This window comes from Streptomyces durmitorensis (genome assembly GCF_023498005.1).
In the GTDB taxonomy this organism is placed as follows: domain Bacteria; phylum Actinomycetota; class Actinomycetes; order Streptomycetales; family Streptomycetaceae; genus Streptomyces; species Streptomyces durmitorensis.
This window is the reverse complement of record NZ_CP097289.1, coordinates 4,607,990-4,838,675: the sequence shown is the minus strand read 5'-3', so window position 1 is coordinate 4,838,675 and position 230,686 is coordinate 4,607,990. Positions and strand designations below refer to the sequence as shown.

198 protein-coding genes, 4 tRNA genes and 3 pseudogenes are annotated in these 230,686 nt (G+C 69.6%); 115 read left to right on the top strand and 90 right to left on the bottom strand.

The window, feature by feature from the left end; genetic code table 11:
- Positions 1-68 precede the first annotated feature (68 nt).
- The 5 genes from M4V62_RS21670 (at position 69) to trxA (ending at position 5,047) form a co-directional block, all read left to right on the top strand.
- Positions 69-1,778: a protein kinase family protein gene (locus tag M4V62_RS21670; protein WP_249588903.1), complete on the top strand. Its 1,710-nt coding sequence runs from the start codon at positions 69-71 to the stop codon at positions 1,776-1,778.
- A gap of 33 nt (positions 1,779-1,811) precedes the next feature.
- Positions 1,812-2,546 carry an RNA polymerase sigma factor SigM gene (gene sigM, locus M4V62_RS21665; protein ID WP_283779103.1) on the top strand — a complete coding sequence of 245 codons (735 nt, stop codon included), beginning with the start codon at positions 1,812-1,814 and terminating at the stop codon, positions 2,544-2,546.
- Positions 2,543-3,529, top strand: coding sequence for a hypothetical protein (locus tag M4V62_RS21660; protein WP_249588902.1), 987 nt, complete (start codon positions 2,543-2,545; stop codon positions 3,527-3,529). Before sigM ends, M4V62_RS21660 begins: the two co-directional genes overlap by 4 nt.
- Before the next feature lie 182 nt (positions 3,530-3,711).
- Entirely contained in the window at positions 3,712-4,671 is a 960-nt protein-coding gene (trxB, locus tag M4V62_RS21655; RefSeq protein WP_249588901.1) for a thioredoxin-disulfide reductase, read from the top strand.
- A 43-nt stretch (positions 4,672-4,714) separates the two neighbouring features.
- Positions 4,715-5,047 carry a thioredoxin gene (gene trxA / locus M4V62_RS21650; RefSeq protein WP_135332065.1) on the top strand — a complete coding sequence of 111 codons (333 nt, stop codon included), beginning with the start codon at positions 4,715-4,717 and terminating at the stop codon, positions 5,045-5,047.
- 133 nt (positions 5,048-5,180) lie between these two features.
- Here trxA and M4V62_RS21645 read toward each other — a convergent pair whose 3' ends face one another.
- The 9 genes from M4V62_RS21645 to rpmH form a co-directional block, all read right to left on the bottom strand.
- Entirely contained in the window at positions 5,181-5,798 is a 618-nt protein-coding gene (locus M4V62_RS21645; protein WP_249588900.1) for a GNAT family N-acetyltransferase, read from the bottom strand.
- Between the two features lie 306 nt (positions 5,799-6,104).
- Entirely contained in the window at positions 6,105-7,217 is a 1,113-nt protein-coding gene (locus M4V62_RS21640) for a ParB/RepB/Spo0J family partition protein (protein WP_249588899.1), read from the bottom strand.
- Complete coding sequence (locus tag M4V62_RS21635; RefSeq protein ID WP_283779165.1) at positions 7,214-8,290, bottom strand: ParA family protein; 1,077 nt, start codon at positions 8,288-8,290, stop codon at positions 7,214-7,216. The genes M4V62_RS21640 and M4V62_RS21635 overlap by 4 nt, the downstream gene beginning before the upstream one ends.
- A 284-nt stretch (positions 8,291-8,574) precedes the next feature.
- Positions 8,575-9,291 (bottom strand): 16S rRNA (guanine(527)-N(7))-methyltransferase RsmG, encoded by a 717-nt coding sequence (gene rsmG, locus M4V62_RS21630; RefSeq protein ID WP_249588898.1) that lies wholly within the window; start codon positions 9,289-9,291, stop codon positions 8,575-8,577.
- A gap of 98 nt (positions 9,292-9,389) precedes the next feature.
- Positions 9,390-9,911, bottom strand: coding sequence for a Jag family protein (locus M4V62_RS21625; protein WP_135332061.1), 522 nt, complete (start codon positions 9,909-9,911; stop codon positions 9,390-9,392).
- Between the two features lie 14 nt (positions 9,912-9,925).
- A complete protein-coding gene (gene yidC, locus M4V62_RS21620; RefSeq protein ID WP_249588897.1) occupies positions 9,926-11,224 on the bottom strand; it encodes a membrane protein insertase YidC in 1,299 nt (432 codons plus the stop codon).
- 3 nt (positions 11,225-11,227) lie between these two features.
- The gene (yidD, locus tag M4V62_RS21615; RefSeq protein WP_249588896.1) at positions 11,228-11,587 is read right to left on the bottom strand and encodes a membrane protein insertion efficiency factor YidD; all 360 of its coding nucleotides are present in this window, start codon (positions 11,585-11,587) and stop codon (positions 11,228-11,230) included.
- The gene (gene rnpA, locus M4V62_RS21610; RefSeq protein WP_249588895.1) at positions 11,584-11,955 is read right to left on the bottom strand and encodes a ribonuclease P protein component; all 372 of its coding nucleotides are present in this window, start codon (positions 11,953-11,955) and stop codon (positions 11,584-11,586) included. The genes yidD and rnpA overlap by 4 nt, the downstream gene beginning before the upstream one ends.
- Positions 11,956-11,975: 20 nt before the next feature.
- Entirely contained in the window at positions 11,976-12,113 is a 138-nt protein-coding gene (gene rpmH / locus M4V62_RS21605; protein ID WP_006381191.1) for a 50S ribosomal protein L34, read from the bottom strand.
- A 367-nt stretch (positions 12,114-12,480) separates the two neighbouring features.
- On the opposite strand from rpmH, the gene dnaA reads away from it, so the two are divergent.
- The 10 genes from dnaA to M4V62_RS21555 all read left to right on the top strand — a co-directional run bounded on the left by dnaA (position 12,481) and on the right by M4V62_RS21555 (position 25,663).
- Positions 12,481-14,361 (top strand): chromosomal replication initiator protein DnaA, encoded by a 1,881-nt coding sequence (gene dnaA, locus M4V62_RS21600; protein ID WP_283779102.1) that lies wholly within the window; start codon positions 12,481-12,483, stop codon positions 14,359-14,361.
- Between the two features lie 838 nt (positions 14,362-15,199).
- Positions 15,200-16,330: a DNA polymerase III subunit beta gene (dnaN, locus tag M4V62_RS21595; protein WP_249588894.1), complete on the top strand. Its 1,131-nt coding sequence runs from the start codon at positions 15,200-15,202 to the stop codon at positions 16,328-16,330.
- An 89-nt stretch (positions 16,331-16,419) separates the two neighbouring features.
- Positions 16,420-17,304, top strand: a complete 885-nt coding sequence (gene gnd / locus M4V62_RS21590; protein ID WP_249588893.1) for a phosphogluconate dehydrogenase (NAD(+)-dependent, decarboxylating) — start codon at positions 16,420-16,422, stop codon at positions 17,302-17,304.
- Positions 17,305-17,384: 80 nt separating this feature from the next.
- Entirely contained in the window at positions 17,385-18,506 is a 1,122-nt protein-coding gene (gene recF, locus M4V62_RS21585; protein WP_249588892.1) for a DNA replication/repair protein RecF, read from the top strand.
- Between the two features lie 49 nt (positions 18,507-18,555).
- Positions 18,556-19,128, top strand: coding sequence for a DciA family protein (locus tag M4V62_RS21580; RefSeq protein ID WP_249588891.1), 573 nt, complete (start codon positions 18,556-18,558; stop codon positions 19,126-19,128).
- Between the two features lie 265 nt (positions 19,129-19,393).
- Entirely contained in the window at positions 19,394-21,463 is a 2,070-nt protein-coding gene (gene gyrB, locus M4V62_RS21575) for a DNA topoisomerase (ATP-hydrolyzing) subunit B (RefSeq protein WP_283779101.1), read from the top strand.
- Between the two features lie 42 nt (positions 21,464-21,505).
- Positions 21,506-24,109, top strand: coding sequence for a DNA gyrase subunit A (gene gyrA / locus M4V62_RS21570; protein ID WP_249588890.1), 2,604 nt, complete (start codon positions 21,506-21,508; stop codon positions 24,107-24,109).
- Positions 24,110-24,127: 18 nt separating this feature from the next.
- Positions 24,128-24,871, top strand: coding sequence for a DUF3566 domain-containing protein (locus tag M4V62_RS21565; RefSeq protein WP_249588889.1), 744 nt, complete (start codon positions 24,128-24,130; stop codon positions 24,869-24,871).
- A gap of 107 nt (positions 24,872-24,978) precedes the next feature.
- A tRNA-Ile gene (locus M4V62_RS21560) sits at positions 24,979-25,055 on the top strand.
- Positions 25,056-25,117: 62 nt separating this feature from the next.
- Positions 25,118-25,663: a 2'-5' RNA ligase family protein gene (locus tag M4V62_RS21555; RefSeq protein ID WP_249588888.1), complete on the top strand. Its 546-nt coding sequence runs from the start codon at positions 25,118-25,120 to the stop codon at positions 25,661-25,663.
- A gap of 102 nt (positions 25,664-25,765) precedes the next feature.
- On the opposite strand, the gene M4V62_RS21550 is transcribed toward M4V62_RS21555, so the two are convergent.
- Complete coding sequence (locus tag M4V62_RS21550; RefSeq protein ID WP_249588887.1) at positions 25,766-26,095, bottom strand: DUF6344 domain-containing protein; 330 nt, start codon at positions 26,093-26,095, stop codon at positions 25,766-25,768.
- Between the two features lie 336 nt (positions 26,096-26,431).
- Here M4V62_RS21550 and M4V62_RS21545 point away from each other — a divergent pair, with 336 nt between their 5' ends.
- On the top strand, positions 26,432-26,560 hold the full coding sequence (locus M4V62_RS21545; protein WP_003999697.1) for a DLW-39 family protein: 129 nt from the start codon (positions 26,432-26,434) through the stop codon (positions 26,558-26,560).
- Positions 26,561-26,771: 211 nt separating this feature from the next.
- Positions 26,772-28,142, top strand: a complete 1,371-nt coding sequence (locus M4V62_RS21540) for a hypothetical protein (RefSeq protein WP_249588886.1) — start codon at positions 26,772-26,774, stop codon at positions 28,140-28,142.
- 49 nt (positions 28,143-28,191) lie between these two features.
- Here the strand turns inward: M4V62_RS21540 and M4V62_RS21535 are convergent, their stop codons facing one another.
- Positions 28,192-29,646 carry a serine/threonine-protein kinase gene (locus M4V62_RS21535; RefSeq protein ID WP_249588885.1) on the bottom strand — a complete coding sequence of 485 codons (1,455 nt, stop codon included), beginning with the start codon at positions 29,644-29,646 and terminating at the stop codon, positions 28,192-28,194.
- Between the two features lie 49 nt (positions 29,647-29,695).
- The gene (locus M4V62_RS21530) at positions 29,696-30,244 is read right to left on the bottom strand and encodes a helix-turn-helix domain-containing protein (protein WP_160506124.1); all 549 of its coding nucleotides are present in this window, start codon (positions 30,242-30,244) and stop codon (positions 29,696-29,698) included.
- Positions 30,245-30,427: 183 nt separating this feature from the next.
- On the opposite strand from M4V62_RS21530, the gene M4V62_RS21525 reads away from it, so the two are divergent.
- Both M4V62_RS21525 and M4V62_RS21520 read left to right on the top strand, forming a co-directional pair.
- A tRNA-Ala gene (locus M4V62_RS21525) sits at positions 30,428-30,500 on the top strand.
- A gap of 704 nt (positions 30,501-31,204) precedes the next feature.
- Complete coding sequence (locus M4V62_RS21520; protein ID WP_249588884.1) at positions 31,205-33,133, top strand: DNA cytosine methyltransferase; 1,929 nt, start codon at positions 31,205-31,207, stop codon at positions 33,131-33,133.
- Between the two features lie 677 nt (positions 33,134-33,810).
- Here the strand turns inward: M4V62_RS21520 and M4V62_RS21515 are convergent.
- The 4 genes from M4V62_RS21515 to M4V62_RS21500 all read right to left on the bottom strand — a co-directional run bounded on the left by M4V62_RS21515 (position 33,811) and on the right by M4V62_RS21500 (position 41,151).
- Complete coding sequence (locus tag M4V62_RS21515) at positions 33,811-35,820, bottom strand: AIPR family protein (protein WP_249588883.1); 2,010 nt, start codon at positions 35,818-35,820, stop codon at positions 33,811-33,813.
- On the bottom strand, positions 35,813-36,820 hold the full coding sequence (locus tag M4V62_RS21510) for a PD-(D/E)XK motif protein (RefSeq protein WP_249588882.1): 1,008 nt from the start codon (positions 36,818-36,820) through the stop codon (positions 35,813-35,815). The genes M4V62_RS21515 and M4V62_RS21510 overlap by 8 nt, the downstream gene beginning before the upstream one ends.
- The gene (locus tag M4V62_RS21505; RefSeq protein ID WP_249588881.1) at positions 36,817-39,612 is read right to left on the bottom strand and encodes a Z1 domain-containing protein; all 2,796 of its coding nucleotides are present in this window, start codon (positions 39,610-39,612) and stop codon (positions 36,817-36,819) included. Before M4V62_RS21505 ends, M4V62_RS21510 begins: the two co-directional genes overlap by 4 nt.
- A 69-nt stretch (positions 39,613-39,681) precedes the next feature.
- Positions 39,682-41,151, bottom strand: a complete 1,470-nt coding sequence (locus M4V62_RS21500; protein ID WP_249588880.1) for an ATP-binding protein — start codon at positions 41,149-41,151, stop codon at positions 39,682-39,684.
- Positions 41,152-41,487: 336 nt separating this feature from the next.
- Here M4V62_RS21500 and M4V62_RS21495 point away from each other — a divergent pair, with 336 nt between their 5' ends.
- Positions 41,488-42,117: a hypothetical protein gene (locus tag M4V62_RS21495; RefSeq protein ID WP_249588879.1), complete on the top strand. Its 630-nt coding sequence runs from the start codon at positions 41,488-41,490 to the stop codon at positions 42,115-42,117.
- Between the two features lie 323 nt (positions 42,118-42,440).
- On the opposite strand, the gene M4V62_RS21490 is transcribed toward M4V62_RS21495, so the two are convergent.
- Positions 42,441-43,163, bottom strand: a complete 723-nt coding sequence (locus M4V62_RS21490; protein ID WP_249588878.1) for a DUF5324 family protein — start codon at positions 43,161-43,163, stop codon at positions 42,441-42,443.
- A gap of 261 nt (positions 43,164-43,424) precedes the next feature.
- On the opposite strand from M4V62_RS21490, the gene M4V62_RS21485 reads away from it, so the two are divergent.
- Together M4V62_RS21485 and M4V62_RS21480 are read left to right on the top strand one after the other, a co-directional pair.
- Positions 43,425-43,958 carry a peptidylprolyl isomerase gene (locus tag M4V62_RS21485; protein ID WP_249588877.1) on the top strand — a complete coding sequence of 178 codons (534 nt, stop codon included), beginning with the start codon at positions 43,425-43,427 and terminating at the stop codon, positions 43,956-43,958.
- A 116-nt stretch (positions 43,959-44,074) separates the two neighbouring features.
- Positions 44,075-44,968 carry a rhomboid family intramembrane serine protease gene (locus tag M4V62_RS21480; protein WP_249588876.1) on the top strand — a complete coding sequence of 298 codons (894 nt, stop codon included), beginning with the start codon at positions 44,075-44,077 and terminating at the stop codon, positions 44,966-44,968.
- A 291-nt stretch (positions 44,969-45,259) separates the two neighbouring features.
- On the opposite strand, the gene crgA is transcribed toward M4V62_RS21480, so the two are convergent.
- Positions 45,260-45,514 carry a cell division protein CrgA gene (crgA, locus tag M4V62_RS21475; protein ID WP_160506128.1) on the bottom strand — a complete coding sequence of 85 codons (255 nt, stop codon included), beginning with the start codon at positions 45,512-45,514 and terminating at the stop codon, positions 45,260-45,262.
- Between the two features lie 92 nt (positions 45,515-45,606).
- Between crgA and M4V62_RS21470 the strand changes: the two genes are divergently transcribed.
- The 6 genes from M4V62_RS21470 to M4V62_RS21445 are packed head-to-tail and all read left to right on the top strand — an operon-like array spanning position 45,607 to position 49,993.
- Positions 45,607-46,377, top strand: a complete 771-nt coding sequence (locus M4V62_RS21470) for a DUF881 domain-containing protein (protein WP_249588875.1) — start codon at positions 45,607-45,609, stop codon at positions 46,375-46,377.
- A gap of 38 nt (positions 46,378-46,415) precedes the next feature.
- Entirely contained in the window at positions 46,416-47,123 is a 708-nt protein-coding gene (locus M4V62_RS21465) for a class E sortase (protein WP_249588874.1), read from the top strand.
- A gap of 4 nt (positions 47,124-47,127) precedes the next feature.
- Positions 47,128-47,316, top strand: a complete 189-nt coding sequence (locus M4V62_RS21460) for a hypothetical protein (protein ID WP_249593234.1) — start codon at positions 47,128-47,130, stop codon at positions 47,314-47,316.
- Positions 47,313-47,966, top strand: coding sequence for an aminodeoxychorismate/anthranilate synthase component II (locus tag M4V62_RS21455; RefSeq protein ID WP_249588873.1), 654 nt, complete (start codon positions 47,313-47,315; stop codon positions 47,964-47,966). The genes M4V62_RS21460 and M4V62_RS21455 overlap by 4 nt, the downstream gene beginning before the upstream one ends.
- Positions 47,963-49,225 (top strand): class E sortase, encoded by a 1,263-nt coding sequence (locus tag M4V62_RS21450; RefSeq protein WP_249588872.1) that lies wholly within the window; start codon positions 47,963-47,965, stop codon positions 49,223-49,225. Before M4V62_RS21455 ends, M4V62_RS21450 begins: the two co-directional genes overlap by 4 nt.
- A gap of 24 nt (positions 49,226-49,249) precedes the next feature.
- A complete protein-coding gene (locus tag M4V62_RS21445) occupies positions 49,250-49,993 on the top strand; it encodes a class E sortase (protein ID WP_249588871.1) in 744 nt (247 codons plus the stop codon).
- Positions 49,994-50,120: 127 nt separating this feature from the next.
- Here the strand turns inward: M4V62_RS21445 and pknB are convergent, their stop codons facing one another.
- The 6 genes from pknB to M4V62_RS21415 all read right to left on the bottom strand — a co-directional run bounded on the left by pknB (position 50,121) and on the right by M4V62_RS21415 (position 58,332).
- Complete coding sequence (pknB, locus tag M4V62_RS21440) at positions 50,121-52,133, bottom strand: Stk1 family PASTA domain-containing Ser/Thr kinase (protein ID WP_249588870.1); 2,013 nt, start codon at positions 52,131-52,133, stop codon at positions 50,121-50,123.
- Between the two features lie 168 nt (positions 52,134-52,301).
- On the bottom strand, positions 52,302-53,759 hold the full coding sequence (locus tag M4V62_RS21435; protein WP_249588869.1) for a peptidoglycan D,D-transpeptidase FtsI family protein: 1,458 nt from the start codon (positions 53,757-53,759) through the stop codon (positions 52,302-52,304).
- Positions 53,756-55,180 carry an FtsW/RodA/SpoVE family cell cycle protein gene (locus M4V62_RS21430; RefSeq protein WP_249588868.1) on the bottom strand — a complete coding sequence of 475 codons (1,425 nt, stop codon included), beginning with the start codon at positions 55,178-55,180 and terminating at the stop codon, positions 53,756-53,758. The genes M4V62_RS21435 and M4V62_RS21430 overlap by 4 nt, the downstream gene beginning before the upstream one ends.
- Positions 55,181-55,206: 26 nt before the next feature.
- Positions 55,207-56,757, bottom strand: a complete 1,551-nt coding sequence (locus M4V62_RS21425) for a Stp1/IreP family PP2C-type Ser/Thr phosphatase (RefSeq protein WP_425575106.1) — start codon at positions 56,755-56,757, stop codon at positions 55,207-55,209.
- 131 nt (positions 56,758-56,888) lie between these two features.
- Positions 56,889-57,413: an FHA domain-containing protein FhaB/FipA gene (locus M4V62_RS21420; protein ID WP_190083032.1), complete on the bottom strand. Its 525-nt coding sequence runs from the start codon at positions 57,411-57,413 to the stop codon at positions 56,889-56,891.
- Positions 57,414-57,423: 10 nt separating this feature from the next.
- Positions 57,424-58,332: an FHA domain-containing protein gene (locus M4V62_RS21415; protein WP_249588866.1), complete on the bottom strand. Its 909-nt coding sequence runs from the start codon at positions 58,330-58,332 to the stop codon at positions 57,424-57,426.
- Between the two features lie 385 nt (positions 58,333-58,717).
- Between M4V62_RS21415 and M4V62_RS21410 the strand changes: the two genes are divergently transcribed.
- From M4V62_RS21410 to M4V62_RS21400, 3 genes are all read left to right on the top strand, one after another.
- Positions 58,718-58,804: transfer RNA gene (locus M4V62_RS21410), tRNA-Leu, on the top strand.
- A 383-nt stretch (positions 58,805-59,187) separates the two neighbouring features.
- On the top strand, positions 59,188-64,284 hold the full coding sequence (locus tag M4V62_RS21405) for a DUF5979 domain-containing protein (protein ID WP_249588865.1): 5,097 nt from the start codon (positions 59,188-59,190) through the stop codon (positions 64,282-64,284).
- Between the two features lie 189 nt (positions 64,285-64,473).
- Positions 64,474-65,688, top strand: a complete 1,215-nt coding sequence (locus M4V62_RS21400; RefSeq protein WP_249588864.1) for a cation:proton antiporter — start codon at positions 64,474-64,476, stop codon at positions 65,686-65,688.
- Positions 65,689-65,709: 21 nt separating this feature from the next.
- Here the strand turns inward: M4V62_RS21400 and M4V62_RS21395 are convergent, their stop codons facing one another.
- On the bottom strand, positions 65,710-66,933 hold the full coding sequence (locus M4V62_RS21395; protein ID WP_249588863.1) for a glycosyltransferase family 2 protein: 1,224 nt from the start codon (positions 66,931-66,933) through the stop codon (positions 65,710-65,712).
- Positions 66,920-67,189, bottom strand: a complete 270-nt coding sequence (locus M4V62_RS21390; protein WP_249588862.1) for a hypothetical protein — start codon at positions 67,187-67,189, stop codon at positions 66,920-66,922. The genes M4V62_RS21395 and M4V62_RS21390 overlap by 14 nt, the downstream gene beginning before the upstream one ends.
- Before the next feature lie 68 nt (positions 67,190-67,257).
- On the opposite strand from M4V62_RS21390, the gene M4V62_RS21385 reads away from it, so the two are divergent.
- From M4V62_RS21385 to M4V62_RS21370, 4 genes are all read left to right on the top strand, one after another.
- Positions 67,258-67,695: a DUF6325 family protein gene (locus M4V62_RS21385; RefSeq protein ID WP_249588861.1), complete on the top strand. Its 438-nt coding sequence runs from the start codon at positions 67,258-67,260 to the stop codon at positions 67,693-67,695.
- A gap of 73 nt (positions 67,696-67,768) precedes the next feature.
- A complete protein-coding gene (locus M4V62_RS21380; protein WP_249588860.1) occupies positions 67,769-68,068 on the top strand; it encodes an SHOCT domain-containing protein in 300 nt (99 codons plus the stop codon).
- Positions 68,069-68,261: 193 nt separating this feature from the next.
- Positions 68,262-68,891, top strand: a complete 630-nt coding sequence (locus M4V62_RS21375) for a TetR/AcrR family transcriptional regulator (protein ID WP_249588859.1) — start codon at positions 68,262-68,264, stop codon at positions 68,889-68,891.
- 100 nt (positions 68,892-68,991) lie between these two features.
- The gene (locus M4V62_RS21370; RefSeq protein ID WP_249588858.1) at positions 68,992-70,641 is read left to right on the top strand and encodes an acyl-CoA dehydrogenase family protein; all 1,650 of its coding nucleotides are present in this window, start codon (positions 68,992-68,994) and stop codon (positions 70,639-70,641) included.
- Between the two features lie 21 nt (positions 70,642-70,662).
- On the opposite strand, the gene M4V62_RS21365 is transcribed toward M4V62_RS21370, so the two are convergent.
- Positions 70,663-72,036, bottom strand: coding sequence for a hypothetical protein (locus M4V62_RS21365; protein WP_425575105.1), 1,374 nt, complete (start codon positions 72,034-72,036; stop codon positions 70,663-70,665).
- Positions 72,037-72,336: 300 nt separating this feature from the next.
- Between M4V62_RS21365 and M4V62_RS21360 the strand changes: the two genes are divergently transcribed.
- From M4V62_RS21360 to M4V62_RS21350, 3 genes are all read left to right on the top strand, one after another.
- Positions 72,337-73,833, top strand: a complete 1,497-nt coding sequence (locus M4V62_RS21360; RefSeq protein ID WP_249588857.1) for a DUF2252 domain-containing protein — start codon at positions 72,337-72,339, stop codon at positions 73,831-73,833.
- Positions 73,834-73,981: 148 nt separating this feature from the next.
- Positions 73,982-74,938 (top strand): J domain-containing protein, encoded by a 957-nt coding sequence (locus M4V62_RS21355; RefSeq protein WP_425575104.1) that lies wholly within the window; start codon positions 73,982-73,984, stop codon positions 74,936-74,938.
- Between the two features lie 22 nt (positions 74,939-74,960).
- A complete protein-coding gene (locus M4V62_RS21350) occupies positions 74,961-75,308 on the top strand; it encodes a rhodanese-like domain-containing protein (RefSeq protein WP_249588856.1) in 348 nt (115 codons plus the stop codon).
- An 84-nt stretch (positions 75,309-75,392) separates the two neighbouring features.
- Here M4V62_RS21350 and M4V62_RS21345 read toward each other — a convergent pair whose 3' ends face one another.
- From M4V62_RS21345 to paaA, 6 genes are all read right to left on the bottom strand, one after another.
- Positions 75,393-76,526, bottom strand: coding sequence for an acyl-CoA dehydrogenase family protein (locus tag M4V62_RS21345; RefSeq protein ID WP_249588855.1), 1,134 nt, complete (start codon positions 76,524-76,526; stop codon positions 75,393-75,395).
- Between the two features lie 116 nt (positions 76,527-76,642).
- The gene (gene paaE / locus M4V62_RS21340) at positions 76,643-77,716 is read right to left on the bottom strand and encodes a 1,2-phenylacetyl-CoA epoxidase subunit PaaE (protein ID WP_249588854.1); all 1,074 of its coding nucleotides are present in this window, start codon (positions 77,714-77,716) and stop codon (positions 76,643-76,645) included.
- On the bottom strand, positions 77,716-78,225 hold the full coding sequence (paaD, locus tag M4V62_RS21335) for a 1,2-phenylacetyl-CoA epoxidase subunit PaaD (protein ID WP_249588853.1): 510 nt from the start codon (positions 78,223-78,225) through the stop codon (positions 77,716-77,718). Before paaD ends, paaE begins: the two co-directional genes overlap by 1 nt.
- Entirely contained in the window at positions 78,219-78,968 is a 750-nt protein-coding gene (gene paaC, locus M4V62_RS21330) for a 1,2-phenylacetyl-CoA epoxidase subunit PaaC (RefSeq protein ID WP_249588852.1), read from the bottom strand. Before paaC ends, paaD begins: the two co-directional genes overlap by 7 nt.
- A complete protein-coding gene (gene paaB, locus M4V62_RS21325; RefSeq protein WP_160506146.1) occupies positions 78,965-79,255 on the bottom strand; it encodes a 1,2-phenylacetyl-CoA epoxidase subunit PaaB in 291 nt (96 codons plus the stop codon). Before paaB ends, paaC begins: the two co-directional genes overlap by 4 nt.
- Complete coding sequence (gene paaA, locus M4V62_RS21320) at positions 79,252-80,250, bottom strand: 1,2-phenylacetyl-CoA epoxidase subunit PaaA (protein WP_249588851.1); 999 nt, start codon at positions 80,248-80,250, stop codon at positions 79,252-79,254. The genes paaB and paaA overlap by 4 nt, the downstream gene beginning before the upstream one ends.
- Before the next feature lie 228 nt (positions 80,251-80,478).
- Here paaA and M4V62_RS21315 point away from each other — a divergent pair, with 228 nt between their 5' ends.
- Genes M4V62_RS21315 through M4V62_RS21305 form a run of 3 tightly spaced genes read left to right on the top strand, consistent with a single transcriptional unit; the run spans position 80,479 to position 83,355 of the window.
- Positions 80,479-81,309, top strand: a complete 831-nt coding sequence (locus M4V62_RS21315; protein WP_249588850.1) for a DUF5819 family protein — start codon at positions 80,479-80,481, stop codon at positions 81,307-81,309.
- Entirely contained in the window at positions 81,306-82,559 is a 1,254-nt protein-coding gene (locus tag M4V62_RS21310) for an HTTM domain-containing protein (protein WP_249588849.1), read from the top strand. Before M4V62_RS21315 ends, M4V62_RS21310 begins: the two co-directional genes overlap by 4 nt.
- A 16-nt stretch (positions 82,560-82,575) precedes the next feature.
- On the top strand, positions 82,576-83,355 hold the full coding sequence (locus M4V62_RS21305) for a TrmH family RNA methyltransferase (RefSeq protein ID WP_249588848.1): 780 nt from the start codon (positions 82,576-82,578) through the stop codon (positions 83,353-83,355).
- Positions 83,356-83,370: 15 nt separating this feature from the next.
- Here the strand turns inward: M4V62_RS21305 and paaN are convergent, their stop codons facing one another.
- Positions 83,371-85,062 (bottom strand): phenylacetic acid degradation protein PaaN, encoded by a 1,692-nt coding sequence (paaN, locus tag M4V62_RS21300; RefSeq protein WP_249588847.1) that lies wholly within the window; start codon positions 85,060-85,062, stop codon positions 83,371-83,373.
- A gap of 195 nt (positions 85,063-85,257) precedes the next feature.
- On the opposite strand from paaN, the gene M4V62_RS21295 reads away from it, so the two are divergent.
- Positions 85,258-86,775 (top strand): 3-hydroxyacyl-CoA dehydrogenase, encoded by a 1,518-nt coding sequence (locus tag M4V62_RS21295; RefSeq protein WP_249588846.1) that lies wholly within the window; start codon positions 85,258-85,260, stop codon positions 86,773-86,775.
- The gene (locus tag M4V62_RS21290; RefSeq protein WP_249588845.1) at positions 86,772-87,365 is read left to right on the top strand and encodes a TetR/AcrR family transcriptional regulator; all 594 of its coding nucleotides are present in this window, start codon (positions 86,772-86,774) and stop codon (positions 87,363-87,365) included. Before M4V62_RS21295 ends, M4V62_RS21290 begins: the two co-directional genes overlap by 4 nt.
- A 43-nt stretch (positions 87,366-87,408) precedes the next feature.
- Here M4V62_RS21290 and M4V62_RS21285 read toward each other — a convergent pair whose 3' ends face one another.
- Positions 87,409-87,918 (bottom strand): Lrp/AsnC family transcriptional regulator, encoded by a 510-nt coding sequence (locus tag M4V62_RS21285; RefSeq protein ID WP_425575113.1) that lies wholly within the window; start codon positions 87,916-87,918, stop codon positions 87,409-87,411.
- 205 nt (positions 87,919-88,123) lie between these two features.
- Between M4V62_RS21285 and pdhA (M4V62_RS21280) the strand changes: the two genes are divergently transcribed.
- The 9 genes from pdhA (M4V62_RS21280) to M4V62_RS21240 all read left to right on the top strand — a co-directional run bounded on the left by pdhA (M4V62_RS21280) (position 88,124) and on the right by M4V62_RS21240 (position 98,013).
- A complete protein-coding gene (gene pdhA / locus M4V62_RS21280) occupies positions 88,124-89,287 on the top strand; it encodes a pyruvate dehydrogenase (acetyl-transferring) E1 component subunit alpha (protein ID WP_249588843.1) in 1,164 nt (387 codons plus the stop codon).
- The gene (locus M4V62_RS21275) at positions 89,284-90,312 is read left to right on the top strand and encodes an alpha-ketoacid dehydrogenase subunit beta (RefSeq protein ID WP_249588842.1); all 1,029 of its coding nucleotides are present in this window, start codon (positions 89,284-89,286) and stop codon (positions 90,310-90,312) included. Before pdhA (M4V62_RS21280) ends, M4V62_RS21275 begins: the two co-directional genes overlap by 4 nt.
- The gene (locus M4V62_RS21270; RefSeq protein ID WP_249588841.1) at positions 90,312-91,850 is read left to right on the top strand and encodes a dihydrolipoamide acetyltransferase family protein; all 1,539 of its coding nucleotides are present in this window, start codon (positions 90,312-90,314) and stop codon (positions 91,848-91,850) included. The genes M4V62_RS21275 and M4V62_RS21270 overlap by 1 nt, the downstream gene beginning before the upstream one ends.
- A 94-nt stretch (positions 91,851-91,944) precedes the next feature.
- Positions 91,945-92,982 carry an NTP transferase domain-containing protein gene (locus M4V62_RS21265; protein ID WP_249588840.1) on the top strand — a complete coding sequence of 346 codons (1,038 nt, stop codon included), beginning with the start codon at positions 91,945-91,947 and terminating at the stop codon, positions 92,980-92,982.
- Entirely contained in the window at positions 92,979-94,598 is a 1,620-nt protein-coding gene (locus M4V62_RS21260) for a molybdopterin molybdotransferase MoeA (protein ID WP_249588839.1), read from the top strand. The genes M4V62_RS21265 and M4V62_RS21260 overlap by 4 nt, the downstream gene beginning before the upstream one ends.
- Positions 94,595-95,707 carry a potassium channel family protein gene (locus M4V62_RS21255; protein ID WP_249588838.1) on the top strand — a complete coding sequence of 371 codons (1,113 nt, stop codon included), beginning with the start codon at positions 94,595-94,597 and terminating at the stop codon, positions 95,705-95,707. The genes M4V62_RS21260 and M4V62_RS21255 overlap by 4 nt, the downstream gene beginning before the upstream one ends.
- A gap of 39 nt (positions 95,708-95,746) precedes the next feature.
- A complete protein-coding gene (locus M4V62_RS21250; protein ID WP_249588837.1) occupies positions 95,747-96,724 on the top strand; it encodes an NAD(P)H-quinone oxidoreductase in 978 nt (325 codons plus the stop codon).
- Positions 96,725-96,944: 220 nt separating this feature from the next.
- Positions 96,945-97,346 (top strand): hypothetical protein, encoded by a 402-nt coding sequence (locus tag M4V62_RS21245; protein WP_249588836.1) that lies wholly within the window; start codon positions 96,945-96,947, stop codon positions 97,344-97,346.
- 124 nt (positions 97,347-97,470) lie between these two features.
- A complete protein-coding gene (locus M4V62_RS21240; RefSeq protein WP_249588835.1) occupies positions 97,471-98,013 on the top strand; it encodes a bacterial proteasome activator family protein in 543 nt (180 codons plus the stop codon).
- A 125-nt stretch (positions 98,014-98,138) separates the two neighbouring features.
- On the opposite strand, the gene M4V62_RS21235 is transcribed toward M4V62_RS21240, so the two are convergent.
- Positions 98,139-99,776 (bottom strand): protein kinase domain-containing protein, encoded by a 1,638-nt coding sequence (locus M4V62_RS21235; protein ID WP_249588834.1) that lies wholly within the window; start codon positions 99,774-99,776, stop codon positions 98,139-98,141.
- A gap of 295 nt (positions 99,777-100,071) precedes the next feature.
- On the opposite strand from M4V62_RS21235, the gene M4V62_RS21230 reads away from it, so the two are divergent.
- The gene (locus M4V62_RS21230) at positions 100,072-101,655 is read left to right on the top strand and encodes a protein kinase domain-containing protein (protein WP_249588833.1); all 1,584 of its coding nucleotides are present in this window, start codon (positions 100,072-100,074) and stop codon (positions 101,653-101,655) included.
- A 101-nt stretch (positions 101,656-101,756) separates the two neighbouring features.
- On the opposite strand, the gene M4V62_RS21225 is transcribed toward M4V62_RS21230, so the two are convergent.
- Positions 101,757-102,197, bottom strand: a complete 441-nt coding sequence (locus tag M4V62_RS21225) for a pyridoxamine 5'-phosphate oxidase family protein (protein WP_249588832.1) — start codon at positions 102,195-102,197, stop codon at positions 101,757-101,759.
- 114 nt (positions 102,198-102,311) lie between these two features.
- Positions 102,312-102,974, bottom strand: coding sequence for a response regulator (locus M4V62_RS21220; protein WP_249588831.1), 663 nt, complete (start codon positions 102,972-102,974; stop codon positions 102,312-102,314).
- Positions 102,975-103,355: 381 nt separating this feature from the next.
- Here M4V62_RS21220 and pdhA (M4V62_RS21215) point away from each other — a divergent pair, with 381 nt between their 5' ends.
- From pdhA (M4V62_RS21215) to M4V62_RS21205, 3 genes are read left to right on the top strand one after another with little or no spacing between them, the layout of a single operon-like run.
- Positions 103,356-104,534 carry a pyruvate dehydrogenase (acetyl-transferring) E1 component subunit alpha gene (gene pdhA, locus M4V62_RS21215; RefSeq protein ID WP_249588830.1) on the top strand — a complete coding sequence of 393 codons (1,179 nt, stop codon included), beginning with the start codon at positions 103,356-103,358 and terminating at the stop codon, positions 104,532-104,534.
- A 2-nt stretch (positions 104,535-104,536) separates the two neighbouring features.
- Positions 104,537-105,517 (top strand): alpha-ketoacid dehydrogenase subunit beta, encoded by a 981-nt coding sequence (locus M4V62_RS21210; protein WP_249588829.1) that lies wholly within the window; start codon positions 104,537-104,539, stop codon positions 105,515-105,517.
- Positions 105,518-105,528: 11 nt separating this feature from the next.
- Complete coding sequence (locus tag M4V62_RS21205) at positions 105,529-107,070, top strand: dihydrolipoamide acetyltransferase family protein (protein ID WP_249588828.1); 1,542 nt, start codon at positions 105,529-105,531, stop codon at positions 107,068-107,070.
- A gap of 76 nt (positions 107,071-107,146) precedes the next feature.
- On the opposite strand, the gene M4V62_RS21200 is transcribed toward M4V62_RS21205, so the two are convergent.
- Positions 107,147-108,037: a D-alanyl-D-alanine carboxypeptidase family protein gene (locus M4V62_RS21200; RefSeq protein ID WP_249588827.1), complete on the bottom strand. Its 891-nt coding sequence runs from the start codon at positions 108,035-108,037 to the stop codon at positions 107,147-107,149.
- 157 nt (positions 108,038-108,194) lie between these two features.
- On the opposite strand from M4V62_RS21200, the gene M4V62_RS21195 reads away from it, so the two are divergent.
- Both M4V62_RS21195 and M4V62_RS21190 read left to right on the top strand, forming a co-directional pair.
- On the top strand, positions 108,195-108,869 hold the full coding sequence (locus M4V62_RS21195; protein WP_249588826.1) for a GntR family transcriptional regulator: 675 nt from the start codon (positions 108,195-108,197) through the stop codon (positions 108,867-108,869).
- A gap of 139 nt (positions 108,870-109,008) precedes the next feature.
- Positions 109,009-110,316: an MFS transporter gene (locus M4V62_RS21190; RefSeq protein WP_249588825.1), complete on the top strand. Its 1,308-nt coding sequence runs from the start codon at positions 109,009-109,011 to the stop codon at positions 110,314-110,316.
- 20 nt (positions 110,317-110,336) lie between these two features.
- Here M4V62_RS21190 and M4V62_RS21185 read toward each other — a convergent pair whose 3' ends face one another.
- Entirely contained in the window at positions 110,337-111,161 is an 825-nt protein-coding gene (locus tag M4V62_RS21185) for a maleylpyruvate isomerase family mycothiol-dependent enzyme (RefSeq protein ID WP_249588824.1), read from the bottom strand.
- Between the two features lie 136 nt (positions 111,162-111,297).
- Here M4V62_RS21185 and M4V62_RS21180 point away from each other — a divergent pair, with 136 nt between their 5' ends.
- On the top strand, positions 111,298-112,116 hold the full coding sequence (locus M4V62_RS21180; RefSeq protein ID WP_249588823.1) for a carbon-nitrogen family hydrolase: 819 nt from the start codon (positions 111,298-111,300) through the stop codon (positions 112,114-112,116).
- On the opposite strand, the gene M4V62_RS21175 is transcribed toward M4V62_RS21180, so the two are convergent.
- The 4 genes from M4V62_RS21175 to M4V62_RS21160 all read right to left on the bottom strand — a co-directional run bounded on the left by M4V62_RS21175 (position 112,113) and on the right by M4V62_RS21160 (position 117,111).
- On the bottom strand, positions 112,113-112,610 hold the full coding sequence (locus M4V62_RS21175) for an LURP-one-related/scramblase family protein (protein WP_249588822.1): 498 nt from the start codon (positions 112,608-112,610) through the stop codon (positions 112,113-112,115). The genes M4V62_RS21180 and M4V62_RS21175 overlap by 4 nt on opposite strands.
- Before the next feature lie 123 nt (positions 112,611-112,733).
- Positions 112,734-112,949, bottom strand: a complete 216-nt coding sequence (locus M4V62_RS21170; protein WP_249588821.1) for a DUF6458 family protein — start codon at positions 112,947-112,949, stop codon at positions 112,734-112,736.
- A 101-nt stretch (positions 112,950-113,050) separates the two neighbouring features.
- Complete coding sequence (locus M4V62_RS21165; RefSeq protein WP_249588820.1) at positions 113,051-114,355, bottom strand: M18 family aminopeptidase; 1,305 nt, start codon at positions 114,353-114,355, stop codon at positions 113,051-113,053.
- A 929-nt stretch (positions 114,356-115,284) separates the two neighbouring features.
- Complete coding sequence (locus M4V62_RS21160) at positions 115,285-117,111, bottom strand: acyl-CoA dehydrogenase (RefSeq protein WP_249588819.1); 1,827 nt, start codon at positions 117,109-117,111, stop codon at positions 115,285-115,287.
- Between the two features lie 144 nt (positions 117,112-117,255).
- Between M4V62_RS21160 and M4V62_RS21155 the strand changes: the two genes are divergently transcribed.
- From M4V62_RS21155 to M4V62_RS21145, 3 genes are all read left to right on the top strand, one after another.
- A complete protein-coding gene (locus M4V62_RS21155) occupies positions 117,256-117,744 on the top strand; it encodes an SseB family protein (protein WP_249588818.1) in 489 nt (162 codons plus the stop codon).
- A 207-nt stretch (positions 117,745-117,951) separates the two neighbouring features.
- Positions 117,952-118,908 (top strand): pirin family protein, encoded by a 957-nt coding sequence (locus tag M4V62_RS21150; RefSeq protein WP_249588817.1) that lies wholly within the window; start codon positions 117,952-117,954, stop codon positions 118,906-118,908.
- 94 nt (positions 118,909-119,002) lie between these two features.
- Complete coding sequence (locus tag M4V62_RS21145) at positions 119,003-120,058, top strand: AI-2E family transporter (protein WP_249588816.1); 1,056 nt, start codon at positions 119,003-119,005, stop codon at positions 120,056-120,058.
- A 56-nt stretch (positions 120,059-120,114) separates the two neighbouring features.
- On the opposite strand, the gene M4V62_RS21140 is transcribed toward M4V62_RS21145, so the two are convergent.
- On the bottom strand, positions 120,115-122,283 hold the full coding sequence (locus M4V62_RS21140) for a SpoIIE family protein phosphatase (protein WP_249588815.1): 2,169 nt from the start codon (positions 122,281-122,283) through the stop codon (positions 120,115-120,117).
- 164 nt (positions 122,284-122,447) lie between these two features.
- Between M4V62_RS21140 and aspS the strand changes: the two genes are divergently transcribed.
- Together aspS and M4V62_RS21130 are read left to right on the top strand one after the other, a co-directional pair.
- Entirely contained in the window at positions 122,448-124,217 is a 1,770-nt protein-coding gene (aspS, locus tag M4V62_RS21135) for an aspartate--tRNA ligase (protein WP_249588814.1), read from the top strand.
- A 181-nt stretch (positions 124,218-124,398) separates the two neighbouring features.
- Positions 124,399-125,400: an ArsR family transcriptional regulator gene (locus tag M4V62_RS21130; RefSeq protein WP_249588813.1), complete on the top strand. Its 1,002-nt coding sequence runs from the start codon at positions 124,399-124,401 to the stop codon at positions 125,398-125,400.
- A 74-nt stretch (positions 125,401-125,474) separates the two neighbouring features.
- Here the strand turns inward: M4V62_RS21130 and M4V62_RS21125 are convergent, their stop codons facing one another.
- Both M4V62_RS21125 and M4V62_RS21120 read right to left on the bottom strand, forming a co-directional pair.
- A complete protein-coding gene (locus M4V62_RS21125; protein ID WP_283779100.1) occupies positions 125,475-126,308 on the bottom strand; it encodes an ArsR/SmtB family transcription factor in 834 nt (277 codons plus the stop codon).
- A gap of 30 nt (positions 126,309-126,338) precedes the next feature.
- Complete coding sequence (locus M4V62_RS21120; RefSeq protein WP_249588812.1) at positions 126,339-127,229, bottom strand: NAD(P)-dependent oxidoreductase; 891 nt, start codon at positions 127,227-127,229, stop codon at positions 126,339-126,341.
- Positions 127,230-127,344: 115 nt separating this feature from the next.
- Between M4V62_RS21120 and M4V62_RS21115 the strand changes: the two genes are divergently transcribed.
- On the top strand, positions 127,345-127,959 hold the full coding sequence (locus M4V62_RS21115; protein ID WP_249588811.1) for a TetR/AcrR family transcriptional regulator: 615 nt from the start codon (positions 127,345-127,347) through the stop codon (positions 127,957-127,959).
- A gap of 109 nt (positions 127,960-128,068) precedes the next feature.
- Here the strand turns inward: M4V62_RS21115 and M4V62_RS21110 are convergent, their stop codons facing one another.
- The 3 genes from M4V62_RS21110 to M4V62_RS21100 all read right to left on the bottom strand — a co-directional run bounded on the left by M4V62_RS21110 (position 128,069) and on the right by M4V62_RS21100 (position 131,780).
- Positions 128,069-128,254 carry a hypothetical protein gene (locus tag M4V62_RS21110; RefSeq protein ID WP_249588810.1) on the bottom strand — a complete coding sequence of 62 codons (186 nt, stop codon included), beginning with the start codon at positions 128,252-128,254 and terminating at the stop codon, positions 128,069-128,071.
- A 188-nt stretch (positions 128,255-128,442) separates the two neighbouring features.
- Positions 128,443-130,077, bottom strand: a complete 1,635-nt coding sequence (gene metG / locus M4V62_RS21105; RefSeq protein WP_249588809.1) for a methionine--tRNA ligase — start codon at positions 130,075-130,077, stop codon at positions 128,443-128,445.
- A gap of 80 nt (positions 130,078-130,157) precedes the next feature.
- Positions 130,158-131,780 (bottom strand): VWA domain-containing protein, encoded by a 1,623-nt coding sequence (locus tag M4V62_RS21100; protein ID WP_249588808.1) that lies wholly within the window; start codon positions 131,778-131,780, stop codon positions 130,158-130,160.
- 275 nt (positions 131,781-132,055) lie between these two features.
- Between M4V62_RS21100 and M4V62_RS21095 the strand changes: the two genes are divergently transcribed.
- A complete protein-coding gene (locus M4V62_RS21095; RefSeq protein ID WP_249588807.1) occupies positions 132,056-134,146 on the top strand; it encodes a PhoX family protein in 2,091 nt (696 codons plus the stop codon).
- Between the two features lie 98 nt (positions 134,147-134,244).
- Here the strand turns inward: M4V62_RS21095 and M4V62_RS21090 are convergent, their stop codons facing one another.
- The gene (locus M4V62_RS21090) at positions 134,245-135,354 is read right to left on the bottom strand and encodes a hypothetical protein (protein WP_249588806.1); all 1,110 of its coding nucleotides are present in this window, start codon (positions 135,352-135,354) and stop codon (positions 134,245-134,247) included.
- A gap of 256 nt (positions 135,355-135,610) precedes the next feature.
- On the bottom strand, positions 135,611-136,549 hold the full coding sequence (locus M4V62_RS21085; protein ID WP_249588805.1) for a LysR family transcriptional regulator: 939 nt from the start codon (positions 136,547-136,549) through the stop codon (positions 135,611-135,613).
- Between the two features lie 220 nt (positions 136,550-136,769).
- On the opposite strand from M4V62_RS21085, the gene snpA reads away from it, so the two are divergent.
- Positions 136,770-137,435, top strand: a complete 666-nt coding sequence (snpA, locus tag M4V62_RS21080; protein WP_249588804.1) for a snapalysin — start codon at positions 136,770-136,772, stop codon at positions 137,433-137,435.
- Positions 137,436-137,529: 94 nt separating this feature from the next.
- Here the strand turns inward: snpA and M4V62_RS21075 are convergent, their stop codons facing one another.
- Both M4V62_RS21075 and M4V62_RS21070 read right to left on the bottom strand, forming a co-directional pair.
- Positions 137,530-137,922, bottom strand: a complete 393-nt coding sequence (locus tag M4V62_RS21075; RefSeq protein WP_249588803.1) for a hypothetical protein — start codon at positions 137,920-137,922, stop codon at positions 137,530-137,532.
- A gap of 98 nt (positions 137,923-138,020) precedes the next feature.
- A complete protein-coding gene (locus M4V62_RS21070) occupies positions 138,021-138,461 on the bottom strand; it encodes an SH3 domain-containing protein (RefSeq protein ID WP_249588802.1) in 441 nt (146 codons plus the stop codon).
- Positions 138,462-138,592: 131 nt separating this feature from the next.
- Here M4V62_RS21070 and M4V62_RS21065 point away from each other — a divergent pair, with 131 nt between their 5' ends.
- From M4V62_RS21065 to M4V62_RS21040, 7 genes are all read left to right on the top strand, one after another.
- Entirely contained in the window at positions 138,593-139,606 is a 1,014-nt protein-coding gene (locus tag M4V62_RS21065) for an ATP-binding cassette domain-containing protein (RefSeq protein ID WP_249588801.1), read from the top strand.
- Positions 139,603-140,454: an ABC transporter permease gene (locus M4V62_RS21060; RefSeq protein ID WP_249588800.1), complete on the top strand. Its 852-nt coding sequence runs from the start codon at positions 139,603-139,605 to the stop codon at positions 140,452-140,454. Before M4V62_RS21065 ends, M4V62_RS21060 begins: the two co-directional genes overlap by 4 nt.
- Positions 140,455-140,530: 76 nt before the next feature.
- Complete coding sequence (locus M4V62_RS21055; RefSeq protein ID WP_249588799.1) at positions 140,531-141,385, top strand: hypothetical protein; 855 nt, start codon at positions 140,531-140,533, stop codon at positions 141,383-141,385.
- 137 nt (positions 141,386-141,522) lie between these two features.
- Entirely contained in the window at positions 141,523-142,554 is a 1,032-nt protein-coding gene (locus tag M4V62_RS21050) for an endonuclease/exonuclease/phosphatase family protein (protein ID WP_249588798.1), read from the top strand.
- Positions 142,555-142,630: 76 nt separating this feature from the next.
- On the top strand, positions 142,631-144,607 hold the full coding sequence (locus tag M4V62_RS21045; RefSeq protein WP_249588797.1) for an FUSC family protein: 1,977 nt from the start codon (positions 142,631-142,633) through the stop codon (positions 144,605-144,607).
- A 462-nt stretch (positions 144,608-145,069) separates the two neighbouring features.
- Positions 145,070-145,237 (top strand): carbohydrate-binding protein, encoded by a 168-nt coding sequence (locus M4V62_RS43930; RefSeq protein WP_425575254.1) that lies wholly within the window; start codon positions 145,070-145,072, stop codon positions 145,235-145,237.
- A gap of 61 nt (positions 145,238-145,298) precedes the next feature.
- Complete coding sequence (locus tag M4V62_RS21040; protein ID WP_249588796.1) at positions 145,299-145,493, top strand: DUF1918 domain-containing protein; 195 nt, start codon at positions 145,299-145,301, stop codon at positions 145,491-145,493.
- Positions 145,494-145,624: 131 nt separating this feature from the next.
- Here M4V62_RS21040 and M4V62_RS21035 read toward each other — a convergent pair whose 3' ends face one another.
- Positions 145,625-146,926, bottom strand: coding sequence for an SGNH/GDSL hydrolase family protein (locus M4V62_RS21035; protein ID WP_249588795.1), 1,302 nt, complete (start codon positions 146,924-146,926; stop codon positions 145,625-145,627).
- Between the two features lie 163 nt (positions 146,927-147,089).
- On the opposite strand from M4V62_RS21035, the gene M4V62_RS21030 reads away from it, so the two are divergent.
- A complete protein-coding gene (locus M4V62_RS21030; protein WP_249588794.1) occupies positions 147,090-148,001 on the top strand; it encodes a LysR family transcriptional regulator in 912 nt (303 codons plus the stop codon).
- 79 nt (positions 148,002-148,080) lie between these two features.
- Positions 148,081-148,710, top strand: coding sequence for a MarC family protein (locus M4V62_RS21025; protein ID WP_249588793.1), 630 nt, complete (start codon positions 148,081-148,083; stop codon positions 148,708-148,710).
- 20 nt (positions 148,711-148,730) lie between these two features.
- Here M4V62_RS21025 and M4V62_RS21020 read toward each other — a convergent pair whose 3' ends face one another.
- The 4 genes and pseudogenes from M4V62_RS21020 to M4V62_RS21005 all read right to left on the bottom strand — a co-directional run.
- Positions 148,731-150,563, bottom strand: a complete 1,833-nt coding sequence (locus tag M4V62_RS21020; protein WP_249588792.1) for an alkyl/aryl-sulfatase — start codon at positions 150,561-150,563, stop codon at positions 148,731-148,733.
- Positions 150,560-151,924: an ion channel protein gene (locus tag M4V62_RS21015; RefSeq protein WP_249588791.1), complete on the bottom strand. Its 1,365-nt coding sequence runs from the start codon at positions 151,922-151,924 to the stop codon at positions 150,560-150,562. Before M4V62_RS21015 ends, M4V62_RS21020 begins: the two co-directional genes overlap by 4 nt.
- Positions 151,921-153,621 (bottom strand): SulP family inorganic anion transporter, encoded by a 1,701-nt coding sequence (locus tag M4V62_RS21010; protein WP_249588790.1) that lies wholly within the window; start codon positions 153,619-153,621, stop codon positions 151,921-151,923. Before M4V62_RS21010 ends, M4V62_RS21015 begins: the two co-directional genes overlap by 4 nt.
- A gap of 206 nt (positions 153,622-153,827) precedes the next feature.
- A pseudogene (locus M4V62_RS21005) lies at positions 153,828-154,223 on the bottom strand (DUF7144 family membrane protein); the annotation flags it as partial.
- Between the two features lie 166 nt (positions 154,224-154,389).
- On the opposite strand from M4V62_RS21005, the gene M4V62_RS21000 reads away from it, so the two are divergent.
- The 4 genes from M4V62_RS21000 to M4V62_RS20985 all read left to right on the top strand — a co-directional run bounded on the left by M4V62_RS21000 (position 154,390) and on the right by M4V62_RS20985 (position 159,039).
- Positions 154,390-155,742 carry a DUF1254 domain-containing protein gene (locus tag M4V62_RS21000; protein WP_249588789.1) on the top strand — a complete coding sequence of 451 codons (1,353 nt, stop codon included), beginning with the start codon at positions 154,390-154,392 and terminating at the stop codon, positions 155,740-155,742.
- A 98-nt stretch (positions 155,743-155,840) separates the two neighbouring features.
- On the top strand, positions 155,841-156,692 hold the full coding sequence (locus tag M4V62_RS20995) for a helix-turn-helix domain-containing protein (RefSeq protein ID WP_249588788.1): 852 nt from the start codon (positions 155,841-155,843) through the stop codon (positions 156,690-156,692).
- Positions 156,652-156,933 carry a DUF397 domain-containing protein gene (locus M4V62_RS20990; protein ID WP_249588787.1) on the top strand — a complete coding sequence of 94 codons (282 nt, stop codon included), beginning with the start codon at positions 156,652-156,654 and terminating at the stop codon, positions 156,931-156,933. The genes M4V62_RS20995 and M4V62_RS20990 overlap by 41 nt, the downstream gene beginning before the upstream one ends.
- Before the next feature lie 57 nt (positions 156,934-156,990).
- Positions 156,991-159,039 carry a PQQ-binding-like beta-propeller repeat protein gene (locus M4V62_RS20985; protein WP_249588786.1) on the top strand — a complete coding sequence of 683 codons (2,049 nt, stop codon included), beginning with the start codon at positions 156,991-156,993 and terminating at the stop codon, positions 159,037-159,039.
- On the opposite strand, the gene M4V62_RS20980 is transcribed toward M4V62_RS20985, so the two are convergent.
- Complete coding sequence (locus M4V62_RS20980) at positions 159,036-159,995, bottom strand: SGNH/GDSL hydrolase family protein (protein WP_249588785.1); 960 nt, start codon at positions 159,993-159,995, stop codon at positions 159,036-159,038. The genes M4V62_RS20985 and M4V62_RS20980 overlap by 4 nt on opposite strands.
- Before the next feature lie 202 nt (positions 159,996-160,197).
- On the opposite strand from M4V62_RS20980, the gene M4V62_RS20975 reads away from it, so the two are divergent.
- Positions 160,198-160,605, top strand: coding sequence for a nuclear transport factor 2 family protein (locus M4V62_RS20975; RefSeq protein WP_249588784.1), 408 nt, complete (start codon positions 160,198-160,200; stop codon positions 160,603-160,605).
- Between the two features lie 36 nt (positions 160,606-160,641).
- Here the strand turns inward: M4V62_RS20975 and M4V62_RS20970 are convergent, their stop codons facing one another.
- The gene (locus M4V62_RS20970) at positions 160,642-161,007 is read right to left on the bottom strand and encodes a PH domain-containing protein (protein WP_249588783.1); all 366 of its coding nucleotides are present in this window, start codon (positions 161,005-161,007) and stop codon (positions 160,642-160,644) included.
- A 190-nt stretch (positions 161,008-161,197) separates the two neighbouring features.
- On the opposite strand from M4V62_RS20970, the gene M4V62_RS20965 reads away from it, so the two are divergent.
- From M4V62_RS20965 to M4V62_RS20950, 4 genes and pseudogenes are all read left to right on the top strand, one after another.
- Complete coding sequence (locus M4V62_RS20965) at positions 161,198-161,884, top strand: TetR/AcrR family transcriptional regulator (protein WP_425575255.1); 687 nt, start codon at positions 161,198-161,200, stop codon at positions 161,882-161,884.
- Between the two features lie 99 nt (positions 161,885-161,983).
- Positions 161,984-162,178 (top strand): annotated as a pseudogene (locus tag M4V62_RS20960) (hypothetical protein); the annotation flags it as partial.
- Positions 162,171-162,452 carry a hypothetical protein gene (locus M4V62_RS20955; protein ID WP_249588781.1) on the top strand — a complete coding sequence of 94 codons (282 nt, stop codon included), beginning with the start codon at positions 162,171-162,173 and terminating at the stop codon, positions 162,450-162,452. The pseudogene M4V62_RS20960 and the gene M4V62_RS20955, both read left to right, overlap by 8 nt.
- On the top strand, positions 162,449-162,847 hold the full coding sequence (locus M4V62_RS20950) for a type II toxin-antitoxin system VapC family toxin (RefSeq protein ID WP_249588780.1): 399 nt from the start codon (positions 162,449-162,451) through the stop codon (positions 162,845-162,847). Before M4V62_RS20955 ends, M4V62_RS20950 begins: the two co-directional genes overlap by 4 nt.
- Before the next feature lie 66 nt (positions 162,848-162,913).
- Here M4V62_RS20950 and M4V62_RS20945 read toward each other — a convergent pair.
- Positions 162,914-162,987: transfer RNA gene (locus M4V62_RS20945), tRNA-Gly, on the bottom strand.
- 532 nt (positions 162,988-163,519) lie between these two features.
- On the opposite strand from M4V62_RS20945, the gene dcd reads away from it, so the two are divergent.
- Positions 163,520-164,095 (top strand): dCTP deaminase, encoded by a 576-nt coding sequence (dcd, locus tag M4V62_RS20940; RefSeq protein WP_249588779.1) that lies wholly within the window; start codon positions 163,520-163,522, stop codon positions 164,093-164,095.
- 8 nt (positions 164,096-164,103) lie between these two features.
- Positions 164,104-164,601 carry a phosphoribosyltransferase gene (locus M4V62_RS20935; RefSeq protein WP_249588778.1) on the top strand — a complete coding sequence of 166 codons (498 nt, stop codon included), beginning with the start codon at positions 164,104-164,106 and terminating at the stop codon, positions 164,599-164,601.
- Positions 164,602-164,685: 84 nt separating this feature from the next.
- Here M4V62_RS20935 and M4V62_RS20930 read toward each other — a convergent pair whose 3' ends face one another.
- The 8 genes from M4V62_RS20930 to M4V62_RS20895 form a co-directional block, all read right to left on the bottom strand.
- Positions 164,686-165,657 carry a Yip1 family protein gene (locus tag M4V62_RS20930; protein WP_249588777.1) on the bottom strand — a complete coding sequence of 324 codons (972 nt, stop codon included), beginning with the start codon at positions 165,655-165,657 and terminating at the stop codon, positions 164,686-164,688.
- 159 nt (positions 165,658-165,816) lie between these two features.
- Positions 165,817-167,313, bottom strand: a complete 1,497-nt coding sequence (locus M4V62_RS20925; RefSeq protein ID WP_249588776.1) for an FG-GAP and VCBS repeat-containing protein — start codon at positions 167,311-167,313, stop codon at positions 165,817-165,819.
- Between the two features lie 161 nt (positions 167,314-167,474).
- A complete protein-coding gene (locus tag M4V62_RS20920; RefSeq protein WP_249588775.1) occupies positions 167,475-168,920 on the bottom strand; it encodes an FG-GAP and VCBS repeat-containing protein in 1,446 nt (481 codons plus the stop codon).
- Positions 168,921-169,006: 86 nt separating this feature from the next.
- On the bottom strand, positions 169,007-170,479 hold the full coding sequence (locus M4V62_RS20915; RefSeq protein WP_249588774.1) for an FG-GAP repeat protein: 1,473 nt from the start codon (positions 170,477-170,479) through the stop codon (positions 169,007-169,009).
- A gap of 254 nt (positions 170,480-170,733) precedes the next feature.
- Positions 170,734-172,116, bottom strand: coding sequence for an FG-GAP-like repeat-containing protein (locus tag M4V62_RS20910; RefSeq protein ID WP_249588773.1), 1,383 nt, complete (start codon positions 172,114-172,116; stop codon positions 170,734-170,736).
- A 154-nt stretch (positions 172,117-172,270) separates the two neighbouring features.
- Positions 172,271-173,641, bottom strand: coding sequence for an FG-GAP repeat domain-containing protein (locus tag M4V62_RS20905; protein ID WP_249588772.1), 1,371 nt, complete (start codon positions 173,639-173,641; stop codon positions 172,271-172,273).
- Entirely contained in the window at positions 173,638-175,014 is a 1,377-nt protein-coding gene (locus tag M4V62_RS20900) for an FG-GAP repeat domain-containing protein (RefSeq protein ID WP_425575256.1), read from the bottom strand. Before M4V62_RS20900 ends, M4V62_RS20905 begins: the two co-directional genes overlap by 4 nt.
- Positions 175,015-175,140: 126 nt before the next feature.
- Positions 175,141-177,423, bottom strand: coding sequence for a (Fe-S)-binding protein (locus tag M4V62_RS20895; RefSeq protein WP_249588770.1), 2,283 nt, complete (start codon positions 177,421-177,423; stop codon positions 175,141-175,143).
- A 355-nt stretch (positions 177,424-177,778) separates the two neighbouring features.
- Here M4V62_RS20895 and dnaK point away from each other — a divergent pair, with 355 nt between their 5' ends.
- The 6 genes from dnaK to M4V62_RS20865 all read left to right on the top strand — a co-directional run bounded on the left by dnaK (position 177,779) and on the right by M4V62_RS20865 (position 183,169).
- Positions 177,779-179,647 (top strand): molecular chaperone DnaK, encoded by a 1,869-nt coding sequence (dnaK, locus tag M4V62_RS20890; protein WP_249588769.1) that lies wholly within the window; start codon positions 177,779-177,781, stop codon positions 179,645-179,647.
- Positions 179,644-180,348 carry a nucleotide exchange factor GrpE gene (gene grpE, locus M4V62_RS20885; RefSeq protein WP_249588768.1) on the top strand — a complete coding sequence of 235 codons (705 nt, stop codon included), beginning with the start codon at positions 179,644-179,646 and terminating at the stop codon, positions 180,346-180,348. The genes dnaK and grpE overlap by 4 nt, the downstream gene beginning before the upstream one ends.
- A 41-nt stretch (positions 180,349-180,389) precedes the next feature.
- Positions 180,390-181,601 (top strand): molecular chaperone DnaJ, encoded by a 1,212-nt coding sequence (gene dnaJ, locus M4V62_RS20880; RefSeq protein WP_249588767.1) that lies wholly within the window; start codon positions 180,390-180,392, stop codon positions 181,599-181,601.
- 1 nt (position 181,602) lies between these two features.
- Positions 181,603-182,049, top strand: a complete 447-nt coding sequence (locus tag M4V62_RS20875) for a heat shock protein transcriptional repressor HspR (protein WP_249588766.1) — start codon at positions 181,603-181,605, stop codon at positions 182,047-182,049.
- A gap of 104 nt (positions 182,050-182,153) precedes the next feature.
- Positions 182,154-182,657: a hypothetical protein gene (locus tag M4V62_RS20870; RefSeq protein ID WP_249588765.1), complete on the top strand. Its 504-nt coding sequence runs from the start codon at positions 182,154-182,156 to the stop codon at positions 182,655-182,657.
- Positions 182,657-183,169 (top strand): nucleoside deaminase, encoded by a 513-nt coding sequence (locus M4V62_RS20865; protein ID WP_249588764.1) that lies wholly within the window; start codon positions 182,657-182,659, stop codon positions 183,167-183,169. The genes M4V62_RS20870 and M4V62_RS20865 overlap by 1 nt, the downstream gene beginning before the upstream one ends.
- Before the next feature lie 21 nt (positions 183,170-183,190).
- On the opposite strand, the gene M4V62_RS20860 is transcribed toward M4V62_RS20865, so the two are convergent.
- The 6 genes from M4V62_RS20860 to M4V62_RS20835 all read right to left on the bottom strand — a co-directional run bounded on the left by M4V62_RS20860 (position 183,191) and on the right by M4V62_RS20835 (position 189,706).
- Positions 183,191-183,805: a hypothetical protein gene (locus M4V62_RS20860; protein WP_249588763.1), complete on the bottom strand. Its 615-nt coding sequence runs from the start codon at positions 183,803-183,805 to the stop codon at positions 183,191-183,193.
- The gene (locus M4V62_RS20855; RefSeq protein WP_249588762.1) at positions 183,792-185,096 is read right to left on the bottom strand and encodes a DUF7224 domain-containing protein; all 1,305 of its coding nucleotides are present in this window, start codon (positions 185,094-185,096) and stop codon (positions 183,792-183,794) included. The genes M4V62_RS20860 and M4V62_RS20855 overlap by 14 nt, the downstream gene beginning before the upstream one ends.
- Positions 185,090-185,866 (bottom strand): ABC transporter ATP-binding protein, encoded by a 777-nt coding sequence (locus M4V62_RS20850; RefSeq protein ID WP_249588761.1) that lies wholly within the window; start codon positions 185,864-185,866, stop codon positions 185,090-185,092. Before M4V62_RS20850 ends, M4V62_RS20855 begins: the two co-directional genes overlap by 7 nt.
- A gap of 605 nt (positions 185,867-186,471) precedes the next feature.
- On the bottom strand, positions 186,472-187,446 hold the full coding sequence (locus tag M4V62_RS20845) for a helix-turn-helix transcriptional regulator (RefSeq protein ID WP_249588760.1): 975 nt from the start codon (positions 187,444-187,446) through the stop codon (positions 186,472-186,474).
- 39 nt (positions 187,447-187,485) lie between these two features.
- Entirely contained in the window at positions 187,486-188,460 is a 975-nt protein-coding gene (locus M4V62_RS20840; protein WP_249588759.1) for a helix-turn-helix transcriptional regulator, read from the bottom strand.
- Between the two features lie 262 nt (positions 188,461-188,722).
- On the bottom strand, positions 188,723-189,706 hold the full coding sequence (locus M4V62_RS20835) for a helix-turn-helix transcriptional regulator (protein ID WP_425575257.1): 984 nt from the start codon (positions 189,704-189,706) through the stop codon (positions 188,723-188,725).
- Between the two features lie 355 nt (positions 189,707-190,061).
- On the opposite strand from M4V62_RS20835, the gene M4V62_RS20830 reads away from it, so the two are divergent.
- Positions 190,062-190,430: a Rieske (2Fe-2S) protein gene (locus M4V62_RS20830; RefSeq protein ID WP_249588757.1), complete on the top strand. Its 369-nt coding sequence runs from the start codon at positions 190,062-190,064 to the stop codon at positions 190,428-190,430.
- A gap of 115 nt (positions 190,431-190,545) precedes the next feature.
- On the opposite strand, the gene M4V62_RS20825 is transcribed toward M4V62_RS20830, so the two are convergent.
- Positions 190,546-190,974 carry a pyridoxamine 5'-phosphate oxidase family protein gene (locus M4V62_RS20825; protein WP_249588756.1) on the bottom strand — a complete coding sequence of 143 codons (429 nt, stop codon included), beginning with the start codon at positions 190,972-190,974 and terminating at the stop codon, positions 190,546-190,548.
- Between the two features lie 201 nt (positions 190,975-191,175).
- On the opposite strand from M4V62_RS20825, the gene clpB reads away from it, so the two are divergent.
- Together clpB and M4V62_RS20815 are read left to right on the top strand one after the other, a co-directional pair.
- Complete coding sequence (clpB, locus tag M4V62_RS20820; protein ID WP_249592916.1) at positions 191,176-193,788, top strand: ATP-dependent chaperone ClpB; 2,613 nt, start codon at positions 191,176-191,178, stop codon at positions 193,786-193,788.
- Positions 193,789-193,891: 103 nt separating this feature from the next.
- Complete coding sequence (locus M4V62_RS20815) at positions 193,892-194,431, top strand: YbjN domain-containing protein (RefSeq protein ID WP_249588755.1); 540 nt, start codon at positions 193,892-193,894, stop codon at positions 194,429-194,431.
- Between the two features lie 95 nt (positions 194,432-194,526).
- Here M4V62_RS20815 and M4V62_RS20810 read toward each other — a convergent pair whose 3' ends face one another.
- On the bottom strand, positions 194,527-195,735 hold the full coding sequence (locus M4V62_RS20810) for a pyridoxal phosphate-dependent aminotransferase (protein ID WP_249588754.1): 1,209 nt from the start codon (positions 195,733-195,735) through the stop codon (positions 194,527-194,529).
- Positions 195,736-195,798: 63 nt separating this feature from the next.
- Between M4V62_RS20810 and M4V62_RS20805 the strand changes: the two genes are divergently transcribed.
- The 11 genes from M4V62_RS20805 to M4V62_RS20755 all read left to right on the top strand — a co-directional run bounded on the left by M4V62_RS20805 (position 195,799) and on the right by M4V62_RS20755 (position 206,393).
- Entirely contained in the window at positions 195,799-196,068 is a 270-nt protein-coding gene (locus M4V62_RS20805; RefSeq protein WP_249588753.1) for a hypothetical protein, read from the top strand.
- A gap of 784 nt (positions 196,069-196,852) precedes the next feature.
- Positions 196,853-197,371, top strand: a complete 519-nt coding sequence (locus M4V62_RS20800; protein WP_249588752.1) for a DUF2617 family protein — start codon at positions 196,853-196,855, stop codon at positions 197,369-197,371.
- A 165-nt stretch (positions 197,372-197,536) separates the two neighbouring features.
- Positions 197,537-199,105, top strand: a complete 1,569-nt coding sequence (locus M4V62_RS20795; protein WP_486388580.1) for a polyamine aminopropyltransferase — start codon at positions 197,537-197,539, stop codon at positions 199,103-199,105.
- A gap of 46 nt (positions 199,106-199,151) precedes the next feature.
- Positions 199,152-199,910: an SRPBCC domain-containing protein gene (locus tag M4V62_RS20790; protein WP_249588750.1), complete on the top strand. Its 759-nt coding sequence runs from the start codon at positions 199,152-199,154 to the stop codon at positions 199,908-199,910.
- 197 nt (positions 199,911-200,107) lie between these two features.
- A complete protein-coding gene (locus M4V62_RS20785; RefSeq protein ID WP_249588749.1) occupies positions 200,108-200,899 on the top strand; it encodes an aldose epimerase family protein in 792 nt (263 codons plus the stop codon).
- Between the two features lie 30 nt (positions 200,900-200,929).
- Positions 200,930-201,484, top strand: a complete 555-nt coding sequence (gene pyrE / locus M4V62_RS20780; RefSeq protein ID WP_249588748.1) for an orotate phosphoribosyltransferase — start codon at positions 200,930-200,932, stop codon at positions 201,482-201,484.
- A gap of 128 nt (positions 201,485-201,612) precedes the next feature.
- Complete coding sequence (gene fbaA / locus M4V62_RS20775; RefSeq protein WP_249588747.1) at positions 201,613-202,644, top strand: class II fructose-bisphosphate aldolase; 1,032 nt, start codon at positions 201,613-201,615, stop codon at positions 202,642-202,644.
- 90 nt (positions 202,645-202,734) lie between these two features.
- Complete coding sequence (locus M4V62_RS20770; RefSeq protein ID WP_249588746.1) at positions 202,735-203,148, top strand: DUF3151 domain-containing protein; 414 nt, start codon at positions 202,735-202,737, stop codon at positions 203,146-203,148.
- A 168-nt stretch (positions 203,149-203,316) separates the two neighbouring features.
- Positions 203,317-204,138, top strand: coding sequence for a tryptophan 2,3-dioxygenase family protein (locus tag M4V62_RS20765; protein WP_249588745.1), 822 nt, complete (start codon positions 203,317-203,319; stop codon positions 204,136-204,138).
- Positions 204,131-205,369: a kynureninase gene (kynU, locus tag M4V62_RS20760; RefSeq protein ID WP_249588744.1), complete on the top strand. Its 1,239-nt coding sequence runs from the start codon at positions 204,131-204,133 to the stop codon at positions 205,367-205,369. The genes M4V62_RS20765 and kynU overlap by 8 nt, the downstream gene beginning before the upstream one ends.
- 145 nt (positions 205,370-205,514) lie before the next feature.
- Positions 205,515-206,393 (top strand): alpha/beta hydrolase family protein, encoded by an 879-nt coding sequence (locus M4V62_RS20755; RefSeq protein ID WP_249588743.1) that lies wholly within the window; start codon positions 205,515-205,517, stop codon positions 206,391-206,393.
- Between the two features lie 8 nt (positions 206,394-206,401).
- Here M4V62_RS20755 and M4V62_RS20750 read toward each other — a convergent pair whose 3' ends face one another.
- From M4V62_RS20750 to M4V62_RS20730, 5 genes are all read right to left on the bottom strand, one after another.
- Positions 206,402-207,622: a cytochrome P450 gene (locus M4V62_RS20750; protein ID WP_249588742.1), complete on the bottom strand. Its 1,221-nt coding sequence runs from the start codon at positions 207,620-207,622 to the stop codon at positions 206,402-206,404.
- 73 nt (positions 207,623-207,695) lie between these two features.
- Complete coding sequence (locus tag M4V62_RS20745) at positions 207,696-208,364, bottom strand: response regulator (RefSeq protein ID WP_249588741.1); 669 nt, start codon at positions 208,362-208,364, stop codon at positions 207,696-207,698.
- Entirely contained in the window at positions 208,361-209,686 is a 1,326-nt protein-coding gene (locus tag M4V62_RS20740; protein WP_249588740.1) for a sensor histidine kinase, read from the bottom strand. The genes M4V62_RS20745 and M4V62_RS20740 overlap by 4 nt, the downstream gene beginning before the upstream one ends.
- A 722-nt stretch (positions 209,687-210,408) precedes the next feature.
- Entirely contained in the window at positions 210,409-212,025 is a 1,617-nt protein-coding gene (locus M4V62_RS20735; protein WP_249588739.1) for an ABC transporter permease, read from the bottom strand.
- A complete protein-coding gene (locus M4V62_RS20730) occupies positions 212,022-212,960 on the bottom strand; it encodes an ABC transporter ATP-binding protein (RefSeq protein ID WP_249588738.1) in 939 nt (312 codons plus the stop codon). Before M4V62_RS20730 ends, M4V62_RS20735 begins: the two co-directional genes overlap by 4 nt.
- A 93-nt stretch (positions 212,961-213,053) precedes the next feature.
- Here M4V62_RS20730 and M4V62_RS20725 point away from each other — a divergent pair, with 93 nt between their 5' ends.
- Positions 213,054-213,581: a GbsR/MarR family transcriptional regulator gene (locus tag M4V62_RS20725; RefSeq protein WP_249588737.1), complete on the top strand. Its 528-nt coding sequence runs from the start codon at positions 213,054-213,056 to the stop codon at positions 213,579-213,581.
- 89 nt (positions 213,582-213,670) lie between these two features.
- On the opposite strand, the gene M4V62_RS20720 is transcribed toward M4V62_RS20725, so the two are convergent.
- On the bottom strand, positions 213,671-214,564 hold the full coding sequence (locus M4V62_RS20720; RefSeq protein ID WP_425575258.1) for a diacylglycerol kinase family protein: 894 nt from the start codon (positions 214,562-214,564) through the stop codon (positions 213,671-213,673).
- 131 nt (positions 214,565-214,695) lie between these two features.
- On the opposite strand from M4V62_RS20720, the gene M4V62_RS20715 reads away from it, so the two are divergent.
- Complete coding sequence (locus M4V62_RS20715; RefSeq protein ID WP_249588735.1) at positions 214,696-215,979, top strand: adenylosuccinate synthase; 1,284 nt, start codon at positions 214,696-214,698, stop codon at positions 215,977-215,979.
- Between the two features lie 4 nt (positions 215,980-215,983).
- Here M4V62_RS20715 and M4V62_RS20710 read toward each other — a convergent pair whose 3' ends face one another.
- The 4 genes from M4V62_RS20710 to M4V62_RS20695 all read right to left on the bottom strand — a co-directional run bounded on the left by M4V62_RS20710 (position 215,984) and on the right by M4V62_RS20695 (position 220,844).
- Positions 215,984-217,528 (bottom strand): substrate-binding domain-containing protein, encoded by a 1,545-nt coding sequence (locus M4V62_RS20710; RefSeq protein WP_249588734.1) that lies wholly within the window; start codon positions 217,526-217,528, stop codon positions 215,984-215,986.
- 101 nt (positions 217,529-217,629) lie between these two features.
- Positions 217,630-219,675: a serine/threonine-protein kinase gene (locus tag M4V62_RS20705; RefSeq protein WP_249592915.1), complete on the bottom strand. Its 2,046-nt coding sequence runs from the start codon at positions 219,673-219,675 to the stop codon at positions 217,630-217,632.
- 78 nt (positions 219,676-219,753) lie between these two features.
- On the bottom strand, positions 219,754-220,245 hold the full coding sequence (locus tag M4V62_RS20700; protein WP_249588733.1) for a MarR family winged helix-turn-helix transcriptional regulator: 492 nt from the start codon (positions 220,243-220,245) through the stop codon (positions 219,754-219,756).
- Complete coding sequence (locus M4V62_RS20695; RefSeq protein ID WP_249588732.1) at positions 220,242-220,844, bottom strand: DJ-1/PfpI family protein; 603 nt, start codon at positions 220,842-220,844, stop codon at positions 220,242-220,244. The genes M4V62_RS20700 and M4V62_RS20695 overlap by 4 nt, the downstream gene beginning before the upstream one ends.
- A 156-nt stretch (positions 220,845-221,000) precedes the next feature.
- On the opposite strand from M4V62_RS20695, the gene M4V62_RS20690 reads away from it, so the two are divergent.
- Together M4V62_RS20690 and M4V62_RS20685 are read left to right on the top strand one after the other, a co-directional pair.
- A complete protein-coding gene (locus M4V62_RS20690; protein ID WP_249588731.1) occupies positions 221,001-221,666 on the top strand; it encodes a DUF4956 domain-containing protein in 666 nt (221 codons plus the stop codon).
- Entirely contained in the window at positions 221,663-222,475 is an 813-nt protein-coding gene (locus tag M4V62_RS20685) for a VTC domain-containing protein (protein WP_249588730.1), read from the top strand. Before M4V62_RS20690 ends, M4V62_RS20685 begins: the two co-directional genes overlap by 4 nt.
- On the opposite strand, the gene M4V62_RS20680 is transcribed toward M4V62_RS20685, so the two are convergent.
- Positions 222,408-223,760 carry a sensor histidine kinase gene (locus M4V62_RS20680; RefSeq protein WP_283779099.1) on the bottom strand — a complete coding sequence of 451 codons (1,353 nt, stop codon included), beginning with the start codon at positions 223,758-223,760 and terminating at the stop codon, positions 222,408-222,410. The two genes, M4V62_RS20685 and M4V62_RS20680, sit on opposite strands and share 68 nt — an antisense overlap.
- Positions 223,761-223,984: 224 nt before the next feature.
- A pseudogene (locus M4V62_RS20675) lies at positions 223,985-224,677 on the bottom strand (response regulator transcription factor); the annotation flags it as partial.
- Positions 224,678-224,749: 72 nt separating this feature from the next.
- On the opposite strand from M4V62_RS20675, the gene M4V62_RS20670 reads away from it, so the two are divergent.
- The 4 genes from M4V62_RS20670 to M4V62_RS20655 all read left to right on the top strand — a co-directional run bounded on the left by M4V62_RS20670 (position 224,750) and on the right by M4V62_RS20655 (position 230,632).
- Positions 224,750-225,238 carry a hypothetical protein gene (locus tag M4V62_RS20670; protein WP_249588729.1) on the top strand — a complete coding sequence of 163 codons (489 nt, stop codon included), beginning with the start codon at positions 224,750-224,752 and terminating at the stop codon, positions 225,236-225,238.
- 266 nt (positions 225,239-225,504) lie between these two features.
- Positions 225,505-226,872: an aspartate aminotransferase family protein gene (locus tag M4V62_RS20665; RefSeq protein ID WP_249588728.1), complete on the top strand. Its 1,368-nt coding sequence runs from the start codon at positions 225,505-225,507 to the stop codon at positions 226,870-226,872.
- 584 nt (positions 226,873-227,456) lie between these two features.
- Positions 227,457-228,170 carry a GntR family transcriptional regulator gene (locus M4V62_RS20660; RefSeq protein ID WP_249588727.1) on the top strand — a complete coding sequence of 238 codons (714 nt, stop codon included), beginning with the start codon at positions 227,457-227,459 and terminating at the stop codon, positions 228,168-228,170.
- Positions 228,167-230,632 (top strand): dolichyl-phosphate beta-glucosyltransferase, encoded by a 2,466-nt coding sequence (locus M4V62_RS20655; protein WP_249588726.1) that lies wholly within the window; start codon positions 228,167-228,169, stop codon positions 230,630-230,632. The genes M4V62_RS20660 and M4V62_RS20655 overlap by 4 nt, the downstream gene beginning before the upstream one ends.
- Positions 230,633-230,686: the final 54 nt, after the last annotated feature.

Here is a 230,686-nt window from a genome sequence, read left to right as displayed (position 1 = left end):
GCCGGACTGTGGGCACAATTGGCTTTGGCGTCTGACGAAGCGCGATGGATGGGGAGGCAGGAACGACGGTGGCGGAACGGAGCACGGCTGCCGTCGACGTGGCAGACAACAGCGGCGATGAGCCGCTGACCGCGAAAGCGGACGAGGCCACGGCCGACGGGGTGGCCCAGACCCGGGAGCGGGAAACGGCAGAAGAAGGCGCAGCAGAGACCGGTGGGCCCACAAGCCCGGGGGCGGCATCACCCCCCGAGCTGCACAGCGGTCACAAGCTCGCCAGACGCTACCGACTCGAAGAGTGCGTCACCCGTCTGGACGGTTTCAGCAGCTGGCGTGCGGTGGACGAGAAGCTCCGCCGGGCCGTCGGCGTGCATCTGCTGCCCGCCGACCATCCACGGGCACGATCAGTGCTCGCCGCGGCCCGCTCGTCGGCGCTGCTCGGCGACCCCCGCTTCGTGCACGTCCTGGACGCGGTCGAGGAGAACGACCTCGTCTACGTGGTGCACGAGTGGCTGCCCGACGCCACGGAACTCACCGCGCTGCTCGCTGCGGGCCCTCTTGAGGCGCACGACGCGTACCAACTCGTCAGCCAGGTCGCCCAGGCCATGGCGGCCGCTCACCGTGAGGGTCTCGCCCACCTGCGGCTGACCCCGAGCGCGGTGCTGCGGACCTCCTCCGGTCAGTACCGCATCCGCGGCCTCGCCGTGAACGCGGCGCTCCGCGGCATCAGCTCCGACACCCCGCAGCGCACGGACACCGAAGCGGTCGGCGCACTGCTGTACGCCTCGCTGACCCAGCGCTGGCCGTACGAGGACGACGCGTACGGCCTCTCCGGGCTGCCCAAGGGCGTCGGCCTGATCGCCCCCGACCAGGTGCGCGCAGGCGTGCACAGGGGCCTCTCCGAGCTCGCCATGCGCGCGCTCGTGAACGAGGGTGCGACCGCCTCCCGCCAGGAGCCGCCGTGCACGACGCCGGAGGAGCTGGTGAAGGCGATCGGTGAGATGCCCCGCATCCGCCCGCCGGAGCCCGCGTTCACCGCACCGCCCGAGTACCAGCGCACGACCTACCAGCAGGGCACGTACGGCCGCACCGCGCCCCGTCCGGGAGCCACCCAGCCGGTGCCGACCCCGCCGCCCCCGCTGCAGAGCCGTACCGGCAAGGCCCTCAAGTGGGCCGTGTCCGCACTGCTCATCGCAGCCTTGGGTCTCGGCAGCTGGCAGCTCGCGGACGCGCTGCTGGACCGGGGGAACTCCGAGGACCCCGGCAGCTCGGACACCTCCGACGAGGGCGACAAGAACAAGCCGAAGCCGACGCATCCGATCAAGATCACGAGCGGCCAGGAGTACGTCCTCGAGGGCGGTCCCCAGGATGTTCAGGGCGTCCCCAACACGTATGACGGCGACGACTCGACGTACTGGCGGTCCAAGAGCTTCATAGAGGGCCCCAAGCTCGCCCCGTACAAGCCCGGCGTCGGAATCGTCTACGACCTCGGCAAGGAAGAGGACGTGTCGACCGCGTCGCTCGGGCTCCGCTACGGCGGCGACCACACGACTGTCGAGCTGTACGCCACGGACTCGATGTCCTCGTCGACGCCTCCGAGCGCGATGAAGAAGATCGGGACCGTCACGACCACGGGCAAGAGCGCCAAGATCAAGGCGAAGAAACCGGTCAAGACGCAGTACGTACTCGTCTGGCTCACCGATGTACCGCAGTCACCCCGTGATGAGTACAGCAGCGCGGGGTACAAGCAGGCCATCACGGACGTGAAGTTCGCGGGCTGAGGGCCGAGGCTCATCGGGGGAGGGGGTTCGACGGTGGACGACACCACGTACGGCGAGATGAACGACCAGGACCTCCTGGCCAGCCATGTGGAAGGGGACAAGGACGCCTTCGGCGAGCTTGTCCGGCGCCATCGCGACCGCCTGTGGGCCGTGGCCCTGCGCACGCTGGGCGACCGCGAGGAGGCCGCTGACGCCGTCCAGGACGCCCTGGTGTCCGCCTACCGTGCCGCGCACACCTTCCGCGGGCAGTCGGCCGTCACGACGTGGCTGCACCGGATCACCGTGAACGCCTGCCTCGACCGGGCACGCAAGGCGGCGTCCCGGAAGACCTCTCCCATCGACGACACCGAACGGCTCGAGCAGCTCCTCGAGCCGCACGAGTCGGCGGCCGCTCCCGTCGAGCGCGGCGATCTGCACCGCGAACTCGTCGAGGCACTGGGCACCCTGCCGCACGACCAACGCGCCGCCCTCGTCCTGGTGGACATGCAGGGCTATCCAGTGGCCGAAGCAGCCCAGGTGCTCGAGGTGCCCACCGGCACCGTGAAGAGCCGCTGCGCACGCGGCAGAGCCAGACTGCTGCCGCTGCTCACCCACCTGCGTACGGAGCCCCGTACGCAGCGCGGAGACAGCGGCGACGACAAGGACGGCAAGAAGTCGGGCCCGGGAAGGAACCGGACGCAGGGGACATCCGTCCCACCTGCAGCGGGACCACGGGATGCGGGACCAAGCGATTCAGCTGCTGCGAAGGGCGGAGGTGGGCGAGCGTGACAACCACGACCGACTCGGCCGGGCACCCAGAAGTCGCTGAGATCTCCGACCTCACGGAAGGGCTACTCACCCCCTCCCGGACCGTCGATGTCCGACGGCACCTGGACGACTGCCCGCTCTGCGCCGATGTCTACGACTCCCTGGAGGAGATCCGGGGCATGCTCGGCACGCTGCCGGGTCCGCCGCGGATGCCGGCAGACATCGCCGGGCGCATCGACGCGGCACTGGCGGCGGAAGCCCTGCTGGACTCCATCGCACCGGGCTCCGTCGAGCCGATCGAGCCGGACCCGATGGTGACGCCTGCGGCCGCCGTGCGTGTTTCACGTGAAACAACGCCCGCCGCAGGTGAACCCTCCAAGCCGTCCGGGTCTTCTCGCACCCCCGCCTCCAGCCCGCATGCGGACCGGCCCGCGGGGCACCCCCGCGCCGCCACGGGGCCTGGACGCGGAAGCAAGTTCCGGACCGGCCGTCGGCGCAACGTAGTGCTCGGTGCCGTCTTCACGGCGGCCGCCATCGGTCTCGGTTCCTTGTTGATACAGAACGTGGGCGACGACTCGGGAGGCAAGAGCGACACCGCGTCCGGCCACTCCGACTCCGCGCACGCCTTCTCCGAGGACAAGCTCAAGGGCCAAGTGACCGACCTGCTCGCCAAGGCACCCACCACGGGACCCGATTCCGGCAGCGACGAGCCGTCCTTCGGCGTGCGGTCCAGCCCGGAGTCCCCGAAGGACAAGAACGCCCCGATGCGCGAGTCCACCGTCACCGTCCCGCAGTGCATCCAACTCGGCATCGGCGAGAGGACACCGCTCGCCGCCGAGAAGGGCACATACAAGGGGAAGGACGCCTACCTCGTTGTGGCGTCCCATGACTCCGACAACACGAAGGTCTCCGCGTACGTCATCGACGCGACGTGCGTGGACAAGCCGTCGTCGGCCACCGCTGCGGGCAAGGTACTGCTGACCAACTCCTACGCGCGGCCCTGACTCTCTCGCCGTCGCGGCGGGAGAGTCGGCCCAGCGTGGCATCCTGACGTCCCTGACTTGCTTCCGTGCGCTCGGACACGTCGGGAATGCATGCCCCGTAGGATCCGTTGGGTGGGGTGAGAGACCTGAGACAGGCACCCACCAGCAGTACGCAGCAGTCTCCAGAGACGAGGAATCAAGCCGTGACCGACGTCCGTAACGTGATCATCATCGGCTCCGGGCCCGCCGGCTACACGGCGGCGCTCTACACCGCGCGAGCGTCGCTGAAGCCCCTGGTGTTCGAGGGCGCCGTCACCGCAGGCGGTGCGCTGATGAACACCACCGAGGTGGAGAACTTCCCCGGCTTCCAGGACGGCGTCATGGGCCCCGAGCTCATGGACAACATGCGGGCCCAGGCCGAGCGCTTCGGCGCCGAGCTGGTGCCGGACGATGTGATCTCCGTCGACCTCAGCGGCGAGATCAAGACCGTGACGGACACGGCGGGCACCGTGCACCGCGCGAAGTCCGTGATCGTGACCACGGGCTCCCAGCACCGCAAGCTCGGCCTGCCGAACGAGGACGCACTCTCCGGCCGCGGTGTCTCCTGGTGCGCGACCTGCGACGGCTTCTTCTTCAAGGACCAGGACATCGCCGTGATCGGCGGCGGCGACACCGCGATGGAGGAGGCCACCTTCCTCTCCCGCTTCGCCAAGTCCGTGACGATCGTGCACCGCCGCGACAGCCTGCGCGCCTCCAAGGCGATGCAGGACCGCGCTCTCGCCGACCCGAAGATCAAGTTCATCTGGGACAGCGAGGTCGCCGAGATCAAGGGCGAGCAGAAGCTCTCCGGTCTGACGCTGCGCAACCTGAAGACGGGCGAGACCGCCGAGCTGCCCGTGACCGGCCTGTTCATCGCGATCGGCCACGACCCGCGCACCGAGCTCTTCAAGGGCCAGCTCGACCTGGACGACGAGGGCTACCTGAAGGTCGAGGCTCCCTCGACCCGGACGAACCAGACCGGTGTCTTCGCCGCCGGTGACGTCGTCGACCACACGTACCGCCAGGCGATCACGGCGGCCGGCACCGGCTGCTCCGCCGCCCTCGACTCCGAGCGGTTCCTCGCTGCCCTCGCGGACAGCGAGACGGCCGCCGCCGCCGTCTGACATCCCATCCTCCCCACCGCACCACCAAGTTAAGGAGCCCGCCGTGGCCGGCACTCTGAAGAACGTGACCGACGCCTCCTTCGAGGAAGACGTCCTGAAGAACGACAAGCCCGTCCTGGTGGACTTCTGGGCCGCCTGGTGCGGTCCGTGCCGCCAGATCGCCCCGTCCCTCGAGGCGATCGCGGCCGAGCACGGCGACAAGATCGAGATCGTCAAGCTCAACATCGACGAGAACCCGGGCATCGCCGCCAAGTACGGCGTCATGTCCATCCCGACCCTGAACGTGTACCAGGGTGGCGAGGTGGCCAAGACGATCGTCGGCGCCAAGCCGAAGGCCGCTCTGGAGCGCGACCTCGCGGACTTCATCGCCGAGTAGCGAGCGGCGTCGCAACGAGCGACGCGATGTTTCACGTGAAACACGAATGGGCCAACCCTCCGGGGTTGGCCCATTCGCATGACAGGTTCGCATGACAGGAGTGAACAGCTGGAGTGAGTGCCGGGTGTGGGGGTCAGAGCGGTCGGAGCACAGGCTCCTTCTGCACCGCCCCGAGCAGTCGGTCGAGCGCCAACTCGACGTCCTCCTTCCAGGAGAGCGTCGTACGCAGCTCAAGCCTCAGCCGTGGATACGAGGGATGCGGACGGACCGTCTTGAAGCCCACCGCCAGTAGATGATCGGCGGGCAGCACACACGCGGGCTTCTCCCACCGAGCATCACCGAAGGCTTCGATCGCCTTGAACCCGCGTCGCAGCAGATCCTTCGCCACCGTCTGGACGATCACCCGGCCGAGCCCCTGGCCCTGATAGCCCGGCATGATCCAGGCGGTCATCAGCTGCACGGCATCGGGGGACACGGGGCTTGTCGGGAAGGCGGTGGCGCGTGGCACGTACGCCGGCGGGGCGTACAGCACGAAGCCCACTGGAACATCGTCGACGTAGACGACTCGGCCGCACGATCCCCACTCCAGCAGGACGGCGGAGATCCACGCTTCCTTCTCCAGCTCCGGCGTACCGGCCTTTACCGCGGCTTGGCCGCTGACCGGGTCCAGCTCCCAGAAGACACACGTCCGGCAACGCTGGGGAAGGTCCGGAAGGTTGTCCAGCGTGAGCGGTACGAGCCGACGCCCCATGAAGGCTGTTCCTCACTTCCTTCGCCCGCCGCATCACGGGCGGCAGTCAGAGCGCTCCGTTCCTTCAGCAGGCTGCCGACGAATCCGCCGACGGCTCCCAGCCCAAGGCCCGCAGTCATCAATCCGGTGCGGCTCACCGATCGCATGGCCCTCCCCTCCCCAATGAGGTGTCGCCAGCTGGATGCGCCATACCCAATCGCATCGTATCCACGATGCGATTGCACCGATACCGTAAGAAAGCAAAGAGCGGGCCGTGTTCCGGTACACACCGGACACGGCCCGCTCTTGCGGACTGGCTGATGAGGCTCAGGCCTCTTCGCCCTCGGATGCCTCGTCCTCGGCGGAGTCCTCGGCGAGTCCGTTCTTCAGAACCGGACCCTCGCCCGGGGCGAGGGTCGTGAGGATGCGCTCCAGGTCTTCCAGCGAAGCGAAGTCGACGACGATCTTGCCCTTCTTCTGCCCCAGGTCCACCCTCACGCGGGTCTCGAACCGGTCGGAGAGACGAGTGGCGAGGCTGGTCAGCGACGGCGACACCCGACCGCCCGCACGCGGCCCCTTGGCCCGCGGGGCACTCTGCGGCCGCGAACCCATGAGGGTCACGATCTCCTCGACAGCACGCACCGAGAGACCCTCGGCCACGATCCGATGCGCCAGGCGGTCCTGCTCCTCCGAGTCCTCGACGGACAGCAGAGCACGAGCATGGCCCGCGGAGAGCACTCCGGCAGCGACCCTGCGCTGTACCGCCGGGGACAGCTTCAGCAGCCGCAGCGTGTTCGAGACCTGCGGGCGGGAACGGCCGATCCGGTCCGCCAGCTGATCGTGTGTGCAGTTGAAGTCCCTGAGCAGCTGGTCGTAGGCGGCAGCCTCTTCCAGCGGGTTCAGCTGCGCACGGTGCAGGTTCTCAAGGAGCGCGTCCAGGAGAAGCTTCTCGTCGTCCGTCGCGCGGACGATCGACGGGATGCGCTCAAGCCCTGCCTCACGGCAAGCCCGCCAGCGCCGCTCGCCCATGATGAGCTCGTAGCGCGAGGGCCCTACCTGCCGTACGACGACAGGCTGGAGAAGCCCGACCTCCTTGATGGAGGTCACCAGCTCGGCGAGGGCATCCTCGTCGAAGACCTCACGGGGCTGCCTCGGGTTGGGCGTGATGAAGTCGAGAGGCAGTTCGGCGAAGTGCGCACCGACAGGACTCTCCTCGGCCTCCACCGCTGCGTTCGGCGGCTGCTCCGTTTCATGTGAAACGGGGCTCTGCGGGAGCGCCGCCACCTTCGCGGCCGCCACACCCCGCTCGGCGGTGAGCACCGGTACGGCACTGGGGGAAGCCGAAGCTCCACTCATGGCCTGGGCGGTCGACTTCTCCGTCGGGGCCGCAGGGATCAGGGCGCCGAGGCCACGGCCCAGCCCTCTCCGTCGCTCGCTCACTGCATCCCCTCCGTCGTGCTGTGCTGATCATTCTGGGCGCCCATGTGGGCGTGCTGTACGTCGTAGCGAATACCGACGCCGCGTAGCGCGATCTCCCGTGCCGCCTCGAAGTACGAGAGGGCACCGCTCGACCCCGGATCGTAGGTGAGCACGGTCTGGCCGTAGCTCGGCGCCTCGGAGATGCGGACCGAGCGGGGAATGCTCGTCCGCAGGACCTCCTCGCCGAAGTGGGTGCGCACCTCGTCCGCCACCTGTGAGGCGAGCCGGGTGCGGCCGTCGTACATGGTGAGCAGGATCGTCGAGACGTGCAGATGGGGGTTGAGGTGCCCCCGCACCAGATCGACGTTGCGCAGGAGCTGGCCGAGGCCTTCCAGTGCGTAGTACTCGCACTGGATGGGGATCAGCACCTCCGCGCCGGCAACCAGAGCGTTGACCGTCAGCAGACCGAGCGACGGAGGGCAGTCGATGAGGATGTAGTCCAGCGGCTGCTCGTACGCCTGGATCGCCCGTTGCAGTCGGCTCTCCCGCGCCACCAGTGACACCAGCTCGATCTCCGCACCGGCGAGATCGATGGTGGCCGGGGCGCAGAACAGTCCCTCGACATCAGGGACCGGCTGCACGACTTCGGAGAGCGGCTTGCTGTCGATCAACACGTCGTAGATGGACGGCACTTCCGCGTGGTGGTCGATGCCCAGAGCCGTGGAGGCGTTGCCCTGCGGGTCGAGGTCGATGACCAAGACGCGCGCGCCGTGCAGAGCGAGCGAAGCGGCGAGGTTGACGGTTGTCGTCGTCTTGCCCACTCCACCCTTCTGATTGGCAACCACCATGACTCGGGTCTGCTCGGGTCGTGGCAGGCCCTCGCCTGCACGGCCCAGGGCTTCCACCGCCAGTTGGGCAGCACGACCGATAGGGGTGTCGTCCATCGGGGGCGGTGTTTCACGTGAAACATCCTCCCCCGCCGACTCGGTACGGGGACCGGGGACCGGATCGGTCATCGGTCCCGCGATGTTGGCGTCGGACCGCAAGGATTCACTCTCCTCGACTTCAGGCTCGCAATGAACAGAGCCTCCCATGCTTTGAGGGTCGTGAACCAGCGAGGCCCGGTCTTCTGTGGACGAATCCACCTCTGTGGACAACTCCGTTCCCTTATCGAGGGAACCGAGTGGCCGCCGGTCGCGAGGTTCCGCAGCGCGGCCGCGACTGATGATGCCATGCAGCAGTGAGCGACGTTTCACGTGAAACACGATGCACGGCAGCCGGGGTGCCGCTTGCGCGACACCCCGGTATGCGTACGTTTGGCAGCTTTTGTGGAGTACGGCTCGTCGTCAGGACGGATGAACGACGAGGGTGTAATCGCTCAGCGACGACGCCGCGTCCGCCCCGTCCGGGCAGCCTTCGCGCGCTTGGCCGCGAAGCGCACACCGCCGGGGCTCTCCCCGACCTCCACCCGCACGACCGTTGACAGCGGGTCCACCACTCCCTCACCGACGTGCAGCACCGAGGTGGTCACCGCGCCGAGCTTGCCCAGAGCGGCCCCCGCGGCCTTGACCTCTTCCTCGGCCGTGTCGCCCTTGAGCAACAGCATCTCCCCATAGGGGCGCAGGAGAGGCACTCCCCAGGCCGCAAGACGGTCCAGTGGCGCAACGGCCCGCGCGGTCACCACGTGGACGGGAGGCAGCTTGCCAAGGACCTCCTCGGCGCGCCCACGCACCACCGTCACGTGGTCGAGTCCGAGCAGCTCGACCACTTCGGTGAGAAAGGTCGTCCGGCGCAGCAGGGGTTCAAGCAACGTGATCTTCAGGTCCGGCCGGACGAGAGCCAGCGGAATGCCCGGCAGGCCCGCCCCCGAGCCGACATCACAGACCATTACGTTCTCGGGCACGACCTCGGAGAGGACCGCGCAGTTCAGCAGATGCCGCTCCCACAGTCGAGGCACTTCGCGAGGACCGATCAGGCCGCGCTGCACTCCCGCATCGGCCAGCAACTCCGCGTACCGGACCGCGTCCGAGAAGCGCTCACCGAATACCGCCCGGGCCTGCTCGGGCGCCGAGGGGAGCTCCGCTGCCTCCGTCACGGGGACCGTCCTTCCGTACCGCACTGGGGTGGCTGACTATCAGGCTGAAAAGACCGGCCCCGCCTGTGAACAGACGGGGCCGGGAAAACGACGTGCGATCAGGCGGGAAGCACAACGACGAAGCGCTGCGGCTCCTCGCCCTCCGACTCGCTGCGCAGACCGGCGGCCTTGACCGCATCATGCACGACCTTGCGCTCGAAGGGCGTCATCGGCTTGAGGTTGACCGGCTCACCGGAGCTCTTCACCTCGGCCGCGGCCTTGGCACCCAGCTCGGAGAGCTCCTCGCGCTTCTTGGCGCGGTAGCCCGCGATGTCCAGCATCAGGCGGCTGCGGTCACCGGTCTCACGGTGCACCGCGAGGCGCGTCAGCTCCTGGAGCGCCTCCAGGACCTCACCGTCACGGCCGACGAGCTTCTGCAGATCGCGGCTGTTCGAGTCGCTGATGATCGAGACAGCGGCGCGGTCGGCCTCGACGTCCATGTCGATGTCGCCGTCGAGATCGGCGATGTCCAGCAGACCCTCGAGGTAGTCCGCCGCGATCTCGCCCTCCTGCTCAAGGCGGGTAAGAGTGTCGCCGGCCTCGACCTCGGCCTCGGCGGGGGCGGTGGTGCCTTCCGTCACGGGATGGACTCCTTCTACTTCTTCGTCGGGTGCTTGGGGCGCTGCTGGCCCTTGCGCTGCCCGGACTTGGCTTGGCTGCGTGCGTTCCCTGACCCGGTCTTGCCGCCCGCGGCCTTGCCCTTGGGAGCGGCGTCCTCAGGCTCGTCCGGAGTCTTCTCCAGCGACGTCTTCGCATCCGAAGGCGTCTCCGTGTCGCTCTCCGCCTTGCCGTGTGCGGCGGCGGACTGGCGCTGCGACTTGCTCTGACGCTTGGGCTGCTGCCGCTTCGGGGCACCGCCACCGGCGGCCGGAGTGCCGTCCTCGGTCTCCGTGGCGACGGCGGACTCGCTCGGCGCGACGGAACCGTCGGCCTGGGCCACCAGGCCTTCCTTGCTCAGACCGTTGATGAACTTGCGCTCGAACTCGTTGCGGTCACGGCCCTTGGCGACGATCGCCTTGATGACGTTCGTGTTGCCACGGCCCCGCACCTTCTTGGTGTGCGTGAGCTGCTTCTGCAGGCGCTCGAGGAACGCGGCCTGGGCCTTGGAGCCCGGAGTCGGGTTCCGGCGGATCACGAACATCTGCTGGCCCATGGTCCACACGTTGGTGGTCAGCCAGTAGACGAGAACACCGACGGGGAAGTTGATGCCGAACACGGCGAACATGATCGGGAACACGTACATCAGCATCTTCTGCTGCTGCATGAACGGCGTCTTGACCGTCGTGTCCACGTTCTTCGTCATCAGCTGGCGCTGTGTGTAGAACTGAGAGAACGACATCAGGACGATCATGATCGCGGTCACGACGCGGACGTCGGTCAGCGAGGCGTGGAGCGCCGCGACCTTTTCCTCGCTGTCCATGAACTTCGCGGCCAGCGGGGCGCCGAAGATGTGCGCCTTCTGCGCGCTCTCGAGCAGCGGCTTGTCGATGACGCCGATGGTGTCGTTCGACGCGATGCCGGAGAGCACGTGGTACAGGGCGAAGAAGAACGGCGACTGCGCCAGGATGGGAAGGCACGAGGAGAGCGGGTTGGTGCCCGACTCCTTGTACAGCTTCATCATCTCTTCGGACTGACGCTGCTTGTCGCTCTTGTAGCGTTCCTGGATCTTCTTCATCTCGGGCTGCAGCGTCTGCATCGCCCGGGTCGCCTTGATCTGCTTCACGAAGAGCGGGATCAGGCAGATACGGATCAGGATCACCAGGGACACGATGGACAAGCCCCAGGCCCAGCCCGTGTCAGGGCCGAAGATCGCCCCGTACAGAGAGTGGAACTGGACGATGACCCAGGAAACGGGTGTCGTGATGAAGCTGAACAGACTGGCAATCGTGTCCACTAATCAGGCTCCTTGAGCATGGGACGGGGTCTCGGCGGCCGGGCTCGGGTTATCCGGGGAGGTCTCTCCGGACGGCACGCCAGCGGCGGAGGGCCCGCCCTTGCGTTCCTGCCACGTGGCACGCAGCATCTCGTGCCAGCGCGGGCGCTTGCGCGGCGGGACATGGTCGACACCACCGAGCGACCACGGATTGCACCGCAGGATGCGCCAGGCCGTAAGCGCCGTTCCCTTGATGGCACCGTGCCGGTCGATGGCCAGGTAGCCGTAGCGGGAGCACGACGGGTAGTACTTGCACACCGGACCAAGCAGAGGACTGATCGTCCACTGATACAGCTTGATCAGAGCCAGCAGTGGGTACTTCATCGAGCGCCCCCTCCCAGCAGCCGCTGAAGAGCGGCGTCCAGGTCTTGGGCCAGCTGTGCATGGGCGGCGTCACCCGCACCGGGCAACGCTCGTACGACTACCAGGCTACCGGGGGGCAGCTGGGCCACCCGGTCACGCATCAGATGGCGAAGCCTGCGCTTCACCTTGTTGCGTACGACAGCTCCGCCAACGGCCTTGCTCACGACGAAACCCGCACGCGTCTGGGGAACGCTCTCCCCAGGCGCGTGCGGGTCCGTTGCACCGCTACGTAGATGGACGACGAGAAGCGGGCGTCCGGCCCGTCGTCCTCGGCGTACCGCGGTCGCGAAGTCTTCGCGCCGCCTCAGCCGATGCTCGGTAGGCAGCACGACGTCATGACCTAATGCGATTAAGCGGAAAGGCTGGCGCGACCCTTGCCACGACGGTTCGCGAGAATCGCGCGGCCGGCGCGGGTGCGCATCCGCAGGCGGAAGCCGTGGGTCTTGGCGCGGCGACGGTTGTTCGGCTGGAAGGTGCGCTTGCTCACTCGGGGGCTCCAGAAATGATTGTGTGGTGGCGGGACATCGCCTGGCTGTCACCGTGCGCCCACGAGAAGCTCGCGAATACGCACCGAGTGCACCGCTTCACAATCACAGATCGTGATCTTTGCCCATCGGAGGCAGGCGGCAGCAGCCATCGACAACTCGACCTGGTCACGGTACGCGGGGCTACGCCATCCGGTCAAACCGACCGTCAGGGAGAGACACTGTGCACAGCCTGTGGACAACAACTTGAACCGCAGCCGTTGCCCTGACTACCTTGGCCAAACTCCGATTCATTCCCTTCTCCCTCCCCATCCCGATTTCCGTCCCAAGAACCACACCTTCGTGGGACCCCGTGAGAGAGCGTGCCTTGTGGCTGACGTACCTGCCGATCTTGCCGCAGTGTGGCCACGAGTTCTGGAGCAGCTGCTGGGTGAGGGGCGGGGGCACGGGATCGACGCGAAGGACGAGCGCTGGATCAAACGCTGTCAGCCGTTGGCGCTGGTGGCCGACACCGCGCTCCTCGCCGTCCCGAACGAGTTCGCCAAGGGCGTGCTCGAGGGACGGCTCGCCCCCATCGTCAGTGAGTCGCTGAGCCGCGAGTGCGGTCGCCCGATCCGTATCGCCATCACGGTGGACGACTCGGTCGGCGACCCCATGGACCGGCCCACTCCGCCGGCGCCGCCCCTCCAGCAGCAGCCCGGCCAGCAACAGCAGCAGCGCTACGACGAGCCCGAGCAGCACCCCGGCCCCGGTCAGGGACATGACTCGTACGACGGTTACGGCCGCCGCACCTCGGACGAGCACTCCTCGGGCCGCGGGCCCGACCAGCTGCCGACCGCCCGCCCCGCGTACCCCGACTACCAGCGCCCCGGTCCCGGCGCCTGGCCGCAGCAGCAGCCCCAGCAGCAGGACGACTACGGCTGGCAGCAGCCGCGGCTCGGCTTCCCCGAGCGGGATCCGTACGCGAGCCCCCAGCAGCCCCAGCACGACTACCGTTCGCAGCCGCCGCAGGGCCGCTCCCCGTATGAACAGCACCGCCAGGACCGGCAGGACCAGCAGGACCGCCACGACCGGCGTGAGCGGCACGAGCAGTCGCCCGGTTCCGGAGGCCATGACCCCCGGGGCGGCGGCCACGGCAACGGCCACGGCGTCCACGGCCACGGCGCCCCCGGCCCGCTGGCCGCACAGCCGGCCCCCGCGTCGGCGCCCGGCGAGCCCACCGCGCGCCTGAACCCGAAGTACCTCTTCGACACCTTCGTGATCGGCGCCTCGAACCGGTTCGCGCACGCGGCGGCCGTCGCCGTCGCCGAGGCGCCCGCCAAGGCGTACAACCCCCTCTTCATCTACGGAGAGTCCGGGCTCGGCAAAACGCATCTTCTGCACGCGATCGGGCACTACGCCCGCAGCCTCTATCCCGGCACGCGCGTGCGCTACGTGAGCTCCGAGGAGTTCACGAACGAGTTCATCAACTCCATCCGCGACGGCAAGGGCGACACCTTCCGCAAGCGGTACCGCGAGATGGACATCCTGCTCGTCGACGACATCCAGTTCCTGGCGAGCAAGGAGTCGACGCAGGAGGAGTTCTTCCACACCTTCAACACGCTCCACAACGCGAACAAGCAGATCGTTCTCTCCAGTGACCGGCCGCCCAAGCAGCTGGTGACGCTGGAGGACCGGCTGCGCAACCGCTTCGAGTGGGGGCTGATCACCGACGTCCAGCCGCCGGAGCTCGAGACGCGTATCGCCATCCTTCGTAAGAAGGCGGTGCAGGAGCAGCTCAACGCCCCGCCGGAGGTCCTGGAGTTCATCGCGTCCCGCATCTCACGCAACATCCGTGAGCTCGAGGGCGCGCTGATCCGGGTCACGGCCTTCGCCTCGCTCAATCGGCAGCCGGTGGACCTGGGCCTGACGGAGATCGTCCTCAAGGACCTGATCCCGGGCGGCGAGGACGCCTCTCCGGAGATCACGGCTCCGGCCATCATGGCCGCGACGGCGGACTACTTCGGACTTACGGTGGACGACCTCTGCGGATCCTCGCGCAGCCGCGTCCTTGTGACGGCCCGCCAGATCGCGATGTACCTCTGCCGTGAGCTGACGGACCTCTCGCTGCCCAAGATCGGCGCGCAGTTCGGCGGCCGCGACCACACGACCGTCATGCATGCGGACCGCAAGATCCGCGCGCTGATGGCTGAGCGGCGCTCGATCTACAACCAGGTCACCGAGCTCACCAACCGCATCAAGAACGGCTGACACACGCGCTGACACACGCGCTGAGAAGCTCTCGAAGGGCGCCCCGGGACAACTTCCGGGGCGCCCTTTGCCGTTGTGCACGCGCGCGTGGACCCCGTCTGCACCCCTCCACACCCCTCCACTGTTCGATTTCCCCAGCTGAGAGGCCTGTTCTCCACAGATCTGGGCTCTTTTTTCCTTCCACACCCTGGGGACCGGGAAGTTGTCCAGATGATGTCCACAGGGGACCCTGCTGAAGGATCATCAATCCAGGTCAGGTGGTTGTGGATTCGTGGACGACGGCCCTCCACAGGCTGTGGATGAAAATCTCGTCCACAGGGTGTGCACGAACTTGTCCACCGGCAACCCACAGGCTCGAGTCGGTTGTCCCCAGCTTTCCCCAGCTTCTCCACACGGCTGTCCACTGTTCGGCAACGCAACGCGCCCCGTCACCGTGCCGAGTGAAAGGCGTCACACCAACGTGGTCGGTTGGCCTGTGGGGAAGGTGGGTAAAGCTGGGGACAGCGCTGGGGAGAAGTACCCCTTGCCTGTGCACCGGGTGTGCAGAACTTTCCCCCGTCCACAGAAACCACCGGTTGTCCACCGCCTCCGCCCACAGGCTCGGTGGACAAAAAACCGGCACTGACCTGCGAAAACACGGTTATCCACGGTTTCCACAGGCCCTACTACTACTCCCACTTAGAGTCACCGGGGAATTCGCTTGGAAGGGGGGCCTGTGCACAACTCGCTCTCCGGACCTCCGACGCCGCTCGTCACGACTTGACCCCGACGGGCACCCACTGTCAGTGCTGTGCGTCAGACTGGTCCCCAGTGCCAGCAACAGCAGGAGGGCGGCTAAGTGAAGATCCGGGTGGAACGCGACGTACTCGCAGAGGCGGTGGCGTGGGCGGCGCGCAGTCTCCCGGCCCGGCCTCCGGCACCTGTCCTGGCGGGCCTGCTGCTGAAGGCCGAGGAAGGCGCACTGAGCCTGTCGAGCTTCGACTACGAGGTCTCGGCGCGTGTCTCCGTCGACGCGGAGATCGACGACGAGGGCACGGTCCTCGTCTCCGGTCGCCTGCTCGCCGACATCTGCCGCGCCCTTCCCAACCGTCCGGTGGAGATCTCCACAGACGGTGTGCGGGCCACGGTGGTCTGCGGCTCCTCGCGATTCACACTCCACACACTTCCTGTGGAGGAGTACCCCGCGCTGCCGCAGATGCCCACCGCGACCGGCACGGTCCCCGGTGAGGTCTTCGCTTCGGCTGCCGCCCAGGTGGCCATCGCCGCGGGCCGCGACGACACGCTGCCCGTCCTGACCGGCGTACGCATCGAGATCGAGGGCGACACGGTCACCCTCGCCTCCACCGACCGCTACCGCTTCGCGGTCCGCGAGTTCCTGTGGAAGCCGGAGAACCCCGAGGCCTCCGCGGTCGCCCTGGTCCCCGCCAAGACGCTCCTGGACACCGCCAAGGCGCTCACGAGCGGCGACACGGTCACCCTGGCGCTGTCCGGCTCCGGTGCCGGTGAGGGCCTGATCGGCTTCGAGGGCGCCGGCCGGCGTACGACCACGCGTCTCCTCGAGGGCGACCTGCCGAAGTACAAGACGCTCTTCCCCACGGAGTTCAACTCGATCGCGGTCATCGAGACCGCCCCGTTCGTCGAGGCCGTGAAGCGCGTCGCCCTGGTGGCCGAGCGGAACACTCCGGTGCGGCTCAGCTTCGAGCAGGGCGTGCTGATCCTGGAGGCCGGCTCCAGCGACGACGCACAGGCTGTGGAAAGGGTCGACGCCCAGCTCGACGGCGACGACGTCTCGATCGCCTTCAACCCGACGTTCCTGCTCGACGGCCTGAGCGCGATCGACTCCCCGGTCGCCCAGCTGTCGTTCACGACGTCGACGAAGCCCGCGCTCCTGAGCGGCAAGCCCGCCCTGGATGCCGAGGCCGACGAGGCGTACAAGTACCTGATCATGCCTGTACGTCTGAGCGGCTGAGCCCACAGGTGTGAGCGTGCGTCCGGGCGTAGGCTCGGACGCGGGTACGAAGGTGCCTCCACGCCACATCGCTACTTAAGGAACCACTGATGGAGCTCGGTCTCGTCGGCCTCGGCAAGATGGGCGGCAACATGCGCGAGCGCATCCGCCGCGCAGGCCACACCGTCATCGGATACGACCGCAACCCGGACGTCGCGGACGTCCACAGCCTCGAAGAGCTTGTGGGCAAGCTCAAGGGTCCGCGTGTCGTATGGGTGATGGTTCCGGCCGGAGCCGCGACGCAGTCCACCGTCGACGAGCTCGCCGAGCTGCTCCAGCCCGGCGACGTCGTCGTGGACGGCGGAAACTCCCGCTGGACGGACGACGAGAAGCACGCCGAGGAGCTCGCGGCCAAGGGCATCGGCTTCGTCGACTGCGGCGTCTCCGGCGGCGTCTGGGGCCTGAAGAACGGCTACGCGCTGATGTACGGCGGTGACGCCGAGAACATCGCGAAGGTCCAGCCGATCTTCGACGCCCTCAAGCCCGAGGGCGACTTCGGTTCCGTGCACGCAGGCAAGGTCGGCGCGGGCCACTTCTCGAAGATGGTTCACAACGGCATCGAGTACGCCATGATGCAGGCCTACGCCGAGGGCTGGGAGCTCCTGGAGAAGGTCGACTCCGTCACGGACGTGCGCGAGGTCTTCCGCTCCTGGCAGGAGGGCACGGTCATCCGTTCCTGGCTGCTCGACCTCGCGGTCAACGCCCTGGACGACGACGAGCACCTGGCGAAGCTGCGCGGCTTCGCGCAGGACTCCGGAGAGGGCCGCTGGACGGTCGAAGCCGCCATCGACAACGCCGTGCCGCTGCCCGCGATCACGGCCTCGCTCTTCGCCCGCTTCGCCTCGCGGCAGGACGACTCCCCGCAGATGAAGATGATCGCGGCGCTGCGCAACCAGTTCGGCGGTCACGCGGTCGAGTCCAAGAGCGAGCACTGATCCACAGCCTGTGCGCAATCCAAGTGGTTACGCACAGGCCGCTCAGCAAGTGAAGTAGCCGGGGGAGGTCGGCGCACACCATGCACGTCACGCATCTGTCGCTGGCCGACTTCCGCTCGTACGCCCGGGTCGAGGTCCCTCTCGATCCGGGCGTCACCGCGTTCGTGGGCCCCAACGGCCAGGGCAAGACGAACCTCGTGGAGGCCGTCGGCTATCTCGCCACGCTCGGCAGCCACCGGGTCTCCTCGGACGCCCCGCTGGTGCGCATGGGCGCCGAGCGCGCCGTCGTCCGGGCCGCGGTCCGGCAGGGCGAGCGCCAGCAGCTGATCGAGCTCGAGCTCAATCCGGGCAAGGCCAATCGCGCCCGTATCAACAGGTCCTCGCAGGTCAGGCCCCGTGATGTGCTCGGCATCGTACGCACGGTGCTTTTCGCGCCCGAGGATCTAGCGCTGATCAAGGGTGACCCCGGTGAGCGCCGGCGCTTCCTCGACGAGCTGATCACGGCGCGCTCCCCGCGCATGGCGGGCGTGCGGTCCGACTACGACCGCGTGCTGAAGCAGCGCAACACCCTCCTGAAGTCGGCGGCCCTGGCGCGGCGGCACGGCGGGCGTTCCATGGACCTGTCCACGCTCGACGTCTGGGACCAGCACCTCGCGGCCGCGGGCGCCGAACTGCTCGCGCAGCGGCTCGACCTGATCGCCGCGCTGCAGCCGCTCGCCGACAAGGCGTACGAGCAGCTGGCACCCGGCGGCGGGCCCGTCGCGCTGGAGTACAAGCCGTCGGCGCCGGGCGAGGGCCATACGCGCGACGTTCTGTACGAGCAGTTGATCGCCGCCCTCGAAGAGGCGCGCAAGCAGGAGATCGAGCGGGGCGTGACGCTGGTCGGGCCGCACCGCGACGACCTGCTCCTGAAACTGGGCCAGCTCCCCGCGAAGGGGTACGCGAGCCATGGCGAGTCCTGGTCGTACGCCCTGGCGCTGCGGCTGGCCTCGTACGACCTCCTGCGCGCCGAGGGGAACGAACCGGTGCTCGTCCTGGACGACGTGTTCGCGGAGCTCGACGCGCGCCGCAGGGAGCGCCTCGCGGAGCTGGTGGCGCCGGGCGAGCAGGTCCTGGTGACGGCCGCGGTGGACGACGACGTGCCGGGCGTGCTCGCAGGGGCACGGTTCGCGGTGGCGGACGGCGTGGTGGAACGCGTATGACGCGCCGCGGCAGTGAGCGCAGTGAGCGCAGTAAGTACGGGGAACGCGTATGAGCGCCGAAGAGCCCGCCAAGGACACCTCCCAAGGCCCGCAGGACGCTCCCAAGGACACGCCGAGGACGCCCGAGCCCTCCGGCATCGATCTCGCCCGGGTCGCCCTGCGTGCCGCCAAGGAGCAGGCACGCGCGCGTGGCGATGCCGCGCAGCAGAAGAAGCAGGCCCGCAGGGGCGGTCTCCGTTCCGGCGCGCGCGCCGACGGGCGTGACCCGCAGCCGCTCGGCTCCGCGATCAACCGCCTGATCACCGAGCGCGGCTGGGAGACGCCGGCCGCGGTCGGCGGGGTGATGGGCCGCTGGCCGCAGATCGTCGGCGACGACCTGGCCAAGCACTGCGTCCCGCAGAAGTACGACGAGAACGAGCGGACCCTGACCGTGCAGTGCGACTCCACGGCGTGGGCGACGCAGCTGCGTCTCATGGCCCCCCAGCTGGTCGCGCGCCTCAACGAAGACCTGGGCCACGGCACCGTGCGCCTCATCAAGGTCCTTGGTCCCGGCGGCGCCCCGCGCCGCTTCGGACCCTTGCGCGCGCCGGGCAGCACGGGCCCCGGGGACACCTACGGCTGAGCCCGTACCGGGTGGTAGCTGAAGGTTGACACCCCGAAGCGCTGAGTGCCGCTGTGAGCCTCCTAGAGCCCCGGGCCGCATATGGGGAGTCGGGCGACGCCGGTTCAGGACGGCACATGCGGACTCAGGTACCGGCAAACCCCCATCACTGTCGGCGCTACCGGTAGACTGGAAGCTAATCCCGCCCCACTTGTGGGACGCATAGAACAACGCTGACTATCGCTGAACGACGCAGCCGCTCCGGCCACCACCGGAAGCTTGGCTTGTGCTGTGCCAGAAAGGGCGCTTCGTGGCCGATTCCGGCAACCCCAACGAGAACATCCCGTCTACCGTCGCTGGCGAGAACGGCGAGGTCACAGCCTCGTACGACGCCAGCGCGATCACCGTCCTCGAGGGTCTGGACGCGGTTCGCAAGCGACCTGGCATGTACATCGGCTCGACCGGTGAGCGTGGCCTGCACCACCTCGTGCAGGAGGTCGTGGACAACTCCGTCGACGAGGCGCTCGCCGGACACGCGGACACCATCGACGTCACGATCCTCGCCGACGGCGGCGTGCGCGTGATCGACAACGGCCGTGGCATCCCGGTCGACATGCACCCCGTGGAGAAGAAGCCCGCGGTGGAGGTCGTTCTGACCGTCCTGCACGCGGGCGGCAAGTTCGGCGGCGGCGGTTATGCCGTCTCCGGTGGTCTGCACGGCGTCGGCGTGTCCGTCGTGAACGCGCTGTCGACCAAGCTCGCGGTCGAGATCAAGCGCGACGGCTTCCGCTGGACCCAGGACTACAAGCTGGGCGTGCCGACGGCCCCGCTCGCCAAGCACGAGGCGGTCGACGAGTCGGGCACCCAGGTCACCTTCTGGGCCGACCCGGACGTCTTCGAGTCGACCGAGTACTCCTTCGAGACGCTGGCACGGCGCTTCCAGGAGATGGCGTTCCTCAACAAGGGTTTGACCATCAAACTCACTGATGAGCGCGACTCGGCCAAGGCGACGGCGGGTGCGGACTCGGCCGAGGCGACCGATGACGAGGCCGCCGAGGCCCGCACGGTGGCGTACTACTACGAAGGCGGCATCGTCGACTTCGTGAAGTACCTCAACTCCCGTAAGGGAGAGATGATCCACCCGACCGTCATCGACGTCGAGGCCGAGGACAAGGAGCGCATGCTCTCGGCCGAGATCGCCATGCAGTGGAACTCGCAGTACACCGAAGGTGTCTACTCCTTCGCGAACACGATCCACACGCATGAGGGCGGTACGCACGAGGAGGGCTTCAGGGCCGCGCTGACGGGCCTGGTCAACCGGTACGCGCGCGAGAAGAAGCTGCTGCGCGAGAAGGACGACAACCTCACGGGCGAGGACATCCGCGAGGGTCTGACGGCGATCATCTCGGTGAAGCTGGGCGAGCCGCAGTTCGAGGGCCAGACCAAGACCAAGCTGGGCAACACGGAGGCGAAGACCTTCGTGCAGAAGGTCGTGCACGAGCACCTCACGGACTGGTTCGACCGCAATCCGAACGAGGCCGCGGACATCATCCGCAAGGGCATCCAGGCCGCCACGGCCCGTGTCGCCGCCCGCAAGGCGCGCGACCTGACCCGTCGCAAGGGCCTGCTCGAATCGGCCTCCCTGCCCGGCAAGCTGAGCGACTGCCAGTCGAACGACCCGACGAAGTGCGAGATCTTCATCGTCGAGGGTGACTCCGCCGGTGGTTCGGCGAAGTCCGGCCGCAACCCGATGTACCAGGCGATCCTGCCCATCCGAGGCAAGATCCTGAACGTCGAGAAGGCGCGGATCGACAAGATCCTGCAGAACCAGGAAGTCCAGGCCCTGATCTCGGCCTTCGGCACGGGCGTGCACGAGGACTTCGACATCGAGAAGCTCCGCTATCACAAGATCATCTTGATGGCGGACGCCGACGTCGACGGCCAGCACATCAACACCCTGCTCCTGACCTTCCTGTTCCGCTTCATGCGGCCGCTCGTCGAGTCCGGGCACGTCTACCTCTCACGCCCGCCGCTCTACAAGATCAAGTGGAGCCGGGACGACTTCCAGTACGCGTACTCCGACCGCGAGCGCGACGCGCTGGTCGAGCTCGGCCGCCAGGCGGGCAAGCGCATCAGGGACGACTCGGTCCAGCGCTTCAAGGGTCTCGGTGAGATGAACGCCGAGGAACTGCGCATCACGACGATGGACCAGGACCACCGCGTTCTCGGCCAGGTCACCCTGGACGACGCGGCGCAGGCCGACGACCTCTTCTCGGTGCTGATGGGAGAGGACGTCGAGGCACGGCGCTCGTTCATTCAGCGCAATGCCAAGGACGTTCGTTTCCTCGACATCTGAGTCGGCCGTACGAGCCGCACCTCGAAAGGACTTTGACCAGCAATGGCCGACGAGAACACCCCTGTGATGCCCGAAGAGGAGCCCGCCGTTCCCGGCGTGGGCATGCGTGTCGAGCCCGTCGGGCTCGAGACGGAGATGCAGCGCTCGTACCTCGACTACGCGATGTCCGTCATCGTGTCGCGTGCGCTGCCCGACGTGCGGGACGGTCTCAAGCCCGTCCACCGCCGCGTCCTGTACGCGATGTACGACGGCGGATACCGCCCCGAGAAGGGCTTCTACAAGTGCGCCCGCGTCGTCGGCGACGTCATGGGCACCTACCACCCGCACGGCGACTCCTCCATCTACGACGCCCTGGTCCGCCTGGCCCAGCCGTGGTCGATGCGGATGCCCCTGGTGGACTCCAACGGCAACTTCGGCTCTCCGGGCAACGACCCGGCGGCCGCCATGCGGTACACCGAGTGCAAGATGGCGCCGCTGGCCATGGAGATGGTCCGTGACATCGACGAGGAGACCGTCGACTTCACGGACAACTACGACGGCCGCAACCAGGAGCCGACGGTCCTGCCGGCGCGCTTCCCGAACCTGCTGATCAACGGCTCGGCGGGCATCGCGGTCGGCATGGCCACCAACATCCCGCCGCACAACCTCCGCGAGGTCGCGGCGGGCGCGCAGTGGGCGCTGGAGCACCCGGAGGCCTCGCACGAGGAGCTGCTCGACGCCCTCATCGAGCGCATCAAGGGCCCCGATTTCCCCACCGGCGCACTAGTAGTGGGCCGCAAGGGCATCGAGGAGGCGTACCGCACGGGCCGTGGCTCCATCACGATGCGCGCGGTCGTCGCGGTCGAGGAGATCCAGAACCGCCAGTGCCTGGTGGTCACCGAGCTCCCCTACCAGACCAACCCCGACAACCTCGCGCAGAAGATCGCCGACCTGGTCAAGGACGGCAAGGTCGGCGGCATCGCCGACGTCCGCGACGAGACGTCGTCCCGCACGGGCCAGCGCCTCGTCGTCGTCCTGAAGCGGGACGCGGTCGCCAAGGTCGTCCTGAACAACCTCTACAAGCACACCGACCTGCAGTCGAACTTCAGCGCCAACATGCTGGCCCTGGTCGACGGTGTGCCGCGCACCCTCTCCCTGGACGCGTTCATCCGCCACTGGGTGACGCACCAGATCGAGGTCATCGTCCGGCGTACGAAGTACAGGCTGCGCAAGGCCGAGGAGCGGGCCCACATCCTGCGCGGCCTGCTGAAGGCCCTGGACGCGATCGACGAGGTCATCGCACTCATCCGCGCCAGCCAGACGGTCGACGTCGCGCGTGAGGGCCTGATGGGCCTGCTCTCGATCGACGAGATCCAGGCCAACGCGATCCTCGAGATGCAGCTGCGCCGCCTGGCCGCCCTGGAGCGCCAGAAGATCGTCGCCGAGCACGACGAACTGCAGGCGAAGATCAACGAGTACAACGCGATCCTGGCCTCGCCCGAGCGGCAGCGCCAGATCATCAGCGAGGAGCTCGCGGCGATCGTCGACAAGTTCGGCGAGGACCGTCGCTCGGCGCTCGTGCCCTTCGACGGCGACATGTCCATGGAGGACCTGATCGCCGAGGACGACATCGTCGTCACGATCACGCGCGGCGGTTACGTCAAGCGTACGAAGACGGTCGATTACCGCTCGCAGAAGCGCGGCGGCAAGGGCGTCCGCGGCACGAAGCTCAAGGAAGACGACATCGTCGACCACTTCTTCGTGTCGACGACCCACCACTGGCTGCTGTTCTTCACCAACAAGGGCCGGGTCTATCGCGCGAAGGCGTACGAACTTCCCGACGCCGGACGCGATGCCCGCGGCCAGCACGTCGCGAACCTGCTCGCCTTCCAGCCGGACGAGAAGATCGCCGAGATCCTCGCGATCCGTGACTACGAAGCGGTGCCCTACCTGGTGCTCGCCACCAAGGGCGGCCTGGTCAAGAAGACCCCGCTCAAGGATTACGACTCGCCTCGCGCCGGTGGCGTCATCGCCATCAACCTCCGCGAGACGGACGACGGTTCGGACGACGAGCTGATCGGCGCCGAGCTCGTCTCGTCCGAGGACGATCTGCTCCTTATCAGCAAGAAGGCGCAGTCGATCAGGTTCACCGCAACGGACGATGCGCTGCGTCCCATGGGCCGCGCGACATCGGGCGTGAAGGGAATGAGTTTCCGCGGTGGCGACGAACTGCTCTCGATGAATGTCGTCAGGCCGGGTACTTTCGTCTTCACCGCAACCGACGGTGGGTACGCGAAGCGGACCAACGTCGACGAGTACCGCGTCCAGGGTCGTGGTGGCCTCGGCATCAAGGCCGCCAAGATCGTGGAGGACCGCGGCGAACTCGTGGGTGCCCTGGTGACGGAGGAGACCGACGAGATCCTCGCCATCACCCTGGGCGGCGGTGTGATTCGTACGCGAGTCAACGAGGTCAGGGAGACGGGCCGTGACACCATGGGCGTCCAACTGATCAACCTGGGCAAGCGCGATGCCGTGGTCGGTATCGCTCGTAACGCCGAGGCCGGGCGCGAGGCGGAGGAAGTCGACGGCGACATCGTCGTCGACGAGACCGCTGACGGCGAGCCGGCCGTCGGTACGGACGAGGGCACGGAGTCCACGGCCGAGTAGCGCGAGGAGAGAGTCATCGTGAGTGGAGCCACGGGCGCCGGAGCAAGTGGAACCGGCCCAGCCGGTACAGACGGTGTCCGTGGCTCCGCCACTGATTCTCCCGACTCGCATGAGTCTCGTGGATCCCAGGGGGGAACCGTGACCGACACCCGAGGGCCGCAGCCGGCTCAGTCAGCGCAGTACGACGGGTCCTACGCGGCCGGTGCTCAAGGGACCCAGGGGTCCCAGGGAGCACAGGGGTCCCAGGGCGCCTCAGGTGCGCTGCCCGGGGAGCGTCAGCCTCAGCAGGGCCAGCAGGGGGGTCAGATGTACCACCCGCCGCAGGCCTACCAGCAGGAGTCCCAGACGGGTGCCGTGCGCAGGCCGCGGACCGGGGCGCGCACGACGCCTCGTACGCGCAAGGCGCGGCTGCGGGTGGCCAAGGCCGATCCGTGGTCGGTGATGAAGGTCAGCTTCCTGCTCTCCATCGCACTCGGCATCTGCACGATCATCGCGGCCGCCGTGCTGTGGATGGTCATGGACGCCATGGGCGTCTTCTCGACGGTGGGCGGCACGATCTCCGAGGCGACGGGCTCGAACGAGTCCAACGGCTTCGACCTGCAGTCCTTCCTGTCGCTGCCGCGCGTCCTGATGTTCACGACGATCATCGCGGTCATCGACGTGGTCCTCGCCACGGCGCTCGCGACGCTCGGCGCGTTCATCTACAACCTCTCCGCGGGCTTCGTGGGCGGCGTCGAGCTGACGCTGGCCGAGGACGAATAGTCCTGCCGCTGCGCCGGTCCGTCCTCCGCGGAGGTATCGATTTTGGGACTGGCCCGCACGTGCGCTAATCTTCAGAGGTCAGCGCGCGGGACACACCGTAGCGCGGCGGGGCTATAGCTCAGTTGGTTAGAGCGCATCCCTGATAAGGATGAGGCCACAGGTTCAAATCCTGTTAGCCCCACCAGACAAAAGACCCCCAGTCATTCGTGGCTGGGGGTCTTTGGCATCCATGGGTGACATCAGTCGATGAGCAGACTCGCGGGCGGGGCCAGGACGGCACTCGTCGCTCCCGTGCGGGAGGCGGAGGCGGTGGTGGGGCCCTTCCGGCGCGTCCTGGATCACACGGCATCCTGGCCCGTTCCGGCGCACGTCACGGTCCTCTATCCGTTCCTCACGCCTGAGCGCATCACCAAGACGGTGATCGACGGCGTGCGAGCGTGCTTGGCGACGGTGCCTGCCTTCGCCTGCACGTTCTCTCGGGTCGCATGGTTCGGACAGGACGTCATGTGGCTCGCGCCGGAGCCCGATGCCCCGTTCCGTGCGCTCACCGAAGCCGTGGTGCGCCGGTTTCCCGAGTGCCCGCCCTACCGGGGCGCGCATCCAGACCCGACGCCGCACCTGACCGTCGGGAGTGCGCACCTGGCGGATCTGGCCGCCATGCGGCAGGCAGCCGGGGAGTTGGAGGCGAAGGTGCCGATCAGGGCTCGAATCGACCGCGTCCGGTTGATCGCCGGGAATGACGCCCCAGGATCGTGGCGCACGGTGGGTGAGTTCACGTTGCAGACCGCGTAGCCGCGCTCCTGACGCAGAAGACCCCCGAGCCCGTATCGGCTGGGGGTCTTCGTTGTGTCTGTGGGGCCCCTGGGGCCAGGGCCGGGCCGGCCGGGGCCGTGATTACGGTTCTGCGGCGAGCCCGCCCGGATGGGCCTCGGCCTCAACGGCCGTCTCCGTGTCGTCCGTGGGGAGATGGCGGCAGCTGGGGGATGACCCGTGGGCCTCGGCACGGATGCGCTGCTTCATCGTGGGCGGCAAGGACCGTTCGTACGCTGCTGCCCAGTAGGCCGCGAGTGGTGCCGTCATGGTCGGCGCGCTCTTGCACGTTTCCGTGGCCTGCTGTACCGGCGTGGCCGCCGTTGCCGTCGTCGTGAATCCCAGTGTGGCGAAGAGTGCGAGGAAGGCGGTGATGAGCGTGGTCCACAGCTTCATGGCCTTGGTGCCGGTCATGGCGTCTCACTTTCGGGTTGGGCGATTTGCGTACTTTCCTCATGATGTGTATGTGGAGCCGAGAGTGGGGGACCGACGCTCGTGGCGCGTCGATGTTCAGATGAACACCACCCGGATGGCCGTAAAGGGCCCTTGAGGGGCCTGGGAGGGGTCCGGATGAGGTCGAGAGCGGCGAACGTCACGTCGGGCCGTGAGGCGCCAAGGAGTGGCGGAACCCGATTCGACTGCTGTGTTCGGGGCGGTAGTTGGGGTGGATCCAGGTCACCGATCGGTATCGGTCGGTGTGTATAGTCGGGCTTCAGAGGTCCCTTACGTCAAGAAAGACGAGGTCGCGCGGTGAAGAAGCTTCTCCTGGTCGCACTGGCCGCCATCGGCGGACTCCTCGTGTACCGCCAGATCCAGGCGGATCGCGCCGAGCAGGATCTGTGGACGGAGGCGACTGACTCCGTGCCCACGGGTTCGTGAGTACCGACAACAGTCTCTTTACAAGGCCCCGGTCGCTTCTGCGGCCGGGGCCTTGTGCTGTCCGGATCTCTCCGGCCGCCCACCTTTGCTCACGCAAGCCATCGCCTTGCGTGAGCAAAGGTTGTCGCGCCTCCGCGCGGGCATGTGTGGCCGGGACGGCTGGGCACTCGGGGAGGGGTGGCACGTGATGGGGCGGCTGCGCAGAGGCGGGGTGACACGCAGGGGCCGGGTGACGCTGGCGGCGGGAGCGGCGCTGTGCGTGGTGACGACGCTGCCGGGACAGGCCGCGGCGGGCACGCCGAGCCCGTACGTCTTCGCCGACCGCGCTGTGCCGGTCGAGGGCGCGAAGAACAGCATGGGCAGTGCGAGACTCACGCCCGGGGCGACGTACAAGAGCTCCCTCGCACGCGGCGGGAAGCTCTACTACCAGGTGCAGCTCGACGCCAGAGAGACCGTGTACGTCTCGGCCACCGCCGTTCCCGGACTCGACGCCAAGGTCGTCTACGGGGACGGTCTCGAGGTGTCCTTGCAGGACGCGAACGGCAACAACTGCAACTCCGGAGACGCGCGATTCGGTACGGCGCAGAGCCCGCGGCCCATCACCGCCTGGGCGGTACGGGAGGTCGGCCCCGCCGAGAACCGGTGCAAGGTGGCCGGCACGTACTACGTAGTGGTCGAGCGGAACAGCGATCCCGGCTCCAGCACGGAGACCTGGGACACGGAGCTGCGCGTCGTCTCGGAGCCGGGGGTGGCGAAGAGCGTCCCCACGACGCCGCCGGAGTCGTGGAACTCCGCCTCGCCCACGCCTCCCACCGATGCGCGCAAGGAACGCAGGGGCGGCACGGGCTTCAACGACGCACGGGCGCTGCGGCCAGGCGTCTGGGGCGACCGGATCGAGCCCGGCCGGACACTCTTCTACCGCGTGCCGGTCGACTGGGGACAGCAGATCTCCGCCAGTGCCGAGCTGGGCAGCGCGAGCGGGGGCAGGGACGAGTACGTCACGTCGGCGCTCGTCATGTCGCTGTCCAACCCGGTACGCGCGCGCATCGACGACGCCGAGACGGCCTACGACGGCCAGCAGAAGTCGACCACGCTGGAACCGCTGGCCCCCGTTGCGTACGAGAACCGCTACTCCCCGGTCGACGGTGTGGCCGGGACGCGGTTCGCCGGGTGGTACTACCTCTCGGTCCACCTCAATCCGAAGGTCGCCCGGCAGTTCGGCAAGGAGCCGCTGGGTCTGACCCTGCGGGTGAACGTCGACGGGGCCGCGAAGGCGGGGCCCGCGTACGTCGGGACGGCGCGCCCCTCGGACGAGTTCGGCGTCACCGGTCAGGACAAGGACGCCGCGGTGCGCGGCGATACGTCTGCCGGGGGTGAGAGCGGGGGCGGTGGCGGTGAGGGGAGCGGCCATGCGGACGGCATGAGGCTGGTCGCCGCCGGGGGGTTCGGCGCGGGGACCTTGCTGCTGATGGTCCTGGGGGTGTGGACGCTGATCGGGCGGAGGCGTGCGGCGGCTTCGGGGTCGGGGTCGGCTTCGGGGTCCGGGTCGGGGTCGCCGTACGGGCCGCCACCGGCTTGGTAGCCGTAGTGGCTCAGGGCCGGGTCTCAGTGCTGAGTCTCAGGCCTTGGTCTCAGGTCTGGGTCAGCGCCCAGATGCCCACCGCGAAGCACGCCAGCGCGGCCAGCAGCATCGGGATCGCCACCTTCGGGGGCGGTCCCGGTCGTTTCTGCCGGTGGCGCTGCGGAACTGGTCGGCTTTGGAGTGGAACCTGCGGGGCGTGAGCGGTGTATGGATAAGTAGGGGCGGCTACGTGATGCGCTGACGGTGTCACGGACTGTGAGGGTTCGTGGGGTGCGAGGGGCATGGGGGCCTGGGCTTGGGCCGGTGTCGGGGCCGGGACCTGTACGGGGGCTGGTACCGGCACAGCTCCCGGTACGGGCACCTGAGCCGACGCCGTCTGGATCGGCACCTGTTGGGGGGAGGGGACATGCGGGGACTGAGCGGGAAGCGGGGGCGGCGTGGCCTGCTGCACCGGCTGACCCGACGGCGGCGTGGCCTGCGGCGGCGTGGCCTGCGGTGGCTGGGCCTGCGGTGGCTGGGCCAGGGGGAAGCTCCCCGTCTGCGGCGCGGAGAGCGGCGGGGGCGGAACGGAGGGCGGCGGAACCGGAACAGAGGGGGGAGCGAAGTCCGGCGGTGGTGGGGTCGTGAGGGGCCCGTCGGGGCCGAACCCTCGCGGGAGCGGGCCCAGTTGGTCGAAGATCTCGACGATCTCGTCGTCGGGCCCCGGCTCGGGCAGCAGCTCGGCGGCCGAGTTCAACGCCTTGCGCGCGCCCGTGGCGGTGCGGAACCGCGCGAGCGGGTCCGGCTGGAGAAGCGTGGCGACGACCTGCCACAGCGGCTCCGGCACGCCCTTCGGCGCCCCAGGAGTGCCGTGCGCGGCGAAGTGCTCGATCAGGGCCTTGGCGTCCGGCTTGGCGCCCTGCAGCAGATAGAGGGCCACCAGGCCGACGGCGAAGAGGTCGGCGGTGAAGTCCGGCTCGGCACCCATCATTTGCTCCGGCGCGAAGTAACCGGGCGTCCCCACCACATAGTTGGTCTCGGTCAGCCGCGGCTCGCCCATCCGCATCGAGATGCCGAAGTCGGAGAGCCGCAGATGCGGACGCGCGGTGCCGGTGGCCTCCAGCAGGATGTTGGCGGGCTTGATGTCACGGTGCACGACCCCCTCGGCATGCACCGCCGCGAGACCGGAGAGCAGCTGGTCCAGGAGCGTGCAGACCAGGCGGGGCGGCAGCGCGCCGTAGTCACCGATCACATGGGCCAGCGAGCCGCCGGCGACCAGGGCCATGGTGAAAAGGACCTTGTCGTCGTCGGCGGCCCAGCTGGCGGGCGCGAGCACATGGGGGTGGTCGATCCGGAGCGCCTGCTCCCGCACGAAGCGCAACAGCGCGTGCGCGTCGCTCTGTTGCAGGACCTTGGCGGCCACATAGCGGCGCCGCCGGTGGTCCCAGGCGCGCCAGACCGCTCCGACTCCCCCGCGTCCGACCGGGTCGACCAGTTCGTAGCGGCCGGCGAAGACCTCACCCATGGTCGCGCATTGCTCCCCCTCCGGGCCGCCCGGTGGCCCGGCCGACGGCTCAGTTCTGGTGCGCCTCGTAGTGGGCGACCGCGTCCGCGGTGCGTCCGGCGCCGTATACCCGGAGGAACTCTGCCAGTTCCGGGTGGGTCGGTGCGAGGGAGTCCGCGGCATCGATGATGTCGCCCGCCGCGGCGACGGAGCGCAGCAGTGACTGGATCTCGCGCACCACACGCTTCACTGTGGGCGCACCCGAACTCGTCGTCGACTGCGAGGTGTTGGTCAGGACGGAGCCGCCCTGGGACTTCTTGATCTCGTCCATGCGGTCGGTGGCCTCGGCGGCGCTCACGCTGCCGTCGGCGACCTGGCCCGCCAGCTCCTGGAGGAGCTGGACGCGCTGGACGACCGCGGGGTTGCCGATCTTGGCGCGCTGCCCGCTCATCAGCTGGGACAGCATGGGCGCGGACAGACCGAGGACGCCGGCGAGGCGTGCCTGGTTGAGGCCCAGATCATCGATGAGACGGCGGAAGAGCGCCCCCAGCGGCTCCCCGTACCAGTTCCGCTGGAGCTCTCGTGCTCTCGCGGTCGTCTCTTGCTGTGCGGCGTCCATTGCGTCTCCCCATCGCTTCCCCAAAAAACCGTGGTTCGCTGCCGCGAACCACGCCGAGCATCTTACGGAGCGTGGTCGTTCACCGGGACCCCCAATCCTTTTGCGAGATCTGGGGGGTGACCCGGTACTCTGGTCTGCGTTGCCCACCGGAGCGGGATTCTTCCGGCTGGGTGCGCCGTTTTCGGGGCCTTAGCTCAGTTGGTAGAGCGCTGCCTTTGCAAGGCAGATGTCAGGAGTTCGAATCTCCTAGGCTCCACGCGATAAATGCCCTCTGACCTGCGGAAACGCAGTTTCAGGGGGCGTTTTTTGTGCCCATCAGTGGGCACATCGGTGCCCACCGGCCCTGGGGGAGCCCGTACCTCTCAAGGGGATTGCATGCCCTTCCCTCTCCCGGTGATCTCCTAGGCCTGGGTCGTGGCGTGCTGGTGGAGGGGTGGTGCGTGATGAGTGCACTGAGCGGCCAGGGCCCACTTCTCTGGTGCTGTCTGCCAAGCGAGTAGAGGGTCTTGGGCCAACCTCGGAGGGGCGGCAGACTTGCATGGCTCCGCGGCAGTCGAAGACGCGGTAGGCCGCTACGGTCGGATGTCAGCGCCGGGCTCTGAACGAATCATGAGCGAGCGTCGGGCTAAGAGCATCGGCGCCCCGGCTGCGTATTTTCCCCTCCGGGAAGACCCGTCCATGAGAGCTAAAAGGCGCTGACAGGACTGAGGCTGCAGATCAGCGGGGGAACTTCATCAGTGACAGTGGTGTCCCCTAAGATTGAGGTCACTGGAGCGCATTGACGCGATGAGCGGTGCGGGAGAAGCGTCAGCGCCGCCAGCCGTCTCTGCTCTCTCCTCACGGGTGCTGCGACAAACAGATGCACGAGGGTTGGCTTCAGTCTGCCGGAATGGTTGCTTCCGGAGGCGCGATCATGTTGTCCTGGTGCTCGTTCATGTCATGCGTACGGAGGGTTCTGCTGTGGAGAAGGGGAAGTACGAGGTTCCCCTGGAGAGGTCGGACTACCTCCAGCTGACTCGCCATCCGGAAAGCTGCACGGAGGAGGAGTTTCCTGCTTGGCTGGAGAGACATGCGTCTGACCGACTCGCAGTGGACCTGTTCTCTGGTGCAGGTGGCCTGAGCTCTGGGGTCGAGCAGGCTGGCTGGACCGTAGCCACCGCTGTGGACTTCGATGAACGGGCACTTGAGACGCATGCCGGTAACTTTCCCGGCCTCAGCCTCCGTATGGATCTTGGGGATCCGGGCGAACGTGATCGACTTGTCGGTCTACTGACGAATGCCAAAATTGATCTGATCGCTGGCGGCCCACCTTGTCAGCCTTTCAGCCGAGCTGGCCGCAGCAAGATCCGGGATCTCGTGCTCAACCACAAGCGGGACCCACGTGATCGCCGAAAGGAGCTGTGGCAGGCGTACCTGGACGTGGTCACCCGCGTACGTCCGCGCGCAGTGCTGATGGAGAATGTCCCGGACATGGGGTTGGGGGACGATTTCGCAGTTGTCCGCATCATCGAGGAGAAGCTGGAGACCCTCGGATACGCCACGCAGGTGCGGCTGGTCGATGCGTGGCACTACGGGGTGCCCCAGCACAGGAAGCGGCTCATCCTTCTCGCCCGGAACGATGTCGAGAGGTTCGACTGGAGTCCGAAGAGGGACAAGCACGTCTCGCTCCGTGATGCTATCGGGGACCTTCCAGGACTCGACGTCATTGCGCGGGAGAGGGTCGGCGCACGCACGCTTCCTTACCAGGATGGGCAGGAGTTGTCCGAGTTCGCCGCTCAGATGCGTAGGGGTGCTGACCCTAAGGTGGTATATGACCACATGACGCGCCGGGTTCGGCCGGACGATTGGGAGATCTTCTCCTACCACATGGACTCGAGCACGCTGTACTCGGATATCCCCAAGAAGCTGCGACGCTACAGAGCGGACAACTTCACGGATAAGTACAAGAGGTTGGACTGGCAGGACCGTAGTCGTTCGATCACGGCGCATATCGCCAAGGACGGCTACTGGTACATCCACCCCCGGGAGCCTCGGACACTCACCGTGCGGGAGGCAGCTCGGGTTCAGACGTTTCCGGATCGATTCCGCTTCGCCGGAACGCGGAGCGACGCCTTCCGGCAGATTGGCAACGCCGTTCCTCCACTCCTGGGCAAGGAAGCGGCCATGGCGGTTCTGCCTGTCGCTGGTGTGCGGGCGCCTCAAGGCGGGCTTCAGCCGCACTGGCGCGTCGTCCGAGACGACCTGACGGCGTGGGCAGACAAGGCGCGAAAGGGCGAGGAGTGGTACCAGTTCCCAGGTGACGAGATGCTGTCGACGCAGGCCGCCGTCATGGCCGTCCTTTCGGGCTCAAAGATGAAGCCCATGCAGCTTCGAGAGCTTATGGAACTCACACGGGGACGCAAGGCGGTCACGCAGCGGTTGTACGGGGCACTGATTAAGAAAGCCCCCACCCCTGGGGTGGCTGCGAAGATCGCACGCCTGCTTCCCCTCGTCGGCGACCGGTACGCGTGGCAGCCGTCGAAAAGCCACGCGGTTCCGGAGCGTATCGGGCTGCGCCCCGCAGAGGAGCGTTTGTACAGCCTTCTCGTTGGGGACCAAGATCTTCTTCTGGTCACGCAGGGAGCAATCCGAGTCGCTGCGAGACTCAACAACAGTGACGCCGATCGCACTAACAGACTGAGCGATGGAAGGGTCAATCTCGTCCGAGTGGTGGGTGCAAGTGACGGCCCCCTACGGATGGCCGCGCTGCGTGTCATCGGGAGCACACTGTGCACCGCGAGAAACCCCTACTGCGCACAGTGCCCCCTGCGGAAGCACTGTGCAGGGAAGCCGGAAGGGGAAGACCTCTTTCACCACGCAGGTGAAGCTGGTGTGAGCACGGCGCACTGACCGCGAGAGATCAGGAGAACCGGCGCGCGCACTCCGCGGTGATCCGAAGCGCAGGGTCATATCCCAGCTGAGCGCACGTCGCACTACCAGGCTCGGACAATCGACCGCCCCGTTGCCGTCACTGCGTCGGTGTCGCGCGGGTCCGGGACCCGGTTCGTCTCGTTTTCGCGGTAGCGATATTAGAAGCATCCGCCGACGAAGACCCGCGCCCCAGGGGGCGTGGCGGTACGAAGTTGGTGGTGCAGCGAGGGGAACCTTGTGTGGATCCGGAAGAGCAGCCCTTGCCGATGCACTGCCTGAAGGAGCGATACTCGGGTCTGGTGCTACGCACCCGTCGGCCAAGCTGTCGGCACTAACCCATTCCTGCCCAACTGGAACTTTGCGTGTTCTCCCGGCCGTTGCCCGTGACCATCCTTCGTGGAGGAGTAGGGCAGGAGAGCCATCCCCCCTCTCGTGATCCGAGTATCAGCCGTGCTGTGCGCCTCGACACCCATGGCAGGGTTGAGCTGCCGTGAACCTTCCTCGCAGAGGCGAGCCTGCCCGCCGGGCCGGAATCCTTGCGTTCAGTGACGGAGGCGATCGGATTATCCCCCAGCGGGCTGAGGACGCGGTCAGGTGCCGGAGCGCTGTGATGCCGTCACTCAAGGCCGACACTCAGCAACCCTGACCGCTGCTTCTCAGATCACGGCAGGACTGAACCCGATTCCGATAGCAGTCTCGTGCACTGACAGAACTTGAGCGGCTTGGGTGGCCGTGATGTCGCCACCGGTCCGTAGCCTGGTGGCGATCACGGTCGCGAGCTGCCGTTCGGAGGGCTCGAGGTTTCGGGTCTGACGTGCCCACTCGCCGAGCGCTTCCCACTCCTCGGCACCGATGGCTCGGACGTCGGCCAACCGCTGTTCTTCGGCCTCTGACGTGTCTTCCGTGAACTCGACTGGCTGCGCCAGTAGTTCGGTGCTGAGTTCCTCGGGGATGTCCCACTTGAGGCGGGAGACGTCCTCCCAGCAGGTGCTGCTCTTCGCCCACTCCGTCACGTGCTTGCCCGGCGCGATCACTCTCTCCATCACAAGGGGACACAGGTCGTGAACTGCGGCCACGAGCGCTGGGGAGACACCCTGCTCACGCCAGATTCGGTCGAGGTCGATCCGCTTTTCCGTCGCCGAGCACAACCGGGCCATGGTGTAGGCGGTGACGAGAGCCTTGTGACTGCCGGCTTCGTGCTCCTTCGCCACCGCGTCCACAGCCTTGAAAAGCAGCCCCATGGCGATCACCCGCTTGCAGAAGGAGATGTCGACTACGGGCGGCTCTCTCTTCGTGCGTTCCATGAACTCGTTGAAGTTCTTCTGGGCGCCACGGCTCACAAGGTGCGGAAGCTCGTTCCATGAGTTCACGTACTTGGCGAGGTCAGCCTTGCTGAACCGTTGCCTTGTGGGATGAAGAGCCCGGAACTTCCGTCTGGCCGGTACGGTGACGTGCTTTGCCTCCTCTTGCGCGTACTGGCCCCGAGCCCGTTCGTAGAACCAACGAGTCTCCTGGCCGGACTCGTCTGTGGCTGGTGCCCACAGGGCCCGGCTGACTCGCTCGAAGTCCACGTGGAACCGATGGTTGGAGCTGAAGTCGACTAGCGTCACCTTGTTCTGCGTGTTGGAGTACTCCGAGATCCGGGGGACGATCTCCTCGAGATGTTCAGGAGCGACCAGGGACAGCTTCATCTGCACTCTGACCTCAGAGAGGTCCTTCTTGTCCCGCTTCATGACGTGGTGCAGCGTGGCGGTCGTCTGACCGCCATTCACGATCTGGAGCCCGGTCAGCTGTCGGATAGCGACGCAGTTGCCATTTGCATCCAGCACGAATTCCGCCTCTGATGCCGTGGCGGTGATCCCGTTGTTGTACGCCAGGAAGCGCTCCGGCCGCTTCAACAACGTCTCGCGGATTTTGCGGTTGACGCCGGTGCGGATCTGGAGGAAGGCCCGGACGTTAAGTTCTAGTAGCCGCGCTCGATGGTCGTCGTAAAGCTGGGCAAGCAGTGCTCCCGGCAGTACGGCGAGAGTCACCGAGTGGTCGGGCTCAGTACTCTCTGCCGACAGGCAGGGAAGCGGGGGATCGAAATCCACCACGATGGGTTCACTGAGGGATCCCGAGGTCTCGTGGCGATGGAGCCGTGTGAGATCCCAGAGCTCGTGGATAACGGGTACGCCGTTCAAGTCCGTCGGTTCCGGGAGAGCGCCTGCTGTGCTCACCTGGTTACTGAAAAGGAACAGCCGGATCTTGACGGCGTCGGCGAGGGCTTTCTCGACGCCCTCGCAGAGCTCATGTACCTCTGTCGTCTCGGGGTGATTGTTGCGGATGGTGCCGCACTTACGGAGGAAAGCGAGTAGCCGACGGTACGCCTTGGCGGTGTCGCCCTTGGTGAGCTTGTCAGCTCCGGGCTGTCCCTGGGCGAGGTCGTACTCGGTGGTGTACAGGTCAAGAGTCGAGCGATCTTCGCTCACGCCGAAGCCATACACGACAACACCGTGTTCTTGGTGGTAAGCGACGTGGGAGTTGGAGACCACGCCCGCCTCCTCGAGCTGCTCCAACACACGTCGAGTGAACGTCTTCGGGATGGAGGCGCCCTCGTTCTCCGCTAGCGACTGTATGTCGTTCATGAGCGTGCGGACGTAGTCGTGAAGGGCCAGCTCAGCCATCGGTACCTCTGATCAGTTCGGCGACCTCGGCGGTCGATACACGGTGCTGCTCAAGCGCTGAGACGCTGATGTCGTAGATGCAGTTTCCGACTCCCTGAGCGAGATCCGACTCCACGATGCGGGGGAAACCGTCGGCCACCTTCCACAGGTCCGCGCGCCGGAGAGTGAACCGAGGCTCGTCGTAGAAGTCTCGCTGATTAGGGAAGTACCCTGCTCGGATCAGTTGCGCGTCCAGCCGTGCCCGTGCGAGTGGGTTGTCGATCTCGCTCCTGACGCTGTCGACCATCGTGTTCAGGCTCTCGCCGGAACCACCTCGCCTCTCGTCCACCGAGATCTGGGCCAACAGCAGGGCCTCGACTCCGGTGTCGTCGAGCTGCCGTTCGTTCGAGATGCGTACGGTGCTGGGGCTCTTCACGGTCGTCGTCTTGATCTCGACTCCCGCGTGAGTGAGCTGGAAGTCCTGGGCCGTTCCCTCGGGCCCTGTCCATGCGGACACCGCGGCGGTGTGGGGTATCGCGGGCAGCACGTACTCGCGCAGGAAGTACAGCTCGCCGAACAGTCCCCGTCGGCCCTCGCTCCCCAGCCCGTCCCGGCTCACGGTCCGCATGAGCTGCTGCCAGTGGAGGAATCGCCGCACCGCCGCCTCGAGCGCCGTCTCGCCCGAGTCCGTATCCCGCACGACCTCCGCGATGTCCTCAACCAACGGAGAGAAGACCTCGCGGAGGTCGTCGGCTGTCAGCGACACCTGGAGTTCGAACTCCCGAGGAGAGATCGAACTGAGTGACAGGCTCAGGCCACTGGCCTGGGGCAGATCGACGAGGAGGCGCCGGACACGGTCAGCGGCCCTGGCATCGGCGCGCAGCAACAGCATCCGGCGGTGCCCCGGGTGGGTCACCGACAGATGGATGTCGTGAGGCGACTCGGGGAACAGGCGTCGGACGGAACGTCCTGCTCCGGGCTGGGGGGTCTCCAGCTCGCGCCAGATGCTCTCGTCGATCACTCGTCGTCCTCGTCCTCTTCGATGTCCAAGTCGGCCCCCTGCTTCCACCAGACGTCGTTGACGACGTACTCGGTCTTGATCTGGCGCTCCGAGAACGGGAAGCTCACCGCGAATCCGACGAGCGGGGCTGGGTCGGTGGCGTCGGTGCTCTTCGGCGGTGCGAGGGGGTAGATGAGCAGCAGGGGCTGGTCAGGGCGCCGCTGGAAGCGGAGCGGCGTACCGGTCGCAGTCGTGGGGTTGCGGGGTGAACCGTCGCGCTTCTTCGAGCCCTCCGCTGCCTTCTTCGTAGCCGCGAGAGCCAGTGCACTTTGGCCCTTGTCGAGATCGATGCTCTCGTCCCTGGGACTCAGAACGCGCTTGATCGTGTAGCGGCCGGAAGTCTTGCGCCCGGACTCCTGACGGGTGACCAGTGCCACGGAGTAACCAGCGAGGTCGACGAAGCCGGCGAGCGGTCGTGAGTTCACGCCGACAACTCGCACTGTCCAGTCGGTCAGTTCACCGTGCGCAGCGCACTTCCGGACGTAGTCAGCGATGAACTTCGGCCGCACACGGTGTGCTTCTTTTGCCGTCTGATAGGTGTCGAAGAAGCTGGCGGCGATGATCTCCGGCGGGACGTGCTTCCACGTGAGGCTGCCGCTGTTCGAATCGACATCGGGTGCCGAGAGGCCAGTCAAAGTCTCCGCGAAGGACCGGAGGGCGTCCAGGTTCTTCTGCGGTGTTCCGTCGTCGAGGTTGAAAATTGTGGTCTCGGGAAGCTCGCCCGAGTAGCTGAGGCGTACGCGCGTCCCCTGCCTCATCTTGTTGGCGGCGGTGATCGCAAGCCCGAGGGAGGAGGTCCGGACCTTGAGGCCGAACTCCCGGGGCGTCAGTCCGAGCACGGACATCTCCTCGACGTCCCGGCGCAGTTCGTCGGTCGCCGCGGTGATTTCCGCGTAGGCGGACTCGAGGGTCGGAGTCGTGTAGAGGCGGCAGAGGTCCTCGTAGCCCGGCCGATATCCGAACCATCGGCCCATCTGGAGCAGGGTGTCGTACGTCTTCGAAGCACGCAGGTAGTAGCTGACCGAGAGCCCTTCGAGGGTCAACCCGCGCGAGAGCTTTTCACCACCGATGGCGATGACCGACAGGCCCTTGTGACGGTTCTCGTAGTAGTCGAGAACGTCCTTCGCAGCGCCGTTGATCGCCTTGACGCGGAACTTGAGGAGCGCCGGGAGGATCTCCTCGGCGACTGTGTCCCAGGTGAGTCGTTCGGCTTCGTCGGTGGGGAAGTAGGCGGTGGTCGGGACGAAGTTCTCCTCCCAGAGTGTGCGGAGCTCGGCGAGACAGCTTGCGGAGGCGCTGCCGTACCGGTCACGGAGACTCTCCGAGAGGAACCGTACGTAGTCGTCCACCTGGTCGCGTACGTGCCCTTGGACCGCGGTGAACCGCGTGACATGAACCAGCATGGAGTTGTGCTTGTTCACCTGCCTGCGGGCACGGCGCGCAGCGCAGGTGAGGACGAACGAGTGGATCGCCTGCCGGAGTGAGGGGGGAAGGTCTCCACTCGGGACCCAACTCGACTTGTGTTTGTCGGGAACCCACGACGCGGTGTCCGTCACGTGCTCGACCAGCGGCAGCGGGTCGATGTCGTCCTCCTCCTCGTCGTGCACCCGTAGGCCGAAGAGGCGCTCCGGGCCGAGGTAGTTGGAAGGAGCACGCAGGGCGCGGATGAAGCTGTGGGGGAACAGGTCCTCGCCGAGGATGTCGTGGTCGGCATCCGAGTCGACATAGATGTTCGCGAACGGCGTGGCCGTATATCCGACGTACGAGGCCTTGTCGAAGCTGTTTACCAGCTTCCGGATGGCCTCGTTGATCTTCGTAGGTTCGGAGTCGGGGTCCGCGGTGTTGATGGACGCGTTGTCGGCCTCGTCGTCGATCACGAACAGAGGGATTTCCCGGACGATCTTTCGGCCCGACTGAGGATCCTCCTCGCCGTGGACTTCCGTGATCCAGGTCCGGAGGTAGTCGATGATCCGGCGGTGCTTCTTCACGACGAGCACGACGGGGAAGCTGGCGATGGGGAGGTTGGCCTTCGAAGCGGTCCGCCTGTCGAAGTCGCCCTTCTCTGCGCTGTTGGTCAGTGATGCCACTGGCAACTGCTCCACGTGGGACATGGCCCCCACGCCGATCTTCCGGTTGGCGCCTTCCTGGTCGGAGCGGAGCTGGTACTGCGTGTCGAACCCGAGGAGTCCTTCGTCGATGCGGAGCTGGGTCTGGCTGCGGAGGTCGTTGTGGATGCCCGCGAAGACGACGATCAGTCTGTAGCCGGCGTCCGCGGCCTTCGTGGCGAGCCCGATGTACTGTCCGGTCTTGCCCGACTGGACCTGGCCGATCACCAGGCCCGTCCGCCTCCATCGTCCAGGGCGACGGGGGTCCTCGAGTTCGCCGAGTACCTCCTCGGTGCTCCGGTCCAGCGACCGCACCACCTGAGGAGGCATACCGACGACGGTCTTCAGATACCGGTTGTACCGATCCCAGAAGGCCCAGTCGCGGTCGTTCTTGGCATCCGCCAGCCAGGGGACGTGACCCTCGGAGTTGTGCAGGGCTGCCGAGTCCTCTTGGTAGACGTTCGTCTTTGCCTCGAGTTCCTTCGCCAACCGTGCGCGGTCGACCGTCATCCCCTGCAGGCTGACGACGCTCATGGCCATGTTCGTGGCGGTTTCGACTTCCTCCGGGGTGGCCTGACGGTCACCAGGCAGGAACATGAGTGCTGCCGTCACTGCATGGCCGAACGCTTCGTCATCGACGGTACTCACGGGTCTCTCCTGGCTATCTGCTCTGAGTGTGCAGGGAGTTGAACGGTATCCGGTACCACTGACAGAGCGTCAGCTGCTCCAGAACCCGTCAAGCTGGTCGAAGGGCTGTGTCGTCCTGATCAGGGCTCTCGCCTCCACGGCGGATCTTCCCTGTGCCAACAGAGCCTCGTACATCTGCCGGGCGACCTCGATCGCCTGCGCATCCGCCGGGCCAGGGCCGCCGAACGGCTCCGGGTCGTCCGGCGTATCCGTCTCGTGCAGGACTCGCAGCGCGGGCACCGGCACCGTCTCCTCTAGAAGACGGAGGAGAGCTCGGACGCGAGCCGGGTCGGAGTCGGTGTCCTTGAGGACCGCTTGTACGAGCGGATGGCGCTTGTTGATCTTGCAGCTGACCTTGCCGTTAGCACGCCGGACGGTCCAGGGAAACGAGAGCGGCCCGCTGTGTTGTCGCGCTGCGATCTGACCCCGATGCCGCACTGTCTCGGCGGCCTCCCGACGCACCATCTGAGCGATCCGGGTGAGGTGCCGTCGCAGGGACACAGGCGGGACGACCGCGGCCTTCCGCACGTCCACGCGCCACTCAGCGTCCATCTCGGCAGGGATGTCCACGGAGACGCGGGCCAGATTGAACCGTTCCTCGCGACGGAGACTCCGCAGACCGAGCCAGCTGCCAGCGAGGATTAGCCGGTCCCTCCGGTACACGTAGAAGCCTTGGTGCCGCAGCCAACCCTGGGGGCCGCCAGCGTTGTCGTACTCATCGGGGGTCAACCGCTGGGAGCCAGGGAGAACGAAGGGTTCCACCAGAACCGTGTGGCCGTCGAGGGGCAGGGGCTCCGGCGGCAGTCGGCGTAGCGACGGGTTGGATGTGAGGAACGGGTCCCAGGGCGAGACTCCGACACCTGCGACCCGCATAGTCAGCGGGGACGACCCGATGAGGAAGCGCGCGAACACGAGACCGAGATGTGTGCGGACCTTCTCGGCCTCGTCGTAGAACTGCTGCTGGGTCTTCTTATCTTTCTCGGAAACAGCCTGGTAGCCCGAGAGTCGTTGCCACAGGACCACGGTGCCGCTACTCCGGCTTTCGGTGATCCTGTCCAGGATCTCCGAGGTCTCGACAGTCGGGGTGTGCAGGAGTCTCCACTCTCCGGTCTTCTCGACGACGTCGAGATCCCAGGTGCGGGTGATCCAGTCACCGGTGGTGGCGGTGCTCACCGTGAGCAGACGGCACTGCGAGAAGGAGGCAGACTTCAGGCCGACCCCATAGCGCCCGAGATCGGTGGACGATCTGTTCGTTGCGGGCCCGCGGGCGGCGACCGTCATGGCGGTGATGAGCTCTTCTCTCGACATGCCGCAGCCATCGTCTGTGATCGCCATCCAGGACTTTCGCCCGGCCCAGGTGAAGTCGATCTCGATAGTCCGAGCCTCTGCGGAGACGCTGTTGTCGACCAAGTCCGCCAAAGCGTCCGGGAGCGAGTATCCGAGGGAGCTCAAGGAGGCCACCATGCCGACGGGCGCCGGGGGCGCGATGTCGTAGGTCATCTCTGGTCTCAGCCTGCTTCCCGCCCCGGACAATGGAGTTCGGTGTACGGCTGCTTCGGAGAACCATGTGGCACCGAGCAGGCGGACACACCGGGTACAGAGGGATCTTCGCCTGCTGGTCATGTAGATCGTTAGTGCGTAGCCCCCTACCCAGTGGCGATCGTAGTGGAGGGAGATGCAAGATCCCTGACTTTCTGGACTTTCCTCCTGTCAGCTTGGCACGGGTGCCCGACGCCGAGGTCCCGGCGGCGGGTGAAGACTGCCCCGCGAAGTGAGCGGGTCGTGGAGTGCGTCATCTGCGTCCCAGCAGCCGATGACCTCCGACAGAATGAGCGCATGATTCCAGACTTCGAGGTGGAAGTACGTCGCGTCTACGAACTCGGAGAACTGACGGACGACTTGACGGCTGAGGATGTTGCGGTCGGTTTCACCAACCACGAGGGGTACGAGTGCATGGGGCTTCCTGCCTGGAGCGAGGTCGAAGCCTGCCTCGTCGAAGAAGCGGAGATCCTGGCGCGTTCTGGCGCGTCCACTGCGTCCGACGGGATCGCGGAGGTGATGAACGCGATCTGTGAGCACGACGACGTGGGGCACGCCGAGCTCATGCAAGAGTTTCGTTGGAACGATCCCGGGGCTGCCGGCCTCGTCTTGGCACTCTCTGCTGCAGGCACGGCCACGTTCTACTCGTGTCGCGGCGGCGTGCCTGGTGAACACCACTCGAAGTACCCCCGTGTGGGGCTCGTCCCCGACGCGGGGAGAGCACGGCTCATCGCGCGCCTCGCTGAATCCGCGAGCTGCGGCATCCGGCAGTACGGCGGTGGTTGGTACCTGTACGCACGCTCGGTCGCGGACTTCCACAGGCTGGCGCACCTCGTCTTGGAGCACCGGGACGACTTCGACAACATGCCGCCACCTGGCTGGGCCAACGGGTTGGATGATGCGTTGGCCCGCCTGGACGGTGAGTGACATCATTTGCTCGCTTACTGGCTGCGAGTGAGTAGAGGCCGTGTGGTTGTAGGTTTTCAGCACAGCAGAGTTGCAGGAGCAACGATATTTGAGCTGGTGCCCACCGGTGGGCACATAGGGCCTGGGCAGCAGGATCGAGCAGGATGTAGCGGGATGGAAACGGGTGGGAAAGTCCGATTCACTCGTAACGACTTGGTAAAACCGCAGGTGAGAGCGTCGCTCGTTCGGGTTCGAATCTCCTAGGCTCCACAGAGAAACGCCGTAGGGCGGGGTCACCTCAGCTGAGGTGACCCCGCCCTACGGCGTTTCTCTGTGCTTCCGGGTCAGCGCAGGTCGTCCTGGTCCGCGGCCTCCGACTCGGCCTGCTTGGCCTGGACCTCGGGGTCGAGGGAGGCCTGACCGCTGCCGTCGACCGAGGTCAGCGGCGTGCTGTCGGGGACCTCTGTCGCGGCAGGCGGCTCGACGAGCCAGTCCGGGTTGGCCTGCTTGTCCCACCACTTCCAGGCAGCGACCGCACCACCGGCCAGGATGCCCAGGACGATGAGCCCCTTGGCCGCGCGTCCTGCGCGGGCCCGGCGATTGTGCTTGCGGGCCAGGCGCTGGATCTCCTTGGGGGAGACCTCACCGCGCAGCGCGGCGAGCGCCGCGGCCCCGCGGGACGCCGCCTCGTCACGGACGGGCTGAGCCGCCGCCACGGCGTGCTCGATCCGCGGCTTCGAGTAGTCGGCGGCCTGCTGGGCGGCCTTGCGGGTCTGCTTGGCCGCCTTACGGGTGCGGACGGCTGCTTCGTGCGCGGCCTGGTCGACCTTCGGCGGCACGTGCGTACGGGCCTGCTCGATGCGCGGGCCGACGTGAGCGCCGTACTGGACACGGGCTTGCTCGGCGGCCTGCGAGACCTTGGGCGCGAGCCGTACGCGGGTTTCGTGCGCGTAATGGACGGCCTGGTCCTTGGCCGTGCCGGCGTAGGGGGCCACCGCCTCCGCGGCATGCCGCACGCTGTCCCTCGCCGAACCGGTCGCGGCGCGCACGCTGTCGATGCGGGTCACGGGATCCTCCTCCTCGGTGGCTTATAGGTATGTCACCTTTCCACCCTTTCAAGGATCATGCCTTTTGGATGGCTCCGAGGCATGAGAGGGCGGGCATCCGGGTGTGATCAATTTGATCAAATCGGTACAAGGAGAGTTTCTTCGCCGACAATGCCACGGATCGTCGCGGCGCGCTCCCACTCGGTGGCTACTCGTCGCAATCCGGTCCGTGGGAGGATCGGGGCGTCACAGAAGACAACAGAAGACAACGGAAGGCAGACCGTGGCCGAGCAGCTTTACGCCACCCTCAAGACCAACCGCGGCGACATCGAGGTGCTGCTGCACCCCAACCACACGCCCAAGACGGTCAAGAACTTCGTCGAGCTCGCCCAGGGCGAGCGCGAGTGGGTCCACCCCGCGACCGGCAAGAAGACGGCGGGGCGGCTCTACGACGGCACGGTCTTCCACCGCGTCATCAGCGGCTTCATGATCCAGGGCGGCGACCCGCTGGGCAACGGCACGGGCGGCCCCGGCTACGAGTTCGAGGACGAGTTCCACCCCGACCTCGCCTTCGACAAGCCCTACCTGCTCGCCATGGCCAACGCCGGGCCGGGCACCAACGGCTCCCAGTTCTTCGTGACGGTCTCCCCGACCGCCTGGCTCACGCGCAAGCACACGATCTTCGGCGAGGTCAAGGACACGGCGAGCCAGAAGGTCGTCGACGAGATCGCGGCCACGCAGACCAACCCGCGCACCGACCGTCCGGTGAACGACGTGATCATCGAGTCCGTCGTCATCGAGACCCGCACCGCCTGACACCGGCGCACCCCGCGAGGGAACCAAACCGCCCCGCCCATCCGTATGGAAGGGCGGGGCGGTGCGTTCGCCGCGCGCGCGTAGCCGCGCCTTCGTACGGACATTGAGGGGACCCCATGGACCAGGCACCAGGCAGCCCGCAGGGGCCTAAGGACGCACAGGAACTGCCGGGCTGTTACCGGCATCCGGACCGCACGACCGGCATCAGCTGCACGCGCTGCGAGCGCCCCATCTGCCCGGAGTGCATGATCAGCGCCTCGGTCGGCTTCCAGTGCCCCGAGTGCGTGCGTGAGGGCTCGTGCACCGGCCACGCGCCCGCGGCGAACCAGCCGCGCACCCTCGCGGGCGGCTCGATCGCCGCCGACCCGCGGCTGATCACCAAGATCCTGATCGCGATAAACGTTCTGGTGTTCATCGCGATCAGCACGAACGACCGGCTCGTCGGCGATCTCTTCTTGATCGGTGAATGGCCGCCCTACCCGTACGAGCCGACCGAAGGCGTCGCCGAAGGCCAGTGGTACCGCCTGGTCACATCGATGTTCGCGCACCAGGAGATCTGGCACATCGGGTTCAACATGCTGGGCCTGTGGTGGCTCGGCGGTCCGCTGGAAGCCGCGCTCGGCCGCGCTCGTTACCTCGCGCTCTATCTGCTCTCCGGCCTGGCCGGCAGCGCGCTCACCTACGTCCTCGTCGACGCGAGCGACGCCTCGCTCGGGGCATCCGGGGCGGTCTTCGGCCTGCTCGGTGCGACTGCCGTCCTGATGCGGCGCCTCAACTACGACATGCGCCCCGTCATCGCGCTGCTCGCGCTGAACATGCTCTTCACGTTCACCATGGATGGCATCGCCTGGCAGGCGCACGTCGGCGGTCTGGTCGCCGGTGTCGCGATCGCGTACGGGATGGTGCACGCGCCTCGCGAGCGGCGGACGCTCGTGCAGTGGGGGACCTGTGCGGTGGTGCTCGTCGTGGTCCTGGCGACTGTGGTCATCAGGACCGCGCAGCTCGTCTGAAGGTCCGTCTGAAGCTCACCGATGTCGTCCGATGGCCAGGGTTGTCCACAGCGTGTGCCCACGCTTGTGCATTCCGTGGGGAACAACAGTGCCCCTTGTCGCTGACCTGGGTTTCCCCAGGAGGGACAAGGGGCCTGTGAGGGCTTGCATGGCGATCAGCCAGTCATACCGGCGTCAACACCGAGTGGGTTATCCACAGATCGTCTTTCTTTTCCCCAGCCGAGGCCGGGATGTGGATAGCGCTGTGGATAACTCAGGGCAAGGCTTGCGCACGGCCCTGCTGGGGTGGCGCTACTTCCACTGAGTGGAGACGCCGAACCCCGCGGCGATGAAGCCGAAGCCGACGACGATGTTCCAGTTGCCCAGCGGGTCGATCGGCAGCTTGCCGTCGGTGACGTAGAAGACGACGATCCAGGCGAGCCCGATGAGGAACATCGCGAGCATCACCGGCGCCACCCAGCTACGGCTGGTCAGCTTGATGTTCGTCGCCTTCTTGGCGGGCGGCGTGTAATCGTCGGCCTTCTTGCGGATCCGTGACTTCGGCACGAGGGTCTCTCCTGTCGATACGGGGAGCTGAGCCCTCCCCCGGGCGTCCGTTAGCGTAGTGCTTCCGCGGCGCTGAAGGAGATAAGGGTACGTTGAGCAATTCCGCCGACTCCCCCACAGGTCCCGCTCGTCGTCCTCGATGGCGGCCGGTCCGGTTGCTCACGGCCGCCGTTTTCGCGCTCGCGGGCCTCATCTTCTTCACCAGCTTCAACACGGCCAAGGGCACGAACATCCGCACCGACGCCTCTCTCCTGAAGCTCTCCGACCTGATCGAGGAGCGCAGCCACAAGAACGGCAAGCTCGACGAGTCCAACGGCTCGCTGCGCGACGACGTCGAGTCCCTGGCCGAGCGCGACAACGGCGGCACGAAGGCCGACGACGCCCGGCTCAAGGCCCTGGAGAAGAACGCGGGCACCAAGAAGCTCAGCGGCGAGGCCGTCTCCGTCACCCTCGCCGACGCCCCGCCGAACGCCACCGCCAAGCTCCCCGGCTACCCCGAGCCCCAGCCGAACGACCTGGTCATCCACCAGCAGGACCTCCAGGCCGTGGTCAACGCCCTCTGGCAGGGCGGCGCCGAGGGCATCAAGGTCATGGACCAGCGGCTCATCTCCACCAGCGCCGTCCGCTGCGTGGGCAACACCCTGATCCTCCAGGGCCGCGTCTACTCGCCGCCGTACAAGGTGACGGCCGTCGGCGACCCGGAGAAGCTCAAGACGGCGCTCGCCGCGTCCCCGGAGATCCAGAACTACATGCTGTACGTCAACGCGTACGGCCTCGGCTGGAAAGTCGATGACGACGGGGCGATGACTCTTCCCGGCTACTCGGGCACAGTGGATCTCCACTACGCGAAGCCCGTGGAGTAAGCCGCCCGTGGAGTAAGCCGCTGGGGGAGCCTGTGTCGGTGCGAGTGCTCGTCAGGACGTTCAGCGAACTGTGCATCACGATGGGCACGTTGATTGTTCTCTTTGTGGTGTACGTCCTCTTCTGGACCGGCGTGAAGGCCGACAACGCCATGGACAGCCAGATCGACAAGCTCCAGGACCAGTGGTCGCAGGGCTCGGTGTCCACGGGCACGGACGACAAGCCCACCGAGACCGGGGCCGAGACCGAGACGTCCCCGAAGAAGCCCGGCCCCTATGAGGACGGCAAGCCCTTCGCCGTCATGTACATCCCGCGGCTTGGTTTCACGTGGAACAAGCCGGTGCTCCAGGGCACCGGGACCGACATCCTCAAGAAGGGGCTCGGCCACTACGGGGACACCGCGCAGCTCGGCCAGAAGGGCAACTTCTCCGTGGCGGGCCATCGCCGCACGTACGGGGACCCGTTCAAGGACTTCCCGAAGCTGCGGCCGGACGACGCCGTGGTCCTGACCGACGGCACCACATGGTTCACGTACCGCATCGACAACAAGCCCTACAAGACGCTGCCCGGCGACATCGGGGTCATCGATCCGGTCCCGCGCAAGTCCGGATTCGAGGGGCCGGGGCGTTACCTCACCCTTACGACCTGTGAGCCAGAGTGGGGCCACAGCCACCGGTTGATCGTCTGGGCGCACCTCGACGCGACCCAGCCCGTCGAGGCCGGGAAACCGGAGGCACTGCGCCGTTAGTCTGGTGCCGTACGGCTACGGAAGGGACGGCATGTACGGCTGGATCTGGCGGCATCTGCCGGGAAACGCATGGGTAAGGGCACTGCTTTCGCTGGTGCTCGTCTTCGCTGTGGTCTACGTGCTCTTCCAGTACGTCTTCCCCTGGGCCGAGCCGCTGCTGCCCTTCAACGATGTGACGGTGGACGGCCAGTGAGTACCGACGGACGCCCGACCCGCATCCTCGTGGTCGACAACTACGACAGCTTCGTCTTCAACCTCGTCCAGTACCTCTACCAGCTGGGTGCCGAGTGCGAGGTTCTGCGCAACGACGAGGTCGAGCTGCGCCACGCGCAGGACGGCTTCGACGGTGTCCTGCTGTCGCCCGGCCCCGGTACGCCCGAGCAGGCGGGTGTCTGCGTCGACATGGTGCGGCACTGCGCCGGCACCGGTGTGCCCGTGTTCGGCGTCTGCCTCGGCATGCAGTCGATGGCGGTGGCGTACGGCGGAGTGGTGGACCGTGCGCCGGAGTTGCTGCACGGCAAGACCTCCGCGGTGGTGCACGAGGGCAAGGGTGTCTTCGCAGGGCTGCCGTCGCCGTTCATCGCCACGCGCTATCACTCGCTCGCCGCCGAGCCGGCCACGGTTCCGGCCGAGCTCGAGGTGACCGCGCGGACGGAGGACGGCATCATCATGGGCCTGCGCCACCGTGAACTGCCGGTCGAGGGCGTGCAGTTCCACCCCGAGTCCGTCCTCACCGAGCACGGCCACCGCATGCTCGCCAACTGGCTCGTGGAGTGCGGCGACACGGGAGCCATTGGTCGATCGAGTGGTCTTGCCCCGGTGGTGGGCAGGGCCACGGCGTGACCGCGTTGCGCCCCGAGCGCGATTCCTCCGGAGTTCCGTACGGCGACGATCAGTACGCGTCGTACGGGGATCCAGGGGCATTCGAGCAGCCCGGGGCGTTCGAGGCGGCCGTCGACCACCTCGCCGATCCGCTGACGGACCCGCTGCCGGGCCAGCATCCGTCGCCGTGGTTCCGCAGCGGGCCCGCGGAGCCGGAGCCGGAGCCGCAGGCCGCTCCGCTCCCGGAGCAGCCTCAGGAGCAGGAGTGGTACGACCCCGAGGGGTACGCCCGCGACTGGTACGGGGTGCGGGAGCCGACGTACGAGGAGCTGTACGGCGCGTACGCCCCTCCGATACCCGAGGTCCCCCAACCGCCGGTCGACGACGAGACCGTGGGCCTGCGGACCGCCGACACCCGCCGAATAGCCGAGCCCGAGCCCGAGCCCGAGTCCGAGTTCGAGCCCGAGACCGAGCCGGAACGCCCCACGGGAGGCCGGGCCGCCCGCCGCAAGGCCGCCAAGAAGGGTGCCCCTCAGCAGCCCTCCACGGCAGCGTCCGCGGCCCCCCTCTCCCGCGTGGAGGCCCGTCGCGCCGAGCGTGCCCTTAAGCCCTCCGCGGGCACGGTGATCAGCCGAGGGCTCGGCGAGGTGTTCATCACCGTCGGCGTCCTGATGCTTCTCTTCGTGACGTACCAGCTGTGGTGGACGAACATCCGCGCCCACCAGCAGGCCAACGGCGCCGCAAGCGACCTCCAGGAGAGGTGGGCGAACGGCAAGGGCAAGCCGGGCGCCTTCGAGCCGGGCCAGGGCTTCGCGCTCCTGCACATCCCTCGCCTCGACGTGGTCGTGCCGATCGCCGAGGGCATCGACAAGTCGAAGGTCCTGGACCGCGGCATGGTCGGCCACTACAACGAGGGCAGCACCAAGACGCCCATGCCGGACGCCAAGAAGGGCAACTTCGCGGTCGCGGGCCACCGCAACACCCACGGCGAACCGTTCCGGTACATCAATCAGCTCGAACCGGGCGACCCCATCATCGTGGAGACGCAGGACAAGTACTTCGTCTACAAGATGGCGAGCATCCTGCCGCAGACCCAGCCCAGCAACACCTCGGTGATCGGACCGGTCCCGCCGGGGTCGGGCTTCACCAAAGCGGGCCGGTACATCACACTGACCACCTGTACCCCGGAATTCACGAGTAAGTATCGAATGATCGTCTGGGGCAAGATGGTCGAGGAGCGCCCGCGCAGCAAGGGCAAGCCGAGCGCGCTCGTCCAATAGAACGGTGAGAACGGGGCACATCGAGTGGCAGCCACGACCGACCACGACGAGGACAAGGCCGAGGCGCCCGCGCCCGCGCCTGCGCGCGCACCGAGGCCACGGGGACGCGGACCGATCGCCACGGCGGTCAGCGTCTTCGGTGAACTCCTCATCACCGCGGGCCTGGTGCTCGGTCTCTTCGTCGTCTACTCCCTGTGGTGGACCAACGTCGTCGCGGACCGCGAGGCGCACAAGCAGGGCGACCAGGTGCGTGACCGCTGGGCGGGCGGCCCGGGGAACCTGGACACCAAGGACGGCATCGGCTTCCTCCACGTCCCCGCCATGGGCAACGGCGAGGTCCTGGTCAGGAAGGGCACCAGCAGCAAGGTGCTCAACCACGGGGTCGCGGGCTACTACGAGGACCCGATCAAATCGGCGCTCCCGCAGGACAAGGAAGGCAACTTCACGCTGGCCGCGCACCGCGACGGGCACGGCGCGAAGTTCCACAAGATCGACAAGATCAAGAAGGGCGACGCGATCGTCTTCGAGTCCCGGGACAAGTGGTACGTGTACAAGGTGTACTCGACGCTGCCCGAGACGTCGAAGTACAACGTGAAGGCCCTGGACCCGATCCCGAAGGAATCGGGCGCGAAGAAGCCGGGCCGCTACATCACGCTGACGACGTGCACGCCGGTCTACACCTCCAACTACCGCTACGTGGTGTGGGGCGAGCTGGAGCGGGTCGAGAAGGTCGACAACAAGCGGACGCCGCCGGCGGAGCTGGACTGAGTCCGGCACCACACGCTGAATCCGGCACCCCACACGGAAGGAGCCCCGGACGCCGCCTGCTCGGCGGTGTCCGGGGCTCCTCTCGTGCGCTGCGGTGTGCAGCGGTGTACTACTGCGGCGGGTCTAGTTAGTCCTCGTTGCGGGAGAACCCGTCGCTGCCTCCGAGGAAGCCGCCTCCGTCGCCCCCGCCGTTGCCGCCGCCGTTGTCGCCCTGGTTGCCGCCTGCCGTGGTCAGGTTGATCGCGGTGTCGGGTGCGACCTGCTGGCTGGCGGGCGGGTCCGAGAGGACGACGAGGGCGTCGTCGTCCTGCGGGCCCGTGATGGTGCCGACCGTCAGACCGGCGTCCTCGATGGCCTTGCGGGCGTCCTTGAGCTTCTGGCCGGTGAGGGCCGGAACGGTGGCCTGCTCGGCCTTCTTGGCGACCTTCAGCGTGACCGTGGAACCGGGGTCGGCCTCGGTCTGCGGGGCGAGGCTCTGCGAGATGACCTTGCCGGCCTCGACGGTGTCGCTCTCTTCTTCCTCGCACGTACCGACGAGGTCGTTGGTCTTCAGCTGAGCTTTGGCCTCTTCACAGGTCTTGCCGGTGACGTCCGGGACCGTGGCCTTGGCGGCCTCCTTGGCGACATCAAGGGTGATGGTGCTGCCCTTTTGCACCTCGGTGCCGGAGGTCGGGTCCTGCTCGAGGACCTCGCCCTCGGTCTCGGGGGACTCCACCTGCTTGGGCTCGACCTTGAACTGGTACTTGGAAGCTTCGAGCTTTTCCGTGGCTTCGTCGATGTCCAGGCCGATGACGCTCGGCACCGCCACCTTCGGCGCCCCCGTGGAAACCGTCACGCTGATCGTGTCGCCCTTGCTGACCGTCGCGTTCGCGCCCGGGTCCTGGGAGCAGATCTCGCCCTTCGGGAACTTTTCGCACGGCTTGCGCTCGGAGGGGTCGAGGACGAGGTCCACGTTCTCCGCCGACTGCTTGGCGTCCGCGAGCTTCTCGCCGACGAAATTCGGTGCCTTGAGCGAGTCGTCGCCGCCACCGCCCCCGGTGAACGCCCACTTCCCGATCAGGATCGCGCCCACCAGGACCAGCAGGCCCGCCAGCACGAGCAGCACCGTAGACGTGCTGCTCTTCTTCTGGCGGCGGCGTGAGTGGTCGTCGTAGCCGTCGTCAGGGCCGCCGACCGGCGGCATCATCGACGTCTGGCCGCCACCGTTCTGCGGGCGCAGCATCGCCGTCTGCTGGTCGGCTCCATAGCCGTCGGTCCCGCCGTAGCCGACCGCGCCCATGGCGGCGGTCGCCTGGACGGGCTGGCCGTCGAGGCAGGCCTCGATGTCGGCGCGCATCTCGTCGGCCGACTGGTAGCGGTAGTCCGGGTCCTTGGTGAGGGCCTTCAGGACGATGGCGTCCATCTCCGGCGTGATCTCGCCGTCGAAGACGCTCGGGGCCTGGGGCTCCTCACGGACGTGCTGGTAGGCCACCGCGACCGGGGAGTCGCCCACGAAGGGCGGGCGGACCGTGAGCAGCTCGTAGAGCAGGCAGCCCGTCGAGTAGAGGTCGCTTCGCGCGTCCACCTGCTCGCCCTTGGCCTGCTCCGGCGAGAGGTACTGCGCGGTGCCGATGACCGCCGCCGTCTGCGTCATCGTCATCCCGGAGTCGCCCATGGCGCGGGCGATGCCGAAGTCCATGACCTTGACCTGGCCGTTGCGCGTCAGCATGACGTTCGCGGGCTTGATGTCGCGGTGGACGATGCCGTTGCGGTGGGAGTACTCCAGGGCCTGGAGGATGCCGATGGTCATCTCCATGGCGCGCTCGGGCAGCAGCTTGCGCCCGGAGTGCAGCAGCTCACGCAGCGTGGAGCCGTCGACGTACTCCATCACGATGTACGGGATGGAGATGTTGTCGACGTAGTCCTCGCCGGTGTCGTAGACCGCGACGATCGCAGGATGGTTGAGCGAAGCGGCCGACTGGGCCTCACGGCGGAACCGGGCCTGGAACGACGGATCACGCGCGAGATCGACCCGCAGCGTCTTCACCGCCACGGTGCGTCCGAGGCGGGTGTCGTGCGCGAGGTAAACCTCCGCCATCCCGCCTCGGCCGAGCACCTGGCCCAGCTCATACCGCCCGCCGAGGCGACGCGGCTCTTCCATAGCTAATCCAGCCCTCTCCGTCAGTCCCGACCGCACCCTTGTGTGGTCCGGCGGTGTGCTGTCCGGGCATACCGTACCCGGCTCGCCTTACGTGACCCGGCCGCGACCGTCACCCGATACAGGACCGGTATCGCAACGTGCACTGATGTGAAGAGGCCGTGACAGGGGTCACTTCTTGCTGTCGAGCACCGCCTGCATCACGCTCTTGGCGATGGGGGCGGCCAGACCGCCACCGGAGATGTCGTCGCGGCTTGCCTTGCTGTCCTCGACGACCACGGCGACGGCCACCGGCGAACCGGAGTCGGTCTTGGCGTAGCTGATGAACCAGGCGTAGGGGTTCTCGCTGTTGTCGATGCCGTGCTGGGCCGTACCGGTCTTGCCGCCGACGGTGACGCCGGGGATCTTGGCGTTCGTGCCGGTGCCTTCGTTGATGACCGTCTGCATCATGTCCTGGAGCTTCTGCGCGTTCTCCTCGGAGAGCGGCTGGCTCATCTCCTTGGGCGCGTGCTTCTCGATCACGTCCAGGTTCGGCGCCTGCAGCTCGCTGACCATGTACGGCTCCATCAGCTTGCCGTCGTTGGCGATGGCCGAGGCGACCATGGCCATCTGCAGCGGCGTCGCGGCCGTCTCGAACTGGCCGATGGAGGAGAGCGCGGTCTGCGGCCTGTCCATCTTCTCGGGGAAGACGGAGGCGTTCGAGCGGACCGGCACGAACTGCTCTTCGTTGAAGCCGAACTTCTCGGCCGTCTCGAGCATCTTGTCCTTGCCGAGGTCCGAGCCGATCTTGCCGAACACGGTGTTGCAGGACACCCGCAGCGCCTCACGCAGAGAGGCGTTCTTGCAGGGGATGTTGCCCTCGTTCGGCAGCGGCGTCTGGGTGTCGGGCATCGTCCAGGGCAGCGGCGACTTGGTGGGCGAGTCGATGTCGTCGTACAGACCGTGCTCCAGGGCCGCCGCGGCGGTGACCGCCTTGAAGGTGGAGCCGGGCGGGTACGTCTCGCGCAGGGCGCGGTTGAGCATCGGCTTGTTCTTGTTCTTGTCCAGCTTCTGGAAGACGTCCCCGTCGGCTCCGGCGAAGGTGGAGGGGTCGTACGACGGTGCGGAGGCCAGCGCCAGGATCGCGCCCGTGGACGGGTCGATCGCGGCGACCGCACCCTTGCCGCGGCCCTTGAGGCCGTTGTACGCGGCCTTCTGTGCGGCGGAGTTGAGCGTCGTGACGACGTTGCCGCCTTCCTTCTTCTCACCGGTCAGCATGTCGAGGCTGCGGCGGAAGAAGAGACGGTCGTCGTTGCCGGTCAGGATGCCGTCCTCGATGGACTCCAACTGTGTCGCGCCGACGCTCTGCGACGCGAAGCCGGTGACCGGGGACCACATGGAGCCGTTCGTGTACGTCCGCTGGTACTTGAGGTCGTTGCCGCCGCTCGTCTCCTTGGAGCCCGTGACCGGCTTGCCGTCCACGATGATGTCGCCGCGTGGCGTGGCATACCGCTCGATGGTCACGCGGCGGTTCTTCTCGTCCTTGGCGAGGGTGTCGGCCTGGACGTACTGAAGCCAGTTGTCCCGGACGATCAGGGCGAGGATGAGGAGCCCGCAGAAAATCGCGATCCGGCGCAGGGGCTTGTTCACGGTCGGACCACCTGGGTCATCTCGGCGTCAGGGTTGGGCGCGGGAGCCGGCGCCGGGCGGCGCGCGGTGTCGCTGATGCGGATGAGGATTCCGATCAGCGCCCAGTTGGCGATCACCGATGAACCGCCATAAGCGAGGAACGGCATGGTCATACCCGTCAACGGGATCAGACTCATGACGCCGCCGGCGACCACGAAGACCTGGATGGCGAAGGCGCCGGACAGGCCGATCGCGAGGAGCTTGCCGAACGGGTCACGCGCGGCGAGGGCGGTTCGGACGCCGCGCTCCACGATCAGACCGTAGATCAGCAGGATCGCCATGATTCCGGCGAGACCCAGCTCTTCGCCGAAGGTGGCGAGGATGAAGTCCGAGTTGGCGGCGAACTTGATGAGGTCGGAGTTGCCCTGGCCGAGGCCGGTGCCCAGCGTGCCGCCGGAGCCGAAGGCCCACAGGGCCTGCATCGCCTGCTCGGAGTGGCCGACCACGCCTTCTTGGCTCAGCGTGTACTCGCGCATGGGGTCGAGCCACGCGTCGACGCGCTGCTTGACGTGCGGCTCGAAGGAGGCGACGCCGACCGCGCCGACCGCGGACATCAGCAGACCGAACACGATCCAGCTGGTGCGCTCCGTGGCGACGTACAGCATGACGACGAACATGCCGAAGAACAGCAGCGAGGTACCGAGGTCCGTCTCGAAGACCAGGATCAGGATCGAGATGATCCAGATGACGACGATGGGGCCCAGGTCACGGCCACGCGGCAGGTACAGGCCCATGAAGCGGCGGCTGGCCAGGGCCAGGGCGTCGCGCTTCACCATGAGATAGCCCGCGAAGAAGATCGCGATGACGATCTTCGCGAACTCACCGGGCTGGATGGAGAAACCGCCGACGCGGATCCAGATCTTGGCGCCGAACACGTTCATGCCGAGGCCGGGGACCAGGGGCAGCAGCAGCAGGATGATGGCGCCGACCATCGAGATGTACGTGTAGCGCTGCAGGACGCGGTGGTCCTTGAGCAGGAGCAGAACGCCGACGAACAGGGCGATACCGATCGCCGAGTACATCAGCTGGTTCGGTGCGGCAGCGCTGAAGTTGGGCAGCTGTTGAAGCCGCTTCGACTGGTCGAGCCGCCAGATGACGACGAGACCGAGCCCGTTGAGCAGCGTCGCCAGGGGCAGCAGCAGAGGGTCGGCGTACGGCGCGAACTTGCGCACCACGATGTGGGAGACACCGGCGAGCAGTCCGAGCCCGCAGCCGTACCCGAGCATGCCTGTGGGCAGTTCGCCGTCGATCGCGAGGCCTACGTTGATGTAGGCGAACAGCGGGATGACGACGGCGAACGCGAGGAGCGCGAGCTCGGTGTTGCGCCTGCTCGGCGCTCCGATCGCGCCGATGGTCGACGTGTGTGTAGTGCTACTGCTCATGGCGTGCAAAGGCCCCCAACGGCTGCTTACTGCTTACCGCACAGCGGGACCAGCTTCTCCTCTTCCTCGGAGAGGCTGGGGCCGGGTGTGGGAGTCGGTGCGGTCTTGGACTTGTTCTTGTCGGTGGTGCTGTTCTTGTCGTTCTTGTCGTTCGTTTCCGCCGGGTCGGTCGGATCGTCCGTGGGGGCCTTGGCGGCCAGACCGGTCGTGCCGCCCGCCTCGCCCTCACCGGGCTTGGCGTTCTCGCGCTCCGCCTCGCGGCGCTCGGCGTCCTTCTCGCAGGCGGATGCCTGCAGGCCAAGCTCCTCGATCTTGCTCCTGGCGTCGTCGAGATTGCCCTCGGGGATGGTCCCCTCGACCTGCTTGCGCTGGTACGGCGGGAGGTACTTGAGTTCGATCTTGGGGTAGTTCTCCTCGACCTTCGACAGGCTGACCCACGCCAGGTCCTGGTCGATGCCGCGGTACAGGGCGACGTTCTCGTCGTTCGTGCCGACGTAGTACTGGGTCTGGGTCCAGCGGTAGCCGCCGTACAGGCCGCCGCCGATGACCGCCAGGGCGAGCACGGTGTAGAGCGATCTCTTGAGCCACTTGCGGCCGCCGCGGGGCTTCACGAAGTCCTCGTCGCTGTACGCGCCGAAGCTCCCCTCGGGGGCGTAGCTCGCCGTGTCACCGCTTCCGGGCGGCCCGAAGCCGCCTCCGGAGGGCTGCGGGGGCACGGGACGGCCGAGGCCCGACGCACGGCCCGCGGGGGTCTGCATGGCGCCGTCGTCGTCCTGCGCCTGGAGCTGGTTCTCGGCGACCGCGCCGACGACCACGGGGGTGTCGGAGAGCTGGCCGGCCAGGGTGTCGCCGCTGTCGATGTCCAGGACGTCGGCGACGATCACCGTGATGTTGTCGGGGCCGCCGCCGCGCAGCGCGAGCTGGATGAGCTCCTGCACGGTCTCCTGGGGGCCTTGGTAGCTCGCGAGGGTGTCTTCCATCGTCTGATGGGAGACGACGCCGGACAGGCCGTCCGAGCAGATCAGATAGCGGTCGCCGGCGCGGACCTCACGGATGGAGAGGTCCGGTTCGACGTGCTCACCACTGCCCAGCGCGCGCATCAGCAAGGAGCGCTGCGGGTGGGTGGTGGCTTCCTCCTCGGTGATCCGGCCCTCGTCGACCAGGCGCTGCACCCAGGTGTGGTCCTGGGTGATCTGCGTGAGGACGCCGTCCCGAAGGAGGTAGGCGCGTGAGTCGCCGACGTGTACGAGGCCAAGGCGCTGGCCCGTCCACAGCAGGGCGGTCAGCGTCGTCCCCATGCCCTCGAGCTGGGGGTCCTCCTCGACCATCAGGCGCAGTTGGTCGTTGGCGCGCTGCACGGCGGTGCCGAGCGACGTGAGGATGTCCGATCCCGGTACGTCGTCGTCGAGGGTGACGAGCGTCGAGATCACCTCGGAGCTCGCCACCTCACCCGCGGCCTGGCCCCCCATGCCGTCGGCGATCGCGAGGAGACGCGGACCGGCATAGCCGGAGTCCTCGTTCCCCTCCCGGATCATGCCTTTGTGCGATCCGGCGGCGAAGCGCAAAGACAGACTCATGCGCACCTCGCCCGTCGGCTCCGGGTACATCCGCACGGTGCCCACCCTCCGGTCGGGAGCGCGCTGGCGTCCAGTGTGTGGACAGCCGTTTCGGCTCGCTCGCTCCGCTCGCGCTCTGTCATGACGTAGTACTACTTCCGCAGCTCGATGACGGTCTTGCCGATGCGGATCGGCGCGCCCAGCGGAACGGGCGTCGGGGTGGTGAGTCGGGTCCGGTCGAGATACGTGCCGTTGGTGGACCCGAGATCCTCGACGATCCACTGGCCGTCACGGTCCGGGTAGATCCTGGCATGCCTGCTGGACGCGTAGTCGTCGTCCAGCACGATCGTCGAATCGTGCGCTCGGCCCAGCGAGATCGTCTGACCCTGCAGGGCGACCGTCGTGCCCGCGAGGATCCCTTCGGATACGACCAGCTTGCTGGGGGCGCCACGGCGCTGCCGCCCGCCGCCCTGCTGCTGGCGCTGGGGAGGTGGTGCGGCCGCCTGCTGTTGCTGGCGGGCGGCCTGCTGCGGACGTGCGTTCTCACGGCGTGAGCCGCGCTGTGTGACGCGTGTTCCGAACAGGTCGCTACGGATGACCTGGACGGCCACGATCACGAACAGCCACAGAACGGCTAGGAAACCCAGCCGCATGACCGTCAGGGTCAGCTCTGACATTGCCCCCGCTTCACCCTTCGGCTTGCCGGTAAACGATGGTGGTTTGGCCCACGACGATCCGCGAGCCGTCGCGGAGCGTAGCGCGGGTGGTGTGCTGCCCGTCTACCACGATGCCGTTGGTAGACCCGAGATCCTGGATCGTCGAGGGCGTTCCGGTCCGGATCTCACAGTGCCGGCGCGATACGCCGGGGTCGTCGATCCGCACATCGGCGTCGGTGCTGCGACCCAGCACCAGCGTCGGGCGGGAGATCTGATGGCGATTGCCGTTGATCTCGATCCAGCGCCGTACCTGCGCACCCGGAAGAGGCCCGGCGCCGGGCCCCTGGGGGCGGCTCGGTGCCGGAGCGGCCCCGCCGGGGCGACCGCCTGGGGGCGGCGCGGCGGGCATGGGGGGAGCGCTGGAGGGCTGAGGGGGCTGCGGGTAGCCGTAGCCACCGCCGGCGCCGCCCGCGGGCGGCCTGGCGGGGCTGTGGCCGGCGTTCGTGGGGCCCGCGGAAGGGTTCCCGGAGGGTCCGGCAGGAGCGCGCTCGGGGCTCTGCGAGGTGCTGGACGCGAGCGTGCGGCTGCGCACTCGGTACAGACCCGTGTCGAGGTCCTCGGCTTTCTCCAGGTGGACCTTGATGGGGCCCATGAAGCTGTACCGCTGCTGCTTGGCGTACTCGCGCACCATCCCGGACAGCTCGTCGCCGAGCTGTCCCGAGTAGGGGCTCAGGCGCTCGAAGTCGGGCGCGCTGAGCTCCACGATGAAGTCATTGGGGACGACCGTCCGCTCGCGGTTCCAGATCGTCGCGTTGTTGTCGCACTCGCGCTGCAGGGCGCCGGCGATCTCGACGGGCTGGACCTCGGACTTGAACACCTTGGCGAAGGTGCCGTTGACGAGACCTTCGAGTCGCTGCTCGAACTTCTTCATGACTCCCATGGGGCACCTCCTCCGTCGTAGTCATCCTGGTACTGCTTACTGATCGTATCCACGCGCAGGGAAATCGGCTGGTTCCCCCTGTCCGCCCAGTCGATGAGTGTCGCCTCTCACAAGGCATGCCCGCACCGGGGTTCCGGGATCCTTCCGGCTCCTCTCAGGCTCCTCTACCAGGGATCGTAGAGGGGGCCTCAAACCAGTGTCCCGCACCCGGCCCCGGAGCTTCGCCGGGTACGGCTCAACTCGGTCGGCCCGGCCCTGTTCTCTTCGGATCATCAGGGCAGGTGCCCCCGAATACGGATGTGAATCCACCCCCGGCACCGTGCTAATCTTCTGGATGTCGGAAGGCGCTCGCACCAAGCAGTGAGAGACCCAAGACAACACCCATGCGCGGGTGGCGGAATAGGCAGACGCGCTGGATTCAGGTTCCAGTGCCCGAAAGGGCGTGGGGGTTCAACTCCCCCCTCGCGCACCATGTGGAGCGGGCCTCCACCAGGATGAAAGTCCTGGTGGAGGCCCGTTTCTCGTTTCCTGGGCGGCTGTGGCCCGGAGGGCGACGCGGGTAAGGATCTTGCGGTGAGCTATCTCACTTGCCGGTGTCCCGCTCTGTGAGCTCGTGATTGTCATGAGCGTGCCATACGGGTCGAGGTCGTGACGGGCGTGGAGCCGGGCACCGGCGTTCCCGTGCTCCCCCGAACGATCTAATTAGCTGACTGATCATCACTTATGCGGTGTGGCCCGTCTTGTGTGATCAACGCACCCCTTAGCGTCCCGGGTGATCACTGACGACTCAGTCGAAGGCGAACCCGCGGAGCACCCCCGCGGTGAGCCGTCGACGGCTCAGACGAGGACTGGTTCATGCGCAGATGTCGGCCACCGCTCGCCCGACTCGTCGTGGGGATCGCGACCGCGCTCAGCCTGCTCTTCGCCCCCCAGGCGGCCGCGGTGCCGCTCGCGGCGGCCCCCGACGACCCGCAGAGCTCGGTCGGGATCACCAAGACCAACGACACCGGCGGTGATCCGCTGGAGCCGGGGGACGATTTCATCTACACGCTCAACGGCCAGTGCTCGGGGCTGACGGTCGACTGTGTGGACTTCACCGTCACGGACACGCTCCCGGCAGGGCTGGAGGTGACCAGCCTGCCGCAGAGCACCACCACGCGGGACGTCACCTACGACGAGTCCACGCGGAAGCTGACGATCGTCTACAAGCAGACCCTGCAGAACCCGGCGGGCGAGACCGGCCTGCGGGCGGGCCAGGCCGGCACCGTGGAGGTCGGGATGCGGCTGCCCGCCGACACGCAGCTCAAGGACGGGGCCACCGTCACGAACACCGCCAGGGTGTCCGCCGACAACGCCGACCCGAAGAAGGACGACACCGACGTCACCGTGTCCATCCCTCGCGTGGTCAAGCCGGTGGCGACCAAGACCTGGGAGGACGGTTCGGCGGTCGCCGGCAGCGGCGAGAAGTCCACCGTCACCCTCGGGGTGCGCAACAACTCCTCCTCGTCGGCCGAGGTCACCGAGCTGTCGGTGTCCGACACCAGCGAGGAGACCTTCGAGTACTTCGACTTCACCTCCGCCTCTGTGACCCGCTTCCCGGAGGGTGCCGACCAGGCGCACCTGGTGGTCACCCTGGCGGACGGCTCCACGCGCACCGGCCGGAACATCTCCGCGCCCGGCCAACTGCCTTTGCCCGCCGGGGTGGACGCGCAGGACGTGGTCGGATTCGAGGTCGTCTTCAGCGACAGCGACGGCGACCCACTGCCCTACGACGCGACCGGCGGCACCGTCGAGGTCGGCCTGGAGCTGCGTGACACCAAGCGTTCGGACGGTTCGCCGCTGCGGCCCACGGACAAGATCACCGTCGACAACTGCGCCACCCCGTCCGCCGACGAGAAGACGGACGGCACGGTGAACGGGGCGCAGGCGTGCGACACGTACGACATCCTGCCGGACATCCTCGTGCTCAACGGGACCAAGAAATTCTTCCCGGACACCGACGGCGACTTCAGCCAGGAGACCGGTGAGCACGCCGTGGTCGGGGAGAACTCGCCGGTCAGCACGGTGGTCGACGTCAAGAACAACTCGCCTTTCCCGGTGAAGTCGATCACGATCACCGAGCCGGACGCGAACGCGACCAACGAGTTCGACAAGATCGACATCGACAAGGTGCGACTGCGCTTCCCCGAAGGGGCGACCGAGGCGAAGCTGACCGTCACCTACGCCGACGGGACCAGCACCACGAAGACGTACACGGAGAACACGACCGTCGACGTCGCCAAGGACGGAACCACCGTCACCAAGGTCCAGGTGACGTACACCGGCGTGGACGCGGACGGCGAGCCCACCATCGAGGAGGGCGCCGACGCGGGCCTCGACCTGCACGGCACCCTCACCGACGAGGTCACCGCGGAAGACCTGCCATCGGGGTCGAGCCCCGGCGTCTCCAACTGCGCCGGTTTCGAGGGTGACGCGGGCCGCACCGACGGCAGCGGCACAGCGTCCGGCACCGCCTGCATGAACCTGCCCGTCGAATCGCCCCACACCTCGGGCTCGGGCGAGAAGACCGTCGACCAGACGAACGTGCCGCCCGGCCAGCCCATCCCCATGCACCTCAAGGTCACCAACAACGGCAACAAGCCGCTGATCGACCCGGTCCTCACCGACCCGCCCGCCGGTCCTGACGGCAAGCCGACGGGGGAGAGCCCCTTCGACGTGCTCCAGATCGACTCCGTGACCGTCTCGCCGTCCTCCGCGCCGGTCACCATCGAGCTGTGGGACCCGGCCGCGGACGGCGGTGACGGCGCATGGGTCCCCTACGACGAGTCCGACACCGCCCTGCTGCTGCGCGCCAAGGGCGTGCGCGCCTCCTACGACGGCAATCTGCCGCCCCAGTCCAGCTTCACCGTCGACGTCGTCACCGAGCGGCGCGAGGGCGTCGAGAACGGCGAGACGTTCAGCAACTGCTACTCGATCTCGGCGGGCGGCGACTACGAAGCGGGCGACAACGTCTGCTCCCCCGGCATGACGACGGGCCCCGCCGACGACTCGGCGTCCTTGAACAAGTCGATCAGCCCCGGCGAGCTGCCCGAGTACGTGCCCGGCCTGCCCCGGCAGCAGGCGGACGCCACCCTCACAGTGCGCAACACCGGCAACATGTCGGCCAAGTACCTCCAGGTGACCGACCAGGACAGCGACTTCTTCGACGCCGTCGACTTCGTGTCCATCAAGTCCAACCAGATGCCGAAGGGCGCCGACCGCGTACGCATCGACGCCTACGTGGACGGGGCCTGGGTGAACGGCACGCCGTCCGCCTCCGCCGCGCTGCCCTCGGGTGTGGCCGCCGCCGACGTCACCGGCCTGCGCGCCACCTACTCGTCCACGAGCGGCTTCAACGACGGCTACACGATCACCCCGTGCACCGAGTCGAGCTGCGACGGGAAGCTGGTCTTCACCGTCAGCCCCCGCCCGTCCCTGCGCAGCAACGGCGAACCGGTGCCCAGCCACCTGGAGGACACGGCGAGCGGCAGCTTCCTCACCAAGGTGGAGGACGAGGACAAGCCCAAGGACATCGACCCCGTCGACGCCACCTTGAACCTGGTCAAGGGCGACCCGGTGCTCTCGGTGGGCAAGACGCCGAACACCGTGCTCGCGCCGGGCGAGGACGCGCCCTTCTACCTGAAGGTCACCAACACCGGCACCGCGAACATCCCGAACCTGGTCGTCAAGGACGCGCTGCCGCCGGGCATCGCCTTCGTCGACACCTTCGACGGGGACGGCGGACAGCCGTACAAGATCATCAACACGAAGGTGCCCGAAGGTACTCCGGCGGTGCCTACTCCGGAATTCGACGAGACCACGAGCGGGGGTCGCGTCTCGGACCTCACCTGGGACTTCTCCGAGGACGACGACGGCAAGGCATGGGTCCTCGCGCCCGGCGCCACGCTGACCATCGAGATCCACGTACGGCTTGAGGCCGGCATCAACGCCGGTGACGTGGTCACCAACACCATGGGCGCCACTTCGTCCGACCCCGACATGACCTGCGACGGCACCACGCAGGACGACGGCGGCTTCGGTGACGGCCGGTACTGCGTGGCCGACGCGACGCTGACCGCCAAATCCGGTGCCGCGTTCACCGCCCGCAAGTGGGTGTCCGGCAACGACAGCCTCGGCTGGTACAACACCCGCACCCGCAAGGTCGTCGACGTCGGCGACGACGCGTGCCTGTCCACCACCGACTCCACCGGCCGCCAGTACACGGCCAACCCGTGCATCGCCCTGGTGAATCCCGGTGACCGCTACCACTACCTGATGCGCATCCAGAACTCCGGCACCGAGGCCGGAACCAACATGCGCATCGCCGACCGCTTCCCCGTCCAGGGCGACAAGGGCGTCATCCTCGACCAGAGCCGCGGCACCGCCTGGGACAAGCGCCCCACCCTCGCCTCGCGGCCTCAGCTGACCGGTCCTGGCACGATGGCCGTCAGCTACGAGAACGACGAACCGCTGTGCACCGACGACCTGGACATGGGCGGCGCGGGATCCAGCGCCTCCCAGTGCCCGGCGAGCACCTGGGACGACGCGTACAGCGCGCGGGCCGTGGGCGCCCGAATGGATCTCGCCTTCCCGACGCCGCTCGCGCCGGGCGGCACCGTCAACATCACGTACGCCATGGACACCCCGCTCGACGTCACCGAGAACGGTGACCCGACCATCGCCTGGAACTCCTACGCCCACAACGAGACCACCGACCGCGCGGGCTCCCCGCGCGTGCTCCAGGCCAACGAGCCGATCCAGGTCGGTGTCGCCCTCGCCTACGGCGACCTGAAGCTGGTGAAGCGGATCGGCGAGCACCCCGACCAGCTGGACGGGGCCCTGAAGAAGGTGCCGTTCACCTATCACGTCACCTGCGTCATCGACCCGCAGGGACGGCCGCAGCGCACCGTCCTCGACAAGGACTACAAGGTCTCCGCGGACAAGCCCGTGACCATCGAGGGGCTGCCCGCGGGTGCGGAGTGCGAGGTGTGGGAGACCTCGGCCCGGGGCGGCAGTCCCGACCACCCCGCCGGTGATCCGGTCGAGGTCACCATCGAGCCGGGCATGGGGAAGGCCTCCGTGCAGAGCGCCCGGATCACCAACACCTTCCGGTTCGGCGCCCTGAAGCTGATCAAGACGCTCGACGGGGACGCCGCGTCCTACGCGGACGGCCGCACCTTCGAGGTCGAGGTCTCCTGCGCCCTGCCGAACGCCTCGGGCGGCGCGAGCGACCTCGTGCTCCACAAGACGTACGAGGTGGGCGCCGACGAACCGGTCACCATCAAGCCGCTGCCCGTGAACACCCGGTGCTGGGCCCAGGAGGTCGACACCGGCGGTGCCGCAAAGGCGGTCGTCGACCACGGTTCGGCCGACGACCCGGCCGTGATCACGGCCGACGGCAGCGGTGAAGGCGACGGTGACGGCGCGGTCATCACCGTCACGAACACCTTCCCCGCCGGCGTCGTGAAGGTCACCAAGCATGTGGAGAACGGCGGTGCGGGCCCCTACGAGTTCGCCCTCGCCTGCACCACGGAGCAGGGCGACGTACCGCTCGCACCCGAGGACAGCGCCTTCGAGCTCGAAGACGGCGAGAGCCGCGAGATCAGCGTTCCGGACGGCGCCGAGTGCACCGTGACGGAGACGGATGTGCCGGGCGGTGACACGGTCACGTACGAGGCCTCCGACGGGGGCGACGACGGCGAGGTCGTCGTCGACGGGTCGGCGTCGGTCGACGTCACCAACACCTTCGACGAGACGCCGGATCCCGACCCGACTCCGAGCCCGGACCCCGACGACGGGCACCTGGCCGACACCGGATCCACGGACTGGACGGTCATCGGCAGTCTGCTCGCCGCGCTGGCCCTCGCCGGTGGCCTGCTCGCCCGGATGGTCGCGCGGCGGCGCACCGGCTGAGCAGGACCGACCGCACCGAACGTGCCGCGGCCCCGGAGGAGTCACCTCTCCCGGGGCCGCGGCACGTGTGCTGCCGAGCGGTCGGCAGGCGTCACCCGCATGGGCCGCTCTCACGTGCCGCGGCGGTCCGCCTCCCCGATCGTCGGAGCATCACGAACGCGCCGCACCGCACGTCAGGGGGACGCCGTCATGGATCATCCGGGGACGCTGATCCTCATCATGGCCGTCGCGGTACTGGCGCCTCTGCTGGCCCACGGTCTCGCGCGCCGGGTCCGTGTTCCCCTGGTCATCTTCGAGATCGTGCTCGGCATCCTCATCGGCCCCGACGTGCTGGGCTGGGCCCACTCGGACGAGGTCATCGACGTTCTGTCCGACCTCGGCCTGTCCATGCTCATCTTCCTCGCGGGCTACGAGATCCAGTTCGCCGCGATCCGCGGCGACACCCTGCGCCGTTCCGTCTGGGCCTGGGTGATCTCGCTGGTGGCGGGGCTCGCGATCGCGCTGGCCCTGACCGGCCTCGACTTCCCCCGCAGCGTGATCATCGGCACCGCCCTCACCAGTACGGCGCTGGGCACGGTGCTGCCCATCCTGCGCGACAGCGGCGACCTGCAGGGCCGCTTCGGCACGGTGATGATGGCGTTCGGCGCGGTCGGTGAGTTCGGGCCCATCATCGCCATCTCCGTCCTGCTCAGCGGCCGTGATCCAGGGGTGTCGACGGTCGTCCTCGCCGTCTTCGCCGCCATCACCGCCGGGGCCGTGTACTGGGCGATGCGTCCGCGTCCGCCCTGGTTCAGCCGGATCATCCGGTCCACGCTGCACACGAGCGGCCAGTTCGCGGTCCGCTTCGTCATGCTGCTGCTGGTCGCGATGCTGGCCCTGTCGGAGGCGTTCGGGCTCGACGTGCTCCTGGGCGCCTTCGCCGCCGGACTGCTCACCCGGCTCGTGCTCCAGGGCACGGAGCCGGAGGTCGGCGAGGAGGTGCTGGGCAAGATCGAGGCGATGGGCTTCGGTTTCCTCGTACCGCTGTTCTTCATCGTGACCGGCATCGAGTTCGACCTCGCCTCGCTCCTCGACGGCGGGCGCCCCCTCGTGCTGCTGCCGGTGTTCCTGCTCCTGTTCCTCGTCGTGCGGGGACTGCCCGCGTACGCGCTCGCGCCACGCGACCTCTCCCCGCTCAGCCGCAGGGCGCTGACGGTGTACTCCGCCACATGTCTGCCCCTGGTCGTCGCCATCACCACGATCGGGCTCGACGAGGAAGTACTGGGGAAGGGCGAGGCCGCCGCGCTGGTCGGGGCCGCCATGGTCTCCGTACTCGTCTTTCCGCTGCTCGGTCTGCGGATGCGGGCCAAGGAGAGCGGGGCGGGGCCTCAGCGGCGGGATGCCGCCGAGACGGAGACGTGGTGACGTGGTGACGTGGTGACGTGATCAGGGGGAGCTGCGGGGCAGGTCCCAGACCACTCTCTTCGCGCGCGGGCCGCGTACGAGCCCCTGGGTCTGGGCGGAGATCGCGGCGAGGGCGTTGATCGTCCAGTAGGCCAGGGGGTAGAGCGGGAGCAGCAGGCACGCGTAGGGGAGCTTCGGGTCGAGGCGGAGTTCGACCGCTGTGGCGACGGCGATCTGCAGCATGGCGATGACCGCGATGCCCACGCCCCAGGCCAGCATCCACTGGAACTTGGTGTCCCCCGGGAAGCGGATCCAGTGGACGACGCCGTACACGGTGGCGATCAGCATCGTCAGCACCCACACGTAGGACAGCAGGGCTTCCAGGGCGATCGGCCACAGGGCCATGTGCCGGGGGCTGAAGACCCGGCGGCCGTGGGTGCGCAGGACCTCGCCCTGCCCGCGTGCCCAGCGGGTGCGCTGCGCCCAGATGCCGCGGACGGTCTGCGGGACCTCCATCCCGACGAGGGCGTCGGGCTCGAAGCCGGTGAGGTGCCCGGCCTCCAGGAGCCGCCAGGTGAGTTCGATGTCCTCGGTGGCCATCTGCGCGTCGTAGCCGCCGACCGCCAGGACGGCGTCACGGCGGAAGAGGCCGAGTACGCCCGCGACGGTCCCCACCCGTCCCGCCAGCGCGTGGGTGCGCCGCATGAGACCGATCAGCGAGGCCGTCTCCAGCATCTGCATCGTGGTGATCACGCTGCCCCGGTTGGTCACGCGCGGGCTCCCGGCGATGGCCGCGTAGCGCGGGGAGCGCGTCATGCGGGCGACGAGGTGGCGCACCGCCTCGGGGTGCAGATGGGTGTCCGCGTCGGTGACGAGGACCAGTTCGTGGCGGGCGCGGCGCATGCCGTCGTTGAGCCGGTCCGCCTTGCCGAGGTTGACGCCGTCGTCGAGCACGGTGCAGCGGGCGTCGTCACCCGCGGCCGCGCGGGCCGCGGCGACGGTCCCGTCCTTGGACCCGTCGTTGAGGATCAGGATTTCCAGCTCTGGGTAGTCCACCTGCCGCAGCGCCTCGACGCAGCGGGAGATCACTTGCTCCTCGTTGTAGGCCGGTACGAGGACGGTCACTCCCGGCCAGCCGCCGGGCGGGGTCACGAGGCGGGGCCGCTCTTCCAGGACCCGGAAGAGGACTCCGCCCACCATCCACGCGGCGCCCGTCACCACGGGATAGAACGCGAGGAAGACGAGGAGGAGGTCAAGGGCGTGCACGGCGCTCCTCTCGGTGCCTCAGTGCGATGCCGCAGGCCAGGGCCGCCCCGAAGACGACCCAGGAGATCACTGTGACGAGCAGGAGGCGGCGCAGGATGTAGGTGTGGCCGAGGAGTACGACCCCGATCACGGCCGCCGCGATCCAGACGAGGGCGCCCAGCAGAAAGGCGACCGCCCTGCGTGCTCCGGAGGCGGGGCGGGTGGGCTCGAAACTGACGGCGGGGCGATCCCGTCGTGCATCCGTGCCGTCGTCCATGGGCGCACCTCCAGGTGCCACCCTATGCTCGTAATTGTCTTGTTTGCCCCATTCTGGAAGGTGGACTCGTGCGTAGTGGCCTCAACGCCGACACCGTCGGCCCGGTGGACGTCGCCGTGGTCGCCTTCGAAGGCAACCGGTTCAACGGCGAGATCGTGCCCGCCCTGCAAGCGCTTCAGAAGGACGGGACCGTACGCATCCTCGACATGACCTTCGTGAGGAAGGCGGGCGACGGCACGGTGGACCTCGTCGAACTCGCCGACCCGGAGGTGGCCGAGGCGTTCCAGGCGGTCGCCGACATCCAGTTCGACCTGCTCAGCGACGAGGATCTGCGAGCCGTCGCCGAAGGCCTCGCCCCGGAGTCGTCGGCGGTGGTCGTGGCCTGGGAGAACACCTGGGCCGCCCGGCTTGCGGGCGCGGTCAGGGAATCGCGGGGCGAGATCCTGCTGTTCGAGCGCATCCCCAGAGAAGCCGTCGTCGAGGCCGTCGCCGCACTCGACAACTGACGACCCGCCACGACCCACCACGACCCGCCACGACCCACCACGACCCACCTCACGAGCAGGGAGGACGGCACTCATGCCGCAACGATTCGGACGGCCCGGCCTGCTGGGCACCATCGCGCGCACCGCGGTGATCTCGGGCACCGCATCCGCGGTCTCCAACCGTGTCAACCGCGGCATGGCCGAGCGGGACATGCACCGGCAGATGGACGCTCAGGCCCAGCAGCAGGCGCCGCCCGCCCCCATGCCGGTGGCGCCCCAGGCTCCGGCCACGGATCGCGTCTCCCAGCTCACCGCACTCGCCGATCTCAAGGCTCAAGGGCTCCTGACGGACGAGGAGTTCGCCGCGGAGAAGGCGCGGGTCCTCAACTCCTGAGGGGGCGGTCCCCGAGAGGGCTCCTGAGAGGGCTCCTGAGAGGGCTGAGGGGGGGGCGGTCTTGCGGCGGTTGGGTGATGGGACAACGGGGCGACGGGGCAACGGGGCAACGGGGCAACGGGGGCAACGGGGCGATCGGCTGGAGCGGCTACCGATCGTGGCGTGAAGCTCTGAATAGTGGTTCACTTCTTCTATGGCCTACCGCAAGACCCCTGCCGAAATGCGCCGGCTCGAAGCCGCCCGGGAGCGTCTCGTCGCCTGCGCCACCGTCGTCGTAGCCGAAGTGGGCTGGTCACAGGCGTCCGTGACCGCGGTGGCCGACTCGGCAGGCATCGCGGCAGGCTCCGTCTACCAGCACTTCCCGTCCAAGGCGGCGCTCGCAGTCGAGGTGTTCCGGCGGGCCGCCGGACGCGAGGTGGACGTACTCGGCGAAGTGCTGCACGGGCCGGGCGACCCCGTCGAACGCCTCAGCCAGGGCGTGCAGGTCTTCGCCCGCCGAGCCCTGGAGAACCGCGGCCTCGCCTACGCCCTGCTCGCCGCCCCCGCCGAACCCGCGGTCGGCGCCGAGCGCCTCGACTTCCGCCGCCGCTACCGCGCGCTGTTCGCCGAAGTGGTGCACGAGGGCATGGCGGCGGGGCTGCTGCCCGCCCAGAACGGCGAGATCACCGCGGCCGCGCTCACCGGAGCGATCGGCGAGGTCCTCGTCGACCCGCTGGGCACCCCGGACGAGAACGCCACCGGCGAGCTCCTCGCCGAACTCACCGCCACGGCGCTGCGCTGCGCGGGCGCGGCCCTGGCCCCGGCCCCGGCCCTGGCCGACTGACGCGGCCCGGCACCCGCCCCGCCCGACTGACGCGGCCCGGCACCCGCCCCGGCACCCACCCTCGGCCGACTCCCGACCCGGCTCTCCCGCAGGAGGCACCATGTCCACGCCGATAAGCCACCCCACCTCCGTGACCCACGAAGTGACCAACCAGGCACCGCCGTTGACCGGTCACGACGCCGCCGACGACGCGGTGCTCATCGAGGGCGTACGCCGGGAGGGCGCCGCGTGGCACCTCGACGACCTGCACCGCTTCGGACGCGTCGTCGGCAGCGAGGAAGCGCGCACCTGGGCGGAACAGGCCAACCGCCACGAGCCCGAGCTGCGTACCCACGACCGTTACGGCAACCGCGTCGACGAGGTCGACTTCCACCCCGCCTACCACTCGCTGATGGACGCCACCGTCGGCGCGGGCGCCGCCGGTACCGCCTGGGCTGACGAGCGTCCCGGCGCCCATGTCGCGCGCGCCGCGACCTTCATGGTGGCGACCATGATGGAACAGGGCCACATGTGCCCGGTCTCCATGACGTACGCCGTCGTCCCCGCCCTGCGGCGCGCACCCGAACTCGCCAAGATGTACGAGCCGCTGCTCACCAGCAAGGTCTACGACCCCGGCCTGCGCACCCCGACCGGCAAGCGAGGCCTGCTCGCCGGGATGGGCATGACGGAGAAGCAGGGCGGTACGGACGTCCGGGCGAACACGACGGCCGCCGCCGAACAGGCCGACGGGACCTGGCGGTTGCGCGGGCACAAGTGGTTCACCAGCGCGCCGATGAACGACCTCTTCCTCGTGCTCGCGCAGGCCCCCGGCGGCCTGTCCTGCTTCCTGGTCCCGCGCGTCCTGCCCGACGGCAGCCGCAACACCTTCCGCATCCAGCGGCTCAAGGACAAGCTCGGCAACCGCTCCAACGCGAGCAGCGAGCCCGAGTTCGACGACACGGTGGCCTGGATCGTCGGCGAGGAGGGCAAGGGCGTACGCACCATCATCGACATGGTGACGATGACGCGTCTGGACTGTGTCCTCGGATCTGCCGGGCACATCCGCGAATCCCTCGCGCAGGCCGCGCACCACACCCGCCACCGCTCGGTGTTCGGCGCCAAGCTCATCGACCAGCCGCTGATGCGCAACGTCCTCGCCGACCTCGGCCTGGAGTCCGAGGCTGCCACCACCCTCGGTCTGCGCCTCGCGGGCGCCGCCGACCGGGCCCAGCGCGGCGACACCCAGGAGCGCGCGTTCCTGCGCCTTGCCACCGCCGTATCGAAGTACTGGGTGTGCAAGCGGCAGCCCGCCTTCGTCGCCGAGACGCTGGAATGCCTCGGTGGGAACGGATATGACGAGGCATCAGGAATGCCGCGGCTCTACCGCGAGGCCCCGCTCAACGGCATCTGGGAGGGCTCCGGCAACGTCAACGCCCTCGACATGCTGCGGGCGTTGGCGCGCGAACCCGAGTCCCTCGAAGCCTTCCGCACGGAGATCGAGGCGGCGGCCGGAGCCGACCGGCGCCTGGACGCGGCCTGGCGCGAACTGCGGGGCGAACTCGTCCTCACCGAGGATGCTCCGCTGCGCGCCCGCCGCGTCATCGAGCGGGCCGCGCTCGTCCTCCAGGGCTCGCTCCTCGTCCGCCACGCACCGGCCGCCGTCGCCGACACGTTCTGCGCGTCGCGGCTCGCGGGCGACCAGGGCTTCGCCTTCGGGACGCTGCCGCCGGGCACGGACTTCGCGGCGCTGGTGGAGCGGTTGCCTGCGTGAGGGTGGGCGGGAGTGCCTGTCTCAGCCCAGCTGCTGTGGTTCGTGTTGCGGTTCGTGCTGTTGCTCTCCGGCCAGGAACTCCGTGACCGCAAGCAGGAAGAGCAGGCACAGGGCCAGTCCGACGACGACCCAGCCCGTCGGGTAGGACCACAGCAGGTAGGTGAGGAGCGCGGCGGCCACCAGTACCCAGGTGATCCAGGTGCGGTAGCGGCGTACGAAGGGGCCGACCGGGCCAAGACGCATCCCGGCGCGGTCCGCGGTGCCGCGAACGGCCCCGATGCCGGAGGTCCACAGACCGCGCACCAGGCCGGCCCGGCGGCCGCCTCCGGTGAGCCAGGCGGCCAGGGCGACGACGACGCCGAGCGCCACGACCATGCGGACCGTGGTGAAGAGGAAGTGGGTCATGGTGTCGTACACCGCCGCGGCCGCGTCCTGCGAGACGTTCGCGGGCAGCCGGTCGAGATAGAGCACGCGGAAGACGCGCAGCCCGATCCCGAGGAGCCCGGTGGCCACGGCGACGGCCAGGGCCGCGGTGACCAGGGTCCTTCTCTTGCGTACGGAGAGCAGGACGCCGGCGGCGACCAGGACCAGGGCGATGACGGGGAGCCAGTTGCCTGCCAGCTGCAGCAGCCGCACATACGTCTTGACCTTGCCGATGTCCTGCGACCTGACGAGGGTGAATTCGGTGTGCACCTCGGGGATCCGGCCCGCGACCGTCATGCCCTCGTCGACCAGGCGTTGCTTGACGCGGTCGACGAGGGGCGCCAGATCGAGGGTGACCGTGTCCCCCTCCAGCTTCACGGAGCCACCGCCGCTGCCGGTCAGTGCCTTGTCGAGCGAGCTGTGGATCTGCCGGTTGGCCTGCTTCCAGATGGTCTCGAAGGCGTCCGACCCGGCCACGGCACGTGCCTTGTCGTGCACGAAGCTGCGGACGGCGCCCTCCAGGGAGTCGCCGAGCCTGCCGAGGGCCTTCTCCAGGCGGGGCCGGTCGGCGGCGGGGGCGTCGGAGAGGAGAGTCGCCAGGTCGATGCGGCTCATCAGGGCATCCGTCGCCCGGTCGGCGACGGCTTCCTGCACGTCGGGGTCGGAGGCGAGCGGGCCGATCGTGGCGACGTAGCGGTCCGTGTTGCCGACCTGGTCGGCCGACCAGGAGGCGACGACGGCGAGCGGCGCGAGCACGCATCCGATCACGATGAGCACCGCGGCCAGGAACGACCGGCCTCGGTGCCGGCGACCGCCGCCGGCCTGGGCGTGCTCGGACTCCTTGGCCTCCAGGGCCGCCAGCCGGCTGCGTAGGTCTTTTAGCTCGGCTTGGTCGGCTTGGTCGGCTTGGTTGGCTTGGTTGGCTTGGTTGGTCGGGTCTTCCGGGCTCGCGGGTGTCTTGTCGTCCGCCACCGGTGCCTCCCCTGCCTCCTCGTCGGTGCCAGCGCGCTGACTGCCAGGGGACCTGCTGCGATGCCGTCCGGCGCGGTGGGTGGGCCGTCCGGGGGAATGTGCGGGCGGGGTGCGAGGGGTGCGAGGGGTGAGAGGGGTGCGAGGAGCGCGAGGAGGGTGCGCCGGGGGGCGGCGTTTTCCACAGGTCGCGGGTTGTCCACAGGCTCTGACGCCGATCAGCTGCCCGGCGGTACCTTCATGCCAGGTGAGGCCCATGGGGGGCCGCCCGGACGTGGGGGATGCGGGGCGAGGGCAGTGGGCATGGCGGAGAACGACGGTGCACGATTCGGTGGTGCGGGGCTTCCTCAGGTGAAGGGGTTCGCGGAGTGGCCTGCGCGGGGCTCGGCGGGTTCCGCGGGTTCGGTGGGTTCCGCGGGCTCGGCGGAGGCGAGGCTTTCGCCGAAGAGGGACTCACCGAAGAAAGAGGGGAAGGCACTGCGGGCGCGCGTCAGCCGTGCGTCGCACGAGTGCTTCGCCGAGGACGACGGCCGCCCCGATCCGATCGAGGCCGTGGAGGAGTCCAACCGCAGCAGGCTCCCCGAGCTCACGCCGATCAGGATGGGCAGGATGGCCACGTCGCCCTTCGCCTTCCTGCGCGGGGCCGCCGGTCTGATGGCGTACGACCTCGCGCGGACCCCGGTGACGGGGATAGGCGCCCAGATATGCGGTGACGCGCACGCGGCGAACTTCGGTCTGTACGCGGACGCGCGGGGCGGCCTTGTCATCGACCTGAACGACTTCGACGAGACGGCGCACGGCCCATGGGAGTGGGACGTGAAGCGGCTCGTGGCCTCCCTCGTGCTCGCGGGGCGTGAGGCGGGGGCGAGCGAGGACGTCTGCAGGGAAGCGGCGTTCGACGCGGTGGGGGCGTATCGCCGCACGATGCGGCTGCTCGCGAAGCTTCCGGCGCTCGACGCGTGGAACGCCATCGCGGACGAGGAGTTGGTCTCGCACACGGACGCCCGGGACCTGCTCGGAACCCTGGAGAGCGTCTCCGAGAAGGCCCGGCAGAACACGAGCGCCCGGTTCGCCGCCAAGTCGACCGAGCGGGTCGAGGGCGAGGGTGGCCTCGTGGGGCGGCGCTTCGTCGACGCCCCGCCGGTGCTCCGGCGAATACCGGACGCGGAAGCGGCCGAGGTCGCCTCCGCGCTCGGGGAGTACGTGGACACGCTGTCCGAGGACCGACTGCCGCTGCTCGCGCGGTACGCGATCCAGGATGTGGCGTTCCGCGTCGTGGGCACGGGCAGCGTGGGCCTGCGGTCGTATGTCGTGCTGCTGCTCGACCACCGGGGCGAGCCGCTGGTGCTCCAGGTCAAGGAGGCACGCCCCTCCGCGCTGCTCCCGCATCTGCCCACGGCGGGCTTCGCGGTGCCTGAGGTCGCGCACGAGGGGCACCGGGTGGTGCTCGGACAGAAGCGGATGCAGGTGGTCAGCGACTTCCTGCTGGGGTGGACGACGGTCTCCGGGAGGGCCTTCCAGGTACGGCAGTTCAGGAACCGCAAGGGCAGCGTGGACCCGGCGGCGCTGGCCGCCGACCAGATCGACGACTACGGCCGGATGACCGGAGCCCTGCTGGCCCGCGCGCACGCGCACAGCGCCGACCCGCGGCTCATCGCGGGATACGTCGGCAAGAACGACGAGCTGGACACGGCGATGGCGTCGTTCGCGGTGGCGTACGCGAACCGCACGGAGGCGGACCACACGGAGCTGGTGCGTGCCGTCAAGGAGGGGCGGGTGGCGGCGGAGGCGGGGGTGTGAGGGGGGAGGGGGCGAGGGGAGGGAGGGGGTGGGGGGGAGGGCCCCCACCCGAGGTGTACGGCGAGGCCCCGCCCCGGCACCCCGCCCCGGCCCTCCGGCGCCCCCGGCGCTACGACAGGGCAGTGTCGCGGTGGCCTAGGCTGGACGGGTGACAACCCCGGAAGCCGAGCCGACGCAGCCCCAGACGCCTGACCTCGAACCCGATCTCGATCCTGAACCGGATCCCGAGCCCGTGGCCGCTGGTCGCGAAGCGTCAGACGGGGCTTCCGAAGGGGCTCCTGGCGGGGCTTCTGGCGGGGCTCCCGAGGGGGCGGCGGGCCAGGGCAGTGCCGCGCGGCCCGAAGACCGGTTGGAGAAGGCGGTCCGGGCGGCCGAGCAGGCGCTGATCGAGTACGAGATCGCCGTCGAGACGTTCCGGGTCGAGGTGGAGAACTTCTCCCGGCTCCACCACCAGAAGCTCGGCCCGATGTACGCCCGCCTCGACGAGCTGGACGCCGAGATCGCCGAGGCGCTCGCGGCCCGCAGCGGTGATCCGGAGGACCGGCGCAAGGCGGACGAGGCGCGGGCGCGGGTCATGCCGATGCCGGGTGTCGAGGAGTTGTTCCACGGCTGGATGGATGGCGAGGGTCTCTATCCGGAGGCCGCCGCGATGCTGACCGATCAGTCGGTGCGTCCCCCGCAGCGGGTGCGGCCCAGCGACGAGGCCCGCAAGCTCTACCGCGAGCTCGTCCGCAAGTCCCACCCCGACCTGGCCCAGGACGACGGCGAGCGCAGCCGCCGCGAGGAGTTCATCACGCGGGTGAACGCCGCGTACGCCCGTGGGGACGAGCCCCTGCTGCGCGAGCTGTCCGCGGAGTGGGCCGCCGGTCCGGTGGCCGAGCCGCAGTGGCCGAACAAGAGCGAAGAGCTCTACGCGCGCCTCGAGTGGCTCGCCCAGCGCAAGGAGCTGCTCACCGTGGTCGCCCGGGAGCTGGAGGAGGGTGCGATCGGCGCGATGCTGCGGATGGCGCCGGACGATCCGGACCAGCTCCTCGACGAGATCGCCGAGCAGTTGCTCGCGCAGGTCACCGAGCGCGAGGCCGAACTCGCGCGGCTGACCGCCTAGCCGGTCGGGTAGCGTCGGGGGCATGGCTTTCGGATCACACGTGCCCACGGTCGGCGTCAACGACCTCGCGAGCGGCGACTTTCTCCTCGACGTCCGTGAGGACGAGGAATGGCAGGCGGGTCACGCCGCGGGTGCGCTGCACATCCCGATGAGCGAGTTCGTCTCCCGTTACGGCGAGCTGACCGAGGCCGCCCCGCAGGACGGCAAGGTCAATGTCATCTGCCGGGTCGGCGGACGTTCTGCGCAGGTGGCCATGTACCTCCTCCAGCAGGGCATCGACGCGGTGAACGTCGACGGCGGCATGCAGAGCTGGGAGGCCGCGGGCCGGCCCGTCGTCGACGACAAGGGTCAGCCGGGCACCGTGGTCTAGCCTCCGGCAGCCTTGGCCCGCGGTCCCTCACCCACCGCTTCCGTCGCTTCCGTTGCTTCCGCCGCTTCGGCCGAATCCGCCGCCTCAGCCGAGCGGGTGGGCGGCGAGCAGGTCGCCCAGTGCCTCCTCGTGCGCCGCTGCCGGGCCCAGGGACAGCTCCAGCTGCTTGGCCCACGCGTGGTACCGGTGCAGGGGGTAGTCGGTGTCGGATCCGAAGCCGCCGTGCAGATGCTGGGCCGTCTGCACCACCCTGCGTACGCCGTCCGACGCCCAGATCTTGGCGACGGCCACATCTCCCGTGGCGGGCAGGGCGCCGCTCGCGCCGGTGCTGATGCGCCAGGCGGCCTGCCAGAGGGTGACCTCCATGGCGCGCAGGTCGATGTAGCGGTCGGCGGCCTGCACGGCGACGGCCTGGAAGGTGGCGACGGGGAAGCCGAACTGCTCGCGCTTGCTGGTGTATTCGCTGGTCATGCTCAGTACGCCCTCGCCGAGGCCGAGCGCGAGGGCGCAGGTCCCGGTGGCGAGCAGATCGCGCAGCCAGTCCCAGGCACCGTCGGCCTCGATGACGTCGTCGCCGCCGATCCGTACGGAATTAAGGCCCAGTTCGCCGAGGCGCTCACCGCTCGTGGACACCTGATCGGCGAGTGTGAGCCCCGCGTGCTCGCGGGGGATGAGGGCGAGGACGGTCCGTCCGGCGGATGTGTGGGCGGGCACCACGATGATGTCGGCGTTCTGTGCCCAGGGCACGGCTGTCTGTGTGCCGTCGAGCAGCCAGTCGTCGCCGTCCTGCCGTGCGGTGACGGAGAGTTCGGCGGGGTCGTGTCCGCTGCGGCCGTTCGCCGCGACGGTCAGGACGAGTTCTCCGCGGGCGGCCTTCGGCAGGATCCGCTGCTTCAACTCCTTGCCGCCGTAGGTCTGTACGGCGTAGGCGGCCGCGCTGCTCTCCAGGAGTGGGACCCGGGCGAGCTTCTTCGCCGACTCGCGCAGAACCAGGCAGAGGGCGATGGCGTCCAGACCCGCACCGCCGTGCTCGGGGTCGAGGAGCAGGCTGAGCAGGTCGGATCCGGCGAGCTTGGCCCACAGGGCGCGGTCGAAGTCCTCGTCGACGGCGCCCGGTACGAGGGCGGGGCTCGGTACGCCGTCGGGTGCGACGGAGGCGAAGAGCGCCTTCGCCGCCTCGACGGCCGCCTGCTGTTCCTCGGTGAAGGTGAAGTCCACTGCTTGTCCTCCCGTGCACCGGCCCGACGGCTCTGTCTCTGCTTCTGCCTACGCCCGCTGTGTCTGACGGGTCGTCAAGATAGAACAGGTTCTACGGGAAGGGAACAGCGAAGGTCTCAGCGGTCGAAGTCCAACTCCACCGTGTCCGTGGCCGGATGCGACTGGCACGCCAGCACATACCCCGCCTCGGTCTCCTCCGGCTCCAGCGCGAAGTTGCGGTTCATCCGCACCTCGCCCGAGACCCGGAAGGCCCGGCAGGTCCCGCACACCCCGCCCTTGCAGGCGTACGGCGCGTCCGCGCGGTTGCGCAGCACGGTGTCGAGCAGGGACTCCCCGTCCTGGACGGGCCAGGTGCCCGAGCGCCCGTCGAGCGTCACCGTCACGGTGCTGTGCGCGGGGGCGGCCGTGGTGGCGGGCGCCGGGGATGCGAGGCCGTCGTCCACGTGGAATATCTCCTCGTGGATGCGCTGACGCGTCACGCCGAGGCCGCGCAGTGTCTTCTCCGCGCCCTGCACCAGTCCGAACGGACCGCACAGGAACCAGCCCGCCACCTCCTCGACGGGCAGCAGCGCCGGCAGCAGTGTGGCCAGTCGCTCCTCGTCGAGCCGTCCGGAGTCGAGCCCGGACTGCTGTTCTTCCCGGGAGAGCACCGTGACCAGCTGGAACCGGTCCGGCCAGCGGTCCTTGAGGTCGGCGACCTCCTCGAGGAACATCGTCGACGCGGCGGTGCGGTCGCTCCGGATGAGACAGAACGTGGCGTGCGGTTCGCGCTCCAGGAGCGTCGTGACGATGGAGAGCACCGGTGTGATCCCGCTGCCGCCGACCACCGCCGCATAGCGCCCGGGTGCCGGTTCCAGGGTGAAGCGTCCGGCCGGGGTCATCACCTCCAGCTCATCGCCGACGGCGACTTCCTTCAGGGCGTACGTCGAGAAGGCGCCGCCTTCGACGAAGCGCACCCCGACCCGCAGGGTCTCTGGTTCCGAGTCGCGTTCGGGGTGGGGTGCGGGTGCGCAGATCGAGTACGTACGCCGGATCTCGGTGCCGTCGACGAATCGGCGGATGGCGAGGTGCTGGCCCGGTGCGTAGCGATACTCCTCGCGCAGGGCGGGTGGCACCTCGAAGGTCAGTGTCACGGAGTCGTCGGTGAGCTGCTCGACCGCTGCTATCCGGAGCTGGTGGAAGCGTGCCATCACAACTCCTTGAAGTGGTCGAACGGTTCACGGCAGGCGACGCATCGGCGCAGGGCCTTGCAGGCCGTCGACGAGAAGCGGCTGAGCAGTTCGGTGTCGGTCGAGCCGCAGTGCGGGCAGCGGACGGAGAGGGTGAGCGGTATCGGTCCGCTGCCGCTGCCGGGTCCGTCGGTGCTGTGCGGGCGCGGGGGTGCGATGCCGAACTCCGCCAGTTTGCGGCGGCCTTCGGCGCTGATGTCGTCCGTCGACCAGGCGGGGGAGAGCACGGTGTGCACGGAGACCTCCGACATGCCGCGCTCGTGCAGCACCTGCTCGATGTCGGCGGTCATGGCCTCGATGGCCGGGCAGCCGGTGTACGTGGGGGTCAGCTCGACGTCGACCTTGCCGATGCCGCGGACACGCACTCCGCGCAGGACCCCGAGCTCGGCCAGCGTGATGACCGGCAGCTCCGGGTCGGGCACGGAGCCCGCGAGGGCCAGGAGCTCTTCCTCGAGTGCGGTGGTCACCATGATGCCCCCGGGTGGCTGCGGTGCAGGTGCTGCATCTCGGCGAGCATCCGCCCGAAGGACTCGGTGTGCAGCCCCTGGCGTCCCGCGCCCGCGGCCCAGGCCCCTTCCTGGGGGCCAGAGGGCACGGTGAGGGTCGCCTTCTCGATGACGGCGGTCACCGAGGCGGTCCAACTCTCGTGCAGTGCCTGCCAGTCGATGCCCTGGGAGCCGTCCGTGCCGTCGAGGCCCTCCACCGGCTGGAACATTTCGCCGGTGAACCGCCAGAGCGCGTCGATGCCGCGCTCCATGCGCTCATGGCTCTCCGCCGTCCCGTCCCCGAGCCGCAGCGTCCACTGCTCCGCGTGGTCCTGGTGGTAGGCGACTTCCTTGACCGCCTTCGCCGCCAGCGGGGCGAAGGTGCTGTCCGTGCTCGCCAACTGGCCGTACAGCAGGGTTTGGTAGGTGGAGAAGTAGAGCTGGCGGGCGATGGTGTGGGCGAAGTCGCCGTTCGGCTGCTCGACCAGCTGGAGGTTGCGGAAGGCCCGCTCCTCGCGCAGATAGGCCAGTTCGTCCTCGTCCCCGGCCAGGGAGAGCAGGACGCGTGCCTGGCCGAGCAGGTCGAGGGCGATGTTCGCGAGGGCGACCTCTTCTTCGAGGACGGGTGCGTGGCCCGCCCACTCCCCCAGCCGGTGCGAGAGCACCAGCGCGTCGTCGCCCAGGGCGAGGGCCGAGGCGGTGGCCGTCGGGGTCAGTGGCGCGGTCATAGGTGCTTCACCCCGTCCGGGATGTCGTAGAAGGTGGGGTGGCGGTAGGGCTTGTCGCCCGCCGGTTCGAAGAAGGAGTCCTTCTCGTCGGGCGAGGAGGCGGTGATCTGGGTGGACGGCACGACCCAGATGGAGACGCCTTCGCTGCGGCGGGTGTACAGATCGCGGGCGTTGCGCAGGGCCATTTCCGCGTCCGGTGCGTGCAGGCTGCCGGCGTGGGTGTGGGAGAGCCCGCGGCGGGAGCGCACGAACACCTCCCACAGCGGCCAGTCGGTCGAGCTGCTCATGCCTTCGCCTCCCCGTGCTTGGCGGCGAACGCCGCTGCTGCCTCGCGCACCCACGCGCCTTCGTCGTGCGCGCTCTTGCGCTGGGTGATCCGTTGTTCGTTGCAGGGGCCGTTGCCCTTGAGGACCGCCCAGAACTCGGTCCAGTCGATGGCGCCGAAGTCGTGCTGCCCGCGCTCCTCGTTCCACACGAGGTCCGGGTCGGGGAGCGTGAGGCCGAGCGACTCGGCCTGGGGGACGCAGATGTCCACGAAGCGCTGGCGCAGCTCGTCGTTCGAGTGGCGCTTGATCTTCCAGGTCATCGACTGCTCCGAGTGCGAGGACTCGTCGTCCGGCGGGCCGAACATCATCAGGGACGGCCACCACCAGCGGTCCACCGCGTCCTGTGCCATCGCGTGCTGGGCCTCGGTGCCCCGGCTGAGGGCGAGCAGCGATTCATACCCCTGGCGCTGGTGGAACGACTCCTCCTTGCAGACGCGGACCATGGCGCGGGCATAGGGGCCGTACGAACAGCGGCAGAGCGGGACCTGGTTCGTGATCGCGGCGCCGTCCACCAGCCAGCCGATCGCGCCGACGTCGGCCCAGGTCAGCGTGGGGTAGTTGAAGATCGACGAGTACTTCTGGCGGCCCGAGTGGAGCTTGTCGAGGAGCTCGTCGCGGCTGGTGCCGAGGGTTTCGGCCGCGCTGTACAGATACAGGCCGTGACCGGCCTCGTCCTGCACCTTGGCCATCAGGATCGCCTTGCGCCGCAGGGACGGGGCGCGCGTGATCCAGTTGGCCTCCGGCTGCATGCCGATGATCTCGGAGTGGGCGTGCTGCGCTATCTGCCTGACGAGCGAGGCGCGATAGGCGTCCGGCATCCAGTCGCGTGGCTCGATGCGCTCGTCGGCTGCGACGGCGGCGTCGAAAGCGGATTGCTGCGCCGCTGTGCGTGCGGCGTCGGCCGCTGCCTGGTCCGGTGCGGACCGGGCCGTCTGATGCTCGGCTGCTGTCGCCATTCGCGGTCCCCCTCGACCTTTAGCTAGCTACCGACCGATCGTTCGGTTCGTGGAATTCAATGGTGCGGCTCAGCGCCATAAGGTGTCAACCCTGTGGATAACTTCACGGACGCTGTGCCTGGCGCGCAGGCATGAGTACCGTTCCGGTGCGAAGCGGGCGGTAGAGAGCCGTGTGACGGGCGGGCCGACGGGCGCACACCACCGTGCGGGATCGGGAATCGGGGCGGAATGGACGCGAACGACAACAACGCGAACGAGCCGCCGCTCCCATCCTTCAACGCCGTCCCCTCACCCGCCGGCGGCGTCGCGGCAACCCCGCCCGCCGACGGCGTCCCGCCCGCCCCGCCGCCCGACGGCATCCCGGCCGCGCCCCCGCCCCGGCCGCCCCGCGCAGGCATCGCCGCCCTCTCCCCGCGCTACCAGGTCGCCGCCGCGCTGGCGCTGGCCCTCATCACCGTCACGGCCTGCGTCCACGTCGGGATGCTCTTCCTCCACGTCGCCCCCGCCAACACCATGACCAAGCAGCACGGGCAGGCCGTCGACGACTGGATCTATCCCGAGTTCGAGCAGAACTGGAAGCTCTTCGCGCCCAACCCGATGCAGCAGAACATCGCGGTGCAGGCCCGCGCCGAGATCCGTACGGGCGACGGAAGCACCCGGACCACCGGCTGGCACGACCTCTCCGCGCGCGACGGCGCCGACATCGACGGCAATCTGCTGCCCAGCCACACGCAACAGAACGAACTGCGCAGGGCCTGGGACTTCTACGTCGCCGCGCACGACGCGCAGAATCGTCCCCGCGGCCTGCGCGGACAGCTCTCGGAGCGCTACGTCCGCCGCATCGTCGTGATGCGCGTCGAGCGCGAGGAGCCCATGGGCCAAGGTGCCGCCGTCGAGCGCGTCCAGGTCCGCTCCAAGACCACGAACGTGCCCGCCCCCGAGTGGAGCGACGAGAAGGTCGCCGCCAAACCGGTGCTCCGCCAGTTGCCGTGGTGGCCGGTGACACCCGACGACATGCCACTGGGCAAGGCCCAGGAGTCCGAGGGGGACGCCCGATGAAGCGCTTCGGCTCCGTGCTCGGCCACGGCATCGAACGGATCACCGCATCCGCCCTCGGTCCCTACCAGACCGCCGTGGTCCGCATCGGGTTCGCCGCCACCTGGCTGCTCTTCCTACTGCGCGAACTCCCCAACCGCCACGAGCTGTACGGGCCCGACAGCCCGTGGAGCTGGGACATGGCCCAGCAGCTCATCGCGGAGAACCACGCCTTCACGGCCCTGATGTGGTCCGACGGGCGCATCTGGTTCGAGGCCCTCTACGCGCTCGCCGTCCTCAGCAGCGTCCTGCTGATGCTCGGCTGGCGCACCCGCACGATGTCCGTGCTCTTCATGATCGGCGTGCTCTCGCTGCAGAACCGCTCGATCTTCATGGGTGACGGCGGCGACAACGTCATCCACCTCATGGCCACCTACCTGGTGTTCACGCGCTGCGGCCAGGTCTGGTCGCTCGACGCCCGGCGCGCCGCACGCGCGCGTACAGCGCCGGTCGGCCGGTCGGCGGATGCGGATCTGGAGAAGGCGGCGCAGCCCGTCGACCGGGTCGGGCCCGTGCTGTGGTGGGCCCTTGGACTCGGCCTGTCCGTGGTGACGTTCATGGGGGAGCTCAGCGGCGGCTGGCTGCTGGTCTTCTGGGGGCTGTGGCTGTCGCACGGCCTGTGGTGGGCCGTCGGACGGCGTGCGCCCGACGGCGAGGGTCACAGGCTCCTCGACGTCATCGTGAAGCTCGCGCACAACGCCGCACTGCTGGTGATCATGGTCGAGGCGTGTCTGATCTACGCGACGGCCGGCTGGTACAAGATCCAGGGCAGCCGCTGGCAGGACGGCACGGCCATCTACTACCCGCTGCGCCTCGACTACTTCTCCCCCTGGCCCGCGCTCTCCGACCTGCTCGCCTCGCACGGCCTCATGGTGATGCTGGTGACGTACGGGACGGTCGCCGTGCAGGTCGCCTTCCCCTTCACCCTCTTCAACAGGCGGGTCAAGAACGTCCTGCTCGCCGCCATGATCTGCGAGCACGCGGTCATCGCGGTCATCCTCGGCCTGCCGTTCTTCTCGCTCGCGATGATCGCGGCCGACGCGGTGTTCCTGCCGACGTCGTTCCTGCGACGCGTCGCCGGCTGGACGGCACGCGCGCGTGGAGCGCTGTTCGCGCGGCTCTCACGCGGTCGTACGGTGCCGGTGCAGCGCGGGGCCGACGAGGAACCGGCCAGGGAATCCGCCGAGCACGCGCGCGTAGGCTTCCCTTCATGAACGGGACGTACGCGGGATGAACGGGACGTACCAGCCTGATCCGGACGACGCGCTGCGTGTCTGGAGAGAGGTCGCCGACACCTCCGTGCTCCTCGACGGCTTCCACGCCATCAAGCACGCGCTGCGCTTCGGAGCGCCGATCCCCTCGGCGCTGGCCGGGGACAAGGCCGCGGTCCTCGCCCTCGCCGACGACCTCGCGCCCGATGTGAAGGACGCCCTCGACGCGCTCCTCGTCCAGGTCCCTGAGGGCACCCTGCGCGCCCTTGTGCCGCGTCTGCATCCCACGGGGGTGGCCGCCCTCGCGGTACGTCCGTCCCGTGCCGCCAACCTCGACGCGCTGGCCCGCATGCCGAGGACCGCGCCGGTCGTCGTCCTCGACGACCCCCGCAATCTGGGCAACGCCGGGGCCGTGATCCGGCTCGCCGCGGGATTCGGGGCGACGGGAGTCGTCACGACCGGCACGCTCGACCCCTGGCATCCCACGGTCGTACGCGGTGGCGCGGGCCTGCACTTCGCCACGGCCGTCGAGCGGATGGACGTCTCCGAGCTGCCGCCGGGGCCGGTGTTCGCGCTCGACGCGGAGGGTGAGGACATCCGCGGCCTCAAGCTGCCGGACGACGCCGTGCTGGCCTTCGGGTCCGAGCGCAGTGGTCTGTCCGCGGGGCTGCGGGAGCGCGCCGACCATTTGGTGTCGCTGCCGATGCGGCCCCAGGTCTCCAGCTACAACCTGGCCACCAGCGTCGGGATGACCCTCTTCCACTGGTCGGCGGGCAGGCCCCCGGGCGCGGAGGCCTGAACCCGCCGCCGGGCGTCAGGCGTCCCTGCGGATCTCCACCACACGGAAGCGGTTGGCCACGAAGGCGCCGTCGCACAGGGCGGCGTTCGCCGCCGGGTTGCCGCCCGAGCCGTGGAAGTCCGAGAACGCCGCCGTCTGGTTCACATAGACGCCGCCCGTGAGGTTCAAGGAGAGCTGGGCGCACTCCTCCAGGCAGGTCTCCTCCACGGCGCCGGACACCTCGTCCGACGTCGTGTACGCGCCGACCGTCATCGCGCCCTTGTCGCGCACCGTGCGGCGCAGCAGCTCCACGGCGTTCGCGGAGGAGTCGACCGCGACGGCGAAGGAGACGGGGCCGAAGCACTCGTTCAGATAGACCGCCTCGGCGTCCGGCTTCGCGCCGTCCAGCTTGACGATGACCGGGGTGCGGACCACGGCGTCCGGGAACTCGGGGTTGCTGATCTCCCGTGAGGGGAGAGCCACTTCGCCGAGCCCGGTCGCTGCCTCCAGGCGGGCCTTCACGTCCGGGTTGACCAGGGCGCCCAGGATGCCGTTCGCGCGGGCGTCGTCGCCGAGCAGGCCGTTCACCGATGCGGCGAGGTCGGACACCACGTCGTCGTACGACTTCGGTCCGGCGTCCGTGGTGATGCCGTCCCGGGGGATCAGGAGGTTCTGTGGGGTCGTGCACATCTGGCCGCTGTACAGCGACAGGGAGAAGGCCAGGTTGGACAGCATTCCCTTGTAGTTGTCCGTCGAGTCGACGACGACCGTGTTCACGCCGGCCTTCTCCGTGTAGACCTGCGCCTGGCGGGCGTTGGTCTCCAGCCAGTCACCGAAGGCCGTCGAGCCCGTGTAGTCGATGATCTTGATCTCGGGGCGGACGGCGAGGGTCTTGGCGATGCCTTCGCCCGGCCGCTCGGCGGCCAGGCACACCAGGTTCGGGTCGAAGCCCGCGTCGGCGAGGACCTCGCGCGCGATGCGCACCGTCAGCGCGAGCGGCAGCACCGCGCGCGGGTGGGGCTTGACCAGGACGGGGTTGCCGGTGGCCAGGGAGGCGAACAGGCCCGGGTAGCCGTTCCACGTCGGGAACGTGTTGCAGCCGATCAGGAGCGCGATGCCGCGCCCCACGGGCGTGAAGCGCTTGTCCAGGGCGATCGGGTCGCGCTTGCCCTGGGGCTTGGACCACTCCGCGTTGTCAGGGGTGCGGGCCTGCTCGACGTACGCATACGCCACCGCTTCCAGGCCGCGGTCCTGGGCGTGCGGTCCGCCCGCCTGGAAGGCCATCATGAAGGCCTGGCCGCTGGTGTGCATGACCGCGTGCGCCAGCTCGTGCGTGCGCGCGCTGATGCGCGACAGGATCTCCAGACAGACCATCGCGCGCACTTCCGCGCCCGCGTCGCGCCAGGCGCGCATTCCGGCGCGCATGGCGGGCAGCAGCGTGTCGATGTCCGGGTGGGGGTACGTGATGCCCAACTCGGGCCCGTACGGAGAGACTTCCGCGCCGGTCCAGTCGTCCGTGCCCGGTTGGTCGAGGTCGAAGCGGTTGCCCAGGAGGGCGTCGAAGGCGGTTTTGCCCTCGGGCAGGCTCAGGCTGCCGTTCTCTCCATAGGCCTTGGGGTGCTCGGGGTGCGGCGACCAGTACGCGCGCGTGCGGATCGTCTCCAGCGCCTGGTCGAGTGTGGGCCGGTGCGTGGCGATCAGCTGGTGCGCGGTGAGTTCGGCGGCCATATCGGACCAACTCCTCGTCGAGCCGGCTCTTCGTCGAGCCGGCGAGCTGGGCAGGGCAGTGGGCAGGAACGGACAGACAGAGCTAGAGTAACCGAACGATCGGTCGGGACAAGGGGGTCCGCCGAACCTGTGGACAACTTCTCGCCGGGCACCCCGCACCCTCCGGCGGACACCTCGTGCGGGAGGATCGCGAGCATGACAGCACTCGAGCTCAGCAGCCCCGTTGCCGTGGTCGGCACCGGCACCATGGGGCAGGGCATCGCCCAGGTCGCCCTGCTGGCGGGCCACCCCGTGCGGCTGTACGACGCCGTGGAGGGCCAGGCGAGGACCGCGGCCGCGGCGATCGGCGCACGCCTGGAGCGGCTCGTCGAGAAGGGCAGGCTCACGGCCGGCGACCGCGCCGCCGCGGGGGACCGGCTCGCACCGGTCGACAGCCTCGCCGAGCTGGCCGGGTGCGGATTGGTCATCGAGGCGATCGTGGAACAACTGCCCGTCAAACAGCGCCTCTTCGAAGAGCTGGAAGAGATCGTCGACGAGGACTGCCTCCTCGCCACCAACACGTCCTCCCTCTCCGTCACCGCCATCGCGGGCACGCTCAAGAAGCCCGGCCGCTTCGTCGGCCTGCACTTCTTCAACCCCGCGCCGCTCCTCCCCCTCGTCGAGGTCGTCAGCGGCTTCGCGAGCGACGAGACGGCGGCCACGCGCGCGTACGAGACGGCGCGGGCCTGGGGCAAGACGCCGGTGCGCAGCGCGGACACCCCCGGCTTCATCGTCAACCGCATCGCGCGCCCCTTCTACGCCGAGGCGCTGCGCCTCCACGAGGAGCGGGCCGCCGACCCGGCCACCATCGACGCCGTCCTGCGCGAATCGGGCGGCTTCAAGATGGGCCCCTTCGAGCTCACCGACCTCATCGGCCAGGACGTGAACGAAGCCGTCACCCGCTCCGTGTGGGAGTCCTTCTTCCAGGACCCCAAGTTCACGCCGTCGCTCGCCCAGCGCCGCCTCGTCGAGTCGCGCCGCCTGGGCCGCAAGTCCGGCCAGGGCTGGTACGCGTACGGGGACGACGCCTCGCGTGTGGGGCCCCACACGGCGGCGCCCGCACCGGCCCCGGCGTCCGTCGCGGTGCATGGGGACCAGTTCCAGGCGCACGACGTCGTCAAGCTGATCGACGAAGCCGGGATCGACATCGCGCTCAAGGAGCCCTACGACCCCGACCGCCCAGGGTGGATGGAACTGCCCAGCGGCGTCAGGATGTATCTGGCCGACGGCTGCGCCTCGGACGACGCCGAGACGGCGGTGATCCAGTTCGACCTCGCGCTGGACTACCGTGCCGCGACCAGGATCGCCCTGGCTCCCTCCGTGGCGGTGAGCGAGGAGCAGCTCCAGGAGGCCGTGGGCCTCTTCCAGGCGCTGGGCAAGCAGGTCAGCGTCATCGCCGACGTCCCGGGGATGATCGTGGCCCGGACCGTCGCCATGCTCGTCGACTTCGCCCAGGACGCCGTCGCGCGCGGTGTCGCCAGCAGAGAGGACATCGACACGGCGATGCTCCTGGGCGTCAACTACCCGCGTGGACCGCTCGAATGGGGCGAGGCGCTCAACCTGCACTGGGCCATCGACATCCTGGAATGCCTGCACCAGGAGTACCCCACCGGCCGCTACGCCCCGTCCCAGGCGCTTCGCCGCGCGGCAGCGCGAGAGGACCTCTGCTCATGACCACCACCAGGCGCGACACGTACACCCCGGAGAGCCTCCTGACGGTGGCCGTCCGGATCTTCAACGAGCGCGGCTACGACGGCACGTCCATGGAGCACCTCTCCAAGGCGGCCGGAATCTCCAAGTCCTCGATCTACCACCACGTATCGGGCAAGGAAGAGCTGCTGCGCCGCGCGGTCAGCCGGGCGCTCGACGGGCTCTTCGGGATCCTCGCCGAGGAGCACGCGCGCGTGGGCACCGCCGTGCAGCGCCTGGAGCACGTCACGCGCCGCACCGTCGAGGTGCTCATCGCCGAACTGCCCTATGTGACGCTGCTGCTGCGCGTGCGCGGCAACACGGACACCGAGCGGTGGGCCATGGAGCGGCGCAGGGAGTTCGACCAGCAGGTCGCCGATCTGCTCAAGGAAGCCGTCGCCGACGGCGACCTGCGCTCGGATGTCGAGCTGCGCCTGGCCACCCGGCTGCTCTTCGGAATGATCAACTCCATCGCGGAGTGGTACCGGCCGGACGCCCGTGGCGCCTCGTCGGGACAGCAGGTTGCCGACGCCGTCGTCCAGATGGCCTTCGCGGGGCTGCGCAGCGGCGACTGACGCACCAGCTCCGGCTGACAGGCCCACCTCTCCGGCCGGCGGATCAGTTCTCCGCCTCCAGGTCGTCCTCCTCGAAGACCAGCAGCGTACGCGTGCTGAGCACTTCGGGGATGGACTGCAGCCGGGTGAGGACCAGCTCGCGCAGCGCGCGGTTGTCCGGCGTGTGCACCAGGAGCAGTACGTCGAAGTCGCCGCTGACCAGCGCGATGTGCGAGGCGCCCGGCAGCGTCCGCAGGTGCTCGCGGACCGTGCGCCAGGTGTTCTGGACGATCTTGAGCGTGATGTAGGCGGACGCGCCCTGGCCTGCCCGTTCGTGGTTGATCCGGGCGCCGAAACCGCGGATCACCCCGTCGTCGATGAGCCGGTTGATGCGCGCGTACGCGTTGGCCCGTGACACATGGACGCGCTCGGCCACGGCGCGTATCGACGCGCGACCGTCCGTGTGCAGGATGTGCAGGATGTCGCGGTCGATGGAGTCCAGGGGGCGGGGCAGGCCCTCCTGGCGGTCGCCGGACCGGGTTTCCGGACGATCACCGTCGCGTCCGTCGGCCATTCGTTCAGATGCCATGTCCCCCCGCCTCCCTACCATGGACGTACTGCATCCATCCCAGGCTGTGCAGAACCGTTTGTCCACAGCCTGGAGGTGCCTGTAGCCAAAATGTGCCGACGACCGAACAATCGGTAGGTGAGGCGCCTCACATTGCCGCGCCTCTTTTGCCGCTCCCACGAGGAGACCGCTTCCACATGGAGGTGCCGACATGACGGTCATGGAGCAGCGGGGCGTCTACCGGCCCACCCCGCCACCCGCATGGCAGCTCAGGACCGATCCCGCGCCGCTGCTGCCCGACGCGGAGCCCTATCGCGTCCTGGGCACGGAGGCCGCCGGCAAGGCCGACGAGGAGCTCCTGGGCCGCCTGTACGCACAGCTGGTGCTCGGACGGCGGTACAACACGCAGGCGACGGCCCTGACCAAGCAGGGCAGGCTCGCGGTCTACCCCTCCAGCACCGGCCAGGAGGCGTGCGAGGTGGCCGCCGCGCTGGTTCTCCAGGAGCGGGACTGGCTCTTCCCCAGCTATCGCGACACGCTCGCCGCGGTCGCCCGCGGCCTCGACCCCGTCCAGGCGCTGACCCTGCTGCGCGGCGACTGGCACACCGGGTACGACCCGCGCGAGCACCGCATAGCGCCCCTGTGCACCCCGCTGGCGACCCAGCTCCCGCACGCCGTGGGTCTCGCGCACGCCGCCCGCCTGAAGGGCGACGACGTGGTCGCGCTCGCCATGGTCGGCGACGGCGGCACGAGTGAGGGCGACTTCCACGAGGCGCTGAACTTCGCGGCCGTCTGGCAGGCGCCCGTCGTCTTCCTGGTGCAGAACAACGGCTTCGCGATCTCCGTGCCCCTCGACAAGCAGACGGCCGCCCCGTCCCTGGCCCACAAGGCCGTCGGGTACGGAATGCCGGGACGCCTGGTGGACGGCAATGACGCGGCGGCGGTACACGAGGTGCTGAGCGACGCGGTGTCCCGCGCACGCGCGGGCGGCGGCCCCACGCTCGTCGAAGCGGTGACGTACCGCATGGAAGCCCATACGAACGCCGACGACGCCACGCGCTACCGCGGGGACACCGAGGTCGAGGCCTGGCGCGCGCACGACCCGATCCTGCTTCTGGAGCGGGAGCTGACCGAGCGCGGACTCCTCGACGAGGACCGCAGGCGGGCGGCCCGTGACGACGCCGAGGCGATGGCGGCCGACCTGCGTGAACGCATGAACCAGGACCCCGAGCTGAACCCCATGGACCTCTTCAGCCATGTGTACGCCGAGCAGACCACCCAACTGCGCGAGCAGGCGGCGCAGTTGCGGGCCGAGCTCGAGGCCTCGGACGCAGACGACGCAGACGACGCGGACGGCGAGGAGAACGCGCGATGAGTACGGTCGCGGCCGAACGGGCCACCAAGAAGGCAGCCAAACCGGCCACCATGGCGCAGGCGCTGGGGCGCGCGCTGCGTGACTCCCTGGCCGAGGACCCGGCCGTGCACGTCCTCGGAGAGGACGTCGGGGCGCTCGGCGGGGTCTTCCGCGTCACCGACGGACTCACCAAGGAGTTCGGCGAGGACCGCTGTACGGACACACCGCTCGCCGAGGCGGGCATCCTGGGGACGGCCGTCGGCATGGCGATGTACGGGCTTCGGCCCGTCGTCGAGATGCAGTTCGACGCGTTCGCCTACCCCGCCTTCGAGCAGCTGATCTCCCACGTCGCGCGGATGCGGAACCGCACGAGGGGCGCGATGCCGCTGCCCATCACGGTGCGCGTGCCCTACGGCGGTGGCATCGGCGGAGTCGAGCACCACAGCGACTCCTCCGAGGCGTACTACATGGCGACTCCGGGACTCCATGTCGTCACGCCCGCCACGGTCGCCGACGCCTACGGCCTGCTGAGGGCCTCCATCGCCTCCGACGACCCGGTCGTCTTCCTGGAGCCTAAGCGCCTCTACTGGTCGAAGGCCGACTGGAACCCGGACGCGCCGCAGGCCGTTGACCCCATAGGCAAGGCAGTGGTGCGGCGCACCGGCCGCAGCGCCACGCTCCTCACGTACGGGCCGTCCGTGCCCGTCTGCCTGGAGGCGGCCGAGGCGGCCGTCGCCGAGGGGTGGGACCTCGAAGTGGTCGATCTGCGCTCGCTCGTGCCCTTCGACGACGAGACGGTGGCCGCTTCCGTGCGGCGGACCGGGCGCGCAGTCGTCGTGCACGAGTCGGGCGGGTTCGGCGGCCCCGGCGGTGAGATCGCCGCTCGCGTCACGGAGCGGTGCTTCCACCACCTGGAGGCGCCGGTCCTGCGCGTCGCCGGATTCGACATTCCCTATCCGCCGCCGATGCTCGAGCGGCATCATCTGCCGGGCGTGGACCGGATCCTGGACGCGGTCGCGCGACTGCAGTGGGAGGCGGACAGCTGATGGCGCCCGGTCTGAATGTGAACAGCCTCGAGTTCAAGCTGCCCGATCTCGGCGAGGGGCTCACGGAGGCGGGGATCACCCGCTGGCTCGTGCAGGTCGGCGATGTCGTCGCCGTGGACCAGCCCGTCGTCGAGGTGGAGACGGCCAAGGCGCTGGTGGAGGTGCCCTGCCCGTACGGAGGCGTGGTGACGGCCCTCTTCGGTGAGGAGGGGACGGAACTGCCGGTGGGCGCGCCGCTGCTGACGGTCGCCGTCGGCGCCCCGGAGGGGAGCCCCGCTCCGGCTCCGGAAGAGCCGGCGGAGCGGGCCCTGCAGACGGCCGCCGCCGAGGAGTCCTCCGGCAACGTGCTGGTCGGGTACGGCACGGCTGCGGCGCCCGCGCGGCGCAGGAGGGTGCGCTCGGCGGGGCCTGTCACGCAGCCCGCGCCGAAGCCTGCCGCCCAGCCCGTCCCGCGGGCCGTGCGGCAGGAGAAGCCGCCGCGGCCGCAGGAGCCTGCCGCTGGGCCTTCCGAGGCCTCGGGTTCTTCGGGGGCGGGCACGCTTCCGCGCACGGACGGCCCGATACCGGTGATCTCCCCCCTCGTACGCAAGCTGGCGCGGGAGAACGACGTGGATCTCCGTGTCCTGTTGGGCACGGGACCTGACGGGCTGATCACGAGGGCGGACGTGGAGAGCGCCATCGCGGTGGGGCGGACGACCGCACACGCGGCCACGCCTACGTACGAGCCCACGCCCACGCGCACGCACGAACCCACGCCCACGCGCACGCACGACGTCACGCCTACGCACACACCGGTGGGAGCGGTGAGCGAGGAGCCGCGCGTTGCCCCGACGGGGGCGGAGATCCGCTACCCGCTGACCGGCATCCGGGGCCTCGTCGCGGACAAGATGTCCCGCAGCAGGCGCGAGATACCGGAAGCCACCTGCTGGGTCGACGCCGACGCGACGGAACTGCTCGCGGCGCGCGCCGCGATGAACGGAGCCGCGAAGGAGGGCGAGGGGCAGAAGATCTCGCTGCTCGCGCTGTTCGCCCGCATCAGCGTGGCCGCGCTGGCCCGCTATCCGATGCTCAACTCCACCGTGGACATGGAGGCGCGCGAGGTGGTCCGGCTCGCGGATGTCCACCTCGGCTTCGCCGCGCAGACCGACCGCGGTCTGGTCGTCCCCGTGGTCCGCAACGCGAACACGCGCACCACCGAATCCGTCAACGCCGAGCTGATCCGGCTCACGGAGGCCGCCCGGGACGGGAAGCTGACGCCGGCGCAGCTGACGGGCGGCACGTTCACGCTGAACAACTACGGGGTGTTCGGGGTCGACGGCTCCACGCCGATCATCAATCACCCCGAGGCGGCCATGCTCGGCGTGGGCCGGATCGTGCCCAAGCCGTGGGTGCACCAAGGGGAGTTGGCGGTGCGGCACGTCGTGCAGCTCTCGCTGACCTTCGATCACCGGGTGTGCGACGGCGGCACGGCGGGCGGGTTCCTGCGGTTCGTGGCGGACTGCGTGGAGCAGCCCGCGGTGCTGCTGCGGTCGGTGTGAGGAGGTTCGGGGCGGCGGTGTGAGTCCCGGCGCGGTCATGTGAGTCCCCGTACAGAGGGGTGGCATTGATCCTTCGTGCGCCCATACTCGGGGGATGACCGCGCAGAGGGTTCCGGGTGGCGCCGTATCCGCCGCCTCGAACGCCGCCCCGACCGATGGTCCCTACGACGATCCGTACGACGCCGTGATCCTTGCGGGAGGGGGCGCCAGACGGCTCGGTGGTGTGGACAAGCCGGGGCTGCGGGTGGGTGGCCGGGCGCTGCTCGACCGGGTGCTCGGCGCGTGTTCCGGCGCGGGGACGACCGTGGTCGTCGCCGGGCCCCGGCCGACCGCGCGCCCCGTGGTGTGGGCGCGCGAGGAACCCGCCGGTGCGGGGCCGCTCGCCGCGCTCGAAGCGGGGCTGCGGTGCACGGGGGCGGAGCAGGTCGTGGCGCTCTCCGCCGATCTGCCGTTCCTGGAGCAGCGGACGGTCCGGAGCCTTCTTGCCGCGCTGCGGAAGAGCGGCGCGGACGGTGCGGTCCTGAGCGATCCCGGCGGCCGGGACCAGCCGCTGGTGGCGGCCTACCGCAGTGCGTCGCTGAAGCGTGAGATCGCACGGCTCGCCGCCGAGCACGACGGTCTGACAGGACTTCCGCTGCGGTCCCTCACCGCGCGGCTCGAACTCACCCGGGTCGCCGACCCTGTCGCGTCCTTCGACTGCGACACCTGGGACGACATCGCGGCCGCTCGGGCCCGCATCAGGGAGCATGGGCACGTGTTGGATGAATGGATTTCCGCAGTCAAGGACGAACTGGGCATCGAGCTCGACGTCGACACCGGCTTGCTGCTCGACCTCGCGCGCGACGCCGCACACGGCGTGGCCAGGCCTGCGGCTCCGCTGACCACCTTCCTGGTGGGGTACGCGGCGGCGCGGGCCGCGGAGGGCGGCGGGCCCGAGGCCGTGGCCGAGGCCGCCCGCAAGGCGGCGGCGCTGGCTACGCGGTGGGCGGAGGAGGGCGGCTCCGATGCGGGCGCGGCGCCTGATGCGACGCCTGCCGCGGCTAGTGATGCGACGCCCGGCACGACGCCGTCGGGTGCCGCCCCCGACCCGGGGCAGGGCGCACGGGACGACATGCGGCCGGATGCCGGATGAGTGGGCAGCCCGCGCCGGACGCCGAGCTGGACGAGGCTCTCGCCCTGGTGAACGACGACCATGGCCGCAGGACCGGCGGGCGCGCCGACGGTGAGCCCGGCGGCAGCAATCTTCGGGGTGCGGGTGCGTCGGCCGCCTCGGGCAACCTGGGGCACGAAGCCGTGCCCCAGCCTCCGCCCGCGCCCGGCACGCCAGCCACTCCCACCACCCCCGGCACGCCCGCCGCATCCGCCCCCCGCGAGCAGGGCGCGGCGCCGAGCGGAGACCCCCAGGCGGCCAACCACCGCGACCACCGTGACCACCAAGACCACCGCGACATCACCCCCTGGCCCGTCGCCCGCACCCTCGCCGGTCGCGCCCCGCGGCCCGTGCCCTCAGCCTCGGCGCCCGTCGCCGTCCCCCTGGGGCAAGCGCTCGGCCTCGTACTCGCCGCGCCCCTCGTCGCCCTCACGGATCTCCCCTCCTTCGACACCTCGGCGATGGACGGCTGGGTCGTCGCGGGACCCGGGCCCTGGGACGTGCGGGCCGACGGGATCCTCGCCGGGCACGGACGGCCGGACCCGCTCTCCGACGGTGAGGCCGTGCGGATCGCGACCGGGGCACGGATTCCGCAGGAGGCCACCGCCGTCATCCGCAGCGAGCACGGCCTCACCGACGACAAGGGGCGGCTGCACCCCCGGCGAGACGTCGCGCACGGACAGGACATCCGGCCGCGCGGTCAGGAGTGCCGCTCCGGCGATCAACTCCTTCCGCCCGGCGCCCTGGTGACCCCGGCGGTGCTCGGCCTCGCGGCAGCCGCGGGATACGACGAACTGCCCGTGGTGCCCCGCCCCAGAGTCGAAGTGCTGATCCTGGGCGACGAGTTGCTGACCGAGGGGCTCCCCCACGAGGGCCTCATCCGCGACGCGCTCGGTCCGATGCTTCCGCCCTGGCTGCGCTCACTGGGCGCGGAAGTCATCGCCGTGCGCAGGCTCGGTGACGATGCCGAGGCGCTCCATCAGGCCATCACCAGCTCCGCCGCCGACCTCATCGTCACCACCGGTGGTACCGCCTCAGGCCCGGTCGACCACGTCCACCCCATCCTGCGCCGCATCGGCGCCGAGCTCCTCGTGGACGGCGTCGCGGTCCGCCCCGGGCACCCCATGCTGCTCGCCCGCATCCGCCCCGACCAGCACCTCGTCGGCCTGCCCGGCAATCCGCTCGCGGCCGTCTCCGGCCTGCTGACCCTGGCCGAGCCCCTGCTGCGTACGCTCTCGGGGCGCCCCGCCACGTCGGCGTACACCGCCGAGCTGCGCGAGGACGTGCACGGACATCCGCACGACACCCGTCTCGTCCCCGTCACGCTCCGCGCCGACCACGCGGTGCCGCTGCACTACAACGGCCCGGCGATGCTGCGCGGTATCGCGGTGGCCGACGGGCTCGCGGTCGTTCCGCCGGGCGGCGGGCGACAGGGCCAGGAGCTGGAGGTCCTCGACCTCCCGTGGGCCCTCTCGGACGCGGCCACAGGCACGGACGTAGCCACGAACGCAGCTACAGCGACAGCCACAAGCACGAACTCAGCCACAGCGACAGCCACCGCCACCACCCCAGACACAGCCGGAGAGTGTTTCACGTGAAACTTCCCGGCCATGACGCCATCGCGCGCAACCCCGACGAACACCTCGTCACCCACCGGATCAAGCTGCCGCGCCGGGTGGTCGAGCGCCCCCTGTTGCAGGTCGGCAAGCGGCTGATGATGGCGCTCGCCGTGCTCGCCCTGACGACCTTCATCGTCTGGATCGACCGCGGCGGCTATCACGACAACTCGGACGACGGGCTCGACTTCCTCGACGCCGCCTACTACTCCACCGTCACGCTCTCCACCACCGGTTACGGCGACATCGTCCCGTACAGCGACAGCGCGCGGCTCTGCAACATTCTCCTGATCACGCCGCTGCGTGTGCTCTTCCTGATCATCCTGGTCGGTACCACCCTTGAAGTACTCACGGAACGTACGCGCGAGGAATGGCGTCTGAACCGCTGGAGGTCCAACTTGCGTGAACACACCGTCGTCGTCGGCTTCGGCACGAAGGGCCGCTCCGCGATCCAGACCGTCTGTGCGACCGGTCTGAAGCCCGAGCAGATCGTGGTGGTCGACCCGAGCGCCAAGGTCGTCGACGCCGCCACAGCCGAGGGCTACGCGGGCGTCATCGGCGATGCGACGCGCAGCGACGTGCTGCTCCGTGCCGAGGTGCAGCGCGCCCGCCAGATCATCATCGCGACCCAGCGCGACGACACCGCCGTCCTGGTCACGCTGACCGCCCGGCAGATGAACCGCGGGGCCAAGATCGTGGCCGCGGTGCGCGAGGAGGAGAACGCGCCGCTGCTGCGCCAGTCCGGCGCCGACGCGGTGATCACCAGCGCCAGCGCGGCGGGACGGCTGCTCGGCCTCTCCGTGCTCAGCCCGAGCGCGGGCATGGTCATGGAGGATCTGATCCAGCAGGGCAGCGGGCTCGATCTCGTCGAACGGCCGGTGATAAAGGCCGAAGTGGGCATGGGCGTCCGTGAGACGGACGATCTGGTGGTCAGTGTCGTACGCGGGCATCGAGTGCTCGGATACGACGATCCTGCTGTCGGGAAGCTGCAGTTGATGGACCGGCTGATCACCATCGTGCGGGCGACGCCGACGTCACCGATGGCACCCGACGCCCGGTCGAATCCGCCGCGTGGCGGTCTGCGCACGTAGTCGGACCGGCCGGAATCCGCAGGGAGTAGCCTCGCCCGCATGCATGCGATCACGATCCCCGAAGCCGGTGGACCCGAAGCGCTCGTATGGGCCGAGGTCCCCGATCCCGTACCCGGCGAGGGTGAGGTGCTGGTCGACGTCGTGGCCAGCGCCGTGAACCGCGCCGATCTGCTCCAGCGCCAGGGCTTCTACAACCCGCCACCCGGCTCGTCCCCCTACCCGGGGCTCGAGTGCGCGGGCCGCGTCACCGACATCGGCCCCGGCGTCTCCGGCTGGGAGATCGGCGACGAGGTGTGCGCGCTGCTCGCCGGCGGTGGCTACGCCGAGCAGGTCGTCGTCCCCGCCGGACAGTTGCTGCCCGTGCCCGAGGGCGTCGACCTCGTCACGGCGGCCGCGCTGCCCGAGGTGACCTCGACGGTCTGGTCCAACGTCTTCATGATTTCCCACCTCCGGCCCGGCGAGACGTTCCTCGTGCACGGCGGCTCCAGCGGCATCGGCACCATGGCGATCCAGCTGGCCAAGGCCGTCGGCGCCAAGGTGGCGGTCACGGCGGGCACCAAGGAGAAGCTCGACTTCTGCGGCGAACTCGGCGCGGACATCCTCATCAACTACCGCGAGCAGGACTTCGTCGAGGAGATCAAGAAGGCCACGGACGGCGCGGGCGCGGACGTCATCCTCGACAACATGGGCGCCAAGTACCTGGACCGGAACGTGCAGTCCCTCGCGACCAACGGCCGTCTCGCGATCATCGGCATGCAGGGCGGGGTCAAGGGCGAGCTGAACATCGCCACGCTCCTCGGCAAGCGCGCCGCCGTCACCGCGACCTCGCTGCGGGGCCGTCCCGCCGAGGAGAAGGCGACGATCGTCGCGGCGGTGCGCGAGCACGTGTGGCCGCTGATCGCCGCGGGCCACGTACGCCCGATCGTCGACCAAACGGTGCCGATGAGTGACGCGGCGGCCGCCCATCGCGTGCTGGAGGAGAGCACGCACATCGGGAAGGTGCTGCTCGTCCGCTAGGCGCGCCGCTGGAGTCGCGCCCCTGGCGTGGGGTGATCGACCCGCGGGCCGGTGGGGGCTCGTCGCGCAGTTCCCCCCGTCCCTTACCGGGCGCTGCGCTCCCGCCGCCGGGTCGCCAGGTCAGTCGAGATGCCGGAGTTGTGTCGCTGTGTGACGCTTGATGCAGCTTCAGTGATCTCTTTTGATCTTGGCGACCCGGTAGCGGGAGGGGGTCAGCACGGTGACTCCATGGCTTCGCCCCTTGTCGGTCCTGACGTTGCTCGTGACGTTGCTCCTGGCCGTCTCATCCCTCTCCCTGTCGTACGCGGTTGACCCCTCCCCCGGCGAGACCCGCGCCGGAAGCGTGTCCGGCGACGGCCGGGCCCGGCCGGGACGTGCGGATCCGGTGCCGCCGCCTCCGCCCCCCTCGGTGTCGGTGCCGCCCCGAACACCGGAGCCGGTCCCAGAGAAGAAGACCGCCGAGACCCAGACCGGCGAGACCCGGACCACCGCGTCCGACGCCACCCGGCGGACCGCCACCGAACCCGCCCTGCCCGGCCTGCGCGTCCTGCCGCTCGGCAGCGGCCTGGTCCTCATCGGCCTCGGTCTCGGATTCTTCGCCGTGCGGCTGCGCCGCGGCTGACACGGTCGGCCCTCTCCTGCACGGTCGGCCCCTTCGTACACGACCGGCCCCCTCGTGCACGGTGGATCAGCGGCAAATGGGGGCACCACCGATGTGTGATGTACGCGTGCGAGAGAATGGCGGCATGGAGATGCCGAGGAACGAACGGTCGCCGGAGAGCCCCCAGGTCCTGGTTGTCGGACAGGACGGAATGGCGCTCGGCGGCGGCGGAGACGACGAATCCCGTGAGGTCCCGGTGACGGACATGGTCGAACAGCCGGCGAAGGTCATGCGTATCGGCAGCATGATCAAGCAGCTGCTCGAGGAGGTGCGGGCGGCACCTCTCGACGAGGCGAGCCGGGTACGGCTCAAGGAGATCCACGCCAGTTCGGTCAAGGAGCTCGAGGACGGTCTCGCCCCCGAGCTCGTCGAGGAACTGGAACGCCTCTCCCTCCCCTTCACCGATGACGGAGTGCCCAGCGACGCCGAGCTGCGCATCGCGCAGGCCCAGCTGGTGGGCTGGCTCGAGGGTCTCTTCCACGGGATCCAGACGGCCCTCTTCGCGCAGCAGATGGCGGCGCGGGCGCAGCTCGAATCGATGCGGCGCGCGTTGCCGCCCGGTGTGGGCGGCGGCGAGGAGGAAGAGGACGGCGGCATCGCGGGGCGCACCGGAGGGCCTTACCTCTAGACACCCCTAGACGCGACGCCTTCGGGCGAGCCGCACACGACAACGCGAAGGGCCCGGTCACGAGGTGACCGGGCCCTTCGTTTCAGTTGCTGCGCAGGCTCAGTTGCTGCTGCTGCTGCTGCGGCTCAGGCCGGGTTGCCCGTGGAGATCGTGAACTCGATGTCCACGTCGTCCGGGTCGATGTCGGAGCCTTCCTTGGGGGACTGCACCATGACGGTGTCCTCCCCGTAGGTGTTCTCGTCCACCGTGCGCTTGTCGTACTGCCAGCCCGCCGCCTGCAGGCACTTCTGCACGGAGCGCCAGTCCTGGAACGTGAAGTCCGGGACCTTGATCTTGTTCTCGTCGTTGTACGCGGTCTCCGGCTCGGTGCACTCATCGGTGTCGATCGTCTTGGACCGGTCCGGACCCCGATGACCCGCCACCGGCGCGTTCGACTCCTTCTCCTTGGGGTCCTTGCCGCCGTCGTCACCGCTCAGCGAGACCGCCGCGATCACACCGCCGATGGCGAGCAGCGCGACGACGATCGAGCCGACGACCACCGGCATGTTCCGCTTGCCACCGCCCGAGCCGGAACCGCCGCCCTGTACGGACGTCTGCGCGGGCTGCGGCGAGAGCGTGTACGGCGGCGGGGTCTGCGCGGCCTGCGGGGCGTACGCGTTCGTGGGCGCCGGGGTCGGGTAGCCACCCTGCTGCGGGTAGCCGTACCCCGGGGTCACGGGGGCCGGTGTGGCGGGGCCGTACGTACCCGGGCCCGGCTGGTACGGCGTCTGGACGCCGCCCTGCTGCGGGAGCGAGGAGTCGACCGGCGGGAAGACCGAGGCGCCGACGCCCGCGCCGCTCGCCGTCTGGGCGCCCGGCACGATGCTCGGCGCGGCCGCCTGGAAGGACTGGGCGACGCGCAGGCACTCGTCGCGCATGGCCTCGGCGGTCGGGAAACGCTCGTTCGGGTTCTTCTTGAGCGCACGGGCGACGATCGCGTCCACCGCGGGCGGCAGCGAGCGGTTGATCGAGGACGGAGCGACCGGCTCCTCCTGGACGTGCGCGTACGCGATGGCCAGCGGGGAGTCCGCCTCGAAGGGCAGCCGTCCGGTGGTCAGCTGGAAGAGCATGATGCCGACGGAGTAGAGGTCGGACCGGGCGTCCACGCCGCGGCCGAGCGCCTGCTCCGGCGAGAGGTACTGGGGGGTGCCGACGACCATGCCGGTCTGCGTCATGGAGGTGACGCCGGACTGCATGGCGCGGGCGATGCCGAAGTCCATGACCTTGACGACGTTGCGCTTCGTCATCATCACGTTGCCGGGCTTGATGTCGCGGTGGACCAGGCCCATCTCGTGGCTGATCTCGAGCGCGGCGAGCACATCGGCGGTGATCTTCAGGGCCTGGTCGCTCGGCATGGCGCCGAACTGGGCGACGGAAGCGTCGAGGACGGAGCCGAGCGGCTTGCCCTCCACGTACTCCATGACGATGTACGGCATCGTCGCGCCGTCGAGCTCGTCCTCGCCGGTGTCGAAGACCGAGACGATGTTCGTGTGCGTGAGCTTGGCCACCGACTGGGCCTCGCGGCGGAAGCGCTCGCGGAAGGACTGCTCGCGTCCGAGCTCGCTGTGAAGCGTCTTGATCGCGACTTGACGGTCGAGTACGGAGTCGTATGCGAGGTGAACGGAGGCCATGCCGCCCTCACCGAGAAGATCGCGCAGCTGGTACCGGCCACCGGCCAGCGAGCGCCCCGCATACCGTCCCTGTGCGCCGTCCTGGCTGCTCATGTCGTGCGTCCCCCATCGGCGCGGTGTGCCGGACGGCTCCGCGGTCGGTGATCGATTCCCGCTATTCCTGGCCAAGTCTGCCCGAGGGCAGTGCCACGTCAAGCTCGATGCCCGTTCCGTGACCGTACGCGCAAGAAGCGTCTCGGAAGCGTTACAAGTTTGCGTGCGAGGGTCCCCGGCGGGTTTGATGTCCGGTCCACCTCGAACCGCCGCGCCGCGCGAAGGCTGTAGCGTGGCCCGGCGGGGTTCCCCCAGTACCACCAAGCACCACGACCAGAAACGACGGCGAGGACTGATGGCACAGACGCAGCGCGCTCAGGGCCCGTCCGACCCCGAGGCGAGTGGCGGCGGTATGTCAGACGCGCCGGAGTTGTGGGGTAACGGCGGACTTGTCGGGGACGGCCGGTATCGGCTGACCCACAGACTCGGCCGGGGCGGCATGGCGGAGGTGTTCGCGGCCGAGGACGTACGTCTCGGTCGTACGGTCGCCGTCAAACTGCTCCGCTCCGACCTCGCGGAGGACCCGGTCTCCAAGGCCCGCTTCACGCGCGAGGCCCAGTCGGTGGCGGGGCTCAACCACCATGCGGTGGTGGCGGTCTACGACTCCGGCGAGGACGTCGTCGGGCCGAGCGTCGTCCCGTACATCGTCATGGAGATCGTCGAGGGCCGGACGATCCGCGATCTGCTGCTCAACGCGGAGGCGCCGGGTCCCGAGCAGGCCCTGATCATCGTCTCCGGGGTGCTCGAGGCGCTCGCGTACTCGCACCAGCACGGCATCGTGCACCGCGACATCAAGCCCGCGAACGTGATCATCACCGACACCGGCGCGGTGAAGGTGATGGACTTCGGTATCGCCCGTGCCCTGCACGGCGCGCAGTCGACGATGACCCAGACCGGCATGGTCATGGGCACGCCCCAGTACCTCTCCCCGGAGCAGGCGCTCGGCAAGGCCGTCGACCACCGTTCCGACCTGTACGCGACCGGCTGTCTGCTCTACGAACTCCTCGCGCTGCGGCCCCCGTTCACCGGTGAGACGCCGCTGTCCGTGGTCTACCAGCACGTCCAGGACATCCCCGTACCGCCGTCCGAGACCTCCGACGGGTCGCCGCCGGAGCTGGACGGCCTGGTGATGCGTTCGCTCGCCAAGGACCCGGACGACCGGTTCCAGACGGCCGAGGAAATGCGCGGTCTGGTCCAGTACGGGCTCCAGATGCTGCACGAGCAGGGCAGCCACACCGGGACCTGGAACACCGGTCCCGTCGACCTGGCGGGCATGCACGAGGGCGGCAGCACCCCGGCGATGGGCGTCGCGGGCACCACCGCGATGCAGCACCCGGGCGACTCCGGCACCGCGCAGATCCCGGGCGCCATGCTGCGTCCCCCGGGCGGCGACGACGGCGGCTTCGAGGGCGGTCACCGCGACGGGAACGGCCGTGGCGGCCGGGGCAAGATGTGGATCTTCGCGGTGCTCGCGGTCATCGCGATCGCCGTGGGTGTCGCGTACGCGCTGACGGCGGGCGACGGCAAGCAGAAGGAAAAGGAAGGCCCGACCAAGGCCCCGACGAGCCAGTCGGAGACGAAGAAGCCGAGCAAGAGTCCGGAAGAGGACACCTCGGACGAGGAGACGCTGCCGGGCGACGGCTCCGGCGGTCAGGGCAGCTACACCCCGGAACAGCCGAACACCACCGGCCCGACGAATCCCACGACGCCGACCGAGAGCCAGCCGACGGACGACCCGACGGAGCCGACGGACGAGCCCACCGAGCCGACGGACGACCCGACGACGCCGACCGACGACCCCACCCCTACGGGTGGCGGTGACGAATCGCCGGTGACCGGCGGCACGGAGGGCGAGGCCAACAGCGGCGCCGAAGGCTGAGCCGAGGCGTACAGGCCCGTGGTACGGGCCCGTGAACGAGACGCACGCGCGCGTGGAGCCCTTCCGGGCTCCACGCGCGCGTGCGTCTGTTGTCGAAGGCTCTACGAGGTCATGCGCTGAAGCTGCCGCTGCCGGCCGCCGTGCAGGGTGTGCACCGTGGCTAGCTGCGGCTCTATGCGCAGGTAGACCGGGTCGTAGAGCTCGCCGTCCACGTAGTGCGGGCCGGGGCCGAAGAGTTCCAGCTCGTCGTTGGTCGGCTCGATCGCCTCGCAGAGGCCGACGAACTGCACGGTCCACTGGCCCGTGCGCGCGGTCTCCGCGCTGAGGTTGTCCGCCCCGTAGGCGACGACACTGCCGACGCAGGCCTGGTGGTAGCCGTATCCCTTGTGCATCCGCAGCAGGATGCGCCCGTCCACGACGACGTGGCGGGCGGCGGCGAGGAAGGGCAGCGCGCGCATGCTGGTCGCGACCCGGCCGTAGTCGGTGCGGCCGAGCAGTTCGAAGGCGAGCCGTTCGTCCTGTTCCAGATCGTCGGAAGGCATGCGTCCACCCTCCGGCACCGGCGGGGGGCCGGGGAAGGGGATCCCGCCCCTAGGGGACGGGGACGTAAGTCCCGTTTCCGAGCACAAACCGTGACGCAGGGTGACGAGTGTGTGTCAGTGGTTCTGTTCCGCCTGCATGCGCGCCACGTACGCCGCCGCCTGCGAGCGCCGCTCCATGCCGAGCTTGGAGAGCAGGCTGGACACGTAATTCTTGATCGTCTTTTCGGCGAGGTGCAGCCGTTCGCCGATCACCCGGTTGGTCAGACCCTCGCCGATCAGGTCGAGGATCTTGCGCTCCTGGTCCGTGAGGTTCGACAGACGGTCGTCGCCCTTGGGGGTGTTTCCGTCGCGCAGGCGCTCCAGGACCCGGGCCGTGGCGACGGGGTCGAGCAGAGACTTTCCTGCTGCCACATCCCGTACGGCGGAGAGGAGTTCATTGCCGCGAATGGCCTTCAGGACATAGCCGGAAGCGCCTGCCATGATCGCGTCGAAGAGAGCCTCGTCGTCCGCGAACGAGGTGAGCATCAGGCATTTGATGTCCTCGTTCTGTGAACGGATCTCGCGGCAGACCTCGACGCCGCTGCCGTCCGGAAGACGCACGTCGAGCACGGCCACATCTGGTCGCGTCGCGGGGATCCTGACCAGGGCGTCCGCGGCCGTTCCGGCTTCGCCGACGACCTCGATGTCGGACTCCACGGAGAGCAGCTCATGGACTCCACGGCGGACCACTTCATGGTCGTCGAGGAGAAATACCGTAATTTTTCCGTCTTCGCGCACGGAGCCAGTCTCACACACGATCTCTCGCAGTGCCTGAGCTGAACTCTTCCCGTGCGCGGGGTGGCCGGGATAACGTGCCGGTGTTCCGGCCCCCTGCCAGGCTGTGATCAGTGCTGTGACCAGGAACTGTTCCCGACTTTCTGCATTTACTCGGAAATCCAAGCAGTCAGATACTTGGAAATCCAAGCAAATTCGCAGGTCAGATGGGGTTTCACAGAATTGGGAAGCACTGGGTAACGTGCATTGTGCAGGGCGCTCGCCGGGGCACCTGTCACGCCTGTTCCCGGCCGAGTCGCACCCACCCCGTGCGCGGGCACGGATCAGGCGAGCCGCACTGGCTTACCCGGTAATCCCGGGGGCCGGACCGACGGAGGAGCACACGTGACCGTGGAGAGCACCGCCGCGCGCACACCGCGCCGCAGCACGACCAGCGGCGGGAAGCGCGCAAGCGCCAAGAAGGCCGCGCCGAAGAAAAGCACGGAACCCCAGCTTGTCCAGCTGCTGACCCCCGAGGGCAAGCGGGTCAAGAACGCCGAGTACGACTCGTACGTCGCGGACATCACCGCCGACGACATGCGTGCCCTCTACCGCGACATGGTCCTCACCCGCCGCTTCGACGCCGAGGCCACCTCCCTGCAGCGCCAGGGCGAGCTGGGCCTGTGGGCGTCGCTGCTCGGCCAGGAGGCCGCCCAGATCGGCTCGGGCCGTGCCACGCGCGAGGACGACTACGTCTTCCCGACCTACCGCGAGCACGGCGTCGCCTGGTGCCGCGGGGTCGACCCGACCAATCTGCTCGGGATGTTCCGCGGCGTGAACCACGGCGGCTGGGACCCGAACACCAACAACTTCCACCTGTACACGATCGTCATCGGCTCGCAGACCCTGCACGCCACCGGTTACGCGATGGGCGTGGCCAAGGACGGCGCGGACTCGGCCGTGATCGCGTACTTCGGTGACGGCGCGTCCAGCCAGGGCGACGTCGCCGAGGCGTTCACCTTCTCCGCGGTCTACAACGCCCCGGTCGTGTTCTTCTGCCAGAACAACCAGTGGGCGATCTCCGAGCCCACCGAGAAGCAGACCCGGGTGCCGCTCTACCAGCGCGCGCAGGGCTTCGGCTTCCCGGGCGTGCGGGTCGACGGCAACGACGTGCTCGCGGTGCTCGCCGTCACCAAGTGGGCCCTTGAGCGGGCGCGTACGGGCGAGGGCCCGGCGCTCATCGAGGCGTTCACCTACCGCATGGGCGCGCACACCACGTCCGACGACCCGACCAAGTACCGCAGGGACGAGGAGCGCGAGGCCTGGGAGGCCAAGGACCCGATCCTGCGCCTGCGGACCTACCTCGAGGCCGAAGGTCACGCGGATGAGGGATTTTTCGCGGAACTCGAGGCGGAGAGCGAAGCGTTGGGAAAGCGAGTGCGAGAGGTGGTGCGGGCGATGCCGGATCCGGATCTGATGGCGATCTTCGAGAACGCGTATGCGGACGGGCATGCGCTGGTCGACGAGGAGCGCGCCCAGTTCGCCGCGTACCAGGCGTCGTTCGCGGACGAAGGCGGTAAGTGACCATGGGCGTACAGAAACTTCCCCTCGCCAAAGCGATCAACGAATCGCTGCGCACCGCGCTCGACACCGACCCCAAGGTCCTCATCATGGGCGAGGACGTCGGCAAGCTCGGCGGCGTCTTCCGGGTGACGGACGGGCTGCAGAAGGACTTCGGCGAGGACCGTGTCATCGACACCCCGCTCGCCGAGTCCGGCATCGTCGGCACGGCCATCGGCCTGGCGCTTCGGGGCTATCGCCCGGTGGTGGAGATCCAGTTCGACGGCTTCGTCTTCCCGGCGTATGACCAGATCGTCACGCAGCTCGCGAAGATGCACGCCCGCGCGCTCGGCAAGATCAAGATGCCGGTCGTCATCCGGATTCCGTACGGCGGTGGCATCGGCGCCGTCGAGCACCACAGCGAGTCGCCCGAGGCGCTGTTCGCGCACGTGGCGGGCCTCAAGGTCGTCTCGCCCTCGAACTCCTCGGATGCCTACTGGATGATGCAGCAGGCCATCCAGAGCGACGACCCGGTGATCTTCTTCGAGCCGAAGCGCCGCTACTGGGACAAGAGCGAGGTCGACACGGACGCCATCCCGGCGCCGCTGCACAAGGCCCGGGTCGCCCGCGAGGGCACGGACCTGACGCTCGCCGCGTACGGCCCGATGGTGAAGGTCTGTCTGGAGGCCGCGGCGGCCGCCGCCGAAGAGGGCAAGTCCCTTGAGGTCGTGGACATGCGCTCCATGTCGCCGATGGACTTCGACACCGTGCAGGCCTCGGTCGAGAAGACGCGGCGGCTGGTCGTGGTCCACGAGGCCCCGGTCTTCCTGGGCACGGGCGCGGAGATCGCGGCCCGCATCACCGAGCGCTGCTTCTACCACCTCGAAGCTCCCGTCCTTCGGGTCGGCGGCTTCCACGCGCCGTATCCGCCGGCGCGGTTGGAAGAGGAGTACCTGCCGGGCCTCGACCGGGTGCTCGACACTGTCGACCGCTCGCTGGCGTACTGAGGGAGAGGGTCGTGACGACGATGACAGACGCTGCGCTGGCCGAGTTCAAGATGCCCGACGTGGGCGAGGGGCTCACCGAGGCGGAGATCCTCAAGTGGTTCGTGGCGCCGGGCGACACGGTCACCGACGGGCAGGTGGTGTGCGAGGTCGAGACGGCCAAGGCCGCCGTCGAGCTGCCCATCCCGTTCAACGGTGTCGTGCATGAACTGCGCTTCCCCGAGGGCACCACGGTCGATGTCGGCCAGGTGATCATCGCGGTGGACGTGTCCGGCGGCAGTGCGCCCGCCGCAGCCGCCGAGACCGCCGCCCCGGCTGAGACCGCCGCCCCGGCTGAGGCCGCCGCCCCGGTGCAGGAGGCCGCCCCTGCGGCTGCCGAGGAGGAAGCCGCTCCCACGGGCCGGCAGCCCGTGCTCGTGGGCTATGGGGTCGCCGAGTCCTCGACGAAGCGCCGGGCGCGCAAGGCCGCTTCGGAGCAGGCCGAGGCCGCGGGAACGTACTACGCGGCGGCGGTCCAGGTCGAACTGAACGGCTCCGGTACGGCTGCCGCTCCCGCCCCGGCTGCCCCGGCCCCGGGAGCTACCGCCCCGGCAGCCCCCGCCGGTGAGCGTCCGCTGGCCAAGCCGCCGGTGCGCAAGCTCGCCAAGGACCTGGGAGTTGACCTCACGGCCATCGTCCCGTCCGGGCCCGACGGGATCATCACGCGCGAGGACGTGCACGCGGCGGTGGCCTCCGCCGCGACGCCCGCTGCCGCCACCGCCACCGCCCCCGCCCCCGCCTCCGCCACCGTGTCCGCACCGCAGCCGGTGGCCGCCGACGTGCCCGCCGCTGCCGCCCCGGTGGTGGGCGGCGACGCCCGCGAGACGCGGATCCCCGTCAAGGGCGTCCGCAAGGCCATCGCCCAGGCGATGGTCGGCTCGGCCTTCACGGCGCCGCACGTCACGGAGTTCGTGACGGTGGACGTGACGCGGACGATGAAGCTGGTCGACGAGCTCAAGGTGGACAAGGCCTTCGCGGGCCTGCGGGTCAATCCGCTCCTGCTCATCTCCAAGGCGCTGCTCGTGGCGATCCGGCGCAACCCGGACGTCAACGCGGCCTGGGACGAGGCGAACCAGGAGATCGTCCAGAAGCACTACGTGAATCTGGGCATCGCCGCGGCGACCCCGCGCGGCCTGGTCGTCCCGAACATCAAGGACGCGCACGCCAAGACGCTGCCGGAACTGGCTGCTTCGCTCGGTGAGTTGGTGTCCACGGCCAAGGACGGCAAGACGACCCCGGCCGCGATGCAGGGCGGCACGGTCACCATCTCGAACGTCGGCGTCTTCGGCGTCGACACCGGTACGCCGATTCTGAACCCCGGCGAGTCCGCGATCCTCGCGGTCGGCGCGATCAAGCTCCAGCCCTGGGTCCACAAGGGCAAGGTCAAGCCGCGTCAGGTGACGACGCTCGCGCTCTCCTTCGACCACCGCCTGGTCGACGGCGAGCTCGGCTCCAAGGTGCTCGCCGACGTGGCGGCGATCCTGGAGCAGCCCAAGCGGCTCATCACCTGGGCGTAGCCCGTACGAAGAGGGGGCCCGCCGCGTGCTGCGGCGGGCCCTCTTCGTTTCCCCCTCGGGGGCTACCGCGTCGGGCCTACTTCTTGAAGCCGTAGTCCATCAGCTTCTTCGCGTCCTTCGTGCGGTTGGTCGCGGAGGTCGAGGTGAGGACCGTGCCGATGACCGTCTTGCCGTTGCGGGTCGCGGCGAAGACCAGGCAGTACTTGGCCTGCGGGCCGGAGCCGGTCTTCACGCCGATCGCGCCGCTGTAGCTGCTGAGCAGGTTGTTCGTGTTCGACCACGACATGTAGCGGTAGCCACCGCTCTTCGTGGTGACCTTCTGCTTCGTCGACTTCGTCTTCACGACCGTGCGGAACGTGGAGCTCTTCATCGCGCTGCTGGCGAGCTTCGTCAGGTCGCGGGGCGTGGAGTAGTTGCCCGCGCCGCCGATGCCGTCGAACGAGTCGAAGTGGGTGTTCGTCAGGCCGAGGCTCCTGGCCTGCGTGTTCATCTTGCCGATGAACGACTTCACGCGCGCCGAGCGGGTGTTGCCCTTGCCGAACTTGTCCGCGAGCGCGTACGCCGCGTCGCAGCCGGACGGCAGCATCAGGCCGTACAGGAGCTGGCGGACGGTGACCTTGTCGCCGACGATCAGGCGGGCGGACGAGGCGGTGTTCCTGACGATGTAGTCGCTGTAGGCCTTTTCGATCTTGACCTTGGAGTTGAGGTTCAGGTTCGGCTGCGAGAGCACCACCTTGGCCGTCATGATCTTGGTGGTGGAGCCGGTGGACCGGCGGGTGTCCGCGGACTTGGTGAAGAGCGTCTTGCCCGTGCCGTTGTTCATCACGAAGCCGCCCTTGGCGGCGATCGACGGCTTGGGAAGCGCGGCCGCATGGGCCGGGGTCGTGAGGGCTCCGCCCGCGAGTACCGCACCCGCGGTGACGATAACGGCCGATGCGCGACGAATGCCCTTAATGCGGGTTTTCAAGGTCTGTGCTCCAAATGCCCCTGGAATGCGGCCACATGAGGGTGCCGCTCGATGGTGAGACGCACGAGAGGGGCGGATGGATGTGCTCCCAGGGGGGTGAAGTCCGAATCGTGGACTGGACGTCCTCATGGGTACGTGTTGTATCTATGCTGTGCGCATGCCTGTCGCACCCGCCTCGCCCCCCGCTGGGGCCCTGAAGCAACCACCCGCCGCGGAGCGCGTGTACGCGCACGTCAAGCAGGGCGTGCTCGACCGCCGGTACGAGGGCGGCACGCTGCTCACCGAGGGCGAGCTCGCCGAGGCCGTCGGGGTGTCCCGCACTCCGGTGCGCGAGGCCCTCCTGAAGCTGGAGGTGGAGGGGCTCCTGCGCCTCTATCCGAAGAAGGGGGCGCTGGTCCTGCCGGTGTCCGTGCAGGAGATCGCCGACGTCGTCGAGACGCGGCTCCTGGTGGAGACGCACTCGGTGCGCAAGGCGGTGCCCGCGCCGCCGGGGCTGATCGCCCGCCTCGAAGAGCTGCTGGCCCGGCAGCGGGAGCAGGCCGCCGCGGGGGACCTCGCGGAAGCGGCCGTCACCGACCGCTGTTTCCACGCGGAGATCGTGCGCAGCGGGGGGAACGAGATCCTGGCCCGGCTGTACGACCAGCTTCGGGACCGGCAGTTGCGGATGGGGGTCGCGGTGATGCACTCGCATCCCGACCGGATCGCCAAGACGCTCGCCGAGCACGAGGAGATTCTTGGGGCTTTGCGGGCCGGGGACGCGGACGCGGCGGTGGGTGTGGTCACCCGGCACGTCGGGTGGTTTCGGGATCTTGCTCGGGGTGAGGTTCGGTGAGGGTGCTCTTTGACGGGCTGCCGTCCGCCGTCGGTGGGTTTTCTTCTGCCGCTTCGCGGCGTGTTTCCCGCCCGCCCACCCGTATCTCCGCAGCAAACCCGCGCCGTAGGAGCACGTGGCGCGCCCGGAGGTGGTCCCGATGAGCTCCGCCTCCGCGCCCGTCTCCCTGCCCGGTGATCCTCCCGGCGGCAGGAAGGCCGTGCTCGTCTGGGGCATCGGCGTCGCCGTCTACTTCGTCGCCGTCATCTTCCGGACCTCGCTCGGCGTCGCCGGACTCGACGCCGCAGACCGCTTCCACGTCAACGCGTCCGCGCTCTCCACCTTCTCGATCCTCCAACTCCTCGTCTACGCGGGCATGCAGATACCCGTCGGCCTGATGGTCGACCGGCTCGGCACCAAGCGCGTGCTGACCATCGGAGTCGTGCTCTTCACGCTCGGACAGCTCGGCTTCGCGTTCTCGCCCTCGTACGGGATGGCGCTCGCGTCCCGCGCGCTGCTCGGCTGCGGTGACGCGCTGACCTTCATCAGCGTGCTGCGCCTCGGCACCCGCTGGTTCCCGGCCCGGCGCGGCCCGATGGTCGCCCAGCTCGCCGGTCTGGTCGGCATGGCGGGCAACCTCGTCTCCACCCTCGTCCTCGCCCGGCTCCTGCACTCCGTCGGCTGGACCGCGGCCTTCGCCGGCAGCGCGCTCTGCGGCGTCGTCGTCCTCGTACTGATGACGCTGTTCCTCAAGGACCACCCCGAGGGCCACGAGCCGGCGCCCGTGCGGCACACCGGCGGTGCCTTCGTGCGCAAGCAGATCGCCCTCAGCTGGCGCGAGCCCGGCACCCGGCTCGGCCTGTGGGTGCACTTCACCACGCAGTTCCCCGCGATGGTCTTCCTGCTCCTGTGGGGCCTGCCGTTCCTCGTCGAGGCGCAGGGGCTCTCGCGCGCGACCGCCGGGGCGCTGCTCACCCTCGTCGTGCTGTCCAACATGGTGGTGGGCCTGATCTACGGCCAGATCGTCGCCCGGCACCACGCGGCCCGCACGCCCCTGGCCATCGGCACCGTCGCCGCGACGGCCACGATGTGGGCGGTCACCATCCACTACCCCGGCGACCACGCCCCGATGGGGCTCCTCGTCGCGCTCTGCGTCGTACTCGGCTCCTGCGGGCCCGCGTCCATGATCGGCTTCGACTTCGCGCGGCCCGCCAACCCGCCGGAGCGGCAGGGCACCGCCTCCGGCATCGTGAACATGGGCGGCTTCGTCGCCTCCATGACGACCCTGCTCGCCATCGGCGTCCTCCTGGACGCGACCGGCGACAACTACCGCATCGCCTTCTCCGCCGTCTTCGTCCTCGAAGCGATCGGCCTCAGCCAGATCCTGCGGCTGCGGACGCGCGCGGTGCGCCGGGAGAGGGAGCGGCTCGTCGCCAGCCGCGTGGAGGCCGTGCACGTACCCGTCTGAGGCCCCACGCGCCCCGAGGGCTACGGCGTGACCGCGAACTCCCGCAGGATCGCCTCGCCCAGGCCGTGATCGCCCTCGACCTTGATCCGGTCGGCCACGGACGCGTACGTGATGCGGCCGCACGCCAGGCGGAAGTACGTCTCCCAGTCCAGGCTCAGCGTCGCGAGCGGGCCGAGCGAGGGGGCGCTGTCGACCGTGGCGTGGCCGTCGGCGTCGACGCGGACCGTGCGCAGGAACTCGACGGGGCCGCTCACATCGAGGACGACCGCCGAATTCGCCGGCGCGGCGGCCTTCTTGGCGACCACCTTGGGCAGGCCGTGCAGGAGGAGATCGCGCGCCACGAGCGCGCCCTGGGAGTCCAGGTTGCCGGGCTTCCTCAGCGTCGTCCGCAGATCCTGCTCGTGCACCCAGACGTCGAACGCGCGCATCCGCGTGGCCAGTTCGAGGGTCTGCTCGGTGCCGAGCGGGCCGCGGATCTTGTGGGAGGGGTCGCGCGACTCGTTCCGCAGCTGCCGCGAGCGGCGGATGATCGTGTACTCCAGCTCGGAGGTCATCTCGGGCGCGGTGTGATGGCGCCGGACGTCGACCTGTACCTCCATGTACCGCTGGCCCTCGGTCTGTACGTGGTACAGATCGCGGGGCAGGGTGTGGATGGGGCGCGGGTCGCCCAGCATCTCGCAGTCCAGGCCTATGACATGGGAGACGACATCCCGCACCGACCAGCCGGGGCAGGGGGTGGCCCAGTTCCACTCTCCCTCGGCGAGCGGTGACACCAGCTCGGATATGGCTGATACGGATTGGGTCCAGGCGTCGGCGTAGGTTTGCAGGCTGGGATGGAGACTCACGGGACCCCTCGACGGTCGTACGCGGGCGGTGGGTGTCTGGGACGCTAAGTTACGCTGCCCGCAGGCACCCCGGCAGTGCTTTCGTGTGACGATCGTAGGCCTGCATTGACGGCTCGAATGCCAGGACGGTGGTAGTGTGCGCGCCTCCCTCATCCAGATCGCCGTAGACGAGGGCGAATCGGTCAATTCCCGCCGCTCGCGGGTCTCTTCACTGGTACGTGAGGTGGCCGAGCGGGAGCGGCCGGATCTCGTCGTTCTTCCCGAACTGTGGACCACGGGCGCTTTCGCGTACGAGTCGTTCGCGAGCGAGGCGGAGCCGCTGGAGGGGCCTACGTACGAGGCGATGGCCAAGGCCGCGAGTGACGCGGGCGTCTGGCTGCACGCGGGGTCGATTCCGGAGCGGGACGCTTCCGGCGACCTCTACAACACCTCGCTCGTCTTCTCGCCCGACGGCGAACTCGCCGCCTCGTACCGGAAGATCCACCGGTTCGGCTTCGACAAGGGCGAGGCCGTCCTGATGGGGGCGGGCAGCGAGCTGGTGACGGTGCGGACGCCTTCGGCGGCGATCGGGCTCGCCACGTGCTACGACCTCCGCTTTCCCGAGCTGTTCCGGGGGCTTGTCGACGCGGGCGCGGAGATGTTCGTCGTTCCCGCGGGGTGGCCCGCGCGGCGGCGGGAGCACTGGACGCTGTTCGCCCGGGCGCGGGCGGTCGAGGACCAGGTGTACGTCCTCGCCTGTGGCACCGGCGGTACGCATGCCGGGGTTCCCCAGGCCGGGCACAGCGTTGTCGTCGACCCCTGGGGCGAGGTGCTCGCCGAGGCGGGGGACGGCGAGGAGATCCTCACCGTCGACCTCGACCCTTCCCGGGTGGCGGCTACGCGGGAGCAGTTCCCCGCGTTGAAGGACCGGTTGCTGGGAGTCGCCGCCCCTCGGCCGGCTGTCCCCGGCCATTAGTCGTCGTCGCCCCGTTCCTTCTCCGCCAGGCGGATCACGCAGACCGCGACGGCCAGGAGCAGGGCCGCGTCGGCGTCGTCCCTGGTGACGTGGAGGCCGTACGTCTCGCGGACCCGGAACCAGCGCCGCGAGATGTCGGCCAGGAGTTCGCCGTCGTACTCGATGGCGAACTCGCGGTCCAGGATCTTGCCGCTCACGTCGAGTTCGGTGCCGTCGACCAGCTCCACGCGGTAGTGGTTGCGCAGGAGCGAGAGGCGTTTGCGCTTGACCGTGGCCAGCGGTTCGCCCTCCCGCTCGATCAGCATCGTGTCGCGCAGCGCCAGCATCTTGGCGCGGATGTCGATGAGGACGCGGCCCTGCATGTCCTTGAGCTCGAAGGTCTCGCGTAGGCGCATCGCCTTGCCGTCGACGAGGAAGACCTTCTGGCCTTGGTCGTCCTCGATCCAGTAGTCGTCGCCGATGCCGAGCAGCCGGTCGCGTACGAGAAGTTTCATGGGGCCATGACTACCCCGTGGCGCGCATGACAGCAGGGCAAGCCGGGGGAGTTCACCGTGACGGGCCCGGCAGCCGGGGTGGGGTGGCTGCCGGGCCCGGCGGAGCCGGTGGCCTTGGTGGAGTCAGTGGTGGTGGTCGTCTTCCGTCCTGATCACCGTGGCGCCCGGCGGCACGACCGTCTTGCGGCGTGCGTTGGTGAACACGGCGACACCGATCACGCCCACGGCCATCATGATCAGGCCGGTGACGGTGAGATTGATGCCGTCCATCTCCCAGTCGGTGGCGAACGCCAGTATGGCGCCGACGGCGATGAGGATGATGCATCCGCCCAGGCCCATGTGGACCGCCTCCCTATGTCGTGGCTGGCACCCGGGTACCCGGACCCGCCACGGCCACACGGAGAAGCGGAGATTGACGTTCAGCCGTCGGTCCCGATCCCTCAGCCTTCCAGGAACGCCACCAGCGCGTTGGCCAGCAGGTGCGGATCGTCCGCCCCGCACAGCTCGCGCACGCTGTGCATCGAGAGGATCGCGACGCCGATGTCGACGGTCTTGATGCCGTGCCGTGCCGCGGTGATCGGCCCGATCGTCGTGCCGCAGGGCATCGCGTTGTTCGAGACGAAGCTCTGGAAAGGCACGCCGGCCTTCTCGCACGCGGCGGCGAACACGGCACGTCCGGCGCCGTCCGTGGCGTACCGGTTGTTGACGTTGACCTTGAGGATCGGGCCGCCGTTGGCGCGCGGGTGGTGCGTCGGGTCGTGCCGCTCCGCGTAGTTGGGGTGCACGGCGTGGCCGGTGTCGGAGGAGAGGCAGACGGTGCCGGCGAAGGCGCGGGCCCTGTCCTCGTACGTGCCGCCGCGCGCGAAGACGGACCGCTCAAGGACGCTGCCGAGCAGCGGGCCGTCCGCGCCCGTGTCGGACTGCGAGCCGTTCTCCTCGTGGTCGAAGGCGGCGAGCACGGGGATGTACGGGAGGGAGTCGGCGCCGTCCGCCGTGGCGACGGCGGCGAGCGCCGCCGTACAGGCGTGCACGGAGAGGAGGTTGTCCATGCGGGGGCCCGCGATGAGGTCGCGGTCGCGGCCGAGGTAGGAGGGCGCCTCGATGGGGTGCGTCATCAGGTCCCAGCCGGTGACGTCGCCGGGGGTGAGCCCCGACTCCTCCTCCAGGAAGGTGATGAGGTCGCCCTCGTGCACGTCGTCGCCGAGCCCCCAGATGGGCTGCATGTGCTTCTGCTTGTCGAGCTTGAGGCCGTCTGCGATCACGCCGCGGTCCATGTGGATCGCCAGCTGCGGGACGCGCAGGAGCGCCCGGTCGATGTTCACCAGGCGCGTGGAGCCGTCCCGCAGCGAGAGCCGGCCCGCGAGGCCGAGGTCGCGGTCGAGCCAGGAGTTGAGCAGGGGGCCGCCGTAGATCTCGACCGCGACCTGCCGCCAGCCGTGCGCGCCGGCGTCCGGCTTCGGCTTGACGCGGAGGTTGGGGGAGTCGGTGTGGGCGCCGACGATGCGGTACGGGGTGTGCGCGGAGGCACCTTCGGGGACGTACCAGGCGACGATCGCGCCGCCGCGCTGCACATACTTGCCGCCGGTCGACCCGTCCCAGGCGTCGGTCTCCTCGACCTGCCGGAAACCGGCCTTCTCCAGCCGCTCCGCGGCGGTCGCCACTGCGTGGTACGGGGAGGGGCTTGCCGCCAGGAAGGTCATGAGGTCGTCGGAGTGGCCGCGGTCGAAGCGGGCAGGTGTGCTCATGGCTTCCAGCCTAGCTAGCGGTTCCTCGGGGCGAGGGTGCCCTTTTCCGGGAGGTTCTGTACCGGATCTGCCCGCATCCGGCCTGGCTGTACCGCCGCGGCCCGCCCTCTCCTGGCCGCCGGGGCCTCTGCGGGGCGCCCTGTCCCCCTTCGCCTGCGCCGCCGCTGCGCGCCCTGTCCCCCTTCGCCTGCGCCGCCGCTGCGCGCCCGGCTCTCCCCCTCCCGCCCACCCGTTCACCCCGCAGCGTCCCCTGACCGTCCTTCGCCTGCGCCGCCGGTCCCGGCCTGCGCCGCCGCTTCGCGGCGGGTCTTCCCCTCCCACCCACCCGTTTACCCCGCAGCGTCGAGCGGGTGCGGATGTGCTGCGGGGCATCGGGTGGGCGGGAGGGAGACATCCGCCGCGGAGCGGCGGGACAGGACATGCTGCGGGGTGATCGGGTGGGTGGGCGGGAAAGACCCGGCGCGCAGCGGCGGGGCAAGCCAGGACGGTGCCGCGGACGAAGAAGCACCGCCCTCAGCAAGAGAAACGGAGCGGCGGGGCAAGCCAGGACGGTGCCGCGGACGAAGAAGCACCGCCCTCAGCAAGAGAAACGGAGCGGCGGGGCAAGCCAGGACGGTGCCGCGGACGAAGAAGCACCGCCCTCAGCAAGAGAAACGGAGCGGCGGGGCAAGCCAGGACGGTGCCGCGGACGAAGAAGCACCGCCCTCAGCAAGAGAGACGCAGCGGCGGGGCAAGCCAGGACGGTGCCGCGGACGAAGAAGCACCGCCCTCAGCAAGAGAAACGCAGCGGCGGGACGGGGCAGGCGGGGACGGCGCCGCAGACGAAGAACGCCCCGCAGCACATCCATACCCACCCGAGGCGGTGGGCGGGACAGAAACGCTGCGGCCCGCCCCCCGAAGGGAGCGGGCCACCTGAAAAGTCGCGGAGGCTAGAACGCCGCCTCGTCCAGCTCCATGAGGTCCAGCTCCACGCCCTCGGCGAGCTTCCGCTCGTATCCGACGCCCGGCAGGACATTCGCCGCGAAGAACTTGGCCGCCGCGATCTTGCCCTTGTAGAAGGCGACATCCTTGGCCGAGGCCGTCTCCAGCTTCTCGGCGGCGACCGCCGCGCCCCGCAGCAGGAGGTAGCCGACGACCACGTCGCCGGAGACCATCAGGAGGCGGGTCGTATTGAGGCCCACCTTGTAGATGGACTTCACGTCCTGCTCGGTCGCCGCGAGGTCCGTCAGCATGACGCCGACGATGGCCTCCAGCTCGACCGCGGCCTTGGCCAGCTCCTCGCGGGCCCCGGCCAGGCTCTCGCCGCCCGTGCCGACCGCGAGGAACTTCTTGATCTCCTCGGCGAGGCCGTTCAGCGCGGCGCCCTGGTTGCGGACGATCTTCCGGAAGAAGTAGTCCTGGCCCTGGATGGCCGTCGTGCCCTCGTAGAGGGTGTCGATCTTGGCGTCACGGATGTACTGCTCGATCGGGTACTCCTGGAGGTACCCCGAGCCGCCGAACGTCTGGAGCGACTGCGCCAGCTGCTCGTACGACTTCTCCGAGCCGTAGCCCTTGACGATGGGGAGCAGGAGGTCGTTCAGGGCGATGAGCGCCGACGCGTCCTCGCCCTCCGCCTCCTTGATCTGGATGTCGTCCTGGACCGCCGCGGTGTGCAGGACCAGGGCGCGCATGCCCTCCGCGTACGCCTTCTGCGTCATCAGCGAGCGGCGTACGTCCGGGTGGTGCGTGATCGTGACCTTGGGCGCCGTCTTGTCCATGAACTGGGCGAGGTCCGGGCCCTGCACGCGCTCCTTGGCGTACTCCAGGGCGTTGAGGTAACCCGTCGAGAGCGTCGCGATGGCCTTCGTGCCGACCATCATGCGGGCGAACTCGATGATCATGAACATCTGGCGGATGCCGTCGTGCTTGTCGCCGATCAGCCAGCCCTTGGCGGGGTGCTGGTCGCCGAACGTCATCTCGCACGTGTTGGACGCCTTGAGGCCCATCTTGTGCTCGACGTTCGTGGCGTACACGCCGTTGCGCGCGCCCAGCTCGCCGGTCTCCCAGTCGAACTCGTACTTCGGGACCAGGAAGAGCGACAGGCCCTTCGTGCCGGGGCCGTGGCCCTCGGGGCGGGCGAGGACGTAGTGGAGGATGTTCTCCGACATGTCGTGCTCACCGGACGTGATGAAGCGCTTCACGCCCTCGATGTGCCAGGAGCCGTCCTCCTGCTTGATCGCCTTGGTGCGGCCCGCGCCGACGTCCGAACCGGCGTCCGGCTCGGTCAGGACCATCGTCGAGCCCCACTGCTTCTCGACGGCGATCGCGGCGATCTTCTTCTGCGCCTCGTTGCCCTCGTCGTGCAGGATGCCCGCGAACGCCGGACCGGAGGAGTACATCCACACGGCCGGGTTGGCGCCCAGGAGCAGCTCCGCGTAACCCCAGATCAGGGAGCGGGGGGCGGTCGTGCCGCCGATGCCCTCGGGCAGGCCCAGGCGCCAGTACTCGGAGTCCATGAAGGCCTGGTAGCTCTTCTTGAAGGACGCCGGGACCGGCGCGGTGTTGGTCTCGGGGTCGAAGACCGGCGGGTTGCGGTCGGCGTCCTCGAAGGACTCGGCCAGCTCGTTCTCGGCGAGGCGGCGCAGCTCGTCGAGGATGGTCTTGGCGGTGTCGACGTCCATCTCCGCGAACGGGCCGGTGCCGTACAGCTTGTCGCGGCCGAGCACCTCGAAGAGGTTGAACTCGATGTCGCGGAGATTCGACTTGTAGTGCCCCATGGCGACGGCTCCGTAAGCAGAAAGGGATCAACAGGATCTGTACCAGTAAGTAGCTACGATGATGCTACCCGCCAGTAATAAGAAGCAACCCCTAATAGGGCATCTGTGACTCAGTCCTCGTGCGGGCTCAGTACTCTTGCGGTCATGTACGGCTACGACCAGAGCCCAGGCGCCCAGCAGCAGTACGCCCCGCCCGGGGCGCAGCCGCCGCCGCAGCAGATGCAAGGCGGCGCGCAGGGGTACGCCCAGCAGCCTCCGCTCTACCCCGAGCCGTCGCCCCCGTCCCTCGCGGACGCGGTGCGCGCCTTCACCACGGGCTCGATGTCCGCCGAGGACTTCCAGCAGGCCTTCGCCACCTCGAAGGTCTACTGCCCGCGCGGCGACAACCCCGGCTTCCTCGCCCTGCACAACACCCAGCAGCCGGTCATCCCGATGTTCACCTCCCTCAAGGAGCTGCGCCGGTACGCGGGCAAGGAGTCCAAGTACTTCGTGATCACGGGCGCCGAGGTCATCGACCTCCTCCCCACCGGGTACGGCTTCGTGCTCGACATGGAGGGCGAGCACCGCATGGTCTTCGACGCCAAGGCCGTCGAGCAGATGGTCGACTTCGCGATGCGTCGGATGTACGGCTGAGCCCTGAGCGGTCTCCGCTGCTCGGCCTCCGGCCTCGCCCCCTGGTCGTCTTCGTGTGCGGGGCCGTCGTGGCTGGTCGCGCAGTTCCCCGCGCCCCTTTGGGGCGCCTTCCTGAGCCCGGAGGAATTTCCTCCGGGCTCTCGCCGTTCCCGGTGGCAAGAAGTTCTACGTTCAACTAAACTGAGCGTACGAGAAGGAGGCACCGACATGCCCGCTGTGACCGTGGAGAACCCGCTGACCCTGCCCCGTGTGGCCGCGTCCGCCGACGCCGTGGCCCGCCCCGTGCTCGCCGTCACGACCGCGCCGAGCGGTTTCGAGGGCGAGGGCTTCCCGGTGCGCCGGGCGTTCGCGGGGATCAACTACAAGTACCTCGACCCGTTCATCATGATGGACCAGATGGGCGAGGTGGAGTACGGAGCCGGGGAGCCCAAGGGCACCCCCTGGCACCCGCACCGCGGCTTCGAGACGGTCACGTACCTGATCGACGGCACGTTCGTGCACCAGGACTCGAACGGTGGCGGCGGCACCATCCAGAACGGCGACACCCAGTGGATGACCGCGGGCAGCGGCCTCCTGCACATCGAGGCGCCCCCGGAGTCCCTCGTCCAGTCCGGCGGCCTCTTCCACGGCCTCCAGCTGTGGGTGAACCTGCCCGCGCGGGACAAGATGATGGACCCCCGCTACCAGGACATCCGCGGCGGCCAGGTGCAGCTCCTGACCACCCCCGACGGCGGCGCGCTCCTGCGCGTCATCGCCGGTGAGCTCGACGGGCACGAAGGACCCGGCATCACGCACACGCCGATCACGATGATCCACGCGACCGTGCGCCCCGGTGCCGAGGTCACGCTGCCCTGGCGCGAGGACTTCAACGGCCTCGCGTACGTGCTCGCAGGGCGCGGCACGGTCGGCGGCGAGCGCCGCCCGGTGCACATGGGCCAGACGGCGGTCTTCGGCTCGGGCTCCTCGCTGACCGTCCGCGCGGACGAGAAGCAGGACGGGAACACCCCCGACCTGGAGGTCGTGCTGCTCGGCGGGCAGCCGATCCGTGAGCCGATGGCGCACTACGGCCCGTTCGTGATGAACAGTCAGGCCGAGCTGCAGCAGGCCTTCGAGGACTTCCAGAAGGGTCTGCTCGGCACGGTCCCTGCCGTGCACGGCATGTAGCCGTACATCGCGCACGGCATGTAGCCGTACATCGCGCACGGCATGTAGCCGTACATAAGGTGCGGGCCCACGCGGCCCATGCTCGGGTAGGAGGGTGAGCACCCTCCTGCCCGAGCCCGCACGGCGTACCGCCGCCTGGTGCGCCGTCCTCCTGCTCGTCACCGGCGTGGCCGCCGTGGCGATCTGGCTCGTCGTCATCTTCAAGACGGCCGTCACACCGGTGCTGCTCGCCCTGCTCGGCACGGCGCTGCTCGGGCCCGTCTACCGGTGGCTCCTGAAGATGAAGGTGCAGCGGTCACTGGCCGCGGGGCTCACCTGCGCGGCCGTCGTCGCGGTCGTCGGCGGCGCGATGTACATCGTGGTCAAGGCCCTGATCGACACCGGCGACCAGATCATCGCCTCCCTGAAGCAGGCCGCCACCGACCTCTCCGAGCACTTCGGCGCCGCGGGGACGTCCCTGGACGACATGGCGTCCAACGCCAAGGACCTGCTCGGCAAGTTCGGCGGATCCGCCGCGTCCGGAGTGATCAGCGGGCTCAGCGTCGTCGGCGAGATGATCGCCATGGCCGTCCTCGCGCTGCTGCTCGTCTTCTTCTTCCTGCGCGACTCCGACCGCGCCATGGGCTCCATGCGCTCGCTCGCCCCGCGCGGCACCGCCGACATCGTCGAGGCGATGGGCCGGCGCGCCTTCCAGGCCGTCGAGGGCTTCATGCGCGGCACCACGTTCATCGCGCTGATCGACGCCATCTGCATCACCGTCGGGCTTCTGATCCTGCGGGTGCCGGGGGCGTGGGGGCTCGGCGCGCTCGTCTTCATCGGCGCCTACATCCCGTATCTGGGCGCGTTCATCTCCGGCGCCGTCGCCGTCCTGGTCGCGCTCGCGGACCGCGGGGTGATCATCGCGCTGTGGGCGCTCGGTGTGGTCCTCGCCGTGCAGGTCCTGGAGGGGCACGTGCTCCAGCCGGTGATCCAGTCGCGGACCGTGCAGATGCACCCGGCGGTCGTCATGCTGGCGATCACCGCGGGGGCCTCCGTGGCGGGGATCCTGGGGATGCTCCTCGCGGTGCCGGTGACGGCGGCGGCGTTCGGGGTGATCTCTGAGTTGCGAGAGAGATATGGGGCTGGGGAATCCAGCCCGTCCGGCGTTTGAGGACGAACTCGGCGGAGCCGGTGATCGACGGTTCCCAAGGCTTCGGGGCGCCGGAGTCACTCGCCCGCGGCACCCTCGTACAGCTCGAACCAGATGCTCTTGCCCTCGCCCCTGGGATCCACCCCCCACTCGTCGGCGAGCAGCTCCATCAGGACCAACCCGCGCCCGGACGACGCCAGTTCACCGGGGTGGCGCTTGTGCGGCAGGTCGTCGCTGCCGTCCGAGACCTCGGCCCGCAGCCGGCGCGAGCCCGGCTCCCCGATGACCTCGGCGACGAGCAGCGCGTCGCCGTCCGTGTGCACCAGTACGTTCGTGATCATCTCGGAGACCATCAGGACCGCCGAGTCGACTTGGTCGGCGTCCGCCCAGTCGTGCAGCAGCTCCCGCACATGGCGCCGCGCCCCCGCGATCCGCTCCGGCTCGGCCTGCGCGACCGTCAGGACGGTGCGCCGTGCGGGCGTGCGGTGGGCGGGGTGGGCGGCCCTGCGCAGGAGCAGGACCGCTATGTCGTCCTCGCGGCGGTCCACGAGGGATCCCGTGGTGTGGTGCGAGGAGGGACCGTGCACGGCCTGTACGAGGGCGTCGGCGAGCTCCTCCAGGCCGTCGTCCTCCCCGTCGCCCCCGTGCTCCTCCAGGATCGTGCGGATCCGCTTCCAGCCGCTGTCCAGGTCGTGGCCGCCGGTCTCGATGAGGCCGTCGGTGCAGACCAGCATCGTCTCGCCGGACTCCAGGACGAGGCGGGTCGTGGGGTAGTCCGCGTCCGGGTCGATGCCGAGCGGCAGGCCGCCCGCCGTGGGGCGCAGCAGGACCGTTCCGTCGCTCATCCGTATCGCGGGCTCCGGGTGGCCCGCGCGGGCGATCTCCAGGACGCCGGTGGCCGGGTCAGCCTCCACGTAGAGGCAGGTCGCGAAGCGCGGGTCGGAGGACGGGTCGCCGCCGGCGTCGCCGTCCGAACCGATCGCGATGCCGTCCGTGATCCCCGAGAGGAAGCGGGTGGCCCGGGAGAGCACGGCGTCCGGGCGGTGGCCCTCGGACGCGTACGCGCGCAGGGCGATCCGCAGCTGCCCCATGAGCCCGGCCGCGCGCACGTCATGCCCCTGGACGTCGCCGATGACGAAGGCGATGCGGCCGTTGGGCAGCGGGATCATGTCGTACCAGTCGCCGCCCACCTGGAGCCCGCCGCCGGTCGGCACATACCGCGCGGCCACGCTCATCCCCGGGATGCGCGGCCCGAGCAGCGGCAGCATCGAGCGCTGAAGGCCCTCCGTCAGCTCCCGCTCCGACTCGGCGACCCCGGCCCGCGACAGGGCCTGGGCCAGCATCCTGGCCACCGTCGTCAGGACGGAGCGCTCGTCCGGCGTGAACGAGACGGGGTAGGCGAAGGCGGCCAGCCAGGCGCCCATCGTGCGGCCCGCGACGGTCAGCGGCAGGAACGCCCACGACTGCCGCTCGAAGGGCCGGGCCAGCGGCCAGGTGGCGGGGTAGCGGCGGTGGTACTCCTCGGGCGAGGAGAGATAGACCGCGCGGCCCGTGCGGACCACCTCGGCGGCCGGATAGTCCGTGTCCAGGGTCATCGCCGAGAAGGGCAGGTCGTCCCCCGGCTGGTGCCCGTGATGCCCGATGACCTTCAGCCGGTCGCCCTCGACCCCGAAGACACCGAGCCCGTCCGGCGAGAACCCCGGCATGGAGAGCCCGCTCGCGACCCGGAGCACCTCCTCCGTCGACCGCGCCTCGGCGAGCGCGCGCCCGGCATCCAGCAGGAACGCCTCGCGGGAGCGCCGCCAGTCGCCGGTGACCGGGCTGCGGGCGGCGGCGCCCGGCGGGGGCTCGCTGACCTCCTGGAGGGTGCCGATGAGCTCGTACGAGTGCGTGGCCTCGTCGACGATCGGCTTGGAGCGGCTGCGCACGATGCGCAGGACGCGGCGCCCCTGCTCGTCCATGATCCGCAGCCGGGCCTCGGCCAGGGTGCCCTCGGCGACGGCGAGCTGGACGATGCCGTCGATCTCGTTCCAGTCGACGGGGTGGAAGCGGGAGCGCACGCCCGCCTCGGTGAGCGTCTGGGCCTTCGGGGGAAGCCCGAGGAGCCGGGCCGCCTCGGCGTCGAGCGTGACGGTGCCGGCCGCGTTGTCCCAGCGCCACAGGCCGGTCGCGATGGCGGCGAGGACGTCCCGCACGGGAGGCAGGGGTTCGTCCCCCGCCTGTTGCAGGGGATCGTCGGTGCGCATTGACCCACTTTAGGAAGATCGATGGACAAGTCGCCACCGCCGGGGGTGGCCGGAGGCGCCCCGGGGGTGATCCGCGCAGTAATCCGGAAAGCGATCTCCGCCCGGACGGTAGCCTTGGGGACTGTCTGCTCTCTCCCCTATTCGCGAAGACTGGATGAACGAAGATGCATCGGTACAGGTCCCACACCTGCGGCGAGCTCCGCGCCTCTGACGTCGGCTCCGACGTCCGGCTGAGCGGCTGGCTGCACAATCGCCGAGACCTGGGTGGCATCCTCTTCATCGATCTGCGCGACCACTACGGAATCACGCAGCTGGTGGCCCGCCCCGGCACCAAGGCCGCCGAGGTCCTGGACAAGCTCTCCAAGGAGACGGTCGTCCGGGTCGACGGCAAGGCCGTCTCGCGCGGCGCGGAGAACGTGAACCCGGAGCTGCCCACCGGCGAGATCGAGATCGAGGCCGCCGAGGTCGAGGTGCTCGGCACCGCGGCCCCGCTGCCCTTCACGGTCAACGCGGACGACGGCGTGAACGAAGAGCGGCGCCTTGAGTACCGCTTCCTGGACCTGCGCCGCGAGCGCATGCACCGCAACATCATGCTGCGCTCGTCCGTCATCGCCTCGATCCGCTCGAAGATGGTGGCCCTCGGCTTCAACGAGATGGCGACGCCGATCCTGGCCGCGACGTCCCCCGAGGGCGCTCGCGACTTCGTCGTGCCCTCCCGCCTGAACCCGGGCAAGTTCTACGCCCTGCCGCAGGCCCCGCAGCAGTTCAAGCAGCTGCTCATGATCTCGGGCTTCGACCGCTACTTCCAGATCGCGCCGTGCTTCCGCGACGAGGACGCGCGCGCGGACCGCTCGCCGGGCGAGTTCTACCAGCTCGACGTCGAGATGAGCTTCGTGGAGCAGGAAGACGTCTTCCAGCCCATCGAGAAGCTGATGACGGAGATCTTCACGGAGTTCGGAGGCGGCCGCGAGGTTACGTCCCCGTTCCCGCGCATCCCGTTCCGCGAGTCGATGCTGAAGTACGGCAACGACAAGCCGGACCTGCGCGCGAAGCTCGAACTGGCCGACATCACGGACATCTTCGCCGACTCCGAGTTCAAGGCGTTCGCGGGCAGGCACGTGCGCGCCCTGCCGGTGCCGGACACGGCCTCGCAGTCCCGCAAGTTCTTCGACGGCCTCGGTGACTACGCGGTCGAGCAGGGCGCGAAGGGCCTTGCCTGGGTGCGCGTGGCCGAGGACGGCTCGCTGACGGGCCCGATCGCGAAGTTCCTGACGGAGGCGAACGTCCAGGAGCTGACCAAGCGCCTCGGTCTCGAAGCGGGCCACGCGGTCTTCTTCGGCGCGGGCGAGTTCGAAGAGGTCTCCAAGATCATGTCGGCCGTCCGCGTGGAGGCGGCCAAGCGTGCGGGCCACTTCGAAGAGGGCGTCTTCCGCTTCTGCTGGATCGTCGACTTCCCGATGTACGAGAAGGACGAGGACACCGGCAAGATCGACTTCTCCCACAACCCCTTCTCGATGCCCCAGGGCGGCATGAAGGACCTGGAGGAGAAGGACCCGCTCGACATCCTCGCCTGGCAGTACGACATCGTCTGCAACGGCATCGAGCTGTCCTCCGGCGCCATCCGTAACCACGAGCCCGACGTCATGCTCAAGGCCTTCGAGATCGCGGGCTACGCACGCGAGACGGTCGAGCAGGAGTTCGCGGGCATGCTCCGCGCCTTCCGCCTCGGCGCCCCGCCGCACGGCGGCATCGCCCCCGGCGTCGACCGCATCGTCATGCTCCTCGCGGACGAGCCGAACATCCGCGAGACGATCTCGTTCCCGCTGAACGGCAACGCGCAGGACCTGATGATGGGCGCGCCCTCCGAGCTGGAGGAGTCGCGGCTGCGCGAGCTGAACATCTCGTTGCGCAAGCCGGTGGCGTCCGACAAGTAGGCGTACGCAGCAGTTTGCCGGGCCCCTGGACCGTGTCGGTCCGGGGGCCCTTCGCATGTTCTCCCCCTGTGCGGCCCGTGTCCGATATCCGGGCACCGTGTCCGGTTCGCGTCCATCGGCCGTTTATCGGCGCGGCTTACGGTCACGACTCACACTCGCGTATCCATGGTCGGGGGACGGCATGGCGCTGCGTATCCACTTCACGGCACAGGACTTGGCGCGTACGACGGTCGCCGCGCGCCCGGACATCATGTGGGAGCTGACGATCAGTCTCCACCGGCTCCAGGCACCACGCTCCACGGCCCGCTGCCGACCCTGGCTCGGGCACGTGCGGGAAAGGTTGCGTACGCGCGATCTGCGGGCGGTGCTGCATCCGCTGACGACGCTCGTGCCGCCGCGGGGCGACTTCCCCGACTTCCTCACGCCGCCGGGCCAGTTGGACTTCGCCGACGCCCTGGAGCTGATCGCCGGCGCCGGGCGCCGGATGTTCGCCGACGACCTGGCGACGGTGTTCCGCGCGCGTGAACGTCCTTTATGGATACGCCAGTTGGCCGATGGCGACCGTCAGCGGCGCCGGGAGCTGGTGCGGGCGCTCGCCGTCTACCACCGGGAGCTGCTGCGCCCCTGCCTGCCCGAGCTGGACGAGACGGTGGTCGCGGAGCGTGCGGTGTGCGGGCGGCGGGTCCTGGACGGCGGGGTCGGGAAGCTGCTCGGTGTCCTGTCGCCGTCGGTGCGGTGGGAGTGGCCGGTGCTCACCGTCGACTATCCGGTCGACCGGGACCTGCGCCTCGGCGGGCGCGGCATCACGCTGGTCCCGTCCTTCTTCTGCGCGACGCCGGTGACGCTGATCGACCCCGAACTGCCGCCGGTGCTCGTCTATCCGGTCAGCGGCGAGGGCACGGCGCCGCACGGGGCCGACGGGGCGGACGGCCTCACCCCGGTGCTCGGCCGGACGCGCGCGCTGGCGATCCGCGCACTGCTCGACCCCTGCTCGCCCTGCTCGACCAGTGAACTGGCCCTGCGCATCGGGGTGTCGGTGGCGAGCGCGAGCAGGCAGGCGGCGGCGCTGCGGGACGCGGGGCTCGTCATCAGCGCGCGGCAGGGCGGCGAAGTACTGCATTCCGCCACGCGGCTCGGCAGGGAACTCGCCGGGTGTGGCCCGGAGTTGGCGCGTTCCGCCTGACGCCGCCGACGCCCCCCGGAACCGGTATCGGTTCCGGGGCCCTTGCTGTGCGGGGCCGCAAGGGGCGTCCCGGATCAGTCGCTCGGGACCAGCCACGGCTTCTCCGGCAGCGGGGAGCCCGTCTCCAGGAGGGACTTGAGGTTGGAGAGGACCGCGGCCCAGCCCGATGCCATCTCGTCCCGCTCCGCCTCGTCCGCGAGGTTCTCGTGGGTCACCGTCAGGCGCACGATCCCGCCGTACGGCTCGATGTCGAACGTGACCTGGGAGGGTTCGGCGGATCCGGCCTCCGTGTGGGGGTCCGCCCACGTCGTCACCAGGCGGGTGGGCGGGGCGCTCTCGACCACCTCGCCCACCACGTCCGCGATGCCCGAGCCGTCCGTGCGCCGGTGCTCCCAGGGCGATCCCTGCTGCCAGTCGGAGATGTTGGCGTGGCCCCAGTACGCCGCGGTCAGCTCCGCGTCGGTGAGGGCGTGCCAGACCTTCTCCGGGGTGCTCTCGATGTAGGTGACGTAGACGTACGTCGGCTTCGTGGTCATGGCGGCCTCCGCCTGTTGTCTCAGCGCGCTGAGCGCTCGAAGTCGTGGGTGCTCGAACTTGTCGATCCAGCGTTCCTGGATCTCGTGCAGCGGCACGGGATTCAGGTAGTGGAGCTTTTCGCGCCCTCTCCGCACGGTGCTGACCAGGTTCGCGTCCTCCAGGAGGGCCAGATGCTGGGTGGCCGACTGGCGCGTCATCGCGACGCGCTCGGCCAGCTCCCCCAGCGTCTGGCCGTTGTGGCCGTGCAGCTGGTCGAGGAGATAGCGCCGTGTGGGGTCGGCCAGGGCCTTGAAGACCTTGTCGACCGGACTCGGTGTGGGGCCCGGGGTGCCCCGGGGGTCCGGGGGTTCCGGGCTCTTGCTCGTACTCACCCCTCCATCATGCAGGTATTTGCCTGCATGTCAAAGCAGGGGCATCCCGGGTGCCTCCTTCCCCAGCAGTTCCACGATGCTGGAGAAGCTGTCCGCCGCGTGGCCCGCCTCCATCCCGCGCCGGAACAGGTCGGCCACCGCCGACGGCAGCGCGGCGTCCACGCCCGAGTCGGTGTGGGTGTCCACCACGTGCTCCATGCTGGCCAGGCCCATGGCCAGGCGGTCCACGTCTCCCTCGTGGTTGCCCGCGTCGATGCGTGCCGCGTAGAAGGACAGGAACTCCGGCATCCCGGTCATGTTCTGTGAGGCGTACGGGAGGATGTCCGTCGCCGACAGGCCGTTGGCCTTGGCCAGGGCGACCGCGTACCAGTAGCTGGAGACGCTCGTCCAGAAGATGACCATGTTGAGCTGGTACATCAGCGCCGCGAGGCCCGCGTCCTCGCCCCGGTAGTCGGTCTCGCCCGTCAGCACCTCAAGCGTCGCCCGGTGCTTGTCGTACGCCGCGCGCGGGCCGCTGTAGAAGGTGGAGAACTCCGGCTTCCCGATGCCGTGGGGCGGGGCGAGCACGCCGCCCGTGAGGTGGGCGGCACCGTGCCCGGCGGCCCATTTCGCCGCCTTGCGGGCCTTCTCCGGGGTGTCCGAGCTGAGGTTGACGATCACTCGGCCCGGAAGGGCCGCTGCCGCCGGTTCGAGGACCGCGTACATCGCGTCGTAGTCCGTGAGGCTCAGGATCACCAACTCGTTGGCGGCGACGGCCTCCTCGGGAGTGGCGGCGAGGATCGCGCCGCGCTCCACCAAGTCGTCCGCGCGGGACGCGGTGCGGTTCCAGAGGGTGACCTGGTGGCCCTTGTCGAGCAGGACCGTGGCCATCGCGTGGCCCATGGGGCCGAGTCCGATGAGGGTGACAGGGGTGGCGGTCATGCGAATCCTCCTGGGCTGGAACGGACTAGAACGAGCGCTCTATCTAGAGCGTGGAGGAAACGTAGCACGGCTCTGGAACGAGCGCTCTAATTAGTCGCGGAGGTAGAGTGGCGCCATGGCCCAGACCCCCACCGCCACCGTCCCCGCCGTCCCCGCCGCCCCCGTCGGCACCCGCGACCGCATCGTCATCGCCGCCGCACGGCTGCTCCAGCGCCAGGGGTACGTAGGCACCGGCATCAAGCAGATCGCGAAGGACGCGGAGGCCACGCTCGGCTCCGTCTACCACTTCTTCCCCGGCGGGAAGGAGGCCGTCGCGGTGGCCGCGATCACGTACAGCGGCGAGGAGTTCGCCGAGGTGCTGCGCGAGGGCCTTGCCACCGCCGATGACCCCGGCGCCGCGATCGAGGCATGCGCCGCGGAACTGGCCGTGGGGCTGCGGGAGTCGGGCTGGATCGACGGCTGCCCCGTCACCGCAGCCGCCCTGGAGACGCTGGGCACGGAATCGGAGATCCAGCGGGTGTGCGCGGCCGCGCTGGGGAGTTGGGAGCGCCTGGTCGAGGAGAAGCTGCTCGGCTCCGGCTTCGGTGCGACGGACGCGCGGGACGTGGCGACGACCGTGATCAGCGCCCTGGAGGGCGCCGAGGTGACCGCCCAGGTCAACCGCAGCGAGGAGCCGCTACGGGCAGCGGGGCGTCAGCTGGCGCGGCTCGTGGGGTCGTACGAGGTCTGAGCGGCTCACGCGTGGGATGAGAACGTGGCGGTGGACGAGAGCGTCGCGGTGGACGAGAACGCCGCGGCGGACGAAAGCGCCGCGGTTGTTGAATCGCGTTGCGGTCGGCTCAAACGGCCGGCGTGTGCGTCGCCGCCGTGGCCGTCGCCTCGGCCCACTCCGCTACGAGCTTCTCGTACTCCAGGTGTTGCTCGGGGCGGAGATACCCGCCCGTACGCAGCCAGAGCGCGCGTATCTCCTCGTTCACCTCGGCCGCTGAGCGCGGCCGGTCGGGGGTGTCGGGAGTCGTGGTCATACAGTGAAGCGTACGTACGAAGATGTGAAGACGGCGTGAGTTCTGGTCGAATGTGATCGGTATCGCTATTTGACCCGCATGAATCAGCCAAGTTGGGCAAGAAGAAGGGGCTCGCGAGTTCAATCGCGAGCCCCTTCAGTGCAGTTCGAGGCGGACGGTCCGACCGATCGGACGGACATTCCGACCGGTTACGACTGCTTTGTCTCCTCAAGGCGCGGGAACAGCACCGCGCCCTTCGTCACCGTCGCACCCACCGGCAGCTGACCCCACGTACCCGCGTCCTGAACCCGCTGCTCGGCGAGCGCGCCCAGTGAGGGCTCGGCGCCGAGCGAGTCCCACAGCTTCTGCGAGGTCTCCGGCATGATCGAGTTCAGCAGGACGGCCACCGCGCGCAGCGACTCCGCCGCCGTGTAGAGGATCGTCGCCAGGCGGGCCTGGCCCTCCGGGGACTCGTCCTTGGCCACCTTCCACGGCTCCTGCTCCGTGATGTAGCCGTTGACCTGCTTGACGAAGGCGAACACCGCGAGGATCCCGGCCTGGAAGTCCAGCTCCTCGCCGATCTTCAGGTCGGCCGCGGCGACCGCCTTGGCCAGACCTTCCTGGACCGCCTGCTCCGCTGCACCGACCGCCGTCGCCTCGGGAAGCGCGCCGCCGAAGTACTTGCCGACCATGGCCGCCACGCGCGAGGCGAGGTTTCCGTAGTCGTTCGCGAGTTCGCTCGTGTAGCGGGCGGTGAAGTCCTCCCACGAGAACGAGCCGTCCTGGCCGAACGCGATGGCGCGCAGGAAGTACCAGCGGTACGCGTCCACGCCGAAGTGCGAGGTGAGGTCCTGCGGCTTGATGCCCGTCAGGTTCGACTTCGACATCTTCTCGCCGCCGACCATCAGCCAGCCGTTGGCCGCGATGCGGCCCGGCAGCGGCAGACCCTGCGCCATCAGCATCGCGGGCCAGATGACCGCGTGGAAGCGGAGGATGTCCTTGCCGACCAGGTGCACGTCGGCGGGGAAGGTTGTCTTGAACTTTTCCTCGTCCGCGCCGTAGCCGACGGCCGTCGCGTAGTTGAGGAGGGCGTCGACCCAGACGTAGATCACGTGCTTGTCGTCCCACGGGACCTTGACGCCCCAGTCGAACGTCGAGCGGGAGATCGACAGGTCCTGAAGGCCCTGCTTGACGAAGTTCACGACTTCGTTGCGCGCCGACTCGGGCTGGATGAAGTCCGGGTTCGCGGCGTAGTGCTCCAGGAGCTTGGGGCCGTACTCACTCAGCTTGAAGAAGTAGTTCTCCTCCTTGAGGAGCTCCACCGGCTTCTTGTGGATGGGGCAGAGCTTCTGCCCCGCGAACTCGCCGCCGGCCTCGCCGTCGATCAGGTCGCCGGGGAGCTTGTACTCCTCGCAGCCCACGCAGTACGGGCCTTCGTAGCCGCCCTTGTAGATCTCGCCCTTCTCGTAGAGATCCTGGACGAACTCCTGGACGCGGTCCGTGTGGCGCTTCTCCGTCGTGCGGATGAAGTCGTCGTTGGCGATGTTCAGGTGCTCCCAGAGAGGCCGCCAGGCCTCGTCCACGAGCTTGTCGCACCACGCCTGGGGCGTGACGTTGTTCGCCTCGGCAGTGCGCATGATCTTCTGACCGTGCTCGTCCGTGCCGGTGAGGTACCACACCTTCTCGCCGCGCTGACGGTGCCAGCGCGTGAGCACGTCCCCTGCAACGGTCGTGTAGGCGTGGCCCAGGTGAGGAGCGTCGTTGACGTAGTAAATGGGGGTCGACACGTAGAACGCCTTTGCGCCTTCGCTCGTCCCCTGCTTCTCGGATCCAGTGGCCGCCATGGTCGAAATCCTAACGGCCCCGGAGGGAGCGGTTCACCTCGATTCCAGGGGGTGGACCCCGAAGGGCCCACCCCTTGGGGTTACGGGCGCCAGGCCGCGAGCAGACCCTCGTACAGCTCCGCGTCCGTGAGCTCGCGGGGGGTGGGGCCCGCGTGGAAGAAGGCGGCGTTCTCCGCCTTCAGCTTGCGGAGGTAGTCGAAGCCCTTCGCCTCGTGCTCGCCGAATGCGACGAACTGGAAGAAGAGGGGGTGCTTGGCCGCGTCCGCGAGGGCCTGGTTGGCCGGGCCCTTGGCGTCCGGGGGGCCGTCCGTCTGGAAGACGACGAGGGCGGGGCTGCCCTTGTGCTCCGACTTCTCGTAGTGGGACACGACCTCTTCGATCGCGCGGTGGTAGCTGGTGCGGCCCATGCGGCCCGCTGCCGCGTGCAGCTCGTCGATGCGGTTCTCGTGCTCGGGGAGGGTGAGGGTGCCGGTGCCGTCGATGTCGGTGGAGAAGAAGACGACGTGGACGGTTGCCTCGGGGTCCGTGTGGGCGGCCAGGGCGAGGACCTGCTCGCCCAGGCTCTGGGCGGAGCCGTCCTTGTAGTACGAGCGCATGGATCCGGAGCGGTCGAGTACGAGGTAGACCGGGGCGCGGACTCCGGTGAGGTCCCTCTTGCGCAGGGCGGCTGCGGCTGCCTTGTACGCGGCAGCGAGGGCTGGCTGCGCCAGGGCTGCGGCGGACTCCTCTTCCCCCGAAGCTTCGGTCTCCGCGGGCACCTCCGCGGCGTCATCGGCACCCTGCGGCTCCGGCTCCGGCTCCGGCTCCGCCGAGGTCACGGGTACTTCCGCCGCTTCATCGGCACCCGGCGTCAAGGGCTGTGCCCACCCGTCCCGCCCAGCGGGACGATTGCCCACAGCGGCGGGCGACTCGTCTGCCGGTCCGGCTTCGGGGGAGGCCACAGCGGTGGCGGGCTCGCCGACCGGCTCGGCTTCGGGGGTGGCCGCAGCGGTGGGCGACTCGTCTGCGGGCTCGGTTTCGGGGGTGGTCGCAGCGGTGGCGGGCTGGTCGACCGGCTCGGCGGTGGCGGGCTCGTCCTCCGGCTCGGTGGCGGGGGACTCGGCCTCGGCCTCAGGGGCGGGGGTGGCGGCTTCGGCTACCGCTGCCGGGGCCAGCTCTGTGGGGGCATCTTGTTGTGGGCAATCGTCCCGCTCGGCGGGACGGGTGGGCACAACTGACGGGGACGTTTCAGCGGCTTCGGCCGTAGCTTCCGGCTCCGGGGCCACGGTCTCCGCTTCCGGCTCCGGGGCTGCAGCCGCGGCCTCGGGCTCCGGGGCGACGGTCTCGGCCTCGGGCTCAGGAGCCAGTTCCGGCTCAGGAGCCAGCTCCGGCTCCGGTTCCGGCGAAGGCGAAGGCACCGCCACGCGGTCCCGGTCGAACGCCGCGGCGACGAGATCGTCCACCGCCGAAGGCGAAGGCTCGGACGACGGCGCCGGAACCGTCGCCTTCGGCTCAGCCGCCGGAGGCACCCGCTCGGACGAGGGCGCCGGAACCGTCGCAGAGGCGGCGGAGGAGGCGGAGGCGGCAGCCTCCGGCGTCTCCTGGGGCTCCGGGGCCTCCGGAGTCTCCGGAGCCTCCGGGGTCACTGCCTCAGGCTCCGGAGCCTGCTCCCCCTTGCGTGACGACAGTCCGAACGCATTCCGCAGGACACTCAGAATGCCCATGGGTGCACCCCTTCGCGTGAGTTGATTCCCGATAACCCCTGGCCAGGGCGGACACGTAAGGTTAGCCGCCGCGATACGCGATCTTCGTGAGGGTCGCCCCACCGCCCCTCCACCATCACCCTTACCGCGCACACGCACCCCAACTGCCCTATGTGCGCTCCCGGTTCACCTCCCGTTCACCCTCAGGCCGTCGCCCTGCCGACCTCCGCGCCTAGCGTTCCGGCGGAATCAAGCCACGCCCAGAGTCACGAACACGTCCACACAACGGAGGAACCGTGCGCAAGCTGCTGCCGATCATCACCTCGCATCAGGGGAGCGGCGGCCGTTCCGCCATGACCTGCCGGTTCCGTTGTGGTGATGCCTGCTTCCACGAGGTGCCCAACACCAGCGACAACGAGTACGTCGGCGACGTCATAGCCGGAGCGCTCAGCCGCCGCTCCATGATGCGCGCCGCCGCGGTCGTGACCGTGGCGACCGCCGCGGGCAGCGCCGTCGTCGCAGGTCCCGCCGCCCCGGAAGCGGCGGCAGCACCCGTTAAACCGTCGTCGCACAAGAGCAAAAAGGGGGCGCGCGGTCTCCGCTTCACGCCCGTCGTGCCCAACACCACCGACTCGGTCACCATCCCGGACGGCTACGCCCAGAACGTCGTCATCCGCTGGGGCGAGCCCATCCTCCGCGGCGCCCCCGCCTTCGACGCGGACAAGCAGACCGCAAAGGCGCAGGCGGGTCAGTTCGGGTACAACAACGACTTCCTGAGCCTCCTGCCGCTGCACCGCGAGCGCGGGCGTCAGGTCCTTGTGGCCAACCACGAGTACACCGACGAGATCCTGATGTTCAAGGGATACGACGCCGCGAACCCCACCCGCGAGCAGGTCGAGATCGCCTGGGCCGCCCACGGCCTCTCCGTCGTGGTCGTCGAGGAGGAGCGCAAGAGCGGCAAGCTGAGCGCCGTCAGCCGCCACCAGCTCAACCGCCGCCTGACCGCCACCAGCGAGTTCCGCCTCACGGGACCCGCCGCGGGCAGCGAGTACGTCCGTACGAAGGCCGACCCGCGCGGCACCAAGGTCCTCGGCACCCTCAACAACTGCGCGGGCGGCACCACCCCGTGGGGCACGACCCTGCACGGCGAGGAGAACTTCAACCAGTACTTCGCCAACGCGGAGAAGGTCACCGAGCCCACCGCCGCCGCGCGCCTCAAGCGCTACGGCGTCATCGGCGCCGCGTCCGAGCGCAAGTGGGAGCGGTTCGACGACCGCTTCGACCTCGCCAAGGAGCCCAACGAGGCCAATCGCTTCGGCTGGGTCGTCGAACTCGACCCGTACGACCCCGAATCGACCCCGCGCAAGCGCACCGCGCTCGGCCGCTTCAAGCACGAGGCCGCGCAGCCGCGCCTCACGCACGACGGCCGCCCCGTGGTCTACATGGGCGACGACGAGAAGTTCGACTACTTCTACAAGTTCGTCAGCAGCAAGCGCGTCGCCAAGGGCACGTCCCGCGCCGCGCACGAGCACAACCTCACGCTGCTCGACGAGGGCACGCTCTACGTCGCCAAGCTGACCGGCGACTCCCCGGCAGCCGAGATCGACGGCACCGGCAAGCTGCCCGCGGACGGCGAGTTCGACGGCAGCGGCGTCTGGATCCCGCTCGCCACCGCGGGCCCCAAGGGCCACGCCGTCTCGCACGTCGACGGCATGAGTGCCGAAGAGGTGTACGTCTTCACGCGCCAGGCCGGTGACAAGGTCGGCGCCACGAAGATGGACCGCCCCGAGGACATCGAGCCCTCCCCGTACACCGGCAAGGTCTACGTCGCGCTCACGAACAACTCCGACCGCGGCAAGGCGGGCAAGGCCGGTGCCGACGAGGCCAACCCGCGCAACCTCAACAAGCACGGGCAGATCCTGGAGCTGACCGAGCGACGCAACCGCCCGGAGTCGACCACCTTCGCCTGGTCGCTCTTCCTCGTCGCGGGCGACCCCGAGGACCCGGCCACGTACTTCGCGGGCTTCCCGAAGGACAAGGTCAGCCCGATCTCCTGCCCGGACAACGTCGCCTTCGACCCGCACGGCAACCTGTGGATCTCGACGGACGGCAACCAACTCGGCTCGCACGACGGCCTGTTCGGTGTCGCGACCAAGGGCGACCGGCGCGGTGAGCTCAAGCAGTTCCTTACCATGCCGAAGGGCGCGGAGACCTGCGGCCCGCTGGTCCAGGACCGCCGCGTGATCGTCTCCGTGCAGCACCCGGGCGAGGTCGACGGCGCGTCCGTCGAGAAGCCCGCGAGCGCGTGGCCCGACGGACCCGGGAAGATCGTCCGCCCGTCGGTCGTGTCGGTCTGGCGCAAGGACGGCTGCGACATCGGCGTCTGAGGATCGCGGATCGCGGACAGCACGTCCGTCGTACGACGCGTCAGGGGCACCCCCTCTTCCAGGGGGTGCCCCGTCGTCGTACCGCCGCTTCCGCGCGGTCAGTTGTTCTGCTTGCGGCGGTACACCGCGAAGCCGAGGCCCGCCGCGCCCAGCGCCGCCATGCCGCCGCCCGCCGCTATCAGCGGGGTGCTGTCGCCGGCCGGGTGGACGTCCTCGGCGCCTGCCTTGACGCCGCCCTTGGGGACGACCGTGGAGCCGGTACCTGAGCCGGTCTTGCCGTCGACCCAGGACTTGATGGTGCCGTCGGGGCGGAGGACGACGTGCAGACCGTTGTTCTCGCCGGTCGCGGACCTGCCGTTGGCGTCGAGGGTGTCGAGCTTGACGCCCTTGGCGTAGATGTCGGCCTGGTAGTGGTTCTTGCCGAGCTTGTAGATCTTGGCCGTGGAGCCGTCGGCCAGCTTGTCGGTGCGGACGTAGACCCGCTTGTCGACGGGCTGCGGCTTGGGCTTGGGGGCCGCCTTCTTGGTGATGGTGCCGTCGGCGGAGAGCGTGAAGGTGCAGCCGTCGATCTTGGTGCTCGACGGGTCGATGTAGGCCTTCAGGGAGCCCTTGGCGGCGCCGTCGAGGGAGATGGCGGCCTTGGCGCTGCGCGCGGACGCGTTCACGTCGACCTTCGCGGACCAGCCGTTGCCGAGATCGGTGACGCCCTTGGAGACCCAGCCGCCGGGGACGGGCTTGTCCTTGTCCTTGTCCTTGTCCTTCTCCTTGTCCTTGTCCACGAGCTTGGCGGTGACCGTGCCGTCGGGGGTCAGGGTGAAGGTGTTGCCGTCGATGGTGGTGCTCGCGGACTTCTCGTACGCGGTGAGCGAGCCCTTGGCGGCGCCGTCGAGGGAGATGGCGGCCTTGGCGGTGCGCGCGGACGCGTTCACGTCGACGTTCGCCGACCAGCCCTTGCCGAGGTCGGTCGTGCCCTTCGACTCCCAGCTGCCCGGCTTCGGCGTCTCGTCGTCCGTCTGCTTGTCCTGGCCCGTCTGGTCCTGACCGGTCTGGTCCTGGTCCGTGGTGCCGGTCTGGTCACCCGGGGCGACCTGGCCCTGCGGGTTCGACGGGGCGTCGGCGGCGAAGGCCGCCGTCGTCGGGACGGCGAGAGCGGCGATCGCTCCGGTGGCGATGGCGGCGGTGCGGAAGGTACGGCGGGTGGCGCGCATAGCGGATCCCTTGTGACTGTGACTGTGACTGGTCGGTCGGTCGAACTGTCCGTCTTTGTGCCTCTTTGCGGCGGCGACAGACATGAAGCTACGGGCGCTGTGTGTGCGTCATCCGTAGAGAACGTAACAACCGGCCGGATACGGCGACCCAGTACCGTAAAGCAGGCAAAAGTGCAGGTCAGAGGCGGTGTGGCCAAAGGTCACCAGTTGTCGGGGACCTAGGTCACGCCAGGCGCCCAGAGCGCCGGATCACGCCTCACGCCGCCGTCGCCCGCCCCGCGAGCCACTCCCCATAGACGGGAGCCTGGCGCGCCGCCTCCCAGTACGCGGCCTCAAGGTCCCCGTACACCGCGTCGAGCTCCCCCTCCGTACGGGCCGCCACGAGCAGCCGCACGCCGAGCGGGTCGCCGTGCAGCGGCCGGACCGCCATGTCGGGTCTCGCGCGCGAGGTCGGCTGGCAGACCGTGACGACCTCGCCGGTGGCGACGAGGGAGGACGCGGTGAGGTAATCCCCGTGCAGGACACGGGGGTTGAGCCCGGCCGCGCGGAGCACCCGAAGCAGCCCGTCCCACTCGCCGTCCACCGTCGGGTCCACCATCCAGCGGTCGGCGGCGAGGTCGGTGAGGTGGACGACGGGCTGCGCGGCCGCCGGATGGTCGGCCGGCAGGAAGATGAACTGCGGCTCACGCTCGACCAGGACGCGCCGCCGCAGCCCCTCCGGGAGCCGCAGCGGACTCCCCTCCACCTCGTGCACGAAGGCCACGTCGAGCTGGCCGCCCGCGACCATGCGCAGCAGCGCGTTCGCGGAGACGTCCATCTGGAGCGAGGTCTCGGTGCCGGGCAGGCGAAGCCGCAGCCGCCGCAGCCAGCCCGGTATGGCACGGCTGGCCGTGGATCCGATGCGCAGCTGCGGGCTCTCGGACACCCGGGCGGCCGCCGCCTTGGTCTCGTTGACCAGCGCGCGCATCTCGCTGACGAGGGGGCGGGCACGGCTGAGGGCGAGACGGCCGAGCGGGGTCGGGCGGCAGCCGGTGCGTTCGCGGGCGAAGAGCTGGCCGCCGATCTCCAGCTCGATGCGGCGCAGCTGAGTCGTCAACGACGGCTGGCTCATGCCGAGTTGGCGCGCCGCCTTGTGCAGGCTGCCGGTGTCGGCGATGGCGCACAGCGCGCGGAGGTGCCTCACCTCGAGCTCCATGGCTGTGAGCGTAGAGCGGTGGGCGTCGGCGCACCAGACTCACAAACCCCACGGGAACCACCTGAGTTGGGCACAGGCACAGCCGCCCGGAAGGTTGGCGAAGGGCAGGCGATAGCCCGGTGCTATCGCCACTTGCCATCATCCCCGGACGCCCCTGGCTCCCCGACACTCCCGGTACCGAACCGTTCACCTTTCATGGAACGAGTAGGGAGCCCCCCACATGAACAAGCGTTACCTGTCAGTCGCGGCCGTCATCGGCCTCGCTGCCGCCGGTCTCGGCACGACATCGGCGACGGCCGCGACCCCCACCGCGCCGTCCGTCAACTCCGCGTACGCCAACTACGCGGGCTCCGGCGAGGAAGCCGCGGCCAACAAGGCGTTCTTCGAGGCCGTCCTGAAGTCGGTCGCCGAGAAGCGCGCCGCCAACCCCGGCGCGAAGCAGGTCACGGTGGTGTACGACGCCTCCGGTGCCCCGACCTTCGCGCAGCAGATAGCCAGCAGTACCTCCATCTGGAACAGCGCGGTGTCCAATGTGAAGCTCCAGGAGGGGAGTGGCGGTGCGAGCTTCGAGTACCGCGAGGGCAATGACCCGCGTGGCTCGTACGCCAGCACGGACGGCCACGGCAGCGGGTACATCTTCCTGGACTACGCGCAGAACCAGCAGTACGACTCGACGCGTGTGACCGCGCACGAGACGGGTCACGTCCTCGGCCTTCCCGACCACTACGAAGGCCCGTGCAGCGAGCTGATGTCCGGAGGCGGACCGGGCACTTCGTGCACCAACTCGCAGCCGGACGCGAACGAGCGTGCCCAGGTGGACCAGCTGTGGGCCAACGGTCTCGCGAAGGCGCTGGACAAGCTGGACAGACTGGAGAAGGTCGGCTGACCCGACCCCTCTCCTCTCACCCACTGTGCCCATCAGCGCGCTCGACGCTGGTGGGCACAGCGGTGTTCAGGGCGAAGGCCGTTCGCTCACTCACTCACTCGCTCGTGTAGTAGCGGTAGAACATCAACGCGAACACGCCGCCCGCCACCGCCAGCGACATGATCACGGACCGCAGGATGGTCGCGTCGGTCAGGCTGTACAGATAGCCGAAGGCGACTCCGGCGAAGCCCGCCCAGGCCGCCGCGCGCAGCTCGCGCGGCAGACGCGGCGCGGCTCTGCGCAGCCCCATGAAGACCGCGCCGACGACGACTCCCGCCACGACGCCGAGGAGCACGTTCCCGGTGGTGATGGGGCCCGCGTCCCGCGCGATGCCCGCCGCCCAGATGCCGTAGACGACGGCGAGGAGCGCGGCGGTGCTCGCGGCCCTGGAGGCCGCGGAGCCGCCGAGCAGGCGCGGTGCCGTCGAAGTGGATGCCACGTGAGCCATGACGGTTCCTCCTGACACGGTCGCCCCCGGGGCGGTGCGTCACGCCCGCCCCACCCTCCAGGGCACACCCGCCCGCGCCGACCGGCAACTCGGCGCCTTCAGTGGTAGCGGTTGTAGCCGCCCTGGCACGTGTCCCAGCACGGCTTGTACTCCTTGCACGGGTCGGCGGACGCGCAGCTCGGCACATGCTGGCCGCCGACATCGACGTACGCGGCGCTCGCCCAGCCCTGCACCCCGCCGAGCCAGTACCAGGACGTGTCGCCCCAGACGCTCGTACCCTGCGTCACGCACTCGACGCGGTCCTGGCTCTCCGCGGGCAGCTTCGCGACGATCGTGGCGCTGGTGGACGGCATGTCCCGGATCTTCAGGTCGACGGGGGCGACGATCGTGCCCCAGATCGCATGGTGGTTGTGCGTGGGTGGCGCGGCGGCGGATGCTGGAGAAGCACCTCCGAGGGACAGCGCACCTGCGGTCAGGAGCGCTGCGGCGAGAGTTCCCAGGGCGGCCGGAGTGGTCCTCAGGGCCGGAGTGGTCCGCATGATCGACCTCCTCTTTCCCCTCTTCCAGCAAACACCCGTTCGGGCTAGTGCTCCACCGGACGATGAGTTTGCGCCGCGGGGACGGTCTGCCCTCGTAACGGACGACCACAGACGTGGAGAGGGCGTACGACATGAACAGCGTGGCCATCGAGACCGCGGGGCTGGTGAAGACCTTCGGTGACAACCGCGCGGTCGACGGCGTCGACCTCACCATCCCGGCCGGCACGGTCTACGGCCTGCTCGGGCCGAACGGCGCGGGCAAGACCACCACCGTGAAAATGCTCGCCACCCTGCTGCGCCCTGACGGCGGCGACGCCCACGTCTTCGGCCACGACGTCGTGCGGGAGGCCGACGCTGTACGCAGCAGGGTCAGCCTCACCGGGCAGTACGCCTCGGTCGACGAGGACCTGACCGGCACCGAGAACCTGGTGCTCCTGGCCCGCCTCACCGGACACGGCAAGAAGGCCGCGTACAGCAGGGCCGGGCAGCTCCTTGAGGCCTTCGGCCTGAGCGACGCGGCGGCCCGCCAGGTGAAGAACTACTCCGGCGGCATGCGCCGCCGCATCGACATCGCGGCGTCCATCCTCAACACCCCCGACCTGCTCTTCCTCGACGAGCCGACGACGGGCCTTGACCCGCGCAGCCGCAACCAGGTCTGGGACATCGTCCGCGCGGTCGTCGCGCACGGCACGACGGTCCTGCTGACCACGCAGTATCTGGACGAGGCCGACCACCTCGCGTCCCGCATCGCCGTCATCGACGACGGCAAGGTCATCGCCGAGGGCACCAAGGGCGAACTGAAGGCGTCGGTCGGCGCGGGCTCGGTGCACGTACGGCTCCGGGACGCGGACCAGCGGGAGGACGCGGCGAAGGCGCTGCGAGTCGCGCTCGACGCGGAGGTCCAGCTGGAGCCCGACCCGGTCGCCCTCACCGCCCGCGTCGGCAACGGCGAGCGCAACGGCACGGACGCCGCCGAGAAGGCATCGCGCGCCCTGGCCGAACTGGCCCGCGCCGGGATCACCGTCGACAACTTCTCCCTCGGCCAGCCCAGCCTGGACGAGGTGTTCCTGGCCCTTACCGGCACCCCGCATCACGCGACGGACATGGCGGCGAAAGACATGGCGGAGAAAGAGGCAAAGGCATGAGCACCGCGACCACCACGACCGAGGCCCAGGACCTGGCGCCCGTCAGCACCGAGTCCCTCGCCGAACTGCTCATCGCCGGTGACCGGCCGCAGCGCCCCAGCGCGGTCTCCGCGTCCCTGACGTTCGGCTGGCGGGCCATGCTCAAGATCAAGCATGTGCCGGAGCAGCTCTTCGACGTGACGGCGTTCCCGATCATGATGGTGCTGATGTACACGTACCTCTTCGGGGGCGCGCTCGCCGGATCGCCGAGCGAGTACATCCAGTACCTGCTGCCCGGCATCCTCGTGATGTCCGTCGTCATGATCACGATGTATACGGGCGTCTCGGTGAACATCGACATCGAGAAGGGCGTCTTCGACCGCTTCCGTACGCTGCCGATCTGGCGCCCCTCGGTGATGGTCGGCTACCTGCTCGGCGACATGCTGCGCTACGCCATCGCGTCCCTGGTGATGCTGGCCGTAGGCATGATCATCGGCTTCCGCCCGGACGGCGGGGTGCTCGGCGTCCTGGCCGGAGTGCTCCTGCTCCTGGTCTTCTCCTTCGCCTTCTCGTGGGTGTGGACGATGTTCGGCCTCCTGCTGCGCACCGAGAAGTCGGTGATGGGCGTCAGCATGATGGTGCTCTTCCCGCTGACGTTCCTCAGCGACATCTTCGTGAAGCCCGAGACGATGCCGGGCTGGCTCCAGGCCTTCGTGAACAACAACCCCATCACCCATGTCGCCTCCGCGGTCCGCGATCTGATGGCGGGTACGTCACCGGGCTCGTCGCTTCTCTGGGCGCTGGGCTGGGCGGTGCTGCTCGTGGCGGTCTTCGGCCCGGTGACGATGCGCCTCTACAACCGGAAGTAACCGGCAGGGGGAGTCCTTGCCCCGTATGCACTCGTCCCGGTCGCGCCCAGCGTGACCGGGACTTCTCCTTGGGGACGTGTTCAGACGCCCGCTGTCCGCCGTCCTGCTGGTCCTCGCCGTCCTCCTGGTGCCGCTCGGTGCGCTCTCCACCTGGGCGAAGTACGAGATCGAGGACGCCGACGCGTACGTCGCCACGATGGCGCCGCTGGCCTCCGACCCCGATGTGCGGGACGCCGTGGCCGGTGCGGTCACCGACTCCGTCATGAAGGAGATCGACGTGGGCCCGCTCCAGGGCACCGTCGATTCCTTCGTACGGGACGCGGTGCTGTCCTTCACCGAGACGAAGGCGTTCAAGACGGCCTGGAACGCGGCGAACCGCGCGGCGCACGACGCGGTGCAGGACGCGCTGAGCGACCGTTCGGACGGCGGCGCGGTCACCATCGACCTGGCGCCCATCACCGAGCAGGTCAAGAAACAACTGACCGATGACGACGTGCCGTTCGCGGACAACATCCCGGTCAGACACACCGAGGTGACGCTCATGGAGTCCTCGGACCTGGGCCCCTTCGGGAAGGGATTCCACATGCTCCAGATGGCGGGCCTCTGGCTCCCGGTCGCGGCGGTACTCCTCGCGGTGGCGGGGATCCTCCTGGCGGTGCACCGCCGCCGAGCGATCATCCGCACGGCACTGGGCGCGGGCCTCGCGGGGGCGGTCCTTGCGGTGGCGGTCATGGTGGGCCGGGGCCTGACCCTGGACGACCTGCCGAAGGACGTCTCCCGCCCGGCCGCGGAGGCGGTCTACGACGCGTTGACGCATGCGCTGAGCTTGGCGGGATGGGTGATTCTCGGGGTGGGGCTGGTGGTTGCGCTTGCCGCGTGGCTGCTGCGGCGCCGGAGACCATCTGGCAGGTCCAGCCCGGCCGGCGTTTGAGGCCATCTTGTCGGGGGTCCAGGGGGCGGAGCCCCATGGTTTCGGGAAGGGGCGGGATCGGGGAATGCAACCCCCACCCACCTCCCGCCGTCTCTAGGGGAAGATTCGGCACAGACCCCAGACGGAAAGGCCGCCCCTTGGACAGCGCGACGGCAGCGGCGACGGCCCCCACGGGGGACTGGCCCGAGCCGCAGGCGAAGAGGCGCCCCCGCCGGCGGCCCTCCGCCTGGCTGGCCGCTCTCCTCCTGGCCGCCGTCAGCACCATCCTCGGCTTCAGGATCGCCGACTCCGACGGCGTCACCCCCGTACCGCAGCTCCTCGCCTTCCTGCCCCTCCTCCTCGCCCCGACGGTCGCCGGTCTCCTGCTCGCGGCACTCGCCCGCTGGCGCGTCGGCCTCGTCTGGGGAGTCGTCGCGCTCGGCGGCGTCGCCTGGTTCCTGGAGCCGTACGGCAAGACGGACGACCCGAAGGGACCGGCGGTCGCCGACCTCCGCGTCATGGCGTCGAACGTGGAGTTCGGCCAGGGAACCCAGGGTCTGATCAAGGCGGTCCGCAAGGAGAAGCCGGACCTCCTCTTCGTCCCGGAGTGCGACTACACCTGCTCGGACACCCTGCGCGCCGAACTGCCCCGCTCCGACTACCCCTACCGCACCGCCAGCGAGGCAGGCGGCGCCGAGGGCTCGGTGATCGTCAGCAAGCTGCCCCTGAAGAAGGCGAGCGGCCTCGCGGGCACCCTGGGCATGCCGGGAGCCGTGGCCGAGCTGAAGGACGGCCACCAGGTCCGGATCCAGCTCGCCCACCCCATGCCGCCGCTGCCCAAGCAGCTCGGCACCTGGCGCACCGAACTCGCCGAACTCCGCGACTACGCCGCCGAGGGCAGGCGCGCGAACCGCTCCACCATCATCGCGGGCGACTTCAACGCCAGCCAGGACCACGCGGCCTTCCGCGACATCCTGGACACCGGCGGCGTACGCGACGCGGCGGCCCTCTCCGGCTCGGCCCGCACCCCCAGTTGGCCCGCCGACCTCATGTCGCCGCTCGGCACCCAGATCGACCACGTCCTCGCCACTCCGGACTTCTCGGCCAAGGACGCCCGCTTCCTGGAGATCGGCGACACGGACCACCGGGCCCTGGTGGTGGACCTGACGCTGCACAGGCCGAACAGCTAGAACGCAGGTCAGGCCGAACTGCTGGAACGCAGGTCAGGCAGGGCAAAGCGGCAGCAAGGGCGGCAATAATGACCGCATGCCCCGCCGCGATTCACCCGCACCACCGGGCCCTCTGAGCGCCCTCGCCCCACCTCCCTGGCTGGTCAGGACGCTCAAACCGCAGGCGGCGCCGATCCCGTGGGCGGCCGTGGCACGCGCGTCCGTCGCCATGTCACTGCCACTCCTCATCGGCCTCGCGGCGGGACAGCCCGCGTACGGCGCGCTCGCCTCCATGGGCGCACTCTCCGGGGTCATCGGCGACACCGCCGACGCGTACCGCATGCGGATCTTCAACATCGCGGTCCCGCAGCTCTTCGGGGCGCTCGGCGTCACCATCGGCTCGCTCGTCTTCGGGCACGGCTGGGTGGCGGTCGGCGTGGTCACCCTCGTGGCGCTGGTCTCCGGGATGATGTCCACGATCGGCGCCGTGGCGTCCGTGTCGGGCCTGCTCCTGCTGCTCAACTCCGTGGTGGGGGCGGGGCTTCCGATGCCGGGCGAGTGGTGGCTGGCCCCCGTCCTGATGACCGGCGGCGGCCTCCTGGTCCTGGCCCTCGCCCTCCTCGCATGGCCCTTCCGGTCCGGCGTCCCGGAACGTGCCGCCGTCGCCGGGACCTACCGCAGCGTGGCGGCGCTCCTGGAGGCGGCGGGCACGGAACGGTACGAGGAAGCGCGCGCCGAGGTGACGACGTCCCTCAACAAGTCGTACGACCTGGTCCTCGCGCGCCGCACCCGCTCGCACGGCCGCAACCCCGATCTGGTGCGCCTGATCGCCCAGTTGAACGCGATCACGCCGGTCATCGAGGCCGCGCCCGCCGCGCACCAGTGCGGGGTCCCGATGCCGCCGGAGTTCCCCGCGGAGGTGCGGCGCCTGGCGGACGCGGTGGCGACGCCCCGGGACGCGGACATCCCGGCCCCCGAGCTGCCCGCACCCCCGGACCCCTCGGCCGACGCGGTCGACCACGCCCTGCGGCACGTGGCGGAACTCCTCAACGACGCCGATCCGCACGGCATCGTGACGATCAAGGACGACAGCGACGACCGCCTGGGCAGCCCGGCGGCCCTGCGCGTGCGGGCCCGCAGAGCGGCGCGCAACGTGATCCTGTCGAGCGCGTCCTGGCGCTACGGCCTGCGCCTCGCCCTGTGCATCGGCATCGCGCAGTCGCTGGTGTCACTGATCGAGGTGCCGCGCTCGTACTGGGTGGCGCTCACCGTCACGTTCGTACTGAAGCCCGACTTCGGCTCGGTCTTCTCGCGGGCGGTGCTGCGGGCGCTGGGCACGGCGGCGGGGCTCGTGGTGGCGGCGGCGGTTCTGTCGCAGGTACCGAGGGGCTGGTGGGACGTGCCGGTGATACTGGTCCTGGCGTCCCTGATCCCGGCGTTCACGCCACGGGGCTACGGCTACCAGACGGCCGCGATCACCCCGGTGATCCTGCTCCTGTCGGACGTCCTGAACCACCAGGGCTTCGGGCTCGTCGTGCCGCGCCTGGTCGACAGCCTGATTGGCTGCGCGATCTCGCTGGTGGCGGGGTACTTGCTGTGGCCGGAGAGCTGGCACACGCGGATCGGCGACCGCCTCGCGGACACGGTGGCCGACACGGCGTCGTACGTCGAGAGCGCGTTCGGCACGGCGGTGGACGCGGCGGCGCGGGCGCGGATGCGGCGCGGCCTGTACCGGGATCTGTCGGTCATCCGCACGGAATTCCAGCGAGCACTGACGGAGCCGCCGCCGATGGGGGCGAGGGCCGCGGCGTGGTGGCCGCTGGTGATCGCGGTCGAACGAATCGTGGACGCGACGACGGCTGCGGCGGTGCGGATCCGCCATGGGGCGGGGGAGCCGACGCTGACGGAGGTGGGGGAGGTCGCTCGCCAACTCCGGGAGTTGGCGGAGGGTTTGAGGGGCTCGGAGATTCTGGAGGAGGTACCGGCGGAGTTCACCGGGCCGCAGGAGAGCGTCCTGGAACCACTCCGCCAGGAGGTGGTCGCCGCGCGTGCGATTGCCTCGCCGAGGGGGTGAAGGAGTGCGGGTCCAGGCGGTCCCTGCGGGGCTTTCCCCAATTCTTTCCTGCGCCTGTGACTACGGGTGGGGATCTCGTCGCCGACAGGTGATCCTGAAGCGGGCATGGTCGGTCAGGTCAGCTTGTAGTCCTCGTGCGGCGTGGCGCGAGTCTTTTTTGCCTCCCTGCCGTTCTTTTGCGGGAGGGGCGGGGGGCCACCCCCTGGTCACCAGCTCACGACCGAAGCGGTTTGACGCGTTCGGCTGCCCATCCGCCGGGCGGTAGCGCTTACGGATGCGGTGAGTTCGGGGCGTGGGGACCTTCTAATCGAGAGCTTTGGCCAGAGCGGTACGGTTCGTAGTTCTTTGGAGCCGGGTGATTCAAAGCGCCCTTCGTGGGAAGAGACATGGCGTCCCAAGATCCCAGAGCGGTAGTCCTTGACCCCTCGGGATCGAAAAATACACAGTAGAAGGTGACGCTAAATGGCATCGATTTGGACACCCAACACGCAATACGGCCACGGTGACATCGCCCAATACGACGGACATGAATATAAAGTCACCCAGCCGCACCTTTCTCAGACTGACTGGACTCCTCCTGCTGCTCCCCACCTCTGGGAGAAGCTCAAGAGTGATCAATCGGGGAATTGACATCCATCGCACCAAAAGGTTCGGTGCGTCACCAGCAATGTCATAGCGAAGGGCGGGCACCATGCCAGCGAATGTCGGGGATGAAGTTGTCATGCAGGATCGGGCAAGCCTGACTAGCCGATCCGGGAAGATCACAGAAGTGCTGGGAGCAGACGGCGCCCCGCCGTACCTGGTGCGCTTCACTGACGGAAGCGAGCAACTCGTAAGTCCCGGCCCGGACATCGAAATCGCGTCCACCTTTACCGAGAGCGAATAGTCCTCCTCAGCCCGTCCGGCGTTTGAGGACGAACTCGGCGAAGCCGGTGATGACGGCACGCAAGGCCCCCGCGCCAGCGGCCCGCGGCGGAGCCGCCAATAGATGCAGCCGGGAAGGGGCGGGGTTGGGGACTAAAGCGCTTCGAGGTCCACAGCCTCGGCCATCGCCCGATACCCCGCATCATTCGGGTGCAGATGATCCCCACTGTCGAACCGCGGAGCAAGCCGCTCCCCGTCCGCGGGATCAGCCAGAGCCCGGTCGAAGTCCACGTACGCGTCGTACTCCCCAGAATTCCGCACCCAAGAATTAAACGCATCGCTCACCTCCGCCGCCCGCTCCCCATAGTGATCAGACCCCCCGAGCGGCAACAACGTAGCTCCCACCACCCTGACCCCCTTCGCCTTCGCGGCCCGGATCAACTTCCGGTGCCCCGCGATGAGTTCCTCAGCACTCACCTTCGGCGCAGGCTTATACGTAGGCGTGTCGCTCTCGCTGAACCCGATGTCGTTCAGGCCCTCCAGGACCACCACCGTCCCCACCCCCGGCAGGTCCAACGCGTCCCGCCCGAAGCGAGCCGTACCCCTCTCCCCGTACCAGGCCGAGTCGTTGAGCACGAGATTCCCGCCGATACCGGCATTCAGGACCGGCCGAGGCGCCCCCGCCTTGGCCAGCCGCTCGGCAAGCGCATCGGACCAGCGCCGGTTGAGGTCGGTGGAGGAGGCGAACCCGTCGGTGGTGGAGTCACCGAACAGAACAACACCCCCACCCCGGCGCGCCTTCTTGCCGGCGGCAACGCCACCGCCGGCGACATCCACCCCCGACAGGAAGTACCAGGACTCCGTCGACTCGTCGAACGCCCCCGCCCCCGTGTCCCCGACATGCTCCCCGTCCGCCCGATAACTCGTCGCGAACGACTGCGCGTGGAAGGTCGCGGGCCCGGTGGTGCGGGCCAGGTGAAGCGTGACCGTCACGGACTCGAACGGCTTCAGCTCAAGCCCCGCCTCATCACTCGACAGCTGCCCGTGCGCCGGTATCTCCACCGACCGCCTCCCCTCGAACGTCAGCCGCCGCACCGACCCCTCCTCGACCGCCGCCCCCTTCTTCGTACGCGCGATGGTCGCCCCGGCGATGTGCAGCGGCGAGGTCCCGTACGCGTTGGAGAGGCGGATGCGGGCTCTGTCGCCGCCCTCCGTGACGCGTACGACCTGGCGCAGGGTCTGGCCCGAGAAGCCGTCCTCCGACCAGTTGGCCTTGAAGCCCGTACTGGCGCGCTGCGGCGACGCGGCCCAGGCGGCGGTCCAGGCGGGCCCGGACGGCCGTGAGCCCGCCCCCGAGCCGGAGGCGTGGGCCCCTGTGACGGCCAGACCGGCGGTGAGGGCGAGCGCGGCAGCGGCGGCGACGAGAGAGGTACGGGTGCGAGCACGCGAAAGCATGGGAATCTCCGAGGAGTTGAGGGGTTGAGGAGGATGGTGATGACCGGCGAAGAACCGGACTCCTCTAAGATCCGCCCCCGCCACCCCCCGATCAACGACGATCCATGAAACGATCGATACGCTCAGACTTATCGATGCAGGTCAGGGACGGGGTGGCAGCGAAATGGAACGCCAGGAGCTGGAGACTTTCCTGACCCTCGCCGAAGAACTCCACTTCGGCCGCACCGCCGAACGCCTCCTCCTCTCCCAGGCCCGCGTCAGCCAGACCGTGAAGAAACTGGAGCGCAAGATCGGCGCCCCCCTCTTCGAGCGGACCAGCCGACGCGTCGAGATGTCCCCGCTCGGGCGCCAGTTGTACGACGACCTCGCCCCTCTCCACGTCCGCATGGAAGCCGCCGTCGCCCGTGCCCAGGACGTGGCCCGCGGCGTCGAGGGCGAGTTGACCGTGGCCTTCCTCGGGTCGGGCGCGGGCACGCTGACCTCCGCGATTCTCGCGACGTTCCGCGAGCGCTGCCCGGGGTGCGACGTGCGGATGCGGGAGACCCAGTTCGGGGACCCGCTCGGCGCGCTCCGCAGCGGCGACGCCGACGTGCTGTTCACCTGCCTGCCCGTCGAGGAGCCGGACCTCACCGTCGGACCCGTCGTCATCAACGAACCCCGCATGCTCGCCGTGCCGCTCGGCCACCGCCTTGCCGGGCGCGACAGCGTGTCCCTCGAAGAGCTCGCGGGCGAGACCTTCTTCGGCGTCGTCAACGGAGCGCCCGCCTACTGGTGGGACTTCCACGTCCCGCCCCGCACGCCCAGCGGCCTTCCCATCCGCCGTGGCCAGTCCGTCGCCGGGTTCCAGGAGCTGATGACGCTGGTCGCCACGGGGCAGGGTCTTTCGCCGGTCATCGCGTCCGTGGAGAAGTACTACGCACGGCCCGACATCACCTTCGTGCCCCTGACGGACGTCCCGTCGGCCGATGTCGCGCTGATCTGGCGCACGGCCGCCGAGGGGACCCCGCGCCTGGAGGCCTTCGTCCGCGCGGTCCGCGACACGGTCGCGGCGAACGGCGGCCCCGCCCCGTTCTAGGCGCGCCCGCACCCCGTTCCAAGCACACCCGCAGCGCGCCCGCAGCGTTCAAGGCGCCGCGCGGTACAGGATGCCGTGCGTGACCGCTGCTCTCACGTACTCCGCCGCCTTCATCACCTTCTTCTCCGTCGTCGGCCCGCCCAAGGTGCTGCTCGCCTTCGGTGGCCTCGCGCAGAACCATCCGGTCCGCGAGCTGCGGATGATCGCCCTCGTCTCGTCCGGGGCCGCCGTCGTGGTGGGCCTGATCGCGGGGTTCACCGCGCCCTGGCTGCTTGAGCTCTTCCACATCTCCACGCCCGCGCTCCAGCTCGCGGGCGGCGTCATCTTCTTCATCTACGCCGTGGGGCTCGTCCTCGGTGTCCACCTCGGCTCGGACCGCGCGGACCTGGACGCGCCCGATCTCGTCAGCGGCGTACGCGAGTTGCTGATGCCGTACATCGTCAGTCCGCTCGCCATGACCGCCGTCCTGATCGAGGCGGCGGCCCGCGACACCTGGTCCTGGCGGTCCACGGTCGTCGGCGCGTACGTCACCGTGATCGCCCTGGACCTGGTGTGCGTGCTCCTCCTCGCGCGCGTCCTGCGCGGCACCCACCACGCGACGATCGAGCTCTTCGGCAGGCTGCTGGGCCTGCTACTTGCCGCGGTCGGCGTGGACCTAGTCCTGGACGGACTCGCGGCGCTCGGCGTGCCGGGCCTGGAGCGCGAGTGAGCCTCGAACGCCGATGACGGTCAGGGCGTGACGATCGCGAACGACGGGTCCGGCTTCGTCACCACCGCGAAAAGACGCTTGAGCAGCTCCGGATCGCCCTCCGCCGTGATGCCGTCCAGGCCCTTCCCGGCCCCGGCAAGGACGCCCAGGAGCTGCGGCTTGGTGAGGGTCAGCGTGAGACCCGCGCCGGAGACGGCCTGGGACTCGCGGTGCGTGAGGGCGCCGTTGTGCAGGTGCAGGCGGTGGCGGCTCTCCTCGTCGGTGAGGACGAGGTCGATGACGAAGCTCTCGTCCCAGGCGCGGGGGCCGTCGACGTTGACCGCGATCGAGTCGATCAGCTGATCGGTGGTGAGCGCCATCGCCATCTCGGGGTTGGACATGTCCAGCGTGACCCTGCCCGTGCCCTGCCGGAGTTCTTGGGCCGCCGTCAGGTAGAAGTTGCGCCAGGTGCCGTTCTCGGCGCCGCGCCCGAGCCGGTCGTAGACCCCGGCCAGGGTCTCCTTCGCGTCCGCGTTGCCGGGGTCGGCGAACACGATGTGGTTGAGGAGCGTGGCGGCGAAGCGCAGGTCGCCGTCGTCCGCGTACGCCCGTGCCTTGGTCAGCGCCTCGTCCGCGCCTCCCGCCAACTCGACGTAACGCTGGGCGAGTTCGACCGGCGGGTGCTCCCACAGGTGGGCCGCGTTGCCGTCGAACCAGCCCAGGTAGCGCTGGTAGATCGCCTTGACGTTGTGGCTGACCGAGCCGTAGTAGCCGCGCGCGTGCCAAGCCTTCTCCAGGGCCGGGGGCAGCTGGAACTCCTCGGCGATCTCCGGTCCCGTCAGGCCCTGGTTGAGCATGCGCAGGGTCTGGTCGTGCAGGTAGGCGTAGAGGTCGCGCTGCTCGGCGAGCATCTTCACGACGTCGTCGCGGCCCCAGGTCGGCCAGTGGTGCGAGGCGAACGCGACGTCGTACGTGTCGCCGAAGAAGTCGATGGCCTCGTCCAGGTAGCGCGACCAGATGCGGGCGTCGCGCACGACCGCGCCGCGCAGGGTCAGGATGTTGTGCATGTTGTGCGTGGCGTTCTCGGCCAGGCACAGCGCTCGGCGGTCGGGGAAGGAGAAGTTCATCTCGGCCGGCGCCTCGGTGCCCGGCGTGAGCTGGAAGATGATGCGTACGCCGTCGATGACCTCCTCCTGGCCGGTGCGCGTGATGTCCACCGTGGGCGGGATCAGGGTCAGGGTGCCGGTCGACGTCGTCATGCCCAGGCCCGCGCTGATCTGTCCGTCGGGGGCCTTCGGCAGGCTGTCGCCGTACATGAACACGGCTCGGCGCGACATGGCCGGGCCCGCGTAGACGTTCTCGCTGACCGCGTGCTCAAGGAAACCCTCGGGCGCGACGATCGGCACGTCCTTGCCGCTGCCGTGCGGCAGGACGCCGCGCGCGCCGCCGAAGTGGTCGCCGTGCGAGTGCGTGTAGATGAGGCCGGTGACGCGGCGCTCCCCGCGGTGCTCGCGGTACAGCGCGAGGGCCGCCGCCGCGCACTCGGCGGAGATCAGCGGGTCGATGACGATGACGCCGCTCTCTCCCTCGACGAGCGTCATGTTGGAAAGGTCGAGGCCGCGGACCTGGTAGATGCCCTCGGTGACCTCGTACAGGCCCTGGCGCGCGCAGAGCTGGGCCTGGCGCCACAGGCTCGGGTTGGCGGTTTCGGGGCACTCGCCCTTGAGGAAGCCGTAGGCGTCGTTGTCCCAGATGACCCGGCCGTCGTCCGTCCGTACGACGGCGGGCACGAGGGCGCCGATGAATCCGCGGTCCGCGTTGGCGAAGTCGGTGGTGTCGTCAAAGGGCAGGTCGCTGGTGGGGGCGGCGCTCATGAGGCGGGTCCGTTCGACGGGGCGGCAGGGGCGGCGGGGTCAGCGGGGCCGGCGGGCCCGGCGGGCCCGGCGGGCCCGGCGGGCCCGGCGGACGCGGAGATCTCGGACTTGTCCATCTTGTGCGGTTCCTCCTCGATCAGCATGTCGGGACGTCCCGTCACCAACAGCCAGGCGGGCAGGGCCGCCACGCACAGCAGGGGCAGCAGGTCGAGGTCCGGCACGACGACGGCGGCCGTGAACAGGCTCAGCCAGCCCTGCCGGGTCGTGGCGAGCAGGACGCCGAGGATGGCGCAGGTGATCGCCAGGGCGGGCGGCACCGCGTCCACGAGCGCGTGCGCGAACATGCCGAGGGCCACGCCCACGAAGACGGCGGGGAAGATCCGCCCGCCTCGGAAGCCGCAGGTGGCGGCCACGCAGAGCGCGAGGAGTTTGACCACGGCGAGCAGCAGCAGATTGCCCGCGTCGTGGTCGGAGGCCTCGGCGGTCAGCTCCTTCATCTCCTCCAGGCCCTTGAAGAGCGTGAGATGGCCGCCGAGCGCGCCCAGGGCGCCGAGCACGAGACCGCCCACGGTCAGCATCAGGACGGGGTGCCCGAGCTGGCGGAAGGCACGGTGGAGATACGGGAAGGCGTACACGGCGCCGAGACCGACGACCGCCGCCGCCGAGCTGACGACCATCGCCGAGAGCACGTCGCCCCAGTGCGGCCCGTCGTACGCAGGCACGTCGATCTCGAACGTGGGGTGCGCGATGAGCACCGTGGTCAGCGACCCCGCGCCGGCCGAGACCAGCGGCGCGAACAGCCGGTCCCAGAGCGGGCGCGGGTCGGGCGGACCCGCGACGGTCTCGGAGAGGATCAGGGCCGCCGCGACCGGCGTCCCGAAGAGCGCTCCGATGGTCCCCGCCGCCGCGAGGCCGACCCACTCCGCGGCGGGCGTGCGGGGCATCGCCTTCATGCCGAGCGCGTAGGCGAGGGCGATGTTGATGGCGGTGATCGGGTTCTCCGGGCCGAGGCTGACGCCGCCCGCGAGCCCCACGATGACGGCGAGCGCGATGCCCGGCAGCATCCGCACGGGCAGCGGCGGATCGACGAGCCCGAGCGTCGCGGGGTCGGGCCCGGCGTGCCCCGGCATCTTCCACACGATCAGCCCGACGACAAGACCCGCCGCGGTGAGGGTGGCGATGATCCACCCCGCCGAGGTCCCGGAGACCCCGACGGCGTCCGGCAGCGTGTCCCACAGCAGATCCTGGAGCCGCTCGGCGACGAAGCTGAGCAGCAGCAGGACGAGGCTCGACCCGACGCCGACGAGCAGCGCGGGAAGCACGAGCGGGAGCAGGGCGCGGGCCTGCGGGGGCACGGTCACGGGGTCTCCCGGGGCAGTGGGGTGGGGACGGCAGCACGGGCCGCGGCGATCGCCTTGTCCAGCGGCGCGAACAGTTCGGGCTCGGCGGGGACGATGCCGCCGTCCCCGAGCCGCTCGGCGAGGCCCGACTTCTCCAGGAGCCGCACCAGCGGAGGCTGGACGCCGACCAGGACGAGCCGCCCGCCCTGCTCGGCGAGCGTGGCCGCGTACCGGTCGAGCAGCTTGAGCACGGCCGAGGAGGGCACGTCGGGCAGGGCGCGCACGACGAGGATCAGCACGCTGCCGCGAGCGCCTTCGACGGACGGCAACTCACCCTCGATGCGAGGGAGTTCGGCGAAGAACGAGGACCCCGCGTAATCGAGGACGGTGATCTCCCCCGGAGCGAGCGAGGCCGGTGGCGGCCGCTCCCCGACGGCCCACCGCCCGTCGCCCCGCTGTTCGAGCCGGACGAGCTTGCCCTGCCGAGCGGCCTGCGCGCAGTACAGCAGCAGCGAGAGCACCGCTCCGATCAAGATGGCCTGCTGGAGCGGGAGTTGGGTGGTGGCGAGGAACGTCAGGATCATGGCGCCCGCCGACATCCACGACGTACGCAGCACGAGCAGGATGTCGTGCCGCTTGCCCCAGATCAGCTCGCCGCCCACCACGAGGATGAGCCCGCCGATCACCGGCATCGGGATCCGCTCGGCGAGCGACCCGCACACCAGGACCACCAGGGCGAGGAAGACCCCGGAGATCACCCCGGCCCACCGCGTCCGCGCCCCCGCGCTCACCGCCACCCCCGTGCGGGAGAGCGAACCGCCGCTGGGCAGCGCCTGGAAGAGACCGCCGATGGCGTTGGCGTACCCCTGGGCCCGGAAGTCGCCGTTGACGTCCGAGCGGCTGCCGTCCGGGTTCGGCATGGACGGGGCGATCCCCGCGGCCTGGGCGAGCGCGACGAGCGCCACGGAGAACGCGCCGCCGATCAGGTCGGGCACGGCCGAGAAGTCGGGGGCGGAGAAGCCCGGAAGGGCGCCCGGGATCCGGGCGATGTCCCGCACCAGCTCCACATCGGTGGCGAACACGGCGACGCCCACCGCGACCACCACCATGGCGATGAGCAGAGCGACGGGCTCAAGCCGCTTCACCGCACGGGCGAGCGCCCAGACCACGACCGTGACGACGGCGACGAGGGTCGCGGCCCCCTCCCAGTCGCCGACGTGGACGAGCCAATTCCCCACCTGTACCAGCTTGTTGTGGCCCTCGGGCCGGTATCCGGTCGCGTCCTTCAGTACGCCGGTGATGATCTGGAGAGCGATACCGGTGGAGAAGCCGGTCATCACGGCGTTCGACACGAAGCTGAGCACCACGCCGAGCCGCAGCAGCCCCATCAGCAGCATGACGACGCCGACCATCAGGGTCAGCGTCGCGACGTTCCCCGCGTCCTTCGGGTCGAGCCCGGCATCGGACAGCACGCTCTGCGAGGTCAGGGCGATGGCGCTGGTCAGGGTGGTGACCATCAGGACGGTACGGGCGGTGAACGAGCCCACGATCGCCGGTACGACACCCGCGTAGAGCCCGGCGACCGGATTGAACCCGGCGATCGCCGCGTACGCCATGCCCTCCGGGATCGAGAAGAGCCCCGTCACCATCCCGGAGCTGACATCGGCGGGCCGCGGTCGCCCGACGGACGGCCAGGGGCGGCCGGACTTCGTGCGCACGGCCGCCCCTGCCCCGCGTCCGGTCAGGTTCCGGCGGGCGGGGTGCGGTCAGGGCTGCCGATGGGTCCGGGGCCGGGCGTGGAGGGCGGATTGCCGCCACCGGAGCCTTCGGCGAACGGTCCAGGACCGGACGAGGTGTTCCGGGGACCCCAGCCGCCCTCGTCGCCCGACGGCCCGCGATGGCTGCCGTGACCGGCGTGCCGGTCGGAGTGGTCCGTGCACAGCGCCCAGATGACGAAGATGCCGATCGCGATCGAGATCAGCGCCCAGATGGGCTGGTAGGGCAGCCACAGGAAGTGCACGACGATGGCGATCGAGGCGAGGGCGACACCGCACGCCTTGCCCCAGGTCGTGCCCTTGAGGATGCCGTAGCCGGTGACGAGGAGCAGGATGCCCAGGATCAGGTGGATCCAGCCCCACGTGGTGAGGTTGAACTTGTAGACGTAGTCGCCGATGCGGGCGTAGACGTCGTCCTTCGCGATGCCCGCGATGCCTTCGAGGATGCCGAGGATGCCGTAGACCAGCATCAGGACACCCGCGAACATCGTTCCGCCGGAAGCCCAGGGGCTCTCGCCCCGCGGGCTGCTCGTGTTGCTGGCCATGTTGGGGCCACCCCTCTTTCTGTCAGGAACCACGAGCCTCCGACGGGCCGGGGCCGTCGGCGAGCGGGCAGGGGCCATTCGGGTGGCCCACCGGGCCACCCGGCGGCACCCGGCGGCACCCGGTCCGGGAATGCAAAAGAGGGCAAAAGGTGCGAATTTGTACACCATGACGGAACCAGTCACGCACCAGGACCACCCGCCCCCCGACGAGGCACGCGAGACGGCGGCGGACGCCTGGATCTGGGGCTTCGCGCTGCTGGAGAACTACCGGACGATGTATCCGCAGGCGATCGATCCCCAAGACCCGCGCTACGTAGGGGGGTTCGGCACCTTCCGGCACTACTCGGAGCCGTTCACGCCCGAGAACACGGATGTCGTGACGCCGAACAACGACACGCCCTACTCCTGGGCCTGGCTCGACCTGCGCGCGGAACCCTGGGTGGTGTCCGTCCCCGAGATCGACCGCTACTACGTGCTGCCCTTCCACGATCTCGACACGTCGTACGTCGGTTTCGTCGGCGCCCGCACCACGGGCCCGGAAGCGGGCGACTACCTGATCGCGGGCCCGGGTTGGCGGGGCGAGGTCCCGCCCGGCATCACGGGCGTACTGCGGGCGGACACCTTCCTGGTGGGCTGCCTGGGCCGCACGTACCTGGCGGGCCCCGAGGACGTGGCCGAACTCCGCGCCGTCCAGGAGGGATACCGCCTCCGGAGCCTGTCGGAGTTCCTCGACACGGCGGCGCCGCACCCTCCGGAAGAGCCGGTCTGGCCGACCTGGCGCGAAGAGGACCTGGCGAACGTCGAGTTCTTCACGCTCCTGGACTTCCTGCTCCAGTTCTTCCCGCCCCTGGAACAGGACCGCGAACTGCGCGCCCGGCTCGCGGCCCTCGGGGTGCGCGGCACCGGCGAGTTCGAGCCGTCCGCGTTCGCCCCCGAGGTGCGCCACGCGGTGGAGCAGGGCATCGCGGACGCCCGCGCCCGCCTTGAGGCGGCGAAGAGGGACGCGGTCGACTCCACGGGCTGGTTCGGCACACGCGAGGAACACGGCACGGACTTCCTGACCCGGGCCGTGGGCGTCGACAAGGGCCTCTACGGCCTCCCGTCCGCCGAGGCCTGGTACGCGGGCTGGGCCGTGGACGACCAGGGCAACCGCCCGCCGGACGCCTCGAAGCGCGCGTACACGGTGCACTTCGCCCCCGGCGCCCTGCCCCCGGCCCGCTTCTTCTGGTCGGCGACGATGTACCGCCTCCCGGAGCGCCTGCTGACCGCCAACCCCATCGACTGCTACTCGATCGGCGACCGGACCCCCGGCCTCGTCCACGACGACGACGGCGGCCTCACGCTGTACGTCGCCAAGGGCCGCCCCGAGAACCCCAAACAGGCGGCGAACTGGCTCCCCGCCCCGGACGGTCCCTTCACGATCGCCGTGCGGGTGTACGGCCCGGACTCCTCCGTCCTGGAAGGGAGTTGGACCATCCCGCCACTGACGGTGAGCGGTGACAGTGGCCTCACGGCTTGAGTTACGTGATTCAGGTCACCTGGGTGGAGTTGCTTGGTTACGCTGGGCTACGAAGTGCCCGTACGCCGTGAGGCGTTGGTAATGGGGGTGGCCCTCGCGTGCCGAACAACATCCGTGACCTCGATCCCAGCGCATCGCCCCTGGACTACTACGGCTCGGAGCTGCGGCGCCTGCGGGAATCGGCGGGGCTCAAGCAGGCGCAGTTGGGGAGCTGCATCTTCTGTACGGCGTCACTGATCGGCCAGATCGAGACGGCGAAGAAGGTGCCGACGCGGGACTTCTCCGAGCGGGTGGATGCGGCGCTCGGGACTGATGGGGTGTTTTCGCGGTTGGTGGGGCTGGTGTTGCGGAGCCAGTTGCCGACTTGGTTTCAGCAGTACGCGGAGCTGGAGGCCAAAGCGACGTACATCTCCACGTATCAAGCCCAGGTGGTCTACGGACTTCTTCAGACAGAGGGGTACGCCCGCGCTGTTCTGGCTACAGGAATGCCCCCGAGGCTCGATGATTTGCTGGCTGCGCGCATGGAACGGCAGCGCATCCTGGAACGGGAGCGTCCGCCGTTGTCGCTGGTCATTCTCGACGAGGCTGTACTGCACCGCCCGATCGGTGGCTGGAGAGTCATGCGAGGCCAACTCGGCCATTTGTTGGGCCTTGTCGACCGGCGATGGGTGGGCATCCAGGTGCTGCCCTACGCAGCTGGTGAGCACGCCAGCCTGGTCGGCTCGTTCAACCTGCTCCGGTTCGATGATGACCCCGAGCTCGTCTACACGGAAGACCTGATCTCTGGTCACATGACGGCCAACCCGGAAACTGTCCGCGAAGCCGCCCGCCGTTACGCTAACTTGCAGGCCGCCGCCCTCCCGGAGGGGGACTCGGCGGAACTGATCAGCCGCGTGATGGAGGAACGTTATGGCGACCAGTCAGGATCTGACCAACACGCGCTGGCGTAAGTCGAGTTACAGCGGCAACACGGGAGGCGACTGCATCGAGTGCGCCCCCCTGAACGGCACGACGTGGCGCAAGTCGTCGTACAGCGGCTCCGGTGGAGGCGAATGCATCGAGTTCGCCGCCCCCCGCCAAGGGACCATCGCGGTCCGCGACAGCAAGAACCCCGAAGGCCCCGCCTTCACCACCACCCCCCGCGCCTTCGCCACCTTCGTCCAGGCGGCAGCCACCGGCACCCTGAGGTAATTCGGCCCAGCGGCGGAATGCCGCGTTCGCGCTTAACCCCCCCTGAGGGGTGGGGAGATGGGCGAGGCACGGCTCTGGCGGCCGTTCCTCCTCGGGGTGGCCGTGACGCTCGCCGTCGCCGCCGCGTACCCGTGGTGGTCGGGCCGTACGGGAGATGAGTTCGGCACGACATCGTGGTGGCTGCGCGCACTGCCGCTGCTCGCCGCGGCCCTGCTGGTCGCCGCGCGACTCGTGCCCGGCGTCGGGCGGCGACGAGGAACGGCCCTTGCCGCAGGCGCCGCAGGCTCCGCCGCCCTCGCGGGAGCCCTGCTCTTCGTCACCTGGAGCCGGGCGGACGAGATCGCCGCGGGTCGCCGCGAGGACAGGGAGACCGAGGCCGCCACCCAATGGTGGTGGGGCGCGACGGACCGCGAACTGCACGCCGTGCTCACGGCCTGGCCCGAGGCCGCACCCCTCGCGACCGCGCTCGCGGCGGCCGTGGTCGCCGTGGCGGCGCTGCTCCTGGCGTGGCGGGACCGGCCGTGGCTGGACCTGGACACGTACGCGGAGGCGGCGGACGGCAACGCCCTGCGGCGAAGGCTGCGCGGCGGCACGGCGTGCGTGCTGGCCGGGGTCCTGGCGGGCGGACTGCTCTCCGTGGCGTCCGTGGACGGCGCCGAGCGGATCCGGGACGCGCGGACGGAGGCCCTGGGGCCTTGGTGGGGCGACTACGCCGAGTCGGAGCAAGTGGCCGCTTCCCGGCTGCACAAGGGGTCCCACGAGGTGAGGTCGTCGGGCTACCGGCCGGGCGCGCCGACGCGGCCGGGCCGGATCGCCTGGCAACGCGGCTTCGACGGGCCCGCCGCGCTCAGCACGTGCGCGTACGAAGGGCGCGAGCGCGGCACGCTGGTGGTTCTTGAGGAGGGCGACCGCGCCGCACGGATCACCGGACGCGACGCGCGCGACGGCAGCCGGCGCTGGAGCTTCAGCGTCCGTACCTCCGAGCGGGTCGAGCTGGTGCAGGTGGCGGTGAGCGAGGGCTGCTCGGTGCTCGTCCTGATGGGGTCGATGCTGGTCAGCCTCGACTCGTACACGGGGCGGGAGCGGGGTGCGACGGTCCTGCCGATGCCGGGACCGAAGGGCTGGAGCTTCATCACGTCCTACCGGCAGCCCGATGCGCTGCCGAGGATGGTGACCCTGCCGGACGCGCGTGTGGTTCATCTGGCCAGTTCCGGTGGGGGAGTTGTCGCCGTGCGGCGGGACGGCGCGGAGGTCCTTGCCCGGAGCGGGGGTACGGGGGAGGGATGCGCGTACCTTGTCGATTACGCCTCGCCGGACGACTCCGGCTCGCTCCTGGTGGAGGGGTGCGGATGGCGGAACGTACTCCTGACGCTCCCGGGTTCCGGGCCGGATCCGGCCTATCCCCCGAACGAACCCGACTACCGCACACCGGACTTGCCCCTCCTCTTCGAGGTGTCGGACGTCGAGGTCACGCGGCCGGAGGGCTGCGAGGCGGGCCAGGTGGAGTGGATACGGGCACAGGGGTACGGCGCCGACGTGGCGGGAACCTGGCGGTGCGGCAAGGGGAAGTCCCTCAAGCGCACCTACGCCACGCGCCGGTTCGTCCCGTCCGACTCGGTCGCCCGCAGGGATTGGGAGCGCGTGCCCGCCGCGCGGGCCCCGCTCCATCCGGCCGTCGAGCTGCGCGACGATGTGTTCGCGACGGCCGTCGGCGACGCCGTTCGCATCGGCTGGGGGCTGCGGGAGAGGGACAGGGTCCACTCGGAGGTGCCCGAACGCGGCGACCGCGTGGCGGCCCTCGACGGCTCGGGCGGCCCCTGGAAGCAGGACGCGAACCGCGATGCCGTACTGGCCCTGGGCGCCTCCGGGCTGCTCACCGCCCTGGAGTTCCGGCAGGAGCGGACCGAGCCACCGGCGGAGCCCGACGTACGTATCGACCTGAGGGCCAAGGGTTCCACGACCGTCGCCCGCACTCCCTGCACCGGAACCCGCGACCTGCTGGCCGACCCGGTCTCGGGGACGGCCCTGGTCCTGTGCAGGGACGGCGAGGACCGGACACGGGTGACGGCGGTGGTGGACGGGCAGGGCTTCGACCCCCGGCGCTAGGAGGACTCGCCCACGGCGCGCGTGATCTCGGCGGCGATGCGCCGGATGCCGGGTGAACGGGTCGGGCAGGGGCGGGACTTGGGCGTGGTGGGCGCGAGGCAGAAGTGCAGGTAGTCGTCGCCGCGGTGCAGGGCGGTGCGGCTGCGGCCGGGCTCGGTGCAGTACGCGGGGTTCTCCGTCTCGTACGCCGTGCACGGCAGCTTCTCCACCCACTTGTGCCGGTCCGACGCCGGGCTGACCGCGCGGCCCGCGTCGGCGACGATCCCGCCGGAGGCCCGCGCCTGCGCCTCGTAGATGGCGTCGACGCGGCGCACGCGGTCGGGCGTGATCGGGTCGGGACCCTGGAGCACCCACACGATGCGCGGCTTGTCGGCCCCGCCCCCGGCGGCCTCGTGGATCTGCGAGGCGAGCGCCTTGGCGTCGGCGGCGTACCGGTCGAAGTACTTCTGCCGCGCCTTGTCGTACGTGATGCCGTCCATGCACGGCGTGTAGCCCCACGCGTTGCCCCAGAACTGGAGCACCACATAGTCGGGCCGCTCGGCCCGCACCAGCGCGGCGGCCTTGTGCTTGTCGGGGACGAGGGAGTCCTTGCCGGTGTCGTCGAGGTAGTCGCAGAGGGTGGTGCCGGAGTAGGGGGCGCTGCGGTAGCGGGCGCCGAGCTCGGAGCGCAGGAGATCGCCGAGGACGTTCTGGTTCTCCATGGCGAGGGAGTCGCCGAGGTAGAGGACCTTGGGGGATGTGCCGGTGCGGTCGCGGGGCTTGTCGGCTGCGCGTTGGCGGGTGGTGGAGGAGGGCGGAGTGGCGGAGGGCTCGGCCTCCTCCTTCGGCGGCTCGGCGGCGCGTGTGACGTCGGGGGTCTGCGGGGCGTCGTCCGACGTACCCCCGGACCCGGGGTCGCCGCACGCCCCGAGGAGCAGCACAGCGGCCACCAGCCCACCGACCCACGGCTTGCGCATACGCCAACTCCCCTTCAGGCGACTGAAATAGCCCCCAAGGCAAGCACAGTCGCACCCGCGTGAGAAGAGACGGGGTGGCGCTTCCGGCCCCGCATTACCCCGGACGTAATCGACCCCGGCCCGGCCGCCCGGCAAGCTCAAGTCATCGCACGGAGCACCCGAATGACCAACCGAACGACCGAGCCGCAGGAGGCCGAACGCCATGACCGCACACGACACTTCACACGAGACTTCACACGACATTTCCGCGTACGAGACCGCTGTCGCCCGCTACTTCGAGGCCTGGAACGCCGAGCGCGCCGATGACGTGGCCAAGGCCGTGGCCGCGGCCTGGAGCGAGGGCGGCAGCTACACGGACCCGCTGGCCGACGTCTCCGGGCACGCGTCCATCGCCGCCGTGATCGGCGGGGCCCACGAGCAGTTCCCGGGCTTCGAGTTCCGGCGGACCGGCGCGGTCGACGGCCACCACGACATCGCGCGCTTCGGATGGGAGCTGGTGTCGGTCGCGGACGGCTCCGCGCCGGTCGCCGGTTTCGACGTCATCGCGCTCGCGGAGGACGGCCGTATCCGCACGGTGCACGGCTTCCTGGACCGGGTGCCGCAGGCCTGAGGCCGACCCGGAGTCCGGCCTATTCCCGGCTACTCGCTAGCGCGCCACGTACTGCGTGAGGATCGCCTGGACCTCGTAGATGTCGACACCCTTGGTGAAGGTCTTCGCGATCGGCGTGGGGGTGCCGGAGATCCAGATCTTGAGCTCGGCATCGAGGTCGAAGTGCCCGGCGGTCTCCACCGAGAAGTGGGTGATGCTGCGGTACGGAACGGAGTGGTACTCGACCTTCTTGCCGGTTATCCCCTGCTTGTCGACGAGGACGAGGCGGCGGTCGGTGAAGAGCATGGTGTCGCGGATCAGCAGGAACGCTGCCTGCACCTGCTCGCCGTGGCCGAGCAGGCGGGCGTAGTCCTGCTGCGCGGTCATCGGATCGATCGTGTGCGCGTTTCCGAACAGTGCCATGAGAGGCCCCCCATTGTTTCGAACTGAATAGAACTCACAGGAACTTACGACTGTAACGTCTGTCCGCTCGCGGGCAGGGTCCGTGGGGGAGCGCGGCATCGGCAGTAACATCCCACCGGGGAGTACTCCCCGCTTGACTGCTGGGCTGCTCGGCTGCTCGGCATGGAGTGCGATCTCGGCATGGAGGGTGATGATGACCGGCGACTCACAGCGCGCGACACCCCCACGGAGGCGAGACGCGCGACGCAACTGGGATCTCCTGGTGGAGGCGGCCCGCGAGGTGTTCGCGGAGCAGGGCCTTGAGGCGCCGCTGGACGTGATCGCGCGCCGGGCGGGAGTGGGGAACGCGACGCTCTACCGGAACTTCCCCACCCGCGCGGCCCTGATCGACGCCGTCTTCCACGACCTGCTGACGGGCACGATGGCAGTCGGCGAGCAGGCGCGATCCGCGCCGGACGCCTGGGCGGCGCTGAACGACTACCTGCGGGCGGTCTTCGTCACCCTGGCCGCCGACCGAGGCACGAACGACCTCATGACGACCCACCTGGAGGGCATCGAAGCGCTCCAGGCCGTCCACGCCCACAACCGCGAGACGATGGAGATCCTGCTGAGCCGGGGCCGCGAGCAGGGCACGGTGCGAGCCGACGCCACCACGGAAGACGTCCTGTTCGCCCTCGCGGCACTGGGCCGAGCCATCCCGGCCCTGACAACGGCAACCACCCCCGAAGCCTGGCGCCGCCCCCTGACCCTGTTCCTGGCCGGCCTACACACCTCACCGCCCACACCACCACTGCCGGGCACGCCCCTGACCGCCACCGAACTGGCCGAAGTACTCCAGGAGTTGGGCCCACACCGCGCGCCGCGCAACACAGGCTGAGCCACGGGGACCCGCCGGACGACGGGGCGACGCAACGGGCGGAGCGGTTGTGCAGCATCGGATCGGCCGACCCCCACAGCCGACGATCACCAAGGAGGCGCCATGGCGAACCGGGACTGGGACGAGCCGTTGTTCTCGCGGACCTTCGAGGGAGCTGGGCGTACGCCGTCCAAGGCCGAGGTCCGCGACACGGTCGCCGATGCGGTCCGCGGTGAGGCCGATTCCGGGTCCGGGCCATGTCGCGACGGCCCGGGCGCTATGCCATATTCAATGGCATACTCGACGTATGTCTGATGACGACGCCGACTTCCCGCCCGGCGATGGCCCCACCAGTGGTATCTCCGTCACCCTGACCGCCGGAACTCTGCATGCGATCCGTGAGCGGGTCGGCAAGCGAGGCGTCTCGGCCTATCTGGAGAAGGCGGCCCAGCGCCAGATCGAGCGCGACAACCTGGATGAGCTGATCGCGGACTTCGACAAGGTGCACGGCCCGGCCGACCCCGAGGCCGTGGCGGCCAAGCGCGCCCGGCTGACAGGCGGCACCTCGAACGCTGGGACGGCGGCGTGAGCGGTGCGTTGGTCCTGGACGGCGAGGGCCTGGCAAAGGCCGTACAGCGCGATCGGGAAATCCACGAGTGGCTGACGGCGGCCCGTGACGCGGACCTGCCGGTGATCACCTCGGCTGCAGTGCTGGTCGAGGTGATCCACCCCAAGATCAACGACGCCGCACTGAAGTGGACCCTGTCCCGCCTGAGTGTCGAGCCGGTGACCCAAATCGTCGCGCAATCCGCTGCCGCTTTGCTGCGTACAGCGGGGCTGCACGGCCACAAGTACGCCATCGACGCCATGCTGTGCGCGACCGCTCTGCAGCATCCCGGCCCGGTGACGATCCTGACTTCGGACGCAGAGGACATCGGGCTGCTCACCACCGAGCATCCGCGGCTGAGCGCGGAGAAGGTCTGAGCCGAGGTTCCTCGCAGAGGCGGGGGCGCGCAAAAAGGCCCAGGTCGCTGACCTGGGCCTCAATTGTGGAGCGGGTGACGAGAATCGAACTCGCACTCTCAGCTTGGGAAGCTGATGTTCTACCACTAAACTACACCCGCGAAAAACACCGTCTGTGGCGGTGTCGTAACGTCGCACACTCTACCTCATCCCAGGCCCCGGGCGCTTTTGCCCCCGGGGTCCGCGTGCTGTCCGGGGCATGGATGCGTCTGCGGGACGCGGGAGTTGGGGCGTACGGTGAGAGACCGGAGTGCCGCCTGGAGGGGCGCCCCATTCGTCCCGTAATGTGGCCGTTCGGCGCCCGCTCGCATATGAGGTGAGCAGGGGGCGCCAAGGGCTCAACTACGGCTTTGGGGAAGGGACTCGAGGACTTGATGGAGCGCACCGTCGTCCGATGTGCCGAAGGGCACGTGTTCAGCACTGCTTCGTTCCCGATGCAGAAGGCCGACCGGCTCGGACCCGGCCGTCTCATCCGCTGTCCGCGGTGTGCCCGATTGCGGCATGCCGTGCCGGTCGCGTCGCAGAAGCGGTAGCAGCGGTAGCGGGAGAGCAGCAGTAGCGGGAAGCAGAGAAGCGCAGCGCGCGGGGCCGTCCGATTGGGGCGGGCCCGCGCGCTCTGCGTATCCTCGGTGCGTGCTTCTCTCAGACAAGGACATCCGGGCCGAGATCGACGCCGGACGAGTACGGATCGATCCGTACGACGAATCCATGGTGCAGCCCTCCAGCATCGATGTGCGGCTCGATCGCCTCTTCCGGGTGTTCGAGAATCACCGCTATCCGCACATCGACCCCTCCGTGGAGCAGGCCGACCTGACGCGGCTCGTGGAGCCCGAGGGCGACGAGCCGTTCATCCTGCACCCGGGCGAGTTCGTGCTCGCCTCGACCTACGAGGTCATCAGCCTGCCCGACGACCTCGCGAGCCGGCTCGAAGGCAAGTCCAGCCTCGGGCGGCTCGGGCTCGTGACGCACTCCACCGCCGGGTTCATCGACCCGGGCTTCAGCGGGCACGTGACCCTGGAGCTGTCGAACCTCGCGACCCTGCCGATCAAGCTCTGGCCGGGGATGAAGATCGGGCAGCTCTGCATGTTCCGGCTGACCTCGCCCGCCGAGTCGCCCTACGGGTCGGAGCGGTACGGGTCGCGTTACCAAGGGCAGCGCGGGCCGACCGCCTCCCGTTCCTTCCTCAATTTCCATCGGACCCAGGTGTGACATCCAGCATGAGTGACGTGCGCGAGAACCTTACGTACGAGAAGTTCGGCGGCGCTGTGCGCGAGCTCGCGCAGACGATCGCCGACGACGGGTACCAGCCCGACGTCATCATCTCCATCGCCCGCGGTGGCGTCTTCGTCGCGGGCGGGCTCGCGTACGCGCTCGACTGCAAGAACATCCACCTGGTGAACGTGGAGTTCTACACGGGGGTCGGCACGACCCTGGAGATGCCGGTCATGCTGGCGCCCGTGCCCAATGTCATCGACTTCACCGACAAGAAGGTGCTCATCGCCGATGACGTCGCCGACACCGGCAAGACGCTGAAGCTCGTGCACGACTTCTGCCTCGATCATGTCGCCGAGGTGCGGTCCGCCGTGATCTACGAGAAGTCGCAGTCGCTCGTGAAGTGCGAGTACGTCTGGAAGCGCACCGACGACTGGATCAACTTCCCGTGGAGCGTCGAAGCACCCGTCGTGCGGCGCGCCGGGCAGGTTCTCGACGCCTGAGGTGCGAACAGAGGGAGAAGGGCCCCGGCGGAGTGATCCGCCGGGGCCCTTCCTCCGTCTCAAGTACTAGAACCCACCCACGTACTAGAACGTACCCAGCTTGATGATCGCGAGCAGCGCGAGCAGCTGGATCGACGCCGCGCCCAGCGCCTTCGGCCACGGCAGGTCGTGCGACTTGCTCACCATCGCGGTGAGCAGCGCGCCCGCCGCGACCCAGGTCACCCAGCCGAGCAGCTGGACGAAGGGCTGGCCGCCGCCGAGGAACATCGCCACGATCACGCGGGGCGCGTCCGTGATCGACATGATCAGCATGGAGAGGCCGACCGTCGGCTGCCAGGCGCCGTCGCCGCCGAGCTGGCGGGCGAGGGTGTGCGTGACCACGCCCAGGATGAAGGCACTGATCGTGATCGCGACGGCGGTCGTCAGGACGTACGGCACGGCCGTGGAGAGCGTGGCGCTGATGGCGTCCTCGCGGGCGCCGTCGAAGCCGAAGATCGCGAGCAGGCCGTAGAGGAACGTCACGATGACGGCCGGGGCCCACATCGCGTAGTCCCGCATCTGGAGGAAGGTCGGCCCCGGGCGCAGCACGATGCCGCGCAGCAGGTCCTTCCAGTGCAGGCGGGGCCCCACCGGCGCGGGGGCCTGCCCGGCGCGGTAGGTGTCGCCCTGGTTGTACGGGTCCTCACCCACGGAGAAGGCCTGGGTGTGACCGGGGTTGTTGGCGGCGTACGGATCGAAGCCGCCCTGGCCCCCTTGGCCGCCTCCGTGCCCCGGGTCCCCGCCCGGCCCGCCGAAGTACTCCGGCTCGCCGTGGTTGCCGTGCTGGCCGCCCGCCTGCGGCCACTGTTGCCCGCCGTAACCGCCCTGGCCGCCCTGGCCTTGGCCGTACGGAGGCTGCTGCCCGCCGTGCTGCCGAGGGGGCGGCTGAGGGTAGCCGTACGGAGGCTGCTGGCCCTGGGGGGCCTGCTGCCCGTACGGCTCCTGCCGCGGTCGTTGTTGGGGTCGCGCTTGCGGGGTGCGGTTGTCCCGGCCGCGTCCGATCCTGAATCCAGCCACGGATCGAACGTACCTGGTCTGGAGGGCCCGGGTCGTCCGTCCCCGGGAGGAGAACGGCTTTGCCGCTGACCTGTGACAACCCTTAGGGGGACCCTGAGGGGTTTTCCCCAGGGTCCCGGGTGACCTGCTCCAGGCCTGCGGCGTGCCGTAGGTGACGGGCTACTTCCCCAGCACCGCTCCGTACGCCAGTGGGTCGGAAGAGGCGGGCAGGCCAAGGGAGTTCGGCGTGACGACCGAGCCGCCGGCCCTGGCGCCGGGCAGGTCCCAGACGCCGCCCGCGGAGGAGTTCTCGCCGGGGGCGGCGATGGACAGGTCCAAGGCGCCGTCTCCGTTGTGGTCGCCGAAGGCGAGGGCCCCGCCGAAGCGGTCGCCCGCCTGGGCGACGCCCAGGATGTCGGGGGAGTTCTGCTGGAAGGCGACCGTGCCCGGGTTCGCCGCGCCCGCCGGGTCGAGCAGACCCATCTCGCCGCCCTTGAGGACGGTGACGCTGCCCGCCTTCGCCGCGCTGCCGATCGCCTCGCCGGGGGCGCCCGCGATCAGGTCGTCGTGGCCGTCGGCGTCGATGTCCGCCACGGCGAGCGCGTCGCCGAAGCCGTCACCGGTCTCGGCGACCCCGGGCATGCCCGCGGTGTCCTGGTTGAAGGTCTGCTGCTCCCAGCCGAAGCTGCCGTTGGCGTCGCCGAAGCGGATGTGGATGCCGCCGCCCTTGGTGAGCTGCTCAGGACCGCACGGGTCGTCGATGTTCTCGTCGGCGATCTCGCGGCAGTTGCCGACGGCGAGGTCGTCGAAGCCGTCGCCGTTGAAGTCGCCGGAGGCGAGGGCGTTCGCGGCGCCGTTGGAGTTGTTCCAGAAGTTGGCCATGGAGCCCTCGTCCTTGTTCCAGCCGTAGAGGCGGAGGTGGGACTGGGTGTAGGGCTGGTTCTGCGTGTAGTAGCCGAGGGCGAGGTCGGGGAGCTTGTCGTTGTTGAAGTCGCCGGTTGTCAGGACCGGGGCGCGGCCTCCCATGCGGTCCGCCATCACGGGCTGGGTGTCGGCGGTGAGCGGGTTGAAGTTGGCGACGACCTGGTCCTTGCCGCCGATGGCGAGGTCGACGTCCGTGTCACCGGTGAAGTCGGCGGCGACCAGGGCGTTTCCGAGCACGTCGCCGGACTTCGCGCCGCGGGCGGCGGTGTTGGCCTGGGCGAAGCCGTCGCCGGTGCCGTACAGGACGGTGACGGAACCGGCGTCGGTCTTGGCGTCGCCCGCGGCGGAGCCGCTATCGGACAAATCCTCGCCGGGAGCGCCGATGACGAGGTCCGCGTACTTGTCGTCGTCCACATGCGCGGCGGCGACGGACCCGCCGAACCGGTCACCGGCCTCCGGGGTGCCGGGCACCTCGACGGTGGCCTGGGTGATGCGCCGCACGCCGTGCGGACCGGGCCCGTACTTCCCGCCGAACACGACGCTCACGTAACCGGCCTTGGCCTTGCCGCCGACGGTGCCGCTGGGCACGCCGACGAAGAGGTCGTCGTATCCGTCGCCGTTGAAGTCGCTGGTGAGGGGAGCGGCGGCGGGCGCGGGCGCGGCGCTCGCCCCGGCCGCGAAGGGGAGGGTGAGGCCGGTGGCTGCCAGGGCCGTGGTCGCTGCCAGGGCGAGTGTGCGTGCGCGCAGGGGCACGTGGGGCTCCAACTCAGGAGTAGGCAAAGGGAGTTGTCGGGCGGGCGATTGGGCGTCCGGGTGGCCGGGTGGCCGGGTGGCCGGGGTCGCTCTGCTTCACAGGTTCACCTGTGTGACACCCGGAGTAGGGCAAGGGTTGCCCTGCCGGCTTCGCGCCCCGGTCAGCCCGCGAGGTCCCAGCCGAAGGCCGAGTACTTCGTGGACAGGCCCAGCTTGCTCGGGCCGAAGCTGGTGGACGACGTCGTGGAGTAGAGCGAGTCCGCGGCTCCGGGGAGGTGCCAGAGGGCGCCCGCGTCGTCGTTCTCCTGGGAGGCCGTCGCCGTGAGGTCCAGGCGGCCGTCGGCGCCGATGTCCGTGGCGAGCAGGGTGGCACCGAAGCCGTCGATGGACTCCGAGGCACCCGGGACGCCGGGGCTGTCCTGGGTGAGCGTGATCGCGCCGGTCGTCCGCAGGCCCGAGGTGGAGCCGCGCAGCACGGTGACCGAGCCCGCGCCCATGATGACGTCGGGCTCGGAGCCCAGGCTCTCGCCGGGGGCGCCGGTCGCAAGCTCAGCGTGGCCGTCGCCGTCGAGGTCGCCCACGGCCACCGAAGCGCCGAAGTTGTCCCCGTACTCGGAGGTGCCCGGCACGCCCGCGCTGCTCTGCGTCAGGGTCGTACGGCGGGTGGCGCTCGGTCCTGAGGAGGTGCCGTAGACGACGCTGACCTCGCCGCCCTTGGAGCCGGAGGGCTCGTCGCCGGGCTCGTCGGGGTTGCCGATGGCGATGTCGCCGTATCCGTCGCCGTCCAGGTCGCCGATGGCGGCGGTCGTGCCCGCGCGCAGGGTCGCGCCCTTCGTCAGGCCGGATGCCGTGCCCTTGTAGTGGACGGCCGCCCCGAGGTGGTCGCTGTTGGTCTTCCTGCCGGTGACCACCAGGTCGGCCTTGGCGTCGCCGTTCACCCGGCCCGCGGTCAGGGCCGGGCTTTCGAGCGGAGCGGCGTACGACGTGAGCGAACCGGTCGAGCCGGACTTGGTGAACGGGCCCCGGATCAGGCGGATCTTGAAGGGGTTGGAGCCGGTGTCGCCCTGCGCGGACACGGCGAGGTCGGGCTTCCCGTCCCCGGTGAAGTCACCCGCGGCCAGGCCGAGCCCGAAGTAACTCCCGTGCAGCGGCTGGGGGTTGTCCACCGTCGTGCCGCCGGACAGACCGGACGACGAGCCCCAGACGATCACCACCGTGCCCGAGTCGGGATGGCTGCCCACCTTCTCGCGGGACGAGGTGACGACGAGATCGCTGTACCCGTCGCGGTTCAGGTCCGCCGCCGCGATCTGGTGGCCGAACTCGTCGTCCTTCTCGGCCTCGCCCGGTACGCCGGGCGAGTTCTGGCTGACGACCGTGCGGCGGGCCGGGTCCGGGCTGCCGGACGCCGATCCGTACGCGACGGCGACATGGCCCGCCCAGGACTTGCCGCCGACCGTGGCGGCCGGGGCGGCGATCGCGACGTCGCGGCGCCCGTCGCCGTTGAAGTCGCCCGCGAGGCCGGACGGTGCGGCGGTCGCGGTGCCGGGCAGGGCGAGCAGGCCTGTCGTCGTCAGGGAGGCGGTCAGCAGGAAAGTGCGTATGCGCACGGAGACTCCGAAGGGGAGGGCCGGGCCCGCACGGAGGGGTGCGGGCCCGGTGTTCGGGAGGGGCGGGAGAGAGCGGAAGTGGTGTGTCAGTCCGCGAAGTTGGCGCCGAGGCGCGGCGTGCCCGTGGCCGAGATGCCGACCGTGGACGTGTAGACGCCGGAGGTGCCCGCGAGGGTGCCGTCGGGGAGGGCGTCCAGGATGTAGACCGCGCCGTTGGAGCTGTTCTCGCCGTACGCGCCGACGGAGACGTCGCCCCGGCCGTCGGCGTTCAGGTCGTCGATGTGGACGTCGGAGCCGAAGAAGTCGTTCTTCTCGTTGGAGTTGGGGACGCCCGGGGTGTCCTGGCTGTAGAGCGCGGAACCCTGCGTGGAGAGGCCCGAGCCGTCCGCCGCGCCGTAGATGACGGTGACCGCGCCCGCGTCGGCGACGCCCTCCAGGTCCTCGCCGGGGGAGCTCGCGACCAGGTCGAGGTGGCCGTCGCCGTTGATGTCGCCGAGGTCGAGCTCCGCGCCGAACGAGTCGCCCGCCTCGCTGCCGCCCGGGACGCCCGGCGACTCCTGGGTGATGGCCTCGCTGCCGCCGTACGGGCCGTTCGCGTTGCCCTTGACCACGTACACCGTGCCGCCCTTGTTGGCGCCGTCGATGCCCTCGTCCCAGGTGAGGCCGATGATGACGTCGCCGTAGCCGTCGCCGTCCGTGTCGCCCACGTCCGTGATGTAGCCCGCGGGCAGCCGCTGCACGCCGCTGGTGGTGACGCCGTTCGCGCTGCCCGGCAGCCAGAGGTTGGCGTTGTAGTCGTCGGCGGTGGAGTAGCCGTTGACGAGCAGGTCGTCCTTGCCGTCGCCGTTGACGTCCCCGGAGTGCAGGGTGAAGGGGCCCGCGCCTTCGCCGCTGTGGATGGGCGGGAGCACGGTGTAGTGGCCGCCGGTGGCGCCGGTGCGCTTGATGCCGCCGTCGAAGACGTCGATGGTGGCCGCGCCCGACGAGGCGCCGACGGCGAGGTCGTCCTTGCCGTCGCCGTCGAAGTCGCCCGCCTCCATGGGGCCGCCGAAGAAGTCGTGCTTGGTGGGGCGCGGGTCCTTGATCGTGGAGCCGCCGGACAGGCCGCTCGGGGATCCCCACAGGACCTGGACCGTGCCGCCGTCGACGTCCGAGTCGACGTCCTCGCCGATGGCTCCGACGGCGAGGTCGTCGTAGCCGTCCCCGTCGAAGTCGCCGTACGCGGTGTCGGCGCCGAAGACGTCGCCCTTCTCGGCGGTACCGGGCACGCCCGCGCTGTTCTGGCTGTACGTGACGTGCCGCTGCTCGGCGCCGCCGTACGTCACGACGACCTGGCCCGCGCTGTCCTTGCCGCCCACGGTGGCACCGGCGGCGGAGGTGGCGAGGTCGGCCGCGCCGTCGCCGTTGAAGTCGGCGTCGTCCGGCTGCGCGGCCGCGGGGGCCGCGACCGCGGAGGTCGCCGAGAGGGTGAGGAGTCCGCCTGTGAGGGCCGCAGCGGCGGCGGTTGCCACGGCCAGGCGGCCGGGTCTGTGCGAGGTGGTGCGCTTGTGCTTGGGCATGGGAGCTCCTGGGGTGTGTCGTCTGTACAGGGGGTGGTGCGGGAGGTGGTGCAGGAGGTGGTTCAGGGGGGTGGTCGAACCCCGGACGGGCGGACGCGGAATCTCCGCCCGTCCGGGAAAACTTGGGCTCGCTACCGGCTCAGCGGCTCAGCGGTGCAGCGGTGCAGCGGTGCAGCCATTCCGCACCGCCCTGCCAGGAACCAGGAACCAGGAACCAGGAACCAGGAACAAGGGGTTCGCCGGGAACAAGAGGATCAGCGCAGCGTCCCGCCGAAGCCCGCGCCGCCGAACCCGAAGTCCGTCCCGTTGAAGGAGGCCGCGTACGACGACGTCAGACCCGTCGGCGTGCCGCGCAGGACCCACACGGCCCCGGCGTCCACCGTCGTGCCGATGTCCTCGCCGACCGCGCTCGTGGCCAGGTCCGCCTTGCCGTTCTTGTTGATGTCCTTGAGGCGGACGGACGTACCGAAGCTGTCGCCCGCCTCGGAGACACCGGGCACACCCGCGGTCTCCTGGTGCCAGGCCTTGCCGGAGGTGAACCTGCCCGCGGCGGACTTGAGGAGCGTCACGCTGCCGGAGCCGTCCACGGTGCCGACCTCCTCGCCGGGCGCGCCCACCGCGAGGTCGGCGAGGCCGTCGCCGGTGACGTCGCCCACGGCCACGGACGTGCCGAAGCCGTCGTCCGCCTCGTCGGCGCCCGGAACGCCCGCGCTGCTCTGGTCGTACGTCACCGGGGCGCCGAACTTGTCGTCGCCGCCGAACCGCACGGTCACCGAACCGCCCTTGCCGTCCCGGGAGTTGCCGGTGACCAGATCGGCGTAGCCGTCGCCGTTGACGTCACCGGCGGTGGCCGCGTCACGCGTGGCCGTCGGGTCGGCGCCCTCGCCGAGGACCTCCGCCTGGTAGCCGTAGTCGCCGACGCCGCCGCTCATGTGGGCGGTGTAGGCGCCGCCGTCCGCGCGCTCGCCGTACAGGACGTAGCCGAAGCCGTCCTTGTACTTGAAGTTGCCGGTGACCATGCCGTCCAGGCGGACGCCCTCGGGCAGGAAGTCGACCTCAAGGCCGACCGGGTGGGGGTCGTTCTCGCCACTGCCGCTGTAGTACCACCAGTTGTCGCCGCTGATCACGGCCAACTGGGGCGCGCCGTCGGTGTCCAGGTCGTTCCAGGTGGTGGCTTCGCCGAAGCGGCCCGCGGTGTCGGCGGGGGCGTTCACGACGTGGCTGCCGCCGGTGAATCCGTTCCTGCCGCCCTTGATGACGGTGACGGAGCCGGAGGGCTTGCCCGTCACCTGCTCGCCGGGGGCGCCGATGATCAGGTCGGCGTAGCCGTCACCGTTCGTGTCGCCGCTGGTGACGTTCTCGCCGAACTCGTCCTCGGCCTCGGTGACTCCGGGAACCCCGGCCGTGTCCTGGGTGACGGTGACCGAGCGGCCCTCGGACACACCCGATGCCGAGCCGAACGTCACGGTCACGGAGTTGGCGCCGGGCGTGCCGATCGCGAGGTCGCGGTAGCCGTCGCCGTTGTAGTCGTCCTTGAGCGTCGACGCGGCGCTCGCCGTGCCCGCGAGGGGCAGCGTCAGGCCCGCGGCGGCGAGGGCCGCGACGCTCGCGGCGATGGCCAGATTACGTACGCGCACGTGGAGCTCCCGGGAGTGGGGAAATAGTTCCGGGGGTGTGACTGGTGAGGCGTACGAATGGTTGTGCGACGAGGGCGGAGAGATGGCCGGAAAGTGAACGTGCTCTACCGCCGCTGGGGAAGCCGACGGCACCCCTAAGCGGCACCAAAGGGTGCTATTCGCGCCAGAGTTGGACACCGACGTCGTCGGCCGTGAAGTGCTGGACGCCCTCGGTCTCCAGGCCCTTCCCGGTGCCCCCGATGACCAGGATGTGACCCGGGGCCTTCTTCCACTTCTGGGAGAAGACGACCACGTCCTGGCGGCGGTCGCCGTCGACGTCAAGGAGGTCGAGACTCTCCAGCTGGTTCGGCGCGATGCCCTCGGGCAGACCCTCGTCCCCGCCGGTCACGGTCTGGGTCCGCTCGGTGGTCGGCCCGTGGGGGCCGCCGCGCAGCAGGAGGATCCTGTCCAGGTCGATGATGCGGAAGCCGGGCCGCCCCGCCACCAGGTCCGCGCGGCGGTCCCCGTCGACGTCACCGACCATCGGGCCGCTGCCCCAGGTCGATCCGCGCCCCTCCATGACCCGGGAGCTGCGGCCGCTGCCGAGCCCGGCCTTCGAGCCGTGGATGACGGTGAGCTTGCCGGTGCCGTGGGCGGCCTCGCCGGTGGCGACGAAGTCGTCGATGCCGTCGCCGTCCACGTCGCCCGCGCCGCCGCCGCGCGGCCCGTCGTAGGTCCCCATCTCCCCTTCGAGCTCGCCCTGCGGACCGCTGTCACGGGCGAGGCCCTTGGCCCCGCCCCGGAAGTAGACGGCCTGCGCGGGGGCCGGGGGCGGATCGTCGTTCTGCTCGTAGTCGTCCCCGTGGTACTCGTTCGTCATCACCACGTCGGTGCGGGAGTCCCCGTCGAAGTCACCGGTGACGACGTCCAGGGGGAAGGCGTTGGGTGTGTCCACGGGCTCGGAGCGGGCCGGTGCCTTCTTCTTCCGGTCGAAGGGGCCCAGCAGGGTGCGGCTGCCGTCGAAGAGGTCCGTGGCGCCGTCGCCGTCGAAGTCACCTGCGGCCTCCGGCGTGAAGCCGTCCACGTCGAGCGGCATGGCACGGGACAGCCCTCGCGCGCCACCGAACATCGCGAAGGCCTCGGTGTCGCTGGAGCCGGACTCGCGCCGCGACGAGACGAGGTCAGTGAAGCCGTCGTCGTCGAGGTCGGTCCGCAGCAGGCGGCCGAACACCGCCTGCTCGGGGCCTGCCGGGAGGTTCACGGACCACTCCGGCCGCAGGCCGTCCGGGGAGCCGAACACCACGGTCAGCGTGGAGGTGGTCCGCTCGCGGTTCCGGTCCGTCAGGCGGCCGGACTGCAGGACGGTCGCGTAGTCGTCGTACCCGTCGCCGTTGAAGTCCTTGGGCGACGGCTCCTTCGACGCCTTGCCCGCGGCCGGCCGCCCGGACCGCTTCGTCCCGGTCCCGTCGTCCGACGCACCGCATCCGGCCAGCAGAGCCGCCGTACAGCAGAGGGCCAGCAGACCCACCCGCCGCGCCGCCCTCACGCACCGTCCCCGAGCGCCAGGAACTCCTGCGTGGAGAAGGTGATCCGGGGCTTGCGCACGACCAGGTCGCCCTTCACCCCCGGATACACCCCCACCGTGTCCTCGCCGTCTCCCCGGTAGGTCCGCAGGATCAGATCGGCCCGCTCGTCCCCGTCGAAGTCCGCGACGGCCAGGACCTGCGTGGTGCCCTTGGCCGAGGGGGTCACCGTCGCGGTGGCGTTCTTGTCGATCCCCGCCGTACGTCCCCGGAAGACCCGCACCTCACCGGCGCCGCCGCCGCTTCCGCTGCCGCCCCCGCTCAGGACGAGCTCGCTCAGGCCGTCCCCGTCGAGGTCGCCCGCGTCCACGGCCACGTTCTTCGCCTCCAGCGTGGAGCGCAGGGTGCTGGGCACGTCGTAGCGCAGGGCGACGCCCGTGGGGCCCGCGATCGCCGCGTCCGTCGCCTTGGCCTTGCCGAAGCGGCCGAACGCGATGTCGGAGCCCGCGGGGAAGAGCACGCCGGTCTCGGCGGGGCCCTTGGGGCCGCCCAGGACGAGGGCGCCTGCCGCGGCGCCGGACGCGTTCGCGGCCTTGCGGACCAGGACGTCGTCGTAGCCGTCGCGGTCGACGTCCGTGGCCCTGCCGGTGACGAGGTCGTTGCCGGGCGCGGCAAGGGGCTTGCCCGCGGCGCGCGGGGCCCCGGTCCGCTTGAACGGGCCGCGCAGGTAGGTGAGCCGGGCGCCGCTCGCGTGCAGGACGAGGTCGGCGGCGCCGTCCCCGTCGAAGTCGCCGCACACCGGCTGGTCGGACCAGTCGTTGCCGAAACGTGCCTGCGCGGGCACCTTCACCTTCACGGCCTTGCCGGTCAGGCCCTTGGGTGAGCCGAAGAGGATCTGCAGCGGCACGGGCGGCTGGCCGATGCCGTCGTAGGGCGGGTCGGTGGAGACCAGCAGATCGGTGAACCCGTCCTTGTCGAGGTCGCAGGCCGCCTCCGACTCGAAGGACGCGGGCAACTCGCCCTTGGTGCGCGCCCCGTTGGTCCGCGCGCTCAGCAACTGCCGTGCCCCGGGCCGCAGTCCGGCCTTGCTGCCGTACACGACGCCGATGCCCGCGTCGTCGCCGTGGCCGCTGTGCACCAGGTCGTCCAGTACGAGATCGGGGGCGCCGTCACCGTTGAAGTCGTCGTCGGCCTTGCTGCCCTTGCCCTGCGGTACGGGCAGCTGCGCCGCGCCCTTGCCCGCCATGCTGACGGGCCGGTGCCGTGTCTCGGGCCTGCCCGCGTCGTCGGTGCCGCCGCAGCCCGCGAGCAGCAGCGCGCAGCTGACGACGGCCGCCGTACCCACGACACCCCCGCGTCTGACGCCAGGTATGCCACGTATCCCGGCACTGCGCATGCCCATCACCCACCCCGACCGCCCCAGCTGACAACAACCAGCACATGATGCCCCCCTCCCGCTCCACACGAAAGGCCGGTCCCGCCCCGGAGGGCGGAACCGGCCTGAAGGCGGTGCGGGGCGCGGCTACTTCACCGGCTCGGGCTCCGGCTCGTCCGCGGTCTCGGACTCACCGGCGGGGTCCACCGGGGTCTTCACGGAGTCGAGCAGCAACTGCGCGACGTCCACGACCTGGAGGGCTTCCTTCGCCGCTCCGTCGTTCTTCTTGCCGTTGACGGAGTCGGTGAGCATCACCAGGCAGAACGGGCAGGCGGTCGACACGATGTCGGGGTTGAGGCTGAGCGCCTCGTCGACCCGCTCCGTGTTGATGCGCTTGCCGATCCGCTCCTCCATCCACATCCGCGCACCACCGGCGCCGCAGCAGAAGCCGCGCTCCTTGTGGCGGTGCATCTCCTGCTGGCGCAGGCCGGGGACGGCGGACATGATCTCGCGCGGCGGCGTGTAGATCTTGTTGTGCCGGCCCAGGTAGCACGGGTCGTGGTAGGTGATGAGGCCCTCGACGGGCGTCACCGGGATCAGCTTGCCCTCGTCGATGAGGTGCTGGAGCAGCTGCGTGTGGTGGATGACCTCGTAGTCGCCGCCGAGCTGCGGGTACTCGTTGCCGAGCGTGTTGAGGCAGTGCGGGCAGGTCGCGACGATCTTCTTCGCGGTCTTCGGCTTGGCCGAATCGGGCGTGACCTTGCCGTCGTCGTCGAGCTCCTCGCCGAACGCCATGTTCAGCGCCATCACGTTCTCCTGGCCGAGCTGCTGGAACAGCGGCTCGTTGCCCAGGCGGCGCGCGGAGTCACCGGTGCACTTCTCGTCGCCGCCCATGATCGCGAACTTGACGCCCGCCATGTTGAGCAGCTCCGCGAAGGCCTTGGTGGTCTTCTTCGCGCGGTCTTCGAGCGCGCCCGCGCAGCCGACCCAGTAGAGGTACTCGACGTCGGTGAGGTCCTCGATGTCCTTGCCGACGACCGGCACCTCGAAGTCGAGCTCCTTGAGCCACTCGAGGCGCTGCTTCTTGGCGAGACCCCAGGGGTTGCCCTTCTTCTCCAGGTTCTTGAGCATCGTCCCGGCCTCGGACGGGAACGCGCTCTCGATCATCACCTGGTAGCGGCGCATGTCGACGATGTGGTCGATGTGCTCGATGTCCACCGGGCACTGCTCGACGCAGGCGCCGCAGCTGGTGCAGGACCACAGGACGTCGGGGTCGATGACGCCGTTCTCCTCGGCGGTGCCGATGAGGGGGCGCTCGGCCTCGGCGAGAGCGGCGGCGGGCACGTCCTTGAGCTGCTCCTCCGTCGCCTTCTCGTTGCCCTCCATGTCCTTGCCGCCACCGGCGAGCAGGTACGGGGCCTTGGCGTGCGCGTGGTCGCGCAGCGACATGATCAGGAGCTTCGGGGAGAGCGGCTTTCCGGTGTTCCAGGCGGGGCACTGCGACTGACAGCGGCCGCACTCGGTGCACGTACTGAAGTCGAGGAGCCCCTTCCAGGAGAACTGCTCGACCTGGCTGACACCGAAGACGGCGTCCTCGGCCGGGTCCTCCCAGTCGATCGGCTTGCCGCCGGACGTCATGGGCTGGAGCTCGCCGAGGGTCGTGGAGCCGTCCGCGTCGCGCTTGAACCAGATGTTCGGGAAGGCGAGGAAGCGGTGCCAGGCGACGCCCATGTTGGTGTTGAGCGCGACCACGATCATCCAGATGAACGAGGTGGCGATCTTCAGCATGGCGAAGAAGTACGTGAGGTTCTGCAGCGTGGAGAGGTCCATGCCGGCGAACCACGAGACGAACGGGTACGAGATGAAGAACGACGCCTCGTAGCTGTCCACGTGGTGCTGGGCACCCTCAAGGGCGTGCAGCGTGAAGATGCAGACGCCGACGATGAGGATGACGGCCTCGACGAAGTACGCCTGGCCCTTCTTGGAGCCCGCGAACCGGGACTTGCGGCCGGGCTTGTCCGGGTTGCTCAGCTGCCGGATGACGATCAGCGTCAGGATGCCGACCACCGTCATGGTGCCGATGAACTCGACGAACATGTTGTACGGCGCCCACTCACCGATGATCGGCAGCATCCAGTCGGCCTCGAAGAGCTGGCCGATGGCGTTGACGATGGTGAGGAGCAGCGAGAAGAAGCCCACCGCCACGAACCAGTGCGCGACGCCGACGACGCCCCACCGGTTCATGCGGGTGTGGCCGAGGAACTCCTTGGCCACGGTGACGGTGCGCTGCACGGGCTGATCGGTGCGGGTGCCTGCCGGGACGGACTGGCCGAGCCGCATGAACTGGTAGATCTGCACGATGGCACGGCCGAACAGCGCGACGCCGACCGCGATTAGGACCAGCGACACGATGATCGCGGCGAGTTGCATTTGGGGGCTCCTCGGGCCTGCGAGGCGAACTATTACTAAGCGGTAACTTATGCAGTCCGTCTGAGACTACCCACTTACTCAGCCGCACTGTAGCCAGCGTGGCGGTGATCTGCGTCGCTCAGGCCACCCTTGCCGCGTCGCAGCCCGGGGGAGCGCCCCAAAGGGGCGCGGGGAACTGCGCGACCAGCCACGACGGACCCGCGGTCAGGGAGCTCGCCGCCCGTGAAGGGGCCCGACCTGCGCGTAAGGGCGGGATAAGAGTTGAGTCCCCCCGACTCAGCTCTGTTGACTCCAGCGAAGCGACCATGCATCCTTGAGCCAGATCCACTCAAGAAGTACATCTGGAGGAATCGAAATGGCACGTGCGGTCGGCATCGACCTGGGCACGACTAACTCTGTCGTCAGCGTTCTTGAAGGCGGCGAGCCCACCGTCATCACCAACGCCGAGGGCGCCAGGACCACGCCGTCCGTCGTCGCCTTCGCGAAGAACGGCGAGGTGCTGGTCGGCGAGGTGGCCAAGCGCCAGGCGGTCACCAACGTCGACAGGACCATCCGTTCGGTCAAGCGCCACATGGGCACTGACTGGAAGGTGGACATCGACGACAAGGGGTTCAACCCCCAGCAGATCTCGGCGTTCATCCTGCAGAAGCTGAAGCGCGACGCGGAGTCGTACCTGGGCGAGAAGGTGGCCGACGCGGTCATCACCGTCCCGGCGTACTTCAACGACTCGGAGCGCCAGGCGACGAAGGAGGCCGGCGAGATCGCGGGCCTGAACGTCCTGCGCATCGTCAATGAGCCGACGGCCGCCGCGCTCGCGTACGGCCTCGACAAGGACGACCAGACGATCCTCGTCTTCGACCTCGGTGGCGGCACCTTCGACGTGTCCCTCCTGGAGATCGGCGACGGCGTCGTCGAGGTGAAGGCCACGAACGGCGACAACCACCTCGGTGGTGACGACTGGGACCAGCGCGTCGTCGACTACCTGGTCAAGCAGTTCAACAACGGCCACGGCGTGGACCTCTCCAAGGACAAGATGGCGCTCCAGCGCCTGCGCGAGGCGGCCGAGAAGGCCAAGATCGAGCTGTCCTCCTCCACGGAGACCTCGATCAACCTGCCGTACATCACGGCGTCCGCCGAGGGCCCGCTGCACCTGGACGAGAAGCTCACGCGCGCCCAGTTCCAGCAGCTCACGTCCGACCTTCTTGAGCGGTGCAAGAACCCGTTCAACAACGTCATCAAGGACGCGGGCATCCAGCTCTCCGAGATCGACCACGTCGTTCTCGTCGGTGGCTCGACCCGTATGCCCGCCGTCGCGGAGCTCGTCAAGGAGCTGACCGGTGGCCAGGACGCCAACAAGGGCGTGAACCCGGACGAGGTCGTCGCCATCGGCGCCGCCCTCCAGGCCGGTGTCCTCAAGGGCGAGGTCAAGGACGTCCTGCTCCTCGACGTCACCCCGCTGTCCCTCGGCATCGAGACCAAGGGAGGGATCATGACCAAGCTCATCGAGCGCAACACCACGATCCCGACCAAGCGCTCCGAGATCTTCACGACGGCCGAGGACAACCAGCCGTCCGTCCAGATCCAGGTCTACCAGGGCGAGCGCGAGATCGCGGCGTACAACAAGAAGCTCGGAATGTTCGAGCTCACCGGTCTGCCGCCCGCCCCGCGCGGTGTCCCGCAGATCGAGGTCGCCTTCGACATCGACGCCAACGGCATCATGCACGTGACGGCCAAGGACCTCGGCACCGGCAAGGAGCAGAAGATGACCGTCACCGGCGGCTCCTCGCTGCCGAAGGACGAGGTCGACCGCATGCGCCAGGAGGCCGAGCAGTACGCGGACGAGGACCACAAGCGCCGCGAGGCCGCCGAGTCCCGCAACCAGGGCGAGCAGCTCGTCTACCAGACGGAGAAGTTCCTCGCGGACAACGCGGAGAAGGTCCCCGGTGACGTGAAGACCGAGGTCGAGTCCGCCGTCGAAGAGCTGAAGGAAAAGCTCAAGGGCGAGGACACGGCGGAGATCCGCACCGCCACCGAGAAGGTCGCGGCCGTCTCCCAGAAGCTGGGCCAGGCCATGTACGCGGACGCGCAGGCGGCCGGTGCCGAGGGCGCTGCCCCCGGTGCCGAGGGCGCCGAGGCCCCGAACATGTCGAAGGAAGACGACGTGGTCGACGCCGAGATCGTCGACGACGAGAAGCCCGGTGACTCGAAGGGCGGCGCCGCATGACCGAGGAGACTCCGGGCTTCGGTGACAACACCGAGAAGTCCGACGTCCCCTCCGGCGCCACCCCTGATGACGCGGCGCCGCAGGCCGCCGAGCCCTCCACCGAGGAGGGCCCGGCGGCCCCGGCCGGGGACGCAGCAAGCAACGCATCGGCGCAGTCGGCCCAGGACGTGGGTCTGATCGCGCAGCTGGACCAGGTGCGCACGGCGCTCGGCGAGCGCACGGCGGACCTCCAGCGGCTCCAGGCGGAGTATCAGAACTACCGCCGCCGTGTGGAGCGGGACAAGGTCACGGTCAAGGAGATCGCCGCGGCGAACCTCCTGGGCGAACTCCTCCCGAGCCTCGACGACATCGGCCGCGCGCGTGAGCACGGCGAGCTGGTGGGCGGGTTCAAGTCGGTCGCGGAGGCACTGGAGACGGTCGTCGCCAAGATGGGCCTCCAGCAGTTCGGCAAGGAGGGCGAGCCCTTCGACCCGACGATCCACGAGGCCCTGATGCACTCGTACGCGCCGGACGTCACGGAGACGACCTGCGTCGCGATCCTGCAGCCGGGGTACCGCATCGGCGAGCGCACCATCCGCCCCGCGCGGGTGGCCGTGGCCGAGCCGCAGCCCGGTGCGCAGACGGTCAAGGGCGAGGAATCCGCCGAGGCCCCCGCGGACGGGGCTCAGGACAAGGAGACCGGTGGCCCGGACGAGGGCTGACGTAACGGAGCTGTTGTGAAGCGAGAGGAGGGACGTCGGGGATGAGCACCAAGGACTTCATCGAGAAGGACTACTACAAGGTCCTCGGCGTCCCCAAGGACGCCACCGAGGCCGAGATCAAGAAGGCGTACCGGAAACTCGCCCGCGAGAACCACCCGGACGCCAACAAGGGCAACGTCAAGGCGGAGGAGCGCTTCAAGGAGATCTCCGAGGCGAACGACGTCCTCGGGGACCCCAAGAAGCGCAAGGAGTACGACGAAGCGCGTGCTCTCTTCGGCAACGGCGGCTTCCGGGCAGGTCCCGGGGGCGGCGGTGCCCCGGGCTCCTTCAACTTCGACCTGGGGGACCTCTTCGGAGGCGGCGCCCCGGGCGGTGGAGCGGGCGGCGCCGGCGGTGCCGGCGGCTTCGGCGGCGGTCTGGGTGACGTCTTCGGGGGCCTGTTCAACCGAGGCGGCACGGGAGCGGGCGGCGCGGGCACGCGTACGCAGCCCCGGCGCGGCCAGGACATCGAGTCCGAGGTCACGCTGAGCTTCACGGAGGCGGTGGACGGGGCCACGGTCCCGCTCCGGATGTCCTCCCAGGCTCCGTGCAAGGCCTGTTCCGGCACCGGCGACAAGAACGGCACACCGCGCGTGTGCCCGACCTGCGTCGGCACGGGCCAGGTCACGCGCGGCGGCGGCGGCGGATTCTCCCTCACGGACCCCTGCGTGGACTGCAAGGGCCGCGGGCTCATCGCCCAGGACCCCTGCGAGGTCTGCAAGGGCTCGGGCAGGGCGAAGTCGTCCCGCACGATGCAGGTGCGGATCCCCGCGGGCGTCTCGGACGGCCAGCGCATCCGCCTGCGCGGCAAGGGCGGCCCGGGTGAACGGGGCGGCCCGGCAGGCGACTTGTACGTGGTCGTGCACGTCGACACCCACCCGGTCTTCGGCCGCAAGGGCGACAACCTGACGGTGACGGTGCCGGTGACGTTCACCGAGGCGGCCCTGGGCGGCGAGGTGAAGGTCCCCACACTGGGCGGCCCGCCGGTCACCCTGAAGCTGCCTCCGGGCACCCCCAACGGTCGTACGATGCGGGCGCGGGGCAAGGGCGCGGTGCGCAAGGACGGCTCGCGGGGCGACTTGCTGGTGACGGTGGAGGTGGCGGTTCCGACCGACCTCAGCGACCCGGCGAAGGAAGCCCTGGAGGCCTACCGCAAGGCGACTGCGGACGACGATCCGCGGGCAGAACTGTTCCAGGCCGCGAAGGGAGCATGAGATGGACGGCCGTCGTCGAAATCCGTACCAACTGACCGACGAGACGCCGGTCTACGTCATCTCGGTGGCCGCCCAGCTGAGCGGACTCCACCCGCAGACCCTGCGCCAGTACGACCGCCTGGGCCTGGTCTCCCCGGACCGCACACCGGGCCGGGGCCGCCGGTATTCGGCCCGCGACATCGACCTGCTCCGCACGGTGCAGCAGCTGTCGCAGGAAGAGGGCATCAACCTCGCGGGCATCAAGCGCATCATCGAGCTCGAGAACCAAGTGGCGGCGCTCCAGTCGAGGGTGGCGGAGCTGTCGTCGGCGGTGGAGGGCGCGGCCGCGGCGATGCAGCAGCGCGAGGCGGCGGTGCACGCGTCGTACCGCCGCGACCTGGTGCCCTACCAGGACGTGCAGCAGGCGAGCGCGCTGGTGGTGTGGCGCCCCAAGAGGGCGGCGGAGTAGTTCGTACGCAGCGTGTGTCGGGGCCGGGAGGTGGGAACCTCCCGGCCCCTTCGCGCGTTGCGGTGGTCGACCAGAAGTGATTGTCGCGGGGGAAGTGGAATTCCATGGCCATGGTGGGACTGTTCTGGATCGCCGAGGGCGACGTGTACGTGGGCGCGAAGCCGTCGGGCCTCGCGGCGGGGGTGCGGCTGACGCCGGAGGGCGTGGTGGCCCTGGGCGACAAGCAGCCGGGCATGTGGCCCTGGGAGGACGTCCACGCGCTGGCGGCCCAGGACGTCCCCGTGAAGTCCCTCAAGCGCAACGTGGGCGTGCTCGTGGACATGGCCCTGACGGTGGGCCTCGGAGGGGGCGACGAGGCGCCGACGATGACGCTGCGGGTCTCGGACGCCGACGGCGACACGGACCTGACGGTGTACACGGCGGCCGCGACGGGGTACTCACAGACGGAGTACGACCTCTCCCGCGAGCTCTTGTCCCGCCTGACGCAGGGCGCGGGCACGCTGCTGACCACCCTGGCGGCGATGGCGGAGTGGGGCAGGAGCCATGAGGGCGGGACGCCGAGGGCGGCGGACCGCGAGGAACTACTGCGAACGTGGACGGAGTCCTGATGCCCAGCTCTCCCGTGAGCCCGCCGACGGAGACGGACCTGACGCACCTGCGCCGCTGTGTGGAGCTGGCGAGAGCGGCCCTGGACGCGGGCGACGAACCCTTCGGCTCGCTCCTGGTGTCGGCGGACGGCAAGGTCCTCAGGGAGGACCGCAACCGAGTGGCGGGCGGAGACCACACCCGCCACCCCGAGTTCGAACTGGCCCGCTGGTCGGCGGAGCACCTGCCGCCCGGGGAACGGGCGGGCGCCACGGTCTACACCTCGGGCGAACACTGCCCCATGTGCTCGGCGGCGCACGCCTGGGTGGGCCTGGGCCGCATCGTGTACGCGGCGTCGTCGGCGCAACTGACGTCATGGCTGAAGGAACTGAACGCCCCACCGTCCCCGGTCACCGCACTCCCGATCGGGGAGGTCGCACCGGGGGTGAGGGTGGCGGGGCCTGCTCCTGAACTGACGGAGGAAGTAAGGGAATTGCATCACCGGTTCGCGCGGGGGCGGGGCGCGTCGTCCTGACGGACGGCGGTCCGGGGCGGCTCAGCGCTTCACGGCCGGAGAGCAGGCTTTCCGTCGCCAGGGAGTCGCTGCGGTCGCGGTGACGCCGAGAGCCAGGGCAACGGCGGCAACGGCCCAGCTGAAGAGGTCGGTGGCCGGGTTGGCCGTCCAGTCCCACCAGTTGAGGGGATACCAGACCAGAAAGAGGACCGAGGCCAGAGGGACGGCCCAGCTGAGTTGCTGCCCAAGGAAACCGGCGGACAGCAGGGCGAGGCCCAGCCAGATCACGGTGGACCGGACGAAGACGATCCCGGATGCGGGACCGTTGGCGAGAGCCTCTGCGCCGAACGAGAAGGCGCACACGGTGACGGTCAGCGCGGTGCAGTACGCGACGCGCAACCGGTGCATCGTGGATGCGCCCATCGCGTCGTGTGCCGCCATGGGCCCGTCGAGAGCGGCGGAGAGGAAGACCGCCGTCAGAAGCGGAAGCTCCTGCCGGTAGGGCACGCCTGTGGTGACTCCTCCGCTGCCGATGGAGGGAAGCGCGATGTCGGTGCCACCGAAGAACGCCGACAGCAGGGCGACGACCGCGGTGCCGGCGAGGACTGCGGCGCCTCGGTGGACTCGTGCGTAGCGGAGCAGATCAGCGCCGTTCATCAGGCCTGCACCAAGAGCCTTCCCCCATTACTTGTCCGCGCTCCTGTTCGACCCATTTCCGCTGTTCGGCATCGGGCATCCGCGCAGCCTTGGCCGCGTCGCGCTGGGCGGTGGTGACTCCTTCGACGTGGAGTCCTTCGTCGGCGACGGCCGGGTCCTGCCCCATGGCCTCGTATTCGAGCCACAGGTGGATGTTGTCCATCGCCTGCCACGCACGGCGCTCGTCCTGGGGCGGGCGGCACCGGCCGAACGACTCGGTGAACACCTGGTCGGCCATGGCGATGGCCGCGGTGCGTACGTGCCCTTCGGCGATGTCGAAGCCTCGGTCGCCCAGGTCGGTTCGCCGGAGCCCGAACTCATGGAACTCGGCGGGTACTTGGATCCAGGGCTGGTCGGCCTGCTCGAGGAGCTGGGCCATCCGGGTCAGCTCTGGCAGGTACTTCCGGTGCTCGGGCCAGACGCACACCCGTGGGGAGTTCTCATCGGCGCGGTCGCACAGCGGCGTCGTCGCCGTAGCCGGACGCTCGACGCGCAGTTCGCCGGCTGCCGGTGCCGCGGCCAATGCGGTGAGGGCAAGGACCACCGACCCGACGGCAACTCCGCGTACGTGCCGTGGCAGTTCTCGACGCGGAATCTGGCGCCCGGCGTTCTTCCTCCGCAGCGGCGGTGCCGTCACCGCCAGTGTGGCGAGGGCGAGGGCGCAGAGCAGCCGAAGGGCGACGGGCAGCGGGCGCATGTAGGTGTCCGGCGGCCCCGCGAGCACGTTGAACTTGAACGGCAGGGACAGCATGCTGATGAAGCAGCCCAGCGCGCAGACGACGGGTGTGAACGCGGCCGAGGGCCACCAGCGGCCGGCCAGATGTCCCACGGACGCGAAAATGATCAGGGTCGAGGCGCCGAGCAGCAGGTAGGACGGCCACAGGAAGCCCGGTCCCGCATCGCCGAGAGAGACGGCCGCGGCGGTGAGGCACCCGATCCCGTACGCGAGGAATCCGAGCGTGAGGGTGGCGGCGAGCCGCACGGCCTCGATCCGCCAGCCCGGCCGGGCAGCCGCGAGAAGGAACTCGGGCATCCCCGCCCGGGAGGAACGTCCGGCCTGCCAGGCGGAGACTCCGGCGAGGACGGGCCCCAGGAAGAGCGTGACGATCTGTGCCGCCACGCTTGCCTCGGGCCATACGCCGATCCAGTACCGGGACCGTCCGAAGAGCACCAGCAGGTCCACGGCGATCATCACGGGGAACGCGGTGAGCAGGGGAGAGCGTCGCAGCTCGATGCGGTAGGCGTTCAGCATGCGGCTCCCTCGGTGGTCCCGCGGCCGCCGAGAACAGCCATGTAGCCGCGCTCCAGCGGACTGTCTCCCGGAGCTTTCGGTGTGGACAGTGCCGCCAATTCCTGCGGCGTTCCGCTGTGGACCACCTGGCCGTCGCTGAGCACGAGGACGGCGTCGCAAGCAGCGCCCACGTCCTCCACCAGGTGCGTACTGAGCACAACGGCGGCCCCGGCGCGGGCGAGGGAACGGATGAGGTCACGGAAGTCGAGGCGCTGGGCGGGGTCGAGGCCGACGGTGGGCTCGTCGAGCAGGAGCAGGGAAGGGGAGCCGACGATGGCCGCGGCGATCCCGGCACGACGCAGCATGCCGCCGGAGAGCGTCTTCATGCGGTCGCGGCCCCGGTCGGTGAGTCCGACGGCAGCCAGTGCCTGCTCGGTCGCCGACTCGGCCTCCTTGGAGGGGACTTCACGCAACCAGGCGCAGTAGCGGACGAAATCGGTGACGGAGAACGCCGGGTAGTAGCCGAAGTCCTGCGGGAGGTAGCCGATCCGAGGCCTGACCTGCCGGACATCCCGTTCGCCGGCGACGGCCTCGCCGAACAGCTCAAGGCTTCCGCTCTGCGGGGGCGCGATCGTGGCGAGCGTACGGAACAGAGTGGTCTTTCCCGCCCCGTTGGGACCCAGCAGTCCGGTGACGCCTGGCTGGATGGACAGGTCGAGATCCTCGATGATGCGTCGGCCGCCGTACCCCTGTGTGAGGGCCGTCAGTCGGGCGACGGGATGAGTCGTCATAGATAGAATTCCCAAAATGCGGGGTGGGCCACTACGACAGGCTGCGCGACGGCTACAGGGGTAAGTACGACACCTACGAGAGCCACGTGTTTGCGTCGTTGCAGTACCCGTGACCGGCGGTTGAGTACCAGTACCCCCGGCAGCCGGCATCCCACGAGCTCTCGTTGGAGGCGCTCGACATCGGAGCCGTCAGCCCGATGGCCGTAGCCGCCAGAGCCGCCACGACAGCACCCTTCGCGGCCTTGGTGGCCATTATTCGGTTTGCAAGAGAAAGATTCTTCATTTCCCCCCCTGGGAATATGACGCTGGATGAGCAAATTATTCGCACCCAGTCGTGAGTTACGGCAGGTGCAGTGAGAGACGTCCCGGCCGAATACAGGGGCAGCCGACCGGGACGACTCAAAGGGAAGCGAGGCCCTGCCCCAGGACGTTCGACAGGACTGATCGCCGACGGATCGGCCCGAACCGGGCTTGCTCCGCCGACATTCACTTTGGTGCGGCTGGGGGTGTGCCGCCAGCGTCATCTTGTTGCAGTGCACCCTGCTGAGGCAGGGGCAAAAGGTGCAGGAGCACCTATTCGTGCATGGGTGAGCGCTCCCGTGGACTCAGGCGTCCGATTCCAGGATCCCCGACTGGCTTATGAGATAGCCGAGTTGGGCGCGGCTCTGGCTGCCGAGGGAGGAAGCGAGTTTGGCGATGTGTACGCGGGCGGTGCGGACGTTCATGCCGAGGCGGGTGGCGATCTCGGAGTCGGTGTGGCCTTCGATCAGGAGGCCGGCGATTGCTCGTTGGCGTACGGTGACGCCGTCCTGTGCGGGCAGTGGCACGGGGACCGGGTACATGGGAGTCGCCTTGCGCCAGAGAAGTTCATACCCTGCGGTGAGATGGGCGACGAGTGCCGGATGGCTCAATTCGATGGCTATGTCGCGAGCTTCCCGCGTCGGAATCATGGCCGAGCGCTGATCGAAGATGAAGAGGCGCTGTGGGAGCTCGTCCAGAGTGCGCACCTCGACGTTGCCTTGCAAATGCTCGTAGTGGGCGAGAGTTGCCAGTGAGTGGCGGGTCGTGTGCTGATAAAGCGTACGCATGCGGCCGCCCCGCCTGAGGAACCCTTGCTCAACAGGCCGCGAGTCGGCCAAGTGCCTGGGGAGCCTCTGCCCTCCCGGCTGGATGATGCGGATCTCTTCAATGGTGGCCGCTGTTGCTCGGTCGATGGCTTCTTCGATGAGCGGCATCCCCTGCAACACGGAGATTCCAGAAGCACTTGAGGCGCGGGAGCGGCTGGGGGCCAGTGACATCAGCTGGTCGAATTCGACGGCCAACTGCGCTTTGCGACGACGCTGATGTGCGATGCCGTCCTCGACACCCACAAGAAGCCGAGGGAGCGCGACGGCCGGTGATACAGGGCGTAGCCATTGCGTGTCGTCGCAGTCGGGGCGCAGGAGGCCGAAGCGAACGAGGCAGGGGGTCGGATCGACCTCACGAGTGTGAATTCGGCCTGCGCGCAGGGCGCGGGTGTACGCCTCCATGCCGGCTTGGCACAGTTCGTCGCTTTCGTGTGCGTGATGCCCTGCGGCCATCTCGGCCTCCCCACTGCTTCTCAGGTGAAGCGCGGTCTCCTAGCGCTTCTGGTCGAGGATTCCTGACTGACCAATGCGATAGCCGAGTTGAGCCCGGCTGTGACTGCCGACGCCGACGGCGAGTTTGGCGATGTGTACGCGGGCGGTGCGGACGTTCATGCCGAGGCTTGCGGCGACCTCGGAGTCGGTGTGGCCCTCGACGAGGAGGGCAGCGATGGCGCGCTGGCGGGCGGTAACGCCGTCGTCCGCAGGCTGGGGGGCTGACTGCGGCCACATGGGCGTGGCCAGGCGCCACAGGCGATCGAAGGTGGTGGCGAGGTACTCGACAACGGCGGGGTGGCGCAGTTCGAGGGCGAGGCTGCGGTCCTTGCTCGCTGGAATGAAGGCCACGGTCCGGTCGAAGACGAAGAGGCGCTCCGTGACCTCGTCGAGGGTGCGGGCTTCGGCATCGCCTTCGAGTCGCTCGAGGTAGGCGAGAACAGGGAGGGAGTGACGGGTCGTGTGCTGATAGAGAGTTCGCATGCGACAGCCGCGGCTCAGCAGTGCCTGGTCGCGGGCGAATGCGTCGGCCAAGGTCTCTGGTGGGCGGGTGCCTCCGGGCTGGACGGCGAGGAACTCCTCCTGCGTGTCGGAGATGGCCTGGTCGATGGCCGCATTGATGCGTTCGAGGCCGTCGAGAACAGTGATCGCGGGATTGTCCGAGGCGGTGGACAGCCGGGGGTCGAGGGCCATGAGTGGCTCGAAGGCCGCAGTGAGACGTTCCTCCCGCTGGCGCTGGTCCGTGATGTGGTCCTCGATGACGCGAAGGAGCCGGGGGAGAGCGACGGCAGGGGCAGTGGGGTGCAGCCACTGCATGTCGCTGATGTCCGGATGGAGCAAGCCGAAGTCGACGAGGCAGGGCGCCTGTGCGACGTCTTCGCTTCGGATCCGGCCTTCGCTCAACGCTCGGATGTATGCGGCCGAACCTTGCTCGCAGAGTTGCTCGACGCCGTGCGGTATGTGCTCGACGGACATGCTGTGCTCCCTCCCGCTCGGTTGAAGCGACGTGATTCTATGCAGGGGCAGTTGCGTCATGGGCAGGATTGGCGTGTGGGAGGCGGGCTGCTCTCCCCGGTCGGGGTTTCAGACCGGCCTATGAAGTAGCCGAGTTTGCTCCGATTACGACGCACGGCTGACCGCAGGCCTGGGAGTACAGGGCTGTCCCCATGCCGCACGGCTGGTCGGCTCCGCGGGCATGAGGCTGGTTCGTCGAGGTCTGCTCGCTCCCTGAACGAGTTCAGCGATTTTTGTCCAGGATTCCGGACTGGGCGATCAGGTAGCCGAGTTGAGCCCGGCTGCCACTGCCAAGCGCGGCGGCGATCTTGGCTATGTGGGCACGGCAAGTGCGGACGTTCATGCCGAGTCTTCTGGCGATCGCCTCGTCGACGTGACCTTCGATGAGGAGTCTCGCAATGGAGCGCTGGACGCCGGTGATGCCATCGATCGGGGGAGCGTAAGGGGTCTCCTCGAGCAGGGGAGCCGCGCGTTGCCAGAGTTGCTCGAAGACGTTTGCCAGATACTCGACAATTCCGGGATGCCGGAGTTCCAGGGCCGCTTGACGGTCGTCCCGCGCCGGTATGTAGGCGACTGTGCGATCGAAGATCATCAGACGTTCAATTAGTTCTTCGAGGGTGCGTACCTCCACCTTGCCCTGCTTCATGTGCTCGGCATAGGCGATGGTGCCCTGGCTGTGACGGGCCGTGTGTTGGTACAGCGTGCGCATCCTGATGCCGCGGTCGATGATGCCTTGGCTGCGCTTTACGGCCTCCGTGAGGATGGCTTCGCTGCGTCCCCCGCCGGGTTGGACCGTAAGAATCTCGCTCTGGCACTCGGTTGTGGCGATTTCTATGGCCGCGTTGATTCTGTTCGCGCCTTCCAGCACGGTGATCGCATGGGCGGTCGACCGGTCCTGGACGCTGATGGACATGAATGGCTCAAAGGCTTCGGTCAGTTCGACTGCCAGGGCCCTTCGTTCCTGGATCTCGCGCTCGATGGGGCGGAGACGCTGCGCGAGTACGGAGGTCGGAGGAGCCGGGCGGAGCCAGCCGGGGTCGTCCGAGTCGGGGTGCAGGAGGGCGAACTCCACCAGGCAGGGAGCCAGGTCCGCCTCGGCGCGCGCGATGCGTCCTGCGCGCAACGCGCTGGCGTAGAGCCGCTTTCCCTCGTCACATAGGTCGGCCATGGAGTGAGGATGTGCCCGAATTGGGCCTTTTGTTGTCATAGCTCCATCCCCCAGGGTCCTGAACGTGCAGGAACATGATGCATCGCTCCTGTGGTGTTCGCATGGCTGAATGAGCCATCGTCTTGGGAGGCCGGGGGAGAGTCGCTATGGAAGTGAGGACGAAGCCCGCTATGTGCAAGACAATGCTTCGCTCGGTACTTGTTGGTGCCTTCTCTGTCGGATTGGCCATCAGCGCTGTGAGCGCTTTTGATCTGCACAGGGATACCGGGTCTACGGCCATACAGGAGTCCGGGACCAACGCGGCGCCTCCTGACATCATTTGGGCCTCGGCCACAGGCGACATCATCTGGGCTACGGTTCCTGTCGACGGCCCCGCGCCGGCGGGAGCGAAGGCATGAGCACTCCTCCCGACGATCGCACCTTCCGCCGAGAAATGGCCACCGCCTACCGATCCGGTTGGCACTTCATCGATCTCGCCACCGCGATACCCCACGCAGGCGACTCGTTGATGGTCACGCTCCTCGGCGAGCCGGTAGTCGTCACCCGTGACGACGAGGAGGAGATCCGGGCCTACCGGTGCCTCCGCAAGCCGCGCGGCGCCCCGCAGCCAGTGCGGTGTGCCATTCGGTACGGGATGGTCTTCGTCAATCTCGACCGGCGTGACCACCAGCTGGTCGGTGAACCCGGCCGGCCCGGAGAGCAGCAGGACCAGCAGAGTTCGAGCACTACAAGAGCCATCACAGCCACCCCCCGCAGCGCCTGACGCGATCCCCCGTCGTTGTACATCGCGCAGGTGCTTCCCAGCAGCGGCGCCACCGTGGACCTGAACACGGTGGCGCCGCTGTGGTGTGTGCGGGCCCGGCCCGCCGCCGCCCGCGTCAGCGAGCCGCCTTGTTCCCCATCGCCCGCGTCAGTGTGATCTCGATCAGCACGCGGTTCGGATTCACCCGCGGAGCCCTCTCGTACCGCTCCTCGTAGCGCCGCTCGCCCTCCGCGATCTCCGCCTCCTCCGTACGCACCCGCGCGTACCCCTCCAGCGTCGCCCAGCGCCGCCCGTCGACCTGGCAGACCGCCACCCGCGCCCCCGGCCCCTCCGCGCCGGGAGCCGTCGCCGCGAGGACGTGGGAGACCTTCGCGCTCGACTTGCTCGCAAGGACGCGGGCCACCCCCGCCTCCGGGTCGTACGTCACGCCGACCGGCACGACGTGCGGGGTGCCGTCGGGGCGCAGTGTCGTCAGCGTGCACAGATGCCGTTCGCGCCAGAAGCTGAGGTAGGCGGGGGTCGGGTGATGCGGGTCCATGGCCATGCGGCGAACCTAACCGCCGCCCGACCGCCGCCCGCGTGCACCCCGCCCTCGCCCTTCCCACGCACCCTGCCCCCGCCTCCTTGAGTGGAATAGACTCAACTTTATGTACGCTGTTTAAGTCAGGTGGGGCGGATGGGCGCCCGCCAGGCCGTACGCCACACGGGCCGTACGCCATACGGATCGCAAGGAGGAGACGACTACGTGGACGCCGAGCTGACCAACAGGAGCCGGGACGCGATCAACGCGGCCAGCAACCTGGCCGTGAAGGACGGGCACCCCGACCTGACCCCCGCGCATCTGCTGCTCGCGCTGCTCGAGGGGCAGGACAACGAGAACATCACCGACCTGCTCGCCGCGGTCGAGGCCGACCAGGCCGCCGTCCGCGCCGACGCCGAGCGGGCGCTGAGTAGCCTGCCCAGCGTCACGGGATCCACCGTCGCCCCGCCGCAGCCCAACCGCGACCTGCTCGCGGTCATCGCCGACGCCTCGCAGCGGGCGAAGGAGCTGGGCGATGATTACCTCTCCACCGAGCATCTGCTGATCGGCATCGCTGCCAAGGGCGGTCCCGCGGGTGAGGTCCTGAGCCAGCACGGGGCCAGTGCGAAGAAGCTGCTCGACGCGTTCGAGAAGGCAAGGGGAGGACGCCGGGTGACCACTCAGGACCCGGAGGGCCAGTACAAGGCCCTGGAGAAGTTCGGCACCGATTTCACCGCCGCGGCCAGGGAGGGCAAGCTCGATCCCGTCATCGGGCGGGATCAGGAGATCCGGCGCGTGGTGCAGGTCCTGTCCCGGCGCACGAAGAACAACCCCGTCCTCATCGGCGAACCCGGCGTCGGCAAGACCGCCGTCGTCGAAGGGCTCGCGCAGCGCATCGTGAAGGGGGACGTCCCCGAGTCCCTCAAGAACAAGCGGCTCGTCTCGCTCGACCTGGGGGCCATGGTCGCGGGCGCGAAGTACCGCGGTGAGTTCGAGGAGCGCCTCAAGACCGTCCTCTCCGAGATCAAGGAGAGCGACGGGCAGATCATCACCTTCATCGACGAGCTGCACACCGTCGTGGGCGCCGGGGCCGGCGGCGACTCCGCCATGGACGCCGGCAACATGCTCAAGCCCATGCTCGCCCGCGGCGAGCTGCGCATGGTCGGTGCGACCACCCTCGACGAGTACCGCGAGCGGATCGAGAAGGACCCCGCCCTGGAGCGCCGCTTCCAGCAGGTGCTCGTCGACGAGCCGAGCGTCGAGGACTCGATCGCCATCCTCCGTGGGCTCAAGGGGCGGTACGAGGCCCACCACAAGGTCCAGATCGCCGACAGCGCGCTCGTCGCGGCCGCCGCGCTCTCCGACCGGTACATCACCTCGCGCTTCCTGCCCGACAAGGCCATCGACCTCGTCGACGAGGCGGCCTCCCGGCTGCGGATGGAGATCGACTCCTCTCCCCTGGAGATCGACGAACTCCAGCGCGCCGTGGACCGCCTGAAGATGGAGGAGCTCGCCCTCAGCAAGGAGACCGACCCGGCGAGCAAGGAGCGGCTCGAAAGGCTGCGGCGCGACCTCGCCGACAAGGAGGAGGAGCTGCGGGGGCTCAACGCGCGCTGGGAGAAGGAGAAGCAGTCCCTCAACCGCGTAGGTGAGCTGAAGGAGAAGCTCGACGAGCTGCGCGGCACGGCCGAACGCGCGCAGCGCGACGGCGACTTCGACACCGCGAGCAAGCTGCTCTACGGCGAGATCCCCGCCCTCGAACACGACCTGGAGGTCGCTTCCGAGGCCGAGGAAGAGGTCTCCAAGGACACCATGGTCAAGGAGGAGGTCGGTCCCGACGACATCGCCGATGTGGTCGGAGCCTGGACGGGCATCCCCGCGGGACGCCTCATGGAGGGCGAGACGCAGAAGCTCCTGCGCATGGAGGAGGAGCTCGGCAAGCGGCTCATCGGCCAGACCGAGGCCGTGCAGGCGGTGTCGGACGCCGTGCGCCGCACGCGGGCCGGTATCGCCGACCCCGACCGCCCCACCGGCTCCTTCCTCTTCCTGGGCCCGACCGGCGTCGGCAAGACCGAGCTGGCGAAGGCCCTCGCGGACTTCCTCTTCGACGACGAGCGCGCCATGGTCCGCATCGACATGAGCGAGTACGGCGAGAAGCACAGCGTGGCCAGGCTGGTCGGCGCCCCGCCCGGGTACGTCGGCTATGAGGAGGGCGGCCAGCTCACCGAGGCCGTGCGCAGGCGCCCGTACAGCGTCGTCCTGCTCGACGAGGTCGAGAAGGCGCACCCGGAAGTCTTCGACGTGCTGCTCCAGGTCCTCGACGACGGGCGGCTCACCGACGGGCAGGGGCGGACGGTGGACTTCCGCAACACCATCCTCGTCCTGACGTCGAACCTCGGCAGCCAGTACCTCGTCGAGCCGACGACCTCCCCGGAGGAGAAGAAGCAGCAGGTCCTGGACGTCGTACGGGCCTCTTTCAAGCCGGAGTTCCTCAACCGGCTCGACGACCTCGTGGTCTTCTCCGCGCTCAGCAAGGACGAGCTCGCGCACATCGCCGAGCTGCAGATCGACCGCCTCGCCAAGAGGCTCGCCGAGCGGCGGCTCACGCTGGAGGTCTCCCCGGAGGCGCTCGCGTGGCTGGCGGACGAGGGCAACGACCCGGCGTACGGAGCGCGGCCCCTGCGGCGCCTCATCCAGACGTCCATCGGCGACCGGCTCGCCAAGGAGATCCTCTCGGGCGAGGTGAAGGACGGCGACACGGTGCGTGTCGACACCTTTGGTGACGGCCTGATCGTCGGTCCCGCGACGGGCGCGACTTCAGCGGGAAAGACCCTGTGAAGGGCTTCAGGACGGCATAACCCGGTCACATCGGGGGCGGGGGTTGCGGGCCCCCGCCCGACATGGGGCAGGATGGCGGAATCCGTACGAAGGGACTAAGCACGTGAGCATCGACCCGTCCTCGATTCCGAATTTCGGGGGACAGCCCGAACCGCAGCAGGGCGATGGACCGGCGGGCCCCGTTGTCCCCGACCAGGACCTGGTCAAGCAGCTCCTGGACCAGATGGAGCTCAAGCACGTCGTCGACGAAGAGGGTGACCTCGCGGCGCCGTGGGAGGAGTTCCGCACGTACTTCATGTTCCGTGGCGAAGGGGACCAGCAGGTCTTCTCGGTGCGGACGTTCTACGACCGCGCGCACGGCATCGAAGAGAAGTCCCAGCTCCTCGAGGCGATCGACGACTGGAACCGCCGCACCCTGTGGCCGAAGGTCTACACGCACACCCACGACGACGGCACCGTCCGCCTCATCGGCGAGGCGCAGATGCTGATCGGCACCGGAGTCTCGCTCGAGCACTTCGTGTCGTCGACGGTCAGCTGGGTGCGTGCCGCGATCGAGTTCGACAAGTGGCTCGTCGAGCAGCTCGGCCTGGAGGCCGAGGTCGACGCCACCGAGGGTGAAGAGAAGCCCGAGGACGAGGCCTAGGCCACGTCCGTACGAAAGCCCGGCCGGAGCGCGCCACCTGATGGTGGGCGTCCCGGCCGGGCTTTCGCGTTACGTAGACGTGCGATCTGCGCGGGTCACAGCGACTTGAGCCGGGAGACCGCTTCCGCCAGGACCTCGTCCTTCTTGCAGAACGCGAAGCGCACGAACGGGGCGCCGGCCTCCCGGTGGTCGTAGAAGACCGCGTTCGGGATGGCGACCACGCCGACGCGCTCGGGCAGCGCCCGGCAGAAGGCGAAGCCGTCGGACTCGCCGAGGGGGCGGATGTCGGTCGTGATGAAGTACGTGCCCGCGGGCCGGTAGACATCGAAGCCGGCCGCCGTGAGGCCTTCACTCAGAAGGTCCCGCTTGGCCCGCATGCCCTCGCGGAAGGACGCGAAGTACGAGTCCGGCAGGGCGAGCGCCTCCGCGATCGCGTACTGGAAGGGCCCCGAAGACACATACGTGAGGAACTGCTTCGCCGACCGGACCGCCGTCACGAGCTCGGGCGTGGACGTGATCCAGCCGACCTTCCAGCCGGTGTACGAGAACGTCTTGCCCGCGGAGCCGATCGTCACCGTGCGCTCGCGCATGCCGGGGAACGAGGCGAGGGGGATGTGCGTCGTGCCGTCTCCGTCGTCGAAGACGAGGTGTTCGTAGACCTCGTCCGTGACCACGAGGAGGTCGCGCTCGACCGCGAGCTTCGCGATCTCGGTGAGCTCCGCGCGGGTCAGGACCGTGCCGGTCGGGTTGTGCGGAGTGTTCAGGAGCAGCAGCCGGGTGTGGGGCGTGATCGCGTCGCGCAGCTCGTCCAGGTCGAGCCGGAAGCGTCCCTCGGCGGCGTCCGGGCGCAGCGTCACGGGCACGCGCTTGCCGCCGGCTAGGGCGATCGACGCCGCGTACGAGTCGTAGTACGGCTCCAGGGCGATCACCTCGTCGCCGGGCTCCACCAGGGCGAGCAGGGACGCCGCGATCGCCTCGGTGGCACCCGCCGTGACCAGGACCTCGCGGTCGGGGTCGTACGAGAGGCCGTACTGCCGCCGCTGGTGCTCGGCGACGGCGGTGCGGAGCTCGGGGATGCCGGGGCCCGGCGGGTACTGGTTGCCGCGCCCGTCACGCAGGGCACGCACCGCGGCCTCGCGGATCTCCTCGGGACCGTCGGTGTCCGGGAAACCCTGGCCGAGGTTGATGGCCCCCGTTTTCACGGCAAGCGCAGACATCTCGGCGAAAATCGTCGTACCGAACTCGGCGAGGCGGCGGTTGAGCAGCGGGCGCCCGTTCCCGGAAGTGGAGGTCATGGCCGCCATCCTGCGCCGAACCTCCAGAGTTCCTCAACTCACGCAGGGGCGTGACGGCCTGAAGGGGTCCGCTTGACCTCATGTCGAGTCGAGGTACGAGGTTACGAGCAGTGGGCGCAGGAGGACGCCGTCCCGGCCGACAGCAGGGTGAGGACGTTCCACCGCCGCCTGAGCTTGAACGCCGCGGACGAGAAGCGGGTCCCCGGCGCCATCGCGTTCGCTGAACACCACGAGAAGGGCCTCGCCGACACCAGCCGCACGAGCCGCCCAGCCTGGCTGCGACTCACGGCGCTCCCAGGAGTGCGCCCGATCGGTGTGCGGCGATTCCGGCTGTATGTATAGCTGTTGCTACCGGCCCGGCTCAACAAGCGTGAACAGCCTATGAACTGCCCCCCCCGAGCAGGACAGGGGCATTTGCCCCGCGAGAACCCTCTGAACTTGCTCAACTCTGCTTTGGGTCGGCATGCGCGAGGGCATTCCCCTTTCACGCAAGTACAACGGGAAAAAGAACGCGGACCCACGGGGGGCCTGCTTCGGGGGAACGGAAAGGGGCGTGAAGGTCATGATCCTGGTCTTCGTGTTTGTCGCGGTTGTTCTGGTCGTCGTCGCACTCGCGGTTGCCAGTGGCAAGGGAAGCGGTAAGCGGTCGCACTCCGGAACGGTCGGTGGGTCCGCGGCCGGTGGCGGCTGGTGGGTCGGTGGCGGCGACAGTGGTGGCCACCACGGCGGCAGCTCCTGTGGCGGCGGTTCGTCCTGCGGCAGCAGCTCTTCGTGCGGCGGCGGTGGCGGTTGTGGCGGTGGCGGAGGCAGCTGACACGGGGCAGCTGGTCCGTCCATCTGTTGAAGTGCCCGGTGGGAGGCAACTCCTGCCGGGCACTTTGTCGTTGAGCCATTGAACAGTTGAACTGTGCAGCCCCCGAGGGGATGGAAACCCTCCGAAGTTGGGTAAAAACGCTGTGGCAGTGCAGCAGTCCATGATTCCCTCTTAACCGTCAGCACCGCCCTCGTACGGACGACTTGGACAAACGGGTCGTCTCTTCGCTGGGCACGAGCCGGCATTCCGGCCGCCCGGTGTCCGACCGGGTGCGCCGGCACCACCTCCATTGCGTGTTAGCGGAGCCGACCCATGCTCACGACCCTGAAGACTGTCTATACCGACACGTGCGCCGCGGACCTCGCCTGGACCCTTGGGCGCGAGCCGCTGCCCGCGCTCGCCACACTCGAACTCGAACTCGACGATGCCAAAATGGAGTTGAGGCTCCTGGGGGCATCGCACCAGGTGCTTCTCGAAGAGGAGCAGGGCACCTGTTCCGAAACCGTCGCCTGCATCCCCGGCAGCAGTACGCCCCTTCCGCTCGGCGTCTCCAAGCGCCTGGGCGAGTGGGAGTACGAATTCGCGGCGCGCGTCGAGACCCTCTCGCGCGGCCAGTTCGCGGGCCGCGCACAGGAACTGCTCGCCCTGGTGGCCGAGCATCCGCACGGCCTCGCCGGGGTCTTCCCCGGCAGCCCGCACGCGTTCACGGCGATGCTGGCGCAGCGGCACGAGGGCTCGGTGCAATGGCGCACCTGGCACGCCTACCCGCAGGACGGACAACTCGTCGCGACGCGCACTCGCGTGGGAGTTCGGATGCCCGCGATTCTCTGACCGGGCGGTTCGAGGTTCCCGGCCGGGCGGCTCGCGGCGCTCCGACCAAGGGCCGAGCAGGGCGTCACCAAGTGCCCCTTGCCGCGCCCCATTTACACCTCTGACGTCGAGATGCACCCTTGTGGGTGACGGGACGTGAGAGTTCGGTGACGTAGCGTTCCCAAGGTGATCGAGCCGTCAACGCATTTACCCGTGACGCCCAGGACGGGGCGGTTCCTCGTCCTGGCGGGCGTCTTCATCTGCGCGGCCTGCGGTCTGGTGTACGAACTCGAACTGGTCGCCCTCGCCTCGTACCTGATCGGTGACTCGGTCACGCAGGCGTCGGTGGTCCTGTCGGTGATGGTCTTCGCCATGGGCATCGGCTCCCTGCTCGCCAAGCGCCTGCGGTGCCGGGCCGCCGCCGGATTCGGCCTGGTCGAGTCGGCGCTCGCGCTGGTCGGCGGGCTGAGCGCGATGGCGTTGTACGCGGCGTTCGCCTGGACCGGCGACCGGGGCGAGGTCTGGGCGGGCGGCTCGCGGTATCTGCTCGTCGCGTTCTCGCTCGCCATCGGCCTGCTCATCGGCGCCGAAGTGCCGCTCCTGATGGTGCTCATCCAGCGGATCAGACGGCAGGACCCCAGCGGCGCGGTCTCGGACCTGTTCGCCGCCGACTACGTGGGCGCGCTGGTGGGCGGCCTCGCCTTCCCCTTCCTTCTCCTCCCCCTGCTCGGCCAGCTGACCGGGGCGCTGATCACCGGCGCGGTCAACGCGCTCGCGGGCGGCGCCCTCGTCTTCGGTCTCTTCCGGCACGACCTGAGCGTGCGCGGCCGCTGGGCCCTGCTCGTCGCGAACGTCACCGTCCTCGGGGTGCTCGCCTCGGCCGCCGTGCTCGTCGGCGACTTCGAGGCGGCGGCGCGGCGGGCGGTCTACGGCAAGGACGTACGGGTCGCCGTGCAGACCGACGTCCAGGAAGTGGTCCTCACCGGCGGCAGGCTCGACTCGCTCGACCTCTACCTCGACGGGCGCCTGCGCGTCAGCGGCCGCGACGAGCACCGCTACCACCGTGCGCTCGTCGGCCCCGCGATGAACGGCCGCCGCGCGCGCGTGCTGATCCTGGGCGGCGGCGACGGCCTCGCGGCGCGCGAGGTGCTGCGGCACTCAGGGGTGCGGCGGGTGGACATCGTCGAACTCGACCGGGGTGTGGTCGAGTTGGCGCGCAGTGACCCGGCGCTGAGCGAGCTGAACGAGCAGGTGTACCGCGACCCCCGGGTGCGCGTGGTGCACGCCGACGCGTTCCGCTGGCTGCGCTCGCCCCCTCGTACGTACGACGTGGTGATCTCCGATCTGCCCGACCCCGGCATCACCGCGAGCACCAAGCTCTACTCCCAGGAGTTCTACGGCCTCGTCTGCCGGGCCCTGGCCGCGGGCGGCCGCCTCTCCGTGCACGCGGGGCCCGTCGCCGCGCGGCCCCGCGTCTTCTGGACGGTGGAGGCGACGCTGCGGGCGGCGGGTCTGCGGACCGAGCCGTACCGCGTGGGCGGCCGCCTCTCCGGGTTCGCGGCGGGCCCCGACCGGACGGCGGACGGCACGTCGGCGCCGCGCGACTGGGGCTTCGTCCTCGCGGCCGGATCCCGCCCCGTCCTCGACCCGCCCCGGACGGCCGGGCTGCTGCGGGTGGACGTGGCGTCCGCCGAACGGACGCGGATGCGGGGGTTGACCCCCTCCACACTGGTGCACCCGCGGTACGCGAACTGACGAACTGACGTACATGGTCTCGGCCACGTGGGTAGGCTCGGTTGCCATGGAGCATGAGGTGTTCGTTCCGGTTCCCGCCGACCGTCTTCAGCAGGTGCTGAGCGACCCCGAGCAGGTCGCTGGGGCGGTGCCCGGACTTCAGCGCGACGCGGACGAGTCCGCGTCACCGCTCTCCGGCCGTCTCAAGGTGCGGGTCGGCGGCCACACGATCACGTACCGGGGTGCGGCGCGGGTCGCGTCGCGGGGCGACGGTTCCTTCGCGATCGAGGGCGAGGGCGTGGAGGTGCGGGGCGGCGGCTCCGTGAAGCTCTCGCTGGTGGTGCGGCTCGACCCCGCCGAGGACGGCGAGGGGACCCAGGTGGTGTTCTCCGGTACGGGTGCCGGGGAGGGGCGCGTCGCCGAAAGTTCTCCACAGGCTGTGGAGGGTGCGGTGCGGAGGCTGCTTGAGCGGTTTGCGGAGGGGTTGGGGCGGGGGGCCGAGGAGCCTGAGCCCGAGGCCGAGCCTGTCGTGGTGGAGCCTGTCGAGGACGTTTCCGTCTTCGAGACGGACGTTCCGCCTTCGTCGTTCGACGAAGCCGAGGAAGAGATCTTGGTGCCGCCCGCGGAGGCCGCGCATGCCCGGCGGACGATGATCGGCCGCAGCGCGGAGGAGGTCGACCACGCGCCGCCCCGGGGGCGGTACGCGCCCGCGCCGGCGGCCGAGTCGATGTCCACCAGCGCGACGCTGCGGTGGGCCGCGCCTGCCGCTGCGGTGGTGCTGGCCTCGGCGATTGTTGTTGGGCGGGCGCTTCGGCGCAGGCGATGACGTATCCCCTAACCCGCCCCTTCCCGAAAACCCGCTGCGCGGGGGCCTCCTCAAACGCCGGAGGGGCTGAAGATTCAGCCCCTCCGGCGTTTGAGGAGCGGGGTCTGGGGCGGAGCCCCAGGTAGGTCCGGGGCGCAGGCACGGTTTTCGGGAAGGGGCGGGGTTGGGGACAAATCTGTGCCCGTAGGGTCAACCCCGTGAGTAGCGAAGAAGACGTGACACTGACCGCGGGTGACGCGGAAATTACCCTGCAGCCGGGGAACGGCTGCCGGGTCGGGAGCCTCAAGGTCGGCGGCCTGGAGCTGCTGCGGCAGGGCGACCGCTACGGCTGCTTCCCCATGGCCCCCTGGGCCGGCCGCATCCGCGAGGGAAAGTTCCGCAACGGCGGCACGACCCACCAGATGCCCCTCAACTCCCCGCCCCACGCCATCCACGGCTTCGCCCGCGACGCCGCCTGGCGCACCGCCCGCGCGGGCAAGACCGAGGCCGCCTTCACCTACGACCTCGCCGACCCCTGGCCCTACGAAGGCCGCGTCACCCAGCTCATCGCCCTCACCGAGGACTCCCTCACCCTCACCCTGGGCATCGAGACGTACGGCGACTCCTTCCCCGCCCAGGCGGGCTGGCACCCGTGGTTCAACCGCGGCCTCGGCCAGGAGGACGTACGCGTCGACTTCAGCCCCGCCTGGCAGGAGGAGCGCGGCGACGACCACCTCCCCACCGGCAACCGCATCGCCCCCACCCCCAGCCCCTGGGACGACTGCTTCGGCATGCCCGACGGTGTCGACGTCGCCCTCACCTGGCCCGAGCAGCTGGAGCTCAAGGTGAAGAGCCGCGAGCAGTGGGTCGTCGTGTACGACGAACAGGAAGCCGCCGTGTGCGTCGAGCCGCAGACCGGGCCGCCCAACGGGCTCAACACCCTGCCCCGCCTGGTCACCCCCATCGACCCCCTGGAGACGTCGACGACCTGGACCTGGACGCGGCTCTGAGCCGCTGGACGCGGCTTTAAGCTGACAGGCATGACTGACGACGTACGTGGCGCCCTGCTGCAGCAGATCAAGGACAAGGCCGTGGTGCACGGCAAGGTGACCCTCTCCTCGGGTCTCGAAGCCGATTACTACATCGACCTGCGCCGCATCACCCTCGACGGCGAGGCCGCCCCCCTGGTCGGCCAGGTGCTTCTCGACCTCACCGCCGACCTCGACTTCGACGCCGTCGGCGGCCTCACCATGGGCGCCGACCCCGTCGCGGGCGCGATGCTGCACGCCTCCGCCGCGCGCGGCAAGCGCCTCGACGCTTTCGTCGTGCGCAAGGCCGCCAAGGCGCACGGCATGCAGCGGAGGGTGGAAGGCCCCGACATCAAGGGCCGCCGCGTACTCGTCGTCGAGGACACGTCCACCACCGGTGGCTCCCCGCTCACCGCCGTCGAGGCCGTGCGTGAGGCCGGTGCCGAGGTGGTCGGCGTCGCGACCATCGTCGACCGCGCCACCGGCGCGGGCGAGAAGATCACCGAGGGCGCCGGGGTGCCGTACCTCTTCGCGTACTCCAAGGACGACCTCGGCCTCAGCGACTGAGGACCAGGGACTGAGGACCTACGTCCGGGCCGAGCCGCCCGGCAAGTCTGGAAAGATGGGGGCGACGATGACGTCGCCCCCTTAGGTCAGGGCCAAGCACACACCCGCACATCACAAGGAGCGGACACATGCCCATCGCAACCCCCGAGGTCTACGCCGAGATGCTGGACCGGGCGAAGGCAGGCAAGTTCGCCTACCCGGCCATCAACGTGACCTCCTCGCAGACGCTGCACGCCGCACTGCGCGGTTTCGCGGAGGCCGAGAGCGACGGCATCATCCAGATCTCCACCGGTGGTGCGGAGTTCCTGGGCGGCCAGCACAACAAGGACATGGTGACGGGCGCCGTGGCCCTCGCCGAGTTCGCGCACATCGTCGCCGCGAAGTACGACATCACCGTCGCCCTTCACACCGACCACTGCCCCAAGGACAAGCTGGACACGTACGTCCGTCCGCTGATCGACGTCTCCGCCGAGCGCGTCAAGGCCGGCCGTAACCCGCTCTTCCAGTCGCACATGTGGGACGGCTCCGCCGAGACCCTCGCCGACAACCTGGCCATCGGCCAGGAGCTGCTCGCGAAGGCCGCCGCCGCGAAGATCATCCTCGAGGTCGAGATCACCCCGACCGGCGGCGAGGAGGACGGCGTCACGCACGAGATCAACGACGAGCTGTACACGACCGTCGACGACGCGCTGCGCACCGCCGAGGCCCTGGGCCTGGGCGACAAGGGCCGCTACCTCCTGGCCGCGTCCTTCGGCAACGTCCACGGCGTCTACAAGCCGGGCAACGTCGTCCTGCGTCCCGAGCTCCTCAAGGACCTCCAGGAGGGCGTCGCCGCCAAGCACGGCAAGGCCGCGGGCTCGCAGCCGTTCGACTTCGTCTTCCACGGCGGCTCCGGCTCGACCGCCGAGGAGATCGCGACCGCCCTGGAGAACGGCGTCGTGAAGATGAACCTCGACACGGACACGCAGTACGCCTTCACGCGTCCCGTCGCGGACCACATGTTCAAGAACTACGACGGCGTCCTGAAGGTCGACGGCGAGGTCGGCTCGAAGAAGACGTACGACCCCCGCACCTGGGGCAAGGCCGCCGAGGCGGGCATGGCCAAGCGCGTCACCGAGGCCTGCGCGAACCTGCGCTCCACGGGCACGAAGCTGAAGTAGGCACCGCCGCTCACGCCGAAGGGCCCGGCATCCCGTTCCAGGACGGGGTGCCGGGCCCGTCGCATGCCGTCATGGCGCAGACTGGAACCCATGGCCATTCACAAGGATCTGCTCGGGGGACCGCCCCCGACCCACCTGCCCGACGACCCGGAGCCGCGCGAGCTCCTCGCGAACGGCGCGGCGCCCGCCGACGTCGCCGCGAAGTACCCGACCTCCTCGCTCGCCTGGGCACAGCTCGCCGACGAGGCGTTCGAGCGCGGCAGCGTCGTCGAGTCGTACGCGTACGCCCGCACCGGCTACCACCGCGGCCTCGACTCGCTGCGCCGCGCAGGCTGGAAGGGCCACGGCCCGGTGCCGTGGGAGCACGAGCCGAACCGCGGCTTCCTGCGCGCCCTGCACGGCCTCGCGCGCGCCGCGCAGTCGATCGGCGAGCAGGAGGAGTACGAGCGCTGCTCGGGCTTCCTGAGGGACTCCTCCGCTGCGGCGGCGGACACCCTGGGCTGAGCCCCACAAGGCGTCCGCACGACGTACGAGACCTGCCTGGTCCGCTGTGACCAGGCAGGTCTTGCCGTTTCGTGGGATGTTGCGGAGGATGCCGGTGGGGACCGGGGCCCCCGTGTCGGTAACGGCAGGGGCGGACCGCTACCCGGAGTACGTATCAAGGAGATCGCGATGTCCCAAGAGGCGGACACCCCGAACCTCGACTTCGCAGGAACCACCCCTTACGAGGACTACGTCCAGGCGGACGTCCTCACGCACCTCCAGCACCTGCGCTCGGACGACCCCGGCGAGATGGTCTTCCTGGTCACCACCCAGGTGATGGAGCTGTGGTTCACGGTCATCGTGCACGAGTGGGAGACCGCGTCGCACGCCCTGCGCCGCGACGACATCCCCACCGCCGTGGCCGCGCTCAAGCGCAGCCTGCGCGAGCTGGAGGCGCTGAACGCCTCCTGGCGCCCGCTCGCCCAGCTGACCCCCGGGCAGTTCAACTCCTACCGTTCCGCGCTCGGCGAGGGATCCGGATTCCAGTCCGCGATGTACCGCCGCATGGAGTTCCTGCTCGGCGACAAGTCCGCGTCCATGCTGGTGCCCCACCGGGGCGCGCCGCGCGTCCACGCGGAGCTGGAGAAGGCACTCCAGGAGCCGAGCCTCTACGACGAGGTCCTCGCCCTGCTCGCCCGCCGCGGTCACGCCGTACCGGCCGCCGTGCTGCAGCGTGACCTGACGCAGAGGTACGAGCCGTCGCCCGAGGTCGAGAAGGTGTGGACCGACCTCTACTCGGGTGACGAGAGCGATGAACTCGCGCGCCTCGGCGAGGTGTTGACGGACGTCGGCGAGCTGGTGTGGCGCTGGCGCAACGACCACCTGGTGGCGACGCGCCGCGCGATGGGCTCCAAGACGGGCACGGGCGGCTCGGCCGGAGTGGCCTGGCTGGAGAAGCGCGCGACGAAGAACGTCTTCCCCGAGCTGTGGACTGCGAGGAGCCATGTCTGAGGTTTCGTACGACGCCCTCCGAGCGCAGGCGGCGAAGAGGGACAGTGAGGACGAACTCAGCGCGAAGCGCGCGGAGTTCGAACTGGACGACACCGTCTACCTGGACGGAAACTCGCTGGGCGCCCTGCCCACGGTCGTCCAGGAGCGCGTGGCGGACGTCATCTCACGCCAGTGGGGCCAGCTCCGCATCCGCTCCTGGGAGGAAAGCGGCTGGTGGACCGCCCCCGAGCGCATCGGCGACCGCATAGCCCCCCTCGTGGGCGCCGCCCCCGGCCAGATCGTCGTCGGCGACTCGACGAGCGTGAACGTCTTCAAGGCCCTGGTCGCGGCGGTACGCATGGCCCGTGACTCGGGCGAGGGGCGCGACGAGATCGTGGTTGACGCGACGACGTTCCCCACGGACGGGTACATCGCGCAGTCGGCGGCGCGCATGACGGGATGCACGCTGGTGCCGGTCGCGCCGGGCGAGGTGCACGGTGTCCTCGGCCCGCGTACGGCGGTGGTGCTCCTCAACCACGCCGACTACCGCACCGGGCGGCTGCACGATCTGCCCGCCCTGACCGCGGCCGTGCACGACGCGGGTGCGCTCGTGGTCTGGGACCTGTGCCACACCGCGGGCGCGCTGCCCGTCGGGCTCGACGAGCACGGCGTCGACCTCGCGGTCGGGTGCACCTACAAGTACCTGAACGGGGGGCCGGGTTCACCTGCCTACCTCTACGTACGGGCGGATCTGCAGGCCCGCTTCGACTCCCCGCTGCCCGGCTGGAACTCGCACGCGGAGCCCTTCGGCATGCGGCCGGAGTTCGAGGCGGCCGACGGCGCCGTGCGGGGCCGGGTCGGTACGCCCGACATCCTGTCGATGCTGGCGCTCGACGCGGCGCTCGACGTCTGGGACGGGGTGTCCATCGAGGCCGTACGCGCCAAGTCCCTCGCCCTGACGGACTTCTTCGTCGAGTGCGTGGCGGCCTACGTCCCCGAGGGCCGCGTCGAGGTGATCACCCCGGCCGCCCACGAGCAGCGCGGCAGCCAGGTCGCGCTGCGCTGCGAGGACGCGGGTGACGTCATGCGGCGCCTGGTCGAGCACGGCGTGGTCGGTGACTTCCGTGCGCCGGACGTGCTGCGGTTCGGCTTCACGCCGTTGTACGTCGGCTTCGCCGATGTGGAGCGGGCGGCGGGAGTGCTCGCGCGGACGCTGGGCGAGACCGGGACCGGAACCGGGATCGCCGGCTGACGGCCTCCGGCGATTCTGCCCCCGGATCCCGCCCTTCCCGGGCGGGGTTCGGGGCGGAACCCCGGTATCGGGAAGGGGCGGGGTAGGGGAAGATCAAATGAACACCCACCCGCAGCAGCTCCACTCCCCGCAGAGAGGTTGTCGCATGCCGGACGACGCCGCCGCCGTGGCCCGCGATGCCGCAGAGGCCGACTCCGCCTTCTCGCACCCCGCGGTGACGCCCGACGCCACCGCCGCGTACGGCGAACACCCCGACCAGGTGATCGACTTCTACGAACCCCGGACCGTCACGGAGACCCCCGCCCCCCTCGTCGTCGCCTTGCACGGCGGTGCCTGGCGGGCCCCGTACGACCGGCAGCACCTCACGCCCTTCGCGGACTTCCTGGCCAGACGGGGCTTCGCCGTGGCCAACGTCGAGTACCGGCGCGGCAGTTCGATTCCCGCCCAGGGGGGCGGCCCCGCCGCCGGCCGCTGGCCCGAGACCTTCGACGACGTCGCGGCCGCCTTCGACGCGCTGCCCGCGCTCGTCGCCGAACTCCTGCCGTCGGCCGACGTCCGCCGCACCGTCGTCACGGGCCACTCCGCGGGCGGCCACCTCGCGCTCTGGGCCGCGTCCCGGCACGTGCTGCCCACCGGCTCGCCCTGGCGCATCGACCGGCCCGCCGCGTTCCGCGGTGTCGTCGCCCTCGCGCCCATCGCCGACTTCCGCATGGCGCAGGAGCTGGGCGTCTGCTCGGACGCGGCTCTCCAACTCCTCGGCGAGAAGGGGAAGTTCGAGGAGCGTCTCGCGCACGCCGACCCGGCGGCCCTGCTGCCGACCGGCATCGCCACGACCGTCGTCCAGGGCCGTACGGACATCGTCGTGCCGCAGGCGGTCGCCGAGGCGTACGCCGACGCGGCGGCGAAGGCGGGCGAGGTCGTCGGGGTCACGCTTCTCGAAGACGTCGGGCACTTCCCGCTGATCGACCCGGCGGCCGACGCCTGCGCGGTGGTGGCGGAGGAGATCGCGCAGCTGGCGTACTGAGAGCGGGGTCAGGGGACCCGCACGAGGAGCTCCCGCAGCCCCCGGATCACGAAGTTCGGCCTGCGCTCCGGCTCGGAGGCGAGAGACAGGCCCGGCGCCCGGCGCAGCAATGCCCCGAGCGACGCGGCCAGTTCGATGCGGGCCAGGGGTGCGCCGATGCAGTAGTGGATGCCCGCGCTGAAGGAGATGTGCGGGTTCTCGGCGCGGGCCAGGTCCAGTTCGGCCGGGGCGGTGAAGACCGCCGGGTCGTGGTTGGCCGAGCCGAAGAGGAGGGCGACCTCGCTGCCGCGCGGGATCACGGTGCCGTCGACCTCGATGTCGTCCAGGACCCACCGCTCGAAGAGCTGGAGCGGGGTGTCGTACCGCATCAACTCCTCCACCGCGGTGGGGATCAGACCCCCGGGATCCGCGCGTAGGGCGGCGAGTTGCGCCGGGTTGCGGAAGAGCGCGTACCAGCCGTTGACGGTGGCGTTGACCGTCGCCTCGTGCCCCGCGTTGAGGAGCAGCACGCAGGTGGAGATCATCTCCTGCTCGCTCAGGGACTCCCCGTCCTCGTGGGCGGCGATGAGCCCCGAGATCAGGTCGTCGCCGGGCTTCTCGCGTCGTACGGCGATGAGTTCGCGCAGGTACGCCGAGAATTCGAGCGAGGCGCGGACGGCCCGCCCCGCCGTCTCCTCTGACGGATTCAGCTCGTACATCCCGCAGATGTCGGCCGACCAGGGCCGCAGCTGGTCCCGGTCGGCCTCCGGGATGCCCAGCATCTGCGCGATGACGGCCACCGGCAGCGGCTCGGCGACGCGCGCCGCGAGATCCCCGCCCCCGTCGGCCACCAGATCCCGTACGAGCCGATCGGCCAACTCCTCGACGTACGGCCGGAGTTGCTCCACAGTGCGCGGCGTGAACGCCTTCGACACCAGGCGCCGGATCCGGGTGTGGGTCGGCGCCTCCAGGTCGAGCATGCCGTTGTCGTTCAGGACGTGGAACGGCTCGTGCTCGGGCGGCGGGGCCTGGCGCCCGAACTCCTCGTGCGTGAAGCGGTGCAGATAGGTCCGCCCGAGCCGCCGGTCCCGCAGCAGCGCCGACACGTCGGCGTGGTGCGGGATCAGCCACTGGTCGGTCGGTTCGAAGTAGTGGACCCGCCCGGCGGCCCGCAGCTGTGCGTAGGCCGGGTAGGGGTCGGCGATGAACTCCGGCGACCAAGGGGCGAAGGGCGGGGCGGGGACGTCCATGGAGCGACGCTAGCCGCACGAGTGCCCGCCCAGGAAGAGGTCAGGAAGAGGTCAGGAAGAGGTCAGGAAGAGGTCAGCCCGGGGTGACCAGCCGTGCCTCGTACGCGAAGACCGCCGCCTGCGTGCGGTCCCGCAGGCCCAGTTTCACCAGGATGCGGCTCACGTGGGTCTTGATCGTGGACTCGGCGACGACGAGGCGCGAGGCGATCTCGCCGTTGGACAGGCCCTGGGCGATGAGGACGAGGACCTCCGTCTCGCGCTCGGTGAGCTCGCCGTACTGCTGTGCCTGGACCGTCGCCGAGAGGCGCGGCGTCTCGCCCAGCTTGGAGAACTCCGTGATGAGGCGGCGCGTCACGGAGGGCGCGAGCAGGGCCTCGCCCGCCGCGACCACCTTGACGCCGTCGGCGAGCTGGCGCGCGGACGCGTCCTTCAGGAGGAAGCCGGAGGCGCCCGCGCGCAGCGCCTGGTAGACGTACTCGTCGAGGTCGAAGGTGGTCAGGACAAGGACCTTCGACGTGACGTCCGCCGCGACGATCTCTCGGGTCGCCTCGATGCCGTTCATGACGGGCATGCGGATGTCCATCAGGACGACGTCCGGGGCGAGTTCGCGGACGCGGTCGACCGCCTCGCGGCCGTTGACCGCCTCTCCGACGACTTCGATGTCCGGCATCGCGTTGAGCAGGACGGAGAAGCCTTCGCGGACCATCATCTGGTCGTCGGCGATCAGTACGCGGATCGTCATTCCTGGCCTCCGGTGGGCTCCGATGCGGACGCGACGGGCAGGAACACGGTGACTTCGTAGCCGCCGTCGGCGGTCTCCTCGGTCGTCATCTCGCCGTCCAGCATCGTGACGCGCTCGCGCATGCCGGTGATGCCGTGCCCGGCTCCGGGGGATGGCTTGACCAGGCCTTTTGCGGGCCCGTTGACGACACGAAGTCCGAGTCCGCCGAGCACATATCCGACCTCGACGCGGGCCGTGGCGCCGGGGGCGTGGCGCAGGGTGTTGCTCAGCGCCTCCTGGACGATGCGGTACGCGGAGAGCTCGACGCCCTGCGGGAGTTCGCGGACCGCGCCGGTGACGACCTTCTCGACGTCCAGGCCGGTCTCGCGGACGTTCGCGATGAGGCGGTCGAGGTCGCCGAGCGTGGGCTGCGGGGCGTCCGGGGCCTCGTAGTCCTCCGCGCGTACGACACCGAGGACGCGGCGCAGCTCCGTCAGTGCGGCCACGGCGTTCTCGCGGATGGTGACGAACGCCTGCTCAAGCTCGGGCGGCGGGTTCTCGACGCGGTAGGGCGCGGCCTCCGCCTGGATGGCGACCACCGACATGTGGTGGGCGACGACGTCGTGCAGCTCGCGCGCGATCGTCGTCCGCTCTTCGAGCAGCGTGCGCTTGTCGCGCTCGATGGCGGTGACGGTCCGCTGGACGCTGACCTCGTGCTTGGCCTCGCGGCGGATGTGCACGAGGGAGACGGTGACGAGGGTGAGCGCGGAGAAGAAGAGCATCTGCGGCAGGTCACTGCCGTACGCTCCCGAGCCCATGAAGACCTCGGCGAAGACGCCGTAGGCGGCCGTGCAGGCCCACATCCACGCGGCGGCACGCGGGCGGGTCCGCACGGCGACCACCGTCATGACGGTGATGTGCGAGAGGAACGAGCTGTCCGTCCAGGGCCAGCCGTCCGACGTATGGGCGATCACGGCGATGAACGGGGTGGTCGCCAGCGAGAACCACCAGGCACCGACGGGCCTCATCAGGGTCATGAGGATGGCGGCGGCCGGCAGGATGCCGGTGAGTACGGCCCCCATCCCGCTGTCGCTGACAGGGGCGACCGAGTACACGAGGACGGCGGCCAGCGCGACCATGGCATGCGGGATCCAGGCGGCGTAAGGGCGTATCCGGGCCGGAAGCCGTCGGCTCACCGGCCCGTCCGTACGCATCGTCGGCAGCGGTCGGTAGGCGAAGGCGTCACGGAACAGGTCCTGGCGAAGCCCTGCGAGCGCGCCCACGGCCAGGCGGTACTCCGGGCTGCGGCTACTGCTGGGGGCGGTCTTGGTCGCGTCAGTCACGCTTACGAAGGTACGGGGGCGGGGGAGGGGGGTCGTCCCGCCAGGGAGGGGTTCTGCGGGGTCCGTCGCAGGTACTACGTGGGCGGGTGCGTGCTGCCGCGGTGCGGGGCGGGTCTGTCTGTGGGGCGGGGCCGCCTGCGGGTGTGTGCGGGCTGCGGGGCTGGTTCGTCTGTGGGGGCGTCGGGGCCGTGCCGGTGTGTTCGTCTTCGCCGTTGGTGGGGTGGGTGTGGGAGGCCTGCGGCGCATGCTGGGGTTGGGTGGGGGTTGCGGACGCGGAGTTGCCGGGTGGGGGCGTCGGGGCCGTGCCGGTATGTCCGTCCTCGCTATCGTCCGGTGGCCGCGGGGCTGCTTCGCTGCTGGAGTGCGGGGAACCGTGCTCCGGGCGGACATACCGGCACGTCCCCTCGCGTGTGCCGCCGACTGCGGGTGCGTTGGGCACTGTGCTCCGGGCAGGCGTACCGGCGTGCGCTGCCGGCTGCGGGTGCGTTGGGCACCGGCGCTTGTGGCTGCGGCACATCCCCCTTGCCGCGCACCGCGCCCGCCCCCCGCGTGCACGTCCCCACTCACCCACCCCCCCCCGCGTGCACGTCCCCACTCACCCACCCGCCCACCCCTGTGTGGCACCCCGGGGCAATCGGGCGGGTGGGTGGGAGAGGCTTGTTCGTTCAGGGGCGGATGCGGGGTGGTGGGAGAGGCTTGTTCGGCCAGAGGCGGATGCGGGGTTACGAGATCAGGTCCCTGCGCCGCAGCCCCGCCAGGCCCGCGGCCACCAGCGCCCCCGAGACGGCGAGAAGCACCACCACCGGCGCCCACACCATGCCCCCGCCGGGCAGCTTGGGAAGGTGCCCGAACGGAGAGAGGTCCATCGCCACCTGCGGAAGGTCCAGCGCCGGGCCGATCCAGCCGATCGCCAGACAGACCCCGGCCACGGCCCAGGCACCCACCGCCGCCCCAGGGAACGCCCCCACGAGCAGCACGGCAAGCCCACCGAGCGCCCAGATCGCGGCCACCTGCACCAGGCACGCCCCCATGATCGGCCCGAGGTCCTTCCCGTACCCGAGAGCAAGACCGAGACCGCCCACCAGCATCAGCAGCAGCGCCCCGCCGAAGGCGATGACCAGATGTCCCCCGGCCCACCGCAGCCGCCCCACCGCGTTGGCCAGGACGGGTTCCGCCCGCTGCGAGGTCTCCTCGCCGTGCAGCCGCAGGACCGACGCGACCACGTACAGCGAGGCGATCATGCCCAGCATGCCGACCATCGTGGCGAGGAAGGCGTCCGTGATGCCGGACTGGCCGCCCATCCGCTCGATGATGTCCCGGGTGTTCGCGTTGTCCCCGACGATGTCCGCCGCGCCTTCGGCCATCCCGCCGAAGACGACACCGGAGACCAGGAAGCCGAGCGTCCAGCCGAGCACGCTGCCCCGCTGGAGCCGCCAGGCAAGACCGCCCGCCGTGGCGATCCGGCCCTTGGCGGGTCCCGGCCGGGTCGGCAGGAAGCTCATGCCGACGTCGCGCCGCCCGGCCAGGTTGTACGCGACCGCGCCCTGCGCCACGACCGCGGCCCCGATCAGGAGCAGCACCCACCACCGCTCACCGGCGTAGGCGCGGATGTTCTCCACCCACCCGAGCGGTGAGAGCCAGGTCAGGACCGAGGAACCGTCCTCGGTCCCGGCGTCGCCTGCGGCCTTGAGCACGTACGCGGCCCCGAGGACCCCGGAGGTCAGCCCCTTGGCGAGCCGCGCGCTCTCCGTGAGCTGGGCGACGATCGCCGCCATCGTGGCGAACAGCATGCCGGTGCCCGCGACGCCGAGCCCGAGCGCCAGCGCACCAGCCGCGCCCTGCCCCGCCATGCCGCCCGCGACGAGCAGCGCCACGGCCGCGTTCGCCACGAACGCGGCGAGCAGCGCGGCGGTCAGCGGCGCACGCCGCCCCACCATCGCGGCGGAGATCATCTCCTGGCGGCCTGTCTCCTCCTCCTCGCGCGTGTGCCGTACGACGACGATCAGGCTCATCACGGCGGCGAGGATCGCGGCGTAGACCCCGATGCGCCAGGCGGAGAGCGCGCCGATGGAGTCCCCGAACACCGGCGAGTACAGCGCCCGCATCGAGGAGTTGGCGTTCATTGACCGCATGGCCTCGGCCCGCTCGGCCCCCGTGCCGTACGCCTGCTCCAGGGAGCCCGGCATCGCCAGGACGATCCCCGCGACGATCAGGACCCAGACGGGCAGCATGACCCGGTCACGGCGCAGGGCGAGCCTCAACAGGACGCCCGTGCCAGAAAGTTGACGCGATCCACCGGTGCGAGAGGTGAACGCGGAAGTCCCGGGGACAGCAGTCATCGCGCAGCCACTCCCTCGGCTCCCTCGGCTCCCTCGGCGACGCCGCCCCGCACGTCGTCCTGGTAGTGCCGCAGGAAGAGCTCCTCCAGCGTGGGCGGCGTGGAGAGGAGCGAGCGGACCCCGGATGCGGTGAGTGCGCGAAGGACCGCGTCCAGCTTGTCGGTCTCGACCTGGAGCTTGACCCGATTCCCCGCTACGTCGACGTCGTGGACGCCGGGCAGTCGCGCGAGCCCGTTGGGCGGTCCGGCGAGTTCCGCGGTGACGCTGGTCCGCGTCAGATGGCGCAGGTCGGCCAGCGATCCTGTCTCGACGGTCTGCCCCTTCCTGATGATGCTGACGCGGTCGCAGAGCGTCTCCACCTCGCTGAGGATGTGCGAGGAGAGCAGGATCGTGCGGCCGCGGTCGCGCTCCTCCTCGACGCAGCTCTGGAAGACCTCCTCCATGAGCGGGTCGAGCCCGGAGGTCGGCTCGTCGAGGATCAGCACGTCGACGTCCGAGGCGAAGGCGGCGACGAGGGCGACCTTCTGCCGGTTGCCCTTGGAGTACGTACGCCCCTTCTTGGTCGGGTCGAGTTCGTACCGCTCGACGAGGTCGGCCCTGCGGGCCTGGTCGAGGCCGCCCCGCAGCTTGCCGTACAGATCGATGACCTCGCCGCCGGAGAGGTTGCGCCACAGGGTGACGTCACCCGGTACGTACGCCACCCGCCGGTGCAGCTCGACCGCGTCGTTCCACGGGTCCCTGCCGAGGAGCTGGGCGGCACCGGAGTCGGCGCGGAGCAGGCCGAGGAGGACCCGGATGGTCGTGGACTTCCCGGCGCCGTTGGGGCCGAGGAAGCCGTGGACCTCGCCGGTCTCGACGTCGAGGTCGAGACCGTCGAGCGCGTGCGTCCGTCCGAACGACTTGTGCAGTCCGGAGACAGTGATGGCCTTCGTCATGTTTCGGAACGTACGCTACTTTCACAAAATTGTGAAGTTAAGGAAGCGTATAAACTCGACCGCGACCGGCACAGCAGGGGAGATGATCAGCAGATGCCCAAGGGGTCCGAGGGGTCCAACGAAGAGGCGCGGCGGGAGGACGAGACGCGGCGTGACGACGAGGTCGTCTCACGTTTCGTGGAGCAGTTCGCCGCGCAGCTGGTCGAGGCGGGCATGCCGAGGATGCCCGCGAGGATCTTCGCGGCGCTCCTCGCGTCGGACTCGGGCGCGCTGACCTCGGCGGAGCTGGGGGAGCGCCTCCAGGTGAGCCCCGCGGCGGTCTCGGGCGCGGTCCGCTATCTCACGCAGCAGCACATGGTGGCCAGGGAGCGCGACCCCGGCTCACGGCGGGACCTCTTCCGGGTGCACAGCAACCAGTGGTACGAGGCGCTGGCCAACCGTGACGGGGTCCTCAAGCGCTGGGAGAGTGCCCTGAGCGACGGCGTCGCCAGCCTGGGCCCCGACACCCCGGCGGGCCGCCGCATGGCCGAGACGCTCGCCTTCTTCGAGTTCGTCGAGCGCGAGATCGCGGAGATGCTGGAGCGGTGGCGGGTGCACAGGGAGAGCTTGTTCGGCAAGTAGGCCGCTTCAGGGATTCGGGTGGGTGGGCGGGAAAAATCCGCCGCGAAGCGGCGGCCCAGGAGAGAACGGCGCCGCACCCGAAGGCCGGGTCACCGAGGCAGCATCAAGCCCCAGGCACTGGCCCGCACCGCCCAGGTCCGAGTCCGCACAGGCCCCCCGACCACCGCATCCGCCCGGTAGCGGAAATCCGCCCCGGACACCGTGATCGTCCGCGCCCGCACCCGCAGGGCTTGGGCCGCCGCGCCCACCGAGGTGGGCCGGACCTCGACCTCCGCGAAACCGTCGGACCCCGGACGCACCGAGACCCCCTCCACCGGCTGGTCCAGGTCCACCACGAGCACGCCGTCCGCCTCCACCCGCAGCCGCGCGGGTGCGGGACCGGGCGCCGACGCCACCCGCGAGGGGCGCGCGAGAGTACGTACGAAGGACTGGCACGTACGCAGCCAGGGGTGGCCGTCCACCGCCGTGCTCCCGGAAGTGCTCCCGGAAGCGCCCCCGGAAGCGCTCTCGGACGCCGACGCGGCGACCGGCGGGATCCGCAGGGTCCCGAGGACCACCCCGTCGCTGTCGTCCACGAGCAGATCCAGCCGCCGCTCGGCCCCTTCGAGCACCGCACGGGCCGCCGCGACGGCTCCGATGGGCACTCCGAGAGATCGCGAAAGCACCTGGACCGCGCCCACCGGAACGACCGAAACCGCACACGAATGGAGCTCCCGCTCCCGGTGGAGTGCCGCCACGGCGCGCAGCAGAGCCCGGTCGTCGCCGATCACCACAGGACGGCGCGTACCCCTTCTGGCCAGGGCTTTCGCGAAATCCTCGGGCCCTTCCGGCAGGCAGATACGGACGGCCGCACCCGCGCCGAGTACGTCCTTCGCGATCCGTACCGACTCACCGTCCGTGCGCCGGGCGACCGGGTCGATGACGACTAGCAGCTGGTCGCGAGCCGACAACGTGCGCCCCTTTTCTGAGTCCTCGGGTAGCATCTTTGTGCAAGAGCCCCTTGCGCTATTGCGCCAGGGGCTTCGTCTATTCCGGGGCAGCATCCAAGGCACACCCATATGGCGGCTACGGCCCCTGACCTTGGACATGCCCCGCCCGGAAGGGGTGTACGCCTGTGCCCGCACTTGTGCTGCTCGGTGCTCAGTGGGGTGACGAAGGCAAGGGAAAGGCCACCGACCTGCTCGGTGGCTCCGTGGACTATGTGGTGCGTTACCAGGGCGGCAACAATGCCGGCCACACGGTCGTCGTAGGCGACCAGAAGTACGCGCTGCATCTCCTCCCTTCCGGGATTCTCTCCCCGGACTGCGTGCCTGTCATCGGCAACGGAGTCGTCGTCGACCCGTCGGTCCTGCTCTCCGAGCTGAGCGGTCTGAACGAGCGCGGCGTCGACACGTCGAAGCTGCTGATCAGCGGTAACGCGCACATCATCACGCCGTACAACGTGACCGTCGACAAGGTGACGGAACGCTTCCTCGGCAAGCGCAAGATCGGCACGACGGGGCGCGGCATCGGCCCGACCTACGCCGACAAGATCAACCGCACCGGCATCCGCGTCCAGGACCTCTACGACCAGTCGATCCTGGAGCAGAAGGTCGAGGCGGCTCTTGAGGTCAAGAACCAGCTCCTCACCAAGCTCTACAACCGCCGCGCCATCGAGGTCGGCCAGATCGTCGAGCAGCTCCTGGAGCACGGCGAGAACATCAAGCAGTACGTCGCCGACACGACGCTGATCCTGAACAACGCGCTGGACGAGGACAAGGTCGTCCTCTTCGAGGGCGGCCAGGGCACGCTCCTGGACGTGGACCACGGCACGTACCCCTTCGTCACCTCCTCGAACCCGACCGCGGGCGGCGCCTGCACGGGTACGGGCGTCGGCCCGACGAAGATCAGCCGCGTCATCGGCATCCTGAAGGCGTACACCACGCGTGTCGGCGCGGGCCCGTTCCCGACGGAGCTCTTCGACCAGGATGGCGAGGACCTGCGCCGCATCGGCGGCGAGCGCGGTGTGACGACCGGCCGCGACCGGCGCTGCGGCTGGTTCGACGCGCCGATCGCGCGTTACGCGACCCGTGTGAACGGCCTGACGGACTTCTTCCTCACGAAGCTGGACGTCCTGACGGGCTGGGAGCAGATCCCGGTCTGCGTGGCGTACGAGATCGACGGCAAGCGCGTCGAGGAACTCCCGTACAACCAGACCGACTTCCACCACGCGAAGCCCGTCTACGAGTACCTCCCCGGCTGGTCCGAGGACATCACCAAGGCCCAGACCTTCTCCGACCTGCCGAAGAACGCGCAGGGTTACGTGAAGGCCCTGGAGGAGATGTCCGGCGCCCCGATCTCCGCGATCGGCGTGGGCCCGGGCCGCACGGAGACGATCGAGATCAACTCGTTCATCTAGCGGCTCAGTTCTCCCCGCACATCCGCATTCCCACGGGCGTCTGGCACGGCAGGTGCCCGTGGGTGCGGACCACGTCCTGGCCGTTTCCGCGGACCGCGTACGCGAGGAAGCTCGACGCGAGGGATGAGGCGGGCGGGCTGCCGTAGGTGTAGGCGTACTCGATCTCGCGGTAGGGATAGCCGCTGGTCTGGATCCGGTCGAGGGACGGTACGTGGCCGTCCAGGTTCAGGCGGTGCGAGTCCTTGAGGGTGGTCGTCTTGCGGAGTTCGCTGTAGCCGATCGCGCCCGGGGTATCGGCGACGGTGGCGAGGACCTGGTCCGTGTCGTCGAGTTCGCAGCGGATCAGGGGCGCCTTGGGGCTGATGTCCTTGGTCAGGCAGTCACTTGAGGACTCCTGGATCTCCGACGCGCCCTTGAGCACCCGGTGCTGGAGCGTGACCCGGGTGCCCGAGCTCGAACCCCGGCTCACCAGGACCACCGGCTTGTCCGGGCCGCCGGGCAGTTGGTTCCAGTTGCGGATCTCGCCCGTGAAGAGACGGCGTACGTCGGTCGTGGAGAGGTTCTTCACCGGAACCGCGTCGTTGACGACCAGGGCGAACAGGGAGACCGCGACCCGCGTCTCGCTCAGCTGGCTGTAACTGGCGGGCCGTGGGCCGTCGGAGAAGGCGATCACCGGCGGTGAGCCCTTGCCGCCGTCGGCGGACTTCGCGTCCATCCCCGCCAGCTCCCGCACCCCGCCCCGGCTTCCGTGCGCGCTCACCTCGATCCTCGATCCCTCGCACTCGTCCATGTACTTGTCCGCCAGCTCCTCGGCGGCCTTCTCGAACGCGGTCGACCCCGTCAGGGTGAGGTCGCCCTGCTTGCAGAACGAGGGCGGGGGCGTGGCGTCGGGCCGCAGGATGAGGCCCGCGAGGCCGAGGATCACCAGGCTCAGGGCGATGGCCACACGCTGCGAGAGCCTGCTGAACAGCGGCGGCTTCTCGTCGGGGGCCGAGCTGTGGTTCTCGTGCGTCTCGCCGCCCTGGATGCCGCCGATGACGGTGTAGCCGCTGTCCACGGGGCCGCCGGTGAGCAGGACGAGGAGCTTGTAGTACTCGCCCCGGTTGAGCGGCACGCGCGGGATGTGCAGCCTGCCGTCCTCGTAGCCGAGGCCCGTGCCGGGCGCGAAGTGCTCCATCAGGTGGTCGGCCTCGGGCGGCAGCGTCACCGCCACCGCGCGGATCGTGCGGGTCTCGAAGACCGCGGTCAGGCCGTGCGGCGAGCGGCCCGTGTAGTCGGCGACGTCGATCGGCAGCGAGCCGTCGTTCTCGACGCGCAGGAGCACCAGGGTCGCGTCCGACATCTCCGGGGCCTCGTCGAAGAGACCGAGGCGCGCGTTCGCGTCGCCCGTACGGACGTTGTCGCCTATCGCCGTGTCCATCTGCTTGCGGTAGCCGATGCGCTTGCGGCGCGGTACGCGGCGTTCGAGCAGCACGGGGACGAACGCGCCGGCGATGCCGACCAGGATGGCGAGCACGGCGATGATGTTTTCGGTGCCCAACCAGTTCATGGGCGGGACGATAAGCGCCGCGGGCGGCCGTCGGGCTGCCCTTGTCCGTCCCTTGTCCGTCCGGACGGGAGCTGTTCGCCCGGCGTTCAACTACCGCGCGCTCAGCCCTCCTTGTCGTACGTCAGCCCCTTGTCCGTGCCCGTGTTCTCCCGGTGCAGCCTGCCGTTCGCGAGCAGCGTGACCGTGCTCGCCTGGCCCGGTCGGCAGGAGGTCGCGGGCTGGCCGACGATCACATCCGTCGGTCCGATGCGCAGGGTGTTGCCGCTGACCGACTCCAACTTGCCCTGGAACACGCAGTGGTACGTGCCTCCGGTGTCGGTCGGGCCGTCCGCCGTGATCGAGACGACGGTGTCGCCGACCTCGCCCTGCTGGAGGACGAGCTGGCGGGAGTTGCTCCCCAGGTTGTTCTGGATGGAGCCGCTCCAGGTGCCGAGGAACGTGTCCGGGATCGCGCCGTCCTCGTCCTTGTCCTCGTCCTTTTCCTTGGACGCGGGCGTCGTGGGCGGGCTCTCGGGATCCTGCGAATTCTCCTCGGAGGGGGTGCCCGGCGTCTCGGGCGCGCTGTTGGACGGCGAGTCGGAGCTCGTGCCGCCCGCCTTCGTGCTGCCCTCGCCCTTCATCACCGCGTACACCGTGCCGCCCGCTCCTATGGCCACTATGACGGCCACCGCGATGAGCGCGGCGGTGGACCGCCCGCTGCGGCGCGGGGGTTCGCCCTGCGGGTGGACGAGAGGGCCGTACGGAGGTGTGGGCCCGTACGGAGGCGTGGGTCCGTACGGGTTCTGCTGGGGGTAGCCGTAGCCGGGCTGCGGGTGCTGTTGCGGGTGCTGCTGGGGGTGCTGTTGGGGGTAGCCGTACGCCGAGCCCGGCGGGGGAGTCGGCGGTGGTGCCTGGCCGGTGATCATCGTGGGGAGGTGGTCGAGGGGGGCCTCGCCCGGTCTGCCGGGCGGTGGCGGTGTGTCGCCGTCGGCGGGCTCCGGCTTGCCCCCGGCCCCGGACGCGGCGGCAGCCAAGGCGCCTGCCCCGGCCCCGGCCCCGGCCCCGGCCCCGGCTCCTGCTCCGGCGACGGCCGCGGCAGCAGGCCCGGACCCGGACCCGGACCCGGCTTCGTCCTCGCCCTGCTTGGACGCGCCACCATTGCCCCCGGCCGCCAACCCCTTCGGCGGCGCGAGCGACACCGGCGGAACGGTGCCCTTCGCGGACGGCGCCTCCGGCCCGCCCTCGTCCGGATTCTCCGTGTCGAGCAACTGCACCGCATGGCGGCCCAGTTGAGCCACGAGCGCCCCCGGGAGCCAGGGGTCCCGCGTCCGGCCGCCGTCGCCGAGCGTGTCCTCCGCCCTCGTCCGCTCAAGGAGCTGCTCCAGCGAAGGCCGGTCCGCGGGGTTCTTGCGCAGGCAGTCGCCGACCAGCTCGGCCAGCTCCTCCGGCAGCCCCTCCAGATCCGGCTCCTCCTGCGCGATACGGAACATCAGCGCGTGCACGCCGCTGTTGGCCGTGCCGAACGGCAGCGCGCCCGAAGCCGCGTACGCCAGGACCGAGCCCAGGCAGAACACGTCGCACGCCGGGGTGATCCGGTCGCCACGCACCTGCTCGGGCGCCATGAACCCGGGCGAGCCGACGAGCGCGCCGGTGCGGGTCAGTCCGCCGTCGGTCACCGTTTCGAGCGCGCGGGCGATGCCGAAGTCGATGACGCGGGGGCCGTCGATCGTGACGAGCACGTTCGACGGCTTGAGGTCGCGGTGGATGAGGCCCGCCGCGTGAATGTCCTTGAGGGCGTTGGCGAGCCCGGCCGCCAGTATCTTCACGGACCGCTCGGGCAGCGGCCCGTGGTCGTGCGAGATGACGCTCTGCAGGGAGGGGCCCGCGACATATCCCGTGGCCAGCCAGGGGATCGTCGCCTCGGTGTCCGCGTCGAGCACGGGCGCCGTCCACGCGCCGCCGACCCGCCGTGCCGCCTGCACCTCCTGCCGGAAGCGGTTCCTGAACTCCTCCTGCTCGGCGAGCTCTTCACGCACCAGCTTCACCGCGACCGTACGTCCCCGGTCGGACCGCGCGAGGTAGACGTGCCCCATGCCGCCCGCGCCGAGTCGCGCGAGCAGCCGATAAGCGCCTATTCGCTGTGGATCCCCGGGCCCGAGCTTCTCCATCGCCGCGCCGCCTCCCCCGTTGGTGTGCAACAGATCGAGGATAGTGGGGCGATAGGACATCGGGGCACGGACTGCCTGCTACGGCTCCGTAACGGGTTGTTCCGTATCCAGGTCGGACAGGGCGCCGGAAAGCCGCTCCAACACCTGCACGGTCCGCGCGAACTCCTCCTCGCCGAGCGCCTCCGCGAGCCGGGCGGCGACCTCCGCGTGGCCGGGGCTGATCCTGCGGACGGCGGCAAGGCCCTCGTCCGTGGGGCGCAGGAGCTTGGCGCGGCGGTGGGCGGGGTTCGGCACGTACTCCGCGAGGCCGCGCCGCACGAGGAGGTCGGCGACGCGCTGCACGCTCTGCCGGGTGATGCCCATCGCGCGGGCGATCCCGGCGACGGGCAGGGGCTCGCGCAGGACGGCGCCGAGCACCTGCCACCAGGCGGCGGTGAGACCGCCGGGCTTGGCCAACTCATCTGCCACGGAGAGGAGTTGGCCGTTGAGCCGGAAGACGCCGAGGGCGGTGCGGGAGAACAGGTCCTGCTGCTCCCGCACCTCGTCCGCCGGGTTCTGCTCGGTGCTCACGATTCCAGCACCTCGTACGCGGACGCGTCCGAGTCGTGGAACAGCCGGTACCAGGCGTCCAGCTTTTCGCCCTCGAAGGCGCCGAGCCGCCCGAGGATCTCCCGGGCGAAGGCCACGGGCTCGGTCGGCCCCGCCGTGGTCAGCCCGCCGTCCGTGACGGCGTCGACGTCCACGTACCGCTCGCCGCCCTTGTATCCGGTGGCCGCGAGGTAGAACGACACCGCGCTGGTGTGGTCGCGCTCGTCGAGCAGGCCCTCGCGGGCGAGCCCGGCGGTGGCCCCGCAGATCGCGGCGACCGGCACGTCCGCGTCGAGGAAGGTGCGGGCCGCGCGGCCGAAGGGGGCGAGGTCGTCGCCCGTGTCCCACAGGTCGGCGCCGGGCAGGATCAGCAGCGCGCTGTCCTCGGGCCGCAGGTCGGCGAGGGTCAGGTCGGGCTGGATGCGGACGCCGCCCGAGGTCGTGACCGGGTCGAGGGACCCCGCGGCGACGGTGCGGATCTCGTACCCGGCGCGGGCGAGGTACGCGGTGGCGTATCCGGGCTCCCAGTCGGCGAGCGTGTCGTAAACGGCGAGGTGCACGGGCTTCGGCTTGCGGGTCATGACTGCCTCCACTGGATGTGGGCGGGGTGCCGCTGAGCGCTTATGTGAACATGCTGTCAAATCGACAGCATGCTGTCAAGGGATACCGAGTGGGCGCCGCGCTCGTTAACTCCCGCCAGGGGCGGCCTTAACCCGCCGTTCCCTAGCGTCCTGGTCATGGACAGCGCAGAGAACCTCGGACAGATGGCCGCCCACCTCGGCCTCGACCTGGTGGCCGTGACCCTCCTGACCTTCGGGGTCTTCTATCCACGGCATCGCAGAAGGGAGTTGGTCCCCGCTTACCTCGCCCTGAACGTCGCGCTCTTCGCGGTCGTCTCCGCCCTCGCGAGCGCCGGCGGCAACGGCGGGCTCGCGCTCGGCTTCGGGCTCTTCGGGGTGCTCTCGATCGTGCGGCTCCGCTCGGACGCGGTGCAGCACCAGGAGGTCGCGTACTACTTCATCACCCTGGTCCTCGGCCTCCTCTGCGGTCTTCCGGGCCTGGACCTGCCGGTCGCCGCCGGGCTCGCGGCCGTGCTGCTCCTGGTGATGTACGGCGCCGACCACCCCCGCCTCTTCGCCGGTGACCGGCGCGCGGTCGTCACCCTGGACGCCGTGTACCGCGAGGAGACCGCGCTCCGCGCCGAGCTGGCGCGGCGCCTGGGGGAGCCGCTCGGCTGGACCGTCCAGGAGGTCGACTACGTACGTGACCTGATGGTTCTGGAAGTCCGTTTCCGGCAGCCGGAACCTTCCGAGCGGGCCGGGGAGTTCATACGTACAGCACCACGACGCCGCACGACCCGGTCCCGCACGCCTGCCGTCCCCCACCAGAAGGAGACCGTGTGAACCCCGCCGTACGCGCCATCGGACGGGCCGCGCTCGCCGCGCACCCCATCTCGCTCGACGAGGTCAACGCGCGGGCGGAGCTGCTCGCCCGCTACGACAACAGCTATCTCGTGCCGGTCGAGATCTTCGACGACCTGGCGGCGCTGCTCACGGATCCGCGCCGCGCGTCGGGCCCCTTCCGGGCCCTGAGCATCGGCGGAAAGCGCTGGTTCAGCTACCACTCGACGTACTACGACACCCCTGAACTCCTCACCTACCACCACCACCGGCAGGGCAGGCGGCTGCGCTACCGCATCCGGGAGCGGGTCTACCAGGACAGCGGCGAGCGGCAGTTCGAGATCAAGCTGAAGAGCGGCCGGGGCGAGACGGTCAAGCACCGGCAGCGCCTGGAGGGCGACGACTGTGTGCTCGATGCCGCGCGGCAGGGATTCCTCGCGGGTGTGCTGAGGGGGTCGTACGGCATCGAGGCGCCCGGCGGGCTGACCACGGCGCTCGTCACGGAGTACCAGCGGGCGACCTTCGTGGCCGACGGGCAGCGGATCACGTGTGATGCCGGGCTCGTGGTGCGGGACGTGGCCACGGGGCGGTCGGTAGCGGCGGATTCCGGGCTCGTCCTGGTGGAGACCAAGACGCAGGGTCATCTGACGGAGGCGGACCGGGTCCTTCACCGGTACGGGGTGCGGGCCGCCGAGTTCACGAAGTACTGCGGTGGGTTCGCCGCGCTGCGGCCGGAGTTGGGGGTCAACCGGTGGGCTCGGGCGGTGCGGGTCGCGTTTCCGCGGGCCGCGGGGGTGCCTTCGGGAAGGTGAGGGTGACTCGCGTGCCGCGGGTGGCGTCGGAGGCGATGGCGAAGGTGCCGCCCGCGTCCTCGGCGGTCCGGCGGGCGATGTCCAGGCCGAGGCCCGTGGAGCCGCCGCCGCTGGTGCCGCGTTCCGCGGCGTAGGTCGGGGGGAGGCCGGGGCCTTCGTCGGCGACGGTGAGCTCGGCGTTCCCCTCCGGGGTGGTGCGGACGGTGATGCGGAACGGGGTGCCCTGGGGGGTGTGGTCGAGGACGTTGCCGATGAGGGCGTCGATGGCCGCGGTGAGGTCGTCCTCGGGGACGGGGACGGGACTCGGTTCGTCTTGGGCCGATGTCTCCGTCGTACGACCCTGATCCTCCGCCAACGGCAGCCAGAACTCGGCGCGTTCGCGTGCCACGCCCGCCAGGTCCGCGTACGGGGCGTCGCGCAGTGGGCGGCGGGCCTTGCGGATCACGTCGTCGACGCTGCGTTCGAGGGCGGCGACGTCCGCGGCGATGCGGTTCGCCTCCTCCGTGTCGCGGAGGGTCTCGGCGTCCAGGCGGAGGGCGGCGACGGGGGTGCGGAGGCGGTGGGCGAGGTCGGCGGCGTTCTCGCGTTCGGCGGTGAGGAGTTCGTCGATGCGGGTGGCGAGGTGGTTCAGCTGGCCCGCGACCAGGCGTAGTTCGGGCGGGCCCTCGGGGGTGGCGCGTGCGGTGAGGTCGCCTGCGGCCAGGCGGTCCGCGGTGCGGGCGAGGCGGCGGGTGGCGCCGACGAGGCGCGCCCCCAGGCGGTCGGCGAGGAGCAGCCCGATGAGTACGAGGCCGACCCCGATCCCGGCGAGCACGAGCCAGGACGTCATGGTGCCCGCGTACAACTGACGCTCGGTGAGCGTGACTTGGACGACTGCCGTGCCGTCGGCGGCGCCCTGGACGGGGACGAGGACCAGGCGGCCGCCGGTGGAGGGCTCGTAGGTGAAGGCGCGGCCGGTGCGGGCGAGACGGATGGCGTCCGTGATGCGGGGGGTCTGTTTGTTTTGAGGGCTCGGTCCGATGGCGGTGCCGTCGGCGAGGATGAGTGAAGTGGTCGGCAGATTCTGGGTGTTGACGCTCTCGACGGTCTGTTCGGCGGTCTCGCGCTCGTCCGGGGTGGCGAGGGCGGGGCCGATGGCGTGCGCCACCCACTGGGCTCGGGCGGTGGCCTCGGCGGTGGTGCGGTCGGCGGCGTGGGTGCGGGTGAGGAGGGTGAGGGGGACGAGGAGGGCGGTCAGTACGAGGGCGGTGGTGGCGGCGGTGAGGAGGAGGAGGCTGCGTCGCATCAGCTGGCCCCTGGGCCTTGGGGGGTGTCTTGGGGGGAGGGTTCCTCTTCCCCGGGGTGGTGCGCCTCGTTGCCGTTGTGGGGCGGGGCCGCGCCGGTATGTCCGTCCTCGCTATCGTCCGGTGGCCGCGGAGTTGCTGCGGCGGGGGAGTCCTGCGAGCCGTGCTCCGGGCGGACATACCGGCCCGTCCCCTCGCGTGCGTCGCGCGGCTGCGGGAGCGTGGGGGCCGGGGCGTCGTCGGGTGCCGTGAGCTTTACGCCCACCGTGCGGACGGTGTGGAGGTAGCGGGGGGTCTGGGCCGTCTCGCCGAGTTTCCTGCGGAGCCAGGAGAGGTGGACGTCGACCGTCTTGTCGGCGCCGCCCAGGGGCTGTTGCCACACCTCGGCGAGGAGTTCGCGGCGCGAGACGACCTGGCCGGGGCGGTGGGCGAGGTAGGCGAGGAGGTCGAACTCGCGGGGGGTGAGGTCCAGGGGGCGCTCGTCCAGGGTGACTTCGCGTGAGGCGGGGTCGATGGCCAGACCTCCGACGCGCAGGGGCTCTTCCGCGGCCTCGGTCGCGCCGAGGCGGCGCAGGACGGCCTTGATGCGGGCGTCGAGCTGGGCGGCGCCGAACGGCTTGACGATGTAGTCGTCGGCGCCGTCTTCGAGGATCGCCACCATCTCGGGTTCGTCGTCGCGCGCGGTCGCGACGATGACGGGTACGTCGCTGACGGCGCGGAGCATGCGCAGGATCTGGGCGCCGTCGACGTCAGGGAGCCCCAGGTCGAGTACGACGAGGTCGGGGTGGGTCGTCACAGCGGCGTCCAGGCCGGCCATGCCGCCTGGTGCGGTGGCGACGGCGTGCCCTTTGTCGCGCAGGGCGCGCACGAGGGCGCCGCGCAGCTGGGGATCGTCCTCCACGACGAGAAGATGGGCCATACATCCACCGTAGTCAGGTGCTTTGGGCAGCCCTTAACCGGGCGTTAGGAAACTGTGCGGCACAGTGGCCGGATGAGGAAGTGGCGGAGCGCGGTGGTGACCGCGGCATGGGTGGGAGTGGGGACGGCTGCGGGGGCGCTCGGCGCTTGGCAGTTGGCTACTTCGGACAGCGGCGGCGCGGCACACAGCCGTCCCCTGGACGAGGGCGCGGTGGAGAGGGCGTTGGCGGCGACGTCGGCTTCGCCACCGGCCTTCTCCCGACCCGCGTCGCCTTCGCCGTCCGCGACACCCTCAAAGACGCCCCCCGACCGCTCCACCCTGCGGTTCACGGGCGGGACGGCGACGGTCGAGTGCAGGGACGACGGGACGGTCTACCTCGTCTCGTGGAGCCCGGCGGACGGCTTCCACATTGACGACGACGTGGAACGGGGCCCGGGCCCGGTGGCCCGCCTCGAAGCAGAGCCGAGCGACGACGACGAGCAGGAGGACCTGCCGTACGAGATCCGCTGCGGGCAGGGCGGGGAGCCGAGGGCGGGGGTAGTGGCGGACGCGGACGATTGATCCAGCCCGCCCGGCCTTCGGATTTCCAGCCCGGCCGGTGGTTGGTCTTTCAGCCCGTCCGGCGTTTGAGGACGAACTCGGCGAAGCCGGTGATGACGGCAACCAAGGCCCCCGCGCAGCGGGTTTTCGGGAAGGGGCGGGGTTGGGGACAAAACCACGCCCCGGTGCCGCGCCCGGCGGCCCCGACACACTGTCCAGTACCCCCCGCCCCCGCGAAACAGACCGCCCATGTCCCATCCGCATCGTGGACATTTACCCTCGCCCACATGACCCCTCAGCCGAACCCGAACCCCCAGGTCGGCGCCGCCGTCAAGGCGGCGGACCGCGCGCACGTGTTCCACTCCTGGTCCGCACAGGAGCTGATCGACCCCCTCGCCGTAGCCGGCGCCGAGGGCTCGTACTTCTGGGACTACGACGGCAACCGCTACCTCGACTTCACCAGTGGCCTCGTCTTCACCAACATCGGATACCAGCACCCCAAGGTCGTCGCCGCGATTCAGGAGCAGGCGGCGACGATGACGACCTTCGCCCCCGCCTTCGCCGTGGAAGCCCGCTCGGAGGCCGCACGCCTCATCGCCGAGCGGACCCCCGGCGACCTCGACAAGATCTTCTTCACCAACGGCGGCGCGGAGGCCGTGGAGAACGCGACCCGCATGGCGCGTCTGCACACCGGCCGCCCGAAGGTGCTCTCCGCCTACCGCTCGTACCACGGCGCCACCTCCGCCGCGATCAACCTCACCGGCGACCCCCGCCGCTGGCCCTCCGACAACGGCACGGCGGGCGTCGTCCACTTCTGGGCGCCGTTCCTCTACCGCAGCCCCTTCTACGCCGAGAACGAGCAGCAGGAGTGCGAGCGCGCCCTCCAGCACCTCGAGGACACCATCGCCTTCGAGGGCCCGCAGACCATCGCGGCGATCATCCTGGAATCCGTCCCCGGCACGGCAGGCATCATGACCCCGCCGCCCGGCTACCTCTCCGGCGTACGCGAGATCTGCGACCGGCACGGCATCGTCTTCATCCTCGACGAGGTCATGGCGGGCTTCGGCCGCACCGGCAAGTGGTTCGCCGCCGATCACTTCGACGGCGGCATCGTGCCCGATCTGCTCACCTTCGCCAAGGGCGTGAACTCCGGTTACGTCCCGCTCGGCGGTGTCGCGATCTCCTCCGCCATCGCGGAGACGTTCGCCCGCAGGCCCTACCCGGGCGGTCTCACGTACTCCGGCCACCCCCTGGCCTGCGCCGCGGCCGTCGCGACGATCAACGTCATGGAGGACGAGGGCATCGTCGAGAACGCGGCCCGGGTCGGTACGGAGATCATCGCGCCGGCCCTCGCGGAGCTCGCCGAGCGGCACCCGAGCGTGGGCGAGGTCCGCGGCCTGGGCATGTTCTGGGCCCTGGAACTGGTCAAGGACAAGGAGACCCGCGAGCCCCTCGTCCCGTACAACGCCACGGGCGAGGCGAACGCCCCGATGGCCGCGTTCGGCGCCGCCGCGAAGAAGCAGGGCCTGTGGCCCTTCATCAACATGAACCGCACTCATGTGGTCCCCCCGTGCAACATCACGGACACGGAGGCGAAGGAGGGCCTGGCGGCGCTGGACGCGGCGCTGAGCGTGGCGGACGAGCACGTGTCCTGACCCCGGGGCCAGCCGCTCCCAGCACGCCCCTGCGGCCCCGCCCTTTCCGGGACGGGGCCGCCCTTTCTAGGGCGGGGCCGCCCTTTCCAGGACGGCCCTGCCCTTCCCAGGACGGGGCCGGCGCCCTTCCCAGGACGGCCCTGCCCTTCCCAGGACGGCCCTGCCCTTCCCAGGACGGCCCCGCCCTTCCCAGGACGGGGCCGCCCTGGCCCCCAGGGCTCCGGCCCGCCACCACCCAGGACCGCCGCTTCGCGGCGGATCACCCCCACCCGCCCACCCATCACCCTGCGGCGCATCCCACCCCCACCCCCCCCATGCCCCACGGGGCAATCGGGTGGGTGGGCGGGAAAGGATCCGCCGCGAAGCGGCGGCACGAGCGGAGACGGCGCCGCACCTGACTACGGACGGTGGCCGCACCCGACCACGGACGGTGGCCGCACCTGAAGAGGAACGGCGCCGCACCTGCAAGACGGCCCCCGGCCCCGGGAACCCCGACCGCGTAGTCTGACGTGCTCGTAAGCAAGACGACCACCAAGGCGCCCCCCGCCAGACCCGGCACGCCAGACACTCCCGAGGGAACCCAGATGCCCGGCACCGACGGCACCGCCGTCATCCGCAGCACTCTGCGCCAGCAGATCGCCGACGCGCTGCGCGACGAGATCCTCGGCGGCCGTCTGGAGCCCGGCCAGGAGTTCACGGTCAAGGAGATCGCCGAGCAGTACGGCGTCTCCGCGACCCCGGTCCGCGAGGCCCTGGTGAACCTCGCGGCGCAGGGCCTCCTCGACGCCGACCAGCACCGCGGCTACCGCGTCCACGAGCACTCCCTCGCCGACTACCGCAGCATGCTCCAGGCCCGCGGCCTCGTCGCCGACGGAATCTTCCGCGACCTCATCAAGAACGGCACCCCGCTGGGACCCAGGCCCCAGAAGGAAGCCTCCGACGCGCTCATCTCCGTACGCCGCCGTGGCGAGGAAGCCGCACGCGCCGCCTGCGCGGGCGACCTGAACGTCCTCATCGGCTACGACCTGCGCTTCTGGCGCGAGCTCAGCGCCCTCTTCGGCAACCCCTACCTCTCGGACTTCCTGCACCGCATCCGCGTCCAGTCCTGGGTCTGCGCCGTCACCTACCTCCGCCGCGCCGTCGAACACGGCGACGGCGACCTGCGCGGCACCCTCTGGGCCCGGCACACCGAGCTCGTCGACGCCCTCGCGCACCGCGACCCCAAGGCCGCGCACGCCATCGTCGAGGAGTACAACGCCCACTCCCTCGCCCTCATCGAGCGGCTGGCCGCTGCATGAGTGTGGATCTGACCGTCGTCGTCCCCGCCTACAACGAGGAGCGGCGCCTGGCTCCCACGCTGGCCGCGATCCGGGCGTACCTGGAGGACGGGCCCGAAGGAGGCGACCGCGGCACCCGGTGGGAGCTGATCGTCGTGGACGACGGCTCGACCGACGGCACCCTCGACATCGCGGCCGACGCCGAGGCCGCCGACGGCCGCGTCCAGCTCATCCACTCCGACCGCAACCTCGGCAAGGGCCACGCCCTGCGCCTCGGCGTCCTCGCCTCGCGCGGCGACCGCGTCCTGATCACCGACGCCGATCTGGCCACCCCCATCGAGGAACTGGAGTGCCTCGACAAGGCGCTCGCCGACGGCCACGCGGCGGCGATCGGCTCCCGCGCCCGCCCCGGCGCGACGATCGAGAGCCGCCAGCACCGCCTGCGCGAACTCCTGGGGCGTACCGGCAACTTCCTGATACGAACGGTCGCCGTCCCCGGAGTCCGCGACACCCAGTGCGGCTTCAAGCTCTTCGACGGCGACCGTGTCCGTGAGGCCTTCGCCGCGTCCCGCCTGCGCGGCTGGGGGATCGACGTCGAGATACTGCAGTACTTCCGCCGCGCCGGCTGGCCGGTCGCCGAGGTGCCGGTGCGCTGGGCGCACCAGGAGGGCTCGAAGGTCCGCCCGGTCGACTACGCGCTGGTCCTGGCCGAACTGACCTCGCTCAAGGTCCGCACCATCCGCCCGAAGGACGTGCTCGTCGCGGCGCTCTTCCTGGCCATGGCCGTCACCCTCTACTCGGGCCGCTGGATCGCACCGGGCGACCGCTATCTCCCCGACTCCCTCCAGGACCAGAATCAATGGGAGTGGTTCTTCGCGGTGACGGCGGACAACGTCCGCCACCTCCAGAACCCCCTGTTCACGACCCTCCAGAACCAACCCGACGGCGTGAACCTCATGGCCAACACGGTCATGCTCGGCCTCTCCGTCCCCTTCGCCCCCGTGACCTGGCTCTTCGGCCCGGCGGTCGCCCTGAACGCGGCGATGACGCTGGGCCTCGCCGCGACCGGGGTCGCCTGGTACTGGCTGATCCTCAGGCGTCTCGTACGGCACCGGGGCGCGGCGGCCGTCGGCGCGGCACTCGCCGCCTTCGCGCCACCGATGATCAGCCACGCCCACGCGCACCCGAACTTCATGGTCCTGTTCATGATCCCGCTGATCATCGACAGGGCGCTGCGGCTCTGCGAGACGCGGGGCCGGGGCCAGGGCCGGGGCCGGGGCGAAGGCACGAGTGTCGTACGCGACGGGGTCGTCCTCGGGCTCTTCACGACGTACCAGATCTTCCTCGGCGAGGAACCGCTGCTGCTCGCGGCGCTCGGCATGCTGCTGTTCGCGGCGGCGTACGGCCTGGTGCGCAGGGATGTCGCGAGGGAGGTGTTCCGGCCCCTGGCGCGCGGCCTCGGGGTGGCGGTGGCCGTCACCGTCCCGCTGGTCGCCTTCCCGCTCTACTGGCAGTTCTTCGGGCCGCAGAGCTACACGAGCGTGCTGCACGGCGACAACGCGGGCAACAGCCCGCTCGCGCTCCTCTCCTTCGCCGAACGCTCGCTCGCGGGCAATGCGGAGACGGCATCCGCCCTCTCCGCGAACCCCACCGAGCAGAACGCCTTCTACGGCTGGCCCCTGGCCGCGCTCGCCTTCGCGATCGTCGTACGGCTCTGGGAGCGGGCGGTGGTGAAGGCGCTGGCCTTCACGGTCCTCGCGGCGGCGTTCCTCTCGCTGGGCCCGAAGTTCCGCATCCCGCTGACGGACATCGTGCTGCCGGGCCCGTGGGCGGCCCTGGCGCACGCGCCGCTCTTCGAGTCGGTGATCGAGTCGCGGGTGGCGATGGTGTGCGCCCCGGCGCTCGGGATGCTCCTCGCCCTCGCGCTGGCCCGCCTCCTGGCTTCTGCGCGCCGGATGACGGCCGCGCGGTACGCGGGTGTGGCCGCGGTCGCCCTCGCGCTCCTGCCGATCGTGCCGGCGCCGCTGCGGGCGGTGGAGCGGGCACAGGTACCGGCGTTCATCGCCGACGGGGCCTGGCGGAAGTACGTGGGGGAGGGCGAGTCCCTCGTACCGGTACCGCTCCCGGATCCGTCCGGCGCGGAGGCGCTGCACTGGCAGACCACGGCCGACCTGGGCTTCAGCCTCCCCGGCGGCTACTTCAACGGCCCCTGGGGCCCGGACCGGGTCGGCATCTACGGAGCCTCGCCCCGCAACACGTCGAACCTCCTGCGCGACGTCCGCGCGTCGGGCCGCGCACCGCAGATCACGGACGCGTGGCGCAGGGCGGCCCGCGAGGACCTGGCGTACTGGAACGCGGGCGTCCTGGTCCTCGTGCCGCAGGAGCACGACGCCGAACTTCGGGTGACGGTGGAGGAACTCCTTGACCGGCCCGGAAAGTGGGTAGACGGGGTGTGGATCTGGGATCTGCACAAGGGGAGCTAGGGGGCGTCCGCCCGGACTACGCTGCCTGAACGCGAGGAACGTCCGACGTCCGAA

Excerpts from the sequence above, each read along its gene's own strand:
- M4V62_RS21645 (WP_249588900.1), bottom strand. The coding sequence starts at position 5,798 with ATGGGGCGTCGGCTCGTACCGCTCACGCTGGACAACCTTCCGGACCTT.
- M4V62_RS21635 (WP_283779165.1), bottom strand. The coding sequence starts at position 8,290 with ATGGGAGGCTCTGTTCATTGCGAGCCTGAAGTCGAGGAGAGTGAATCC.
- yidD (WP_249588896.1), bottom strand. The coding sequence starts at position 11,587 with ATGAAGTACCCACTGCTGGCTCTGATCAAGCTGTATCAGTGGACGATC.
- gnd (WP_249588893.1), top strand. The coding sequence starts at position 16,420 with ATGGAGCTCGGTCTCGTCGGCCTCGGCAAGATGGGCGGCAACATGCGC.
- recF (WP_249588892.1), top strand. The coding sequence starts at position 17,385 with ATGCACGTCACGCATCTGTCGCTGGCCGACTTCCGCTCGTACGCCCGG.
- M4V62_RS21580 (WP_249588891.1), top strand. The coding sequence starts at position 18,556 with ATGAGCGCCGAAGAGCCCGCCAAGGACACCTCCCAAGGCCCGCAGGAC.
- gyrA (WP_249588890.1), top strand. The coding sequence starts at position 21,506 with ATGGCCGACGAGAACACCCCTGTGATGCCCGAAGAGGAGCCCGCCGTT.
- M4V62_RS21555 (WP_249588888.1), top strand. The coding sequence starts at position 25,118 with ATGAGCAGACTCGCGGGCGGGGCCAGGACGGCACTCGTCGCTCCCGTG.
- M4V62_RS21550 (WP_249588887.1), bottom strand. The coding sequence starts at position 26,095 with ATGACCGGCACCAAGGCCATGAAGCTGTGGACCACGCTCATCACCGCC.
- M4V62_RS21535 (WP_249588885.1), bottom strand. The coding sequence starts at position 29,646 with ATGGGTGAGGTCTTCGCCGGCCGCTACGAACTGGTCGACCCGGTCGGA.
- M4V62_RS21530 (WP_160506124.1), bottom strand. The coding sequence starts at position 30,244 with ATGGACGCCGCACAGCAAGAGACGACCGCGAGAGCACGAGAGCTCCAG.
- M4V62_RS21515 (WP_249588883.1), bottom strand. The coding sequence starts at position 35,820 with ATGGCTGAGCTGGCCCTTCACGACTACGTCCGCACGCTCATGAACGAC.
- M4V62_RS21500 (WP_249588880.1), bottom strand. The coding sequence starts at position 41,151 with ATGACCTACGACATCGCGCCCCCGGCGCCCGTCGGCATGGTGGCCTCC.
- M4V62_RS21495 (WP_249588879.1), top strand. The coding sequence starts at position 41,488 with ATGATTCCAGACTTCGAGGTGGAAGTACGTCGCGTCTACGAACTCGGA.
- M4V62_RS21480 (WP_249588876.1), top strand. The coding sequence starts at position 44,075 with ATGGACCAGGCACCAGGCAGCCCGCAGGGGCCTAAGGACGCACAGGAA.
- pknB (WP_249588870.1), bottom strand. The coding sequence starts at position 52,133 with ATGGAAGAGCCGCGTCGCCTCGGCGGGCGGTATGAGCTGGGCCAGGTG.
- M4V62_RS21430 (WP_249588868.1), bottom strand. The coding sequence starts at position 55,180 with ATGAGCAGTAGCACTACACACACGTCGACCATCGGCGCGATCGGAGCG.
- M4V62_RS21425 (WP_425575106.1), bottom strand. The coding sequence starts at position 56,757 with ATGAGTCTGTCTTTGCGCTTCGCCGCCGGATCGCACAAAGGCATGATC.
- M4V62_RS21420 (WP_190083032.1), bottom strand. The coding sequence starts at position 57,413 with ATGTCAGAGCTGACCCTGACGGTCATGCGGCTGGGTTTCCTAGCCGTT.
- M4V62_RS21415 (WP_249588866.1), bottom strand. The coding sequence starts at position 58,332 with ATGGGAGTCATGAAGAAGTTCGAGCAGCGACTCGAAGGTCTCGTCAAC.
- M4V62_RS21405 (WP_249588865.1), top strand. The coding sequence starts at position 59,188 with ATGCGCAGATGTCGGCCACCGCTCGCCCGACTCGTCGTGGGGATCGCG.
- M4V62_RS21400 (WP_249588864.1), top strand. The coding sequence starts at position 64,474 with ATGGATCATCCGGGGACGCTGATCCTCATCATGGCCGTCGCGGTACTG.
- M4V62_RS21390 (WP_249588862.1), bottom strand. The coding sequence starts at position 67,189 with ATGGACGACGGCACGGATGCACGACGGGATCGCCCCGCCGTCAGTTTC.
- M4V62_RS21380 (WP_249588860.1), top strand. The coding sequence starts at position 67,769 with ATGCCGCAACGATTCGGACGGCCCGGCCTGCTGGGCACCATCGCGCGC.
- M4V62_RS21375 (WP_249588859.1), top strand. The coding sequence starts at position 68,262 with ATGGCCTACCGCAAGACCCCTGCCGAAATGCGCCGGCTCGAAGCCGCC.
- M4V62_RS21370 (WP_249588858.1), top strand. The coding sequence starts at position 68,992 with ATGTCCACGCCGATAAGCCACCCCACCTCCGTGACCCACGAAGTGACC.
- M4V62_RS21360 (WP_249588857.1), top strand. The coding sequence starts at position 72,337 with ATGGCGGAGAACGACGGTGCACGATTCGGTGGTGCGGGGCTTCCTCAG.
- M4V62_RS21350 (WP_249588856.1), top strand. The coding sequence starts at position 74,961 with ATGGCTTTCGGATCACACGTGCCCACGGTCGGCGTCAACGACCTCGCG.
- paaE (WP_249588854.1), bottom strand. The coding sequence starts at position 77,716 with ATGGCACGCTTCCACCAGCTCCGGATAGCAGCGGTCGAGCAGCTCACC.
- paaD (WP_249588853.1), bottom strand. The coding sequence starts at position 78,225 with ATGGTGACCACCGCACTCGAGGAAGAGCTCCTGGCCCTCGCGGGCTCC.
- paaC (WP_249588852.1), bottom strand. The coding sequence starts at position 78,968 with ATGACCGCGCCACTGACCCCGACGGCCACCGCCTCGGCCCTCGCCCTG.
- paaB (WP_160506146.1), bottom strand. The coding sequence starts at position 79,255 with ATGAGCAGCTCGACCGACTGGCCGCTGTGGGAGGTGTTCGTGCGCTCC.
- paaA (WP_249588851.1), bottom strand. The coding sequence starts at position 80,250 with ATGGCGACAGCAGCCGAGCATCAGACGGCCCGGTCCGCACCGGACCAG.
- M4V62_RS21315 (WP_249588850.1), top strand. The coding sequence starts at position 80,479 with ATGGACGCGAACGACAACAACGCGAACGAGCCGCCGCTCCCATCCTTC.
- M4V62_RS21310 (WP_249588849.1), top strand. The coding sequence starts at position 81,306 with ATGAAGCGCTTCGGCTCCGTGCTCGGCCACGGCATCGAACGGATCACC.
- M4V62_RS21305 (WP_249588848.1), top strand. The coding sequence starts at position 82,576 with ATGAACGGGACGTACCAGCCTGATCCGGACGACGCGCTGCGTGTCTGG.
- paaN (WP_249588847.1), bottom strand. The coding sequence starts at position 85,062 with ATGGCCGCCGAACTCACCGCGCACCAGCTGATCGCCACGCACCGGCCC.
- M4V62_RS21295 (WP_249588846.1), top strand. The coding sequence starts at position 85,258 with ATGACAGCACTCGAGCTCAGCAGCCCCGTTGCCGTGGTCGGCACCGGC.
- M4V62_RS21290 (WP_249588845.1), top strand. The coding sequence starts at position 86,772 with ATGACCACCACCAGGCGCGACACGTACACCCCGGAGAGCCTCCTGACG.
- M4V62_RS21285 (WP_425575113.1), bottom strand. The coding sequence starts at position 87,918 with ATGGCCGACGGACGCGACGGTGATCGTCCGGAAACCCGGTCCGGCGAC.
- pdhA (WP_249588843.1), top strand. The coding sequence starts at position 88,124 with ATGACGGTCATGGAGCAGCGGGGCGTCTACCGGCCCACCCCGCCACCC.
- M4V62_RS21275 (WP_249588842.1), top strand. The coding sequence starts at position 89,284 with ATGAGTACGGTCGCGGCCGAACGGGCCACCAAGAAGGCAGCCAAACCG.
- M4V62_RS21270 (WP_249588841.1), top strand. The coding sequence starts at position 90,312 with ATGGCGCCCGGTCTGAATGTGAACAGCCTCGAGTTCAAGCTGCCCGAT.
- M4V62_RS21265 (WP_249588840.1), top strand. The coding sequence starts at position 91,945 with ATGACCGCGCAGAGGGTTCCGGGTGGCGCCGTATCCGCCGCCTCGAAC.
- M4V62_RS21260 (WP_249588839.1), top strand. The coding sequence starts at position 92,979 with ATGAGTGGGCAGCCCGCGCCGGACGCCGAGCTGGACGAGGCTCTCGCC.
- M4V62_RS21250 (WP_249588837.1), top strand. The coding sequence starts at position 95,747 with ATGCATGCGATCACGATCCCCGAAGCCGGTGGACCCGAAGCGCTCGTA.
- M4V62_RS21240 (WP_249588835.1), top strand. The coding sequence starts at position 97,471 with ATGGAGATGCCGAGGAACGAACGGTCGCCGGAGAGCCCCCAGGTCCTG.
- M4V62_RS21235 (WP_249588834.1), bottom strand. The coding sequence starts at position 99,776 with ATGAGCAGCCAGGACGGCGCACAGGGACGGTATGCGGGGCGCTCGCTG.
- M4V62_RS21230 (WP_249588833.1), top strand. The coding sequence starts at position 100,072 with ATGGCACAGACGCAGCGCGCTCAGGGCCCGTCCGACCCCGAGGCGAGT.
- M4V62_RS21225 (WP_249588832.1), bottom strand. The coding sequence starts at position 102,197 with ATGCCTTCCGACGATCTGGAACAGGACGAACGGCTCGCCTTCGAACTG.
- M4V62_RS21210 (WP_249588829.1), top strand. The coding sequence starts at position 104,537 with ATGGGCGTACAGAAACTTCCCCTCGCCAAAGCGATCAACGAATCGCTG.
- M4V62_RS21195 (WP_249588826.1), top strand. The coding sequence starts at position 108,195 with ATGCCTGTCGCACCCGCCTCGCCCCCCGCTGGGGCCCTGAAGCAACCA.
- M4V62_RS21190 (WP_249588825.1), top strand. The coding sequence starts at position 109,009 with ATGAGCTCCGCCTCCGCGCCCGTCTCCCTGCCCGGTGATCCTCCCGGC.
- M4V62_RS21175 (WP_249588822.1), bottom strand. The coding sequence starts at position 112,610 with ATGAAACTTCTCGTACGCGACCGGCTGCTCGGCATCGGCGACGACTAC.
- M4V62_RS21170 (WP_249588821.1), bottom strand. The coding sequence starts at position 112,949 with ATGGGCCTGGGCGGATGCATCATCCTCATCGCCGTCGGCGCCATACTG.
- M4V62_RS21165 (WP_249588820.1), bottom strand. The coding sequence starts at position 114,355 with ATGAGCACACCTGCCCGCTTCGACCGCGGCCACTCCGACGACCTCATG.
- M4V62_RS21160 (WP_249588819.1), bottom strand. The coding sequence starts at position 117,111 with ATGGGGCACTACAAGTCGAATCTCCGCGACATCGAGTTCAACCTCTTC.
- M4V62_RS21155 (WP_249588818.1), top strand. The coding sequence starts at position 117,256 with ATGTACGGCTACGACCAGAGCCCAGGCGCCCAGCAGCAGTACGCCCCG.
- M4V62_RS21150 (WP_249588817.1), top strand. The coding sequence starts at position 117,952 with ATGCCCGCTGTGACCGTGGAGAACCCGCTGACCCTGCCCCGTGTGGCC.
- M4V62_RS21140 (WP_249588815.1), bottom strand. The coding sequence starts at position 122,283 with ATGCGCACCGACGATCCCCTGCAACAGGCGGGGGACGAACCCCTGCCT.
- aspS (WP_249588814.1), top strand. The coding sequence starts at position 122,448 with ATGCATCGGTACAGGTCCCACACCTGCGGCGAGCTCCGCGCCTCTGAC.
- M4V62_RS21130 (WP_249588813.1), top strand. The coding sequence starts at position 124,399 with ATGGCGCTGCGTATCCACTTCACGGCACAGGACTTGGCGCGTACGACG.
- M4V62_RS21120 (WP_249588812.1), bottom strand. The coding sequence starts at position 127,229 with ATGACCGCCACCCCTGTCACCCTCATCGGACTCGGCCCCATGGGCCAC.
- M4V62_RS21115 (WP_249588811.1), top strand. The coding sequence starts at position 127,345 with ATGGCCCAGACCCCCACCGCCACCGTCCCCGCCGTCCCCGCCGCCCCC.
- M4V62_RS21110 (WP_249588810.1), bottom strand. The coding sequence starts at position 128,254 with ATGACCACGACTCCCGACACCCCCGACCGGCCGCGCTCAGCGGCCGAG.
- metG (WP_249588809.1), bottom strand. The coding sequence starts at position 130,077 with ATGGCGGCCACTGGATCCGAGAAGCAGGGGACGAGCGAAGGCGCAAAG.
- M4V62_RS21100 (WP_249588808.1), bottom strand. The coding sequence starts at position 131,780 with ATGGGCATTCTGAGTGTCCTGCGGAATGCGTTCGGACTGTCGTCACGC.
- M4V62_RS21090 (WP_249588806.1), bottom strand. The coding sequence starts at position 135,354 with ATGCGCGCCACCCGCCGTACCTTCCGCACCGCCGCCATCGCCACCGGA.
- M4V62_RS21085 (WP_249588805.1), bottom strand. The coding sequence starts at position 136,549 with ATGGAGCTCGAGGTGAGGCACCTCCGCGCGCTGTGCGCCATCGCCGAC.
- snpA (WP_249588804.1), top strand. The coding sequence starts at position 136,770 with ATGAACAAGCGTTACCTGTCAGTCGCGGCCGTCATCGGCCTCGCTGCC.
- M4V62_RS21075 (WP_249588803.1), bottom strand. The coding sequence starts at position 137,922 with ATGGCTCACGTGGCATCCACTTCGACGGCACCGCGCCTGCTCGGCGGC.
- M4V62_RS21070 (WP_249588802.1), bottom strand. The coding sequence starts at position 138,461 with ATGCGGACCACTCCGGCCCTGAGGACCACTCCGGCCGCCCTGGGAACT.
- M4V62_RS21065 (WP_249588801.1), top strand. The coding sequence starts at position 138,593 with ATGAACAGCGTGGCCATCGAGACCGCGGGGCTGGTGAAGACCTTCGGT.
- M4V62_RS21060 (WP_249588800.1), top strand. The coding sequence starts at position 139,603 with ATGAGCACCGCGACCACCACGACCGAGGCCCAGGACCTGGCGCCCGTC.
- M4V62_RS21045 (WP_249588797.1), top strand. The coding sequence starts at position 142,631 with ATGCCCCGCCGCGATTCACCCGCACCACCGGGCCCTCTGAGCGCCCTC.
- M4V62_RS43930 (WP_425575254.1), top strand. The coding sequence starts at position 145,070 with ATGGCATCGATTTGGACACCCAACACGCAATACGGCCACGGTGACATC.
- M4V62_RS21040 (WP_249588796.1), top strand. The coding sequence starts at position 145,299 with ATGCCAGCGAATGTCGGGGATGAAGTTGTCATGCAGGATCGGGCAAGC.
- M4V62_RS21035 (WP_249588795.1), bottom strand. The coding sequence starts at position 146,926 with ATGCTTTCGCGTGCTCGCACCCGTACCTCTCTCGTCGCCGCCGCTGCC.
- M4V62_RS21030 (WP_249588794.1), top strand. The coding sequence starts at position 147,090 with ATGGAACGCCAGGAGCTGGAGACTTTCCTGACCCTCGCCGAAGAACTC.
- M4V62_RS21020 (WP_249588792.1), bottom strand. The coding sequence starts at position 150,563 with ATGAGCGCCGCCCCCACCAGCGACCTGCCCTTTGACGACACCACCGAC.
- M4V62_RS21000 (WP_249588789.1), top strand. The coding sequence starts at position 154,390 with ATGACGGAACCAGTCACGCACCAGGACCACCCGCCCCCCGACGAGGCA.
- M4V62_RS20990 (WP_249588787.1), top strand. The coding sequence starts at position 156,652 with ATGGCGACCAGTCAGGATCTGACCAACACGCGCTGGCGTAAGTCGAGT.
- M4V62_RS20985 (WP_249588786.1), top strand. The coding sequence starts at position 156,991 with ATGGGCGAGGCACGGCTCTGGCGGCCGTTCCTCCTCGGGGTGGCCGTG.
- M4V62_RS20980 (WP_249588785.1), bottom strand. The coding sequence starts at position 159,995 with ATGCGCAAGCCGTGGGTCGGTGGGCTGGTGGCCGCTGTGCTGCTCCTC.
- M4V62_RS20975 (WP_249588784.1), top strand. The coding sequence starts at position 160,198 with ATGACCGCACACGACACTTCACACGAGACTTCACACGACATTTCCGCG.
- M4V62_RS20970 (WP_249588783.1), bottom strand. The coding sequence starts at position 161,007 with ATGGCACTGTTCGGAAACGCGCACACGATCGATCCGATGACCGCGCAG.
- M4V62_RS20965 (WP_425575255.1), top strand. The coding sequence starts at position 161,198 with ATGATGACCGGCGACTCACAGCGCGCGACACCCCCACGGAGGCGAGAC.
- M4V62_RS20955 (WP_249588781.1), top strand. The coding sequence starts at position 162,171 with ATGTCTGATGACGACGCCGACTTCCCGCCCGGCGATGGCCCCACCAGT.
- M4V62_RS20935 (WP_249588778.1), top strand. The coding sequence starts at position 164,104 with ATGAGTGACGTGCGCGAGAACCTTACGTACGAGAAGTTCGGCGGCGCT.
- M4V62_RS20915 (WP_249588774.1), bottom strand. The coding sequence starts at position 170,479 with ATGCCCAAGCACAAGCGCACCACCTCGCACAGACCCGGCCGCCTGGCC.
- M4V62_RS20900 (WP_425575256.1), bottom strand. The coding sequence starts at position 175,014 with ATGCGCAGTGCCGGGATACGTGGCATACCTGGCGTCAGACGCGGGGGT.
- M4V62_RS20895 (WP_249588770.1), bottom strand. The coding sequence starts at position 177,423 with ATGCAACTCGCCGCGATCATCGTGTCGCTGGTCCTAATCGCGGTCGGC.
- dnaK (WP_249588769.1), top strand. The coding sequence starts at position 177,779 with ATGGCACGTGCGGTCGGCATCGACCTGGGCACGACTAACTCTGTCGTC.
- grpE (WP_249588768.1), top strand. The coding sequence starts at position 179,644 with ATGACCGAGGAGACTCCGGGCTTCGGTGACAACACCGAGAAGTCCGAC.
- dnaJ (WP_249588767.1), top strand. The coding sequence starts at position 180,390 with ATGAGCACCAAGGACTTCATCGAGAAGGACTACTACAAGGTCCTCGGC.
- M4V62_RS20875 (WP_249588766.1), top strand. The coding sequence starts at position 181,603 with ATGGACGGCCGTCGTCGAAATCCGTACCAACTGACCGACGAGACGCCG.
- M4V62_RS20870 (WP_249588765.1), top strand. The coding sequence starts at position 182,154 with ATGGCCATGGTGGGACTGTTCTGGATCGCCGAGGGCGACGTGTACGTG.
- M4V62_RS20865 (WP_249588764.1), top strand. The coding sequence starts at position 182,657 with ATGCCCAGCTCTCCCGTGAGCCCGCCGACGGAGACGGACCTGACGCAC.
- M4V62_RS20860 (WP_249588763.1), bottom strand. The coding sequence starts at position 183,805 with ATGAACGGCGCTGATCTGCTCCGCTACGCACGAGTCCACCGAGGCGCC.
- M4V62_RS20855 (WP_249588762.1), bottom strand. The coding sequence starts at position 185,096 with ATGCTGAACGCCTACCGCATCGAGCTGCGACGCTCTCCCCTGCTCACC.
- M4V62_RS20850 (WP_249588761.1), bottom strand. The coding sequence starts at position 185,866 with ATGACGACTCATCCCGTCGCCCGACTGACGGCCCTCACACAGGGGTAC.
- M4V62_RS20845 (WP_249588760.1), bottom strand. The coding sequence starts at position 187,446 with ATGGCCGCAGGGCATCACGCACACGAAAGCGACGAACTGTGCCAAGCC.
- M4V62_RS20840 (WP_249588759.1), bottom strand. The coding sequence starts at position 188,460 with ATGTCCGTCGAGCACATACCGCACGGCGTCGAGCAACTCTGCGAGCAA.
- M4V62_RS20835 (WP_425575257.1), bottom strand. The coding sequence starts at position 189,706 with ATGACAACAAAAGGCCCAATTCGGGCACATCCTCACTCCATGGCCGAC.
- M4V62_RS20830 (WP_249588757.1), top strand. The coding sequence starts at position 190,062 with ATGAGCACTCCTCCCGACGATCGCACCTTCCGCCGAGAAATGGCCACC.
- M4V62_RS20825 (WP_249588756.1), bottom strand. The coding sequence starts at position 190,974 with ATGGCCATGGACCCGCATCACCCGACCCCCGCCTACCTCAGCTTCTGG.
- M4V62_RS20810 (WP_249588754.1), bottom strand. The coding sequence starts at position 195,735 with ATGGCGGCCATGACCTCCACTTCCGGGAACGGGCGCCCGCTGCTCAAC.
- M4V62_RS20800 (WP_249588752.1), top strand. The coding sequence starts at position 196,853 with ATGCTCACGACCCTGAAGACTGTCTATACCGACACGTGCGCCGCGGAC.
- M4V62_RS20790 (WP_249588750.1), top strand. The coding sequence starts at position 199,152 with ATGGAGCATGAGGTGTTCGTTCCGGTTCCCGCCGACCGTCTTCAGCAG.
- pyrE (WP_249588748.1), top strand. The coding sequence starts at position 200,930 with ATGACTGACGACGTACGTGGCGCCCTGCTGCAGCAGATCAAGGACAAG.
- fbaA (WP_249588747.1), top strand. The coding sequence starts at position 201,613 with ATGCCCATCGCAACCCCCGAGGTCTACGCCGAGATGCTGGACCGGGCG.
- M4V62_RS20770 (WP_249588746.1), top strand. The coding sequence starts at position 202,735 with ATGGCCATTCACAAGGATCTGCTCGGGGGACCGCCCCCGACCCACCTG.
- M4V62_RS20765 (WP_249588745.1), top strand. The coding sequence starts at position 203,317 with ATGTCCCAAGAGGCGGACACCCCGAACCTCGACTTCGCAGGAACCACC.
- kynU (WP_249588744.1), top strand. The coding sequence starts at position 204,131 with ATGTCTGAGGTTTCGTACGACGCCCTCCGAGCGCAGGCGGCGAAGAGG.
- M4V62_RS20755 (WP_249588743.1), top strand. The coding sequence starts at position 205,515 with ATGCCGGACGACGCCGCCGCCGTGGCCCGCGATGCCGCAGAGGCCGAC.
- M4V62_RS20750 (WP_249588742.1), bottom strand. The coding sequence starts at position 207,622 with ATGGACGTCCCCGCCCCGCCCTTCGCCCCTTGGTCGCCGGAGTTCATC.
- M4V62_RS20745 (WP_249588741.1), bottom strand. The coding sequence starts at position 208,364 with ATGACGATCCGCGTACTGATCGCCGACGACCAGATGATGGTCCGCGAA.
- M4V62_RS20735 (WP_249588739.1), bottom strand. The coding sequence starts at position 212,025 with ATGACTGCTGTCCCCGGGACTTCCGCGTTCACCTCTCGCACCGGTGGA.
- M4V62_RS20730 (WP_249588738.1), bottom strand. The coding sequence starts at position 212,960 with ATGACGAAGGCCATCACTGTCTCCGGACTGCACAAGTCGTTCGGACGG.
- M4V62_RS20725 (WP_249588737.1), top strand. The coding sequence starts at position 213,054 with ATGCCCAAGGGGTCCGAGGGGTCCAACGAAGAGGCGCGGCGGGAGGAC.
- M4V62_RS20720 (WP_425575258.1), bottom strand. The coding sequence starts at position 214,564 with ATGCTACCCGAGGACTCAGAAAAGGGGCGCACGTTGTCGGCTCGCGAC.
- M4V62_RS20710 (WP_249588734.1), bottom strand. The coding sequence starts at position 217,528 with ATGAACTGGTTGGGCACCGAAAACATCATCGCCGTGCTCGCCATCCTG.
- M4V62_RS20705 (WP_249592915.1), bottom strand. The coding sequence starts at position 219,675 with ATGGAGAAGCTCGGGCCCGGGGATCCACAGCGAATAGGCGCTTATCGG.
- M4V62_RS20695 (WP_249588732.1), bottom strand. The coding sequence starts at position 220,844 with ATGACCCGCAAGCCGAAGCCCGTGCACCTCGCCGTTTACGACACGCTC.
- M4V62_RS20690 (WP_249588731.1), top strand. The coding sequence starts at position 221,001 with ATGGACAGCGCAGAGAACCTCGGACAGATGGCCGCCCACCTCGGCCTC.
- M4V62_RS20680 (WP_283779099.1), bottom strand. The coding sequence starts at position 223,760 with ATGCGACGCAGCCTCCTCCTCCTCACCGCCGCCACCACCGCCCTCGTA.
- M4V62_RS20670 (WP_249588729.1), top strand. The coding sequence starts at position 224,750 with ATGAGGAAGTGGCGGAGCGCGGTGGTGACCGCGGCATGGGTGGGAGTG.
- M4V62_RS20665 (WP_249588728.1), top strand. The coding sequence starts at position 225,505 with ATGACCCCTCAGCCGAACCCGAACCCCCAGGTCGGCGCCGCCGTCAAG.
- M4V62_RS20660 (WP_249588727.1), top strand. The coding sequence starts at position 227,457 with ATGCCCGGCACCGACGGCACCGCCGTCATCCGCAGCACTCTGCGCCAG.
- M4V62_RS20655 (WP_249588726.1), top strand. The coding sequence starts at position 228,167 with ATGAGTGTGGATCTGACCGTCGTCGTCCCCGCCTACAACGAGGAGCGG.